At 66.8% G+C, this 219,425-nt stretch carries 217 protein-coding genes, 1 pseudogene and 1 riboswitch; of the genes and pseudogenes, 116 read left to right on the forward strand and 102 right to left on the reverse strand.

All coding sequences use genetic code 11. From position 1 onward, the window contains the following. Window positions 1-95: 95 nt before the first annotated feature. Complete coding sequence (locus MRBLMD1_RS16630) at window positions 96-2,267, forward strand: transglycosylase domain-containing protein (protein WP_364401592.1); 2,172 nt, start codon at window positions 96-98, stop codon at window positions 2,265-2,267. A gap of 135 nt (window positions 2,268-2,402) precedes the next feature. Here MRBLMD1_RS16630 and MRBLMD1_RS16635 read toward each other — a convergent pair whose 3' ends face one another. From MRBLMD1_RS16635 to MRBLMD1_RS16645, 3 genes are all read right to left on the reverse strand, one after another. Then, complete coding sequence (locus tag MRBLMD1_RS16635) at window positions 2,403-2,996, reverse strand: DUF1992 domain-containing protein (protein ID WP_364402334.1); 594 nt, start codon at window positions 2,994-2,996, stop codon at window positions 2,403-2,405. A 153-nt stretch (window positions 2,997-3,149) separates the two neighbouring features. Beyond that, a complete protein-coding gene (locus MRBLMD1_RS16640; protein WP_159630569.1) occupies window positions 3,150-3,647 on the reverse strand; it encodes an SRPBCC family protein in 498 nt (165 codons plus the stop codon). A gap of 12 nt (window positions 3,648-3,659) precedes the next feature. Then, window positions 3,660-3,992: an ArsR/SmtB family transcription factor gene (locus MRBLMD1_RS16645; RefSeq protein ID WP_364401596.1), complete on the reverse strand. Its 333-nt coding sequence runs from the start codon at window positions 3,990-3,992 to the stop codon at window positions 3,660-3,662. Between the two features lie 90 nt (window positions 3,993-4,082). On the opposite strand from MRBLMD1_RS16645, the gene MRBLMD1_RS16650 reads away from it, so the two are divergent. Next, on the forward strand, window positions 4,083-4,811 hold the full coding sequence (locus MRBLMD1_RS16650; protein ID WP_364401599.1) for a Type 1 glutamine amidotransferase-like domain-containing protein: 729 nt from the start codon (window positions 4,083-4,085) through the stop codon (window positions 4,809-4,811). Window positions 4,812-4,857: 46 nt separating this feature from the next. On the opposite strand, the gene MRBLMD1_RS16655 is transcribed toward MRBLMD1_RS16650, so the two are convergent. Next, a complete protein-coding gene (locus tag MRBLMD1_RS16655) occupies window positions 4,858-5,592 on the reverse strand; it encodes a GAF and ANTAR domain-containing protein (protein ID WP_159630563.1) in 735 nt (244 codons plus the stop codon). A 214-nt stretch (window positions 5,593-5,806) separates the two neighbouring features. On the opposite strand from MRBLMD1_RS16655, the gene MRBLMD1_RS22000 reads away from it, so the two are divergent. The 14 genes from MRBLMD1_RS22000 (at window position 5,807) to MRBLMD1_RS16725 (ending at window position 13,370) form a co-directional block, all read left to right on the forward strand. After that, on the forward strand, window positions 5,807-6,271 hold the full coding sequence (locus tag MRBLMD1_RS22000; protein WP_414703707.1) for a hypothetical protein: 465 nt from the start codon (window positions 5,807-5,809) through the stop codon (window positions 6,269-6,271). 237 nt (window positions 6,272-6,508) lie between these two features. Next, window positions 6,509-6,760, forward strand: a complete 252-nt coding sequence (locus MRBLMD1_RS16665) for a hypothetical protein (RefSeq protein WP_364401602.1) — start codon at window positions 6,509-6,511, stop codon at window positions 6,758-6,760. Next, window positions 6,757-7,524: a GAF and ANTAR domain-containing protein gene (locus MRBLMD1_RS16670; protein ID WP_364401605.1), complete on the forward strand. Its 768-nt coding sequence runs from the start codon at window positions 6,757-6,759 to the stop codon at window positions 7,522-7,524. The genes MRBLMD1_RS16665 and MRBLMD1_RS16670 overlap by 4 nt, the downstream gene beginning before the upstream one ends. Window positions 7,525-7,750: 226 nt before the next feature. Next, window positions 7,751-7,945 (forward strand): hypothetical protein, encoded by a 195-nt coding sequence (locus MRBLMD1_RS16675; RefSeq protein ID WP_364401607.1) that lies wholly within the window; start codon window positions 7,751-7,753, stop codon window positions 7,943-7,945. Between the two features lie 195 nt (window positions 7,946-8,140). Next, complete coding sequence (locus tag MRBLMD1_RS16680; protein ID WP_364401609.1) at window positions 8,141-8,620, forward strand: Asp23/Gls24 family envelope stress response protein; 480 nt, start codon at window positions 8,141-8,143, stop codon at window positions 8,618-8,620. Beyond that, entirely contained in the window at window positions 8,617-8,808 is a 192-nt protein-coding gene (locus tag MRBLMD1_RS16685) for a DUF2273 domain-containing protein (RefSeq protein WP_364401612.1), read from the forward strand. The genes MRBLMD1_RS16680 and MRBLMD1_RS16685 overlap by 4 nt, the downstream gene beginning before the upstream one ends. After that, complete coding sequence (locus MRBLMD1_RS16690) at window positions 8,805-9,227, forward strand: hypothetical protein (protein ID WP_364401615.1); 423 nt, start codon at window positions 8,805-8,807, stop codon at window positions 9,225-9,227. The genes MRBLMD1_RS16685 and MRBLMD1_RS16690 overlap by 4 nt, the downstream gene beginning before the upstream one ends. Then, the gene (locus MRBLMD1_RS16695) at window positions 9,224-9,805 is read left to right on the forward strand and encodes a hypothetical protein (protein ID WP_364401617.1); all 582 of its coding nucleotides are present in this window, start codon (window positions 9,224-9,226) and stop codon (window positions 9,803-9,805) included. The genes MRBLMD1_RS16690 and MRBLMD1_RS16695 overlap by 4 nt, the downstream gene beginning before the upstream one ends. Continuing rightward, window positions 9,802-10,419 (forward strand): hypothetical protein, encoded by a 618-nt coding sequence (locus MRBLMD1_RS16700; protein ID WP_364401620.1) that lies wholly within the window; start codon window positions 9,802-9,804, stop codon window positions 10,417-10,419. Before MRBLMD1_RS16695 ends, MRBLMD1_RS16700 begins: the two co-directional genes overlap by 4 nt. A 33-nt stretch (window positions 10,420-10,452) precedes the next feature. Beyond that, complete coding sequence (locus tag MRBLMD1_RS16705; RefSeq protein ID WP_364401622.1) at window positions 10,453-10,683, forward strand: CsbD family protein; 231 nt, start codon at window positions 10,453-10,455, stop codon at window positions 10,681-10,683. A gap of 113 nt (window positions 10,684-10,796) precedes the next feature. Further along, window positions 10,797-11,363: an RNA polymerase sigma factor gene (locus MRBLMD1_RS16710; protein ID WP_414703716.1), complete on the forward strand. Its 567-nt coding sequence runs from the start codon at window positions 10,797-10,799 to the stop codon at window positions 11,361-11,363. After that, a complete protein-coding gene (locus MRBLMD1_RS16715; RefSeq protein WP_364401628.1) occupies window positions 11,360-11,941 on the forward strand; it encodes an Asp23/Gls24 family envelope stress response protein in 582 nt (193 codons plus the stop codon). The genes MRBLMD1_RS16710 and MRBLMD1_RS16715 overlap by 4 nt, the downstream gene beginning before the upstream one ends. After that, on the forward strand, window positions 11,938-12,270 hold the full coding sequence (locus tag MRBLMD1_RS16720) for a hypothetical protein (RefSeq protein ID WP_364401631.1): 333 nt from the start codon (window positions 11,938-11,940) through the stop codon (window positions 12,268-12,270). Before MRBLMD1_RS16715 ends, MRBLMD1_RS16720 begins: the two co-directional genes overlap by 4 nt. 62 nt (window positions 12,271-12,332) lie before the next feature. Next, window positions 12,333-13,370 carry a nitronate monooxygenase gene (locus MRBLMD1_RS16725; protein ID WP_364401634.1) on the forward strand — a complete coding sequence of 346 codons (1,038 nt, stop codon included), beginning with the start codon at window positions 12,333-12,335 and terminating at the stop codon, window positions 13,368-13,370. Between the two features lie 99 nt (window positions 13,371-13,469). Here MRBLMD1_RS16725 and MRBLMD1_RS16730 read toward each other — a convergent pair whose 3' ends face one another. After that, window positions 13,470-14,510: an NAD(P)-dependent alcohol dehydrogenase gene (locus MRBLMD1_RS16730; RefSeq protein WP_364401637.1), complete on the reverse strand. Its 1,041-nt coding sequence runs from the start codon at window positions 14,508-14,510 to the stop codon at window positions 13,470-13,472. Between the two features lie 152 nt (window positions 14,511-14,662). Further along, window positions 14,663-15,679: a zinc-dependent alcohol dehydrogenase family protein gene (locus MRBLMD1_RS16735; RefSeq protein WP_364401640.1), complete on the reverse strand. Its 1,017-nt coding sequence runs from the start codon at window positions 15,677-15,679 to the stop codon at window positions 14,663-14,665. A gap of 140 nt (window positions 15,680-15,819) precedes the next feature. On the opposite strand from MRBLMD1_RS16735, the gene MRBLMD1_RS16740 reads away from it, so the two are divergent. The 5 genes from MRBLMD1_RS16740 to MRBLMD1_RS16760 all read left to right on the forward strand — a co-directional run bounded on the left by MRBLMD1_RS16740 (window position 15,820) and on the right by MRBLMD1_RS16760 (window position 21,210). Next, window positions 15,820-16,713, forward strand: a complete 894-nt coding sequence (locus MRBLMD1_RS16740; RefSeq protein WP_159630535.1) for a helix-turn-helix transcriptional regulator — start codon at window positions 15,820-15,822, stop codon at window positions 16,711-16,713. A gap of 388 nt (window positions 16,714-17,101) precedes the next feature. Further along, window positions 17,102-18,220, forward strand: a complete 1,119-nt coding sequence (locus tag MRBLMD1_RS16745; protein WP_364401644.1) for an ABC transporter substrate-binding protein — start codon at window positions 17,102-17,104, stop codon at window positions 18,218-18,220. Next, window positions 18,217-19,071, forward strand: coding sequence for an ABC transporter permease (locus MRBLMD1_RS16750; RefSeq protein WP_364401647.1), 855 nt, complete (start codon window positions 18,217-18,219; stop codon window positions 19,069-19,071). The genes MRBLMD1_RS16745 and MRBLMD1_RS16750 overlap by 4 nt, the downstream gene beginning before the upstream one ends. After that, window positions 19,047-19,829 (forward strand): ABC transporter ATP-binding protein, encoded by a 783-nt coding sequence (locus MRBLMD1_RS16755; protein ID WP_159630528.1) that lies wholly within the window; start codon window positions 19,047-19,049, stop codon window positions 19,827-19,829. The genes MRBLMD1_RS16750 and MRBLMD1_RS16755 overlap by 25 nt, the downstream gene beginning before the upstream one ends. A 22-nt stretch (window positions 19,830-19,851) precedes the next feature. Further along, window positions 19,852-21,210 carry an LLM class flavin-dependent oxidoreductase gene (locus MRBLMD1_RS16760; RefSeq protein ID WP_364401650.1) on the forward strand — a complete coding sequence of 453 codons (1,359 nt, stop codon included), beginning with the start codon at window positions 19,852-19,854 and terminating at the stop codon, window positions 21,208-21,210. A gap of 16 nt (window positions 21,211-21,226) precedes the next feature. Here MRBLMD1_RS16760 and MRBLMD1_RS16765 read toward each other — a convergent pair whose 3' ends face one another. Beyond that, a complete protein-coding gene (locus MRBLMD1_RS16765) occupies window positions 21,227-21,889 on the reverse strand; it encodes a hypothetical protein (RefSeq protein WP_159630524.1) in 663 nt (220 codons plus the stop codon). Between the two features lie 203 nt (window positions 21,890-22,092). Here MRBLMD1_RS16765 and MRBLMD1_RS16770 point away from each other — a divergent pair, with 203 nt between their 5' ends. Beyond that, the gene (locus tag MRBLMD1_RS16770) at window positions 22,093-22,515 is read left to right on the forward strand and encodes a universal stress protein (protein ID WP_159630522.1); all 423 of its coding nucleotides are present in this window, start codon (window positions 22,093-22,095) and stop codon (window positions 22,513-22,515) included. Window positions 22,516-22,588: 73 nt separating this feature from the next. Here MRBLMD1_RS16770 and MRBLMD1_RS16775 read toward each other — a convergent pair whose 3' ends face one another. The 4 genes from MRBLMD1_RS16775 to ilvD all read right to left on the reverse strand — a co-directional run bounded on the left by MRBLMD1_RS16775 (window position 22,589) and on the right by ilvD (window position 27,132). Continuing rightward, a complete protein-coding gene (locus MRBLMD1_RS16775; protein ID WP_364401655.1) occupies window positions 22,589-22,984 on the reverse strand; it encodes a (R)-mandelonitrile lyase in 396 nt (131 codons plus the stop codon). A gap of 45 nt (window positions 22,985-23,029) precedes the next feature. Then, window positions 23,030-24,196 carry an MFS transporter gene (locus MRBLMD1_RS16780; RefSeq protein WP_364401658.1) on the reverse strand — a complete coding sequence of 389 codons (1,167 nt, stop codon included), beginning with the start codon at window positions 24,194-24,196 and terminating at the stop codon, window positions 23,030-23,032. A 143-nt stretch (window positions 24,197-24,339) separates the two neighbouring features. Continuing rightward, window positions 24,340-25,158, reverse strand: coding sequence for an oxygenase MpaB family protein (locus tag MRBLMD1_RS16785; RefSeq protein WP_159630516.1), 819 nt, complete (start codon window positions 25,156-25,158; stop codon window positions 24,340-24,342). Window positions 25,159-25,272: 114 nt separating this feature from the next. Next, window positions 25,273-27,132: a dihydroxy-acid dehydratase gene (gene ilvD / locus MRBLMD1_RS16790; protein ID WP_364401661.1), complete on the reverse strand. Its 1,860-nt coding sequence runs from the start codon at window positions 27,130-27,132 to the stop codon at window positions 25,273-25,275. A gap of 85 nt (window positions 27,133-27,217) precedes the next feature. Here ilvD and MRBLMD1_RS16795 point away from each other — a divergent pair, with 85 nt between their 5' ends. Continuing rightward, a complete protein-coding gene (locus tag MRBLMD1_RS16795) occupies window positions 27,218-28,054 on the forward strand; it encodes a helix-turn-helix transcriptional regulator (protein ID WP_364401664.1) in 837 nt (278 codons plus the stop codon). Here the strand turns inward: MRBLMD1_RS16795 and MRBLMD1_RS16800 are convergent. From MRBLMD1_RS16800 to MRBLMD1_RS16810, 3 genes are all read right to left on the reverse strand, one after another. Continuing rightward, window positions 28,051-29,286, reverse strand: a complete 1,236-nt coding sequence (locus MRBLMD1_RS16800; protein WP_364401668.1) for an amidohydrolase — start codon at window positions 29,284-29,286, stop codon at window positions 28,051-28,053. The genes MRBLMD1_RS16795 and MRBLMD1_RS16800 overlap by 4 nt on opposite strands. 135 nt (window positions 29,287-29,421) lie before the next feature. Next, complete coding sequence (locus tag MRBLMD1_RS16805) at window positions 29,422-30,369, reverse strand: polysaccharide deacetylase family protein (RefSeq protein WP_364401671.1); 948 nt, start codon at window positions 30,367-30,369, stop codon at window positions 29,422-29,424. Between the two features lie 57 nt (window positions 30,370-30,426). Beyond that, a complete protein-coding gene (locus tag MRBLMD1_RS16810; protein ID WP_364401674.1) occupies window positions 30,427-31,986 on the reverse strand; it encodes a purine-cytosine permease family protein in 1,560 nt (519 codons plus the stop codon). A gap of 107 nt (window positions 31,987-32,093) precedes the next feature. Between MRBLMD1_RS16810 and MRBLMD1_RS16815 the strand changes: the two genes are divergently transcribed. Further along, window positions 32,094-33,695, forward strand: a complete 1,602-nt coding sequence (locus MRBLMD1_RS16815; RefSeq protein ID WP_364401676.1) for a PucR family transcriptional regulator — start codon at window positions 32,094-32,096, stop codon at window positions 33,693-33,695. Window positions 33,696-33,817: 122 nt separating this feature from the next. Beyond that, the gene (locus MRBLMD1_RS16820) at window positions 33,818-34,570 is read left to right on the forward strand and encodes a VOC family protein (protein WP_364401679.1); all 753 of its coding nucleotides are present in this window, start codon (window positions 33,818-33,820) and stop codon (window positions 34,568-34,570) included. Between the two features lie 10 nt (window positions 34,571-34,580). Here MRBLMD1_RS16820 and MRBLMD1_RS16825 read toward each other — a convergent pair whose 3' ends face one another. From MRBLMD1_RS16825 to MRBLMD1_RS16880, 12 genes are all read right to left on the reverse strand, one after another. Continuing rightward, the gene (locus tag MRBLMD1_RS16825; protein ID WP_414703708.1) at window positions 34,581-35,417 is read right to left on the reverse strand and encodes an IclR family transcriptional regulator; all 837 of its coding nucleotides are present in this window, start codon (window positions 35,415-35,417) and stop codon (window positions 34,581-34,583) included. Between the two features lie 71 nt (window positions 35,418-35,488). After that, the gene (locus MRBLMD1_RS16830; protein ID WP_364401682.1) at window positions 35,489-36,745 is read right to left on the reverse strand and encodes an aminopeptidase P family protein; all 1,257 of its coding nucleotides are present in this window, start codon (window positions 36,743-36,745) and stop codon (window positions 35,489-35,491) included. 106 nt (window positions 36,746-36,851) lie between these two features. Beyond that, complete coding sequence (locus tag MRBLMD1_RS16835) at window positions 36,852-38,222, reverse strand: MFS transporter (RefSeq protein WP_374114926.1); 1,371 nt, start codon at window positions 38,220-38,222, stop codon at window positions 36,852-36,854. Between the two features lie 281 nt (window positions 38,223-38,503). After that, window positions 38,504-38,824: a ferredoxin gene (gene fdxA, locus MRBLMD1_RS16840; RefSeq protein ID WP_275180790.1), complete on the reverse strand. Its 321-nt coding sequence runs from the start codon at window positions 38,822-38,824 to the stop codon at window positions 38,504-38,506. A gap of 5 nt (window positions 38,825-38,829) precedes the next feature. After that, window positions 38,830-40,302 (reverse strand): aldehyde dehydrogenase family protein, encoded by a 1,473-nt coding sequence (locus MRBLMD1_RS16845; RefSeq protein WP_364401686.1) that lies wholly within the window; start codon window positions 40,300-40,302, stop codon window positions 38,830-38,832. Between the two features lie 27 nt (window positions 40,303-40,329). After that, window positions 40,330-41,130, reverse strand: a complete 801-nt coding sequence (locus MRBLMD1_RS16850) for an SDR family oxidoreductase (RefSeq protein ID WP_224023092.1) — start codon at window positions 41,128-41,130, stop codon at window positions 40,330-40,332. Next, window positions 41,130-42,080 (reverse strand): dihydrodipicolinate synthase family protein, encoded by a 951-nt coding sequence (locus MRBLMD1_RS16855; protein ID WP_224023095.1) that lies wholly within the window; start codon window positions 42,078-42,080, stop codon window positions 41,130-41,132. The genes MRBLMD1_RS16850 and MRBLMD1_RS16855 overlap by 1 nt, the downstream gene beginning before the upstream one ends. Window positions 42,081-42,124: 44 nt before the next feature. Next, window positions 42,125-42,928, reverse strand: a complete 804-nt coding sequence (locus tag MRBLMD1_RS16860) for an enoyl-CoA hydratase-related protein (protein WP_159630486.1) — start codon at window positions 42,926-42,928, stop codon at window positions 42,125-42,127. Beyond that, complete coding sequence (locus MRBLMD1_RS16865; RefSeq protein WP_159630484.1) at window positions 42,925-44,178, reverse strand: CaiB/BaiF CoA transferase family protein; 1,254 nt, start codon at window positions 44,176-44,178, stop codon at window positions 42,925-42,927. The genes MRBLMD1_RS16860 and MRBLMD1_RS16865 overlap by 4 nt, the downstream gene beginning before the upstream one ends. Then, window positions 44,175-45,572 (reverse strand): FAD-dependent oxidoreductase, encoded by a 1,398-nt coding sequence (locus tag MRBLMD1_RS16870; protein WP_275180788.1) that lies wholly within the window; start codon window positions 45,570-45,572, stop codon window positions 44,175-44,177. Before MRBLMD1_RS16870 ends, MRBLMD1_RS16865 begins: the two co-directional genes overlap by 4 nt. A gap of 11 nt (window positions 45,573-45,583) precedes the next feature. Then, entirely contained in the window at window positions 45,584-46,915 is a 1,332-nt protein-coding gene (locus MRBLMD1_RS16875) for an MFS transporter (RefSeq protein ID WP_159630480.1), read from the reverse strand. 163 nt (window positions 46,916-47,078) lie between these two features. Further along, a complete protein-coding gene (locus MRBLMD1_RS16880) occupies window positions 47,079-47,684 on the reverse strand; it encodes a helix-turn-helix domain-containing protein (RefSeq protein WP_159630478.1) in 606 nt (201 codons plus the stop codon). A gap of 159 nt (window positions 47,685-47,843) precedes the next feature. On the opposite strand from MRBLMD1_RS16880, the gene MRBLMD1_RS16885 reads away from it, so the two are divergent. The 4 genes from MRBLMD1_RS16885 to MRBLMD1_RS16900 all read left to right on the forward strand — a co-directional run bounded on the left by MRBLMD1_RS16885 (window position 47,844) and on the right by MRBLMD1_RS16900 (window position 51,890). Next, window positions 47,844-48,326 carry a hypothetical protein gene (locus MRBLMD1_RS16885; RefSeq protein WP_364401693.1) on the forward strand — a complete coding sequence of 161 codons (483 nt, stop codon included), beginning with the start codon at window positions 47,844-47,846 and terminating at the stop codon, window positions 48,324-48,326. After that, window positions 48,323-50,089 (forward strand): DUF5671 domain-containing protein, encoded by a 1,767-nt coding sequence (locus MRBLMD1_RS16890; RefSeq protein ID WP_364402338.1) that lies wholly within the window; start codon window positions 48,323-48,325, stop codon window positions 50,087-50,089. Before MRBLMD1_RS16885 ends, MRBLMD1_RS16890 begins: the two co-directional genes overlap by 4 nt. A 46-nt stretch (window positions 50,090-50,135) precedes the next feature. Beyond that, window positions 50,136-51,593: a hypothetical protein gene (locus MRBLMD1_RS16895; RefSeq protein ID WP_364401696.1), complete on the forward strand. Its 1,458-nt coding sequence runs from the start codon at window positions 50,136-50,138 to the stop codon at window positions 51,591-51,593. A gap of 132 nt (window positions 51,594-51,725) precedes the next feature. After that, on the forward strand, window positions 51,726-51,890 hold the full coding sequence (locus MRBLMD1_RS16900) for a hypothetical protein (RefSeq protein ID WP_275180786.1): 165 nt from the start codon (window positions 51,726-51,728) through the stop codon (window positions 51,888-51,890). A 130-nt stretch (window positions 51,891-52,020) separates the two neighbouring features. Here MRBLMD1_RS16900 and MRBLMD1_RS16905 read toward each other — a convergent pair whose 3' ends face one another. The 3 genes from MRBLMD1_RS16905 to MRBLMD1_RS16915 form a co-directional block, all read right to left on the reverse strand. Next, entirely contained in the window at window positions 52,021-52,269 is a 249-nt protein-coding gene (locus tag MRBLMD1_RS16905) for a hypothetical protein (protein WP_159630474.1), read from the reverse strand. 103 nt (window positions 52,270-52,372) lie between these two features. Then, entirely contained in the window at window positions 52,373-52,780 is a 408-nt protein-coding gene (locus MRBLMD1_RS16910) for an SRPBCC family protein (RefSeq protein WP_159630472.1), read from the reverse strand. Next, window positions 52,777-53,091, reverse strand: coding sequence for an ArsR/SmtB family transcription factor (locus tag MRBLMD1_RS16915; RefSeq protein ID WP_159630470.1), 315 nt, complete (start codon window positions 53,089-53,091; stop codon window positions 52,777-52,779). The genes MRBLMD1_RS16910 and MRBLMD1_RS16915 overlap by 4 nt, the downstream gene beginning before the upstream one ends. Before the next feature lie 159 nt (window positions 53,092-53,250). Between MRBLMD1_RS16915 and MRBLMD1_RS16920 the strand changes: the two genes are divergently transcribed. The 3 genes from MRBLMD1_RS16920 to MRBLMD1_RS16930 all read left to right on the forward strand — a co-directional run bounded on the left by MRBLMD1_RS16920 (window position 53,251) and on the right by MRBLMD1_RS16930 (window position 56,262). Then, window positions 53,251-54,207: a zinc-binding dehydrogenase gene (locus MRBLMD1_RS16920; RefSeq protein WP_275180784.1), complete on the forward strand. Its 957-nt coding sequence runs from the start codon at window positions 53,251-53,253 to the stop codon at window positions 54,205-54,207. 166 nt (window positions 54,208-54,373) lie between these two features. Continuing rightward, entirely contained in the window at window positions 54,374-55,420 is a 1,047-nt protein-coding gene (locus MRBLMD1_RS16925; RefSeq protein ID WP_364401702.1) for a muramidase family protein, read from the forward strand. Between the two features lie 86 nt (window positions 55,421-55,506). Continuing rightward, entirely contained in the window at window positions 55,507-56,262 is a 756-nt protein-coding gene (locus MRBLMD1_RS16930; RefSeq protein ID WP_364401705.1) for an EAL domain-containing protein, read from the forward strand. 10 nt (window positions 56,263-56,272) lie between these two features. On the opposite strand, the gene MRBLMD1_RS16935 is transcribed toward MRBLMD1_RS16930, so the two are convergent. Then, a complete protein-coding gene (locus MRBLMD1_RS16935; protein ID WP_159630462.1) occupies window positions 56,273-56,578 on the reverse strand; it encodes a hypothetical protein in 306 nt (101 codons plus the stop codon). Window positions 56,579-56,649: 71 nt separating this feature from the next. Here MRBLMD1_RS16935 and MRBLMD1_RS16940 point away from each other — a divergent pair, with 71 nt between their 5' ends. Beyond that, a complete protein-coding gene (locus MRBLMD1_RS16940) occupies window positions 56,650-57,009 on the forward strand; it encodes a VOC family protein (RefSeq protein ID WP_159630460.1) in 360 nt (119 codons plus the stop codon). A gap of 100 nt (window positions 57,010-57,109) precedes the next feature. Further along, window positions 57,110-57,394, forward strand: coding sequence for a DUF427 domain-containing protein (locus MRBLMD1_RS16945; RefSeq protein WP_364401710.1), 285 nt, complete (start codon window positions 57,110-57,112; stop codon window positions 57,392-57,394). Window positions 57,395-57,488: 94 nt separating this feature from the next. On the opposite strand, the gene MRBLMD1_RS16950 is transcribed toward MRBLMD1_RS16945, so the two are convergent. Further along, entirely contained in the window at window positions 57,489-57,830 is a 342-nt protein-coding gene (locus tag MRBLMD1_RS16950; protein ID WP_364401713.1) for a hypothetical protein, read from the reverse strand. Between the two features lie 498 nt (window positions 57,831-58,328). Continuing rightward, window positions 58,329-59,237 (reverse strand): patatin-like phospholipase family protein, encoded by a 909-nt coding sequence (locus MRBLMD1_RS16955; RefSeq protein WP_364401716.1) that lies wholly within the window; start codon window positions 59,235-59,237, stop codon window positions 58,329-58,331. Window positions 59,238-59,427: 190 nt separating this feature from the next. Between MRBLMD1_RS16955 and MRBLMD1_RS16960 the strand changes: the two genes are divergently transcribed. Further along, window positions 59,428-59,901 carry a GNAT family N-acetyltransferase gene (locus MRBLMD1_RS16960; protein ID WP_364401719.1) on the forward strand — a complete coding sequence of 158 codons (474 nt, stop codon included), beginning with the start codon at window positions 59,428-59,430 and terminating at the stop codon, window positions 59,899-59,901. Window positions 59,902-59,988: 87 nt separating this feature from the next. Here MRBLMD1_RS16960 and eat read toward each other — a convergent pair whose 3' ends face one another. Both eat and MRBLMD1_RS16970 read right to left on the reverse strand, forming a co-directional pair. Then, a complete protein-coding gene (gene eat, locus MRBLMD1_RS16965; protein WP_364401722.1) occupies window positions 59,989-61,422 on the reverse strand; it encodes an ethanolamine permease in 1,434 nt (477 codons plus the stop codon). Window positions 61,423-61,495: 73 nt separating this feature from the next. Then, window positions 61,496-62,536: a phosphotransferase enzyme family protein gene (locus tag MRBLMD1_RS16970; protein WP_364401725.1), complete on the reverse strand. Its 1,041-nt coding sequence runs from the start codon at window positions 62,534-62,536 to the stop codon at window positions 61,496-61,498. A 278-nt stretch (window positions 62,537-62,814) separates the two neighbouring features. On the opposite strand from MRBLMD1_RS16970, the gene MRBLMD1_RS16975 reads away from it, so the two are divergent. Both MRBLMD1_RS16975 and MRBLMD1_RS16980 read left to right on the forward strand, forming a co-directional pair. Beyond that, a complete protein-coding gene (locus MRBLMD1_RS16975; RefSeq protein ID WP_224023125.1) occupies window positions 62,815-64,173 on the forward strand; it encodes an aspartate aminotransferase family protein in 1,359 nt (452 codons plus the stop codon). Between the two features lie 16 nt (window positions 64,174-64,189). Beyond that, window positions 64,190-64,984: a GntR family transcriptional regulator gene (locus tag MRBLMD1_RS16980; RefSeq protein ID WP_159630443.1), complete on the forward strand. Its 795-nt coding sequence runs from the start codon at window positions 64,190-64,192 to the stop codon at window positions 64,982-64,984. 112 nt (window positions 64,985-65,096) lie between these two features. Here the strand turns inward: MRBLMD1_RS16980 and MRBLMD1_RS16985 are convergent, their stop codons facing one another. The 4 genes from MRBLMD1_RS16985 to MRBLMD1_RS17000 all read right to left on the reverse strand — a co-directional run bounded on the left by MRBLMD1_RS16985 (window position 65,097) and on the right by MRBLMD1_RS17000 (window position 69,352). Beyond that, window positions 65,097-65,552, reverse strand: a complete 456-nt coding sequence (locus MRBLMD1_RS16985; protein ID WP_364401730.1) for an SRPBCC family protein — start codon at window positions 65,550-65,552, stop codon at window positions 65,097-65,099. A gap of 175 nt (window positions 65,553-65,727) precedes the next feature. Beyond that, on the reverse strand, window positions 65,728-66,783 hold the full coding sequence (locus MRBLMD1_RS16990) for a hypothetical protein (protein WP_364401733.1): 1,056 nt from the start codon (window positions 66,781-66,783) through the stop codon (window positions 65,728-65,730). A 36-nt stretch (window positions 66,784-66,819) separates the two neighbouring features. Further along, on the reverse strand, window positions 66,820-67,686 hold the full coding sequence (locus MRBLMD1_RS16995; RefSeq protein ID WP_159630437.1) for a phosphatidylinositol-specific phospholipase C/glycerophosphodiester phosphodiesterase family protein: 867 nt from the start codon (window positions 67,684-67,686) through the stop codon (window positions 66,820-66,822). 217 nt (window positions 67,687-67,903) lie between these two features. Next, window positions 67,904-69,352, reverse strand: coding sequence for an HNH endonuclease signature motif containing protein (locus MRBLMD1_RS17000; protein WP_159630435.1), 1,449 nt, complete (start codon window positions 69,350-69,352; stop codon window positions 67,904-67,906). A 322-nt stretch (window positions 69,353-69,674) separates the two neighbouring features. Between MRBLMD1_RS17000 and MRBLMD1_RS17005 the strand changes: the two genes are divergently transcribed. Continuing rightward, window positions 69,675-70,766, forward strand: a complete 1,092-nt coding sequence (locus tag MRBLMD1_RS17005; RefSeq protein WP_364401737.1) for a type I restriction endonuclease — start codon at window positions 69,675-69,677, stop codon at window positions 70,764-70,766. Between the two features lie 217 nt (window positions 70,767-70,983). Here the strand turns inward: MRBLMD1_RS17005 and MRBLMD1_RS17010 are convergent, their stop codons facing one another. Then, a complete protein-coding gene (locus MRBLMD1_RS17010; protein WP_364401740.1) occupies window positions 70,984-73,011 on the reverse strand; it encodes an ABC transporter ATP-binding protein in 2,028 nt (675 codons plus the stop codon). Beyond that, entirely contained in the window at window positions 73,008-74,741 is a 1,734-nt protein-coding gene (locus MRBLMD1_RS17015) for an ABC transporter ATP-binding protein (protein WP_364401742.1), read from the reverse strand. Before MRBLMD1_RS17015 ends, MRBLMD1_RS17010 begins: the two co-directional genes overlap by 4 nt. A 225-nt stretch (window positions 74,742-74,966) precedes the next feature. Between MRBLMD1_RS17015 and MRBLMD1_RS17020 the strand changes: the two genes are divergently transcribed. After that, window positions 74,967-76,202 carry an MFS transporter gene (locus MRBLMD1_RS17020; protein ID WP_364401745.1) on the forward strand — a complete coding sequence of 412 codons (1,236 nt, stop codon included), beginning with the start codon at window positions 74,967-74,969 and terminating at the stop codon, window positions 76,200-76,202. Here the strand turns inward: MRBLMD1_RS17020 and MRBLMD1_RS17025 are convergent. After that, window positions 76,156-77,253 (reverse strand): SDR family oxidoreductase, encoded by a 1,098-nt coding sequence (locus MRBLMD1_RS17025; RefSeq protein ID WP_364401748.1) that lies wholly within the window; start codon window positions 77,251-77,253, stop codon window positions 76,156-76,158. The genes MRBLMD1_RS17020 and MRBLMD1_RS17025 overlap by 47 nt on opposite strands. Before the next feature lie 327 nt (window positions 77,254-77,580). On the opposite strand from MRBLMD1_RS17025, the gene katG reads away from it, so the two are divergent. Then, window positions 77,581-79,875: a catalase/peroxidase HPI gene (katG, locus tag MRBLMD1_RS17030; protein WP_364401751.1), complete on the forward strand. Its 2,295-nt coding sequence runs from the start codon at window positions 77,581-77,583 to the stop codon at window positions 79,873-79,875. Window positions 79,876-79,939: 64 nt separating this feature from the next. Here katG and MRBLMD1_RS17035 read toward each other — a convergent pair whose 3' ends face one another. Further along, complete coding sequence (locus tag MRBLMD1_RS17035; protein WP_224023162.1) at window positions 79,940-81,181, reverse strand: GAF domain-containing sensor histidine kinase; 1,242 nt, start codon at window positions 81,179-81,181, stop codon at window positions 79,940-79,942. A 143-nt stretch (window positions 81,182-81,324) separates the two neighbouring features. Between MRBLMD1_RS17035 and MRBLMD1_RS17040 the strand changes: the two genes are divergently transcribed. Next, entirely contained in the window at window positions 81,325-81,843 is a 519-nt protein-coding gene (locus MRBLMD1_RS17040) for a GNAT family N-acetyltransferase (protein ID WP_224023164.1), read from the forward strand. A 27-nt stretch (window positions 81,844-81,870) separates the two neighbouring features. Next, window positions 81,871-82,182 carry an antibiotic biosynthesis monooxygenase family protein gene (locus MRBLMD1_RS17045; RefSeq protein ID WP_364401756.1) on the forward strand — a complete coding sequence of 104 codons (312 nt, stop codon included), beginning with the start codon at window positions 81,871-81,873 and terminating at the stop codon, window positions 82,180-82,182. Between the two features lie 222 nt (window positions 82,183-82,404). Here the strand turns inward: MRBLMD1_RS17045 and MRBLMD1_RS17050 are convergent, their stop codons facing one another. The 4 genes from MRBLMD1_RS17050 to MRBLMD1_RS17065 form a co-directional block, all read right to left on the reverse strand. Beyond that, on the reverse strand, window positions 82,405-82,590 hold the full coding sequence (locus tag MRBLMD1_RS17050; protein ID WP_141159249.1) for a hypothetical protein: 186 nt from the start codon (window positions 82,588-82,590) through the stop codon (window positions 82,405-82,407). Between the two features lie 103 nt (window positions 82,591-82,693). Continuing rightward, window positions 82,694-84,307: an AMP-binding protein gene (locus tag MRBLMD1_RS17055; protein WP_364401759.1), complete on the reverse strand. Its 1,614-nt coding sequence runs from the start codon at window positions 84,305-84,307 to the stop codon at window positions 82,694-82,696. Between the two features lie 116 nt (window positions 84,308-84,423). Further along, window positions 84,424-85,083, reverse strand: a complete 660-nt coding sequence (locus MRBLMD1_RS17060; protein ID WP_364401762.1) for a response regulator transcription factor — start codon at window positions 85,081-85,083, stop codon at window positions 84,424-84,426. Then, a complete protein-coding gene (locus MRBLMD1_RS17065) occupies window positions 85,080-86,390 on the reverse strand; it encodes a sensor histidine kinase (protein WP_364401765.1) in 1,311 nt (436 codons plus the stop codon). Before MRBLMD1_RS17065 ends, MRBLMD1_RS17060 begins: the two co-directional genes overlap by 4 nt. 167 nt (window positions 86,391-86,557) lie before the next feature. Between MRBLMD1_RS17065 and MRBLMD1_RS17070 the strand changes: the two genes are divergently transcribed. Together MRBLMD1_RS17070 and MRBLMD1_RS17075 are read left to right on the forward strand one after the other, a co-directional pair. Then, entirely contained in the window at window positions 86,558-87,661 is a 1,104-nt protein-coding gene (locus MRBLMD1_RS17070; protein ID WP_364401768.1) for an ABC transporter permease, read from the forward strand. Between the two features lie 31 nt (window positions 87,662-87,692). Next, the gene (locus MRBLMD1_RS17075) at window positions 87,693-88,406 is read left to right on the forward strand and encodes an ABC transporter ATP-binding protein (protein WP_224023176.1); all 714 of its coding nucleotides are present in this window, start codon (window positions 87,693-87,695) and stop codon (window positions 88,404-88,406) included. Here MRBLMD1_RS17075 and MRBLMD1_RS17080 read toward each other — a convergent pair. Beyond that, window positions 88,384-89,136: a ZIP family metal transporter gene (locus MRBLMD1_RS17080; RefSeq protein WP_364401772.1), complete on the reverse strand. Its 753-nt coding sequence runs from the start codon at window positions 89,134-89,136 to the stop codon at window positions 88,384-88,386. The two genes, MRBLMD1_RS17075 and MRBLMD1_RS17080, sit on opposite strands and share 23 nt — an antisense overlap. Window positions 89,137-89,336: 200 nt before the next feature. Between MRBLMD1_RS17080 and MRBLMD1_RS17085 the strand changes: the two genes are divergently transcribed. Beyond that, entirely contained in the window at window positions 89,337-89,813 is a 477-nt protein-coding gene (locus MRBLMD1_RS17085) for a sensor histidine kinase (protein WP_159630404.1), read from the forward strand. Between the two features lie 130 nt (window positions 89,814-89,943). Here the strand turns inward: MRBLMD1_RS17085 and MRBLMD1_RS17090 are convergent, their stop codons facing one another. After that, entirely contained in the window at window positions 89,944-90,555 is a 612-nt protein-coding gene (locus MRBLMD1_RS17090; RefSeq protein ID WP_364401775.1) for an NADPH-dependent FMN reductase, read from the reverse strand. Window positions 90,556-90,871: 316 nt separating this feature from the next. On the opposite strand from MRBLMD1_RS17090, the gene MRBLMD1_RS17095 reads away from it, so the two are divergent. The 3 genes from MRBLMD1_RS17095 to MRBLMD1_RS17105 all read left to right on the forward strand — a co-directional run bounded on the left by MRBLMD1_RS17095 (window position 90,872) and on the right by MRBLMD1_RS17105 (window position 95,565). Then, complete coding sequence (locus MRBLMD1_RS17095) at window positions 90,872-93,511, forward strand: Tat pathway signal sequence domain protein (protein ID WP_364401778.1); 2,640 nt, start codon at window positions 90,872-90,874, stop codon at window positions 93,509-93,511. Between the two features lie 227 nt (window positions 93,512-93,738). After that, a complete protein-coding gene (locus tag MRBLMD1_RS17100; RefSeq protein WP_364401781.1) occupies window positions 93,739-94,467 on the forward strand; it encodes a polysaccharide deacetylase family protein in 729 nt (242 codons plus the stop codon). 138 nt (window positions 94,468-94,605) lie between these two features. After that, entirely contained in the window at window positions 94,606-95,565 is a 960-nt protein-coding gene (locus tag MRBLMD1_RS17105) for an SRPBCC family protein (protein WP_159630396.1), read from the forward strand. A gap of 73 nt (window positions 95,566-95,638) precedes the next feature. On the opposite strand, the gene MRBLMD1_RS17110 is transcribed toward MRBLMD1_RS17105, so the two are convergent. Both MRBLMD1_RS17110 and MRBLMD1_RS17115 read right to left on the reverse strand, forming a co-directional pair. Further along, window positions 95,639-97,633, reverse strand: a complete 1,995-nt coding sequence (locus tag MRBLMD1_RS17110; RefSeq protein ID WP_159635133.1) for a rhamnogalacturonan lyase — start codon at window positions 97,631-97,633, stop codon at window positions 95,639-95,641. Between the two features lie 215 nt (window positions 97,634-97,848). After that, window positions 97,849-98,361, reverse strand: a complete 513-nt coding sequence (locus MRBLMD1_RS17115) for an Lrp/AsnC family transcriptional regulator (protein ID WP_201302383.1) — start codon at window positions 98,359-98,361, stop codon at window positions 97,849-97,851. Window positions 98,362-98,444: 83 nt separating this feature from the next. On the opposite strand from MRBLMD1_RS17115, the gene hisC reads away from it, so the two are divergent. The 3 genes from hisC to MRBLMD1_RS17130 all read left to right on the forward strand — a co-directional run bounded on the left by hisC (window position 98,445) and on the right by MRBLMD1_RS17130 (window position 100,976). Continuing rightward, window positions 98,445-99,563 carry a histidinol-phosphate transaminase gene (hisC, locus tag MRBLMD1_RS17120; RefSeq protein ID WP_159630392.1) on the forward strand — a complete coding sequence of 373 codons (1,119 nt, stop codon included), beginning with the start codon at window positions 98,445-98,447 and terminating at the stop codon, window positions 99,561-99,563. Further along, window positions 99,560-100,249, forward strand: coding sequence for a YitT family protein (locus MRBLMD1_RS17125; protein ID WP_414703709.1), 690 nt, complete (start codon window positions 99,560-99,562; stop codon window positions 100,247-100,249). The genes hisC and MRBLMD1_RS17125 overlap by 4 nt, the downstream gene beginning before the upstream one ends. An 85-nt stretch (window positions 100,250-100,334) precedes the next feature. Beyond that, the gene (locus tag MRBLMD1_RS17130; RefSeq protein WP_364401786.1) at window positions 100,335-100,976 is read left to right on the forward strand and encodes an NADPH-dependent F420 reductase; all 642 of its coding nucleotides are present in this window, start codon (window positions 100,335-100,337) and stop codon (window positions 100,974-100,976) included. 70 nt (window positions 100,977-101,046) lie between these two features. On the opposite strand, the gene MRBLMD1_RS17135 is transcribed toward MRBLMD1_RS17130, so the two are convergent. Next, window positions 101,047-101,961 carry an SMP-30/gluconolactonase/LRE family protein gene (locus MRBLMD1_RS17135; protein ID WP_224023193.1) on the reverse strand — a complete coding sequence of 305 codons (915 nt, stop codon included), beginning with the start codon at window positions 101,959-101,961 and terminating at the stop codon, window positions 101,047-101,049. Between the two features lie 156 nt (window positions 101,962-102,117). On the opposite strand from MRBLMD1_RS17135, the gene MRBLMD1_RS17140 reads away from it, so the two are divergent. Further along, window positions 102,118-102,468, forward strand: coding sequence for a hypothetical protein (locus tag MRBLMD1_RS17140; RefSeq protein ID WP_159630386.1), 351 nt, complete (start codon window positions 102,118-102,120; stop codon window positions 102,466-102,468). 41 nt (window positions 102,469-102,509) lie between these two features. Here the strand turns inward: MRBLMD1_RS17140 and MRBLMD1_RS17145 are convergent, their stop codons facing one another. Both MRBLMD1_RS17145 and MRBLMD1_RS17150 read right to left on the reverse strand, forming a co-directional pair. Next, window positions 102,510-103,442, reverse strand: a complete 933-nt coding sequence (locus MRBLMD1_RS17145) for a threonine/serine dehydratase (protein ID WP_364401790.1) — start codon at window positions 103,440-103,442, stop codon at window positions 102,510-102,512. A gap of 2 nt (window positions 103,443-103,444) precedes the next feature. After that, window positions 103,445-103,723 (reverse strand): hypothetical protein, encoded by a 279-nt coding sequence (locus MRBLMD1_RS17150; RefSeq protein ID WP_364401793.1) that lies wholly within the window; start codon window positions 103,721-103,723, stop codon window positions 103,445-103,447. 297 nt (window positions 103,724-104,020) lie between these two features. Here MRBLMD1_RS17150 and MRBLMD1_RS17155 point away from each other — a divergent pair, with 297 nt between their 5' ends. Next, a complete protein-coding gene (locus MRBLMD1_RS17155) occupies window positions 104,021-105,277 on the forward strand; it encodes an SLC13 family permease (RefSeq protein WP_159630380.1) in 1,257 nt (418 codons plus the stop codon). A 98-nt stretch (window positions 105,278-105,375) separates the two neighbouring features. Next, window positions 105,376-105,924, forward strand: a pseudogene (locus MRBLMD1_RS17160) (AAA family ATPase); the annotation flags it as partial. A gap of 87 nt (window positions 105,925-106,011) precedes the next feature. Here MRBLMD1_RS17160 and MRBLMD1_RS17165 read toward each other — a convergent pair. Then, complete coding sequence (locus MRBLMD1_RS17165) at window positions 106,012-106,887, reverse strand: hypothetical protein (RefSeq protein ID WP_364401797.1); 876 nt, start codon at window positions 106,885-106,887, stop codon at window positions 106,012-106,014. 174 nt (window positions 106,888-107,061) lie between these two features. Here MRBLMD1_RS17165 and MRBLMD1_RS17170 point away from each other — a divergent pair, with 174 nt between their 5' ends. Together MRBLMD1_RS17170 and MRBLMD1_RS17175 are read left to right on the forward strand one after the other, a co-directional pair. After that, on the forward strand, window positions 107,062-108,261 hold the full coding sequence (locus MRBLMD1_RS17170) for an N-acetylglucosamine-6-phosphate deacetylase (protein WP_364401800.1): 1,200 nt from the start codon (window positions 107,062-107,064) through the stop codon (window positions 108,259-108,261). Between the two features lie 74 nt (window positions 108,262-108,335). Continuing rightward, window positions 108,336-109,817, forward strand: coding sequence for an HNH endonuclease signature motif containing protein (locus MRBLMD1_RS17175; protein WP_364401804.1), 1,482 nt, complete (start codon window positions 108,336-108,338; stop codon window positions 109,815-109,817). Between the two features lie 70 nt (window positions 109,818-109,887). Here MRBLMD1_RS17175 and MRBLMD1_RS17180 read toward each other — a convergent pair whose 3' ends face one another. The 4 genes from MRBLMD1_RS17180 to MRBLMD1_RS17195 all read right to left on the reverse strand — a co-directional run bounded on the left by MRBLMD1_RS17180 (window position 109,888) and on the right by MRBLMD1_RS17195 (window position 112,719). After that, window positions 109,888-110,718 carry an MBL fold metallo-hydrolase gene (locus tag MRBLMD1_RS17180; protein ID WP_159630372.1) on the reverse strand — a complete coding sequence of 277 codons (831 nt, stop codon included), beginning with the start codon at window positions 110,716-110,718 and terminating at the stop codon, window positions 109,888-109,890. Between the two features lie 7 nt (window positions 110,719-110,725). Beyond that, entirely contained in the window at window positions 110,726-111,361 is a 636-nt protein-coding gene (locus MRBLMD1_RS17185) for a GyrI-like domain-containing protein (protein WP_236560701.1), read from the reverse strand. 95 nt (window positions 111,362-111,456) lie between these two features. After that, window positions 111,457-112,335, reverse strand: coding sequence for a Rieske 2Fe-2S domain-containing protein (locus MRBLMD1_RS17190; RefSeq protein ID WP_275180747.1), 879 nt, complete (start codon window positions 112,333-112,335; stop codon window positions 111,457-111,459). An 84-nt stretch (window positions 112,336-112,419) separates the two neighbouring features. Next, window positions 112,420-112,719, reverse strand: a complete 300-nt coding sequence (locus tag MRBLMD1_RS17195; RefSeq protein WP_159630366.1) for a putative quinol monooxygenase — start codon at window positions 112,717-112,719, stop codon at window positions 112,420-112,422. A gap of 309 nt (window positions 112,720-113,028) precedes the next feature. On the opposite strand from MRBLMD1_RS17195, the gene MRBLMD1_RS17200 reads away from it, so the two are divergent. Then, window positions 113,029-113,517, forward strand: coding sequence for a hypothetical protein (locus MRBLMD1_RS17200; protein ID WP_224023212.1), 489 nt, complete (start codon window positions 113,029-113,031; stop codon window positions 113,515-113,517). A gap of 70 nt (window positions 113,518-113,587) precedes the next feature. Here MRBLMD1_RS17200 and MRBLMD1_RS17205 read toward each other — a convergent pair whose 3' ends face one another. Next, window positions 113,588-114,610 (reverse strand): Lrp/AsnC family transcriptional regulator, encoded by a 1,023-nt coding sequence (locus tag MRBLMD1_RS17205; RefSeq protein ID WP_159630362.1) that lies wholly within the window; start codon window positions 114,608-114,610, stop codon window positions 113,588-113,590. A 135-nt stretch (window positions 114,611-114,745) separates the two neighbouring features. Here MRBLMD1_RS17205 and MRBLMD1_RS17210 point away from each other — a divergent pair, with 135 nt between their 5' ends. Both MRBLMD1_RS17210 and MRBLMD1_RS17215 read left to right on the forward strand, forming a co-directional pair. Continuing rightward, window positions 114,746-115,966 carry a M20 metallopeptidase family protein gene (locus MRBLMD1_RS17210; protein WP_159630360.1) on the forward strand — a complete coding sequence of 407 codons (1,221 nt, stop codon included), beginning with the start codon at window positions 114,746-114,748 and terminating at the stop codon, window positions 115,964-115,966. A 70-nt stretch (window positions 115,967-116,036) separates the two neighbouring features. Continuing rightward, window positions 116,037-117,326 (forward strand): MFS transporter, encoded by a 1,290-nt coding sequence (locus tag MRBLMD1_RS17215; protein WP_159630358.1) that lies wholly within the window; start codon window positions 116,037-116,039, stop codon window positions 117,324-117,326. A 143-nt stretch (window positions 117,327-117,469) separates the two neighbouring features. On the opposite strand, the gene MRBLMD1_RS17220 is transcribed toward MRBLMD1_RS17215, so the two are convergent. Continuing rightward, a complete protein-coding gene (locus MRBLMD1_RS17220) occupies window positions 117,470-118,342 on the reverse strand; it encodes a hypothetical protein (protein WP_364401813.1) in 873 nt (290 codons plus the stop codon). 192 nt (window positions 118,343-118,534) lie between these two features. Between MRBLMD1_RS17220 and MRBLMD1_RS17225 the strand changes: the two genes are divergently transcribed. From MRBLMD1_RS17225 to bcp, 7 genes are all read left to right on the forward strand, one after another. Further along, window positions 118,535-119,335, forward strand: coding sequence for a hydroxypyruvate isomerase family protein (locus MRBLMD1_RS17225; RefSeq protein WP_364401815.1), 801 nt, complete (start codon window positions 118,535-118,537; stop codon window positions 119,333-119,335). A gap of 74 nt (window positions 119,336-119,409) precedes the next feature. Further along, window positions 119,410-120,330, forward strand: a complete 921-nt coding sequence (locus MRBLMD1_RS17230) for a 2-hydroxy-3-oxopropionate reductase (RefSeq protein WP_364401818.1) — start codon at window positions 119,410-119,412, stop codon at window positions 120,328-120,330. Between the two features lie 131 nt (window positions 120,331-120,461). Beyond that, window positions 120,462-122,252, forward strand: coding sequence for a glyoxylate carboligase (gcl, locus tag MRBLMD1_RS17235; RefSeq protein WP_364401821.1), 1,791 nt, complete (start codon window positions 120,462-120,464; stop codon window positions 122,250-122,252). Window positions 122,253-122,254: 2 nt separating this feature from the next. Continuing rightward, window positions 122,255-123,448, forward strand: coding sequence for a glycerate kinase (locus MRBLMD1_RS17240; protein WP_364401824.1), 1,194 nt, complete (start codon window positions 122,255-122,257; stop codon window positions 123,446-123,448). After that, the gene (allB, locus tag MRBLMD1_RS17245; RefSeq protein ID WP_255173422.1) at window positions 123,441-124,784 is read left to right on the forward strand and encodes an allantoinase AllB; all 1,344 of its coding nucleotides are present in this window, start codon (window positions 123,441-123,443) and stop codon (window positions 124,782-124,784) included. Before MRBLMD1_RS17240 ends, allB begins: the two co-directional genes overlap by 8 nt. A gap of 9 nt (window positions 124,785-124,793) precedes the next feature. Then, window positions 124,794-125,450, forward strand: a complete 657-nt coding sequence (locus MRBLMD1_RS17250) for a winged helix-turn-helix domain-containing protein (protein ID WP_364401828.1) — start codon at window positions 124,794-124,796, stop codon at window positions 125,448-125,450. An 81-nt stretch (window positions 125,451-125,531) separates the two neighbouring features. Then, window positions 125,532-126,011 carry a thioredoxin-dependent thiol peroxidase gene (bcp, locus tag MRBLMD1_RS17255; RefSeq protein ID WP_159629889.1) on the forward strand — a complete coding sequence of 160 codons (480 nt, stop codon included), beginning with the start codon at window positions 125,532-125,534 and terminating at the stop codon, window positions 126,009-126,011. A gap of 64 nt (window positions 126,012-126,075) precedes the next feature. Here the strand turns inward: bcp and MRBLMD1_RS17260 are convergent, their stop codons facing one another. Beyond that, window positions 126,076-127,464, reverse strand: a complete 1,389-nt coding sequence (locus tag MRBLMD1_RS17260; protein WP_159629887.1) for an MFS transporter — start codon at window positions 127,462-127,464, stop codon at window positions 126,076-126,078. 95 nt (window positions 127,465-127,559) lie between these two features. On the opposite strand from MRBLMD1_RS17260, the gene MRBLMD1_RS17265 reads away from it, so the two are divergent. Together MRBLMD1_RS17265 and MRBLMD1_RS17270 are read left to right on the forward strand one after the other, a co-directional pair. Continuing rightward, complete coding sequence (locus MRBLMD1_RS17265; protein ID WP_159629885.1) at window positions 127,560-127,952, forward strand: hypothetical protein; 393 nt, start codon at window positions 127,560-127,562, stop codon at window positions 127,950-127,952. 9 nt (window positions 127,953-127,961) lie between these two features. Further along, window positions 127,962-128,534 carry a GNAT family N-acetyltransferase gene (locus MRBLMD1_RS17270; protein WP_159629883.1) on the forward strand — a complete coding sequence of 191 codons (573 nt, stop codon included), beginning with the start codon at window positions 127,962-127,964 and terminating at the stop codon, window positions 128,532-128,534. Between the two features lie 173 nt (window positions 128,535-128,707). On the opposite strand, the gene MRBLMD1_RS17275 is transcribed toward MRBLMD1_RS17270, so the two are convergent. Further along, a complete protein-coding gene (locus MRBLMD1_RS17275) occupies window positions 128,708-128,989 on the reverse strand; it encodes a hypothetical protein (protein WP_224023239.1) in 282 nt (93 codons plus the stop codon). Window positions 128,990-129,236: 247 nt separating this feature from the next. Here MRBLMD1_RS17275 and MRBLMD1_RS17280 point away from each other — a divergent pair, with 247 nt between their 5' ends. The 8 genes from MRBLMD1_RS17280 (at window position 129,237) to MRBLMD1_RS17315 (ending at window position 137,196) form a co-directional block, all read left to right on the forward strand. Next, window positions 129,237-130,349: a PP2C family protein-serine/threonine phosphatase gene (locus MRBLMD1_RS17280; RefSeq protein WP_159629879.1), complete on the forward strand. Its 1,113-nt coding sequence runs from the start codon at window positions 129,237-129,239 to the stop codon at window positions 130,347-130,349. Then, the gene (locus MRBLMD1_RS17285) at window positions 130,346-132,304 is read left to right on the forward strand and encodes a glycosyltransferase family 2 protein (RefSeq protein WP_364401834.1); all 1,959 of its coding nucleotides are present in this window, start codon (window positions 130,346-130,348) and stop codon (window positions 132,302-132,304) included. The genes MRBLMD1_RS17280 and MRBLMD1_RS17285 overlap by 4 nt, the downstream gene beginning before the upstream one ends. Continuing rightward, a complete protein-coding gene (locus MRBLMD1_RS17290; RefSeq protein WP_141945622.1) occupies window positions 132,304-132,636 on the forward strand; it encodes an STAS domain-containing protein in 333 nt (110 codons plus the stop codon). The genes MRBLMD1_RS17285 and MRBLMD1_RS17290 overlap by 1 nt, the downstream gene beginning before the upstream one ends. Continuing rightward, window positions 132,629-133,054, forward strand: coding sequence for an ATP-binding protein (locus tag MRBLMD1_RS17295; protein ID WP_364401837.1), 426 nt, complete (start codon window positions 132,629-132,631; stop codon window positions 133,052-133,054). Before MRBLMD1_RS17290 ends, MRBLMD1_RS17295 begins: the two co-directional genes overlap by 8 nt. Before the next feature lie 166 nt (window positions 133,055-133,220). After that, window positions 133,221-133,718 carry a 2-oxo-4-hydroxy-4-carboxy-5-ureidoimidazoline decarboxylase gene (uraD, locus tag MRBLMD1_RS17300; protein WP_364401840.1) on the forward strand — a complete coding sequence of 166 codons (498 nt, stop codon included), beginning with the start codon at window positions 133,221-133,223 and terminating at the stop codon, window positions 133,716-133,718. Continuing rightward, window positions 133,715-134,053, forward strand: a complete 339-nt coding sequence (gene uraH, locus MRBLMD1_RS17305; RefSeq protein WP_324643268.1) for a hydroxyisourate hydrolase — start codon at window positions 133,715-133,717, stop codon at window positions 134,051-134,053. The genes uraD and uraH overlap by 4 nt, the downstream gene beginning before the upstream one ends. Window positions 134,054-134,135: 82 nt before the next feature. Next, a complete protein-coding gene (locus MRBLMD1_RS17310; RefSeq protein WP_364401843.1) occupies window positions 134,136-134,945 on the forward strand; it encodes an IclR family transcriptional regulator in 810 nt (269 codons plus the stop codon). 316 nt (window positions 134,946-135,261) lie between these two features. After that, window positions 135,262-137,196: a BCCT family transporter gene (locus MRBLMD1_RS17315; protein ID WP_364401845.1), complete on the forward strand. Its 1,935-nt coding sequence runs from the start codon at window positions 135,262-135,264 to the stop codon at window positions 137,194-137,196. Window positions 137,197-137,292: 96 nt separating this feature from the next. Here the strand turns inward: MRBLMD1_RS17315 and MRBLMD1_RS17320 are convergent, their stop codons facing one another. Together MRBLMD1_RS17320 and MRBLMD1_RS17325 are read right to left on the reverse strand one after the other, a co-directional pair. Continuing rightward, window positions 137,293-137,574, reverse strand: coding sequence for a hypothetical protein (locus MRBLMD1_RS17320; RefSeq protein WP_364401848.1), 282 nt, complete (start codon window positions 137,572-137,574; stop codon window positions 137,293-137,295). A 128-nt stretch (window positions 137,575-137,702) separates the two neighbouring features. After that, window positions 137,703-138,383, reverse strand: coding sequence for a GntR family transcriptional regulator (locus MRBLMD1_RS17325; RefSeq protein ID WP_159629862.1), 681 nt, complete (start codon window positions 138,381-138,383; stop codon window positions 137,703-137,705). Window positions 138,384-138,504: 121 nt separating this feature from the next. Between MRBLMD1_RS17325 and purU the strand changes: the two genes are divergently transcribed. The 10 genes from purU (at window position 138,505) to MRBLMD1_RS17375 (ending at window position 152,336) form a co-directional block, all read left to right on the forward strand. Beyond that, the gene (purU, locus tag MRBLMD1_RS17330) at window positions 138,505-139,410 is read left to right on the forward strand and encodes a formyltetrahydrofolate deformylase (RefSeq protein WP_159629860.1); all 906 of its coding nucleotides are present in this window, start codon (window positions 138,505-138,507) and stop codon (window positions 139,408-139,410) included. Window positions 139,411-139,457: 47 nt separating this feature from the next. Further along, the gene (locus MRBLMD1_RS17335; RefSeq protein ID WP_364401852.1) at window positions 139,458-141,950 is read left to right on the forward strand and encodes a GcvT family protein; all 2,493 of its coding nucleotides are present in this window, start codon (window positions 139,458-139,460) and stop codon (window positions 141,948-141,950) included. 4 nt (window positions 141,951-141,954) lie between these two features. Then, complete coding sequence (locus MRBLMD1_RS17340; protein ID WP_159629857.1) at window positions 141,955-142,581, forward strand: cyclodeaminase/cyclohydrolase family protein; 627 nt, start codon at window positions 141,955-141,957, stop codon at window positions 142,579-142,581. Further along, on the forward strand, window positions 142,578-143,483 hold the full coding sequence (locus MRBLMD1_RS17345) for a bifunctional 5,10-methylenetetrahydrofolate dehydrogenase/5,10-methenyltetrahydrofolate cyclohydrolase (protein WP_364401855.1): 906 nt from the start codon (window positions 142,578-142,580) through the stop codon (window positions 143,481-143,483). Before MRBLMD1_RS17340 ends, MRBLMD1_RS17345 begins: the two co-directional genes overlap by 4 nt. A 156-nt stretch (window positions 143,484-143,639) precedes the next feature. After that, a complete protein-coding gene (locus MRBLMD1_RS17350) occupies window positions 143,640-144,980 on the forward strand; it encodes a molybdopterin molybdotransferase MoeA (protein WP_364401858.1) in 1,341 nt (446 codons plus the stop codon). Between the two features lie 527 nt (window positions 144,981-145,507). After that, window positions 145,508-146,920, forward strand: a complete 1,413-nt coding sequence (locus tag MRBLMD1_RS17355; protein ID WP_364401861.1) for an MFS transporter — start codon at window positions 145,508-145,510, stop codon at window positions 146,918-146,920. 255 nt (window positions 146,921-147,175) lie between these two features. Further along, the gene (locus MRBLMD1_RS17360; protein WP_364401864.1) at window positions 147,176-149,683 is read left to right on the forward strand and encodes a GcvT family protein; all 2,508 of its coding nucleotides are present in this window, start codon (window positions 147,176-147,178) and stop codon (window positions 149,681-149,683) included. 245 nt (window positions 149,684-149,928) lie between these two features. After that, on the forward strand, window positions 149,929-150,612 hold the full coding sequence (locus MRBLMD1_RS17365; protein ID WP_364401867.1) for a hypothetical protein: 684 nt from the start codon (window positions 149,929-149,931) through the stop codon (window positions 150,610-150,612). Window positions 150,613-150,663: 51 nt separating this feature from the next. Further along, on the forward strand, window positions 150,664-152,139 hold the full coding sequence (locus MRBLMD1_RS17370) for an HNH endonuclease signature motif containing protein (protein ID WP_364401870.1): 1,476 nt from the start codon (window positions 150,664-150,666) through the stop codon (window positions 152,137-152,139). 35 nt (window positions 152,140-152,174) lie between these two features. After that, complete coding sequence (locus MRBLMD1_RS17375; protein WP_364401873.1) at window positions 152,175-152,336, forward strand: hypothetical protein; 162 nt, start codon at window positions 152,175-152,177, stop codon at window positions 152,334-152,336. 97 nt (window positions 152,337-152,433) lie between these two features. Here the strand turns inward: MRBLMD1_RS17375 and MRBLMD1_RS17380 are convergent, their stop codons facing one another. From MRBLMD1_RS17380 to MRBLMD1_RS17390, 3 genes are all read right to left on the reverse strand, one after another. After that, window positions 152,434-154,788, reverse strand: coding sequence for an FdhF/YdeP family oxidoreductase (locus MRBLMD1_RS17380; protein WP_364401875.1), 2,355 nt, complete (start codon window positions 154,786-154,788; stop codon window positions 152,434-152,436). 115 nt (window positions 154,789-154,903) lie between these two features. Next, entirely contained in the window at window positions 154,904-155,524 is a 621-nt protein-coding gene (locus tag MRBLMD1_RS17385; protein WP_364401878.1) for an MBL fold metallo-hydrolase, read from the reverse strand. Further along, window positions 155,524-156,624 (reverse strand): S-(hydroxymethyl)mycothiol dehydrogenase, encoded by a 1,101-nt coding sequence (locus MRBLMD1_RS17390; protein ID WP_364401881.1) that lies wholly within the window; start codon window positions 156,622-156,624, stop codon window positions 155,524-155,526. Before MRBLMD1_RS17390 ends, MRBLMD1_RS17385 begins: the two co-directional genes overlap by 1 nt. A gap of 313 nt (window positions 156,625-156,937) precedes the next feature. On the opposite strand from MRBLMD1_RS17390, the gene MRBLMD1_RS17395 reads away from it, so the two are divergent. Genes MRBLMD1_RS17395 through purM form a run of 3 tightly spaced genes read left to right on the forward strand, consistent with a single transcriptional unit; the run spans window position 156,938 to window position 160,123 of the window. Then, window positions 156,938-157,252 carry a hypothetical protein gene (locus tag MRBLMD1_RS17395; protein WP_159629837.1) on the forward strand — a complete coding sequence of 105 codons (315 nt, stop codon included), beginning with the start codon at window positions 156,938-156,940 and terminating at the stop codon, window positions 157,250-157,252. A 58-nt stretch (window positions 157,253-157,310) separates the two neighbouring features. Then, a complete protein-coding gene (purF, locus tag MRBLMD1_RS17400; protein ID WP_364401884.1) occupies window positions 157,311-158,981 on the forward strand; it encodes an amidophosphoribosyltransferase in 1,671 nt (556 codons plus the stop codon). After that, complete coding sequence (gene purM, locus MRBLMD1_RS17405) at window positions 158,978-160,123, forward strand: phosphoribosylformylglycinamidine cyclo-ligase (protein ID WP_364401887.1); 1,146 nt, start codon at window positions 158,978-158,980, stop codon at window positions 160,121-160,123. The genes purF and purM overlap by 4 nt, the downstream gene beginning before the upstream one ends. A gap of 46 nt (window positions 160,124-160,169) precedes the next feature. Here the strand turns inward: purM and MRBLMD1_RS17410 are convergent, their stop codons facing one another. After that, window positions 160,170-160,946, reverse strand: coding sequence for a VOC family protein (locus MRBLMD1_RS17410; RefSeq protein WP_159629831.1), 777 nt, complete (start codon window positions 160,944-160,946; stop codon window positions 160,170-160,172). A 123-nt stretch (window positions 160,947-161,069) separates the two neighbouring features. Here MRBLMD1_RS17410 and MRBLMD1_RS17415 point away from each other — a divergent pair, with 123 nt between their 5' ends. Beyond that, entirely contained in the window at window positions 161,070-161,843 is a 774-nt protein-coding gene (locus MRBLMD1_RS17415; RefSeq protein ID WP_364401891.1) for an alpha/beta fold hydrolase, read from the forward strand. Between the two features lie 164 nt (window positions 161,844-162,007). On the opposite strand, the gene MRBLMD1_RS17420 is transcribed toward MRBLMD1_RS17415, so the two are convergent. After that, window positions 162,008-162,241 (reverse strand): DUF3073 domain-containing protein, encoded by a 234-nt coding sequence (locus MRBLMD1_RS17420; RefSeq protein WP_159635036.1) that lies wholly within the window; start codon window positions 162,239-162,241, stop codon window positions 162,008-162,010. 271 nt (window positions 162,242-162,512) lie between these two features. On the opposite strand from MRBLMD1_RS17420, the gene MRBLMD1_RS17425 reads away from it, so the two are divergent. Next, window positions 162,513-163,193 (forward strand): septum formation family protein, encoded by a 681-nt coding sequence (locus MRBLMD1_RS17425; RefSeq protein ID WP_364401894.1) that lies wholly within the window; start codon window positions 162,513-162,515, stop codon window positions 163,191-163,193. Between the two features lie 43 nt (window positions 163,194-163,236). On the opposite strand, the gene clpB is transcribed toward MRBLMD1_RS17425, so the two are convergent. The 5 genes from clpB to MRBLMD1_RS17450 all read right to left on the reverse strand — a co-directional run bounded on the left by clpB (window position 163,237) and on the right by MRBLMD1_RS17450 (window position 169,327). Continuing rightward, window positions 163,237-165,879, reverse strand: coding sequence for an ATP-dependent chaperone ClpB (gene clpB, locus MRBLMD1_RS17430; protein ID WP_364401897.1), 2,643 nt, complete (start codon window positions 165,877-165,879; stop codon window positions 163,237-163,239). Between the two features lie 154 nt (window positions 165,880-166,033). After that, the gene (locus tag MRBLMD1_RS17435; protein WP_364401900.1) at window positions 166,034-167,110 is read right to left on the reverse strand and encodes a sulfate/molybdate ABC transporter ATP-binding protein; all 1,077 of its coding nucleotides are present in this window, start codon (window positions 167,108-167,110) and stop codon (window positions 166,034-166,036) included. Continuing rightward, window positions 167,107-167,991, reverse strand: a complete 885-nt coding sequence (locus MRBLMD1_RS17440; protein ID WP_364402344.1) for an ABC transporter permease — start codon at window positions 167,989-167,991, stop codon at window positions 167,107-167,109. Before MRBLMD1_RS17440 ends, MRBLMD1_RS17435 begins: the two co-directional genes overlap by 4 nt. Next, window positions 167,991-168,920: a molybdate ABC transporter substrate-binding protein gene (modA, locus tag MRBLMD1_RS17445; RefSeq protein ID WP_364401903.1), complete on the reverse strand. Its 930-nt coding sequence runs from the start codon at window positions 168,918-168,920 to the stop codon at window positions 167,991-167,993. The genes MRBLMD1_RS17440 and modA overlap by 1 nt, the downstream gene beginning before the upstream one ends. After that, the gene (locus MRBLMD1_RS17450) at window positions 168,917-169,327 is read right to left on the reverse strand and encodes a TOBE domain-containing protein (RefSeq protein WP_275180710.1); all 411 of its coding nucleotides are present in this window, start codon (window positions 169,325-169,327) and stop codon (window positions 168,917-168,919) included. The genes modA and MRBLMD1_RS17450 overlap by 4 nt, the downstream gene beginning before the upstream one ends. Before the next feature lie 117 nt (window positions 169,328-169,444). Here MRBLMD1_RS17450 and MRBLMD1_RS17455 point away from each other — a divergent pair, with 117 nt between their 5' ends. Both MRBLMD1_RS17455 and MRBLMD1_RS17460 read left to right on the forward strand, forming a co-directional pair. Beyond that, complete coding sequence (locus MRBLMD1_RS17455) at window positions 169,445-170,314, forward strand: DUF4031 domain-containing protein (protein ID WP_364401907.1); 870 nt, start codon at window positions 169,445-169,447, stop codon at window positions 170,312-170,314. Then, complete coding sequence (locus tag MRBLMD1_RS17460) at window positions 170,311-171,120, forward strand: 2-phosphosulfolactate phosphatase (protein ID WP_364401910.1); 810 nt, start codon at window positions 170,311-170,313, stop codon at window positions 171,118-171,120. The genes MRBLMD1_RS17455 and MRBLMD1_RS17460 overlap by 4 nt, the downstream gene beginning before the upstream one ends. A 51-nt stretch (window positions 171,121-171,171) precedes the next feature. Here MRBLMD1_RS17460 and MRBLMD1_RS17465 read toward each other — a convergent pair whose 3' ends face one another. After that, on the reverse strand, window positions 171,172-171,588 hold the full coding sequence (locus tag MRBLMD1_RS17465) for a YccF domain-containing protein (RefSeq protein WP_364401913.1): 417 nt from the start codon (window positions 171,586-171,588) through the stop codon (window positions 171,172-171,174). Window positions 171,589-171,700: 112 nt separating this feature from the next. Then, complete coding sequence (locus tag MRBLMD1_RS17470; protein ID WP_364401916.1) at window positions 171,701-172,312, reverse strand: phosphoribosylanthranilate isomerase; 612 nt, start codon at window positions 172,310-172,312, stop codon at window positions 171,701-171,703. 105 nt (window positions 172,313-172,417) lie between these two features. Here MRBLMD1_RS17470 and MRBLMD1_RS17475 point away from each other — a divergent pair, with 105 nt between their 5' ends. The 7 genes from MRBLMD1_RS17475 to MRBLMD1_RS17505 all read left to right on the forward strand — a co-directional run bounded on the left by MRBLMD1_RS17475 (window position 172,418) and on the right by MRBLMD1_RS17505 (window position 176,546). After that, on the forward strand, window positions 172,418-172,987 hold the full coding sequence (locus MRBLMD1_RS17475; protein WP_364401918.1) for a HutD family protein: 570 nt from the start codon (window positions 172,418-172,420) through the stop codon (window positions 172,985-172,987). A 70-nt stretch (window positions 172,988-173,057) separates the two neighbouring features. Further along, a riboswitch (guanidine-III (ykkC-III) riboswitch) is annotated at window positions 173,058-173,123 on the forward strand. A gap of 9 nt (window positions 173,124-173,132) precedes the next feature. Further along, on the forward strand, window positions 173,133-173,456 hold the full coding sequence (locus tag MRBLMD1_RS17480; RefSeq protein ID WP_307491734.1) for a DMT family transporter: 324 nt from the start codon (window positions 173,133-173,135) through the stop codon (window positions 173,454-173,456). After that, a complete protein-coding gene (locus MRBLMD1_RS17485) occupies window positions 173,456-173,821 on the forward strand; it encodes a DMT family transporter (protein WP_364402347.1) in 366 nt (121 codons plus the stop codon). Before MRBLMD1_RS17480 ends, MRBLMD1_RS17485 begins: the two co-directional genes overlap by 1 nt. A 9-nt stretch (window positions 173,822-173,830) precedes the next feature. Beyond that, entirely contained in the window at window positions 173,831-174,457 is a 627-nt protein-coding gene (locus tag MRBLMD1_RS17490; RefSeq protein ID WP_159629803.1) for a nucleoside/nucleotide kinase family protein, read from the forward strand. Window positions 174,458-174,488: 31 nt separating this feature from the next. Next, window positions 174,489-175,517 carry an aldo/keto reductase gene (locus MRBLMD1_RS17495; protein ID WP_159629801.1) on the forward strand — a complete coding sequence of 343 codons (1,029 nt, stop codon included), beginning with the start codon at window positions 174,489-174,491 and terminating at the stop codon, window positions 175,515-175,517. A 55-nt stretch (window positions 175,518-175,572) separates the two neighbouring features. After that, window positions 175,573-175,890, forward strand: coding sequence for a putative quinol monooxygenase (locus MRBLMD1_RS17500; RefSeq protein ID WP_159629799.1), 318 nt, complete (start codon window positions 175,573-175,575; stop codon window positions 175,888-175,890). 5 nt (window positions 175,891-175,895) lie between these two features. After that, window positions 175,896-176,546, forward strand: a complete 651-nt coding sequence (locus MRBLMD1_RS17505) for an MBL fold metallo-hydrolase (RefSeq protein ID WP_159629797.1) — start codon at window positions 175,896-175,898, stop codon at window positions 176,544-176,546. Between the two features lie 57 nt (window positions 176,547-176,603). Here the strand turns inward: MRBLMD1_RS17505 and MRBLMD1_RS17510 are convergent, their stop codons facing one another. Beyond that, entirely contained in the window at window positions 176,604-178,505 is a 1,902-nt protein-coding gene (locus MRBLMD1_RS17510) for a DEAD/DEAH box helicase (protein WP_159629795.1), read from the reverse strand. A gap of 318 nt (window positions 178,506-178,823) precedes the next feature. Here MRBLMD1_RS17510 and MRBLMD1_RS17515 point away from each other — a divergent pair, with 318 nt between their 5' ends. After that, a complete protein-coding gene (locus MRBLMD1_RS17515; RefSeq protein ID WP_159629793.1) occupies window positions 178,824-179,558 on the forward strand; it encodes an SAM-dependent methyltransferase in 735 nt (244 codons plus the stop codon). Here the strand turns inward: MRBLMD1_RS17515 and MRBLMD1_RS17520 are convergent. The 3 genes from MRBLMD1_RS17520 to MRBLMD1_RS17530 form a co-directional block, all read right to left on the reverse strand. Then, window positions 179,530-180,978: an MFS transporter gene (locus tag MRBLMD1_RS17520; RefSeq protein WP_364401925.1), complete on the reverse strand. Its 1,449-nt coding sequence runs from the start codon at window positions 180,976-180,978 to the stop codon at window positions 179,530-179,532. The genes MRBLMD1_RS17515 and MRBLMD1_RS17520 overlap by 29 nt on opposite strands. Before the next feature lie 156 nt (window positions 180,979-181,134). Then, window positions 181,135-182,517, reverse strand: coding sequence for an exodeoxyribonuclease VII large subunit (locus tag MRBLMD1_RS17525; RefSeq protein ID WP_364401928.1), 1,383 nt, complete (start codon window positions 182,515-182,517; stop codon window positions 181,135-181,137). Window positions 182,518-182,689: 172 nt separating this feature from the next. Continuing rightward, window positions 182,690-184,036: an MFS transporter gene (locus MRBLMD1_RS17530; RefSeq protein ID WP_364401931.1), complete on the reverse strand. Its 1,347-nt coding sequence runs from the start codon at window positions 184,034-184,036 to the stop codon at window positions 182,690-182,692. A gap of 233 nt (window positions 184,037-184,269) precedes the next feature. On the opposite strand from MRBLMD1_RS17530, the gene MRBLMD1_RS17535 reads away from it, so the two are divergent. Together MRBLMD1_RS17535 and trmB are read left to right on the forward strand one after the other, a co-directional pair. Further along, window positions 184,270-184,668, forward strand: a complete 399-nt coding sequence (locus MRBLMD1_RS17535) for a hypothetical protein (protein WP_364401934.1) — start codon at window positions 184,270-184,272, stop codon at window positions 184,666-184,668. Window positions 184,669-184,746: 78 nt separating this feature from the next. Next, on the forward strand, window positions 184,747-185,670 hold the full coding sequence (trmB, locus tag MRBLMD1_RS17540) for a tRNA (guanosine(46)-N7)-methyltransferase TrmB (protein ID WP_224023319.1): 924 nt from the start codon (window positions 184,747-184,749) through the stop codon (window positions 185,668-185,670). 21 nt (window positions 185,671-185,691) lie between these two features. Here trmB and MRBLMD1_RS17545 read toward each other — a convergent pair whose 3' ends face one another. Continuing rightward, complete coding sequence (locus tag MRBLMD1_RS17545; RefSeq protein ID WP_364401938.1) at window positions 185,692-186,138, reverse strand: hypothetical protein; 447 nt, start codon at window positions 186,136-186,138, stop codon at window positions 185,692-185,694. Between the two features lie 5 nt (window positions 186,139-186,143). Then, complete coding sequence (locus MRBLMD1_RS17550; protein WP_307491759.1) at window positions 186,144-187,724, reverse strand: hypothetical protein; 1,581 nt, start codon at window positions 187,722-187,724, stop codon at window positions 186,144-186,146. A gap of 216 nt (window positions 187,725-187,940) precedes the next feature. On the opposite strand from MRBLMD1_RS17550, the gene MRBLMD1_RS17555 reads away from it, so the two are divergent. Both MRBLMD1_RS17555 and MRBLMD1_RS17560 read left to right on the forward strand, forming a co-directional pair. Beyond that, the gene (locus MRBLMD1_RS17555) at window positions 187,941-188,759 is read left to right on the forward strand and encodes a DUF1206 domain-containing protein (RefSeq protein WP_159635027.1); all 819 of its coding nucleotides are present in this window, start codon (window positions 187,941-187,943) and stop codon (window positions 188,757-188,759) included. 27 nt (window positions 188,760-188,786) lie between these two features. Further along, window positions 188,787-189,305, forward strand: a complete 519-nt coding sequence (locus MRBLMD1_RS17560) for an SRPBCC family protein (RefSeq protein ID WP_364401941.1) — start codon at window positions 188,787-188,789, stop codon at window positions 189,303-189,305. On the opposite strand, the gene MRBLMD1_RS17565 is transcribed toward MRBLMD1_RS17560, so the two are convergent. Together MRBLMD1_RS17565 and MRBLMD1_RS17570 are read right to left on the reverse strand one after the other, a co-directional pair. Continuing rightward, complete coding sequence (locus MRBLMD1_RS17565) at window positions 189,302-189,976, reverse strand: anti-sigma factor family protein (RefSeq protein ID WP_224023327.1); 675 nt, start codon at window positions 189,974-189,976, stop codon at window positions 189,302-189,304. The genes MRBLMD1_RS17560 and MRBLMD1_RS17565 overlap by 4 nt on opposite strands. Further along, on the reverse strand, window positions 189,973-190,473 hold the full coding sequence (locus MRBLMD1_RS17570; RefSeq protein WP_364401944.1) for a sigma-70 family RNA polymerase sigma factor: 501 nt from the start codon (window positions 190,471-190,473) through the stop codon (window positions 189,973-189,975). The genes MRBLMD1_RS17565 and MRBLMD1_RS17570 overlap by 4 nt, the downstream gene beginning before the upstream one ends. Before the next feature lie 237 nt (window positions 190,474-190,710). Here MRBLMD1_RS17570 and MRBLMD1_RS17575 point away from each other — a divergent pair, with 237 nt between their 5' ends. Beyond that, window positions 190,711-191,265, forward strand: a complete 555-nt coding sequence (locus MRBLMD1_RS17575) for a hypothetical protein (RefSeq protein ID WP_364401947.1) — start codon at window positions 190,711-190,713, stop codon at window positions 191,263-191,265. Window positions 191,266-191,301: 36 nt separating this feature from the next. On the opposite strand, the gene MRBLMD1_RS17580 is transcribed toward MRBLMD1_RS17575, so the two are convergent. The 4 genes from MRBLMD1_RS17580 to MRBLMD1_RS17595 all read right to left on the reverse strand — a co-directional run bounded on the left by MRBLMD1_RS17580 (window position 191,302) and on the right by MRBLMD1_RS17595 (window position 194,354). After that, window positions 191,302-192,126, reverse strand: a complete 825-nt coding sequence (locus MRBLMD1_RS17580) for a hypothetical protein (protein WP_364401950.1) — start codon at window positions 192,124-192,126, stop codon at window positions 191,302-191,304. After that, the gene (locus MRBLMD1_RS17585; RefSeq protein WP_159630300.1) at window positions 192,119-192,697 is read right to left on the reverse strand and encodes an RNA polymerase sigma factor; all 579 of its coding nucleotides are present in this window, start codon (window positions 192,695-192,697) and stop codon (window positions 192,119-192,121) included. Before MRBLMD1_RS17585 ends, MRBLMD1_RS17580 begins: the two co-directional genes overlap by 8 nt. Before the next feature lie 170 nt (window positions 192,698-192,867). After that, on the reverse strand, window positions 192,868-193,578 hold the full coding sequence (locus tag MRBLMD1_RS17590) for a protein tyrosine phosphatase (RefSeq protein ID WP_364401952.1): 711 nt from the start codon (window positions 193,576-193,578) through the stop codon (window positions 192,868-192,870). A gap of 164 nt (window positions 193,579-193,742) precedes the next feature. Beyond that, a complete protein-coding gene (locus tag MRBLMD1_RS17595) occupies window positions 193,743-194,354 on the reverse strand; it encodes a DMP19 family protein (RefSeq protein ID WP_364401955.1) in 612 nt (203 codons plus the stop codon). A gap of 220 nt (window positions 194,355-194,574) precedes the next feature. On the opposite strand from MRBLMD1_RS17595, the gene MRBLMD1_RS17600 reads away from it, so the two are divergent. After that, complete coding sequence (locus MRBLMD1_RS17600) at window positions 194,575-198,051, forward strand: DEAD/DEAH box helicase (RefSeq protein WP_364401957.1); 3,477 nt, start codon at window positions 194,575-194,577, stop codon at window positions 198,049-198,051. Window positions 198,052-198,116: 65 nt separating this feature from the next. Continuing rightward, entirely contained in the window at window positions 198,117-199,148 is a 1,032-nt protein-coding gene (locus tag MRBLMD1_RS17605; protein WP_364401960.1) for a family 43 glycosylhydrolase, read from the forward strand. Window positions 199,149-199,293: 145 nt separating this feature from the next. On the opposite strand, the gene MRBLMD1_RS17610 is transcribed toward MRBLMD1_RS17605, so the two are convergent. From MRBLMD1_RS17610 to glnT, 8 genes are all read right to left on the reverse strand, one after another. Beyond that, entirely contained in the window at window positions 199,294-200,586 is a 1,293-nt protein-coding gene (locus MRBLMD1_RS17610) for an ammonium transporter (protein ID WP_364401963.1), read from the reverse strand. Window positions 200,587-200,814: 228 nt separating this feature from the next. After that, a complete protein-coding gene (locus MRBLMD1_RS17615) occupies window positions 200,815-201,426 on the reverse strand; it encodes a helix-turn-helix domain-containing protein (protein ID WP_364401966.1) in 612 nt (203 codons plus the stop codon). Between the two features lie 49 nt (window positions 201,427-201,475). Beyond that, on the reverse strand, window positions 201,476-202,762 hold the full coding sequence (locus MRBLMD1_RS17620; RefSeq protein WP_364401969.1) for an allantoate amidohydrolase: 1,287 nt from the start codon (window positions 202,760-202,762) through the stop codon (window positions 201,476-201,478). 11 nt (window positions 202,763-202,773) lie between these two features. Beyond that, window positions 202,774-203,937 (reverse strand): FAD-dependent oxidoreductase, encoded by a 1,164-nt coding sequence (locus tag MRBLMD1_RS17625; protein WP_364401972.1) that lies wholly within the window; start codon window positions 203,935-203,937, stop codon window positions 202,774-202,776. Continuing rightward, window positions 203,937-205,310 (reverse strand): FMN-binding glutamate synthase family protein, encoded by a 1,374-nt coding sequence (locus MRBLMD1_RS17630; RefSeq protein ID WP_364401975.1) that lies wholly within the window; start codon window positions 205,308-205,310, stop codon window positions 203,937-203,939. Before MRBLMD1_RS17630 ends, MRBLMD1_RS17625 begins: the two co-directional genes overlap by 1 nt. A gap of 9 nt (window positions 205,311-205,319) precedes the next feature. Beyond that, window positions 205,320-206,048, reverse strand: coding sequence for a protein glxC (locus tag MRBLMD1_RS17635; protein WP_364401977.1), 729 nt, complete (start codon window positions 206,046-206,048; stop codon window positions 205,320-205,322). Further along, entirely contained in the window at window positions 206,036-206,944 is a 909-nt protein-coding gene (locus MRBLMD1_RS17640; protein ID WP_364401980.1) for a glutamine amidotransferase, read from the reverse strand. Before MRBLMD1_RS17640 ends, MRBLMD1_RS17635 begins: the two co-directional genes overlap by 13 nt. A gap of 26 nt (window positions 206,945-206,970) precedes the next feature. Further along, a complete protein-coding gene (gene glnT, locus MRBLMD1_RS17645) occupies window positions 206,971-208,374 on the reverse strand; it encodes a type III glutamate--ammonia ligase (protein ID WP_364401983.1) in 1,404 nt (467 codons plus the stop codon). A 96-nt stretch (window positions 208,375-208,470) separates the two neighbouring features. Here glnT and MRBLMD1_RS17650 point away from each other — a divergent pair, with 96 nt between their 5' ends. The 5 genes from MRBLMD1_RS17650 (at window position 208,471) to MRBLMD1_RS17670 (ending at window position 212,209) form a co-directional block, all read left to right on the forward strand. Further along, window positions 208,471-208,683, forward strand: a complete 213-nt coding sequence (locus MRBLMD1_RS17650) for a hypothetical protein (RefSeq protein ID WP_224023352.1) — start codon at window positions 208,471-208,473, stop codon at window positions 208,681-208,683. Between the two features lie 69 nt (window positions 208,684-208,752). Continuing rightward, the gene (locus tag MRBLMD1_RS17655) at window positions 208,753-209,838 is read left to right on the forward strand and encodes a Gfo/Idh/MocA family protein (protein ID WP_364402350.1); all 1,086 of its coding nucleotides are present in this window, start codon (window positions 208,753-208,755) and stop codon (window positions 209,836-209,838) included. After that, window positions 209,838-210,596 (forward strand): ThuA domain-containing protein, encoded by a 759-nt coding sequence (locus MRBLMD1_RS17660; protein WP_201302381.1) that lies wholly within the window; start codon window positions 209,838-209,840, stop codon window positions 210,594-210,596. Before MRBLMD1_RS17655 ends, MRBLMD1_RS17660 begins: the two co-directional genes overlap by 1 nt. A gap of 148 nt (window positions 210,597-210,744) precedes the next feature. Then, entirely contained in the window at window positions 210,745-211,119 is a 375-nt protein-coding gene (locus tag MRBLMD1_RS17665) for a cupin domain-containing protein (protein ID WP_159630278.1), read from the forward strand. 103 nt (window positions 211,120-211,222) lie between these two features. Next, window positions 211,223-212,209, forward strand: a complete 987-nt coding sequence (locus MRBLMD1_RS17670) for an NAD-dependent epimerase/dehydratase family protein (RefSeq protein ID WP_364401988.1) — start codon at window positions 211,223-211,225, stop codon at window positions 212,207-212,209. A gap of 11 nt (window positions 212,210-212,220) precedes the next feature. On the opposite strand, the gene MRBLMD1_RS17675 is transcribed toward MRBLMD1_RS17670, so the two are convergent. Next, complete coding sequence (locus MRBLMD1_RS17675; RefSeq protein WP_364401991.1) at window positions 212,221-212,685, reverse strand: hypothetical protein; 465 nt, start codon at window positions 212,683-212,685, stop codon at window positions 212,221-212,223. Beyond that, a complete protein-coding gene (locus MRBLMD1_RS17680) occupies window positions 212,672-214,609 on the reverse strand; it encodes a primary-amine oxidase (protein ID WP_364401994.1) in 1,938 nt (645 codons plus the stop codon). Before MRBLMD1_RS17680 ends, MRBLMD1_RS17675 begins: the two co-directional genes overlap by 14 nt. Before the next feature lie 121 nt (window positions 214,610-214,730). Between MRBLMD1_RS17680 and MRBLMD1_RS17685 the strand changes: the two genes are divergently transcribed. Both MRBLMD1_RS17685 and MRBLMD1_RS17690 read left to right on the forward strand, forming a co-directional pair. Continuing rightward, a complete protein-coding gene (locus MRBLMD1_RS17685) occupies window positions 214,731-215,336 on the forward strand; it encodes a TetR/AcrR family transcriptional regulator (RefSeq protein ID WP_364401997.1) in 606 nt (201 codons plus the stop codon). 85 nt (window positions 215,337-215,421) lie between these two features. Continuing rightward, window positions 215,422-215,598 (forward strand): CsbD family protein, encoded by a 177-nt coding sequence (locus MRBLMD1_RS17690; protein WP_018770044.1) that lies wholly within the window; start codon window positions 215,422-215,424, stop codon window positions 215,596-215,598. A gap of 54 nt (window positions 215,599-215,652) precedes the next feature. Here the strand turns inward: MRBLMD1_RS17690 and MRBLMD1_RS17695 are convergent, their stop codons facing one another. The 3 genes from MRBLMD1_RS17695 to MRBLMD1_RS17705 are packed head-to-tail and all read right to left on the reverse strand — an operon-like array spanning window position 215,653 to window position 216,754. Then, entirely contained in the window at window positions 215,653-215,844 is a 192-nt protein-coding gene (locus tag MRBLMD1_RS17695; protein ID WP_414703711.1) for a hypothetical protein, read from the reverse strand. Between the two features lie 39 nt (window positions 215,845-215,883). Further along, complete coding sequence (locus tag MRBLMD1_RS17700; RefSeq protein WP_364402001.1) at window positions 215,884-216,060, reverse strand: hypothetical protein; 177 nt, start codon at window positions 216,058-216,060, stop codon at window positions 215,884-215,886. 19 nt (window positions 216,061-216,079) lie between these two features. Continuing rightward, window positions 216,080-216,754: a DUF1345 domain-containing protein gene (locus tag MRBLMD1_RS17705; RefSeq protein ID WP_364402004.1), complete on the reverse strand. Its 675-nt coding sequence runs from the start codon at window positions 216,752-216,754 to the stop codon at window positions 216,080-216,082. A gap of 162 nt (window positions 216,755-216,916) precedes the next feature. On the opposite strand from MRBLMD1_RS17705, the gene MRBLMD1_RS17710 reads away from it, so the two are divergent. After that, window positions 216,917-217,888 carry a helix-turn-helix domain-containing protein gene (locus MRBLMD1_RS17710; RefSeq protein ID WP_364402007.1) on the forward strand — a complete coding sequence of 324 codons (972 nt, stop codon included), beginning with the start codon at window positions 216,917-216,919 and terminating at the stop codon, window positions 217,886-217,888. Between the two features lie 13 nt (window positions 217,889-217,901). Here MRBLMD1_RS17710 and gdhA read toward each other — a convergent pair whose 3' ends face one another. Beyond that, window positions 217,902-219,239, reverse strand: a complete 1,338-nt coding sequence (gdhA, locus tag MRBLMD1_RS17715) for an NADP-specific glutamate dehydrogenase (RefSeq protein WP_364402010.1) — start codon at window positions 219,237-219,239, stop codon at window positions 217,902-217,904. Window positions 219,240-219,425 lie beyond the last annotated feature (186 nt).

Raw genomic sequence — 219,425 nt, forward strand, 5'->3', positions numbered from 1 at the left:
TGGTCTGGCGTGATCAAATCCTGACCTTTCCGGCTCTGGCTCGCTCCCCGGCGGGAGCGTATCCTGATCCCACCTTCGAGCGCGGGGGCTGAGGAATGGCAAGGAAGCGGAAGCGCAGGCCCGGTTTTGGGACAGTTCTGGGACGGATCCTGGGATTCCTCGCAGCGAGTGTCATGTGCGGCGTGCTGGCGGCCAGCCTGGTGGTGCCGGCCGTGGCCGCCGCGGGCATGGGGGTCAGTTCCTCGATCGGATTCTTCGACAGCCTGCCCGCTGAACTGACCGTGCAGCCGCCATCGCAGGCCACCAAAGTCCTCACTTCCGACGGGCAGCAAATCGCCACCTTTTACGCGGAAAACCGCGTGAAGGTGCCGCTGGACCAGATGTCGCCCTTCATCAAGGAAGGCATTGTCGCCATCGAGGACAGCAGGTTCTACGAGCACGCCGGTGTGGACCCGCAGGGGATACTGCGGGCGCTGGTGTCCAACCTGACCAAGGGCGGCGAGCAGGGCGCGTCCACCATCACGCAGCAGTACGTCACCAACGTCCTGAACGAAGCGCAGCTTTCACAGGACAGGCCGGACGCGGTGGTGCTGAACGGGCAGAAGAACCTGGGCGACAAACTGCGCGAAATGAAGCTGGCCGTCACACTGGAGAAGAAGTACACCAAGGACCAAATCCTTGAGGGGTACCTCAATATTGTGTTCTTCAGCAGCAACGCGTACGGGATTGAAGCGGCGGCACGCTACTTCTTCAGCACCACCGCGAAGGACCTTACCCTCCCCCAGGCCGCCTTGCTGGCCGGGGTGGTCAACAGCCCCACCCTCTACAACCCGGCCACCAATCCTGATAAGTCGATCGTGCGCAGGAACCAGGTCCTGTCCGAGATGCTGCGCCTGCGCAAGATCACGCGGGCCCAGTACGATGCCGCCGTAGCCACCCCGATCCAGCTGAAGATCACGCCGCAGCAGCAGGGCTGCGCCAACGCTGCCATGGCGCCGTACTTCTGCGACTACATCTCCCATCTGATCCTGAACAATCCCGCCTACGGGCCCACCGAGGCTGACCGCGAACGGAAGCTTTACCGCGGCGGCCTCACCATCACCACCACCCTGGACAGCAGGCTCCAGGCAGCCGCCCAGGCCCAGGTGGACGAAACGGCGGGCGCGAACCCGGACCGGTGGGCGGCCTCGCTACTGACCCTGCAACCGGGCAGCGGCAAGATCCTGGCCATGGCCCAGAACACGTTCTTCCTCCCGCAACCAGGCAAGTTCGACACCAACCTGAATTTCAACGTGGATGCCAAGGACGCCCAGGGCAACGACCTGAACGGCGCCGGCGGGTTCCAGCCCGGGTCCACCATGAAGCCCTTTACCTTTGCGGAGTGGCTGAACGAGGGAAAGTCGCTCACCGCCGAAGTGGACGCCTCACGGCGGGTCTATCCGCTGGGGTTCCCGTGGAAGGACAGCTGCGGGAAGGTGCTGGGAGCGTACAGCACGGCCCAGGCCAACCCTGCCCTCGGCGCTGCCGATGACCTGCAGAATGCGGAGGACGGCTTTTACCGCCCAATGCCCGTCAATTACGGCCTGTACAACTCGATCAACACGGCCACCTTCGCTTCGGCATCCCAGCTCGACTTTTGCGGCATCCAGAAGATGGTGGACGCCGTAGGGCTGCACAGCGGCCTGGACAGCACCCCGGTCAACATGCATCAGCTGGGCAACCTCCTCGGCGGCACCGGCGTGGCACCCCTCACCCTGGCAAATGCCTTTGCCACCTTCGCCACGGAGGGCCGCTATTGTGCTCCCATCGCCCTGGTTGATGTCACTGATCCCGCCGGGGCAAAACTGCCCGCCCAGGCCCCCGACTGCCACGACGCCGTCAAACCCGACGTGGCCCGCGGCGTCAACTCGGTACTGCAGGACGTGCTGAAGAAGGGTTCCGGCGTCTGGATCAACCCGAAGGTGCAGGACAAGGTTCCGACAGCCGCCAAGACCGGAACCTCGAACAACAACGGGTCCACCTGGGTTGTTGGCTACACTACCGGACTGGTCACGGCGTCCTTCTTCGGCGATGCCCTCGAAGGCCAAAAGCGGGCAGGGCAGAACGTCACCATCAACGGCACGTTCTACCCCCGCCTTGACGGGTACATGATTGCCGGGCCGCAGTGGGCCAATTACATGCTCAAGGTGGCACCCCTCTACCCGGCGGGTCCGTTCGCGCCGCCGCCCGCTTCGATGATTGGGCCCAATCCCAACTACAGGCCGTAGCCCGGCTGGCACTTCCATCCCGGCCAACGCCGCGTCGCAGCAGGTGTGCAGAAGGATTGGCCTGGCCCACCGGGGCCAGAGCGGCAAGTACTACAACGCCTTGTGCGAGCTGTTCGGGAGCACAAACCCTTCCGCCTAGCCCGTGCCCTTCCAGAGGCGCTTCCACCAGGACCGCTCCGGCTCCGGCTCAGCAGGCGCCTCCACCGCGCGCGCGGTCCGGCGGCTGCGCCAGCGCTCCACTTCGTCCTCCACGTCCCGGGTCCTGGTGACCACCGGCGGGCCGCCCTGGAGCTGGCGGCGGGCGTCGATCACGCGCCGGTTGAAATCCTGCAGGATTTCGCGGACCTGCTGCTCGGTATACTGGGCGTCCAGCCTGGCGTCGAGTCCGGCGTCCTCAGTGCGGAGCAGGATGGCCGCCGGGCCCAGGCCGCTGATGTTCTCCCGCTGGATCAGCCCCTTCACCCACCAGTCGGGATCGTACGATTCGCCCAGGCCCGGGATCGGCTTGCCCGCGTACTTCAGGTTGTCGAACTTGCCTTGCGCCATGGCGTCGCGGACCAGGTATTCCGCCCGGGCGGCATCGCTGACTTTTTTGCGCTTCTCCCGCTCCTGCGCGTCGAGGGCATCCAGCGCGGCTTCCTCCTCGGCGCTGATGCCGGCACCACGGTATGACCGGACTTCGGCCGCACGCTCCAGGCGCTTGCGGAAATCCCCTGCGCCGCCGCTCATTGCCACCACCGCCTCTCCTCGCTTGGCCCCCATCTTCCAGTATTCAACGGTGGGCTTGGGCGTTCAACGCCCAAGGTGGGCGGACGACGGCGGCGCGTCCCGCCGTCGTCCGCCCACCCGGCGCTGTGGCAAAGGGTGGCGGTTGGTGCGCTGTCAGGCGTTGGCGTGCTCGGCGAGGATGCCGTCCATCTGGCCGACCGCCTCCTTGAGTCCTTCCTCCATCCCCATCTGCATCATCTGCTCCAGCTGTTCCTCGGACTCGAAGGTGGACAGCATGGTCATCCGGGTCCGCTCCCCCAGCGGCTCCAGGGTCACCGTGGCGTGGCTGATGCCGAACTCCCCCGTGGGGTTGCCGTCGCTGTCCGCGAACCCGTCGTCGAACTGCAGCTCCCGCGGGGATTCGATGCTGGTGAACTCCCACCAGCCGTGCGCCTTGTCCCCGCCAGGTCCTGTCATGTAGTAGCTGGCCCGGCCGCCGGGAACAAAGTCATGTTTGTAGAAAGTGGCGGGATAGGTGGGCGGTCCCCACCAGCGCTCCAGCCGGCGCGGATCCTCGAAGAGCTGCCAGACCCGCTCCACGCCGGCGTCGAACTCGGCGACGAGGGTGAGGCTCAGGGCCTCGGGGTTCTTATCCGTACTGATGACTGTCATGGCAATGCCTTCCTAACCTTCAGCGAGAATATCGGCCATCCGGGAGGCCCGCTGCCGCCAGATCTGTTCATAGTCATCGAGCAGCCGCCGGGCGTTGTGCAGTCCTTCGTGGTTGCCCCGCACGATCTGCTCCCTTCCGCGCTTTTCCTTAGTGACCAGTGATGCGCGTTCCAGCACCGCCACATGTTTTTGGACGGCGGCGAAACTCATGGCGTACAGGGCTGCCAGGCCGGACACGGAGTACTCGCCCACGGTGACCCGGCGGACGATGTCCCGCCGGGTGGAGTCGGCGAATGCCTGGAAGAGGCGGTCCGTTTCGGTCTCGCCTAGCTTTTCTACAACCATTTGGTTGTACGTTAGTCCAGCAATGACGGCAGGTCAAGCGTTTTTCCTTCCTCCGGCAGCCCGGCAGCGCCGGCCGGTACCTTAGAGCCCATGAGCATTTTCCTTGCCGGGGCCGGCCCGGATCCGCTGGGTTTTCCGGACGTCTTTGACCGGTTCGTGGAGGATATCCGGCGGCATGCCGCGCCGGGCCGGCCTGCCCGGGTCGCCATTGCCGTGCATCACCACGGCGGAAGCCTGCAGGAGCTGGTGGAGGCCTGCGCAGGCCCGCTCCGGCCCAGGCTTGACTGTGAGGTGGTGGCGGTGCCGCTGGCAGAAGGCAGGACGGCGGATCCGGCTGGGTTCAGCAGTGTGGACGGCGTGGTGGTGGGCGGCGGATTGACGCCGGCGTACTGGAGTGGCCTCCTCCCGGCGGCCACGGCCATCTCCGGGCTGGTGGCAGGGGGCGCCCCCTATCTGGGGTTCTCCGCCGGAGCCATGGTGGCACCAGCCCGCGCGCTGATGGGTGGCTGCCGGATCAACGGGGCGGATGTGTGCGGGGAGGAGTGCTCGGAGGGCCTGGACGCAGTGGACGTTCGGGAGGGCCTGGGGCTGGTCCCGTTCGCGGTGGACGTCCACGCCGCCCAGGCCGGGACATTGAGCCGCGCGGTGGGCGCCGTGGCAGCAGGCCTGGTGGAATGGGCGGTTGCCATCGATGAGGGCACGGCAGTGGTGCTGGAATCAGTCGGAGCCAGGGACTACGAGGTCATTGGCAGCGGCAACTGCTGGGACATCCGCACGGCAGAAGGCGGGGCGGCGGTGTCCGTGCGGACCGCCCGTTGACCGGACGGGGACCGCTGGTGGACGGCAGGGAGCCTGGGGTGCCGGCCTAGGCCTCGAAGTGCGTCTGGATGCTGCTTCCGGACAGCTGTTCAATCAGTTCCTTGGCCACGTCCCGCAGCTTCCGGTTGCGGTTGCTGGAGACCTTGGTGAGGATCTCCATCGCTTCTTCCTGGGAACACCGGTTCTGCGCCATGATGACGCCGCAGGCCAGGTTGATGGCGGTCCTGCTCTCCAAGGCAGCTTCGAGGTCGTCTGCCCGGTTCTGCGCGGTGTGGATGCGGACCGAGAGGTGCAATGTGTTGTGGGCGGCGGCGGCGAATCCCGCCGCTTTGTCGTAGACGTCTGCCGTGAACACGCCCGGCTTGGTGGCGAAGAAGTTCAGGGCAGCACTGGCTTCGCTGCTGATTTCCAGTGGCACGCCCAGGGTGCTCTGTACGCCCCGGCCTGCCAGTTCCTGGTTGTACTTGGTCCACCGGGGGTCCCGCGCGACGTCGTCGATCAGCACAGGTGCCATCTCGCGCAACGCACGGATACACGGACCGTCCCCCAGCGCCTGCTCGATGAGGTCCAGTTCCAGGGCCCGGGCACTGCTGCCGGCCGCAGTGGTGGGCCGGCGCCGGAGCTTCAGGGTCACCGCGCACTCAATGTCGTCACCGGCAGCCGCGGATACTGCCGCTGCCGCCATTCCCGAGAGTCCGGACAGGAACTCCACGGCATTTTCAGCACCCACCAGGACCTCCTGGAGGTTCTGGACGGTCACATCGTCGGCAGGATTCAGCATGGGGTTCATCTTACGGTCGCCCGGCCCCCGCGCGGCAGCGGAGCGGGCATTTACGGGGGCTTAAGCTGAAGTCTCAGGGATCCGCTTGGACTTACGCACGACGAAAGGCTTCAGCAACTTATGGGGAAGGCACGCCAAACGGGCAGCCCGCTGCAGTCCGCCAGCGCCTCGACGCCTGCCGGGTCGCCGGCAGGCCCGAACTAGGAACCAGCCTGTGGGCTTCGATCCAAACGAGCCGGAACAACGGCGCCGGCTCCGGGCGGCCATGAAAGCCGCCGACATCTCCATTTCGGCGTTGTGGCTGAAGTACTTTGGCTTGTCCGGGGACGCGGGCGAATATGAAGTGGAGGCCTATCTGCAGGGGCTCCTCTCGTTGCCGGCAAGCCAGCGCGACCTCCTGGCACTGGCAGCGAACGAACTCATAGAGGACTTGCCGCGCCCCCGCGCCCCGTATTCCGATGACTTCTCCCGACAACCAGGTGGTTCCCCTGCCGGGCGGTCAGATACGGGCCTGTCATCAAACACGGGCCAGTCATCAGACACAGGGCAGTCATCGGACACAGGCCAGTCAGAGGATGCCTCCGGCCGGGGAGATGGGGACGGCCGCAGCTTCCTGCCGGACGCAGAACACGACAGTGACGGCGGCGCGGGGCCGGGGACGACGACACCCGGCCCATAGGCGGCCGGGTCGCGCGAAGGCAACCGGCCGCTATACCAGAAGGACCCCCAAGGGCGTAGTGTCAAACGTAGGAGATTTCGGGATGGCACCAGGATCCGGAGGTTGAATGCACGGGCCGAACGCGCCAAGAGCGGGCGGCCGCCAGCCAGGAAAAGCAATATCTGGCGCAACTATGGATCGAGGCCAGATGGCCGGGAACAATGCGCTGACCACCGCCGGGCCAACGGGACCGCAAGGATGAACGCCGACTGGACCGGGGACCCTGACCAACTGCTGGAAGCCGACGAGCAGCGAAGGGATGTGGCCCGGCGTTTCCGCGAGACGCAGCTACCGATGCTGAAACTGTGGACGTACTACTACGGCCTAGGCGGCGACGCTGACGAAATGTCATTCGACGCCTACCTCAACGAAGCGCTCCACCTTCCGGCCTCCCAAGTGGGATTGATTGCCACGGCCATGAGGGAACTGTCAACGGACGAGGACCAATGACCGGCAGTGACGGGCAGCCCTTCCCGGACCCCGACGAACTGCCGCTGGAGGCAGCAGAGCTGTCCTTGCAGCAACTGGTGCTGGAAAGCTCGGACATCAAGGCGTTCCTCACTGAACTGGCGATCCTGGCCAGTACGCGGCTGTCCGGCCCCGGGAACACGATCCACAGCGGCGTCACGGTGCTGCGGCACAAGCGGCCCCAGGCCGTAGCGGCAAGTGACGCTGCGGCACGGGCCCTCGATGAGCTGCAGAACGGATTCGGCCAGGGCCCCTGCCTCACCGCGCTCCGGCAGGGAACCACCCTCCTCGTGCCGGACCTGTCCGCCGAGGACCGCTGGGGACCCTATATCCGGACGGCTGCAGCGCACGGCGTGTCCTCCATCCTCGCCGTCCCGCTGGACCTGGCGGGGGACGCAGAAGCGGTGCTGAACCTCTACTCGGGCCGCAGCAACGGGTTCTCCGGCGAGGACGTCGCCACCGTGGAGTCGTTCGCGGCCCAGGCGGCCAGTTCCCTGCGGCTGATCCTGCGGATTTCGCAGCTCAGGGAAGCCAGGAATGACCTCACCGCCGCAATGCAGTCACGCACCGTGATCGACATGGCCGTCGGCGCGATCATGGCCCAGAACCGCTGCGACCGGGATACCGCCTTCAGCATCCTCACGCGGGCCTCGAGCACCAGGAACATCAAGCTGCGGGAAGTGGCCGCCACGGTCATTACCTCGATTTCAGGGGAAGAGAGGATTACTGCCTACTTCGACGAGTAGCTGTGGCGCCGGTCACACGTGATGAGATTCACTCGCAACAAATGCGTGATTTGGTTGAGCAGGCCCGTCCGCCATGGGCACTATGGATAGGCAGGGCCGGAATATCCGCCCTTGACATCCTGGTGACGCAACGAGGCCCACCGGTGAGCGCAGGCCACCGACCCTCCGAGCGCGGACAGGCCACTGCCGGGGACACAACCGGCTTGACACAGGAAAGTACTGAACAATGACGTTTAACACTGCCGAATCCGTGACGCTGAAGATCTGGGACCGGACCTCCCTCCACGAGACCCTCGATTCCGCGGTCTCCGACCTCTCCGCGCGCCACAACACCACCAGCTGCCGCATCGCCGTCACCTGCAGCGGACCTAACACCTTCACCTTGAGCGTCCGCGGGAACGAGCCGGCACTGGCCCTCTAAGCGGCCCACCCGCACAGGGCGTTGACGACGGCGGGCCCCACCCGCCGTCGTCAACGCCCTTTTTGCTGCCCGGATCCGAAAGTGACGACGATCACACCAAAACGTGCGTGAGGTTTTCCGCTCCCGCTGCGTCTTACTTGTGAGGGCGCACGACGCGCCCTGGAATCCAGTTCCAGAACAAGAAGGAGCGACGCAATGACCACGCAGACGCAAACCCCCGCAACGGTCCAGCAGAAGAAGACGGCTGCCGCCCCTGCCCATGAACTTTCCTCCGCCGCCGGCCACGACGGCCGCGGACGCACCACGGTGGCGGACGGCGTGGTGGCCAAGATCGCCGGCATCGCCATCCAGGAGATTGACGGTGTGCACGCCCTGGGCGGCGGCGCAGCCCGGGCCCTGGGCAACCTTCGCGAAAAGGTTGGCCAGAAGGACCTGACCCAGGGCGTCAATGTCGAGGTGGGCCAGACCCAGGTTGCCGTTGATGTGACCCTCGTGGTGGAGTACCCGCACCCCCTCCAGCAGGTGGCGGACAACGCCCGCGACGCCGTCTACTCCGCTGTGGAGGACCTGGTGGGCATGGAGGTCACCGAAGTCAACATCACCATCACGGACATCCACGTTCCGTCCGATGGTGAGGACACAGACGACGCCGACCGCGAACCGAGGGTTGCATGACCCCGGTGGTTGCCGGGACGGCCGCCGGAGCCGTCCTGGCGCTGGCCGCCCTGGCCTTCGGATTCTGGGGCTTCCTGCTGACGGCGCTCTTCATGGGAACAGGAGCCGCACTGGGAAGGGCCGCTGAAGGCCGGCTGGACCTCGGCGCCGTGCTGGATGCCCTGCGCGGCCGCCGCTCGTCAACGTGACCACGCAGGCGCACACCCGCCAGGGCCACACCCAGATTGAGCAGGCAGCGCTGCGCCACGCCCTGGAAGCGGTGGCGGCCGGTGCCTTCAGGGTCCGGCCGGAGGACGTGTCAGCCACACTGCAGGACGATGCGGGAAAGCTGGGTGTGGACCTCCTGGTGCGGCTCCCGCCGCCCCCGTTGCCCGGACCGTCCGCACTCCAGGGACCGCCGGGACAGGGACAGCTCCCAGTGCTGGAGCGCGCAAGCATCGCCCGGCTGAGGATTTCCTCCCTGGGCCAGCAGATCACCGGGCTGCAGTGCGGCCGCATCAACATCCGCCTCGGAGCGGGAGGCCGGGCCGTCCGCGAGGACCGGGTGGACCAGCGGGAGGACCAGGCAGACCGTTCAGACCGCAGATTGGACAGGAGGAAACCGTGAACCAGGGACGCATCACCAACCGGATCATCCGCCGGGAAACGCACTCATCGCGCGCCGGCTTATCCGTCCTTACCGCAGTCTTGCTGCTGGTGGCCTGCCTGTGGCTGGGAACCGAAAGCGTCCTGTCGCTGCTGGGGCAACCTGCGCTGCTGGCATCCCCAGGCCATCTCGCATCGCTCGTGGCAGCTGTTCCAGAGGCCGTCCTGCCCGCGGGCCTGGTGTCCGGCGGAACCCTCGTTGCCCTGGCCGGTGCCGGCCTGCTGCTCGCGGCGGTCAAGGGCGGGCGCCGCGGCCGGCGTGCCATGCTCAGCGGCCGCAGCGCCTTGGTGGTGGACGACGAAACAATCGCTGCCGCCATCTCACGCAAGGTGCGGCTGGCCGCCAACCTGGCCCCCGGGCAGATGGCCACCACCGTGACCCGCAACCGCGCTATGGTCCACGTCCACCCGACGTCGGGCATGACCCTGGACCCGGCCGTCCTCACGGCGGCGGCAGCCGAGGAACTGGCATCCCTGCGCCTTCGCAAAACCATCCCGGCACAAGTCCGGGTTGCCACGGAAGGAGCGGTGGGACGATGAACAGCACCAACAGGGCCATGAACAGGCTCCTCCTGGCCACCGCCGGGCTGGTGCTGCTGGCGGCGGGCCTGCTGGCCGCGGGAGCGGGACTGGTTCCCGCTGTCCGGGAACAGTGGAATGCCGTTGCCACTGGCCTGCTGGAACGGTGGCAGGCCTTGCTTCCCACCGCACCGGCACCGGAGCCCCTGGGCAGTTGGTGGTCCCTCGCCCTGCCCGCGCTGCTGCTCCTGGGTGCGGCGGCAAGCATCTTCTGGTTGACGCGGCAGGGCGGCGGCCGCACCGGCACTGCCGCCAGCGAACAGGATCCGGAGTCCGGGGACACGGCAGTGGACGTCTCCTACCTGGCCGCAGCGGTGGACGAGGCCCTGAAAGGCAACCGGGCCGTCGTCGGAAGCTCCCTGACAGCCTGGCGGGGCCGCACCAAACGGAACACAGCCCCTGCCCTGCGGCTCACGCTGCAGGCCCGCAAGGGCGCCTCCCCCCGGGAGGTCGCGGACCTGGCGGAGGACCTGGTCGGCGCGATTGATGCGCTCCTGGGTCATCACCCCACTGTTCTGGTCCGAATAGGAAGTGGAACCAGGACAAAGCTGGCCCGCGCACACCGCGCCGGCTGAGCAGAAACAGGAATCACAACGGAAGGAAGCACCATGGGACTCGACGACAATCTCAACAACGCAGCCACCAACCACCTCGGCGCAGCCAAGGAAGGTGCAGGGAAGCTGACCGGCAACGAGGAGCTGGAGCGCGAGGGCCAGCGGGACCAGGCCCAGGCCAAGCTGCAGGAGGCCGGCGAAAAGGTCAAGGACGCCGCCAAGGGCATCGGCAGCAACCTCAAGGACGCGGCGGCCAAGGTCAAAGAGGGCTTCAGCAAAGAGTAGGCAGTCCCCCTGCGGCAGGTCCGCTCCACCTCCGTGGTGGGCGGGCCCGCCTGCCGCCCGTCAGGCGCTCGCGCCGATAGTGAAAGCAGAAACCGGTGACAGGTTTACCCTTGGTGCGGGACCAGTTGGACGTGGTCCCCGATGCCATCCTGGCAGGCAGGGCAGCCGACGGCGACACGGCGGCTTTCGAGTCCCTGGCCCGCCGCTATGGTCCACACATGCGGGCAGCCGCCCGGCGCCTGACGGGTTCGTATGCGGACGCGGATGACGTGGTGCAGGAAGTGTTGGTCCAGGCGTGGCAGCAGCTGGACACACTGCGCGAACCCGCTGCGGTAAAGGGCTGGCTGCTGCGGCTCACCGGCAGCCGCAGCATCGACCTGCTGCGGAGGCGCCGGAACCACGCCAGCCTCACCACGGCGGACGGGGAGGCGCCGGCGGATACTGTGTCCCCGGGCGCAGGGCCGGAGACAGCGGCCGTGGCCGGTGCCGGCATTGACTCCCTGAAGGTTGCCCTGTCTGCGTTGCCCGAAGAGCAGCGGCGCTGCTGGATCCTGAAGGAAATCAACGGCCAAAGCTACGAAGAGATTGCCCGGACCCTGAACATCAGCCCAGCCAGTGTCCGGGGGCGGCTCGCCCGGGCCCGGATTACACTGGTCCGCGAAATGGAAGATTGGCGATGAGCATGCCCAACGACACGTTCGAGTGCGGCCACACGCTCGAGGAACTCAGCCTCTACCTGGACACCGGTGAATTCCCCGATCCGCCCCATCTGGAATCCTGCCCGGAGTGCCGCAACGGCCTCGACTCCCTCCGGCGGCTCTCCGCGGCCGGCGACGAACTCTTCGCCAGTGACCTGGCAGCTGCCGGCAGCGGCACCGACGACTGGCTGAAGGACATCCTGGCAAACCTGGCGCTGGAACTGCGGCCGGGACGGAGCATCCCGCTGAGCTCCGACGATCCCGCGGACACCCTGTCCGAAACCGAGGGTTCCATCGTTGCCCTGGTCCGGTCCGTGGCGGACAGCCGGCCGGGAGCAGTGGCCGGCAAGGTCCGGCTGGAGGGAGACGTCACCGTTCCGGGCAGCCCTGTGGCGGTCCGGCTGGACCTTGCGGTCCTGTTCGGCCATGCGCTCATGGCCAGTGCGGCGTCGCTCCGGCAGGATCTGGCCGAGGCGCTGGCCCGCCACACCGAGCTGAACATTTCGGCCATCGACATCACCATTACCGACGTCATCGACGCACCACGGGAGGAATCGTGACCACGGCTCTGCAGCAGGCCATCATGGCGGTCGACGGCGTCACGGAAGTCTTTCCCGCCCGGACCCTGTGGCAGCGGCTTCCCGGCCAGGCGGCATCCCTGCTGCAGCGGAACAACGCCGACGCCCCTTCGCTGGTCGAGGTCCGGGAAGACGGCGGCCGCACCGAGGCAACTGTCCGGATCGGCGTCAGCCCGGATGCCCGGACACCGGAAGTGGTCCGCGCCGAGGCTGCCGCCGTTCGGAGCCATTTGGCGCCGGGCAACGTCGCCGTCCAGGTCACGGTGGTACGCATCGCGGCCGGTCCGCCGCCCGCAGGCCGGGAGGGCTGAGCGCGTCCAGTCACCAACCGGCGTAGCATTCGTCAGGTACACCCAAACGACGGGAAGGGCATATGGCTGCGCACCGGAAAAGCACCAGGTTCAGGTTCGAGTCGCTGGCGCTGCCCGTCATCCAGGCGCCCATGGCCGGGGGACCGTCCACCCCGCGGCTGGCAGCGGCCGTCAGCGGGGCGGGCGGCCTGGGCTTCGTTGCGGCTGGCTACAAGACTGCCGCTGCCATGCGCGCCGAGATCGAGTCCGTCAGGAGCCAAACGGACAAGCCGTTCGGCGTGAACCTCTTCGTACCCCAGGCGTCCGTCATCAGTCCGGCGTCCCTGCAGCAATACGCCGATTCGCTGGCCCCGGATGCTGAGCGCTTCGGCGTGAGCCTCGGCGAGCCCCGGCATGACGATGACGACTGGGACCAAAAGCTCGAGGCCTTGCTGGACCTGGCACCGGCGGTGGTTTCATTCACCTTCGATATTCCGGAAACCAGCGTGGTGGAAGCACTGCAGCACCGCGGGATGTACGTCATCGCCACGGTCACGGACCGTGAAGAAGCGCTGCAGGCGCTCGCGGCAGGCGCCGACGCCCTGTGCGTCCAGGGTCCGGAAGCCGGAGGCCACCGCGGAACGTTCAAACCTGACGCGCCTGCTCCCCTGGTTCCCCTCCACGGGATCCTGGGCGGGCTGTCTGATCTGGAGGTGCCCCTCATCGCGGCGGGTGGCATTGCCTCGTCGGAGCACACCCGGGCTGCGCTGGCCGTCGGAGCGGTTGCGGTCCAGGCCGGCACCGCGTTCCTCCGCGCTGATGAAGCGGGGACCAAGCCCACGCACCGGGCTGCCTTGTCGGCGTCGGACCATTTCACCACCACTGCCGTCACCCGTGCCTTTTCCGGCCGCAACGCGCGCGGCCTCTACAACGGGTTCATGCGCCGCCACGACGGCGACGCCCCGTACGGCTACCCCGAGATCCACCACCTCACCACTCCCCTGCGCGCCGCTGCCGCGGCAGCAGGGGAGCCGGAGTGGCTGAACCTGTGGGCCGGCATCAATTACCGGGACACGAGGGAAGGCTCCGCGGTTTCCATCCTGGAAAGCCTCGCGCCGTAAGGCTTGGGCCGCCGTCGTCCGCTGTTTAAAGCCCGACGGCGGGCCGGCCCCTTGTGGGAGCCGGCCCGCCGCGCGCGCCGTGAAAGCGGGGGTGGTGCTTTAGAAGGTGGCGGTGTCGATCACGAAGCGGTACCGGACGTCCGAGGCAAGGACGCGCTCGTAGGCGTCGTTGATCTTCTCGGCCGGGATGACCTCGATCTCGGCACCCAGGTGGTGCTCGGCGCAGAAGTTCAGCATCTCCTGGGTCTCGCGGATGCCGCCGATCATGGAACCGGCGAAGGAACGGCGTCCGCCGATCAGCGCGAAGGCGTTGACGGGAAGCGGTTCCGCGGGGGCACCCACGTTGACCAGGGCGCCGTCGAGCTTCAGCAGGCCCAGGTAGGAGCTGATGTCGATCGAGGCGCTGACCGTGTTGATGATCAGGTCGAAGGAGCCGGCGAGTTCGGAGAAGGTGTTCTCGTCGCTCGTGGCGAAGTAGTGGTCGGCGCCGAGCTTCAGGCCGTCCTCCTGCTTCTTCAGCGACTGTGACAGGACGGTCACCTCGGCTCCCATGGCGTGGGCCAGCTTGACGGCCATGTGGCCCAGGCCGCCGAGGCCGACGACGGCAACGTTCTTGCCGGGGCCGGCACCCCAGTGCCGCAGCGGTGAGTAGGTGGTGATGCCGGCGCACAGCAGCGGTGCGGCGACGTCGAGGTCGATGCCCTCGGGGATGGTGACGACGAAGTCTTCGGTGACCACAACGTGGGTGGAGTAGCCACCCTGCGTGATGGTGCCATCGCGGTCAACGGCGCCGTAGGTGCCGGTGTTGCCCTTGAGGCAGTACTGCTCCTCGCCCTTCTGGCAGTTGACGCATTCCCGGCAGGAGTTGACCATGCAGCCAACACCAACGCGGTCGCCCACTTTGTGCTTGGTCACCTCGGCCCCCACCTCGGTGACGATGCCGGCAATCTCGTGGCCGGGCACCAGCGGGTACTGCTGCGGGCCCCAGTCACCGCGGACGGTGTGGATGTCCGAGTGGCAGATGCCGGCGAACTTAATGTCGATCAGGACGTCGTGAGGGCCCACTTCGCGGCGCTCAATGGTGGTAGCCACCAGGTCCTCCGTGGCGGACGGGGATGCATAAGCCTTGACGGTAGTCATGGTTCTCCTGTGATCTGTTGGGGGGACATATAAATGCTACCGGGGTTGTTCGGAGCAAACCCGGGAAAAGGGGGCACCAAGGTGGCCCTGTTGTGACTGGTCTTGAGAGTCCTACCCTTTGGGCCCGTGTGGGCCATCGGGGCAAGGATGCGCTAGGGGCGCAGCAGCACCTTGATTGCGCGGCGTTCGTCCATGGCCTTATACGCGTCCGCGGCCTGCTCGAGCGGGAGTTCCAGGTCAAACACTTTTCCGGGATTGATCGTGCCGCCGAGGATCAGGTCGATCAGCTCGGGCAGGTATTGCCGGACCGGAGCAGGGCCGCCGTGCAGGTGCACATGCGAGTAGAACAGGTCCCGCCCGGGCAGCGCCACATCGTGGGAGACTCCCACAAAGCCCACATGGCCGCCTGCCCTGGTGGCGTGGATGGCCTGCAGCATCGATTCCTGCGTGCCCACGGCTTCGAGGACGGAGTGCGCGCCGAGGCCGCCGGTGAGTTCCTTGATCTTCTTCACGCCCTCGTCCCCGCGCTCCTCCACGATGTCCGTGGCGCCAAACTCGCGTGCCAGCGCCTGCCGGTCCGCGTGGCGGGACATGGCGATGATCCGTTCAGCGCCCATCTGCTGCGCTGCGAGGACCCCCAAAAGTCCCACGGCGCCGTCGCCCACTACTGCCACTGTCTTGCCCGGGCCCACCTCGGCCGCCTTCGCGGCGAACCATCCTGTCCCCAGGACGTCGGAGGCTGCAAGCAGCGACGGAACCTTGGCGGCGTCGGGCATGCCGGGTGTTGCCACCAGGGTGCCGTCCGCCAGCGGGACGCGCATGTATTCCGCCTGTGCACCGCCCACGCCCTGGCGGTGGACACACGCGCTCTGGTAGCCGGAGCGGCAGATTTCGCAGGTGTTGTCCGAGGCGAAGAATGACCCGACGACGAACTGTCCAGGGCGGACATTCCTGACCCCGGCACCGACTTCCTCGACGATTCCGACGTACTCGTGGCCCATCGGCGCGGGCTTGGAAATTTTGTCAGCGCCGCGGTAGGGCCACAGGTCCGACCCGCAGACGCAGGCGGCAACGAGTTTGATGACCGCATCCGTGGGCTGCCGGACTGCTGGTTTGTCACGATTCTCGACCCGGACGTCTCCGGGCGCGTGCATGATGGTTGCGCGCATGCTGGGTCCTCCACATGGTGAAACGGCTGAAAGGGACAGTCCCATCAAACCCGGCCCCGGCACCGTTGGCGAGGGCCCTGCTGTAACTGGTTCTGGCAGAACCTCCTTAGGGTCCTGCCATCCGTCGTAACGTGTTCCCTATGGATAACCGAGCCGAGGTACGGCAGTTCCTGTCTTCACGCCGTGGGCGGATTACCCCCGAGCAGGCCGGCATCGAACCCTATGGCGGCCGCCGCCGTGTACCGGGGCTCCGGCGCGAGGAAGTGGCGCGGCTGGCCGGAGTCAGCGTGGACTACTACACGCGGCTGGAACGGGGAAACCTGCACGGCGTTTCTGACAGCGTCCTGGATGCCATCGCCGGTGCCCTGGAACTGGACCGCGCAGAGCATGACCACCTCTATGACCTGGCCCGGGCAGCCAACACCTCGGGCCGCAAGCGGGCTGCGGGTACCGGCGGCTCCGCCCCGTCCAAGGTCCGGCCGGAGCTGCAATACCTGCTGGATGCCATCACGGAGGCGCCTGCCTTCATCGGCAACAACCGCCTGGACATCGTGGCCGCCAACACCCTGGGCTATGCCCTGTATTCGGACATGTACCGCACTCCGTCGCGGCCGGCCAACCACTCCCGGTTCATCTTCCTGGACCCCCGCGCGCACAACTTCTACACGGACTGGGACCGGGCGGCCAACACCAACGTGGCCATCCTGCGACGGGAGGCCGGCCGCAATCCCCATGACAAGGGCATTGCCGAACTCATTGGTGAACTCTCGATGCGCAGCGACGAATTCCGCACGCTGTGGGCAGCGCACAACGTCCGCCGCCACTACGCGGGCACCAAGTTCTTCCAGCATCCCGTGGTGGGGCTCCTCGAGCTGAACTACCAGGTGCTGGGCCTGGAAGAGGACCCGGGGCATACCCTCACCGTTTATCCCGCCACCCCCGGCAGCCCGTCCGAGGAAGCCCTCAAGCTCCTGGCCTCCTGGGCCGTCACCGAGAACATCGTGGAAACGGTGCAGGCGAAGGTGGGCGGCTAGAAGCCTGCCTGGGGCGGCACCCGCCGCACCATCCGGCGGCCCGGAATCCACGTCCAGTCACATGAACTGCCGTTGCGGTTCCCTTAACGCAGGTTTCGGTTCGTGGCGCAGCATTGCCTGTTTTGTCTCAAGGATGGCGCCATAAGTAGCGCCGTTTCGCCGCGTTTAGCCTGCGTTGCTTGACGCTGGCCAACACCCTCCGGGCCATGTTTAGGTGTTTGCACGGCACCGGCCAGGCCGAACGCAGCATTCAGGAACAACACCCAAACGCAGCTCTTCAAGCACCATCATCCCGCCGCACGGGCGGACCCATCCACCCCTTTACGCCCGCCCGGGCACCCACCCCGGGCGCCGTCGTCGTACCCGGAAACTTCCCGAAAGGAACACCATGTCCTTCCCAGCATCACCACCCAATCCCGCCCTGGGCATCCCCGCCTTTTCCCGCCGCCGTGCCTTGGGCGCGCTCCTGGCGGTGCCCGCCGTCGGGCTGCTCTCAGCCTGCGGCGGAGCGGCAACGGCCGGCAGTGAGCGGATCAGCCAGGGCGCCCTGGAGCCACTGGCGGCCAGCGTCCCTGCCGGCACCACCATCAAGGTGGGCGACCCCAGCATCAAGGTGGCGCTGGAATTGTCCGGCCTGATCAAGGAACTGGACGGCTTCACCGTTGAGTTCGCCAACATCTCCGGCGGTCCGCAAACCACCGAGGCCTTCCGGGCCAATGCGCTGGACACCGGTTCCGTGGCGGACATCCCGCCCATCCACGCCACCTGGACCGGATTGGACGTCCGCATCATCGCCGCCGGGTACCGGCAGGACGCCGTGGGCCACCCCATCTATGAACTCGGCGTGGCCCCGGGAGCAGGCATCACCCGGCTCGAGGACCTCCGCGGCAGGAAGATTGCCTACAGCCCCGGCCAGGCCCAGGGCGCGTTGGTCCTGCGGATCCTGGACAAGGCCGGGCTCAAGCAGGAGGACGTCAAGCTCGTGGAACTGCCCAGCACCGGGGATGCCTATGCCACGGCGCTGGCCAGCAGGCAGGTGGACGCGGCTCCTCTGGGCGGCGTCCAGATCAAGCGGTACCTGGCCAAGTACAAGGCCGACGGCGGGACCACCATCCGCCACGGGCTGCGGGACGATCCCAGCCTCCTCTACTCCCCCGCCAAAGTCCTGGCGGATCCCGCGAAGGCCGCCGCACTGGCCACCTACGTGAAGGTCTGGGGCAAGGCCCAGCGCTGGATCGAAGACCACCCGGCCGAGTGGCTGGAGGGCTACTACGTCAAGGACCAGGGCCTGTCCCGCGAGGACGGCCAGTACCTGATCGACGCCACCGGCAAGCGGGACATCCCAACGTCCTGGACGGAAGCCATTGCCCGGCACCAGGAAACCATCGATCTCCTGGCCCGTGAACTGAAGAAGCCGCAGCTGACGGCGGCCGACCTCTACGACACCCGCTTCGAAGCCATCGCAGGCACTGCCTTCGCTTCCGCCGGAAAGACGGGTGCCGCATGAGCGCCGTGCTGGAACGTCCCGTGGCGGCGGCACGCCCGGACCCGGCACTGGCTGAACAGCCCGACGTGCGGCCCACAGGGAAGAGGCTTGGGCCCGGACGACGCCGGCGGCTCGCCTGGGTGGGCCCGCTGGCCCTGCTCCTGCTCTGGACCGCCTCTTCCGCCACAGGGCTGCTTGACCCGCGGATCCTGTCCGAGCCGTGGACCGTGGTGGCCATCGCCGGTGAGCTCATCACGGACGGCCGCCTCCAGGAGAACCTCGCCATCTCGGCCCAGCGCGCAGGCCTGGGGCTGTTCTTCGGAATCGTGGTGGGCGCCGTGCTGGCGCTCCTGTCCGGACTGAGCCGGGTGGGCGAGGCGCTGATCGACGGCCCGGTGCAGATCAAGCGCGCCATACCGGGCCTGGCGTTGATCCCGCTGCTGATCCTCTGGTTCGGCATCGACGAGACCATGAAGGTCCTCACCATCACCCTTGGCGTCTTCGTTCCCGTCTACCTGCAGACACACGCAGGGCTGCGCGGCATCGACCTGCGCTTCGTGGAACTCGCCCAGACCGTAGGGCTAAGCCGGGCCGGCTTCATCCGCAAGGTGGTCCTCCCCGGCGCACTGCCCGGGTTCTTCCTGGGCCTGCGCTTCGCGGTCACCGGCGCCTGGGTGTCCCTGGTGGTGGTGGAGCAGATCAACGCCACCAGCGGCATCGGCTACATGATGGAGCTCGCGCGCACCTACGGCCAGACCAACATCATCGTCCTGGGCCTGGCCGTCTACGGCATCCTGGGCCTCCTCTCCGACGGGATTGTCCGCTTCATCGAACGAAAGGCCCTGTCATGGCAGCGCACCCTGGCGGCCTGACCGCCGCCGCATCTGCACCAGCAGCACCGTCCGCCGTTTCCGTGCGAAAGCTGGTCCGCAGCTTCGGCACCAAGAGTGTCCTGGACGGTGTGGACCTGGACATCGCGCCCGGCGAATTCGTGGCGCTGCTTGGCCCCAGCGGCTGCGGCAAAAGCACCCTGCTGCGGGCTTTGGCCGGCCTGGACCACGAGGTCCGCGGCGGCGGCGTGATCAGCGTTCCGGACCGCGTGTCCGTGGTCTTCCAGGATTCCCGGCTGCTGCCGTGGGACACGGTCCTGGGCAACGTCACCCTGGGCGTCCGGGAGCACGACGCCGATGCCCGGGCCCGCAAGGCCCTCGCCGAAGTGGGACTCGCCGGACGTGAAAAGGCGTGGCCGCACCAGCTTTCCGGCGGTGAGCAGCAACGCGTGGCGCTGGCCCGGTCGCTGGTCCGGGAACCGCAGCTGCTGCTGGCCGACGAGCCGTTCGGCGCGCTGGACGCCCTGACCCGGATCAGGATGCACGGGCTGCTCCAGGACCTGGTGGCGGCCCACCGGCCAGCCGTCCTGCTGGTCACCCACGACGTGGACGAGGCCATCGCGCTGGCGGACCGGATCGTGGTCCTGGACCGCGGGCGCATCGCCACCGTCCGCCCGGTGCCACCCGCAATCCGCTCTTCCGCCGATGCCGCGGGGCACGAATCCCTGCGCCGCGACCTCCTCACGGCGCTGGGCGTCGAGGCCGCGCGCACTACTGAACCGGCCGCCGTCGGCCGCTAACCCAACCTGCAAGGAGCACGTCATGACATCGAAGTACCCATCCCAGCGCCAACTCCACCTCAACGCCTTCCTCATGAGCACCGGCCACCACGAGGCGTCGTGGCGACTGCCGGAAAGCGATCCCTATGCGGGAACCAAGGTGGAGCATTACCAGCAGCTCGCCCGCACTGCAGAGCGCGGCAAGCTGGACTCCATCTTCTTCGCCGACTCCCCTGTCCTGTTCGGCGAGGTGGGCCGCCGCCCCGCCGGCAAGCTGGAGCCCACGGTGCTGCTCACCGCCATCGCGGGCGCCACCGAGCGCATCGGGTTGATCGCCACGGCCTCCACAACCTACAACGAACCGTTCAACCTGGCCCGCCGCTTCGCCTCGGTGGACTGGGCCAGCGGCGGGCGCGCCGGTTGGAACGTGGTGACCACGGCAGGCCCGGACGCCGCGCGGAACTTCGGCGTCGACGACCAGCCCGCCCACGCCGTCCGCTACGAGCGCGCCGCGGAATTCATCGAAGTGGCCCAGAAGCTGTGGGACAGCTGGCAGGACGACGCCGTACTGGCGGACAAGGCCGGAGGCGTGTGGGGTGATGCGGACAGGATCCGGACTATTGACCATCAGGGCAGGCATTTCAAGGTCCGCGGCCCGCTCAATGTTCCGCGTTCGCCGCAGGGGCACCCGCTGATCGTCCAGGCAGGTTCTTCGGAGGACGGGAAGGACCTCGCCGCCCGGTACGCGGATGCCGTCTTCACCGCGCACCAGACCCTGGCCGACGCGCAGGAGTTCTACCGCGACCTGAAGGCCCGCACCGCGGCTGCCGGCCGGGATCCGGAAACCATCAAGATCCTCCCGGGCATCGTCCCCGTGATCGGTGCCACCGAGGAAGAGGCGCTGGAGCTGGAGCGCGAACTGGACCGGCTGATCAAGCCCGAATACGCCCGGATCCAGCTGGCCCGGACCCTCCGCGTGGACCCCGTGGACCTGCCGCTGGACCGCCAACTGCCGGACAACCTGCCCAGCGAGGACGAAATCGAAGGCGCCAAGAGCCGCTACACCCTGATCGTGCAACTGGCCCGGCGCGAACAGCTCACCGTTCGCCAGCTGATCGGCAGGCTTGGCGGCGGCCGCGGGCACCGCACCTTCACCGGCACGCCCGTGCAGGTGGCGGATGCCATCCAGGAATGGTTCGACGGCGGGGCCACGGACGGCTTCAACATCATGCCGCCGGTGCTCCCCTCCGGGCTGGAGGCGTTCGTGGACCAGGTGGTGCCCATCCTGCAGGAACGCGGACTGTTCCGCACCGAGTACACCGGACGGACCCTGCGGGAGCACTATGGGTTGGCGCGGCCCGAAACCCGGAACAGCAGGCAACTGGACGCCGCCTCGGTTTGACCGGCAGCGGTGATTGTCAGGGAAGGTTCGACGGCGGTGCGGGCGGCACGGCGTCCGCACGCCGTCGGCCTGCCAGTTCGCCGAACCGGTCGACGGCATCCTGGGCCGCACGGTACAGGGCCGGGTCGGACCAAGGTGCCCGCGCCCAGGCGTCCAGGGCCGCGAGTGCCTCGGCCAACAGCCTGGCGGGACGGTCCCCCGGGGACCCTTGGCGCAGGATGGTGTCCCGGCCTGCTTCCAAAGTGTCCGCCATGGTCCGGGTGCTGACCCGCTGCCAGACATCGGCGATGGCATCCACATCGGTCAGCCGCTCCCGGAGCGGCCAGTTACCAATGAAACGGGCCACCCATGCCTGGTGCCGCTGCTTATAGTCCTTGAGGAACTTCCGTCTCTTCCACGTCGGGTAGGCGCCCAGCACGAGGAGGCACGGGACGAGGACGGCCAGCGCTGTCAACACCCAGCCAGCTTGTCCGGCATCCCGGTCCTGGACCGCATCCTTGTAGAGTCCCAGCATCACTCCCGCGGTGATGCACCCCAGGATCCAGGTGGCGCGCACGACAGTGGTCCGGCGTTCTTGTTTCCTGGAAGGGTGGAGGGCCGGTGCCGGTTCCGCGGCCACGGTTGCCTCAGCCTCGGTCAGGCCGGTGTTCAGGAGTCTGCTGGTACTTGCACCGGGCATTCCTGATTTATCCGGCACGTCCACATAGACGGGTGGCAGGCCCGTCCGATCCTGTGCAGCCTGCTTGGAAAGCTCGTCCATGTTCCCCCATCAACCCAGTCATGACCCCCCCTGCAGAGTCTACGGTTAGGCGGGCTCCGGGCGGGTAGTCCTTAGACTGGCCAATGGACGTTGTATGCCGGGACTGACGAAGGAGCGAAACGATGAGTGGAGTAGTTGTAGTAGGTGTGGATGCCAGCCCGTCCGCACGGAAGGCCGCAGAAGTGGCGCTGGACCTGGCGGAGTCACTGGGAGCGTCCCTCCACGTAGTGACCGCCTTTGAGATCGAGAACGCCGAAACCTTTGGCGTGGGCTCGGACAAGGTGAGGATCTCCAACGCGGACAGCTCGGAGACGGTGGCAAAATCCTTGGGCGCATCGCGGCCGGGAGTGCAGATCACCCACTTCGCCGCCCGCGGCAAGCCGGCGGATTCGCTGATCAAGGAAGCCATCCGGCTGGATGCCCGGGTGATCGTGGTGGGCAACCGGAGGATGCGCGGCATCGGCCGGCTCCTGGGGAGCGTCGCCAACAGCGTGGCGCACAACGCCCCGTGCGACGTCTACATCGCGAACACCTACGAGGACTAAGCTGCCCCGCAAGGTAGTGGGCGGACGACGGCGGGACTTCCCGCCGTCGTCCGCCCACCGTCGTTAAGGGTTCTTAGGCCCCGTATTCCTCATCGGTGACATGCTGGAGCCAGGTGACCACCTGCCCGTCTTCGTCCGCTTCCTGCATGGCGACGTGGGCCATGAAGCGCTCCGGGGTCGCACCGTGCCAGTGCTGCTCCCCCGGCTCGATGAAGACCACGTCGCCGGGACGGATTTCCTGGACTTGCCCGCCGCGCCGCGCCACCAGCCCGATGCCGTCCGTGACATAGAGGGTCTGGCCCTTGGGGTGGTGGTGCCAGGCGGTGCGGGCACCAGGGGCGAAACGGACATGGGCGCACCCGACCGCTGACTGTTCATCGGGGTTGCGGATGCCGTCAATCTGCACGGTGCCGGTGAACCATTCCTTCGGTCCGGCTCCTGTCTGGCCGCCGCTCTTGGTGTACTTCATGTTCTCCTCCTGTGAGTTCGGTTGACTGGAAAGTTTGTTGGCGGGTCAGGCGCTCCGGCGTGTGATCCGTGCCGTCACGAACGCCAGGACCGACGAGACCGCGAGGACAGCGGCGGCCACCAGGAAGGCGCCGCCGTGGCCGGCGGAGTCGAACAGGACGCCACCCAGCGTTGATCCGACGGCGATCGAGGTCTGGACGACGGCCACCATCAGGCCCCCACCGCCCTCGGCGTCATGGGGCATGGCCTCTGCGATCCAGCTCCACCACCCCACCGGGGCGGCCGTGGACAGCAGCCCCCAAACGCCCAGGAGGACCATGACGACGGCGAGCCAGCCGCCGGTGGGGACCAGGGCGGCGGCGATGAGCGCCATAAGGGCCGGGATGGTGACCAGTGTCCGGTACAGGCCCTTCCCCAGGAACCGGCCAATCAGCATGGTGCCGGCAAACCCTGCCACACCCATCACCAGCAGTACGAGCGACACAGTGGCCACCTCCACGCCGGTCACCCGCTCCAGGAACGGACGGACGTAGGTGAACAGGACGAACTGGCCCATGAAGAAGGTGCCGCAGGCGGCCATCCCCCAGGCGACAGCCGGGCTCTTGAAGGCGGCGAAAATTCCGAGGATGTTTCCAGACGCCCGCTTTTCCACCGGCATGGAAGGAAGGCTGATCCACTGCCAGACCAGGGCGAGCACCGCCACGGGAACCAGGCAGAAGAACGCTCCACGCCACCCGATAAATGAGCCCAGGTAGCTGCCCAGCGGCGCAGCCAGCACGGTGGCCAGGGCGTTGCCGCCATTGAAGACCGCCAGGGCGCGCGGCACCTGGTGGGCCGGCACCAGCCGCATGGCGGTGGCTGCGGACATGGACCAGAAACCGCCGATGACCACGCCAATGAGGGCACGGCCCACCATGAAGAGCAGGTAGCCCGGGGCCATGGCGACCAGCGCACCGGAGACAGCCATCACCGTGGTCAGGCCCAGCAGCAGGGTCTTGCGGTTCATGCTGCCGGCCAGCGTGGACACCGACAGGCTGGTGGCGACGGCGAACAGGCCGGAGATCGCGATGCCCTGCCCCACCATCCCCTCGGAAACCCGGAGTTCGGCGGCCATTGGGGTGAGCAGGCTGACCGGCATGAATTCGGAGGCGATCAGGGCGAAGACGCACAGGGACATCGCGAAGACGCCTCCCCAGTGCGCGTGGTGTTGCACGCCTGGTTCTTGGGGCGCACGGGTGCTGGTGACAGTTGTTTCTGGGGCCATGCCTTCCATCAAACCGTGCTCACGGAGGCCTAGCGAGGGCCCTGCTGAAACCGGTTTTGGCAGACCCCCTTTAGGGCAAGGCTGCCGCGGACCTATGCAGAGGTTCCTTGCCGCTGCATGTTGTGCGGGCTCTTCCGCAGGTCTTTTTCCAGTTCTGCCAGGCAGTAGTCCTTGAACCAGTGCCTGATGCGCAGCGGCAGCATGGGGTAGGCCACCGCAAGGACGCGCCATGTCCGGTCGAAGCGGTGCTGGTGGCGGTCGCTCCATGCGAGGCCGTAGTCCTTCCGCAGTTGCTCCGGGAGGAGCCCGGCGGTGAGGAACCTCGCGGACGGCATGATGGCGCGGTACCAGAGTGCGGTGTGCTTGGGGAACAGCAGGCCGCGCCCCACGCGCACGCCTTCCTCCTCGGCACGGAGGGTTGAAAGCTGCTCATCCCAGTAGCGTCTGAACGCCGCCCGGTCCTTCGGCCACATGTCCGGTGGAAGCTGCAGGGCGGTCCCAATCCGTGCGTAGTCACGGTACATTGCGTCGGCCGCCTCGTCGCCGAGCGGGCCGCGGATCTTCTCGACGATGGTCAGCGCGGTGTCATAGAGCGTTGCTGCCACCCAGAGCTGCAGGGCCGGATCGAAGGCGTTGTAGCCGGCGGACGGTTCGGCCGCCGTGCGGCGTACCGGAACGTGCGCGTGGTTCACCCTGCGCCGGACTTCCTTCGCCTGCTCCTCAGTTCCGTACACGATGCCGTAGACGTACGTGAGAGTGCCCTTGAGACGGTTTACCGGGCGTTGGGTGAACGTGCTGTGCGCCGCCACGCCGCGGCCGATCGCGGGGTTGGCAAGCTGCAGCAGAATGGCCCGTCCTGCCCCGGCGAGCAGGATGCCTTCAGCCCGGAAATCGGCCTCTCCCTGCACCATGTGAACAGGGTACCGGAGGGGCAGGACATCAGGACGGGCCCTTTGGCCCGTTGTGCCCGGGCAGAGGAGGGCCGCAGGACCTGTCCTGCCTCCTCCCCTGCCCGGGTGTGGGCGTTAGCGCTCCAGGAGGGACACGTCCCGGACGGCGCCCTTGTCCGCAGAGGTGGCCATGGCGGCGTAGGCGCGCAGGGCAGCGGAAACCTGGCGGTCCCGGTCCTTGGGCTTGTACCCGCCGTTGACCAGCAGTTTCTCGCGGCGTTCGGCGAGGATTTCGTCAGAGACCTCCAGCTCCATGGAGCGCTGGGAGATGTTGATGCTGACGATGTCGCCGTCCTCCACCAGCGCGATGGTTCCCCCTGACGCAGCCTCCGGGGAGATGTGGCCGATCGACAGGCCGGAGGTACCGCCGGAGAAGCGGCCGTCCGTGATGAGCGCGCACTTCTTGCCCAGGCCGCGGCCCTTGAGGAAGGACGTGGGGTAGAGCATCTCCTGCATGCCCGGACCACCCTTGGGGCCTTCGTAGCGGATCACCACCACGTCGCCTTCCTTGATCTGCTTGTTCAGGATCTTCTCCACGGCTTCGTCCTGGGATTCGCAAACCACAGCCGGCCCGGAAAAGGTCCAGATGGATTCGTCCACGCCGGCGGTCTTCACCACGGCGCCGTCCACGGCAATGTTGCCGCGCAGCACGGCCAGGCCGCCGTCCTTGGAGTAGGCGTGCTCCACCGAGCGGATGCAGCCACCTTCAGCGTCGGTGTCCAGGGAGGTCCACTCGTTCGACTGCGAGAACGCGGTGGAGGACCGGACGCCGCCGGGAGCCGCGTGCCACAGGGCCTGCGCCTCGTCGGTGGCCTTGCCGCCGCGGATGTCCCAGTCATCCAGCCAGCCGTCCAGGTCGGCGGAGTGCACGGAGTGGACGTCCTTGTGCAGGAGGCCGCCGCGGTTCAGCTCGCCCAGCAGGGCGGGGATGCCGCCGGCACGGTGCACATCCTCCATGTAGTAGGTCTTGTCCTTGGCCACGTTCGGGGCCACCTTGGCCAGGCAGGGCACCTGGCGGGACTTGGCGTCCATCTCGGCCAGGCCGTAGTCCACACCTGCCTCCTGGGCCGCGGCCAGCAGGTGCAGGATGGTGTTGGTGGAGCCGCCCATGGAGATGTCCAGCGCCATGGCGTTGTCGAAGGCCTTGGCGGTGGCGATGGAGCGGGGCAGCACGGAGTCGTCGTCGCCGTCATAATAGCGCTTCACCAGCTCGACGACGGTGGCGCCGGCCTTCTCGTACAGCGCCTTGCGGGCGGTGTGGGTGGCCAGCACGGAGCCGTTGCCCGGCAGGGAGAGGCCGATGGCCTCGGTGAGGCAGTTCATGGAGTTGGCGGTGAACATTCCGGAGCAGGAACCGCAGGTGGGGCAGGCGTTCTCTTCGATGAGGTTGATGTCCGCGTCGGAGATGGACTCATCCACGGCGTCGGCGATCGCGTTGACCAGGTCCAGGGAGCGGACGGAGCCGTCGGTCAGGGTCACGCGGCCGGCTTCCATGGGGCCGCCGGAGACGAAGACTACGGGGATGTTCAGGCGCAGGGCTGCCATGAGCATGCCCGGGGTGATCTTGTCGCAGTTGGAAATGCACACCAGGGCGTCGGCGCAGTGGGCGTTGACCATGTACTCCACGGAGTCGGCGATCAGGTCGCGGGACGGCAGCGAGTAGAGCATGCCGGAGTGGCCCATGGCGATGCCGTCATCCACGGCGATGGTGTTGAACTCCCGCGGCACGGCGCCGGCGGCGAGGATCGCATCGGAGACGATCCGGCCCACCGGGGCCAGGTGGGTGTGCCCCGGGACGAATTCGGTGAAGGAGTTGGCCACGGCAATGATCGGCTTGCCGATATCGGAGTTGGCGACGCCGGAGGCGCGCAGCAGTGCGCGGGCGCCGGCCATGTTGCGGCCATGGGTGACTGTTTTAGAGCGGAGTGCAGGCATGCTTACCATCCTCTTGCCTTGCAGGGCTGGGTGGAAGACAGCGCTGCTACTAGTAGTAGGAGTACCAGAGTAATAGTATTTTGAGATGAACAATCCCGGCCGCCGCAAAGAACTTGGCCTCTTCCTGAGGGCCCGGCGCGACCAGGCGCTGCGGGCCGACTACGGCCTGCCGCCCGTCGGCCGCAGCCGTGAGCGTGGGCTCCGCCGCGAGGAGGTGGCATTCCTTTCCGGCGTCAGCGTCACCTGGTACACCTGGCTGGAGCAGGGCCGGGACATCAGCCCGTCCCGGCAGGTCCTGGAGGCCATCAGCCGCGCACTGCATCTGTCCAGCACCGGCCTGGGCTACGTCCTGTCGCTGGGCGGCTACGCCTCAGCAGCCCCTGCTGGGCCGGCAGCCGATACCGCCCCGCCCCACATCCAGCGCCTCCTGGATGCCCTGGACCCCAACCCGTCCTTCGCCCTGTTTCCGGACTGGGGCGTGGCCGGGTGGAACAGGGCCTACGCGGCGCTGTACCCCAACATCGCCACGGTGCCGGCGGCGGACCGGAACCTGCTGTGGCTCGTGTTCACCGACCCCTGCGTCCGGAACCTGCTGCCGGACTGGGACACCACCAGCAAGCGGTTCCTGGCAGAGTTCCGGGCCGAAACCGGGCAGCGGCTGGGCGATCCGGACATCCAGTACCAGGTGGAACGGCTCAAGGAAGCAAGCCCGCAGTTCCGGCAGGGCTGGGACCTGTACGACATCCTGGGTTTCGAGTCCCGCGAGCGCCTCTTCCACCATCCGGCGGTCGGGGTGCTCCAGCTGGAACACCACCAGGTGTCCCCGTCGGACCGGCCGGACCTGCACCTCGTGGTGTACACACCGGCCCCGGGCAGCGACGCCGCAGCGCAGATGGAGTCCCTGCTGTCCGTGGCCGGCTAGGCTTCGTCCACACCGAGGTAGGCAAGCGCGGCGGCCGCCTGGGCCCGGGTGGCCACGCGGAGGGTAGGGTCGACGGCGGGCAGGAACGACGGCGAGTGGTTGGCAGGGATGTCGGCCTCCACCGTGCCATTCGCCACCGCCCGCCGGTAGGTTTCCGGGGGAACGGAGCCGACCACCCAATAGACGTATGGGATGCCGAAAGCGTCAGGGATGCGGCTGAAGTCCTCTGACGCCGTCTGCGGCGTGGTGCGGTAGACAGCGTCCATGCCGAAGGCCCTGGTGAAGGCAGCAGCAACCCGGGCGTTGGCCTCCGCATCGTTGCTGGTCAGCGGGTACTGGTCGTAATACTCAAACTCCGGCTCCTGCGGCGAGCCGGCGGCTGCGCACTCGCCCCGTACTATCCGCTCGATGGCGGCCACCATGGCGGCCCGGACGGCAAGGTCGTACGTGCGGAGGTTGAGCAGCAGCTCCGCCCGGTCCGGGATGATGTTGGCCGTGGCTCCGGCGCTCACCGAGCCAACAGTCAGCACTGCGAACTCCCCTGGAATCGTTTCGCGGGACACCACGGTCTGCAGGCGGAGGACGATCGAGGCGGCGAGCACCACCGGATCCACGGACTTGTGCGGCATGGAGCCGTGGGCGCCGCGGCCGTGGACGGTAATCCGTACAGAGTCGCCGGCCGAGAGGACCGGGCCCGGCGTGGTGCCGATGGTTCCTGCCTCGGTGGGCATGACGTGCTGGGCCAGCGCGACGTCCGGGCGCGGGATTCCGGCGGCCAGGCCGTCGTCGAGCATTGCCTGCGAGCCTGCGGCCGTCTCCTCTGCCGGCTGGAACAGGGCGGTGTAGGTTCCCCGCCAGGCATCCCGGTGGTCTGCCAGGTACTTTGCCGCCCCGAGCAAGGCCACCACGTGCATATCGTGCCCGCAGGCGTGCATCACCCCCGGGACGGCGGAGGCGTAGCGTGCTCCGGTTGCCTCGGTAACCGGGAGGGCGTCCATGTCGGCCCGGGCCAGGACACCCGGGCCGGGTCCGTTGTCCAGGACGCCCACCACGCCGGTGCCGCCAAAGTTCCGGACGTCGAACCCCCAGGCCGCCAGCTTCGCCGCAACAGCAGCGGAGGTCTGGTGTTCGGCGAGGCCGAGCTCCGGATTCTGGTGGAGCTGTTCGTAGAGCGGGACCTGCCAGGCCAGCTCCTGCTCGATCCCGTCCGCAGCGCTGTTCGCAAAATCCATCGAAGGCTCCTTCCGGCCGGCGGCAGCCGGCCCCTCACGGCCACCATAGGCAGCACCAACGGATGGTGTCCATGGGCAACCAAAAGCGGCCGGCGGCGGGAATTCCCGCCGCCGGCCGCTTCTTGCCCACGGACGCTAGGCCAGCACCCCCTGCCGCACCACGGCCGGCTTGAACTGTGCACCCGCGCCCGGGAATACCGGCACCTCGATCCGCGCGTGGGTGTGGACCTCGGTGACCGTGGCCTTGGTGTGCCGGGCAATGTTCTCCATGGTGGTCACCCACATGCCGTCCATTGCCTTCACCCGCTCCATGAGCTGCTCCAGCGCCACGGCCTTGGATGGCCGGCCCGAGATGAACGGGTGGTTGGTGAGGACGAAGCAGCTGCCCTGGGAATGGTGGGCCTCGGCTTCAAGCGTCCACATTTCCAGGACCTTGGCCGGGCTCTCGATCACGCCGCTGCCCGTAACGCCCGGGTAGAAGGCGTACTGCTCCCAGTCGTCCAGGGTCCAGTCCACCGGGATCTCAACGATGTCCCGGGGATCATCGGCGGCGACGGCGAAGCGGTAGGGGGCATCGCCGTCGAGCAGGCTGGAATCGTAGAGGAAGCCGCGGTCCGCCAGCAGGCCCGGGGAGTGCCAGTTCAGTTCCCACCACGGTGCGCGGTAGCCCACAGGTCGGACACCTGCGACTTTGGCCAGCGCCTCCAGGCCGCGGTCAATGTAGCTGGCCTCGGTGGCGGCGTCGATGCCCTGCATGGGTTCGTGCAGGTAGCCGTGGTGCGCCACTTCGTGGCCGCCGTCAACAATCTGCCGGACCACGTCCGGGTAGGACTCGGCCGTGAAACCCGGGATGAAGAAGGTGGCCTGGATGTCCTGGCGGGCCAGGATGGCCAGGAGCCGGGGCACCGCGATCTTGGGGCCGTAGGACTGGTGGCTCATCAGCGACATGCGCCGGGTGCTGGTGGGATCGTGGGCGATAGTGCAGGATTCGGCGTCCACGTCGAAAGTGAAGGAAGCTGCAGCCTTGAAGCCTTCGGGCCAGGTGATGGGGTGCAGGGGGTCCGCGATGGCGGGGTTGTTCACGGGAAATCCTTTCGGCGGGCGCTGTGGGCGCCCGCCAGGTTCTACGGGATGGTGAGCTTAGAGGGCGGGAAGGGCGGGCGTGCTCTCCACGCTCCCTGCTTCGGGGGCGGTCGCTCCAGGGGTGGCGTCCACCTTCTGCGTGGTGCGCGGCTCGATGGCGAGGTAGCGGATGTGCTGGCGCGGGCCGAGAATGGCGTACACCCCGGCGCTGGTCAGGCCGCCGGCCAGCCAGGACAGGTCCCAGCCGCCCAGGGCCACGGCGATGGGGCCCTGCATGATGGGGATCAGTCCGTACATGAACAGCCACGTGGCGAAGATCCCGGCCAGGAGGGAGATGACGCCGGCGAAGTTGACCACCGGCAGCCGCTTGGTGCCGACGCCGTCGAACAGACGGTCGGTGCCGCCCGGCCAGCGCTTCTCCAGCCAGAAGTAGTGCACCAGCATGATTCCGCCCCAGGCGGCCACCCAGGCCACCAGGCCGATCAGCCAGGCATCGAGTACCGCTGCGAAGTCCTCCTGGAAGATGAAGAAGACGACGGCGCCGAGCGAGAAGACGCCGACGAACAGGTTGAGTTTGCGGCGGCTGATGGAGATGTCCAGGGCCTGGGTGGCCACGGAGAAGGTGTAGATGTTCAGGATGTTGGTGGCGATGGGGCCGTGGAGCACCATGAGCAGTACGGGCAGGGCCATGGCGCCGAAGTTCATGACGATGAGCTTGCCGGGATCGATCTCGCCGCTGTTGGTGGCAAGGCTGGCGCCCAGGACGCCGAGCCACACCACGGGGATGAACTGGCCCAGGACCGAGGCGAGGTAGACCTTCTTCTTGGGGACGCTGGTGCTGACGAACCGGGAGTAGTCCGCGGCGTAGGTGAACCAGGTGATGCCCCAGCCAATGCCGATGGCGGTCATGACGGCGCTCATGGCCGCGATCCGCTCAGAGCCTTCCAGGACGGCGCCGGCGGGACCGGCGTAGCTCCAGTTGATGTCCATGCCGAACCAGGCCACCGCGGACATGACGGCCAGGATGAGGATGGTGGGCGGCACGGTCCATTTCTCGAAGGCGGCGATGGCCTTGTAGCCGAACCAGGCGATGGCAACCTGGAGGGCCATGATGAAGGTGGCGACGCCGATCTTCCAGCCGTAGTTGGGGGCTTCCGGGTCAACCCAGCCAAGGGTTCCGAAGAGCGCCATGACCAGGTCCAGGATGATCCAGGTGTTCACCGCGCACCAGCCGATGACCAGCAGGGCCTGGATGGCGGCCGGCAGGTAGTTGCCGCGCCGTCCGAATGCCGCCCGGGCCAGGACCATGCCGGTGGCTCCGGTCTTCTGGCCCAGGAGGACGAAGCAGCCAAAGAGCAGCATGCCGATCAGGTTGCCCAGCACCAGGACGGTGATGGTGTCCGCGAGTCCGAGTCCCAGCTGGATACCGAGTGCCCCCAGCACCCAGTTGATGGGTGCCAGGTTGGCGCCCGCCCAGATCCAGAACTGGCCGGATACCTTGCGTGTTCGTGCTGATTCGGGGATGGGCTGCAGCCAGGCTTCGTGGTCCACGGCGCTGTGGTCCTGCGTGGCCTGGTCAGGTTGGCCGTGCGTGGCTGTAGAAAGCTTTTCTTGCATGGGGGCCTCCGTGAGGTGGATAAGTACCAACTAGGCTATGTGGCCCCCATCACAAGCAACAAGATACAATGTGTCGAATAAATCCCCCTACTACGTTACGGACTGTCGTGTCAGTGTTTCTTGGCGAAATACTCGCCCACCCCGCCCTCGCCGCCGCCGATCCCGTGGTCCACCCCCAGGGCGTGGGGGCTGATGCGCAGCCGGTCCGCTGGGTCCACTCCAGTGAGGTGCTGGACATCGCTCCCCTGCTCCGTGGCGGTGAACTGCTGCTCTGCGGTGGGATCACGCTGGCCACCGCCACCCCGGCCAGACGCGGGGACTACGTCCGTGAGCTGGCGCAGCGCGGCGTCGCTGCGCTGGCCATCGAGACCGGCGGTGCACTGCCGGAAATTCCTGCAGACATGTTGCAGAAGGCTGAGGAATACGGCCTTCCCGTGGTGGAACTGCGCAAGGTGGTCCCGTTCGTCGGCGTCATGCAGGCCATCAACTCCATGCTGGTCAGCGAGTCGGTGGGGCACCTGCAGCAGGCGGATGCCGCCACGCGCGCCATGGCTGCCGAGCTGGCGCATGGCGCTTCACTGGACAAGATCCTGGGCGTGCTGGCAGGCATCACCGGCTCGGCCGTGAAGCTCACCTCCCCGTGGGGAGTGACCATGGGCAGCGCGGCGCCGGAGGGTTGGAGCAACGGGGTGGACGCGGAAGCCGGAGAAGGAACAGCGGACGACGACGGCACCGGGCCACGCGGGCACGGCGGCTTTTACCCGGTGGCCGGGGGAACGGTCATCACCGTGGACATCCCCGTGCGCGGGGTCCTCATGGGGCGGCTCGAGGTGCACGTGCCGGATGTCGCGGACACGGCGCTGGCCCAGGTGGCGGGCGAGCGCGCAGTGGACATCCTGGGCCTGGCGCTGCTGCAGCACACGCCTCCGGGACTGCACGCCCTGGCCGGCGCTGAACTGATGCGCGCCGTGCTGAATTCCGCACCGGAGTGGCGCCTCGAGCAGCTGGCCCCCGGCGCCGGCTTCCCCACGGACTCCCCCGCCGTGGTGGCCGCGATCCACGCGGCGGCACCGCAGGAGCTGCGCGGCGCCGTCGAAAACTTCCTGAGCTCGCAGCGGATTCCCTGTGCCGCGTACCTGGATGACACCGAGCTGGTGGTGATGATCGGCCTGCCGTGCACCGAGACGGCCGGCGAGCGGCGGCAGCTCCTGGAATCCCTGCAGGGACTGGAGGGGGACCACGATGCCGTGATCGCCGTGGGGCCGCTGGCAGACGGGGTGGCGGAGGCAGCCTGGTCACTGGCGGAAGCCCGGCGCGCCCTGGAGGTACGGCAGATCCGCCGCCGGAATGCGTCCGCGCGCAGGCGGCACCCGTCCCGGGGCCTGGTTGTGGTTGACGCCCAGGACGCCGCCGTGGAAAGCCTCGCTCTGACCTGCCTGGATGCCTCGTCCAGGGAGGCGTTCGTGAGCCGGCAGTTGCGGGCGGTCCTGGAGCATGATGCGCACCGGCAGTCCCAGCTGCTGGAGACGCTGCAGGTATGGCTGGACTCCGGCTGCAATACCGCGCAGTCGGCGCGCGAACTGCACCTGGAGCGGCAGTCGATGCACCACCGGCTGCAGCGGATTTTCGAGCTCTGCGGAGGGGATCCGCGCGGGACGGGGCGGCTCGCGGCGCTGCACCTGGCGGCGAGGATGGCCGGACTGCCCTGACCTCCTGCGGGCCACTGCTTCCGGACGTATGCTTGCCTGGCATTGCCCTGTGGCCGGGCCCCCGGGTCCGGGCAGCTCGGATGGAAAGGGCGCGGCGGATGGCAAAGCGGAATACTTCCTTAGTGGGTGCGCCGTGCTGGGTCGACACCTGGCAACCGGACCCCCAGGGTGCCAAAGAGTTCTATGGCGGACTGTTCGGCTGGACGTTCGACGATCCGATACAGGTGCCGGGATTCGAGGGCGGGTACTGTCTGACGCGCCTTGACGGCCGCTCCGTAGGCGGCGTGGGGCAGGCCCCGCGGGGATCACCAGCGGGATGGCTGACCCATATCCGGGTGGGCGATGCCGGGAAGGCTTCAGCGCTGGCGGAACAGGCGGGCGGCCGGCAGCTCGGGGCCATCGGCGCCGGGACCCGTTCGCAACTGGTTGCCGATTCCTCCGGCGTGCTGTTCTGCCTGCGGCAGGCGGGCGTCAATGACGGCGTTGAGCTGGCAGACCAGCCCAATAGCTGGGCCATGAGTTCGCTGCACACCCCGGATCTTGGAAAGGCCCAGGAGTTCTACAGGGCATTGTTCAACTGGGAACTGACGTCGCCGCCGGACGCCCCGTTTTCACTATGGCTCCTCGAAGACCAACTGGTGGCCGTGGCTACCCCCACCGACGGCGTGACTGTTCCTCCACATTGGAGTGTGAACTTCGGGGTCACCGATGCAGACAGGACCGCCGACCGGGCCGTTGCCCTGGGCGGCGGCATTGTCATGGCACCCATGGATACCCCCGGGTTCAGGAGTGCCGTGATCAGCGACCCCTGGGGCGGTGTGGTCGCGGTCAGCGCGGTCACGGAGCAAACCGGCACCCTGCCGGCACGGGCCTGACCAGGCAGCGTCAGCTTCCCGGGCGGCCACCCAGCCGGGTGGTCACCTTGGCGGCGGCGGCGACGCAGGCCTCCCCCAGACTCTCGAACTGTTCCTTGGACACCCGGAACCGCGGCGCCGGAATCAGGACGGCCGCCACAACGTCGCCGCGGTGGTCGCGGACAGGCGCGGCCACGCCCACCTCGTCCATGGACGATTCGCCGTAGTTCCCCGCCCATCCCCGCTGCGCAACATCCTGGAGCCGGGCTTCGTACGCTGCCAGTCCGTCGTCGTCCAGTCCCGGAAAGGTGATGGTTCCGCTGCGCAACAGTTCACGCACCCGTTCGGCCGGCAGCGTGGACAGGAACACCTGGACCGAGGCGCTCATCGCGTCACGGTAGCGGGCGCCCAGGGGGGTGGTGTGCTTGATCTGGTGGTGGCTCGCGATCTGCTCCACGCAGATGGCCTCGTCACCGTTCCACAGCATGAGGGCACTGGTTTCGCCGGTCTGCTCGGTCAGCTGCCGCAGGACGGGGTAGGCAACGCGGCGTTCCTCCATCTCGGCCAGCAGCGGTCCGGCGACGGCGATGAGCCCCAGGCCCAGCCGGAACCGCTTGGTTTCCGGGTCGCGTTCCACCAGGTTTTCCTGCTCGAAGGTGGCCAGGATCCGGGACACGCTGGACTTGTGCATGCCCACGCGGTTGGCGATTTCCGTGACGCCCAGCAGGGGTTCTTCCGCCGTGAAGGTGCGCAGGACGGCGATGGCGTTGACGACGACGGAGGCTCCTTTGGCGTCCGTCCCGCCGTTGGTGCCGGTTCCGCTGCCGTTGCTGTCTGGGGTTTTCGCAGGAGTCATGGTGGACACCATCTTTCCCTATGGTCGGCTGGACACCGAAAGCGGCGCCGTGGTGCACGGCGCCGCTTCGGCTGTTCAGATGGTTATCCCTGGACGATGTTGTGTTCCGGGCCGAACGGGAACTTGGTGATGTTTTCCACCGTGTTGTCCTCGCCGATCACCAGGATGTCGTGCTCGCGGTAGCCGCCGGCGCCCGGCAGGCCGTCCGCCACCGTGATCATGGGCTCCATGGAAACCACCATGCCCGGCTCGAGGACGGTGTCGATGTCCTCGCGCAGCTCCAGGCCGGCTTCGCGGCCGTAGTAGTGGCTCAGGACGCCGAAGGAGTGGCCGTAACCGAAGGTGCGGTTGGCCAGCAGGCCGTGGCTGATGTAGATCTCGTTGAGCTCGGCGGCGATGTCCTTGCAGACGGCGCCGGGCTTGATCAGTTCCAGGCCGCGCTCGTGCACCTCGACGTTGATGTTCCACAGCTCCAGCGAGCGCTCGTCCGGCTGGCCCAGGAAGAGGGTCCGCTCCAGGGCGGTGTAGTAACCGGAGGTCATGGGGAAGCAGTTGAGCGAGAGGATGTCGCCCTGCTGCAGCTTGCGGGTGGTGGCCCAGTTGTGGGCGCCGTCGGTGTTGATGCCGGACTGGAACCACACCCAGGTGTCGCGGACCTCGCGGTCCGGGAAGGTCCTGGCGATCTCGTGCACCATGGCCTCGGTGCCAATGAGGGCCACTTCGTACTCGGAGATGCCTTCGCGGATGGCGTTGCGGATGGCTTCGCCGCCCAGGTCGCCGATGCGGGCGCCGTGCTTGATGACTTCGATTTCCTCGGCGGACTTGATCATGCGCTGGCGCATGGCGTCCTGGGAGACGTCCAGGAGCTGGGCGCCGGGGAACGCGGCGGCGATCTTTTCGCGGGTCAGGCCCGGGAGGAAGTCGTCCTCGACGCCCAGCCGGGTGGCCTTGACGCCTCGCTGGCGCAGGGCTTCCTGGAGGCCGAAGTAGAAGTTGTCGCGGCGCCAGTCGGTGTAGACGATGTTCTCGCCGTAGGAGGTGCGCCACGGCATGCCGGCGTCGATGTTGGCGGTGACGGTGACGGAGTCGTTGGCGGTGACCACCAGGGCGTAGTTGCGGCCGAACGTGGTGTACAGGAAGTCGGAGTAGTACTTGATGCCGTGGTAGCTGGTGAGGATAACCGCGTCCAGCTCCTTGGCGGCCATGTTCTTGCGGAGGCCGCCAAGGCGGCGCTCGAACTCTGCGTCGGAGAACGTGAGCTTGCCCTTGGTGCCGTTGTGCAGGACCTTGAGGCGCTCGAGTTCGGCGATGGAGGAGGCGTTGTCGGCAGTGATAGTCACGGGTGGTGCCTTTCTAGTGGGTGCCAGCTGCTGTTGGTGCAGTTGGTGTTGTTTGCGTAGTGAGGTTGGTCTGTGTACCCGGATGGGTTAGGTGCCCTCTGGTTGGTCAGAGGTGCTTGAGGGGCTTGCGCGAGGTTTCGGTGGCGAACAGCACGGCCATGAGCGACACGGCGGATGCGGCTACGAGGTACCAGCCCGGCGCCAGCTTGCTCTGGGTCATGCCGATCAGCAGGGTGGCCATGAACGGGGCCGTGCCGCCGAACAGGGCGTTGGAGAGGTTGAAGCTGACGGCGAAGCCGCTGTACCGGACTTTGGTGGGGAACAGTTCGGCCAGGAAGCTGGGCAGCGTTCCGTCATTCAGGGTGAGCATGCCGCCCAGCAGGATCTGGACCAGGACGATCACCAGGAAGTTGCCCGTGTCCAGCAGCATAAAAGCGGGAACAGTCAGCAGCATGAACAGCACGGACGCGGTGATCAGCATGCGCTTGCGGCCGAACCGGTCCGAGGCGAGGCCGGTCAGGAAGATGAAGCCGATATAGCTGGCCAGGGCGATCGTGGTGGCAAGGAAGGACTCGGTGGGCCCGAAGCCAAGTTCCTCGGACAGGTAGGTGGGCATGTAGCTGAGGATGACGTAGAAACCGACGGCGTTGAGCAGCACGGCACCGCAGGCGATCAGCAGCTGTTTGCGATAGGTCCGGAACATGTCCAGCGCAGGGGCTTTGGGAGCGGATTCCTCCTGGTCGGCCAGTGCGCGGAAAGCGGGGGTGTCCTCCAGCTTGGTGCGGATGTAGCGGCCGATCAGTCCCATGGGGGCGGCCAGCAGGAACGGCAGCCGCCATCCCCATTCGTGCAGTTGGTCGGTGCTGAGCACCGAGCTGAGGAGCGCTGCGATCAGTGAGCCCAGGAGCAGGCCGGCGGCGGTACTGGCGGGCACGACGGCGGCATAGAGGCCACGGCGGTTGGCCGGCGCGTATTCCACCAGGAAGGCTGATGCTCCGGCGTATTCGCCGGCCGCCGAGAAGCCCTGAACCACGCGGACCAGGAGCAGAAGGAGCGGGGCCAGCAGTCCGATGGTTCCGTAGCCCGGGATGAGGGCGATGCAGAACGTGGAGACGGACATGATGACGATGGACAGGGACAGCGCCTTGCGCCGGCCGAGCTTGTCGCCGATGTGACCCCAGAAGAAGCCACCCAGGGGACGGACGAAGAACGAGATGGCAAAGACGGCGAAGGTAGCCAGCAGCGCGGTCTGCCGATCGGCCTCAGGGAAGAACACTGAGGAAATTACTGCGGCCAGATAGCCGTACACCGCGTAGTCGAACCATTCGACAAAGTTGCCGATGAAGCTCGCAGTGACCACCCGGCGTCGAACGTCCTTGCTGGCAACGGCGTTGTCCATGCCGCCACCAGCCCCGGCAGGAGCGTTGGCGTCAGCGGCAACCATCCCTGCCTCGGGTGAGTTTTGTTGGGTACTCATGAAGCCACCAATGAAAGTTAGAGTTGCATTGCTTGCAACATTGTTGTTTCAAGATAGGCCGTGACGCGCAACACAGTCAAGAAGTTTTGCAATGATTAATCCCCGGGATCCGCACATCAAGACGACAAGGCCGACGGCACGGTATCCAATCAGGAACAAAAGCCTCTGTTGCAGCAAAAACAACAGAGTTGTAACACACGCGAATTCTGGCCGTTAACGCAATAGTGGCCGCCAAGCGGGAAGGCTTGGCGGCCACTATTGGGCAAAGGCATGAACGGCTGTTACCGCAACGGAACGGCTTCCCCTGCTATCACCGGATGGTCCCGGTGCAGGTTCCCAACGGCTGATGCACCCTGCGGTGACCCCAGCTCCGAGAAGAACTCCACGTTCGCCACGACGTAGTCCGCCCATTCATCGGGGACGTCGTCGGAAAAGTAGATCGCCTCCACCGGGCACACGGGATCACAGGCACCGCAGTCCACGCATTCCGATGGGTGAATGTAGAGCGAACGTTCGCCCTCGTAGATGCAGTCCACCGGGCACTCCTGGATACAGGCCTTGTCCTTCACATCCACGCAGGGCTGGGCGATCACATAGGTCATGGCAGCTACACACCCGTGTACACGGTCTTGGCCCACGTGAAGAACTCCAGGGCGGACCTGCCCTGTTCGCGGAACGTGTTGGTTGAGGAGTCCTTTACGCCGCCGAACGGCACGTTCAGGTCCAGCCCGGCGGTGGGCCGGTTGACTTTGATCACGCCGGCCTGGGCCCTTGCGGAGAAGTCGGTGGCCAAGGCCAGCGAATCCGTGCAGATGCCGGCGGTCAGGCCGTAGCGGGAGTCATTGATGGCGGCCAGGCCTGCCTCGTAGTCAGCCACCTCCAGGACCGCCACCACGGGACCGAATATCTCCTCGGTCACGGCCTGATCGTCGAAGGCCAGGTCGGTGAGCACGGCGGCGGGGAAGAACTGCGCTTCGGAGGAGTCGCCATCGTGCTTTCCGTGCAGGAGGGTTGCACCGCGTTCGACGGCACCGCGCACCGCTGCTTGGTCCTGCTCGAACTGCTGCGGGCTCACCACCGCACCCATGGCCGACTCCAGGCCGTCGCCCGGCGTGTACTTGGCGGCTTCCGCCACGAGGGCGTCGAGGAAGGCGGCGCGGATACCGGGGGTAACGTACACCCGGGACGTGGCGGTGCAGGCCTGCCCGGTGAGGCCGAAGGCCCCGGCAGCCACCACCTGGGCTGCCTTGCGCGGGTCCGCGTCATCCAGGACCAGGACGCCGTTCTTGCCGCCCATCTCCAGCTGCACGCGGGCGCGCCGGCCGTTGAGGATCTCCTGGAGGCCCAGGCCCACGTTGGTGGAACCGGTGAAGGACATACCGGCAATACGGGGATCCCGGGCCAAAGCATCGCCCACCACGCGGCCCTTGCCGTGCACCACGTTGAATACGCCCGCCGGCAGTCCTGCGTCCTGGAGGGCGCGGGCCAGGTGCGTGGCGGACAACGGAGTGAGCTCCGCGGGCTTGATCACAACGGCATTGCCGCTGATCAGTGCCGGCGCGGCCTTCCAGGCCGGGATGGCGATGGGGAAGTTCCAGGGCGTGATCAAGCCGACGACGCCCAGCGGCTCGCGCCGCGTCGTGATGGTGGTGTCCGGCAGCCCGCTCGGCAGCACTTCGCCGCTGGCGGCCCAGCCGAGTGAACCGAAAAAGCGCAGCACGTCGGAGGCGCGTTTCACTTCGCCCTTGGCTTCGGCCAGGGTTTTGCCTTCCTCCCGGACAAGGTCCTCGGCGATGGTGCCCTGCCGTTCGACCAGCAGGTTTCCGGCGGTGATGAGGATGGCTCCGCGGGAGGGGGCGGGCAGTGCGGCCCAGGCCGGCTGCGCCGCTGCGGCGGCGGTAATGGCGGCGTCAACGTCCGCGGCGGTTCCGCTGGGTGACAGTGCCGCCAGCTCATCCGGCCGGGCGGGGTTCATGCGCCGGGTGTCCGCCTCACCAAGCCATTGGCCGTTGATGAGGTGCTGGGCGGTGAGGTGCGCGTGGGCGGTGGAAGTTTCGGCGGCAAGTGCGGTGGAGGTCATGGTGTTCCTTCAGGATGTTGGGTGTGGCTAGAGGCTGCGGATGAGGCCGCCGTCGCACCGCAGTGCCACGCCGGTGATGTACGACGCCGGGGCGCTGCACAGGAAGGCGGCAGCGGCGCCGAATTCGGCGGGTTCCCCATACCGCCGCGCGGGGATGGTTTTCCGGGACTCGAGCCGGATCTCTTCCAGCGTGGTGCCGCGGCGCTTGGCGGCGGCCTGGTCCAGCTCTGTGACGCGGTCCGTGGCGATCCTTCCCGGCAGGAGGAGGTTCACTGTCACCCCGTCCAGCGCCACCTCGGCGGCGAGCGTCTTGAGGTAGGCAGCAAGCGCGGCGCGCCCGGTGTTGGAGATGGCCAAATTGGGCAGCGGCGCTGCCACGCCGCTTGACCCGACGGCCAGGATCCTCCCCCAGCGCCGCTCGCGCATGCCGGGAAGTGTCAGGGCCACCAGTGCCTGGTGTGGCTTGACCAGGGTGTCGAATGCCGCGGCGATGTCCTCGGAGCCCAGGGTGGCAGCGGCGCCGGGCTTGGGGCCGGGCCCGTTGAGGACCAGGATGTCGATGGGACCCAGGCCGGATTCGGTCTGGGCTACTGCCGCCTCCACTCCGCCCTGAACGGTGAGGTCGGCTTCGACGGCGATGGCCGCGAAACCGGGATTGCCGCCGTATGCTGCCTGCAGCTCGCCCACGATCTCATCGGCCCGGTCCCGCCGCCGGCCCACGATGGCAACTTTGGCCCCTTCCGCAGCCAGCGCCCGAGCCACGGCGAGTCCCAGCCCTCCGGTGGAGGCGGCCACCAGCACTGTCCGTCCGACGATGCCCATGTCCATCAGAGGCTCCCGGCCGTAATGGGGGCACTGGTGAGCTTCAGTGCCGTGGCGGCTTCGCGGAGGTGAGCGGTCATGGCGTGGCGCAGGTTCTCGGGGAAGGCAGCCGCCGGGGCCCGGACGCCTGAGTCCTTGATCCAGCCCCGTTCCCGCAGGCATTCCTTGCGGATGGCCAGTGCCACCTTGGCCTGCTGCTCGAAGTTGATGAGCGGCAGGTAGGGCACCAGTTGGGCCGCGGCAGCCGCGTACCCTTCCCGCCGCCAGGCCCGGACGCAGGCGATGAGCGCCTCGGGGTAGGAGAATCCCGTCATGGCGCCCGCCGCCCCGGCCAGGAGCTCGTCCAGCAGTCCCTGGCCGCCGAGGCCACCGAACACTGAGATTCCTGTAGCAGCACTGAGCGTGCCGATGGCCACGCTGGTGGGCGGCGCCTCGGCCTTGATGGCAACAACGGACGGGCTTGCTTTGACCACTGTAATGAGCGCGTCGGTGGAGATGGTGACGCCGCTGGCGAGGGGATAATCCTGCAGCACCACCTTGACGCCGGTGGCACGGTGGATGGCGTCCAGATGGGCGGCCACCACCTCCGGTTTTGGCGAGTTGGCCTGCACCATGACAGCAGTAAGGCGGTGGCCGGCCACCTGTTGGGCTGCACGGATTTCCTCGATAGCCGGCCGGGTGGCCAGTGCCGTCACTCCCACCACCAGGGGCAGGCTGGTGCATTCGACGGCGATTTCCAGCACCTGCCGCCGCTCCTCCGCAATGAGGGCGGCAGCCTCGCCGAAAACGCCCAGGACGGTCAGGCCGGTGGCGCCGATGGTTTCGTAGCGTTCCACGAGGTCCGAGAGGCTGTCCAGGTCCAGGTCCAGGGTGCTGCCCTGGAACGGGGTGGCAACAACGCCCCACACGCCCGGGGCCAGGGATTCACGGTTTTCAGGCGCGGCGGATTGCGGCATGAGTGGTCCTTCTTTTGTTGGAACTCTTAGTGGGAAACGTGTATTCAGCGGCCCGGCCACACCGGCGGACGTTTTTCCTGGAACGCGCGGACGCCTTCGGCGGAGTCTTCGCTGTCCAGGGCGGCCATGAGGGCGGGCAGCCGGAGACCGCGTGCTTCGGCGGCCGTCAGGTGCGAAGTCCGGGCAGCCATCTGCTTGACCGCCCGGACGGAGGTGGGGGCGCAGGCGAGGATCTGGTCCACCCAGCGCTGCACTGCGTCGTCGAGTTCGTCAGCAGGAACCACTTCGTTGACCAGGCCCATGGCCTGCATTTCGGCGGCGTCGGCTTTCCGGCCGGTGAGCAGCATGCCCATGGCCTGGGTGTAGGGGACGCGGCGCAGCAACTGGTGGATGCCGCCGTCGAGCGCCAAGCGCCCCACCCGGGGCTCCGTCAGCCCGAACTTCGCGCTGTCCACGGCCACCACGATGTCCGCGCCCAGGACGATCTCCATCCCGCCGCCCAGCGCGTAGCCGTTGACCTTGGCGATCACGGGGACGTCCAGTGTGGTGCGCAGGCTCAATCCGCCGAAGCCGTTGGGGTCCAGGCCGGCCCAATACTCCAGGCCGGTCTTATCCACCGCGGACGCGGACATGTCCGCTCCGACGCAGAAGGCACGGGACCCGGCACCGGTGATGACCACGGTCCGCACTGACGGGTCCTGTTCCAGCTGGTCCCAAATCCGGTTGAGCCGGGCCTGCGCGGTACCGTCGACGGCGTTCAGGACATGCTGGCGGTCGATAGTGACGGTTGCGACGCCGTCATTGATCAAGAGGGTGACCTCGTCAACCCGCTCTGCCACTGCCGTCACCGCAGGACTCCCAGCTGCTGAAGCCGGGCAATCGCCTCGGCGTCGAAGCCGTTCTCCAGCAGGACCTCCACGTTGTGCTCCCCCAGGCGGGGGGCGGCGCGGCGGATACTGGGCGGAGTGGCGGAGAGCCGGATGGGCGCGTTGAGCATCTTCACGGTCCCCACCCGCGGGTGTTCAGCCTCCACGATCATGCCGTTCGCCTCGGTCTGGGCATCAGCGAGCGCCTGTTCCAACGTGTGGACGGGAGCGTTGAGCAGTCCCTGTTCCTCCAGTTTCCCGGTCCAGTACTCGGTGGTGTTGGCGGCGAAGTGCTCCCGGAAGATGGCCTGCAGGGCGGGCTTGTTCTTGAACTGCTGCTCCAGGGTAGCGAACCCGGGGCGTTCGGTGAGGTCCTCGTCCAGGCCCAGGGCGTCGGAGATCCTCGCCAGCGGGTCAGGGGTAAAGCCGCCCACCATGCACACGGCACCGTCGGTGGTTTCGAAGACGCCGCTCAGTGGCATGGCGCCCCAGTTGACCTCATAGCCGCGGTTGAGCTGCATGCAGGCCTCCTGCATCTGCAGGTGCAGCATGGAGTCGTACATGGTCACCTCCACTTTCTGCCCCACGCCTGATGCCTGGCGCGTCCGCAGCGCCAGCAGGATGCCCTGCATGAGGTGCATGCCGGTGATGTAGTCGCAGAGCGTGGTGGGGTAGATCGCGGGCTTCTGGTCATCCGATTCGCGCCGCCACATCACACCGGAGTACGCCTGGGCAATCGCATCCTGGCCGCCCTTGTGCGAGTACGGTCCCACCGGGCCGAAACCGGTGCCGGAGGCCCAGATGATGCCGGGGTTATTCGTCTTGAGCTCCTCGTAGCCGAAGCCCATCCGCTCCATGACGCCGGAGCGGAAGTTGCTGACCACCACGTCGGCGTCGGCCAGGAGCCGGTGCAGCACCTCGCGGCCTTCGTCGGTCCGCGTGTCCACGGAGACGCTGCGCTTGTTGCGGTTGATGGACAGGAAGATCGGGTTGTCCTGGCCGTCCTGGTCCGGGAACGAGTTACGGGAGATGTCACCCGCGCCGGGCCGCTCCACCTTGATGATGTCCGCGCCGTAGTCGCCCAGCAGCTGGGTGCAGGACGGGCCCATGAACACCTGGGTGAAGTCGACGATCCGGATGCCCTCCAGCGGAAGGGGCACCGGTGACGCAGCGGCCTTGGCGCCCGCCGCCGTCGTGCGTTCCTCCACCCGCTCTACCGTTGCCGCGCTCACGCCAGGACCGCCACTTCGGCGTCCAGGGTGGCGTTCGACGACGGGACGTCGCCGGGGTCCGCGCCGTGCCGGCGCATCCCCTGCTGGATGTCCGCTGCCGCCACGTCGCGGACCAGCACGCCGGATTCGACGGCGAGAGCGGCGGCGACGCCGACGGCCTGTCCCATGGCCATGCAGGGCGGGATCTCGCGGGACATCTTCTGCGCCTCCGGGGTGGCGGAGTAGTGGCGGCCGGCCACCAGCAACTGGTCCACTTCCTTTGGCAGCAGCGAGCGGTACGGGTAGTAGTAGTCCCGGCCGCGGGCCACGCTGTCCTGGAAGTGGCGGCGGGACGTGACGTCATCCTTGGTCATAACGTACTCGCCCTGCAGCAGGCGGGTCTGTCGGACGCCCATTTGGGAGGCGACGTCCAGCATGTAGCACTTTTCGAATCCGGGGAGGTTGGCCCGGACGTAGTCCACGGCCTCGGAGATCTTGTCCCGGGCGGAGAACTCGGCGGCGGTCATGCCTGCCGGATCCACACCATCAAAACCGGTCATGTGCGGCGCGTTGCACCACACGACGCCGTCGATGGGGGTCTTCAGCCACCACAGCTCCCAGGCCCCGCCCAAGAGGCGCTTGATCTTGCGGTTGATGGCGCGCGCTTCCTTGGGGTTGGCCTGCTCGAAGGCTTCTGCAGCGGCGGTGTCCACGTTGCCCAGCCGGAACACGAGGGTGGTGAGGTAGTTGTCCTTGGCGTAGCTGGCGCCGGCGCGGGAGGCCACGTCGATGTCGCCGGTGGTGTCGATGACCACGTCCGCCATGAAGGCCTGCGGGCCGAGCTTGGTTTCGCAGATGACGCCCTTGATGACGCCGTTGTCCACGATGGGGCGGGAGAACCAGGAGTGCAGCCGCAGGTCCACGCCGGCCTCGCGGACCAGGTCGTTCGAGACGCGCTTCCAGCCGTCAGGGTCGAACGCGGCGGCGTAGCAGATGGGCTTGGGATTGGTGTGGGAGTGGAAGTCGAAGGTGCCGTAGCGGCCCCACTTGTTCCAAAGTTCCTCGGAGGTGCGGCGGTCCTCGGCGGGCGGGACGATGGCCAGGCCCAGTTTCTGCAGGCGTTCCACGTATTCGGACACGATGCCGGTGACGGTGATGTCCTGGCCGTTAATCATGTCATCCAGGACCAGCACCATGCCGCCGGAGGCCAGGCCACCCAGGGAGGAGTAGCGCTCCAGGAGGGTCACCTTGGCGCCGGAGCGGGCGGCGGTGACGGCAGCGGCCACGCCTGCGGGGCCACCACCAACCACAAGGACGTTGGACCGGGAAATCACCGGGGCGGTGAGGTCCGCCGTGGTGGTGGAGAGCTCCAGGGAACCGGTTTTGGGCGCGGCGAAGCTGGGTGTGTTGTTCATGAGGGAAGTCCTTACTTTCCGACGAAGATGCCGTTGGTACGGCGTGCGGCGAGGTAGAAAACGATGCTGAGACTGGAGAGGACGGCTACGTAGACCGGGAAGACCCAGGTGAGGTCAAGGGACTGCAGCCAGACCAGGAGGTAGGAGGCCGTGCCGCCGAAGACGGCCACGCCGATGCCGTAACCCAGGGCCACGCCGGTGCCACGGATGTTCTTGGGCATCAGGGAGGAGCTGACCACGTTGTAGAGGGTCATGTTCAGGACCAGGACGATCGAGCCGCCCAGAAGGACTGCTGCGAATCCGCCGATGCCGGGCTGGACGTACAGGAGCATGAGGAACACGGACGGGATGGCCAGGACGCGGGTCACCAGGAACCAGCGGGACATTGACCGGCCGTCGGCCAGCTTGCCGATGATCCAGCTGCCCACCACGAGGATGACGCCCAGGATGGTGGTTAGGGCGAAGACGGCGGTGGGGTCTTCCTTGAAGCCACTGCGGGCGGCGCTGGGCAAGCCCACGTTCCAGGCGTAGTTGTAGGCCTGGGCGGCGCCCACCACGAAGATGATGGCCAGGACGGAGAGCCAGTGCTTGCCCACACCGGACCACACGGTCTTTGCGGTGTTGGCGGCGCGCTCTTCTTCCTTGAGTGTTTCGGGCAGCGAGCGCCGCAGGTAGAGCACCACGAAGCCGAACAAGGCGCCGATGATGAACGGGATGCGCCAGCCCCACTCCCCCATGGCGGCGCCACCGATGGTAAGGCTGCAGACGAAGCTGACGAGGGAGGCCAGCAGGATGCCGATGTTGACGTAGAAAGACATGATGCCGGCCACGTAGCCTTCGCGGCCTTCTGGAGCCAGTTCAACGGCGTGGGAGGTGGAGAGCGGGGCTTCGATGCCGGTGGAGATGCCCTGCAGGACGCGGCATGCCACCAGGATGATGCCGGACCAGGCGCCGATGGTGGCGTAGCTGGGGGTTACGGCGATGACCAGGGTGGTGCCGGCCATCAGCATGATGGACAAAAGCATCACACGGCGGCGGCCGATGCGGTCCGCCAGCGTCCCGAGCAGGATGCCGCCCAGTGGCCTGAAAGCGAATCCGACGGCGAACACGGCCAGCGCGTTCAAGGTGGCGGAGAGAGGCTCGGTATTGGGAAAGAAATTCGGGCCGATGAAGGCGGACAGGAGGCCGAAGACCATCCAGTCATACCATTCCAGGGCGTTTCCCAGGCCGAGGCCCAGGAGTCCTTTACGCACTTCGGGGGAGAATTTGTCGCGGTTGCGGGGGGATGGAGTGGTCGAACGGGATGACGGTACGGCATTGTCCGTCGCTTGGATATCGAGCATGGAAGTGTCCTTACGCTGGCGCCGGGGAGGGCGCAGGAGGGTATGACGCAGCGGCGCCTGTTGGAGGAGGCGCAGGATGCGAAGGTGGCAAGGATTGTCCGGGGCCACGGGTTGGGTCCGGACAGCTAGGGGAAAACGCAGGGGCCGGCGGGGACCGGTTGGCCTACCACTTGTGTGGTGCGTTCACCCAGATGGCTACGCATACCTCTTCGTAGCTGTTCTTGTACCAGTGCGGGGTTTCTGCCGGATAGGTGATGGAGTCGCCTTCTTCCAGGCTGTAGCAGACGCCGTCCAAGTAGACGTCCTTGCGGCCCGAGATGATGTAGCAGAACTCTTCCCCGCTGTGGGTAAAGGGTGTTGCGCTGGTGTCGTGCCCGGGGGGCGTCATGATCCATTGCGCTTCGATGGTGCCGTCACGGTCCGGAGTGAGCAGTTCGTGAACTGCCTCGCCCACGGATTCGCGGGTGACGTTTTTCAGGTTCCGCCGTGCGGATCTGCGAACGACGGGTGACTTGGTTTGGTCCTGGCCGATGAAGAACCTTCCCACGGGAATGTCCAGTCCATGGGCCAGCTGGGCAAGGGTTGTGAAGGACGGGTTGGCCATTCCGCGTTCGATCTGGCTGACGATCGCCTGACTGAGCCCGGTGACATCCGAGAGCTTGGCCAGGGTCATGCCCTTTTCCTTGCGCATGGACCGCACCTTGTTACCAACCGTGGCCAGCAGTTCGCTGGTGGCTGGCGGTGCGGTGGTGCTACTCTCGGTGGTCATCGGTTGTCTTTCACTGGGTGAGCTTACTCACATAACTATAGTGAAGATTTTCACTCAAACAACCCTTTTTCCTAATTATCCTGAAGATTCGACGCGGGCACGGCAAAGACGGGCCAAAAGACACGCGTGGATCGCACGCCCCTGCCCCATACTGGCGCCATGGACGAGACTGCCGCCAGGGAGCACACTGCGCGAAGACCGGACCGGATCCTGCTCGCGCTGGTGGGGGTGGTGGTTCTGCTGGTGGTGGTTGCCCTCGCGGTGGTCTTCACCCGCGGCGAGCCGGCTCCCCTCGATGAGGCGAGCCCGGCCGGGGTGGTCCAGCGGTACAGCAAGGCAGTGATCGACGGCGACAGCACCACCGCCCAGTCGTACCTCACCGAGGGTGCCAAGAGCCGGTGCCGGGGCGCCTACGTCAGCGAGCCGGCCCCCGCCCGGGTTGTCTTGGTTTCGACGACGGAACGCACCGATTCAGCCACGGTGAAAGTTTCGATCGTCCGATCGTCCCAAGGTGGACCGTTTGGCCCGTCGGAGTACGAAATGGAGGACGCCTTCTCGCTCCTGAAGGTGAACGGCAAATGGCTGATCGACCAGCCGCCGTACCCACTGGTGGACTGCACCGTTGTGCCGGTGAAGCCATGACGGCGCCGGCAGCAACCACCGTCCCTGCCCCGGCGGGCGGGCTGGCAACCCTGCGCCGGCTGATCCTGTACGTCCTGCTATTTGCCCTGGTGGTAATCTCGGCCTCAGGGCTCCAGGGACTGCTGGAGCGGCTTTTCCGGACGGCATCCACTCTGGTCTCCGGTGATGTGGCCGGCCTGGCGCTGTCCCTGGCCTTCACCCTGATCGGCGGCCCGCTGGCGCTGCTGCTGTGGTGGTTCGTGTGGAGACGCCTTGATGACGAGTCGGAACGCCGGGCGCCAGGGTGGGGCCTCTACCTGACCGGGATGTACGCGGTTTCGCTGATCATCGCCACCACCTCACTGTTGAATCTGGCCACCTCCTTCATCGATACGCAGGAAAGCCAATGGCCGTCCCCGCTGGCCAACGGGATGGTGTGGTCGGCTATCTGGTGGTGGCACAGGTGGATGTGGAAGCACCCCCGCAAACCGTCGTCACACCTTGAGGACGTGCGGGCCGTCGTAGGCTCTGTTTTTGGGCTGCTGCTGGGCGCCGGCGCCGCCATTGCCGCGCTGGGCACCCTGCTGGACGTGGCGATCCGCGGTTTCACGGCAGCGGCCGCCTTTGAGCCATGGTGGTTCCCTGTCCTGCGGTCCCTGGTATGGGCTGCCGGCGGGGCTGTGGTCTGGTGGTGGCACTGGTTCCGGGAGGGCGGCCGGCGGTTCCAGACAGGGCTGGTGGACGTCACCATCATCGCCGTGGGTATCTTCGTCGCCGGCATCACCGCCCTGGGTGGCCTCGGGGTCATCCTGTTCGTCCTCCTGCGGCTGGCGTTCGACCGGAGCGACCCCCTCAACGACCTGCTCGAGCCACTCGCCCCAGCCATCGCGTCCGGTGTCATCGGGGCCCTGGTCTGGCGCTACCACCGCACCACGTCCGTCACCCGTTCCATCAGGACCCGCCGCGCCAGCCTCCTGGTGACGTCCGCTGTAGCCCTCGCTGCGGCAGCTTCCGGCATCGGCGTTGTGGTCAATGCCCTGCTGGCCGCCGCCGTCTCACCCTTGGCCGGCGGCGCCACCCGCACGCTGCTTCTGGGCGGCATCAGTTCGCTGGTGGTGGGGGCACCGGTCTGGTGGCTGGCCTGGAAGCCGAGGCACCAGCCGCGCACCGCTGGGGACATTCCGCCCGGGCGGCGCGTCTACCTGGTGGCATTCTTCGGCGTCAGTGCCGTGGTGGCCCTCATTACGCTGCTGGTCATCGGCTACCGGCTCTTCGAATTCCTGCTGGGCGATGTCACCGGCGGAAGCCTCCTGGACCGCATCCGCGCACCCCTCGGCCTCCTCGTGGCGGCAGGCCTCGTTGCGGGCTACCACTTCGCGCTCTGGCGGCATGACCGGGCACTGCTTGCCGCCGCGGCGCCCGCGCACAAGCGCGTCGTTGAGCGGGTCACCCTGGTCAGCGGATACCCAGCAGGTTCCGTGGATCCCGAGGCATTGGCCCGCGGCATCGCTGACGGCACCGGCGCCAAGGTGACCACCTGGCTGCGGGCGGACGACGGCGGCCCCGGACTTCCGCCGTCGACTGAGCCTTCACCCGCGGCCGACGATCTCATCCGGCAGGTGACGGCGGCACTGGAGGGCGCCACAACGCAGCAGATCCTGGTCGTTGCAGGCCCGGGGAACCGGCTGGAGGTCATCCCGTTGGTCGGCGTTGGTGGCGCTACAGTCCTTGATGGCCCTGCCGCCCTTGGTGGCCACGCGCCTGGCCGGGTCCTACGGCCCTAGCTGGCGCGGAAGCCGGAGCCTAGCGTGATGGCAAAGGAGGCCGGCGATGGCTGTTCGTAGACCCGTGAAGCATGGTGGTGCCACCTCGGGACGGAACAGCAGGCGCGGCCTCGGATGCCTGGCGGCCGTCCTCCTCGCCTTGGCCGCGTGCACACCCGGCGGTACACCCCCGCCAAGCGGCCCATCCGGCAGTTCGGCCTCTCCCGCCTCCGCCTCCCCTTCCATCACGGGGCCGGCAGTGTCACCGTCCAAGCCCTTCTCGGACGCGGAACTTGCAGCCATCATCAACGGCGTGGGACGGTCGCGCAACCTGCCGTATCCTACGGCCCAGGACTCAACCCGCCTGCGCTCGGGTGCGGCAAGCGGGTCCCTCCCGCAAACCCGGACGGAAACCACCCCGGGTGACTGCGCTGCCCTGGTTCCCCAGGACCCGTTTACCCGGTGGGCGGACAAGGACATCAATTTTGCCGAGGGCGCGATGCCGCCGGCCGGCGGTCAGTCCGGCCCCACCAGCACCATCATGATCGTGTTGCGGTCTGCGGACCAGGACGTCCTCGCCAAGGCCGATTTCGGTTACGGGGATGACCTTGCGGTCCGCTGCAGCCAGTTCGATCTGGCATACACCGAGTCGGGCCGGACCTCCACCTACGCTCTCCAGTTGCTGGCCGCTCCACGCATCGGCGACAAGCAGCATGCGTTCACGCAGGTCACCAAGCCGAAGGGGCAGGGAGACTTCGGCATGGCCGGATTGCGTGTCCTGGACGGCGCCCTGTCCATCACGCTTACGCTCTCTGTTGCCACCCTGAACTCTGAAGCCGACGCCAAACCGGCCGTGGATTCGATGGCGGAACTGGCGAAGGAGCTCATCAGCGAAGCGGGCAGGCCCCAAGCACCAGCGGAACCAAGCGCTCCAAACTCAATGACGCCTGAGCAGATGGTGGCGCTGTTCAAGGGCATGACCGCCCCCGGCGGGGAAACGGTGAGCCTGCCGCAGGCGGGGATCATTGGGCCTCCCCAAGGCTCCACGCCCACAGTCCTGACGCCGCCGGCCGACTCCCCCTGCACCTTCGATGACCAGGCGTACACCGCGTCGCTGGCTGGTTCCGTCTCCGGGCAGGGGCAGATCCAGGGTGCGACCAAGATGGACTACACCGACTTCACCGCCGTCAATATGCCGTCGACTGCGCAGCCGCCCTACCCGTTCGACGCCAGAGCGGAACGGCTCCGCAGCTGTACCTCTGTGCAGGAAATCCTGTTCGAGGGCACGGGCCGGACGTGGTCTCCTGTTGCCGCATTGGCCACCGCCATCACCGCTGATTCGAGCTACGCCGTGGCCTATCAGCTCAGCGACGGCACAGGCCAATGGCACGTGCCGTGCGGGGCGCGCCGGGGAACACTGTCCATCGAGGCTGCCAGCGGCACGGCTTCCCAGGCCGAGGCACAGTCCAGGGCCGACGCACTGGCATCTTTCTTCGACGCTGTTTTCTCCCGTGCAGGAAAGTGAATGTGCCACCGGTCCATCTCCGCTGGCAGCCTTCCTCAAGATTTGCGCAGTTTATCCGGCTGGTGGATTAACCCTCTTCCCTTGGCATTCGGGGGTGCCTAGTGTGGGCACACACGCTTGCAAGGGGGATAAGTGAAAAGCTCAGTCGAAGGTCTTCAGGACGCCACGGACCAGGATGCGCAGCAGGTCGCTGTGGCGGATTCACTGGACGTACAGCAGAAGCTGGCGGAATGGACGTCTGACTGTCTCCTGACATTGCACAGCCCCGTCAGGTTCACCCGGGCAGACTGGCCCTAGCGTCCGGTTGCCGGGCTGACGGGACGGGCCACCTGGACCACCGGTATGACTCCTCAGAGCCATGCGCCCAACACGGCCAGCGCACTGGCCCAGGTCGTTACCCGCCGTTTCAGGCCCGCCCGGCTGATGTTCAGCTGGACGCGTCCCGCTCGATTTCCTCGGCGAGGTCATCCACTTCTTCGGGGCGTGCATCAATGCCCGCTTCCTCGAACCGTTCTTCAAGGACGTGGGCTACGTCGTCCTGGACCTGGCCCAGTTGGATGTCGTGGCGGACATCCTCGGCAATGCTCTCAGGCGTCTCGACGTGTCCGCTGCCGCCCACAATCCCGTCGTTGCCGTCAAAGGGATCGTTGGCTCCGCCCGCTCCGGAATCAGTCATACTCCATCGTTACCCTTCTCCGTCCGGCAGTAAACGGGCGGAAGGATCCCAGGGGAAGGGACGACGGCGGCCGCGTCCCGCCGTCGTCCCTTCCCCTGCAACGTCAGGCTGCTTCGGCGAGAAGCCCGTCGATGCGGGTCAGCAGCCCCGGCCAGCCGTTGCCCATGCCTTCGATGGCGTGGCGGCCCATGGGTGTGTCGAGCTGGAAGCCGGCGTGTTCAAAGTGGAGGACGGTGCCGTCCTCGACGGGCTCAAGGCGCCAGGTGATGGTGGTGTCCAGCTGGCCTTCGGAGAACAGGAAGCTGATGGACTTTCCGGGGTCTACGGCAAGGACCTCGCACTGCTGCTGGCCCCAGGCGTCCATGTCCATGGTGAAGCGGTGCCCTGCAACGGGTGCGATGTTGCCTGGCGCCCACCAGCGGGCCAGCAGTTCCGGGGTTGTCAGGGCGGCCCAGACGGCGGCGGCGGGGTGCGGGTAGCGGCGTTCCAGCCTGATCGCGTTGTCGGTCATGTCGGTTTCTCCTCGTCCAGAAGGTCTGCCAGCGCATCCAGCCGCTGGTTCCAGTAGTGCTCGAAGTGCTTCACCCAGGTGCCAACCTCGGCGAGGGGCGCCGGCTGGAGGTGGTACACCCTGTTCCGCCCCTGCCGTTCCTCCCGCACCAGCCCTGCATCCCGGAGCACGGCGAGGTGCTCCGACGCTGCCGGACGGCTGAGGTCCAGCAGGCCGGTGAGTTCACCAGCGGTCCTGGGTCCCTGGCGCAGCTCGTCCAGGATTTTCCGCCGCGCCGGGTTGGATACGGCGGCGAAGATATCGGGAAGCACATTTTCATTATACGTCGGAAATTTCCGACCTATCCGAAAAGGGCAGAAGGCGGCCATGTTCCCCGTATCGCATCAGGGCTACGCTGGGCCGAAACAGGCGTACGCTGTAATTACATGCAAATGCATGAACTTACCTAACGGACCGAAGGAGAATGCCCCATGAAGGCATGGCAGTTCACCGGCACCAACAACCCCCTCACCCTCAACGAAGTGGCTGAACCCAGTGCCGGTCCGGGCCAGGTAGTAGTCAGCGTCAGAGCCGCCGGGGTGTGCCACTCGGACGTGACCGCCCTCGACGACGCCGGCTGGATGCCGCTGTTCCCGGAACTCCCCCGCACCATGGGCCACGAAAATGCCGGCGTCATCACCGAAGTAGGCCCCGGCATGGAGCACTGGAAGGTGGGCGACCGGGTTGGCCTCTCCCCCGTCATGAAGGACGGCGACGCGTTGGGTTACGGCAAATGGGACGGCGGTTTCGGCCCCAAACTGCTCGCCACCGACGACAACCTGGTGAAACTGCCCGATGAGGTCTCCTTCGAGCTGGGTGCGATGGCCACCGATGCCGGACTTACCGCCTACCACGCCATCATGGCCGTGGGCGGGGCCAAGGCGGGCATGAAGGTAGGCGTGATCGGCCTGGGCGGGCTGGGCTACATCGGCGCCCGCGTCGCAGCACTGTCAGGCGCAGAAGTCTATGGCGCCGAGGTGAACCCCGAGACACAGAAGCTCGCGGACGAGATCGGCCTGGCCGGAGTGGCTGACTCCATCACCGAATTCAAGGACAAGAACCTGGACCTGATCGTTGATTACGCCGGGTTCGGCACCACCACCTCCGCGGCACTTGAGACCCTCGCCGAGTTCGGCACGCTGGTCCAGGTGGGCATGGGACGCCTTGAGGCGACCATCAACACCTACCCGCTGATCATCAACCAGCTGTCCATCAAGGGATCCAAGTCGGGCACCAAGGAGGACCTCGAGAACCTCTACGCCCTCATGAAGTCGGGCGAACTGAACCCGCCGATGAACCTCATCCAGCAGGCCGATATCCCCGGCGCCATCGACAAGCTGCGCAAGGGCGGCGTGGTGGGCCGCTTTATCGCGGTCTACGAGGACTGAATCAGCCGCGCGCTGGGCTGAGCGGACGATGGCGGCCGGGTCGCGCCGTCGTCCGCTTGCTTTTTTGACGGCTGCTGCGGCACGCCCACGGTTCATCCACTAGGCTCACTTTTGGTCCGTTGTGGACCTTGACCCGGCTGCGCCGGACTTATTGGGGGACATATCCATGGTGGAAACTTGCACTACATCAAAGACGCCGTCCAAGCGCGTGGCCTGGCCGCATACCGCGGCAATTGTCCTGCTGCTGGCCGGGTTGGCGGGATGTACCTACTCTGATCACGCGGCAGAGCCGGCGGCCGCCGTCCAGTCCACACCCGCCCCCACCACGTCCTCCGCCGCGAAGCCCGCGTTGAGTGGAGAAACCGTGCGGGACTCGTTTGGCAACGTGGACTTTTACACCACGGCGGCGGGCGACACGCTCGCAGCAGTAGCGAAGGCATACAAGCTTTCCGAGGCAAAGGTCGCAGAGTTTAACGGACTCCAGCCCGGAACTCCCCTCACTCCGGGCACGAAGCTCCGGCTGCTGCCGTCCGGACCAACGCGGGGCGCAATGGGCGCTGCCACGGGCGACGTAAACGGCATTCCAATGGATTACACAGTGGAACCCGACGACAGCCTGGCCGGCATCACCTACCGGTTCAACCTGACCGAGGAGCAGTTGGCGGAAGCAAATAAGGTTCCGTTCGCCTACGAAAAGGGGAACGTCTTCTTCATCCAGGCCGGAAGGGCCATCCGCCTGCAAAAAAACCCGGTGGACAGCCGCTCGGGGTCCGGCACAGAGGTCAACAACTCGTTCGGCCAGACGGTCTTCTACACCACGGTGGACGGCGACTCGTTCGACAGCCTTGGCTACAAGTTCCGCTCAACCACCGCACAGATCCTGCTGTACAACCCTTCCTTGGCGGCGGACCAGCCCATCCCTCCAGGCACGAAGGTTCGCCTGATTCCGGGCGCACTGAAGATTGAGGGCGCACAGGGAAGCTTCACCGCAGACGCCAACGGGATTCCGCTGACCTACACCACGGCGCCCGGGGACACGGAGCGTCAGATCGTCTTCCGCTTCGGCGCGACTGACCTGCGCGCGGCCAATCGCCCCAGCAAAGGAACAGGCGGGGCGTGGTACGAATTTACCGACCTGCCGGCCGGGGAACTGGCACCCGGGCAGACCATCAGTGTGGCGCTGGACAAGCCCATCAATAATCCCGAACGCTAACGTCAACACTCAGTGACCCGGCCCATTCACTGCGGGCAGAGACCTGGGGTGCCCTACTCTGGAGTAACCCGAGAGAGGACCCGACATTGGCGTGCGACGGCTGCACCACATCTTCGCGGCTGGACTTTGACTTCAGCATGGCCTTCCAGCCGATTTTCGACGCTGGGGCGCACCGCGTCTGGGGCTATGAGGCCCTGGTCAGGGGCTTGTCCGGCGAGGGCGCCTACGAGGTCCTGGGAAAAGTGCTGCCGGAGCAGCGGTACCGTTTCGACCAGGACTGCCGGGTTAAGGCCATCGAGCTGGCATCACGGCTGTTCCCGTCGGATGAGGAGCTGATGCTGTCCATCAACTTCATGCCCAATGCGGTCTATGAGCCGGCGGCCTGCCTCCGCGCCACCCTCCATGCCGCGAAGCGCTGTGGCTTTCCGACATCGTCCATCATGTTTGAGTTCACGGAGAACGAAGAAGTCACCGACACCGCCCACCTGACCAGCATCATCACCGAGTACCGTAAACAGGGCTTCACCACAGCCATCGATGATTTCGGTGCCGGCCATGCGGGGCTGGGCCTGTTGGTGGACTTCCAGCCGGACTTGTTGAAGATCGACATGAAGCTGATCCGTGGCATTGACACCAGCCCGGCACGGCAGGCAGTGGTGGCCGGCATCGGCGGCATCGCAAAGGAGCTGGGAATCACGGTGCTTGCAGAGGGCGTGGAAACCGAGGAGGAGTTCCGGGTCCTGAAAGCCGGTGGAGTCCGCTTGTTCCAGGGCTACTGGTTCGCCAAACCGGAATTCGAGGCCCTGCCGGGAATCCGGGCGCTGGGCATCCCCGCCGCCTAGCCCCGGCCCCTCACTCCTGGGCGGATCCTCCCTTGCGGCCCAGCCTGTACCCCGCCCAGAACGCGAGCACCAGCAGGCCGGCCACCATGACAGCCAACCCGATCTGAGTGCCTTGCGTGACGAAGGCGGCCCCGTTGGCAACGAACGGCTTATTGCTGAGCGGCGCGTAGGCGAACCAGCCAGTGAAATCGCGGTTCAGGTAGGCGATCAGGACGCCCGCCAGCACTGCCGCAATTCCCAGCACAGGCACCGCGGCGGCAGGAACTTTGGCGTGCTTTGACGGTCGGTGTTCTTCAGGTGTGTTGTCTTCCCCCATGCCCGCGAGTCTAGCCGTGCCCCGCTTCCCGGTACCTACCGGGCCAGGCGGATCGGGTCTAGGCTGGCCGGATGTTGACTATAGGAACCATTGTCCTCGGCGTCAACGACGTCGCCGCCGCCACCAAGTTCTGGAACGACGCCATCAGCTATGTCCCCCGGGAGGCCGGCGACGAGACGTGGGTGACCCTTGTACCGTCGTCGGGCCCGGGCACGGAACTGTCCCTCATGCTCAGCGAAACCCCGGTCCAGGACCACCCGCGGATCCACCTGGACCTGTATGCGGACGACCAGTCCGCGGAGGTGGAGCGCCTGGTCGCGCTCGGCGCACGGCGCGTGGACTGGGACTCGTACCCGGAGGACCCCGACTTCGTGGTCCTGGAGGATCCGGACGGGAACCGGTTCTGCGTCATCGACAAGAGTCCACGGTAGGACCGGGCCCCGGCATCCCGGGAACAAGCCCGGTGCGCGGCCCGTTGGCATCCGTACACGTACCGCATCCCGATGCGGTGGAACCGACGGAAGGGATCTCATGGTCAGGGCTGTCTGGAACGGAAAAGTCATCGCCGAATCCGCGGACACGGTGGTGGTGGAGGGAAACCACTATTTCCCGCGCGACGCCGTCAATCCCGCGTATTTGCGGGACAGCGACAAGAACAGCTTCTGCCCGTGGAAGGGCACGGCCAGCTACCACACGCTGGACGTTGACGGCGAGCTGAACGAGGCCGCGGCCTGGTACTACCCGGAGCCCAAGCCGCGTGCGAAGCATATTGAGGATCGGGTTGCGTTCTGGCGAGGCGTCACCATCGAGGCTTGACAGGCCGCGTGAAGCGGACGACGGCGGATACTTGTCCGCCGTCGTCCGCCCCCCAACAATGTGGCCCGGCACGCATCATTGAGTGCCGGGCCGGCTAAGCGGCGAGCGGCAGGTCGAACAACTGCTCAGCAAGCCTGATGAGGTGGCGGGGAGCGTCGCACTCTCCGTCCGACGGGCCGCGGCCCAGGAACAGGGCCGTCCCCTGGATGGTTCCGTCGAGATCGATTCCGGCCTCGCGGATGAGCACCTCAGCGCGGGGATTCGTGGCCAGCGCATGGGTGGGGCTGTCCAGATAGACGCGCCAATCCATGCCGGCGATGTGGCCGATGCCGCCGGAGGCGATCTTCTGGAAGGCCGTCTCATCAAGGTCGATCGGCCGGAGGTGGACTGGCTGGGTGAGTCGGGTGGGGACGACTAAAGCGTTGTGGGAGGTCATCACGGTGGTGTCCTTCGGCTGATCGCCCGGCTGTGGGCGCGGTGGAGCTTGCCGCTGTGGCGCGGGCGGCCGCGGGCTAGGAGTCCCGGGCGGCCGCCCGCTGGCATGGTCAGCGCTGGTTTTTGCGCGGTTTTATAAAATTCAGTTCGTTATTTTCGTTTTTCGCTCTTTTGTCGGCCCGTTTTTCCAGGATGGACTTGCCGGCTTTTTTCGCGGCGCCGCTTTTGGGGGAATTTTCCGGACATCGGAATCACGCCTTTCTTTGCTTTGCGTTACCCGATACCATACCTACTTTTATTTTTTTATCCAGTCCTGCGAATGCCCGTCAGCAAGCGGCATGATGGCGCACACTGCCGGGCGTGCAGGATGGGTTCGGAGCCGGGTGGGTTTTTTTAAAATTTTGCCGGCCCGCAGGGATTTGCGTTTCTTTTGCTTTGCCTCAAGAAAGCAGCCGGAAACTCTGCGCGCACCAGGAAAACAACCTCAAATTCGCTTATTTCATTTCCTCCAGAATTCTGTGAGCATCGCGGCGCGGGCTTTTCCTTCGTTGTATCCGGACTGGGCTGCTGCGGGACGGAGTGACACATCCATTGCGTTGGCTCCGAACATGTGCCCGGCCCCGCTGTCCGGGAAGATGACTTCGACCCTGCTGCCCCCTGCCCGCAGCTCTTCCACCTGCGCCGCCAGCTGCATGCCCCATTCCAGTGGCATCCGCGTTCTGCCACCGAAAGGCGACAGAACCAGGACACACCCGCACCCGGCCGCCAGGTCGGCGTTCTCGTTGCGACGGTAGCCGCCGTCGATATAGCTCCTGTCCCCAATCCTGTACGCCGAGCCGCTGGAGCAACTGGCGGCGACGGCGTCAACCAGGTCGATGCCGCTGGTGCGGTCGAACACTGCCGGGTCCCCGGTAGCCGCATCGACGGCTGTGATCAGCAGTTCATGCTCCGGCCATTCTTCCGTGGGCAGCCGGGCCGCGACCGTGGCGCGCCACCGCTCCGAGGCGTCGTAGGCCGCCGCCAGGTCCAGTGCCGTTGCGCCCATCCTGCGGCGCATGTCCGGCGCATCCACGGAGGCGGCGATGATCCTGCCGGTCCGCTCCAGATAGTCGGGCACCGGGCCGCCGGACGTTCCCGCGGGACGCGTCCGCTGCGGAAGCGGAGCGTCAAGGACGGCGGCATAGAGTTCGGCGGCCCGGGCGCCGGCAATCTGCGCGGCTGCCGTGGACCCCGCCGATGTTCCTATGACCCGGTCGGCGCCGGTCACGTCCAGCCCGGCGTCTGCCAGCCCGGCGAGGACGCCGATCAGCCACGCGTTGCCGGTGGAGCCACCGCCTCCAAGGACCAGGGCGCGTTTGGATCTTCCCGTCGGAGCGGCGTGCGGGACGGAGGAAGGTGTTGTGTTCATGGGAGTCGCCTTTCGCGAATGTGCCTGTGCGGCGCTCCCGGTGGTGGCTGGGTCAGCCGCTGATCGTCGACTGCGGGGGAGCGCCCATTACGGATACAGCATTCATGGGTCTCACCTCCTGGAGCCGGGTCACGATCAGGGGAATCCTGCCACACGGGCGCTGATATTCGCAACGGGTAAATTTGAAGCGATGATTTCGATTGACCGGGACAGCCCCACGCGCGATGACGTCCACATGCTCCTGAGCGAACACCTGGCCGACATGTTCGCCACCTCGCCCGCCGAAAGCGTGCACGCCCTGGACCACTCCGCCCTGTCCGCCCCGTCGATCACGTTCTGGACGGCCCGTGAGGACGGCACCCTTTTGGGGTGCGGCGCGCTTAAGCTGCTGGACTCCCCCGCCGGCACGGCGAGGCATGGCGAGATCAAGTCCATGCGCACTACAGCAACCGCCCGGGGACGCGGCGTGGCCACCCTCCTGCTCGGGCACATCCTTGATGCCGCCCGGACGCGGAACCTTGAGCGCGTCTGCCTGGAAACTGGAACCGAGGACTACTTTGCGCCCGCGCGGAGGCTCTACGCCCGGCACGGGTTCACGGAGTGCCCGCCGTTCGCCGACTACGTGCTGGACCCCCACAGCGTGTTTATGGAACTCCGCCTGTAGTCCCACACAAGGAAAGCGGACGACGGCGGGTGGGCCCCCGCCGTCGTCCGCTCCTGAAGCAGCGCTCGATTCAGCTTCCGCCTCCGGTCACCGAAGCTCTGCCTCCGACGCCCGAAGCCGGGCGAATTCCTCCTCCGGGGCACCGGCCACCAGGCGGTGGCGGCTGTAGAAGGCGAAGTAGAGCAGGCCGATGACGAATATTGCCGCAGTGATCGCGGCGGCCTGGACGTCCACGACGAAGGTGGCCACGACCGCGATGACTGCGAGGACGAGTCCGACGGCGGTGGTCAGTGTGCCGCCAGGGGTCCGGTAGGGGCGGTGCAGCTCCGGTTCACGCCTGCGGAGCACGATGTGGGAGAGGTTGAGCAGCACGTAGGACACGGCTGCGCCGAACACTGCGATGTTGATGAGTTTGTCTCCGTCGGCGACGGCGGCCGCGAGGATGAAGCCGATGGCGCCGGGGACGATCAGCGCCCAGGTGGGTGTTTTTCGTGAGCTGGTGCGGCTGAGCCAGGTGGGAAGGTAGCCTGCGCGGGACAGTGCGAAGAGCTGGCGGGAGTAGGCGTAGACGATGGAGAAGAAGCTGGCCACGAGTCCGGCGAGGCCTGCGTAGTTGACGAACACGGCCAGGCCGTCATTGCCGACAGCGCGCAGGGCGTCAGGGAGCGGGCTCGAGGACGTGCTCATCGCCGCCGCCCCGGCTCCGCCCGGAGCAAGAACCAGGACGGACAGGCCGGTGAACGCCAGTACGGCCATTGCGACGATGATGGCGCGGGGCATGTCCCGCTGCGGATTTTCGGCCTCCTCGGCCGCCAGGGGCACGCCCTCAACAGCCAGGAAGAACCAGATGGCGAAGACCAGCGCGCCGAGGATGCCGCCGGCACCATTGGGCAGGAACGCGCTGGCACCGGCGGAGTCAGTGACCGGAATATCGAACAGCTTTGCGGGATCAAAGTGCGGCACCATGCCGATGACGAAGGCGATCAGCGCCACCACGGCGATTCCCGTGATGGCGAACATTGCCTTAAGCGCCTCGCCGACGCCAACCAGGTGGATACCGATGAACAGCGCGAAGCACACGAGGTACACCGGCCAGCCGTCCGTGATGCCGAACAGTCGCAGGCTTTCCACATAGCCGCCGATGAAGACAGCGATCGCCGCAGGCGCTATCGAATACTCGATGAGGATGGCGAGCCCGGTGGCGAATCCGCCCAAACGGCCGAGCGCGCGGCGGGCAAAGCCGTACCCGGCACCGGCCACGGGCAGCGCAGAGGACATTTCGGCAAGACCGAAGACCATGCAGGCGTACATGACGCCCATCAGGACGAAGGCGATCAGCAGGCCGCCCCATCCCCCGGCCTCCAGGCCGAAGTTCCAGCCCGAAAAATCGCCGGAAATCACGTACGAAATGCCAAGGCCGGCAAGGAGCAGCCAGCCTGCGGCGCCCCGCCTGAGGGACCGCTGTTCAAAATAGGCCTTGTCCACGGCCCGCTGGTCAGCGGCCGGAAGGGTTTGAGTCATGGGAGTCTCCAGGAAAGTAGAGGAAGAGGGTGGCTGCAGCCGGAAATGGCGCGAAACGGACGGCTTGGGCAGGTCAGTCGAACAGCCAGGTGGGCGAGGCGAGGTAGCGCTCGGCGACAGCCACCGTGCCGGGAATCTGGGCGGCCCACAGGTCCGCAGGCAATGCATCGGAGCGGTGGGTGGTGGTCCAGCCGAGCATCGTCAGGCGGCGGATCATGCTGAGCGCCGCGGCGTGCTTCAGGTCGGACTCCGAGAGGCTGCGGACGGTGCGGTACCCCTCAACCCAGCTCTTGGCGATGTCCGGCGCATAGGCCTCGTGTTCGATGAAGGACAGTGCCGAGGCGAAGTCGTAGAGCAGCCAGGAGAAGCCGCAATCGTCGAAGTCGATCACGGTGAGCGCGCCGCCGTGGATCATGATGTTGGAGGGCCTCAGGTCGGCGTGCACCAGGCCCCAGGCGTCACCTGACACCGGAAGACCGTCGAGCGCCGCAACTGCGGCGAATTCTGCCTGCGCCAGAAGTGAGGCTTGTTCAGGGGTGAGGTGGGCACCCCGCCAGTCACCCCATCTGCTGGACGCGCCCAGCATGTCTGTCAGCTGCCAGGAAAAGCGGGTGAATCCATCCGGCAACTGCCAGCGCTTCACCTGCTGGTGCAGACGGGCTGTGGTGGCGCCGATTTCCGCGTAATAGGGCCTCGGGTCGGCGAAGTCCTCCAGGATGTCCCCCGGAACGAAGGCAAACGCGACACAGTGCCATTGGGAGCCGCCCCCGTCCGTGAAGGTATGCAGGAGCTGGCCGTCGGCGGTAGGAACGACGTCGGGCACCCGCACTTCCGCTTCTTCGGCAAGGCGCCGGACCCAGGTCAGCTCACCGGCGATCTGGCGGGCATCCCCCACATGCCCGGGGCGGTGTACCCGCAGAACGGAGACGGGGACGCCGTCGACTGTTATCCGGAAGGTGGCGTTCTCGGATACGGCAATCAGGGTGATGACGGTGCGCTGGGGATCCAGGCCCCAGGCTGAAGTAACTTCACCGGCAATCCACTCAGGTGCCGGCTCCCCGCGTCGAAGATTATTGAAGACGGCGAGCGGGGAAGTATCTGTCATGGTGTTCATGGATGCTCCTCGGAGGGCGAGGAGGGTTGGGGTCCGGTAGCGAGTATGGCATGTGAGCCCGCCGCAGGCCGCCTCCGCCCGGAGGAATTTACGGTCCCGAAACAAACCCGCGACACGGAAACAAACCGTTCAAATTTGGCGGCCTTTTCGTAACGCCGGATTCACGTCCGGGCCGATCAGGCCAAGCGCGCCCAAACATACTTGAAGTACCGAAAGTGATCCGAGGGTTGGGCCCGTCCGGACATCGTCGAAACGCCACAAACAGCAAGGAACCCACCATGGTCATCCGTTCCACCATCATGGACACCAACAGCTTTCGCGCAGAGCATGCCGATGGATTGGACCCTGAAACCCGCCGGCTGACCGAGCGCCGCGACACCGTGCTGGGAGCCTCCTACCGGCTCTTCTACCGGAACCCGGTCCACCTGGTCCGCGGCGAAGGACAGTACCTGTGGGACGCTGCCGGGCGGAAATACCTGGACGCGTACAACAATGTGGCCAGCCTGGGTCATTGCCATCCTGCTGTTACCGCGGCGGTGACGGCCCAGATGCAGCAGCTGAATACGCACACCCGGTACTTGCACGAGAACATCCTGAACTACACGGACGACCTCCTGTCCACCATGCCGGACGGGCTGAACAAGGCCATGTACATGTGCACGGGCTCCGAAGCGAACGACCTCGCCATCCGGGTGGCCAAGGCATACAGCGGAGGCGAAGGCATCATTGCCACCAGGGAGGCGTACCACGGCACCAGTGAACTGACCTCCGGGGTATCGCCGGCATTGGGCACCGGACAGCCGCTGGCACCTACCGCCCGCCTGGTGGACGCGCCAGATGCCTACAGGTTCGGCGCCGAAGCAGGCCCCGACGGCGCCGGGCTGGGCACTTGGTTCGCCAACCGGATCCGCGCGGCCATCGCGGACATGGAGGCGAACGGCATACGCTTCGCCGGCTTCATCGCGGACTCGATCTTCTCCTCCGACGGCGTCCTCCCGGGCCCCCCAGGGTACCTGCGCGAGGCTGCGGACGTCATCCACCGCGCCGGCGGCATCATCATTGCCGACGAGGTCCAGCCCGGTTTCGGCCGTACCGGCGAGGCGTTTTGGGGATTCCAGCGCCACGGGATCGTCCCCGACGTTGTCACCCTGGGCAAGCCGATGGGCAACGGAATTCCGGTGTCCGGGCTGGTGGCCAAGGCCGACGTCCTGGCCACCTTCAGTGACACCATCCCCTACTTCAACACCTTCGGCGGCAATCCCGTCTCCATGGCAGCGGCGCAGGCAGTGCTTTCCACCATCCGCGCGGAAGGCCTGCAGGAGCATAGCCGGCGTGTTGGGGCGGCGCTGCTTTCCGCCCTGTCCGGTCTTAGTGCCACGCACGGGTCGGTGGGCGATGTCCGCGGTGCAGGACTGTTCATCGGCTTCGAGCTCGTGAAGGACCGCGGCACCCGGGAACCGGATCGTGACCTCGCGCTCGCCGTGCTGGAGCAGCTGCGCGAACGCGGCGTGCTGACCTCGGTGGCGGGCCCGCACGGGAATGTCCTGAAACTGCGCCCGCCGCTGGCCTTCCAGGCGTCCGATATCGATTGGCTCGTGGGTGCCCTGGATGACTCACTGACAGCATTGGGCGCGTAATCCGTACATTTGATCCATGGCAACAGGAACAGACGGGGCAAAAGGAACGGACGGGCAGCCCTCGGCATCGACTCCGGCAGACGCCGCCCATGCCGCTCTCACCCGGTACGCCAGGATGGAGAGGTTCAACCCGGGCGAGCTGATGGGGAGCGAACGGGCGTTGGCCGAACGGCTGGGGATTGGCCGGGCGGTGCTGCGGCAGGCGATTGAGCGGATGGAGGCGGAGGGCACGGTCCGCCGTGTGCTGGGCCGATCCGGGGGCGTGTTCTTCAATGACGGACGCATCCAGCGCCACCTGAACACGGTGGAGGGGGTTCCCCAAATGGTCCTCCACCAGGGGCGGGCCATCGCCACCCACGTCCTGCGCGCAGAGATGGGGCTCCCGCAGCCGGACGAGCGGCGCAACCTGCGCCTGGACGGCGGAGACGCGGTGCTGCGCATCCAAAGATTACGGCTTGTGGACGGCCTGTCTTGGTCGCTGGATTTGTCCGTGCTGCCTGCCGCCCGGTTCTCCGGCCTGCTGAACCATCCGCTGGAGGGTTCGCTGTACCACCTCCTGACCTCGGAGTACGGGCTCGAGCTGGACCGCGCCGACGAAACAGTGGAAGCCGTTCCCGCCTCCGCCGAGCAGGCGGACGTCCTCGGCGTTCCAGCCGCGGCGGCCCTCCTGGAGATCCGGCGGCTCGCTTGGGACGTGCAGGGCGCGCCCGTGGAGTATGCCCGTGACTTTTTCCGCGCCGACCGCACCCGGGTGCACATGCAAAAGTACGGGACCAACTGGAAGAGGACGGTCCGGCTGGGACGGGAGTGAAACGTCCGGGCAGCAGCACCGCCTGTAGTCCCACACAAGGAAAGCGGTCGACGGCGGGTGGGCCCCCGCCGTCGTCCGCTCCTGTTTGTTCGTGAAGGACCGTGCCGCTGTCCTAAACCTCGCCGCGCCAGCCGCCGGTCTCGCTGCCGCGCGATTCGATGAAGTCCTTGAACTTCCGCATGTCGGCCTTGACCTGCATGTTGTCGATCTTCAGCGCGGCGCCGGCCTTTTCAGTTGCGGTTTCCGGTGCCCATTCGAAATGGACTTTGACCTTGGTGTGGGTGGCACCCAGGGGCGTGAACCTGATGATGCCGGCATGCGACTTGCCGTCGGTGCTGCGCCAGGCGATCCGGTCATCGGGCGCCTGGTCAACGATTTCGGTGTCGAACTCCCTTTGGACGCCGCCCACTTTGGTAACCCAGTGGTTGGTGGTGTCGGTCAGCTGCGTCACCGACTCGACGCCGGACATGAACTGCGGAAACGATTCGAACTGGGTCCACTGGTTGTACGCGGTCCGCACCGGAACAGCGACTTCCACCGTCTCTTCAACCTCTTCAACGTGTGCCATCTGCTTCCTCCTCATGACGGACGGCCGCAATGGCGGACTGGCAGCATGGGCCATCCTGCCAGTCGGGCAGCCGCCACCTTTGCACGATAAATCCGGCGACTACCCGTGTCCAGACCTAAAACGAAAGCGGACGACGACGGGTGGGCGCCCGCCGTCGTCCGCTTCTTCTGCGCTGCTACTGGCTGAAGGGGACCTTTTCCCAGCTCAGCACGTCGGCGCCTTTGGCGCTGTTGCCGGCCACCGTGAAGCGGACGTAATCAACTGCGTTGTTGGCGCCGTCCACCGTGACGCGCTGCAGGTTGTCCGCGGCGGGTGAGCCGTAGATGTCCAGCCAGGGTGAGCCCGCGGCGAGGGGCTGGTTTGCGGCGAAGACGTGGCTGTCGCCGTTGACCAGGTAGACCGGGGCGTCGAAGTTGTTGGTCTCCTCAACGATGGTCTGGACGATCCCGCGGAAGCCGGAGACGGTCGCCGGGTTTGCGGTGGCGTCGGCCAGGAGCGACGGATCGAACATGTCGGCCTGTTGCATGAGCACCACGGCGCGGTCGTTACTGCGCCTGGCCTCGGCGAAGGTCTGGTGGATCTGGGCGATGACCGCGTCCGTGCGGTGTCCCACCTCGGCGAGCTGCTCGGGCGTGGCGGCCGTCTTGCCCAGTCCGGTCCACGGCAGGAGGGAGTTGTTGCTGCCCTGGACGTTCAGCACGGAGAAGGCCACCCGGTTCTTCTCGAAGCGGACGTCCTCCGGGAGGCCCAGGTTCTCCTGCGACTTCACCGGCATGGTGGCGCCCAGGGTCTTGCCGGGCTGGTTGAAGAAGACCTCCCGGATCTTGTCCAGGCGCTCCAGCGGGTTGTAGGCCCCGTTGTTGGTGCGGTGGCAGTCCACCCATTCGTTGTCGCCGGGCGTGTAGACCAGCGGGTGGGCGAAGGTGTCGAACTGGGTGCGGATGTAGGAGAAATACTCGTCCGAGCAGACGGACGAACCGTTCTTTATATCGCCCACGTGTGCTACAAACTTCAGTTCCTTGTCCGCGTTGAGATCCTGGATGTGGGACGGAAACTTGGCGATCTCGGCGGCGCCGTAGGGGATGTCGCCGATGGCGGCGAAGATGAAGGCCTGGTTGCCGTCGCTGGTGCTGTCCGCCTGGGCTGTTTCGGCGAAGGCGGGCTGGGACGCTAGGAGGCCGAATGCCAAGGTGAGCGCCGCCGTCGTGATTGTCAAAGTCTTTGAAGGCATGGGGGTCCTGCTTCTGTTGTGGGCTGGAGTGGGGGCTCAGGCGCCGCGGGCGGTGAGGAACTGCTGGAGGCCGGCGAGGTCGTCGGTGTTGATGTGGTCCACGCCGGCGTCGGCGAGTTCGGTCCAGACGGCGTCGCGGGCGGTACCGGGCTGGTCCGGGGTGGCCCAGAAGCGGACGCGGTAGCCGTTGGCGTGTGCGGTGGCGACGAAGGCGCGCAGCTTGGCGCGCTCGGCCTCCGGCATGGGGCCGACGCCCTGCCAGGTGAAGAGCTTGGTCCAGTTGTCGCTGACCAGCGGCATCAGGGCTGCGGGCAGGCCGGAGGCGAGGTCGGTGGACCGGCCGTCGTAGAAGCTGAAGCGCTTGTCCTGGGCCAGCATGGTGGCCAGCGGGCGGTTGCCGCTGATGACGGCTGTGACCGGGCCGGTCTTGACGTTGCCGTTGGTGTAGCGGCTCATGATGTCGCGGTGTTCGGCCAATTCCTGCTCGATGGCGGCGTAGGTGGCCTCGCCCTCGCTCTTGATGTCGATCAGGAGCTGCAGGCTGCCGCCCCACTTGGGGTAGACGCTGTGGCCGGGCTGGCTGCGGACCAGGTCCTGGAGTGGGTCGAGGTAGAGGCTCTCGAGCGTGACGCCCTGTTTGGCGTCAGCGAGGTCGTGGGCCACGCGCAGTTCACCGTCGACCAGCCATACGTCCGCCTCGACGCTGGTGAAACCGTGCTCCAGTGCGTCGAACAGGGGGCGGTCATGCTCGTAGTCGTTGTGGGCATGGGTGCCGGCGAGGGGTTGGCCGACGACGACGGGCGCCGGATTGGGTGCCTCGGCCCCGGCCTGGGCGGGGGCTACGGCTGTCCCGGCCAGGGAGGCGAAGACAGCGACGGCGGCGAGGGTGCTTTTCACGAACACGGGAGTACTCCTGGTACCTCGGGGATGTCCGCCCGGTGATGGGGTGTTCCGGGCGTGAGGGTGCGTGAAAAGACTGCTTGGCCTGGCGAAACGGTTCAGGGCGTCTTGGTTGCATCGTGGTGAACGGCGGGGAACATCAACATCGGGGCTGGCGTGAGTTCCGCAGCCGTGGTGGAGCTGGGGCGTGTGTCCTGCGGGCAGCCCAACTAACCGCTGGTTAGGAGACCGCGAGATAATCCACAACCAATGCCTCCAGCACGCTGGCCTCTTCCGGAAGGCAGCCCGGCGGCCAGAGTGTGGGTGCCCGGTCCGGCTGCTCTGCGTTGTACTGACGACCACTTGGAGAAGTCCAGCCCGGCGGCTCATTCCTGGAAGCCGGACCAGGCCTCCAGCCGGTTCGGTGCTTGAGCCGGTGATGTTTGGGGCACAACTGTCCCAAGTTGCTGATTCCGGTGCTGCCTCCGCGCTCCCAGGCCGTGAGGTGGTCCGCCTCATTGTCCTGGCTGTGGTTGCTGCAGCCGGGAAAGGTACACTTTCCATCCCGCATCCGCAACCACCGCTTTAGCGATTCCGGGAGCCGGTAGCTGGTCCGGCCAAGTTCAAGCGGGGCTCCGTCGCGTGGGTCCACCAAAACCCGGTAGAACGAGTTGGCACCTTCCGCGACGAGTTTTCGCGCCATCGATGCGGGGATGGGTCCGTAATTGTCCAGGTCTGCGGGCTCGTCTGTGGCACCGAGGAGGGAACAGACCGGTACCGTGACCAGCACGTCAGCTTTGAGGGACGGCCCAGGCCCGGCAAGGTCCCCGGTGTCACCGAGCAGCAACTTTGCGGCCAGGTCTGCCCTGAGCTGGGTAAGGGTTCTCGGCTCCTCAGGTCCCTGCAACCCGCGGGCCAGGGCAGACGTCCTGTTCCAGACAGCACAGGCCTTGTCCGCAGCCATGTAAAGCGAAACCCAGGCCATACCGTCCCGGCCCGGCGAGTACTCCATCCGCCGATCCGCAACGGACTTCACATGCCTGATTGTCAGGGACTCGGGGTGATGGCGTTCCCGCCAGGCACGGACTTTCCGACGGAAACGGCCCGGGACCAGCTCTCCGGCAGATGCGCCCCGGGCCGCGTTAGGCGCCTCCGGGTCCAGGAAGTGAGCTTCCAAGGCTGTTGCAGCTGCAGCGTCCAGGCTGCTGGTTTCGTCGACCATGATTTGGGCATGCCGCCAGGAGACGGCGCCGGCCTCCATGGCGTTGAGCGTCGCCGGAAGAGAGGTGGTGAGCGCATGGGCGTCCTGCAGCAGCGCGGATGCGGCTCCTTCGCCGATGGTGAGCGCGCAGGCGACTTCGGCGACGACACTCATGTCCCGCGCCGATGATTCAGAGGCGCTTTCCGCCGGCGCTTCCATGGCAGCTGCGGTCCCCGAATACTCTGCGAGCAGCCGCACTTTCACGGCTGCAGTAGCAGCTTCGATTCGGGCCACGATGCCCAGGCCGTCCAGACAGGACGCGGTAACGTCCCGAAGCGGATCATGACTGTCGACGCCGTGAGCATTATCCGCAGCATCCGAAGAACCGCTCAGGACTCCTGTTAGTTCGTCCACCAGCCCGGTCAGGGATGCGACGGCACCGGCGAGTCCGGCCGTGCCTTTCGCATCCACAACCGCTCCGGTTTCCATAACCAAAGACTGTCACGGGGGTCTGACATTTTGAGCAGGGCGCCTTCGGTGGCCCGGGCTCAAGAACTGACGAACTCCCTGGCTGTGCCACCTGCAAACGACGGCGCGAGGCTAACAGCCACGCACCATATGCCCGTTTCGGTATGGGGAACTTCAATGCCCCCATGGTCAGTTAGTCGTTGAGGAAAAATGCAACATGACGGCAGCATCAGTCGGTTGCGTGTAAATGTCGCCGATCGGATGTAGGTTTTTGCTTCATCAGCTTGAAATTGCCACCGGACACGAGGCTGTATCCGGGTAGAGGCCTTACTGGGGGTAGGACATGGAATTTGCGGAAAAGCTTTCAGCGCTTGCAGCAAAGGTGCGCCAGCAGCGCGACGTGATTCAAACGGAAGAGGCAACGAAGAACGCGTTCGTGATGCCGTTCATTTCGACGATTCTGGGCTATGACGTATTCAATCCGCTGGAGGTTGTCCCAGAGTTCATTGCCGATGTGGGGCTGAAGAAGGGCGAGAAGATCGACTACGCCATCGTGAAGGACGGCGAAGTCCAAATTCTGATCGAGTGCAAGAAGTCTACTGAGCCCGTAAAAATTGAGCATGCCTCACAGCTTTTTCGGTACTTCGCAGTGACAAACGCGCGCATCGCAATCCTGACTAATGGCGAGGTCTACCAGTTCTTCACCGATCTGGACGCACCAAATCGTATGGATGCTAAGCCGTTTCTCCTGTTGGATCTGAACGATATCGATCAGTCACTGATCCCCGAACTGCAAAAACTGTCCAAGGATGTCTTCGACCTGGATTCGATCATCAGTGCCGCCGGTGAACTGAAGTACATCGGCGAACTGAAGCGAACACTCGCTGCACAGTTCAAAGAGCCTGAAGATGACTGGGTCAAGTTCCTGACAGCAAGGGTCTATTCCGGACCGTACACGCAGAAGGTCCGGGAGCAGTTCACCACACTGGTGGGGAAGGCCACGAAGCAATTCCTCAATGACCAAGTCAACGAACGGTTGAAGAAGGCCCTTGGCAACCCGGGTTTCCCGCAGACCGAGGACACCACCGTGCCGACAGCCGTCACCAGCGCACCAGTCGCGGAGGCGGATCTTGCCGAGGCTGACGGCCTGGAAACGACGCTTGAGGAAATCGAGGGCTACCAGATCGTGCGCGCAATTGTCTGCAGCGACGTCAAACCTGCACGCGTGGCCCAGCGCGATGCGAAGTCCTACTTTGCCGTTCTGCTCGACGACAACAACCGCAAGCCTATTGCGCGGCTGCACTTCAACCGCACGCAGAAGTACATCGGCATCTTTGACGACAACAAAGAAGAGACTCGGGTCCCTATCAACTCACTCGAGGAGATTTATGAGCACACGGAAGCACTGCGTGCAACGGTAAAAAGCTACTTATGAGCATATTGGCACTGGGTACGCATTCCCTTGCGACGACGATTCAATGGTGCCAGATATAGCGTCGAATAACGTCCATCAAAGTGGCACCCGCTTCAAGAGCTGGTCTAGCCGCAACGTTTGGGAAGCGCTCAGTGCATGTGCCATATGGAGGACCTGCTTGATACGCACGTGTCCGTGTTCGCAAGGCAGAAAAACGTCCGCTACGACGCCGCTGCCCTTAGACCTCCGCCACAGGCGCCGCGAACTGCGCCTCGTACAACCGTGCATAAGCCCCGCCGGCAGCGAGGAGTGACGCGTGTGTCCCCTGCTCCACGATCTGCCCGTTCTCCATCACCAGGATGAGGTCGGCATCGCGGATGGTGGACAGGCGGTGCGCAATCACAAAGGACGTCCGGTCGGACCGCAGCGCGCTCATCGCCTTCTGAACCAGCACCTCGGTCCGGGTGTCCACGGAGGACGTCGCCTCATCCAGGATCAGCACAGAAGGCGAAGCCAGGAACGCCCGCGCAATCGTCAGCAGCTGCTTCTCACCCGCGGAGACGTTGGACCCTTCGTCGTCCAGCATGGTGTCGTACCCCTCGGGCAAGGACTTTACGAACCGGTCCACGTACGTCGCCCGCGCCGCCTCAAGCACCTCCGAGGAAGACGCAGCAGGCCGCCCGTACGCAATGTTGTCCCGAATGGTCCCGCCGAACAACCACGTATCCTGCAGCACCATCCCCATCCGCGAGCGCAGGTCGTGCCGGCTCATGGTGGTGATGTCCACACCGTCCAAAGTGATCCGGCCGCCGTCGAGCTCGTAGAACCGCATCATCAGGTTCACCAGCGTGGTCTTGCCCGCCCCGGTCGGCCCAACAATCGCCACCGTCTGCCCCGGCTCTGCCACCAAGGACAGCCCACTGATCAGCGGCTTGTCCGGCGAATACGAGAAGGACACATCCTCAAACACCAGCCGCCCCCGGGCAGCACCGTCCGGGCTCTGCAGCGAAGCCCCAACAGGATCAGCCGACTGTTCCTCCGTATCCAGCAACTCGAACACCCGCTCGGCAGAGGCCACCCCGGACTGCAGCAGGTTCGCCATGGACCCCAACTGCGCCAGCGGCTGGGTGAACTGCCGCGAGTACTGGATGAAAGCCTGCACATCGCCCAGCTGCATCGCACCGGAGGCCACCTGCAGGCCACCCACCACGGCGATGCCCACGTACACCAGGTTCCCGATGAACGTCATGGCCGGCATGATCAGCCCGGAAATGAACTGCGCCCCGAAGCTCGCCTCATACAGCTCCGCGTTCTTCTGCCGGAACCGCTCCCCCACCTCGCGCTGCCGGCCGAACACCTTCACGAGTGCGTGCCCGGTGTAGGTCTCCTCGATCTGCCCGTTCAGCTCGCCGGTGTTCTTCCACTGCTGCACGAACAGCTTCTGCGAGCGCTTGGCGATCAGTGTGGTGATCCCCAGCGTCAGCGGAATGGTCACCAGCGCGATCAGCGCCAGCGTGGGCGACAGGATGAACATCATCACCAGCACGCCCAGCACCGTCAGCACGGACGTCACGGCCTGGCTGATGGACTGCTGCAGGCTCTGCGAAATATTGTCCACATCGTTGGTCACCCGGCTGAGCAGCTCACCGCGCTGGATTGAATCGAAGTACCGCAGCGGCAGCCGGTTGATCTTCGCCTCAATCTGCTCGCGCAGCCCGAACACGGTCCGCTGCACCACGCCGTTGAGCACATACGCCTGCCCCCACATGAATGCCGAGCCCAGCACGTACAGCACCAGCGCCCACGTCAGCACACTGGCAAGCGCAGAGAAGTCGATTCCCGCGCCCGGCGTCAGCGTCATGGCGCTGAGCATGTCCGCCTTCTGGTTCTCCCCCGATGCCCGCAGCATCGCAATCCACTGCGCCTGCGTCATCCCCGGCGGCAGCTGTTTGGACACCACGCCGGAAAAAATCAGGTTGGTGCCCTCGCCCAGCAGCCGCGGCCCAATCACCTGCAGCACCACGCCCGCCACAGCCATGGCCAGCACCAGCATCAGCCAGAACCGCTCCGGCCGCAGCGTGCCCAGCAGGCGCTTGGCGGAGCCGCTGAAGTTCATGGCCTTCTCCGCCGGGACGTTCATCCCGGCAAAGGGTCCGCCATGCCCGGGGCCGCCGCGCGGCCTTGGGATGCGCACGACGTCGGCCTGGCCGCCTGCGGATGCGGGCGCGGCTTTGGTGCCGCGTGCGGGAGTGGGACCGTGGCTCATACCGTCTCCTCCGCTGCCAGCTGGGACGACACAATCTCGCGGTACGTCTCCGACGTCTCCAGCAACTCGTGGTGCGTGCCCTGCGCAACGATCCTGCCGTCGTCGAGCACCAGGATCTGGTCCGCATCCACGATGCTGGACACCCGCTGGGCGATGATCACCATGGTGGCCCCCGCAATGTTGCGCTTGAGTGCCTGGCGCAGCCGGGCGTCAGTGCCGGTGTCCAGCGAGGAGAACGAATCGTCAAAAATGTAGAGCTCGGGCCGCTTCACCAGAGCCCGGGCAATGGCCAGCCGCTGCCGCTGCCCGCCGGAGACGTTGGTGCCGCCCTGGGAGATCGGCGCGTCCAGCCCCTCCTCCATCTGCTCCACGAAATCCCGGGCCTGCGCAATCTCCAGCGCGCTCCACAGCTCATCCTCGGTGGCATCCGGGTTGCCGTACAGCAGGTTGCTGCGAACGGTGCCGGAGAACAGGTAGGGCCGCTGCGGCACCAGGCCGATGTGCCCCCACAGCAGGTCCGGGTCCAGGTCGCGGATGTCCACGCCGTCCATCAGTACCGCCCCCGAGGTGACGTCGAAGAGCCGCGGCATCAGGTTCACCAGGGTGGTCTTGCCGGAGCCGGTGCTGCCGATGATCGCCGTGGTCTGCCCCGCGCGGGCGGTGAAGCTGATCCCGGACAGGACGGGCTGGTCCGCACCCGGGTACGCGAATCCGACGTCGCGCATTTCCAGCTCACCGCGCCGGACCGCGCTGGTGACCGGCTGCTTCGGCGGCAGGACGCTGGAACTGGTGCCCAGCACCTCGCCGATCCGGTCCGCCGATACCGACGCCCGCGGGATCATCACCGCCATGAACGTGGCCATCATGACGGACATCAGGATCTGCATCAGGTAGCTCAGGAACGCGATCAGGGTTCCCACCTGCATGGACCCGTCCTCGATCCGGAACGCGCCGAACCAGATCACGGCCACGCTGGAAACGTTCAGGATCAGCATGACGGTGGGGAACATCAGGGCCATCAGGCGGCCGGCACGGAGCGCAACATCGGTAACGTCCGTGTTGGCGCCCGCGAACCGTTCCGTCTCCATGTCCTCCCGCACGAAGGCGCGCACCACGCGGATGCCCGTCAGCTGCTCCCGCAGCACGCGGTTCACGGTATCAATCCGGGCCTGCATCTTGCGGAACAGCGGCACCATCCGGGTGACAATGAGTCCGACGGCGATCAGCAGCACCGGGACGCACACGGCGATGAGCCAGGACAGCTGGGCGTCCTGCCTGATGGCCATGATCACCCCGCCGATGCTCAGCATCGGGGCTGCCACCATGAGCGTCGCGGACATGAGCACCAGTTGCTGGACCTGCTGGACGTCGTTGGTGGACCGGGTGATCAGGCTGGGTGCGCCGAAGCGGGTGACTTCCTGTTCGGAGAACTCGCCCACGCGTTCAAAGATGGCGCCGCGCAGGTCCCGGCCCAGGCCCATCGCCGCCTTGGCACCGAAGTACACGGCCACCACGGCGCACACGATCTGCGCCAGGGTGATCAGCAGCATGAAGCTGCCGGTGGACAGGATGTAGCCGGTATCGCCCCGGGCCACGCCCTGGTCGATGATGTCCGCATTCAGGGTGGGCAGGTACAGGGACGCAATGGACTGCGCCAGCTGGAAAACCACGACGGCGACCAGCAGCGGCCGGTGCGGCCGCAGGTATTCGACAAGCAACTTCCAGAGCAAGGCGGCTCCAAACCTGACGGAATGTCCACAAACGTGGTGCGAGCGTCAGTTTACGTCCAGCAGCTGGGACTTGACCGGGCCATCAAGCCAGAACTTTGCAGGTTCTCCCACGGCGTATTCGGGGGACTCGCCGGGGATCCAGCCGGGCCGGTGGGTACATGGGTGTGAGAGAACTGGATGGGCGCCAAGAACGCGCCGCCCCACCGAAGGATGGAAGAAACAACGATGTTTGCCGGCACACGGAACCCCTCCCAGCATACGGCCAGGTTCGGAGTCGCCTTCATCGGCGTCCGGCTCATCGCAGTCAACCTTCGGGTGTCTTTTGTCAGCGTCGGACCGGTCCTGGTCAACATCAGCAGCGACCTGGGATTGTCCAGTGCCGCAGCGGGATTCCTCACCGGCCTCCCGCTCATCGCGTTCGCTGCCTTCTCGCCCCTTGCGCCCGGCTTTGCTGCCCGGTTGGGCCTGAACCGGGCACTGTGGATGTCACTGCTGATCCTTGCCTCGGGCATCGTGCTCCGCTCCCTGCCTGTGCCCGGCTTCATCTGGGCCGGGACGGTCCTGATCGGCGTGGCCATAGCGTTCCTCAACGTCCTGGTCCCCTCCCTCGTCAAGCGGGACTTTCCGTTGCGGGTCAGCCAGGTCACCGGCAGCTATACCGCTGCCCAGGCCGCGTTCGCAGCGGTGGGGGCCGCCGTCGTCGTTCCCGTGGCCCAAACCTCACCGGCAGAATGGCGGCTCGCCCTCGGCGCCTGGGTGGGGCTTGCCCTCATCGCCATGGCCGTGCTGCTCCCCTGGCTGCGCCGGCACGGAACAAGCGCCGTGCACACCGCACCGCAGGAACGGGCACACCGATCGCCCTGGGGCTCGGCGCTGGGCTGGCAGGTGACGGCGTTCATGGGGCTGCAATCGATCGCCTTCTACGTCCTGATGGCCTGGCTGCCCACCATCGAGCAAAGCCGCGGGATCCCCGCCACCACTGCCGGCGTACACCTGTCCGCCTTCCTGCTGATCAGCGTGTTCGCCAGCCTGGGGACGGGCGCGGTCCTGCACCGGGGACCCGACCAGCGGTTGGTGTCCTTCGCCAGCGGGGCGTTGGTGTTCGTGACCTTCCTGGGCCTGGCACTCGCGCCGGACCTCATGCTCCTGTGGGTCCTGCTGGGCGCCGTCGGATGCGGAAGCCTCATTGTCATTGCCCTGTCGCTGTTCAGCCTCCGGACGGTGAACCACCCGCAGGCAGCATCCCTGTCCGGCATGGCACAGTCCGTGGGCTACGGGCTGGCTGCGGTGGGCCCGGTGGCCTTCGGTGCACTCCGGGATGCCAGCGGGGACTGGACGCTTCCACTGCTCGGCACCGCCGGTGCCATGGCCATCCTGGCAGTGACCGGGTTGTTCGCCGGCCGCGACCGTGTCATCAGGGAATCAGCTTCTCGGCGCGGTAGCGGTCAAACAGCGACGTAAAGGCGTCCAGCGTCCGCCGGTACCCGGTAAAGCCGGCGTCACGGCTCTTCCCCATGTCCGTCACCACCTCGATGCCGCGCCCCAGGTCTCCGTCCGTATGCCACCAGCTCGCCACCCGGTCCAGGTCCGGTTCGCTGAGGTTGTGTTCCGCGGCCATCCGCCGCCACTGCTCCTCCCGGCCCGCCATGGACTGCTCAAGGGGACGGGGCTCCGCCTGGTATCCCTCCCACTCCAGGCCGAAGTAGGCGGCGAGTTTCGGCCACATCCAGCGCCAGCGGAACACGTCGCCGTTGACGATGTTAAAGGCCTCGTCAGCGGCCGCGGGGGTGGTTGAAGCCCAGAGCATGTGCTCGGCGAGCAGGCCGGCATCCGTCATGTCCGTGAGCCCGTTCCACTGCGTTTCCGACCCCGGGAAGATGAACGGCTGCCCGCTGTCCCGGCACAGGGTGGCCTGCGCAGCGAGTGTGAGTCCCATATTCATGGCGTTGCCCACCGCATGCCCGATTACCGTGTGGGCGCGGTGGACGGACCAGGTGAACCCCTGCCGGGCCGCGGCCGCCCAGAGCTCGTCCTCCTGGGCGTAATAGAAGTTCGGCACCGGAAGGCGCGGTTCCTCCTCGTGGAAGGGGGTGTCCGGCATTTCTCCGGCGGCGTATGCCTCGAACGGTCCCAGGTAATGCTTGAGTCCGGTCATGAGGGCAACGTGGGCCACGTCCTTGCCCTGCAGTGCTGAGAGGAGATCACGAACCATGCCCGCGTTGACGGCGATGTTCTCTTCCTCGGTGGCACGGCGCGACCATGCGGTGAAAAAGACATGCGAGGGGTTCTCCGGACCCAGCACAGCAGCAAGGGATTCGGCGGAGGTCAGGTCCGCGGAGAGCCACCGGACGCCGGCGCGTCCGGGACCGGGCCGGCGGGACAAGGCCAGGACTGTCCAGCCTTCGCCCACCAGGGTATCCACCAGTGCGGACCCTGCGATGCCGGTGGCCCCTACCACCAGCGCTGTCCGTCCGTTGCCCGCTACTGTTCCTGATCCTGATCCGATGGTCATAGTGCTCCTCTTCGTAGGTGCTTGGTTGCATCCGCGCGTCAGCGCCGCCTCACGCCTGGGCGGAGGCCCGCGCGCTGCGTTACGCCGGGACAGTGGGCCACCATGGACCCTCTGGCGACAAGTCGGAGCGTCAGCCAGATATTCCGGCGCCGGCAAGTGGCGGACAGGAGGTTCCGAACAAATTGCAGGGTGCGGGGCGGTGACAGGCCGGGTTTCACCCATGGCGTAGGAGGGTCTCTCCCTGTCACCCGTCCATGGTCAAATAGGAGGGTTGCACCGGCTGCCCGAGTCCAACCGCGGCCTCGGCCCAACGGAAGGAATAAGCACATGACCGATCCCCAAGACCATCCCCCGGTCCCCACTCCTGGGAGCGCACAGGGCCTGGACCAGAAGGTTGAGGGCGGGTGCCCGGTGGCCCATGGCAGTGCCACCGCCCAGGGCAGTGAAAGCGAAAACCCTGCGATCGATTCGCCGACACCCAAGGGGCACCGGCCACGGACCAACCAGGACTGGTGGCCCAACCAGCTGGACCTCTCCGTGCTGCACACGCACGGCCAGGCGAGCAACCCGCTTGGCCCGTCTTTCAGTTACCGCGAGGAATTCCAGAAGCTCGACGTCGAAGCCCTCAAGCAGGACATCAGCCAGGTGCTGACCACTTCCCAGGACTGGTGGCCGGCGGACTTCGGCCACTACGGCGGACTGATGATCCGCCTGAGCTGGCACGCTGCCGGAACCTACCGCGTCCACGACGGCCGCGGCGGAGCTGGCGACGGCAGCCAGCGGTTCGCCCCGCTGAACAGCTGGCCGGACAACGCCAACCTGGACAAGGCCCGCCGCCTGCTGTGGCCCGTCAAGCAGAAGTACGGCCAGAAGCTTTCCTGGGCGGACCTGCTGGTCCTCGCCGGCAACGTTGCCCTCGAGTCCATGGGCTTCAAGACGTTCGGCTTCGCGTTCGGCCGCGAGGACGTGTGGGAGCCCGAGCAGATCTTCTGGGGCCCCGAGGACGCCTGGCTCGGCGATGAGCGGTACACCGGTGAGGGCACCATGGCGGACAACGTCGGTTCCACGGAAATGGGCCTCATCTACGTCAACCCCGAAGGCCCCATGGGCAACCCGGATCCCGTGGCTGCTGCCGCGTTCATCCGTGAGACGTTCAAGCGCATGGCGATGAACGACGAAGAGACTTTCGCGCTGATCGCCGGCGGCCACACGTTCGGCAAGACCCACGGCGCCGGCCCCGCAGACGCACACGTCGGCCCCGAACCGGAGGGCGCAGACCTTGAGGCGCAGGGCCTGGGCTGGCTCAGCACCTACGGCAGCGGCAAGGGCGGCGACACCATCACCTCCGGGCTGGAGGTCACGTGGACGGACAAGCCCACGCAGTGGAGCAACCGCTTCCTGGAGATCCTCTTCGAATACGAATGGGAACTGGTCAAGAGCCCCGGCGGCGCCCACCAGTGGGTCGCCAAGGACGCCCCCGAGATCATCCCGGACGCGCACGACCCCAACAAGAAGCACCGGCCCACCATGCTGACCACGGACCTGTCGCTGCGTTTCGACCCGGAGTACGAGAAGATCGGCCGGCGTTTCCTGGAGAACCCGGACCAGTTCGCCCTGGCCTTCGCCAAGGCCTGGTACAAGCTGCTGCACCGCGACATGGGACCGGTGGGCCCGCACATGCTGGGGCCCTGGGTTCCGGAGGCACAGCTGTGGCAGGATCCGGTCCCCGCCGTCGACCACGAACTGATCGGCGAACAGGACATTGCCGAGCTCAAGGCCAAGCTCCTTGACTCCGGACTGACCATCCCGCAGCTGGCCAGCACAGCCTGGGCATCGGCTGCAACCTACCGAAAGACGGACCGCCGCGGCGGGGCCAACGGCGCCCGGATCAGGCTGGAGCCGCAGCGCAGCTGGGAGGCCCACGAACCGGAGCAGCTGGCTGCCGTGCTTCCCGTACTTGAGCGCGTGCAGGAGGAGTTCAACTCGGCACAGTCCGGCGGCAAGAAGGTCTCACTCGCGGACCTTATCGTCCTGGGCGGCGCTGCTGCCGTGGAAAAGGCAGCAGCCGACGCCGGGTTCCCCGTCACGGTGCCGTTCCGTCCGGGCCGCACGGACGCCACGCAGGAACAGACCGACGTCGAATCCTTCCAGTACCTGGAGCCCCGGGCCGACGGGTTCCGCAACTATCTGCGCCCCGGTGCGAAGGTCCAGCCGGAGACCCTCCTGCTGGACAAGGCGTACATGCTGGACCTCTCCGCGCCCGAGATGACGGCGCTGGTGGGCGGCATGCGTGCCCTGGGCACCAACGTGGCCGGCTCCAGCCACGGTGTGCTGACGGACAAGCCGCAGGTCCTGACGAACGACTTCTTCGTCAACCTGCTCTCGCCCGGCACCAAATGGAAGGCGTCGGAGTCGGAGGAGAACTCCTACGAGATCACCGATGTTGCCACCGGTGAACTCAAGTGGACGGCCACCCCGGTGGACCTGGTCTTCGGTTCCAACTCCCAGCTGCGGGCACTGGCCGAGGTCTACGCCAGCGATGACGCCAAGGAGAAGTTCGTGAACGACTTCGTGGCCGCCTGGGCAAAGGTCATGGAACTGGACCGGTTCGACCTGAACTAGCCTCCACAATCCAGGCTCCGGGCCGGCTGCATTCCGAAGCCGGCCCGGACCTGCTGAGGCGGCTTTATTGGTCGGCCGGGAAGCTGATGACCGCCGTGGTCCCGCCGCCGGGTGATTCCTTCAAGCTCAATTCCCCACCGTGCGCCTCAACAATGCGGCGGCAGATGGCCAACCCAAGGCCGGAGCCGTGCCCGTCCCCGTCGCGGTGCAGCCGGACCAGTGGTTCCAGCACGCGCTGCCGGTCCACCGGCGCAATGCCCTTGCCGTTGTCCGCCACCAGCACAGTGGTTCCGTGGTAATTCGAAATGCCGCTGATGCGCACGCTGAGGTCCCGGTCCGGGCTCCGGTAGTTCATGGCGTTGGCCACCAGGTTCTGCAGCAGGGTGCGCAACTGCCCGGGGTCCACGTGGAGCTTCATCTCCCCGCTGTCCAGGACGGCGCCGGGCCCGAAGGACAGGCCCAAATCCCTGGCCACTTCGGCCGCCACGTCCTGAAGGGATACGTGCTGCCGCTGGAGGACACCGCCCATCCGTGAGTAGGTCAGGACGTCCTCAAGCATGGTCAGCATGCGGTGGCCGCTGGCGCCGATGATCTGCAGATACTCGGCCGCCGGGTGGTCCCCGTCCACTTCATCCTCTGCCATCTCCACGTAGCCCAGCATGGTGGTGAGTGGTCCGCGCAGGTCATGGCTGACGCGTCCTGCAAACTCCGCCAGCTTGGCGTTGCTTTCCCGCACCTCGTCGAGGGCACTGTTCAACTGCAGCGTGCGCCGCTGGAGCTCAAGCAGCTGCACTGCCTGGCGGGCCAGGATCTCCAGCATGTCCAGCTGGTCCTTATCGGGTGTGCCCGCAGAATTGGAAAAGACGCACAGCGACCCCAGCACGAACCCGGACGACGTCTCCAACGGAACCGAAGCATAGAACCGGACGGCGGCAATTTCCCCTGTCACAAACGGATTCGATGCGAGGCGGGGGTCCAGGGATGCGTCCGGGACAACTGTTGTCTTCCCCGAGAGGAAGACTTGCGCGCACATGGAGTCCTCCCGGGCGCAGACGGCGGCCTCAAAGCCGACGGCGGCCACCTGCTGTTGCTCATCGGACGTGACAACGTTAATCACGCCGTAGGGGACGCCGCAGAGCTTTGCGGCAAGCTGGACAAGGTTTTCGAGGGGTTCCGTTGAAAGCGCCTGATCAACGCTCCGCTGGCGTCCCCCGCCGTTGGCGAAGGTGAATCCGTACTCCTGCAGTAATTCGTCCCGTCCGAGTGGATCGCTGAGCGCTGCTGTCATCGAGTGCGTGCCAACCATGAACGTCCCTTCCCAGACCGCAAAGGGGTCCCCGGGGAGATAGTACAGGCCACCACCCGTGTCCCGGGAATACGTTTCCCCGCTCCTCTGCCGCGGGCCGGGATTCAGAGGCATTGCTCCGGCAGGCGGCATAGGATCCAGTTATGGCCCAACTCATCGTCCCGGACCCAGCCCTCCACTCTTCCTGGCTGGAAGGAACTGCGGAGTTCCAAGGTGCCCACCTGGACGGCGCAGGCGCCGAGGGCTGGTCCCCGGACGATCTCCAGGACCCCGCCGTCTTTGGCCGCTTCGTCGATGCCCTCATCAAAGACGCGCAGCCGGAAACCGTGCGGAAGCCGGGCTACGTGCCCTGCACCTATCTATGGATTGCCGACGGCGGCACCTTCCTTGGGTCCCTGGCCATCAGGCACGGGCTGAACGACCACCTCCTCAACGAAGGGGGGCACATCGGCTACAGCGTCCGGCCCTCCGCCAGGCGCCGCGGCCATGCCGCGAAAGCACTTGCCGATGCGCTGCCCCTGGCACGGGCATTGGGAATCACGCAGGTTCTCCTGACGTGCGACGAGGACAACGCCGGCTCGCGGGCAACCATCGAAAAGAACGGCGGCCAATACGAGGACACGCGCAACGGCAAGCGCCGCTACTGGATCGACACGGAATAGCCGGCGAACGCGTGCCAAACTTGGCGGGTGATCACAGAACACGCGCTGCTTCCGGTCATACCCGGCCGGGAAGAGGACTTCGAGGCAGCTTTCGCCCAGGCCCGGCACATCATCGCTTCAATGCCGGGCTTCCTCGCCATGTCTTTGTCGCGCTCGATTGAATCTCCCCAAACGTACCTGCTGCTCGTTGAATGGGAGTCGCTGGAAGACCATACAGTGGGCTTCAGGGGATCCCCGGGGTACCAGCAGTGGCGTTCTTTGCTGCACCGCTTCTATGAGCCGTTTCCGGTGGTGGAGCACTTCGAAACAGTTAGCGCCGCGCCGAAAGCCGCGTCATAAGCCGCGCCGCGGACGTTGGGGGGGAAGCCCCCGCGCGAGTCTCGCTCCAGCGCGGGGGCTCCTTGCTTCCTGCCGGGGAACTGGCGTTGGAAACAGTTATAAATTACCGGCCGGTAGCTTGCGGAAATCACAGATTGCAGCGGCTTTGGCCAATCTTGATGGAACTTTGAGGGTGGCCCCGGGTCCCTTCAATCTGCGGGGCCCTCTAGTCCGCGAGGCCCTTTAGTCTGCCGGGCCCGCCGAGGCGTCGGGGTCCTCCTCCGGCTCAAAAGTGTTGGGCTCGGCCCCGTCGGAGATCCCGACGCCGTCTTTCCCGCCGGGGATCCCGCCGTCGGGGTTGCCTTTCCTGGCGGCCGTGTCCTCCTGCGGTTCGTCCTCAGGCAGTGAATCAGGTGAATTGATGGACATCGCTCCTCCTTCTGTGGCTGGGCCTCAACGCTAACAGCCGGTGCCGGAAAAGGCTCCGGAACAGCTCGAGGTTTTCTGCCCCTCCCCCAAAACCCGCCGACTGCTAGCTGCCGGATGCGGCTGCCCGCTGCTGCCTCAGGATGTAGCGCTGGAGCTTTCCCGACGGCGTCTTGGGCAGGTCCGCAACGAAGTGGATGCGGCGCGGATAGGCATGGGCGGCGAACTGCGTCTTGACCATGGTCTGGAGTTCAACCAGCAGGGCATCACTGGCGGCGGTGCCGTCCGCCAGGACCACGTAGGCCTCCAGGACTTCACCGCGCAGTTCGTCGGGAGCGCCCACCACGGCACATTCCAGGACCGCCGGATGCGTGGCCAGGACGCTTTCCACGTCGAACGGGCCAATCCGGTATCCGGCCATGATGATCACGTCATCATCGCGGGAGGAGAAGAAGTAGTAACCGTCCGCGTCCACCATGCCCGCGTCCCCGGTCAGGTACCACCTGCCGTCCGCGCTGAACCTTTCGGCGGTCTTCTTCGGCGCATCCTGGTAGCCCTTGAACCACATCATGGGACTTTCCGCCACGTTGACGGCGACGCGGCCCAGCTCGCCGGGCGCGGCCGGCTCGTCGGCATTGTCCTTGAGGACCGCGCAGCTCCACCCCGGCAGGGGCCGGCCCATGGAACCCGGCCTCAGTTCCGTCCTCACATCGTCATGCCAGGCGTTGATGATCATCATTCCGTGTTCGGTCTGCCCGTAGTGGTCCCGCACCGGAACGCCCAGCACCTCCCGGGCCCAGCTGATCACTTCAGGGGTCAGCGGTTCTCCGGCGGATGAAGCGCGCCGAAGCTGGAATGGCCCGGTTCCGGCGCCGGCCTTGGCCCGCATGGTGCGGTACACGGTAGGCGCGGCGGCGAAGTTGGTCACCGAGAACGCCTCCAGCACCTTGAAGCTGAGTTCCGGGGAGAACCCGGGGCGCAGCAGGATGTTCCGCCGTCCCGCCGCCATGGGACCGAGGATCCCGTAGTACAGGCCGTACGCCCAGCCGGGGTCTGCGGCATTCCAGAAGACATCCCCTTCACTGACGTCCAGGCCCAGTTCGATGTACTGGCGGAACGCTGCCAACGCCCGGACCGGCACCGGCACGCCCTTGGGGGCGCCCGTGGTGCCGGACGTAAAGATGAGGACCAGGTCGCCGTCCCCTCCCACAGCTTCGGAGGCGATCCCCGGCCGCTGCCTGGCCAGGAGCGGCGTGAGCGCCAGGTCCGGCGCGGAGGCTTCTTCGCCGGCAACCACCACGGCGGCGCCGGTTTCCTGGATCTTCGCCCGCTGGTCGGGGTCGGTGATCACCACCTTGGCACGGGAAGCGGTAAGGCGGAGTTCGATGGCGGGCCACGCGAAGGCCGTGAACAAGGGCACATGGACGGCCCCGCGCCGCCAAATGGCCAGGAGCATAACCGCCAGGTCTGCCGACTTTCCCATCAGGGTGGCCACCGCGTCCCCGGGGCCGACCCCCAGTTCCGCCAGGGCGGCGGCTCCCCGTTCCGACCGCTCCCGCAGCTGGCCGTAGGTAATGTCCTCCGCCGAAAGGTCAGCTGCGACCACTGTGAAGGCAACGGCATCGGGATCGTGGCTGTCACACAGGAGCTCGGCCGCGCAGGCGTCCGGCGCACCGTAGGTGGCGAGAAGGGCATCGACGGCTGGAACCGGACGGGACATTCATTCTCCTTTGAACAACAGCACCTTGAAGCACCGGCATGTGTAACACGGTGGAATCAACCTACTGCACTGAGATCGCCGTCACATGCCGCGCCCTGCTGTCATGCGCCGACAGGTCACCCCTTGGCGCCGGGCGGCCGGATGAGCCGCCGCTGCGTGGCGGCAGCGATGGCGGCCGTGCGGTTGTCCACGCCGAGCTTGCCGTAGATGTGCACCAGGTGGGTCTTCACGGTCGCCTCCGAAATGAAGACCTGCCTGGCAATGGCGCGGTTGGACAGGCCCGTGGCCAGCAGTTCCAGCAGCTGCACTTCCCGCGGGGTCAGCGACGTGCCGGGGTTGCTGATCCGGTTCATCAGCAGCGCGGCCGCCCGCGGTGCCAGGACCGTGCCGCCGGCGGCAGCCTGCAGCACCGCTTGCCGCAGCTGCTCCGGCGGGGCGTCCTTCAACATGTAGCCACTGGCCCCTGCCTCCACGGCGGCGAGGATGTCCGCGTCGGTGTCATAGGTGGTGAGGATGAGCACCGGCGGCGGAGCATCGAGCTTCCGGATCTCGGCCGTGGCCGTGACGCCGTCCATGTCGTCCCCCATCTGCAGGTCCATGAGGACCACATCCGGCGCTTCACCCAGGGCGGTCAACCGGGCCAGTTCCTTCAGCGCTGCCCTGCCGTCAGGGGCCTCCGCGGCGATCGAAATGCCTTCAAAGCCGGTGAGCATGGCACGCAGCCCGGCGCGGACCACAGGGTGGTCGTCCACCAGCAATACCCGTATGTCGCTCACGGTTCCTCCACCGGGAGCCTGATGGCCACCACTGTGCCCTCGCCCGGCGCCGACTCCACCGCCAGCGTGCCGTTCAAGGCGGCGACCCGTTCCCGCAGCGAGCGCAGCCCAAAGCCGCTGCCGTCCGCTGCGCCCGCGGCACTTTCGCGATCTGGCGGGTCAAAGCCCGTGCCGTCGTCGTACACGTCCATGGTCACTTCACTGCCCAGGAAGGCAAGGCTGACGACGGCGGTGCTTGCCCGGGCGTGTTCGCGGACGTTCGCAAGGCTCGCCTGCGCCGCCCGCAGCAGGGCAACGCGGACAGGCTGGGGCAGGTCCTGTGGCTCCCCGTCCACCTCCAGGCGGCAGTGCAGGGGCGCCCCCGCGGCCTCGGCGTCTGTCCAGGTCCTCTCGCACAGCCGTCCCAGGGCCTCCACCAAGGTGGTGCCCTCCAGCTGGGGTGAGGACAGGCCGCGGACAAAACTGCGGGCCTCGGCCAGATTATCCGCCGCGGTCTGCTGCACCAGCGCCAGCCGCCCTGAAGCCGTGGCGAGATCACCGTCGGCGAGGGACTGCCCTGCGGCCCGGCCCAGCAGCACGATGCTGGACAGGCCTTGCGCCAGCGTGTCGTGGATTTCCCGGGCCAGCCGCTCCCGCTCGGCCAGTACGCCCGCCTGGTGCTGGGACCGGGCCAGCTCCTCCCGTGTCCGCCGCAGCTCGTCCGCCGCGCGCCGTTGGTTTTCCGCCTCGCGGTACAGGGCTGCGTAGGCCAGGCCGGTGATGACGGAAAAGATCGCGCCCAGGACAGGCCCGACGACGGCCGCAGCGTGCGGGACAGGAGCGCCGCTGGCAGCCCATTGGGAAGCGATGACCGCCACCGTCATCAGCGCGATGGTCAGGAGCGCGGCGCGCCGTGGCAGCAAATGAAGGTGCAGGAAAAAGATGGGGAACGCCAGCCAGGCGAAATCGGCGCTGCCGGCCAGCAGGAAAACCCACAGGGCCGTGACCAGGCCCAGCCAGAGCAAACCGTAGCGGCGGGGATCCACAACGGTCCGGCCCTCGGCATGGCGCTTTTCCAGGACTGTGCCGGCCAGGTAGACAGCAGCGAGGACCACAGCGGCGCTGGCCCACACCCAGCGCAGGGCACCTCCCGCCATCAGCATCCGGACCAGGCCGACGGACAGCAGCAGCGCGAACCCGGTGTGCAGCGTGACCCGCAGGACTCGGAGGATAGCTGCGGATGATGCGTTTTCCAGGGCATTCAGCGGCCCCCGCCCGGAAACACCTGCGGCCTTCTCCGGTGGTGTTGGCAAGGGAGTGGCAGGCATTTCATCAGCTTATGCCGGGGACTGCGGGGAGCGGATCAACCGAAAGGTTGACTCCGGGCTCAACCGTTCCATGCCCGCGGATCAACCATCCCCGCGATGTCCGTGGAGGCTCCGGCCGGGATGGTGGAACTACAGAACAATCCACCCCTGCTGAGAGAAGAAACAACGTGTTCCTGGCAATCCGCGATATCCGCTTCGCCAAAGGCCGGTTCGCCATGATGGGCGGCGTCGTAGCCCTGATCACCCTGCTGCTGGTCATGCTGTCCGGCCTGACCGCGGGCCTTGCCGAGCAATCCACGTCCGCCATCGCCAGGCTAGGGGCAGCTGCGGCCAGCCCTGTGGACACCATCGTCTTCGGCGCCCCCGGCTCCGGCTCCCCCAAGGCGTCCTTCACCGAAAGCGCCGTGACCGCCGCCCAGGTGGACAGCTGGAAGGACCGGCCCGGGGTCCGGTCCGCCGAACCGCTGGGCATCATCCAGACCCGGGCGCAGACGGCGGAGGGTTCGGGGACAGCGAATGTTGCCCTGTTCGGCGTCGCGCAGGGCAGTCCGCTGCCACCCGCGGAGGTCTCCACCGGCACGGCCTTGGTGGGCTCCTCGGTGGCGGAGGCCCTGTCGGTGGGCCAGGGCGGCAAGCTGTCTTTGGGCGGCGTGGAACTTTCGGTCGCGGCCGTGGTGCCGGACCAGTGGTACGCGCACACCAGCGTGGTGTGGACCGCGCTGCCCGCGTGGGCCAAGGCGGCACACGTGTCCGACGGCGGACAGCTGGCCACGGTCGTCGCCGTCACCTATGCGAACGGGGCCACAGTGGATGAGGCGGCGGCGAACGCTGCAGCCCACACCGTCAGCGCGTCGCGCACCGGATCCTTCCAGGCCCTGGGCTCCTTCAAAAGCGAAAACGGGTCGCTGACCCTGATGCAGGCGTTCCTGTACGGAATTTCGGCACTGGTGATCGTGGCCTTCCTGAGCGTCTGGACCATCCAGCGCACCAGGGACATCGCCGTCCTGAAAGCCATGGGCGCCCCCAGTTCCTACATCCTGCGCGACGCCATGACCCAGGCCGCCATTGTGCTGCTGGCGGGCGCCGGAGCGGGCGGGTCCGTGGGTGTTGCCGCCGGAGCGTTGGCGGCCCAGGCGGCTCCCTTCCAGCTGAGCCTGGGCACCACGGTGATTCCCGTCGTCGGGATCCTTGCCCTGGGCCTGGCCGGTGCCGCGCTGGCTGTCCGCCGCGTCACCAAAGTCGATGCGCTCCTCGCGCTCGGCGGCAACTAACCCCTCTTCCCTCCCCCGAAAGGAACCCACCATGGCCACAACCGCTCCCTTGAGCCTGGTCAACGTCACCCTCGAATACCCGGACGGCGGCGGGACCACCACCGCCCTAGACCAGGTCAGCCTCACCGCAAGCGCGGGCCAGCTGGTCTCCCTCGTGGGCCCCTCAGGATCCGGCAAATCCAGCCTCCTGGCCACCGCCGCCACCCTGGTCCGGCCGACCCGCGGGCAGGTCCTCATTGATGGCACCGATACGGCGGGCCTCAAGGACAAGGAGCTCACCGCGCTGCGGCGCGAAAAAGTGGGCATCATCTTCCAGCAGCCCAACCTGCTGCCGTCACTCACCGCCGTCGAACAGCTCGTCATCAGCGCCCACCTGCGGGGAAAAACCGCCAAAGCAGCCCGTGCGAGGGCAGCGGGGCTGCTGGACGTGGTGGGTCTTTCCGCGAGCGCGGACAAGCTGCCCCACCAGCTCTCCGGCGGCCAGCGCCAGCGCGTGAACATTGCCCGGGCGCTCATGGGAAGTCCCAAGGTACTGCTGGTGGATGAGCCGACGGCGGCGCTGGACCACGAACGGAGCGCGGCCATCGTGGGACTGCTGCGGCAAGTGGCCACCGAGTTTGGCGTGGCCACGGTAATGGTCACGCATGACACCGAGTTCGTGCCCCTGACGGACGCGGTGGCCACCATGCGGGACGGCAGGCTCACGGCGCCCGTCAGTGCCCTCAGCCCAAGTGGTGCACCGTAAACGCTGTCAGGAACCCCACGGATGCTGTCAGTCCGGTGAGGTTGTGATGCTCCTCGAAGGCCTCCGGGATCATGGTGTCCGCCAGCATGGCCAGGATGCCGCCGGCCGCCACGGACGTAATGAACGCGACCAGCTCGTCCGGCGCGTCCTCCAGCGCCACGTAGCCCAGCAGCGCGGCCACCCCGCTCAGGATCGCGATGCCGCCCCACAGTCCGAACACGTACCCCCTGCTCCGGCCGGCCTTCTTCATGCCGGCTGTCCCGGAAAGCCCTTCGGGCACGTTGGAGATGAAAACGGCGGCCAGCATGGCAGGACTCACCGCTCCCCCGGCCAGCAGGCCGACGCCAAGGACCACGGATTCCGGGACGCCGTCCAGCAGCGCCCCAACGGCGATTGCCGTGCCGCTGCCGGGATCGTCTTTTTCGGAGGGCTGCTGGTCTCCGGACCGCTTGCGGTGCTTGGCGCCGGCCTTGGCAAGGAGCATATTGGCGCCGACGTACACCACCGCGCCGGCCAGGAACCCTGCCACCGTAGGCCACAGGCCGCCGCCCTTAATGGCCTCGTCCACCAGCTCAAAGGCCAGGGCAGAGATCAGCACGCCCGCGCCGAACGACATGATGGTGGACACCACCTTGGACGGTATGGACCACCGCCAGGACACGGCTGCTCCCAAAACCAGCGCGGCACCGGCACCGGTGCCCCATACAAGTGACATCAACCAAGTAGGCATACGTGTCCCGTCCCCAGCTGCGCAGAACTGAAACAGAGGGCCGTCCCGGGAGGCTCGCTGGGCGGCCAGCCGGCCGTACCCGGTCCGTGGCGCGCCGCGCGCAGAATTGATGGGATCTTGAGCCAAACCTTACGATCCCCATACCTTGCGGGTCCACGCTGGAGAGATCAGACCAACCAGCTTGTGGGGAGCAGGAAGTCATGGGAAGCAGAACAGCGTTGGACAGCGACGTCACAACCGTGGGCGGTGTGCTGACAGACCGGCAGCCGCTGGATTTCCACACGTTGGGCCTCGCCGGCTGCATCGACCGGCTCACGGCGCCCTTGCGGCAGCGCGGGACCGTGGTCCACTGGGATACTCCACACTGGGGCATCGAGATCCCGGCGGACTCCGCATCCCTCCTGTACCAGTCCGCCCGCGAGGCACTCAGCAACGCCTTCAAGTACTCCGCTGCGCACACGCTCACCATCCAGCTGGCAGCCGTTGACCACGGCATCCGCCTGGTGGTGGCCGACGACGGCACAGGCTTTGACAGCGACCTCGCCACGTGCGGGCGGCACCACGGCTATGGCCTGCGGCTCATGGCTGTCGCCGTGCAGGAAGCGGGCGGGGCCGTTGATATCAACGCCACCCCGGGGATGGGCACCAGCGTGACCGTGACGCTTCCGCTGGACTGACCCGCACGCCCGGATCGCAGGCGCCAAACCCGCCTGCCCATAAACTCGGATGCCCGCCGTTGCTGGGACGGAGGGCATCCGTATGCGTGGTGGAACCGCCTGATGGAAAACTGCCTGGTGGAGAACCGAACTACCGGGAAAGCTTGGCGGCGTCCGGTTCCAGGTCGCCAATGTGGCCCGGTGCGTTGGCAGCCAGGACCCTCGCCACGAAGGCCGCATACTCGTCCATGTAATGCCCCAGGAACTTGGCGGTGGACGCATCCTTGACGTCGCCGTCGTTCCCAAAGGCTTCTGCCTTGTAGGTGATGTACGCCTCCGGCGCATTCAGCTGCGGGGCATCGAGGAAGCTCAGGACGCTGCGCATGGAGGACTGCATCACCGCCGTGCCGATGCTGCCCGGCGAGGCACCGATGATGCCGGTGGGCTTGCGGGCAAAAGAGTTGGTTCCCCACGGGCGGGAGCCCCAGTCGATGGCGTTCTTCAGGGCGCCGGGGATGGAGCGGTTGTATTCGGGAGAGACGAACAGGATCCCGTCGGCGGCCTCGATGGCTTCCTTGAGGGCACGGCCCTCGGGCGGGAAGTCGGCGTCATAGTCGTAGCTGTACAGCGGGAGGTCCTTGATGGGGATCTCGGTGAATTCCAATTCCTCCGGAGCGAGCTTGATCAAGGCCTTGGCCAGGACCCGGTTGATGGAGCCGCTTGCCAGGCTGCCCACGAAATATCCGATCTTGTACGTTGCCATGAGGGATCCTTTCCAACAGCCGGTCCGCGCCGGCTGGCTGAGTGTGGCTGGAAATGGTGCCGTCCCCGGCACGGGCCGGAAGCGGCGGTTGGTGCCCAGTGCCTCATCAGTCCAGCACACCAGCGCGGCTGCGGCCAGAGGGTGAACGGTGCCGGCCTCCGGCGAAGCGGAAACGCCCGTGACACTGCGGCCGTCCCGCCTGGCAACAACCCCTTGCACGCACGCCACCGGTCTACTACGTTGTAGTCCAATCAAGAAAGCGCTTTCCCAGCAGCGTTGGGTCTTCTGCGCGCAGCAACAAGTGGAATTGGATGACATGGCGGACAACATCCTCATCAAGTGGATCGACGGACAGGCCCCTGCGGAAATCAGCGGCGGAACCACCTGGGGCATGCCGTTCCTGCGCGGCACAGTTCCCGGGGTGGAGGCCCTGGCAGTTGCGGACGCCAACGGCGCCCGCGTCCCCAGCCAGGCGTGGCCCCTGGCCACCTGGCCGGACGGATCCCTGAAGTGGGCGGGGGTCGCGCTCCCGGCGACCTGCTCGCCGTCGGACACCTACCACGTGACGTCCGACGCCGGCACACCCGCCGGGGCCAGCCAGACGTCGTCGGGCTCCGCCTCAGTCACTGTCACCGAAAGTGCCGACGCCTTCACCGTGGATACCGGCGTCCTGCAGATGGTCATCAACCGCGGCGGTTCCACCCTGTTCAGCAGCCTTTCCCGGAACGGCAGGACCGTTGCCCGGGACGCCCGGCTGGTCAGCCTGGTGCAGGATGGCATCCCCGAAGGGGCAGGGACGGCCCGGCGGGAGGCCTTCACCGGAGAGGTCACCGCAGCGGCCGTCGAACAAAACGGCCCGGTCCGCGCGGTGGTGCGGCTGGAAGGGCGGCACCGCCAGGACGGCCCCGGCAACGGGCCGTCCTGGCTGCCCTTTGTGGTGCGCTTCTACTTCCACGCCAACGCCCGCAGCGTGCGGATGGTGCACTCCTTCATCTGGGACGGCGACCCGGACCGCGACTTCTTGGCCGGACTCGGCGTACGGTTCACCGTGCCGCTGGAGGCGGAACTGCACAACCGGCATATCCGCATTGCAGGAGCCGACGGCGGTTTCCTCGCCGAGGCAGTCCGCGGCCTGACCGGGCTCCGCCGGGATCCGGGGGCGGAGGTGCGGGAGGCGCAGATCGCCGGACGCGCCACTCCCCCGGAACAGACCTGGAACCCGGAGGTCTCAGGCCGGCTGCACCTGATCCCCACGTGGAGTGACTACACGCTCAGCCAGCTCAGCGCGGACGGTTTCGAACTGCGCAAGCGCACGGCTGCCGGCCACGGCTGGGTGGGCATCTCCGGTGGAACCCGTGCCGCCGGTTTCTGTTCCCTGAGCGATACCCACGGCGGCCTGGGAATCGGCATCAAGGACTTCTGGCAATCCCACCCGGGACAGCTGGACATCCGCGGCGCGGCCGGCAGCGAAGCCGACCTGACAGCATGGTTGTACTCCCCCGAAGCGCAGCCCATGGACATGCGGTTCTACCACGACGGCCTGGGGCAGGACACGTTCGAGGAACAGCTCGAAGGCTTGGAAATCACTTATGAGGACTACGAGCCGGGGTTCGGCAACCCCACGGGCATTGCCCGGACCCACGAACTCACCCTGTTCGCCTACGAGGCAACCCCGCCAACCGAAAGCCTGGCCGCCGACGCCGCCGCTGCCTCCACGCCCGCCCTGCTGCAGGCCACTCCGGAGTACCTGCATTCCGCGGGCGTGTTCGGCGACTGGGCCCCGGTGGACCGGAGCACGCCGGCACGGGCACGGCTGGAAGACCGGCTGGACTTCCTCTTCGATTTCTATGCCGGCCAGGTGGAGCAGCGCCGCTGGTACGGCTTCTGGAACTACGGCGACGTCATGCACACGTACGATTTCGACCGGCACGTGTGGCGGTACGACGTGGGCGGCTATGCGTGGGACAACTCCGAACTCTCCCCCGACCTCTGGCTCTGGTACTCCTACCTGCGCTCCGGCCGGGCGGACATCTTCCGCTTCGCCGAGGCCATGACCCGCCACACCGGCGAGGTGGACGTCTACCACCTGGGCCCATGGAAAGGCCTCGGCTCCCGGCACAACGTCCAGCACTGGGGCTGCAGCGCCAAGCAGCTGCGGATCAGCACCCCCGCCTACCGCCGCTTCTACTACTACCTGACGGCGGACGAGCGCACCGGCGACCTCCTGGCCGAACTGGTGGACAGCGACCAAAACTTCCTGGGCCTGGACCCCGTCCGCAAAGTCCGCCCGGACGCCGCCACCTACCGCCCCAACCGCGGCGCCCTGGGCGTGGGCCTCGGAACAGACTGGGGCTCGCTCGCCGCCACCTGGCTCACTGACTGGGAGCGCACCGGCAATCCCCGCTCCCGCGACCGGCTGCTGGGCACCATGGCTGACATCGGCGCACTCAAGTACGGCTTCCTCACCGGCGAGGTGCTGTATGACCTGGACAAGGGACGGTTCGACACCGGCCGGGAGCAGATCTCGGTGTCGCACCTCAGCGCGGTGTTCGGGCTGGTGGAGATCTGCAGTGAGCTGGTGGACCTGGCACCGGACCCGCAGTTCGAGCGGGCGTGGCTGCAGTACTGCCGGCTGTTCCTGGCCACGAAGGAGGAGCAGGTGGAGGCGGTAGGACAGGCCCTGGAGGGCATCCACCTCACCCAGGCGCACAGCCGCCTGACGGCCTACGCGGCGGCAAGGTTGCAGGATCGTGACCTGGCAGCCCGGGCCTGGGAGAGTTTTGCCGAGGGCGGGGAACACCTGAACCATGGATCAGCGTTCTCGCTGCGGCGGATCGCGCCCCCGTTCGTGCTGCAGCCGGTGGATGAGGCGCCCACGGTCTCCACCAATGACACCGCCCAGTTTGGGCTTGCCGTCATCCAAAACCTTGCATTGGTGGGCCAGTACCTGGACTGACGCACCCTGCCCGGCCAAAACAGCGGCGGTGGCACCCCGCCTGGTGCCGCCGTCGTCCGCTTGTCCCTTCCAGGCAACGCTTAGGTAACGCCCGGAATTGCACCGTTTTGGGAGGCACGAGAAGTTACGCAGTCGACGCCTGCCATCTGTTTACACCCCCTTTAAGGCGGTCATAGGGTGCTCACCTAAACAAGGTTGAAAGCAGCCTTGGGAAGGGAAAGAGCACCATGAAAAGCAAGATTGCGGTCATGGCCCTGGCTGCCCTGAGCTTGATTCTGGCCTTAGTCGCCGGGGCCCCCGCATCAGCCCATGCCGCCGACAAGCCGCTGATCGGCCTGACCTTTGACGACGGGCCATCCGCCGAGCGCACCGCCTTTGTCCTCGACGTCCTCAAGGAAAAGAACGTCAAGGCAACGTTCTTCCTCCAGGGATCCCACGCCCAGCAGTACCCTGACCTGGTCCGCCGGATCAAAGCCGAGGGACATGTGATCGGCAACCACTCCTGGGACCACGCCAACTTCCCCAACCTCACCCAGGCGAACCAGAAGCAGGAAGTTGACCGCACCAATGCCGCGATCAACTCGATCACCGGCACCACACCCGTGCTGATGCGCTTCCCGTTCGGCAACAGCACCCCCTACGCGCTCAAATACATCAGGAGCCTCGGCATGAGCGGCGGCATCCAGTGGCACTGGGAGGTCGGCGAGCCCGGCGACTTCGAGTGCCCCGGTGCAGCTGGAGTCCAGAAGTACGTGCTGGATGAGGTTGCCCCGGGTGCAATCATCCTGCTCCACGACGGCAACGACGTACTGTCCTGCCCCGCCTCCCAGTGGGACTACCTGTCCAGGACCATCGACGCCATCCGGGCCAAGGGCTACGAGTTCGGCGTGGTGGCTCCTTCGAACAAACCAAGCGCGCTCAACGAAGGGTCCTATGGCGTTGTGGTGGCGCCCTGAGTAAGGCCGCCTTTCGGACGTTTCACCTTTTCGTCGCCCACCGCTCTGGAATCCGAAGCACCTAATAGGTATGTTGGTAAGCATGCTGATGATTTTTTCCTGGTCGTCAGCCCCCGGTAACAAAGCGAAGGAGACGTTATGAGCACGAAGGTGGAAAAACGCATTCTGGTGAACGTACCGGTGAGCACCGCATACAACCAGTGGACCCAGTTCGAGGAGTTCCCGCACTTCATGGGCGGCGTCAAGAGCGTCACGCAGCTCAGTGACGACCGGCTGGAATGGGTGGCCGAGATCGGCGGCGTCCGCAGGCAATGGGAAGCCAAAATCCTGGAGCAGGTCCCGGACCGGCGCGTTGCCTGGGCCGCCACCGAAGGCGCCACGAATGCCGGCGCCGTGGACTTCGAGGACGTTGGCGGCGGCCAGACCTCCCTCCGGCTGACCCTCGAATACGAGCCCGAGGGCCTGGTGGAGAAGGTGGGCGACAAACTGAACGTCGTTGACCGGCAGGCGGAATCGGACCTGCAGAAGTTCAAGGAATTCATTGAGGATGAAGGCTACGCCAGCGGCGCCTGGCGCGGATCGGTCAACGCTGGCTCCGCGGTTGGCACGCCCGGTGTTGAACACGCGGGCGCGTCCCGCGGCGATTCCGGCAAGGCCGGGGTTTCGGGCAAGGTTGCCGCCGGCGTCGGCATTGCCGCAGCCGCCGGTGCAGCAGCGGCGATGGCAGCCAGTGGCAACAAGGACAAGACGGAAACGCATGACGTGACGGTTGCGGAGACCACTCCGGTGGTTCCGGCAGAGCCGGTTGTTCCCGCCGAGCCCCTGACCACCGGATCCACCACAGGCTCGGCCGACGCAGGCGTCGGGATTCCGGCAGCGGGCACGACGGCGGCGGCCGGCTCCACCGGTTCAGTCGCCGATCTGGGCGATGACAGGATCGGGCACGCTTTCGACCAGACCAACGGCCTGGTGGACACCACCGGGGAGTCCGACGAGACGCTCGAAGGCGAGAACCTCAGCGCCGGCGAACGGCGCGGGGACGACCGCGGTACCGAGGGCGGCCTTCCGCCGGTGGGTGGCAACCTCGGCGGCCACTGACCCGCGCTGACCCGCAAGCAAGCGCCGCCCGCCTTCCCCCAAGGCGGACGGCGCTTTCGCGTCTTCGGCCGGCCTATTTGGCCTTTCCGGCGTAGAAGACGGCCGGCATGGCCGGTGCCTGCATACCCTCGCCGATGAAGAAGCTCGGGTGCGGCGGCTGGTTGTAGCCCACCGTTTCGCGGGCCACGCCGGTCCGGTACATCGGGTCATGCATCAGGGTGCGCAGCCGGACGTCGGTGGGCGAGGTGCTGGTGTAGATCCGCAGCTCGGTGCTGTCCGCTGAAGGGAACACCAGCTCTTCCCGCCAGTCGCCCAGCAGGTCCGCCTGCAGCGACGGGTTGCCCTTGGTGTAGTTGTTGGTGCGGGCGCCGGTGGCCGTCAACAAACGGTCGCTGGATTCGGTTTCCCAGTTCCACTTGGAGATGGTGGGCACGCCGTACCCGGCCACGGCATCGAAGTCGTGGTCCACGATCTCCCGCAGCAGGTCGCCGTCCCACCAGGCCATGAAGTTGGCTGCAGGGATCTTGTCCGAGATCCGCTCGCCCTTGGCGGACATGAGGAACCCCACCGGGGAGTTCCACGCGGCGTCGCCGCCTACGGCCCAGCTTTCAGAACCCGGGAATCGGGGGTCGATGTCGCCGGTGGCGCCGCGGCCGGTGTCCTTGACGGCGGGGATGCTCCACAACACTTCGCCGGTGGCGGCATCGCGGAACGTGGCGCCGCGGTTGCCGCTCTGGCTCATGCTTTCGTGCACTGCGAAGGTTTCGAGCCCCGGCCGGGAAGGATCAAGATCGCCCGTGTGGATGGCGTCGCCGTGGCCCAGCCTGGTGTTGTAGAGCGGGGTGCCGTCGTCGTCGATGGTCATGGAACCAAAGACGAATTCGTCCTTGCCGTCGGAGTCCACGTCCGCCACCGACAGGTTGTGGTTGCCCTGGCCCTTGTACTCGGCTCCGGCCACATCGGAATCGAACTTCCAGCGCTTCACCAGCTTGCCGTTCACAAGGTCGTAGGTGACCAGCACCGTGCGGGTGTAGTAGCCGCGGCTGAACATCATGGACGGGTGTTCACCGTCCAAATAGGCAACTCCGGCGAGGAACCTGTCCACGCGGTTGCCGTAGTTGTCGCCCCACGCGGATACGGCGCCGCGCGGCGGATCGTAGGGAACGGTGTCCATGATGGTGCCGCTGGCGCCGTTGAACACCGTGAGGAATTCCGGTCCGGACAGGACATAGCCGGCACTGGTGCGGTAATCGGCCGCGGCATCACCGATGACGGTTCCCGCCGCATCGGTGGTTCCGTCCGCCGTCTTGAACGCCACCTCGGCCTTGCCGTCACCGTCAAAGTCGTAGGCCAGCATCTGCGTATAGTGGGCGCCCGCCCGGATGTTGCGGCCCAGGTCGATGCGCCACAGCTTGGTGCCGTCCATCCTGTAGGCGTCCACGTAGACGTTGCCGGTGTACCCGGACTTGGAGTTGTCCTGCGCGTTGGATGGGTTCCACAGCTGGATGATCTCGTAGGCGCCGTCACCATCAAGGTCGGCGACGCTGGAATCGTTGGCGCTGTAGGAGTATGGCTTTCCGTCCTTACTGACGCCGTCAGCCGGCTTGTCCAGCTTGATGGGGAGATAGTTCTGTGCCAGCGGGCTGAACTCGGCGCTGAGTTTGTCCTGCCCGTTGCCGTTGCCCACGGTCTTGATGACGTACTTGGAGTCCTTCGTGCCATCCGGGTCCAGATACGTGGTGGTGTCCCGGATGGGTTCGTCGGTGATAATGGCGCCGTCGCGAATGACCTGGAATCCAATGCTGTCCTTGTCCAGGCCCAGCATGCGCCAGCCCAGGCTGACCCCCTGGTCCGTCAGGACGGCAACCGGGGCGCGGTCCAGGTTCTCCACCTGGCGCGTCAGGCCGGAGTGTGCGCGGGCCGCCGGAGCGGCAGGACCTCCCGGGCCGGGATCAGCGGCAGCAAACGGGACACCGGCCAAGGCCATGGCTGCTGCAGCGAGCGTGGCCGCCGCGGCAGCCGGCACAGCCTTCCGCGCCCTGCCCGCCGGGAATTTCGGGGAACACATTGAGGGGTTTGCCAAAAGAACATCTCCTTTGATGCGGCGGCAGCTGAGTCTGCCGCACAACAGTTTGGAACGTTTCATTCGATGCGGCGCATCCTTCTCACGAGTGATTTTGAGGAGGTGCAAGCACCGAGGAAAGCGCTTTCTGCCTTTTAGGTTTATCAGTGCCTTACAAGAATGGTCAAGAGTTTGACCGTGAGGAAATGGGAGAATTTGTTCTAGGTCGATTGCTTCTGTGCCTCTAACGCCTGTTGCTTCTTTGCGGCCGCCTGCAGCAGGGGCACCGTGCGGGTGGGCATCACTTCCACCAGGGACATGGCGGTGCTGGTCCGGACGACGCCGTCAATCGCCAGCATCGCGTTGGTGATCCGGTGCAGGTCGGCCGGGTCCCTCGCGGCCACCTTGGCCAGTAGGTCGGCATCGCCGGTGGTGGCATGCATTTCGATGATCTCCGGGATGGTCTGCAGCGCTGCCACGGCAATGTCGCTGGAGGACTGGCTGATGGAAATCGAGATGAAGGCGATGAGCGGCAGGCCAAGAGCCTCGGTCCGCACCCGCTGGCTGAAGGGTGCCAGGCTGCCGTCATTTGCGAGGCGGCGGAGCCGGGCATGCACCGTATTGCGGGCCACGCCCAGCGTGCGGGAGAGGGACAGGACAGTAGCCTGCGGGTCCCGGTCGAGTGTGAGGAGGATCTCTGCGTCAAGGGCATCAATGAGGTGCATAGTGAGCATTTTGCCACTTCTGGAGATAACATCTGCTGGATCTGTCCTGCTCGATCCTCCTCTGTTGCGCAGACGTCCTGATTTCACCCATCATGCCTTCCATGACCAGCACCCTTCCAGAAGCCGCGGCACCAGAGGTCCGCGCCGCCGTCGCCCAGCTTCCCGCCTACGTGGCCGGCAAGAGCGCCCAGTCAGCCCTGACCGCGGCCCTTGCCTCGAACGAAAGCCACTTCACTCCCCTGCCGTCCGTCGTCGACGCGATTGCCGCAGAGGGCGGCAGGATCCACCGGTACCCGAGCATGGGCGCGGTGGAAGCACGGGAGGCTATTGCCGGGCACTTCGGTGTCAGCGCCGATGAGGTTGCCGCCGGACCGGGAAGCTCCGGAGTGCTGCAGCAGATCATCTCCGCCGTCTGCTCGCACGGGGACGAGGTGGTGTACGCCTGGCGGTCCTTTGAGGCATATCCCATCCTTGTGGCGGTGGCGGGCGCGGTTTCGGTCCCCGTGCCGCTGCTGGCGGATGAGCACCACGATCTCACGGCCATGGCTGCGGCCATTACGGAGCGCACCCGGCTGGTGATCCTGTGCTCGCCGAACAACCCCACCGGGGTGTCCATCAGCGCGGAGGCGCTGGAGGAGTTTCTCCGGTCCGTTCCCCCGCGGGTGCTGGTGGTCTTGGACGAGGCGTATGTCGAGTTCCAGCGCGGCCCGGGCGTCGACTCCCTGGACTTCTACCGCCGCTACCCCAACCTCTGCATCCTGCGGACCTTCTCCAAGGCGTACGGACTGGCTGGGCTGAGGATCGGTTACGCCATTGCCCGGCCGGAGATCGCCGAAGGCCTTCGGCGCACGGCCGTTCCGTTTGGCGTCAACAGGATGGCGCAGGCTGCCGCGGTCGCTTCGCTTGCTGCGGAGGACGAGATCCTTGAGCGCACCGAGGCGGTGGCGCAGGAACGGACCCGCGTGATCGGGGCACTTCGGGGCCTGGGCTGGGACGTCCCGGACAGCCAGGCGAACTTCTACTGGCTGCGGGCTTCGGACGAGCTGCGCGTGCAACTCCTTGACGCGCTGGCCCAGGCCGACATCCTGGCACGCGGCTACGCGGTGGACGGCGTGCGCATCACCCTGGCCGATGCCGCCACTAATGACCGCGTGTTGGCAGTCCTGGCAGACCGCGGGCGGTTCCTGCCTGGGGCGGGCGCCGCCCAGTGAGCACCTCCACGGAAACACGCACTGACGCAACCACTGCTGCCCCGGCCACGCACCCTGAAGAGCCGACGGCGGGACGTCCCGTGCCGCCGTCGGCCGTCCGCCATTCGGTGGTAGAGGACGTCCTGGGCATCCTCACTGGCACCTTTGCGGCGTCACTGGGCCTGTTCCTCCTCAAGTCCAGCGGCGCGGTCACCGGCGGCACCGCGGGCCTGGCGCTGCTGCTCAGCTACTCCGTTGCACTGCCGTTTGGTGTCATCTTCTTCGCCGTAAACCTGCCGTTCTTCGCGCTGGCGGTCTGGAAGAAGGGCTGGAATTTCGCCCTCCGCACCGGGGCGGCCATCGCCCTCGTGTCAGTGATGGCAAGCCTGCACCCTGCCGCGATGGGGTCACTGCACCTCGACCCGGTGTACGGCGTGGTGGGCGGAAACCTGCTCGCCGGCGTCGGCCTCCTGATCCTGTTCCGGCACCAGTCCAGCCTGGGCGGCTTCAACATCCTTGCCCTGCTGTTGCAGGAGAAGCTGAACTGGCGCGCCGGGTATGTGCAGATGGTGCTGGACGTTGCCATCGTGCTGGCCTCGCTGGTTTTGGTGCCGCCGATGCTGGTGCTGCTGTCCGCTGCCGGTGCCACGCTGCTGAACCTCATCCTTGCGCTGAACCACCGCCCGGGCCGCTACCTGGGTAAATAGGTGGCAGGAAAGTAGCCAGAGCCCAGCCCTTTTATTCCCGGGAACCGGCTGAAATATCTGCAGGGGGACCGCTGTTGCCGCCACTATGACAACTATCGGAATCATCGGTGCAGGACATATTGGCAGCCAGGTCGCACGGAAGGCCGTGGAACTGGGCTACGACGTGGTCATCAGCAACTCCCGCGGGCCGGAAACGCTCCAGGACCTGGTGGCTGAGCTTGGCCCGAAGGCCCGGGCGGCCACCGCAGCCGAAGCCGCAGCCGCGGGCGACTTCGCAGTGGTAACAGTGCCCCTGAAGAACTACAAGGACGTCCCGGCGGAGCCGCTGACCGCCAAGGTTGTGATCGACACGAACAACTACTACTGGGAGCGGGACGGCAGGATCCCCGCCCTGGACAACGGCGAGGCCACCACCTCCGGGCTGCTGCAGGAGCACCTCCCACAGTCGAAGGTGGCCAAGGGCTTCAACCACATCATGGCCAAGGACATCACCACCGACGGATCACCCGCCGGCACCGCCGACCGGCGGGCCCTGGCCACCGCCAGCGACTATCCGGAAGCAGCCGAACTGGTGACCCGCCTCTACGACGAGTTCGGTTTCGACACCGTCAATGTCGGCCCGCTCTCAGAGAGCTGGCGTGTGGAGCGGGACCGTCCGGCCTACGTGAAGCGGCAGACCGCCACCCAGCTGAAGGACAACCTGGCCAAGGCTCCGCGCACCATCTGATCGTCCTTCCGGATCCCGCAGGCCAAACTGGCCGGCAGCCCCTGCTGCCGGCCAGTTTCTTGTCACGGCACTACTTCCGGGCCGGAACCAACACCACTTCGAACGGGCTGGGCGGCTGGTTGAACTGCGCGTTCACGGCGGCCAGCGTATTTCCGAACAGGGCCACGGTGGTGGGGACATTGAACGAGCCGCTCTTGATGGTGCCTTCCACGACGCCGGAGGACAGGTCCCCGGACAGATCAATGCGGGCTATCTGGTTCAGCTGATTCTGGACCGCCCACAGGGTGCCGCCGCGCACCAGGATGCCGTCCACGAAGGGGACGCTGACGCCCTCAATGGCTGCACTCTCCCCCGTTTCAGGGTTGACCGTGTACACCGCACTGTCGGCTGTATGCGCCACCAGCAGGACCCTGCCGTCGTCAGCCGAGGCGATGCCGTTGAGGTTGAAGTCCGGCGTGAGGTCCGCGGCCGGCCCGCTCAGCTTAAGGGTCTTCACCGTTCCCAGTTCACCGTCTTCTCCCACCGGCAGGAAGTAGAGTTCCGCCGCGGCCGAATTGGTGAACCAGGCGCCCTCGCTGGTCAGGGTGACGTCGTTGATGAATCCCTTGGCCAGGTCAAAATCGGCCACAGGTTTGCCGGTGACGGTGTCGTAGACGAAAGCCTTGCCGGTGGTGGCGCCCGCCACGAACAACAGGTTGTGGCAGGGATCGGCCTTCATTCCGGCGGCTGCGCGCCCCTCGGGGGCGTGGATGAAGCGGGTGGCGGTGCTTTGGCGGAGGTTACCGCGGAAAATATCACCCGTGGTGAGTTCCCCTGCGTAAAAAGTCCTCCCCTCCCCCGCCGCGATGCCCTCCGCGGAGGTGGCGCCGTCGAGCACTATCTCCCCTGATCGGGGCGCGGCCGACGCCGGAACGGCTGTGGGGAGGAGCAGTGAAAGCAGGGCGGCAAGTCCCGCGGCGGCACGGCGGCGTACTGTTCGGCGCATGCTGGTTCCTTAGTCTGGTCTGATGCGCGCGGGGCCCATCTGCGGAAGCTCCGCACGATTGGTACTGCCAGTTTAAGCGCCGGTATTGGGCTTGCGAAGGCATGGGGGTACCCAATCTGCTTACAATCGAAACCTCTGACCACTACCGAGGGACCCATGAAGAAATTCGCCACAGCCCTGTTTGCCGCCGGCCTCGTTGCTTCTGCTACGGCCTGCACCGCCACACATCAACTGACCACCGCTGAGACCTGCGAGCGGATCCAGGCCGTTGTGTCGAACCCCGCCAACAACGCCGGCAAGACGGGCATGAACAACCTCGCCAACCAGATCCGTCCCATCCACGCCGTGGCCTCGGACGACCTCAAGCCTGCCCTGGCACAGATCCTGGCGTACACGGACGAACAGGCCAAGGAGAACCCGGACAAGGACAAGCTTGCCGATTTGCAGTCCGGCTACCAGGAGGCCGGCAGCACCTACAGCAAGTTCTGCGGCCAGGGCGCCCAGTAGTCAGCTGATCCAGCCCGGGCGTCCAATTCGCCCGGGCTGCGTCACAGCGTGGCCGGATCCGTGTTGGCACCGCAGAGGATGACGGCAACGCGCTCGTTCGTCCCCGGTACATACGCGCCGGAGGTCAACGCAGCGTAGGCTGCTGCAGCGCCGTGTTCCACCACGATCCGGTAGTCGTTCCAGAGTGCCGAGCGTGCGGCAATGATGTCAGCGTCGCTGACAAGGACGCTTTCGACGCCGCAGCGGACCGCCACTGAGAAGCCGATGTCGCCTGCGCGGCGGGCACCCAGGGAGTCGGCCGCGATACCCGATACGGCGACGTCCACCGGCTCACCGGCTGCCAGGGCGGCGTGCAGGGTCGGCGCTGTTTCCGGTTCGACGGCCACCACTTTGGCTGAGCCCTCGACGGCGGCGGCTACCCCCGCCATCAGCCCGCCTCCGCCCACTGCCACCAGGACGGTGTCCACGTCCGGTACCTGCTCCAGCAGCTCGGAGCCCACTGTTCCGGCACCGGCAGCGATTTCGGGCTGGTCATAGGCGTGGCAGTAAACCGCGCCGGTTTCCTCGGCGTGGGCCACGGCGGCCTGGTAGGCGGCCGCGTACTCCGCACCACCCTGCACCACGGCGGCACCGATGGCCCGCAGCTTGGCGACCTTGACGGCGGGCGCGGCTTCCGGGACAAAGACGGTGGCCGGAACCCCCAGCTGCTTGGCGGCATAGGCATTGGCCAGCCCCGCGTTTCCGCCGGACGCCACCACGACGCCGACACCGCCCCTGAGTTCCCCGCGCTCCTTGGCTGCCAGGATGCGGTTGAGCGCGCCACGCGCCTTGAATGTGCCCGTGTGCTGCATGAACTCGCATTTGAGCCAGACCTGGCCGTCGGACAGGCCCCGGTCCGCCTCCATCACGGGTGTTCTGCGGATAAGGCCGGCGGTCCGGCGCGCGGCCTGGTCAATGTCGGTGCGGGAGATCATGCCTAGACTTCGTCGTCCCAGGTACCCGGCTCCCCCAGCGCCTCTTCCGGCTTGCTTTCCTCCGGCTTGTCGCCGCCGGCCGCGTCCCCGCCCCCAACATAGGACGCAGGAACGGTTCCGGCGGCGTGGACCTGCTGTTCCTCACGGATGTTCGCCGCGCCCGGCTGTTCGGGCTGCTGCCCGGACTGGGGTGCCTTTTTGGCGGCCTCCCTGGCTTCGTCCGGATCGCCCGGGCCCCGAAGGTCTGCGGTGTTCTGGGGATCGTCGCTGGAAACGGTCATGGTCCTGCCTTTCACCTGGGAACTGCCTGTTCTGCAGTTGCCTGTTGTGGAACTGCCTGCCGGCCGGGGAGACCCCTTCCGGGCCTCCAGCCTACGGTCTCGAGGCAGCCGGCGGCCCCTTCCGGCGCGCAATTCCCGGCAGCCCGGCGCACAATTCACTCCAGCCCGGCGCGCGACTCCCGGCGGCGGCGAATGGAATGTCATGATGCTTTCCATGGGCAAGCCGCACCCCGAGTGCTTGCCCCCGTGACCGGTGGCATGTTCAACCAGGCAGCCGCCACGAGACCGGAGCCTGCCATGACCGCTGTCCAGATCATCCCGCTGGTGATCCTCGTGGCGATGTTCGTCATCGCCACCAAATGGCCGCTGAACATCGGGGTGATGGGGCTGGTAGCCTCCTTCGGCGTCGGCTATTTCATGCTGGGAATGTCCGACCGGGAGATCCTGGCGGAGTTCCCCGCCAGCATCGTCTTGACCATCATTGGCGTCACTTACTTCTTCAGCATGGCCCAGCGGAACGGCACCATCGACATCATCGTCAAGGGCTGCGTGCGGATGGTCCGCGGAAAGACCCTGCTGCTGCCGTGGGTGTTCTTCCTGATCGCCGCCGCGCTGACCTCGCTCGGCACGTTCTCGCCCGCCGCCGTCGCGCTGCTCGCTCCCGCGGCCATCGGATTCGCCTACGAATCGAGGATCCACCCCGTCCTCATGGGCGCGTTCATCATCAACGGCGCCCACGCCGGCGGCTTCTCCCCGCTGTCCGTTGCTGGTGTGCTGGTGCATGACATCGCCCTGAAGAACAACTTCCCCATCTCCCAGGGCGGCCTGTTCACTGCCAGTTTCGCCCTGAACTTGATCCTCTCCGTGCTCACCATCGTCCTGTTCGCCCTGATCGGCAGGCTGCGTGACGGCACCGCGGGCCAGCACGCGGACATCGACACCTCTGCCACCGGACGCCCGCACGGCCAGCAGGTCCTGACCCTCGTCCTGATCGCCGTGATGCTGGCAGCCACGCTCGGTTTCCACCTGCCCATCGGCTTTGTGGCCCTCTCCGCAGGCCTGCTCCTGGCATTCATCAACATTAAGGAGCACAGGACCTTCATCGGCGGCATTTCCTGGTCCACGGTCCTGCTGGTTGCCGGGATGATCACGTATGTCTCCCTACTGGAGCACGTGGGCGTCATCGATACCCTGGCCGGGCAGGCCCTGGCCCTGGGTACGCCACTGCTCATCGCACTGGTCCTGTGCTACGTGATCGGTGTCGGCTCGGCCTTCGCTTCCTCCACCGCTCTCCTCACCGCGTTCATACCCCTGGCCGGACCCCTCCTGGCCACGAGCTCCCTCAGCGCCTCCGGAACTGTTGCCGCGCTGGCCATCGCGGCCACCGTCGTCGACGTCTCCCCCTTCTCAACTGATGGCGCACTGGTGGTGGCCAATGCCCGGGATCACGACCGGCAACGGGTCTACAAGCAGCTGACGTTCTATGCCGGCGGCGTGGTGATGGTGGCTCCGGCCCTGGCCTGGGCGCTGCTGGTACCCACCAACATCATGTAGCACTGCACTTCACCCCGCCGCTGGCGCCTGTGAATTCCAGCTCATTCGGGACATTGCGCCCGTCCCCGGCGTTAAACGGAGCGGCGGGAGGAGGCCGGATGATCATTGTGCTGACGGGCATCGACGGATCGGGAAAGTCGACGGCGGCCCGCGCCTTGGTGTCGATGGTGCGGGCCCGCGGCGGACGGGCCTTGCTGGTGAGCAACCATGCGGGCCGGCGGGTCATGTCCCTGGCCGCGGCCAGGCTGGGAGTGCGGCTGCCGGACAGGGTGGCAGACGGCGTCGAAACCCTTCTGCGGGTGGGCAACGTGCTGGTATCGCACCTGCGCGCCAGCCGGTTCGACGGCCTGGTGGTGATGGACCGCCACCTTCACTGCCAACTGGCACTGCGGCACGCAAAAGGGCTGCCCCGCGGACGCTTCCTCCCCTGGCTGCTGGCCCGGCTGCCGCAACCGGACGCCATCTTCCACCTGGACATCGACCACACCGAAGCCCACCGCCGCATCATTGCCCGTGGGACGGATTCGGAGAGCCTCGCTGACCTCGCCGCGTTCCACCACGGGTACCGGGAGCTACCGGAGTACGCGGGCTTTTTGCGGATAGACGCGTCCGCACCGGCGGGCGAGGTCGCGGCAGAGCTCAATTCCCGGCTGGAGTTCGCGCAGGCCTGCGGGGCGCGCAGGACGGGCCAGGACTTTGCAATCCTGGCCCGCCTCCGCGCTGTAGGGTTGCGGCTACCGCGACGCAGTCGGGGAGGCCGACGACGAGGCGCCACTGCCCGATGACATCGTCGCCGAAGAGGTGGACGAGGCGGTCGACGAAGCCGAGCCACTCGGCGAGGACGTGCCCATGGAACCCGACGAACTGGTGGAGGACGGGCTGGAAGTGGCGCCCGCGCCGTCGGCCTTCTTCAACACGTCATTGATGAGGCCTTCAAGTTCCTTCTGGTCCTTGTCGCCCAGGTCGGTGCCGCTCTTCGTGGCTACCACCAGCAGGCGCCCCTGCGCGGCGGAAACCTGCATCAGCTTCTGCTGGTTGTCACCGCTGCGGGTGCTGACGGTGGCGAAGGTCTTGTCCGCGTCGGTGTCCGCCTTCAGTTCCTTGCTGGACACGTCGTATTTCTGCCCCAGTGCGGAGACCGAGAACTTGGCGCACTGGTCCATCTTGCCGCTGATGTCGTTCAGGGTCTTTACGGCGTCGGGGCCGTCGCTGCCGGACTGGGCCGACAGGCTGCGCGGCTGGTTACCGTCCGAAAGTGCGACGGCAACGTCACCGTTTTCCACCTTGTCCAGCAGGCCGGCCGTGGCAATGTCCTTGCAGTCCTTGGGGTCGATGGTTGCCGTGCTCATGAGCAGGTTGGCGATATTTCCGCCCTGGTCAACCTGCTCCTTGGAGTACAGCTTGAGCTCATTGCCGTCGGCGTCCTTCGTGCCCGAGATCAGGTCACGGAGCTGATCCTCCGAGTACACCTTGGCGTCCGCGGTCGGGCTGGCGGACGGCGACGCGGTCGCCGAACTGGACGGGGTGGCCGTACCGCCGCCCCCGCCCGAGCAGCCGGCCAATGCCAGCATCGCCGCAGCCATTACTCCAAGCGCAGAAACTTTTCGCATCAGGTTCACCCTCCAAAATAGACAGCATGCTTATCACTTTCACTGTAGACGTTCCCATTGGCACGGTGAAATAACGGCACGGGGGAAGTTTGCCGGATAGTGCCGCGTGCAGGATTTGTGCCGGATGCCCGCGGGGCCGTTGTGGAATAATCCGTGGCGGGAGGCGAGTGGACCGTGAACAGTGAGCTCATCCTCCGCGGGCACATTGTTTCGGCGTCCCTGGATGTGCCGGACGGCGTTGTAGCGGTCGACGGCGGCGTGGTCACCTTTGCTGGGCCGGCGTCGGAATTTCCCGGGGTTCTTCCGGATCAGGCCGCGGCACCGGGGTTTCTCCTGCCGGGCCTGGTCGACCTGCACTGTCACGGGGCACATGGCTCTGACTTCTCGGAGGGCAACCCTGACGGTGCCCGCCACGCCGCCCGCTACCTTCACAGCCGCGGCACAACTACGCTTCTGGCCAGCATCGTCACGGGGCAGCCCGGACAGCTTGTCCGCAACCTTTCCGCTCTTCGGGGGCTGGCTGGTGAGGGCCTCATTGCCGGTTCGCATCTCGAGGGTCCATTCCTTTCAACGGAGCAGTGCGGCGCCCATGACACTGCGCTGCTGTTGGATCCCGATCCGGGCCTGGTGTCCGGATTCCTTGGTGCTGCCGGGGAATCAATGGTTTCCATGACCCTGGCGGCCGAGCTTTCCGGAGCGTTCGAACTTGTGGATCTCCTCGCGGCGCGCGGCATCATCCCATCCTTGGGACACACGGCTGCGGATCATCCGACGGCGGCGGCTTTCCTTAAGCGCGCAGCGGGCGGTTTGGCCGCTGGCGGGCATTCCACGGGGCGGCGGCGGCCGACGGTTACCCACCTGTTCAACGCCATGCCTCCACTGCACCATCGCTCCCCCGGACCCGTCGCGGCATGCCTCAGCGCGGCACGGGCAGGAGAAGCGGTGGTGGAACTGATAGCCGACGGTGTACATGTGGCGCCCGAAACGGTGCAGTTGGTCTTTGCTCTTGTTGGTGCGGACAATATCGCCCTCGTTACCGACTCGATGGCTGCAACCGGCTTGGACGACGGCCAGTACCGGCTGGGGTCCCTTTCCGTCACGGTGGACCAAGGCGTGGCACGGGTGGATGCCACTGGTGCCATTGCGGGTGGCACCAGCACGCTGCTGGAGGTCCTCCGGACTACTGTGGCCGCGGGTGTTTCCCTGCGCGACGCCGTAACCTCGGCGTCGGCTGTTCCGGCGTCCGTGCTGGGGCTCTCGGCGCAGGCCGGGGATCTGCGTCCCGCGATGCCTGCGGACGTGTTGGTGCTTGACCAGGATTTGAAGCTGGCCCGCGTGCTGCGGAAAGGCGCGTGGGTAACCTCCTCGGGCTGACCGCTACCGCCTGCTGAGGCGCACCGGTTTCGGGCGCCGCTTCGAATGTCGGACCCCCGTTGGATGATGTCCTTATGGGAATCGCCGGTGGTGTTGGGGTGGCTTTGGAAGGTGTCCATGCCTCCGTTGCTGCCCTTGATGCGCTGGAGAAAGAGGACGATTTCCTGGCTTCCGGGGCTCATGCTGGTGCCGGTGTGGATATTAGCGCCGGTACGGATGTTTTGCAGCGGCGGTATGGGATCCGGCTGGAACGGCTGGAGCTGATGGCTCGGCTGGAGGCGCAGCTCGCTGCGACGAAAGCACGCGACGCCGCTGAGGCAGCGGAGTTCCAGCAGGCGATGACCCCGCCGGACGCCTCGATCCAGGACCGCACTTACGCTGACATGTCGGTGGTGGAGGAGATCGCCGGAGTCCTGACCATCAGCTCCACAGCCGCGGGCGCTTTGGTGGAGCAGTCACGCCGGATCTGCTCCCTGCCGCACGCCATGAACGCCCTGGCCGCGGGCGCGATGTCCTGGCAGCACGCCCGGATTGTCGCCGACGAAACCGAGGGCCTCACCACTGACGGCGCGGCGTCGCTGGTGGCGCATTTCTTCGACCCTGACGCACCCCGCCCCGCCCGCGGCGCCACCCCCGGAGACCTCGTACCGTCACGGTTCCGGGCCAAGGTCCGTGGCTGGCGGGAACGCCACCATCCGGAATCGATCGAGAAACGCCATGTAAAAGGGGTAGCCGACCGGCGGATGGAATACACCCCCGACAAGGACGGCATGGCCTGGGTCTCCCTCTACCTCCCCGGGGACACCGCCTGCGCCATCTGGAACCGCACCACGGCCACCGCGCGCGGACTCCAGGGACCAGACGAACCCCGCACCCTCACCCAACTCCGCCCCGACATCGCCGCATCGCTGCTGCTGGGGGCTGGGAACACCACACAGACCGGGAAATCCACGAAGGTCGGGAAGGTCCCCACCCCGCGGGCCGACGTCCTGGTCACCGTGCCCGTGTTCGCCCTCCTCGGAGCGACCGACGAACCCGCCGTACTGGATGGTTTCGGCCCGATCCCGGCGTCCATGGCCCGCAAACTCGTCGCCGACGGGGCGGACTCGTTCTACCGGGTCCTGATCGACCCCCGCGACGGGGCACCACTGGAGATCGGCCGGAAAAACTACCGGCTCACCGAAACCATCAAACGCTGGATAAGGCTGCGCGATGCCAAATGCACCTTCCCCGGCTGCACCAACCGCACCCCCGACAACGAAACCGACCACCTACAAGCGTGGCAACACGGCGGCACCACCAACGTCAGCAACCTGGCCCAACTCTGCCCCAAACACCACCGGCTCAAACACCACACCAGATGGACACCAGACCCGGCCACGAGCAAGGAACCACCCGGCTGGACCTCACCCACAGGCAGGCACTACAACCCAGAACACCCCGACCCCGAACCAACCCACTGGCCACCAGGAAACTGGCCGCAAGGGCGGCAAAGGCTCATGCCAACGGAGCGAAGCCTCTTGGAGGAAGCCCTGTTGGAGCGCCTTGCCGTGTAGGAACCGGGTGAGGAACCGCAGGGCGCGCCTGATGCCTCCCTTGGCACATCCCGGACAGCCAGCGAACCGGCTAGGCAGCCTCGGGGGATCCCGCAGCGCGGCCACGGAGCCTCATCCGTTGCGTGCGCTCCTTCATAGTGAGGGCCCGCAGCCGCGGAACGGCCCCAAGAGCAAGCGGCTGCCCATGGCCCGGCGCCAGCAACCGGGGACCCAGACCTGCGAGGCGTGTGATGGAGTCCATGGATTGCTCCCAGTTCCAGGTGGTGTACCTGGGTGGCCCGGACAGGTCCGGTACGCCTGAGAGGATGCCGCGGATGGAATTCAAACCCACCGTCACCACCGCATCCCCGGTGAGCAGGACGCCGTCGCCGGCGCGCCAATAGGCAACATGTCCCGGGGTATGGCCGGGCGTGGGGATGGCCGCCCACCCTGGCAGCCCTGGTATTCCTCCATCGCGGGGCAGGCTGCGGGCGACGTCAGTGATGTCACCGGACGCTTCGATCCTGCGGCGGGTGCGGGCGGGCAACGACCACAGGAGCGGGGCGATGATCCAGCGGTCCAGCGGCATTGAAAACTCGGGGATGTATTTCCCGGCGGCCATGGGCAGCTCTGCTTGGTGAACGTACACCGGCACCTCCCACGTCCGGGCCAGGGCACCGGCAGCGCCGGAGTGGTCCGGATGGATGTGGGTCAGCAGGATGGCATCGGGCGTGATGCTATTCCCCAACTCTTGCTCCACAGCGCGCCGGACCGGCTCCGCGCTGCCGGCCCAGCCACAGTCCACCATCGCCCAGGTGGTACCCGAGCGCACAAGGTAGAGGTTTGCGGCCATTGGACCTGCACCGGAGGTCATCAACAGCACGCCGGAAGCAATCTCCCGCGGTTCGGTTACACGCGTCATCAGTCTTTTACACCACCGGGTGGCGAATCAGCGTTCGCAGCTTGTCAGGTGCGCTGCGGCGGGGATCGCCGAGGTAGATTTCGTGGTGCCTGCCGCGGACCTTCAGCCCGGCCTCCACCACCGCTGCGTCGAGGCGGGCGATTGTGGCGCCTTCGTCGGCGTAAGGACCGACATGGAGGGTCTGGGCGCAGCGGCCCTCTTCCCAACGCTCGAACTGGAGCAGGTCCAGTGCCGGAAGTTCCTTGGCCCGGGACTCCTCCCTGGCCCGCTCCAGCAGGGCTTCGTCGATTGGTTCGGGCTGAACCATCATGGCCTGCCATCGCCATGATTCCCGGTCGACTCCTGAAAGGCCGCCGAAGCCTGCTGTTACGGGCTCGTCGGGGTCAGCGTGCCCAGGCTCGTCGAACCACCACAGTGCTTCCAGCGGCATTACTTTCGTGATCAAACCAGCCCGCTTCTTGAGCCCGAAGTGCGCGGCGTAGCTGATGGTAAAGAGCGCCTGGACTGCTTCCGCGAATGCAGGTCCGTCGGGGTCCCCCTGGCCCCGGACCATGGCGAAGAGCAGCGGAGGAACGTCAACGAAATCGACGGATCCCTTCCGCCCCTTGTAGAGGACTGCGATGTCCTCGCGAAGATCGCTCACCGCCCCTGGACTCACCTCGCCTGGATTCTCCTTGACGTCGCCATGCACCCAGTTTTTCGCCGCCCTTGCCAACCCAACAGGGCCTAACGGCCTTTCTAGCCGTCAGCCCCGGGCAGGCGCACCTCCACGAGTTCCCCGGTCACCCGCGTTTCGAAAAGTGGCTGCCGCGAAGTTGCCGGGCCGGCTTTCACTTCACCGGTGCGCAATGAGAATGTGCTCCGGTGCCAGGGGCAGACGACGCACGGGTCGCCGTCGTGGTCTTTGATCTTGCCCTCGTGAAGCGGACCGGAGAGGTGGCTGCAGACGTCGGAGAGTACGTTGACCGTTCCGCCCTCACGGTGTACCAGCAACGGGATGCCGGCCACTTCGCGCTTGTGCAGGCCGCCCTCGGGCAGCTCCGCCAACGGCGCCAACGGCTGCCAGCCGGACGGGAAGCGGTGCGGGATTTCCTCGCTGTGGTTCACGCCCGCAGCCTGGCGGTACGAAAGGTGGCCGCCCAGGAAGCCGCCGGCGCTGACGGTGGCCAGTCCAAGATATGCAAGCACCTTGCCGCTTCCCTGGCTGCCAGTTGACCGCTGCACCAGCGACGCGATGTAGAGGCCTGTGGCGGTGACGTTGGCCGCGGCGTGCACCAGGCCCACCCTCTGCTGCTGCGGATGAAGCTGGGACCAATCGGTGAATCCGGCCAGCGCAGACGGAATCACGCTGGCAGTGCCCACCCCTATAAGCAGCCGGGCAGCTTTTTCTCCGCCCGGGACCGCGTCGAGTACTCCTGCGGAGAGCCAGGCACCGATGGGCACCTGGACAGCAAGGGGATGCACCGGGTGGCCGATGGGAACGCCGTGGAGGACATCACGGGCCCAGCGCGGTTTGATGACCTTCAGGACGATTTTCCGGACGCTCTTGGCCAGTGGGTCAAGCCACTCGGCATCCTCGAAACGGGTGACAAGCTCAAGTGCGGGCAACGGTTTCATGTGTCCTCCCTTACCCCGATTACCGCAATCCACTCGCCGCTGAATACCCGTCCTGGGAAGGAGGTATTTCGCTTTTGGCGGCAGCTACCGAAGCGGGGACCCCAGCACCGTGAACCGGTGGCCTCCCATTTCACCGGACAGCAGCGGCTTCGCCTCGGCGATCGCGGCCTGCGTGCTGTCCAACTGCAGCGATGCCTGGTGCGCTTCGGCAGACTCCCACAGTTCCGAGACGAACACGGTGTCCGGCATATCGGCATTAATTCCCACCTCATACAGCAGGCACCCGGCTTCCTTCATCCCGGGTTTCGGCCGGAGCAGGATGGCCACCAGGGCATCGCGCTGGCCGGGCTTGGTTCCCAGCATTCCCACATTCGCAAAAGTCATAGGGACAGTCTGCCGCCTGCGGCGAACGCCGGGAAGGAGCACAAAGGCCAGCCCCGGCACAAGCGGCGCCCAGCTCCAAGCAGGGTGCGGTTGCCCCTAGCGCAGCTGCGCAGAGGGGAGGATATTTTTAAACACCGGATCAGCGAACAGAAGGATCCGGAGTCGAAGCCACCCGCACTGCGGGGCGCGCTGTTTGAAACGGGACGGGCAGGCTCCTGCCACCACAACGGTTTATTGAAAATGTGCTCAATTCCGGCGGCTTAAGGCTGCCCGCAAAGGTGAATCGCATCCTTTGAGGAGCAACAAGATATGTCCAACACTCGAATTAAGAGGCCAACCCGGGCAAGGCTGGCCATGGTTCCGGTCCTCTCACTGGGCCTGTTCGGAGGTTTCCTCGCGTTGGCCGCACCCGCCAACGCGGAAACAAGCCGCAACGGCTGTACCGTCGACCCAAAGGATCCCAAGGATCTCCGGGGCAACAAGGTCGATTTCAGGATCAAAGTGGACTGCAACGGCGAAAAGACCGTCGAGATCCGCCAGTTGCGCTACGAAGACGACCCCGGTCCGCGCAGCAGTGACGACTTCCTCGGCCGCACAGTCTTCACCGAGCAGTTTGATCGCCACGACGGCGCGAGGACCCTTTCCAGCATTGACCGTGTGCCTAACCTCGACCGCAGGGGCGCAGAAGAGGTCTACCAGCTGGTCTCGTTCCGCGTGCAGAACCACGGCGGACACTGGTCCGACTGGACCCCATGGGAGAAGAGCGCCGTAGTGGAAGTCCACCGCGACGGGAAGTAGAACTCTTCTTCCCCTTAGCGGGGAGCCAGGGGCAGCGTCCCTGGCTCCTCCCCGTTACGATCTGTCCGTTTCAGTCTGCGGCGCCCAGGTTTCCGGCATGGACGACGGCGCCACTCGCCGTCGTATCTTCCTTCAGCATCCAGCCCACCCGCTTGACCGTCCGCAGCATCACCGCGCTCTCCACAATGTCGATGCCGGGCACCTTCTGCTGCAGCGCCAGTTCAGCGGACATGACGTCTGCCAGCGTGTGCAGCCACATGATGATCACGAAGTTGGTGGGTCCGGTGGTGGAGGCGCTCAGCCGCACGTTGCTGATGGTGCGGATCTCTGCTGCGGCTGCCTCGTGCTGGCCGGCCGGTACGTTCACGAACCATTGGCAGGTCACCGGGAACGATGAGTAGCGCTGCGCGATTTCGCAGCGGAACGACAGGATGCCGCTGGCCAGCACACGGTTCAGCTGGCGCTGCACGGTGGCGGGATGGCGGCCAAGGGCGCGGGCAATCTGGGCAGCTGTGGCACGGCCATCCCGGGCCAGGAACGGCAGCAGGTCAAGGTGGCTTTGCGGAAGCTGCCCGGCCACCTGCGCCGGCTCCGGGCTTGCCTGCGGTGCGAGGGTCCGCAGGGTGGCCAGCTGGGAACGGCTCAGGACATTCAACCGCCAGTCGTCGCCGCTGCTGTGCAGCCGTGTGCACAGGGCCACCTGGTACTTGGTCAGCCCGTCGATGGTTTTCAGGTGCGAGACCACCCGGTCGCTGAATTCCTCCAGCGAGCGGGTAATGACAGTCAGCATCAGGTCCCGGTTGCTGGCCGCTTCCTCCACCGTCACGATCTCCGGCACAGCGGCCAGCTGCGCCGTGACGCTGTCCCGCCGGTTCATTTCGCAGTCAACGGCCACATACGCCAGGAGCATCTGCTTGGGGTCACCCGCCAGGTGCGCCGTCGTCCACGCAGCGCCCTGCGAAGCCAGCCTGTCCCAGCGGGCCGCGAGGGTAGTCGCATGGACGTCCAGCACCTTGGCGGCGTCAGCCCAGCCAAGCCTCGGCGCAGCCTGCAGCACTTGGATCAGGGCAAGGTCATCCTCGCTGAGCTCCACCCACGCCTCCTTCACCTTGCATGAATCCTGACGCCATCAGGCACTTGCAGAATAATTCCAGCGCTTTCCTTGATTGTGAACCACGCCACTTCAGAATAGTCCCCAAGCCCTGATGCCCATGCCAAGGAGTAACACGTGACCATAACCGCCGACGCCAAGGACCTGCAGGATGACCTGGTCCGCCTGCGCCACGACCTGCACCGGCAGCCGGAAATCGGGCTCCACCTTCCGCGCACCCAGGAGAAGGTTTTGGAGGCGCTGGACGGCCTCCCCTTCGAGATCACCCTGGGCAAGGAGACGACGTCGGTCACCGCAGTCCTGCGTGGCGGCAACTCTGATCCCGCCGGGCAGCGTCCCGCGGTCCTCCTCCGTGCAGACATGGACGGGCTGCCCGTCCAGGAGAAGACCGGGGTCCACTTCACATCCCAGGCTGACGGCGCCATGCACGCCTGCGGCCACGACCTGCACACCTCCATGCTCGCCGGAGCCGCCACCCTCCTGGCCGAGAAGAGGCACCAACTCCAGGGCGACGTCGTCCTCATGTTCCAGCCTGGCGAGGAAGGCTGCGACGGGGCCAGCTACATGATCCGGGAGGGCGTCCTGGACGCCGCTGGTCCACGCGTCCAGGCAGCGTACGGCATGCACGTGTTTTCCTCGCTGGAGCCGCACGGCACCTTTTGCACCAAGCCCGGCGTCATGCTCAGCGCGTCGGACGGCCTGGAAGTCACGGTGCTCGGCGCCGGCGGCCATGGTTCGGCACCGCATTCCGCGAAGGATCCGGTCACCGTGGCAGCAGAAATGGTGACAGCCCTGCAGGTCATGGTCACCCGCCAGTTCAACATGTTCGATCCCGTAGTCCTGTCCGTGGGCGTGCTGCACGCGGGGACCAAGCGGAACATCATCCCGGAATCTGCGCGCATCGAAGCAACCATCCGGACCTTCTCGGAAGCATCCCGCCTGAAGATGATGGACGCCGTGCCACGCCTGCTCAAGGGGATCGCCGCCGCACACGGGGTGGCGGTCGCTGTCGACTACCTGCAGGAATACCCGCTCACCATCACCAACGAAGACGAAACACACACCGCCGAAAAAGTGATCACCGAGCTTTTCGGCGAGCGCCGCCTCTCGCGCTGGGCCACCCCGCTCAGCGGCTCGGAGGACTTCTCCCGCGTACTGGCCGAGGTACCCGGCACGTTTGTGGGCCTCAGCGCCGTGTCCCCGGGGGGCGACCCCGACGCGTCGCCGTTCAACCACTCCCCGTATGCCACGTTCGATGATGCCGTGCTGGCGGACGGGGCCGCACTCTACGCGGAACTCGCCATTTCGCGGCTGGCCACGCTCTCGCGGACCGCCTAAGTTTCCCCTCCCGTACCCGGCAGCAGCGCCGCTGCCCTTTCCCGCAGACCAACCGACCAGGAAGAAGACCATGTCCGTTGCAGTAACCAAGCCCCAGACTGGACGCATGTCCACCGCCAAGACCATCGTCGGCACCGGCATCGGCAATGCCGTTGAGTGGTACGACTGGGCCATCTACGCCACGTTTACTCCCTTCATCGCCAGCCAGCTGTTCAGCAAGGAGGACCCGGCGTCGGCGGTGCTGTCCACCCTGGCGATCTTTGCGGTCGGCTTCGTAGCCCGGCCCTTCGGCGGCTTCCTCTTCGGCTGGATCGGCGACCGGGTGGGCCGGAAGACCTCGATGACGTTCGCCGTCGGCCTCGCCTCGCTGGGCAGCCTGCTGATCGGCATCGCCCCCACGTTCGCCAGCGTCGGTGCTTTCGCTTCGCTCATGCTGCTGGTGGCCCGCCTGGTGCAGGGCCTGGCACACGGCGGCGAGCTGCCGTCCTCGCAGACGTACCTGTCCGAGATGGCACCCAAGGAACACCGCGGCTTCTGGGCCACCCTCATCTACACCTCAGGTACTGTGGGCATCCTCTTCGGAACGCTGCTGGGCGCCGTCCTGAACATGGCGCTGAGCACCGAGGCGATGAATGCCTGGGGCTGGCGGATCCCTTTCCTGATCGGTGCCGCCATGGGCCTGTACGCGTTGATCATGCGGTCACGCCTGCACGAGACCGAGGCATTCCAGGACGAGGCCGTCACCGCCAAGCGCGCTCCCATCTGGCCGCAGATTGTCCGCTACCGCAAGCAGGCCATGCAGGTCATCGGCCTGACCGTGGGCCTGACGGTGATCTACTACATCTGGGGCGTGGTGGCGCCCAGCTACGCCACCACCGCACTGAAGATCGACCGCGGCGAGGCGCTGTGGGCGGGCGTGATCGCCAACATCGTCTTCATCGCCGCCCTGCCCGTGTGGGGAAAGCTCTCGGACCGCATCGGCCGCAAGAAGGTCCTGTGGGCCGGCGCAATCGGCTCCGCGGTGCTGCACTTCCCCATGACCTGGCTGCTGAAAGACTCCGCCTGGCAGCTGGCCGTGAGCATGTCCGTGATGCTGGTCTTCGTGGCTGCGAGCGCCGCCATTGTTCCGGCCGTGTACGCCGAGCTGTTCCCCACCTCCATCCGCACGGTGGGCGTGGGCGTGCCCTACTCCATCTGCGTGGCGGTGTTCGGCGGCACCGCCCCCTACCTGCAGCAGTGGCTGGGCTCCTCGCTCGGGGCGCCACAGGTGTTCAACATCTACGCAGTGCTGCTCCTGGCGGTCAGCGCAGCGTTCGTGTTCACGATTCCCGAAACCAAGGGCAAGGACCTGACCCACTAGTCCCCGGCTTTACTGCAAACATCCCCGGCGCGGTTTTCCGTGCCGGGGATGTTTTGGCGTTTCCAGGGTTTCGCGGCAGCCGGGTTGGATGGCGGCCGGGGTGGATGGCAGCCGGGCTGGATGGCAGGTTGGATGCGGCCCGGCTACGCGGCAGTGGGAAGCACCAGGAGGTAGCCGGCGGCCAGGCCGCTGCTCCAGCGCCTCGGCTCGCGGACTACGAACTGCGTGGCCAACTGCTCCGGCGTCAGCAGGGCATTGGGCGCCGGCGACGGGCCCCACTGGCCACTGCCGTAGGGGTAGAGCGGATCGAGGACGCGGATGCCGGTCACTGAAAAATCGGGGAACTGGCGCGGATCGCCCACCGATTCGAATCCGCTCATCACCCAGGCATGGCGGCCACTCCACATCACCAGGCCCACCGGCCTGCCCGTCTCCGTGATGGCACGCGCCGCCGTCCGCACCGCTTCTTCATAGCCCGGAACGCTCACGACGGCGTACGGCCCCATCCCCGCCTCCGTCAGCACCTGCGCCCAGCCAAAGGGATTGGCACCGTTGAACGAGTCCGAAGAGTGGGCGCGGGCCCTCTCCCACAGTTCGTTCTGCTGCGCGCGGTCAGCCCAGGTGCCGCCGCCGGTGTCGTCAATCAGGTTGTGCGCCATCTGGATGCTCGCGGCCACGCACCAATCGAAGGTGTACTGCGGAACGAAGTCCCCCTCCCGGTACAGGTTGAGGGCAAACGGCTGGGGCACCGGGGCGGGAGCGGGAGCACTGGCGGGGGCGGGAGCCGGAGTGGCCGCCGGGATTGGCGCCTGCGGCGGAGCGAGGGCGACGTCGGCCGCATCCGGCGCAGAGCTTGCCGAACCGGCCGCGGTGGCGGGGACCGTCGCGGTCGCCCCGGGTGAAGGGGCCGCGGATCCAGACACGGCCTGCCCAGACCCCACCCCGGGCGTGCAGCCGGCAAGAAAGGCCATCACGGCAATCAGCCAGGCCAGAAGCCGGAGGCGGGCAGCGGTCATGATCGCTCCAGTCCATTCATGTTGAGCGGGCGTACCTGCTACCAGTCTCCTGCCCGCGCCTCCCCTTGACTACCCCACCCCACCTTCCCTACACTTTTCATAAAGCAGAATCTAAATTCCACAAAGCGGAAACGGTGAAGATGCCGGCAGCAAGGGAAGATAGATCAAAGCCCCTCCTCGGAAGGACCTACGATGACGTACACAGTGAACTGCTCCATCCTCCTCACGGAGCTTCCCCTGCTCGAGCGCCCCGCCGCGGCCAAGGCCGCAGGCTTCGACGCGGTTGAGTTCTGGTGGCCCTTCGAAACCTCGGTCCCGGCGGACAGCGAGATCACCAGGTTCGAGAACGCCATCACGGACGCCGGGGTGCAGCTCACGGGGCTGAACTTCAACGCCGGCAACATGCCCGGTGGTGACCGCGGCCTGGTGTCCTGGAAGGGACGCTGCTCCGAGTTCAAGGACAACATCGACGTCGTGGCAGGTATCGGCGGGCGCCTGGGCTGCAAGGCCTTTAACGCCCTCTACGGCAACCGGCAGGACGACTTCACGCCCGAAGAGCAGGATGAACTCGCCGTCAAGAACCTGGCGGCAGCAGCCGATGGCGTCGCCCGCATCGGCGGCACCGTCCTCCTCGAACCCGTCAGCGGTGCACCCAAGTACCCGCTCCTCACCGCCGACGACGCACTCAAGGTCATCGCCCGCGTCAAGGAGGAAGCCGGCGTCGGGAACATCAAGCTCCTCGCCGACTTCTACCACTTGGCAGTCAACGGCGACGACGTCCAGGCAGTCATCGAAAACCATGCCAGGGACTTCGGCCACATCCAGATCGCCGACAACCCCGGCCGCGGCGCCCCCGGCACCGGCACCCTTCCGCTCGGCGAATGGATCGCCCGCAGCCGCGAACTCGGTTACGAGGGCTACATCGGCCTCGAGTACAAGGAACCGCAGGAAACGGCCTTCAGCTGGGCCATCCGCCAGCGCATCTCACAGTAGTCCCCAACTGGGTAGCGCCAAGTGTCGTTTTGAACCCCCATAACGACACTTAGCGCTACCTACTTGGGCCAGGCTTGCCGCAAGACCACACAAGACTTTCAGGAAAGAGAACCATCATGAGCAACGTTGCAGTCATCGGACTCGGAATCATGGGCCTGCCCATGGCCATCAACCTGGTCAAGGCCGGCCACACCGTCACCGGATACAACCGCAGCCAGGACAAGATCGACAAGCTGGTCTCCGAAGGCGGCAAGGGCGCCTCCAGCATCGCGGACGCCGTCAAGGACGCCGACGTCGTCATCACCATGGTGCCCGACTCCCCCGACGTCGAGGGCGTGGTCAGCGGCAAGGACGGCGTCTTCGCCAACGCCAAGCAGGGGACCTTGTGGATCGACGCCTCCAGCATCCGCCCGGACGTGGCCAAGCGCCTGTCCGACGAAGCCCGCGAAGCAGGCATCCGCCCCCTCGACGCCCCCGTCTCCGGCGGCGAACAGGGCGCCATCGACGCCGTCCTCTCCATCATGGTGGGCGGCGACAAGGCAGACTTCGACGACGCCCAGGATGTCCTGAACGCCGTCGGCAAAACCATCGTCCACGTCGGCCCCTCCGGCTCCGGCCAGACCGTCAAAGCGGCCAACCAGCTGATCGTGGCCGTCAACATTGAAGTCCTCGGCGAGGCCATCGCCTTCCTCGAGGCCTACGGCGTGGACACCGACGCCGCCCTCAAGGTCCTCGGCGGCGGCCTGGCCGGCTCCAAGGTCCTGGACCAGAAGGGCCAGAAGATGCTGGACCGCAACTTCGACCCCGGCTTCCGACTCGCCCTGCACCACAAGGACCTGGGCATCGTCACCGCCGCCGCCCGCGAGGCCAACGTGGCCATCCCGCTCGGCGCCGTCGTCGCCCAGCTCGTCGCCGCCACCGTCAACCAGGGCGACGGCGCACTGGACCACTCCGGACTCTTCAAGCAGGTCCTGCAGCTCAGCGGCAGGAAGTAGCCACTCCCGGCGCAGCCGGGACAAAAGCGCGGAACAAGCACCTCAGCAGGGAACCCGCCGTCGTACACGAAACGACGGCGGTCCCTCCAGCACACCCAAAAACAGACTTTCAAGCTTTCAAGGAGCACCCCATGAGCAAGATGCGTACCGTTGATGCAGCGGTGGCCATCCTGGAAAAGGAAGGCGCCATCGAGGCGTTCGGCCTGCCAGGCGCCGCCATCAACCCCTTCTACTCCGCAATGCGCGCCCACGGCGGCATCCGCCACACCCTGGCCCGCCACGTCGAAGGCGCCAGCCACATGGCCGATGGCTTCAGCCGCGCCAAGGACGGCAACATCGGCATCTGCATCGGAACCTCCGGCCCTGCCGGCACCGACATGATCACCGGCCTGTACGCCGCCTGGGCAGACTCCATCCCCATGCTCTGCATCACCGGCCAGGCCCCCGTGGCCAAGCTGCACAAGGAGGACTTCCAGGCTGTGGACATCGAGTCCATCGCCAAGCCCGTCACCAAGATGGCCATGACCATCCTGGAACCGGGCCAGGTTCCCGGCGCCTTCCAGAAGGCCTTCCAGCTGATGCGCTCCGGCCGCCCCGGCCCGGTGCTGCTGGACCTGCCCATCGACGTGCAGATGGCAGAAATCGAATTCGACATCGACACCTACGAGCCACTCCCCGTTGAGAAGCCCAAGGCCTCCCGCAAGCAGCTGGAAAAGGCCCTGGACATGCTGCTCGCCGCCAAGCACCCGCTGATCGTGGCCGGCGGCGGCATCATCAACGCCGGCGCCTCCGCGCAGCTGGTTGAGCTGGCCGAAACCCTGAATGTTCCGGTCATTCCCACCCTGATGGGCTGGGGCACCATCCCGGATGACCACCAGCTCATGGCCGGCATGGTGGGCCTGCAGACCAGCCACCGCTACGGCAACGAGAACTACCTGCGGAGCGACTTCGTGATCGGCATCGGCAACCGCTGGGCCAACCGCCACACCGGCGGCCTGGAAACCTACACGGCAGGCCGGAAGTTCGTGCACATCGACATCGAGCCCACGCAGATCGGCCGCGTGTTCTCGCCGGACCTGGGCATCGCGTCCGACGCCGGCGCGGCGCTGGCAGGGCTGGTTGAGCTCGCCAAGGAGCGGGCTGCGGCCGGGTCCCTGCCGGACTACAGCGCCTGGGTTGCCGAGTGCCAGGACCGGAAGGCCTCCCTGCACCGCAAGACGCACTTCGAGAACATCCCCATCAAGCCGCAGCGCGTGTACGAGGAGATGAACAAGTCCTTCGGCCGCGACACCACCTACGTGTCCACCATCGGCCTGTCCCAGATCGCCGGCGCGCAGATGCTGCACGTCTTCGGCCCGCGCAAGTGGATCAACGCCGGCCAGGCAGGCCCGCTGGGCTGGACCGCCCCGGCTGCCCTCGGCGTAGCCCGCTCCAACCCGGACCAGACCGTGGTGGCCCTCTCCGGCGACTACGACTTCCAGTTCATGATCGAGGAACTGGCCGTGGGCGCGCAGTTCAACCTGCCGTACATCCACGTGGTGGTGAACAATTCCTACCTGGGCCTGATCCGCCAGTCCCAGCGCGGCTTCAACATGGAACAGAACGTGTCCCTGGCGTTCGAAAACATCAACAGCTCCCACCTGTCCGAGGACACCCGCGGCTACGGCGTGGACCACCTGAAGGTGGCCGAGGGCCTGGGCTGCAAGGCCGTCCGCGTGGAGGACCCCAGCGACCTCGCTGCCGCGTTCGACAAGGCCAAGGCCCTGATGGGTGAGTTCCGGGTTCCCGTGGTGGTGGAGGTGATCCTGGAGAAGGTCACCAACATCTCCATGGGCGTGGAAATCAACGCCGTGAACGAGTTCGAGGAACTGGCGGAATCCGCCGCCGACGCTCCCACCGCCATCCTGGCACTGCAGGCCTAACCATGCGCATCGTGATCGCCCCGGACAAGTTCAAGGGATCGCTGTCAGCCCCGGAGGTGTGCAGCCACCTGGAAAAGGGCCTGCAGCGCGGGGCCGGGGGCAACCTTGACGTGGTCCGGATTCCGGTGGCCGACGGCGGCGAGGGCACCCTCGACGCCGCCGTCGGCTCCGGCTTCACCCGGCGCACGGCTACGGTGGCCGGACCCACCGGGCAGCCGGTGGAAGCCGAGTTCGCCGTCCGGGGCCACGAAGCCGTCATCGAAATGGCCACAGCCTCCGGGCTGGCGCTGGTCCCCCGGGTAAAGGACGGCGGCCGCCCCAGCCCGGCGCATGCCACCACGGCCACCAGCCTGGGCACGGGGCAGCTCATCCGTGCCGCGCTGGACGCGGGTTGCCGCCGCATCGTGCTGGGCGTTGGGGGCAGCGCGAATACCGACGGCGGTGCGGGGCTCCTGCAGGGCCTCGGTGCCAGGTTCCTGGACAGCCGCAACAACGAACTTCCCCCGGGCGGGGCTGCGCTGGCCAACCTGCACAGCATCGACTTCACCGATTTCGAGCCCCGCCTGGTGGACACCCGCTTCGTGCTGGCATCCGACGTGGATAACCCGCTGCTCGGCGCCCAGGGCGCCGCGGCGGTGTTCGGTCCGCAAAAGGGCGCCACACCACAAGACGTCGGCATGCTCGACGCCGCCCTGGCCAGGTTTGTCGAAGTCCTGGCCAGGGAAATCGGATTCCGCGCCGTCAAGGCTGCCGAGGCTCCCGGAGCCGGGGCAGCCGGCGGCGTGGGCTACGCCGCCATCGCCGTCCTGGCCGCGACACGGCGGCCAGGCATCGACGTCGTCCTGGAATTCACCGGGCTGGCGGACCGCCTGGCCGGCGCCGACCTGGTGATCACCGGCGAAGGCAGCCTGGACGAACAAAGCCTGCTGGGCAAGACACCCATGGGCGTTGCCCGCGCCGCAGCGGCGCAGGGGGTCCCCGTCATCGCCGTCTGCGGCCGGACCACCCTGGACCAGGACCAGGCAGTGGCTGCCGGGTTCGAGGATGTCTACGCTTTGACGGCGCTCGAAACCGATGTAAACAGGTGCATAGCAGAGGCAGGACCGCTGCTGGAGCAGCTGGGCACCCAGATCAGTGCGGGGTTGGCGGCCGACAGGACCGCCGCCGCAAGTACCAAGGAGGACCTCCGTGTCTGAAGAACGTTTTGACCTCGTCATCCGGGGCCGGCGCATCCTGACCACCGCAGGCATCGCCCCGCGTGAAGTGGGCGTGCGCAATGGCAAGATCGTGGCCATTGAGCCGCTGGGCAACGGCCTGGCCGGCACCGAGGTCATCGAACTGGCCGACGACGAAACCCTGCTGCCCGGCCTGGTGGACACCCACGTCCACGTCAACGAACCAGGCCGCACCGAGTGGGAAGGCTTCGCCTCCGCCACCCGTGCAGCCGCGGCCGGCGGCGTGACCACCATCATCGACATGCCGCTGAACTCCGTCCCGCCCACCACCACGGTGGAGAACCTCAAGCTCAAGCGCGAGGTAGCCGAGGACCAGGCCTTCATCGACGTCGGGTTCTGGGGCGGCGCCATCCCCGGCAACAAGGCAGACCTGCGTCCCCTGCACGACGAAGGCGTGTTCGGCTTCAAGTGCTTCCTCCTGCACTCCGGCGTGGACGAGTTCCCGCACCTGGACGCGGATGAGATGGAAGAGGACATGGCCGAGCTGAAGTCCTTCGACTCGCTCATGATCGTCCATGCCGAGGACTCGCACGCCATCGACCGCGCACCCCACCCCGGCGGCGACCATTACGAAACCTTCCTCGCCTCCCGCCCCCGCGGTGCCGAGAACAAGGCCATCGCCGAGGTCATCGAACGCGCCCGCTGGACCGGTGCGCGTGCGCACATCCTGCACCTGTCGTCGTCGGACGCCCTGCCCATGATTGCCAGCGCCAAGCGCGACGGCGTCAAGCTCACCGTGGAGACGTGCCCGCACTACCTGACGCTGATGGCGGAGGAAATCCCCGACGGCGCCACCGCCTACAAGTGCTGCCCGCCCATCCGGGAAGCCTCCAACCGGGAGCTGCTGTGGCAGGGCCTGCAGGACGGCACCATCGACTGCATCGTCTCGGACCACTCCCCGTCCACGCTGGACCTCAAGGACCTGGAGAACGGTGACTTCGCCGTGGCCTGGGGCGGGGTCTCATCCCTGCAGCTGGGACTGTCCCTGATCTGGAGCGAGGCCCGGCACCGGGGCATCCCGCTGGAACAGGTGGTGTCCTGGATGGCGGAGAAGCCTGCCAGCCTGGCCCGGCTCACCAACAAGGGCCAGCTGGCTTTGGGCTACGACGCCGATTTTGCGGTGTTCGCCCCTGATGAGGCGTTCGTGGTGGACGTGTCCAAGCTCAAGCACAAGAACCCCATCACGCCATACGACGGCAAAGCCCTGTCCGGCGTGGTCCGCAAGACCTTCCTCCGCGGCGCCGTAGTGGACGGCCAGACCCCCACGGGCAAGCTGATCCGCCGCGGCGGCGTATAAGGGCCCGCCATGGCAGTGGAAGCCCACTACCCGGGGGCGGGGACCCGGCCAGGATTTGCTTCACGCAAGGCCGCAGCCCGTGGCCTCGCCGTGTGGGTGGTCCCGGCCGAAGGGACCAGCCCGGATATCCTGCGCCACGCCGCCCAAATGGTCCTTGCCAGGGCCCTCGAAACTGCTCCGGAGGCGGAAGTCCACTGGCCTGCCGCCGGAGCCCCCACGTCCGGGGTCTCCGCCAATGCGGAAGGAGCCGCAGCCGACTCCTCTCGCGTTCCTTCCACGGCGGAGAACCCCGGCGCAACCGCGGCCGACGGCGGCACCCGCCTGCCGCCGTCGGCCGGCCCCGTCAGCAGGGTCGCCGTGGACCTCGCCGCCGACTCCGTCCTGCTGGACGGCAGGCCGGTGGCGCTGACCGGCGTCGAATACAAGGTGCTGCGCTACCTGGTGACGCACCTGTCCCGCACGGTAGGCCGCGAAGAGCTGCAGGAGTTCCTGGAATCGTTGGATTTTCCCGGAGCCACCGCACGTTCCATCGACGTCTACGTGGGCAGGATCCGCAAGAAACTGGGCAATGCCCGCCATGCCGTGGCCACTGTCCGCGGCGGCGGCTACCAGTTTGTGCCGGGCCCGCACGCAGCCGTTCGGGGTCCGGCGGAATACTGCATATGACGCGCTGGTTTGTATCAGTAAGCGGTGACCCGCTTCACTTGATGTTTGGCCATCACTGACCGAGTCTTACAAAGGAACGCCATGAGCCCCACCCTGACCACCAAGCTTCAGCCCGGCACCCCGGCTCCTGATTTCACCCTCCGGGACGCCCAGGGCCGCGAGACCTCTCTGGCCGATTACCGTGGCAAGAACGTCATTGTCTACTTCTACCCGAAGGCCGCGACCCCCGGCTGCACCACCGAGGCCTGCGACTTCCGCGACAGCCTGGCCTCCCTGCAGGGCAAGGGCTACGAGGTAGTGGGCATCTCCCCCGACGCGCAGGAAGCCCTGGCCGGCTTCAGCGGCGACTTCTCCCTCACCTTCCCCCTCCTCTCCGACCCCGACCACGCGGTTGCCCTGGCCTACGGCGCCTGGGGCGAAAAGCTGGTCCAGGGCGAAATCCACGAAGGCATCGTCCGCTCCACGGTTGTGGTGGACCCTGAAGGAAACGTCACCCTGGCCCAGTACCAGGTACAGGCCGACGGCCACGTCGGCCGCCTCAAGGAAGCCCTGGGACTCTAGCGCCCATCACTTCCTGCAGCATTTCCACGGACGCCCCGGCACCTGGTGCCGGGGCGTCCGGTGTTTAATGCGCAGTTTCTGCCGCCACCTGCGCATACGACGCGGAAACCCGCCGGTAGACCGGGGCAAGGAAGGCCAGCAGTGCGGCCGCGATCATGATGATTCCGGCCACCAGGAACACCAGGGCGATGCCGCGGGAGGTGCCCTCACCCAGCAACGGCGCCAGGAGCGCGGCGCCCTCCGCGGACCGCGCATACGGGATGATCCAAAACTGGGCGATGGGCGCGACGAGGAACGCCGTGACGGGGGCCGCGGCGGACTCAAACGCCATGGCGAACCCGAAGACACGCCCCTGCCGTTCCAGCGGCACCACCCGCTGGATGACGGTTTGTTCTGCCGCCTCCACGAACGGGACCAGCACCAGGTACAGCCAGATCCCCAGGATGTAGAGCCACGCCCACTCCCGCAGCGTAAAGACCGCGCCGAGTACGCCCATGGCCGCCACGGCGACCAGGAGGGTGCGCAAGGGGTTGGCGCCGAGCCCGAACTTGCCGATCAGGGCACCGCCAAGGATGAATCCCGTGGATCCAACCGCGAAGACCGCACCCCAAATCTCCACCGAGAACATTTCCAGCCCGTACGGGTCCATCAATGCCATGTAGACGCCGCCGATGAAGTTGTTGAACGTTGAAAACAGGATCAGCGCGAAGAGCCCCGATATGGCCAGCACTGCCGTGAACGAGCCCCGGAGGTCGAATCCGCCGTGGGCGTCCGATGCCGCCGCACGCATCTCCTCGGGCATCCGGAGGGTCAGCAGGTGTGCCGCAGCCAGCGCCGTAAGCACCAGCGCGACGGCGATGGTCCAGCCCATGCCCAGCAACCCGATGGACAGCCCGGACAGCAGGGAAGTGACGATGAACATCAGGCCCTGCACCATCCCCACCAACCCGTTGGCATTCGCCCGCCGCTCCGGCTCGATGAGGATGGTCACCGTGGTGGACAGGGCGATGTTCCGCATGTTCTCCACCACGGCGCCCACCAGGATGATCAGGGTGAAAATCCAGAACCACGGCTGACCCAGGTCCAGCAGGGACGGGGCAGGCGTGAGCAGGAACATCACCCCGGACAGTAGGAACATCACCAGGGTGAAGGCGGCGGCGAACCGCATCACGGCCAGCTTCCGGCAGCGGTCCACGAACGTACCGAAGCTGATACTGGACAGGGCAATCAGCAGCATGTACGCGCCGCCCACCACCCCGGTGGCTATGACGTTGCGCGTCTCCAGGTACAGCCAGAACGTCAGGGCGAACCACAGGTAGCTGGTGGTGATGTTGGCCAGTGCCGTGTTGACCAGGATTCCGGCGAAGGTGCGGGAGCGCTCAGCCGGCGTTCGTAGGGAGGCGGCAACGGTATCCGGATCCGCGGCAGCACTGCCCGGTTCCTGCTGGGTCATGCGTCCCAGTGTAGTGAGGGGCACCAGGAGCCAACAGGGTGGAAACTGGGCTGATGGGGAGACAATCAGTTCCGCGGGATGGGGAAGGGATGGTCATGGACAGCGAAACGGACAAGGAAACACCTGCAGCCGGAGCGGATCCCCGCCTGGCGCTGCTGCTGGCCTCGATCTTTCAGGCAGGCGACGACGCAACAGTGGAGCTCACCGTGGTGGTTGATGGTGCCGTGATCTCCGGATCGGCTGTATCGGAGCACGCCTGGACGCAGCGGCAAAATGACCAGGTCCGGATCGGCAGCTGGGCCATCGCCGGAGTTCTCGACGCCTATGGTTCCCCAGCGGGCGAGGCCGGCACGGAAGCCCAGCCACGGTACCTCCACTTCCTGGCGCCGGTGCTGCTCTCAGGGGGAACCAGGGTTCCGCTGCAGGCCACCCGGGTTGACGTGCGCAGGGTCGCCGCCTGGAGCATCGGCCGGATTCCCGGCGACTAGGATCGCACCATGGCCATTGAGGTGCGCCCGGCAACCAGCTTCGAGGACGTCAAAATACTCGTGGGGCCCAAACGGCCCGACGCCACCGTCTGCTGGTGCCTGAGCTACCGGATTCCCTCGAAGCAGAACGTGTCATTGCGGGGCGAAGAGCGCGGGGAGCTGGTCAGGCAGCTGGTGGCGCAGGATCCACCGCCAGGCGTGGTGGCGTACGACGGCGGCGAACCGGTCGGGTGGGCAGCGGTGCACCCGCGCGCGGACACCAGTTTCGCCCGGAACCGCAGAATCCCGCATGTGGATGACAGGGACGCCTGGTCTGTCTGGTGCTTGCGCGTCCGTCCCGGCCAGCGGGGCAAGGGAATCTCGCACCACCTGCTGGCCGGCGCAGTGGCTCTGGCGCGCGCTTATGGGGCTCCCGTGGTGGAGGGCTATCCGGTGGACAACGGCGGCCACAAGGTGGACCTCACCATGGCTTATGTGGGAACCCGCAGGCTGTTCGAGGATGCCGGCTTCACCAAGGCGGCAGACACAACCTCGGTGCTCAACGGCTTTCCCCGGGTGCTGATGCGCCTGGAGCTGGCATGACGGCGCTATTTCCGGCGCCAGTACTTCCCCCAGTCGACCTCCATGGCCCACAACGCAAGCAGCAGCGCGTCCATGGTCATGAGTCCTGCCATCAGGTACGACCAGCCCAGCAACAAACTCACAGCAATCTCCTGACTATCCCCCAGCCAATCGATTGCTGCTAAGTGTGGCACCTACAGGGCCGCGACGGAATGCCCTCCGCCCGCAGTCTTTAAAAGGGCCTCAAGCCTGTGGTGTGCCTCGGTCTCCAGCTTGAGCCGGTGCGTGAGCCTTTCCACCTGGCGGGACATGTCCTCCCCCACCTGCAGCCGGTCCCCCGGCCAACTGGATACTTCCCGCGATTCGGCGAGCGCATGCTCAAGTTCCCGGGCGGCGGCCCGCACTTTCCGGGAGTGGAAGAGGACGCGCAGCAGCGCCCTGGCTTTGTCCATCCCGCTCTTTTTGACGTATTCCATTGGCTTCCCCGCCTTCCGCAAGCCGAACAGCCCCCGCGCGGATCGTCGTCGTACCCTGTTGTCTGGAAAGCTGTTGCCGTTCTTCGAGTGTGACCGGCGTTCCTCAACGTCCCGGCAAGCAGGTGCCAAGATTTCCGCAAGATCTGCTGGGTGCGGAATTAATGCATCGGGACCTGTCAGCCACGTCACGGGAAACTGTGAAGCCTAAGACATGCCCTGTGCGCCTTAATACTGTAGAAGTAGAGCTATGGTCTCTCCCTCCGAATCCCGCCGTGCGGTTGTCATCGAAGATGACCCGGACATCCGCGGACTGCTGGTCCGTGTCCTGGTCAAGCAGGGCTTCGACGTCACCCAGGCGGGAGCCGGCCTGCCGGGCGTGGAGGAGGTCCGCCGCCGCAAGCCCGACCTGGTGACGCTGGACCTCAACCTGCCGGACCTCGACGGACTCGAGGTCTGCAAGCTGTTAAGGGAGTTCTCGGACGCCTTCATCGTGATGCTCACCGCGCGGGCAGACGAACTGGACAAGCTGACCGGCCTGGACAACGGCGCCGACGAATACATCAGCAAGCCGTTCAGCCCCCGCGAGCTGCAGTCCCGGATCAACGCGCTGTTCCGCCGCCGGCCCTCCGCCGCCGCTGAATCCGCAGCCCGCGGCGAGCTGGAACGCGCCACCGAGGTGCAGCAAAGCCTCCTCCCAAAGGAGGACATCCGGGTGGACGGCTACGATGTGGCGGGCCTCTTCCGGCCCTCCCGCAATGTGGGCGGCGACTTCTATGACTGGTACCAGACCCCGGGCGGGCTCCACCTGACGTTCGCCGACGCCATGGGCAAAGGCATGGGCGCGGCACTGATCGCAGCCACCGTCCGCGCCGTCATGCGCTCCACCGGCCTGCGCCAGGATCTCGACGCCGGGTTCGCCTCAGCCAGCAAGGCGATCGCTGCGGACCTGGACTCCTCCAACTCCTTCGTCACCCTGTTCCACGCCCGGCTGGACGCAGCGTCCGGCAACGTCAGCTACGTCGACGCCGGCCACGGCCTTGCGCTGCACGTCCAGCCCGCAGGCCCGGCGGACCGCCTCCCCTCCGCAGGACCGCCAGTGGGTGCCTGGCCCGGGACCCAGTGGCCCCAGGCAGAACTGGAACTGGCCCCGGGGGATTCCCTGGTGGTGGTCAGCGATGGCGTCCTGGACGTCTTTGAATCAGTGGAGGACTTCACCGACGCCGTGCAGGAGGCCACGCAGGCGGCTGCTTCGGCGCAGGAAGCGACCAACTCCATCCTGGCCCTCGCCCCCGCAGAGACCGCCGAGGACGACGTCACGGTGGTCGTGGTCCGCCGGCTCCCCCGGGAGGTGGCCGCGTGACCCGCTTCTGGACCCGCGTGGTGGTGGTGCTCACCGTCCTGACCGGCCTGAACTACATCGCCTGGCGCTGGGCGGCATCCCTCAACTGGGATGCCTGGTGGATCGCCCTCCCCCTGGTGGTGGCTGAAACTTACAGCCTCATCGACGTCATGCTCTTCGGCATGACGGTGTGGAAGCTGAAGATCCGCAAGGGGGCGCCGCAGCCACCGCACGATGCCACCGTGGACGTCTTCATCACCACCTACAACGAGGACCTGGACATGGTCCTCACCACGGCGCTGGCGGCCCAGAAAATCCGGCACCCGCACAGCACCTGGATCCTGGACGACGGCGCACGGCCGGAACTCAAGGCGCTGTGCGAACAGCACGGCCTGGGCTACGTCACCCGGAGCGAAGACTGGACCAAAGACCTCCCCCGGCATGCCAAGGCGGGCAACCTCAACAACGCCCTCATGGTCACCCACGGCGAGTTCCTGCTGATCCTGGACGCGGACCAGATCCCCGAGCCGGACATCCTGGAAAAGACCCTGGGCTACTTCAACAACCGCCGGGTGGCCCTGGTCCAGACACCCCAGTACTTCAGCAACGTTCCTGACAGCGACCCGCTGGGCAGCCAGGCACCGCTGTTCTACGGCCCCATCCAGCAGGGCAAGGACGGCTGGAACGCCGCCTTCTTCTGCGGCTCCAACGCCATCCTGCGCCGCGAGGCCCTGATGCAGCTGGGCCTGGTGGGCTACGTCAAGGAGACCGAAAAGAGCATCCGCCGCGCTTTGGCCGCCTCCCGGGCAGCCATCAAGCAGGCCCGGAAGTCGGCGGACGTGGAGTCACCCCTGGTGACGGAGGTCCTGGACGAGGTGGAGGCTGCCACCCGCGAAGCCCAGGAGGAAGTGGACGCCGGCCGGCCCCTCAGCGAGGTCACCTACCGGGTCCGCCGCCGCGTGGACGCCGCAGTGCAGACCCTGGTCCAGGCCGACGTCGCAGCCCTGCAGGCGGACCTTGAGGAAATCGCCGCCATGGAACTGGCCCACGTGGGCGAGTCCGGCGTCCCGGTGGTTGCGGACGACGCAGTCCAGCGCATGTCCGCCCGTGACTGGTCGCCCCTGGGCGCCCTGGAATCCGTCCAGGCCGTGCTGGATGCGCTGACCGTGGAACGCAGCAACGAAGCCCAGCCCGTCATGCCCCTGGCCACCATTTCCGTCACCGAGGACATGGCCACCGCCATGCGCATGCACGCCATGGGCTGGGAGAGCGTCTACCACCACGAGATCCTGGCGTACGGCCTGGCGCCCGAGGACATCGCCACCATGCTGACGCAGCGCCTCCGCTGGGCCCAGGGCACCATCCAGGTGTTGCTGCGGGAGAACCCCCTGGTGCAGAAGGGCCTCAAAATCGGCCAGCGCCTGATGTACTTCGCCACCATGTGGACGTACCTCAGCGGGTTCGCCGCCGTCATCTATTTCGCGGCCCCCATCATCTACCTGCTGCTGGGCATCCTGCCGGTCAGCAGCCTCAGCTGGGACTTCTTCATCCGGTTCATCCCGTTCATGGTGGTCAACCAGCTGCTGTTCGCCGTGGCCGGCCGCGGCATCCCCACCTGGCGCGGCCAGCAGTACAGCCTTGCCCTGTTCCCCACCTGGATCAAGGCGTGCACGACGGCGGCCCGCAACGTCTGGTTCGGCCGTCCCCTGGGGTTTGCGGTCACCCCCAAGGCCCGCCAAAGCGGCGGACCCAGCTGGAGCCTCATCCGGCCCCAGATCGTGGTGTCCGTCCTGCTCGCCCTGGCCGCCGTCGTCGGAATTGTCCGCCTGGCCACCGGGCTGGCGGAACCGCTGGGCACCCTGGTTAACGTCCTCTGGGTGGTCTTTGACCTGGTGGTCATGAGCATCCTGGTCCGCGCCGTCCTCTACAAGGGGTACGAGCCGGCCGCAGAACCTGCAAACAGAGAGGAATCCTGATGGAGTTCAGTTATGAGGTCAAAGACTCGTACGCGGAGGTCAAGGCGGACGGGCGGCTGAACATGGTCTCCGCGCCCAAGCTGCGCGAGTTCGTGACGGACGTGATCGCGGGCGGGTCCAACCGGATCGTGGTCAACCTGGAAAACACCGCGTTCATGGACTCCTCGGGCCTCGGCGCGCTGATCGGCTGCCTGAAGGCCGCCCGCCAGGCCGGCGGGGACCTGCGGATCGCTGCCGTGCAGCCGCAGGTGAACATGGTCCTGAAGCTGACCAGCATGGACAAGGTCCTCACCGCCTACCCCACGGCCGAGGAGGCGTTCAGCAATGACTGAGGTCCTGGCTTCGCGCAGCTTCCGGGGACCCGCTGCCGAGGACGCCATCGAGGCGGTCCACAACGACCTCGACAGCCTCTGGCTCGACGTTCCGTTCGTCAACGACATGGACCAGATGACGTTCACGACGGCGGTCATCGAGTCCGCGTCCAACATCGTCCAGCACGCCCAGCCGGCCGGTGACCGGGAGGTGGAACTGGGTGTGGAGACCACCGTGCAGCCGGCCATGCTGCAGGCACGGGTCAGCGCCTACCACGCGAAGCCGCCGTTCGGCCCCATGGAGCCGGCCGTCCCGGGGGAGGACGCAGAGTCGGGGCGCGGGCTGGCAATGATCGAGGCGCTGGTGACCACGGTGACGTTCGAACGCCAGGACGGCACCAACACCTGGGTCCTGTCGCGCACGTCATCACAGGACTAGGGCTCCCAACGGCTTGACAGTGCACCGCACCTGCTCTTGAATATTACGTATGCTGAAATAACAGTTCCATGATGCGGAAGCCTTGCAGTGCGCAGGCGCCGGGTTGTCCGGCATCCGCATAGCCCTCACCATGGATGCCAGCATGACCCCAAGGATTGCGACCAGCATGAAGCTTGCCGAATTCAACAGCGCGGATCCCGCCGCCGCCCAAGCCATCCTCCGGCCCTGCATCGACGTCAGCCGCTGGGTGGAGGCGGTGGCCGGAGCCCGTCCCTACGCAAACCGCGACGGGCTCCTGGCGTTTGCCGCCAAGGCTGCCAGCCCATTCACACCGGCCGAGGTGGAAGCCGCCATGGCCCACCACCCCAGGATCGGGGAACGCCCGACGGCGGCCGGCACCGAGGCGTCCATGTCCCGTTCCGAGCAGGCCGGGGTGGACCCGGCGGATACTGCTGTCGCCGACGCCCTGGCACGCGGGAACCGGGAGTACGAGGAGAAGTTCGGCCGCGTCTTCCTGATCCGGGCAGCCGGACGCAGATCACAGGACATCCTGGCGGCACTGGACCAGCGGCTCACCAACTCCCCGGAAGAAGAAGACAGCATCGTGGCCCAGCAGCTGCGCGAAATCGCCGTACTGCGGCTCGAAGGAGTGATCAGCGAATGAGCGTCTCACATGTGACCACCCACATCCTTGATACCGGCGCGGGGCGCCCGGCGGCGGGTGTCGCCGTCGTCCTTTCGAAGAACGACGCCGGCACCTGGCGTGAGCTAGCCACCTCCAGCACCGACGCTGATGGCCGGGCCAAGGACTTGGGGCCGGAGCAGCTGGAACCCGGCCACTACAAATTGAACTTCGCCACGGGCGCCTACTACGCGGACTTGCAGACGCGGACGTTCTTCCCGGAAGTGGACCTGGTCTTCGAAGTCACCGGCCCCGAGCACTACCACGTGCCCCTGCTCCTGAGCCCGTTCGCGTACTCCACCTACCGCGGCAGCTAGCGGGCCCTCACAGGCTTCCGCTGCCCGGCCGGCCTGCCGCAATGTCACGGCCGTCACATTAACCGGCATAGGATCAGGAAGTATGGCTTCGAATAAGGAAACTGAATCCGATACCGATGCGGAAGGCGGACAGTCCGGCGGCGTGCAGTCCGTGGAGCGGGCCCTGACCGTCCTGGAGATCCTGGCACGGGAGGGACATGCGGGCGTGAGCGAAATAGCCGAGGAAATGGGGATCCACAAGTCCACCGTGTCCCGGCTGATGGGCTCGCTGGTCACCCGTGAGATGGTCCATCAAAACAGTGAACGCGGCAAGTACCAGCTCGGTTTCGGGATCCTTCGCCTGGCCAGCTCCATTCCCGGCCGCCTAAGCCTGGTGCGCGAGGCAAGGCCAGTCCTGGAGAGCCTGGCGGAAGAGTTCAAGGAAACTGTGAACCTGGCCGTCCTGCGCTCCAACTACGCTGTGAACGTGGACCAGGCCATGGGTCCCTCCACCCTGGCCACTTACGACTGGGTGGGAAGCCTGACCCCGCTGCACGCGACCTCCAGTGGCAAGGTCCTCCTGGCGGCACTGGAGGCTGACGACCGGGACCGGATTTTGAAGGAGACGGGCCTGACTGCCCGCACCGCCCGCACCATCACCTCCCGCAAGGAACTGGACGCACAGCTGCTCGAGGTAGTGGCCAACGGGTACGCGGTGGTGCGGGAGGAGTTCGAGATCGGCCTGAATGCCGTGGCAGTGCCCGTCTACAACCACCAAGGCGTCGTCATCGGTGCCCTCAGCATTTCCGGGCCGGCATTCCGGTTCGACCCGGAGAAGATCCCGGGCCTGCTGGACACCCTCAAGGACGCGGGACTCAAAGTCAGCGCCAACATGGGTTACACGCGGCACTGACAGCCGCCAGAGTCAACACGGCAATGACCCCGGGTTCGTTGGAACCCGGGGTCATTGCCCTGTTAAGGGCAGCCTGCCCTTTTCCGGCCGCCTGCAGGATGCCCTTTCGCTGCACGGCGCCCTTGACTTTGAAAGTGACGTACAGCACTCTTGTTGCTTAGCGCGAACTCTGTTGATCTTTGCGGAACACCTCCCCCATGGGGCTTAGGGCCCTGACATCGCTGGCGAACGGCCAGGCGGCAACCCCTCCGCGGATTGCGCTGCCCCCAGCCAGCACTAAACGCAAGCCCATGGACTAGCCAAAGGACCCGCTTTCATGGCCATTAACAGTGACCTGAGCTCCGCCAAACCCAAAGCGCCGCCTTCAGGGGACGTTCCCCCCGAGCCGCTGGACACCTATCAAGAGGAAGAGACAACGACCCTTCCCGCCGTCAACGAACACGAGCAGATCCTGGAGGAACTGAGGCAGAGCAACAGGGAGCAGGCCGTCTCCCAGCGCCGCAACCGGAAGCTGACCCTGGACAAGGCGACGTTCGGCATCACCGGCGCCATCGCGCTGGCGTTCGTGGCGTGGGGGTTCCTCGACAAGGACGGCCTGGCCACCACTTCGAAGGACGCCCTCGACTGGGTCATGGAATACACCGGCTGGCTCTTCATGGTCCTCGCGTCCCTGTTCGTCGTCTTCGTCCTGTGGTTGGCCCTGGGCAAGTTCGGCAACATTCCACTCGGCAAGGACGGTGAGAAACCCGAGTTCCGCACGGTGTCATGGATCGCCATGATGTTCGCTGCCGGAATGGGCATCGGCCTGATGTTCTATGGGGTGGCGGAGCCGCTGTACCACTTCGTCTCTCCCCCGCCCGGAACCGTTGACGGCCGGACCCCCGCAGCCATCCAGACGGCCATGGCCACCTCGATCTTCCACTGGACCCTGCACCCTTGGGCCATGTACGCGGTGGTGGGCATCGCCATGGCCTACGGCACCTACCGGCTGGGCCGCAGGCAACTGATCTCCGCTGCCTTCACCTCGCTGTTCGGCATCAGGACCGTAGAGGGGCCGGTGGGCAAGGTCATCAACATCCTGGCCATCTTCGCCACCCTCTTCGGCACCGCCGCGTCACTGGGCCTGGGCGCCCTGCAGATCGGCAGCGGCTTCACGTCCAACGGCTGGACAGGCGAGATCGGAACACCCGTGCTCGTGGGAATCGTGGCGATCCTGACAGCCTGCTTCATCGCATCCGCCGTGTCCGGCATCAGCCGCGGAATCCAGTGGCTGTCCAACGTCAACATGGTCCTTGCGGTGGTCCTCGCCCTCATCGTGTTCGTGGCGGGCCCCACTCTTTTCATCCTCAACCTCATCCCCTCGGCGGTCGGCGACTATTTGCGCGATCTGGCCGAAATGTCCTCCCGCACTGAGGCCGTAGGTGACGAGGCGCTCCGGACCTGGATGTCCGGCTGGACCATCTTCTACTGGGCCTGGTGGATTTCCTGGACGCCCTTCGTGGGCATGTTCATCGCCCGGATCAGCCGGGGCCGCACCATCCGCCAGTTCGTCACCGGCGTACTGCTGGTCCCCAGCATTGTCAGCGTCATCTGGTTCGGCATCTTCGGCGGCACTGCCTTCCATATCCAGCAGGAAGCGGACAAGGCCGGCACGCCTGGCCTGATGACCGTCACCCACGGCAAAGCAACCATCGAATTTGACGGCGCCCTGTTCAACCTTGTGAAGAACCTCCCCCTGCCCCCGTGGATGATTGCGGCCGTGATCGTCCTGGCCATGGTGCTGGTGGCAATCTTCTTCATCACCGGCGCCGACTCCGCGTCCCTGATCATGGCGTCGCTGAGCTCCAACGGCAGTTCCGACCCCAAGCGTGCACTGGTCATTTTCTGGGGCGCCCTCACCGGCGCCGTGGCGGCCGTCATGCTTCTGGCCGGCGGCGACCAGCCCTCCGAAGCGTTGTCAGGCCTGCAACGGATCACCATCGTCGCGGCCCTGCCGTTCGTCGTCGTCATGCTGTTGCTCTGTTTCGCCATCACCAAGGACCTGCGCAGGGACCCCCTCTCCCTGCGCCGCCGGCTGGCGGACTCTGTCGTGGAACGGGCCATCCGTACCGGCGTTGAGCAGCACCGCGGTGTCCAGTTTGAGCTGGTGACAAAGCATGAATGCGCCGAAGGATGCGCCCAAGGCGCAAACTGCACGGGCACGGGTCCGGACGTGGAAGAGCCGGAGCCGGAAAAGGCAGCCATACGGTAGCAGCGTGGAACACATGGAGCCCCGGCGCGGGACGCGCCGGGGCTCCGTGGTTATTGCCTGCATTGGAAGCGGCAGCTCCCTGGGCGCCAGGGAGGGCTAAACCCAGATTTGGTAGCCGGAGGACTTGTCGAAAATGCGCCGGGTGCTGATGCCCTCGGCGGCGATCCAGAGCACCGAGCCGTCCTCCGCAGCCTGGTCCACCACCCCACAGGCCACGTGCTCCCCCCGCAGCCACACCTCGACGCTGCGGCCGGGCAGGCGCGCCCAGTCGGCCCGGAGGCCGAGAGCCGTCTTCGACGTGCCGCCGCCCTGGCCATCCTGTTCGAGGTCAGGGTCGGTGGCATCACGTGGGGCTTCAAGGGTTGCCTGGGAATTCACTGGTCACTCCGATCGCCGGCGCCGTCGCCGCTCGAATCCATCACTGATATTTGATTGATATATCAATCTGGATCCAGTGTATGGCCCCGGTCACACTCCGTGTCAACAGATGCCCGGGGCGAAAGGCGCTAGGCCTTGAAAAGCGCCTCACGGACCGCGCTCTCGAATCCGCTGACGTGGACGCGGGCAAGCTCCGCAGCCCGCTCCTCATCACCGTCGATGACGGCGCGGAGCAGATCGAGGTGTTCACGAACATGGTGGGACAGGTCCGGCAGCCGGTCAATGACCATGCACCAGATGCGCGTTGCCAGGTTGTCGTAGCGGATCAGGATGTCTTCCAGGTGCGGGTTGGCGGCGGCGGCGTAGATGCCCTGGTGCACCTGGGCATCCAGCTGCAGCGTCTCGGTCACGCTCGCCGAGGACACATCGAACGCCTCAACCTTTTCGAGGGTGGCACGCAGCTCGTCCCGGACCGCGGGGGAAGCCACCCGTGCAGCACGGGCGGCCGCGAGGGGCTCGAGCTGGGCGCGGATCTCCGAAATAAAGGAAAGGTCGGTCACGTCCACCCGGGTAGCGAAAGTGCCACGCCGCGGGTAGGTCTTCACCAGCCGGTCCAGCTCCAGCCGCTTCAGGGCTTCGCGTACCGGAGTCCGGCCCACACCCAGATTCTTGGCCAGGAGCTCGTCGTTCAGCAGCTCTCCGGGCTTGATTTCAAGGGTCAGCAACCAGTCGCGGATGCTCTCGTAGGCGACGTCAGCAAGGGACTTCTTCCCCATGGCGTCCGCCACCGCTAAAGCTTCGAATGCCATGCTGAGCCCCTTCTTCCCAACCAGAAAAAAACTATTGACCTCGCCTGTGGACCAGTATACGCTGGCACCCAATCTAATATATCAGTCCGTTGCTTTTGAATATATCTAGAAGGAGCAGGGTATGACCCTCATCGAAACAGCCCCAGCAACCACCACCCTGCCGGCACTCAAAGAAGAGCAGCCGCAGAAGTTCGTACTGACCCTGTCCTGCAAGGAGCAGGCAGGAATTGTGCAGGCCGTCACCACGTTCCTGTTCGAGCGCGGCTTCAATATCGACGAGCACCAGCAGTTCGACGACAGCCTGCGCGAGACACTCCACCTGCGCACCGCGTTCTCCGGCTCCCCCAACTACACGCCCGCCATGCTCGAGGAAGAGTTCGCGGGCATCGCCAGCCGGTTCGACATGAAGTTCAGCTTCCACGACCAGACCGCCAAGCGCGTCCTGGTCATGGTGTCCAAGTTCGGCCACTGCCTCAACGACCTCATCTTCCGCTGGCGGGGCGGCAGCCTTGGCGGCGAACTGGTTGCGGTCGTTTCCAACCACGAGACCCACCGTGCCATGGCGGAAGCCGCAGGGCTCCCCTTCATCTACGTCCCCGTCACCCCTGACACCAAGGCGGACGCAGAGCGCCGGCTGCTGGAACTGGTGGATGAGTACGAGGCCGACCTCGTGGTCCTGGCCCGTTACATGCAGGTTCTCTCCGACGATCTCTGCCGGGCGCTGGAGGGCCGTGCCATCAACATCCACCACTCCTTCCTCCCTGGCTTCAAGGGCGCACGCCCCTACCACCAGGCCTACGACCGCGGCGTCAAGCTGGTGGGCGCCACCGCCCACTACGTCACCGCCGACCTGGACGAGGGTCCGATCATCGAGCAGGAAGTCATCCGCGTGGACCACACCTACGGCCCGGCCCAGCTGTCCACCGTGGGCCAGGACGCCGAGGCACTGGCCCTCTCCCGCGCCGTCCGCTGGCACTGCCAGCACCGCGTGCTGCTGGACCAGACCAGCACCGTGGTGTTCCGGTAAGCACCCCGTCCGCAGACATGACCCGTAAAGCAGCAGGAGAGACCCCCTTGGAATCGTCACCACGCATTGTCATTATCGGAGCCGGCATCGTCGGCACCAACCTCGCGGATGAACTCGTCACCCGGGGCTGGAACAACATCACCGTCCTGGACCAGGGCCCCCTCAACATGCCCGGCGGCTCCACCTCGCACGCCCCGGGACTGGTCTTCCAGACCAACCCCTCCAAGTCCATGGCCCTGTTCGCCAAGTACACCGTGGAGAAGCTGCTGTCCCTGACCGAGGACGGGACCAGCTGCTTCAACCAGGTGGGCGGCCTGGAAGTTGCCACCACCGAAACCCGCCTCGCGGACCTGAAGCGCAAGCTCGGCTACGCACAGGCATGGGGCATCGAGGGCTCCATGCTCACCCCGGCCGAGTGCAAGGAGCTCTACCCGCTCATCAATGACGAGGACATCCTCGGCGGCCTCCACGTTCCCAGCGACGGCCTCGCATTGGCCGCCCGCGCCGTACAGCTCCTGATCAAGCGCACCGAGGCCGCCGGCGTGAAGTACATCGGCAACACCGAGGTGACCGGCATCGAGCAGTCCGGCCGCCGGGTCACCGGCGTCCAGACCCCCGACGGCGTGATCCCGGCAGACATCGTCGTCTCCTGCGCCGGCTTCTGGGGCGCAAAGGTGGGCGAGCTGATCGGCATGTCCGTGCCGCTGCTGCCCCTGGCCCACCAGTACGTCAAGACCACCCCGGTTCCGGCACAGCAGGGCAAGAACGAACTGCCCAACGGCGCCCGGCTGCCCATCCTCCGGCACCAGGACCAGGACCTCTACTACCGCGAACACGGCGACCGCTACGGCATCGGCTCCTACGCCCACAAGCCCATGCCCGTGGACCTGGACGAACTCGGCAGTTTCAAGCCGAATGAGATCAGCGAGCACAACATGCCGTCCCGGCTGGACTTCACCCTCGAGGACTTCCTCCCCGCCTGGGAGGCCACCAAGCAGATCCTGCCGGCCCTGCGCGAAAGCGAGATCGAGGACGGCTTCAACGGCATCTTCTCCTTCACTCCGGACGGCGGCTCGCTGGTGGGCGAGTCCAAGGAACTGGACGGCTTCTTCGTGGCCGAAGCCGTCTGGGTCACCCACTCGGCGGGTATCGCCCGCGCCGTGGCAGAGCTCCTGGTGGACGGCAAGTCCTCCATCGATCTGGGCGACTGCGACATCCACCGCTTCGAGGACGTCCAGCTGACCCCCGAGTACGTCAGCGAAACCTCGCAGCAGAACTTCGTGGAGATCTACGACGTCCTGCACCCGCTGCAGCCCAAGCTCTCCCCGCGCAACCTGCGCGTCAGCCCCTTCCACGCCCGTCACAAGCAGCTGGGCGGCTACTTCCTGGAAGGCGCCGGCTGGGAACGCCCCTACTGGTTCGAGGCCAACGCAGAGCTCCTCAAGGAGATGCCCGCAGACTGGCAGCCGCCGGCCCGCGACTCCTGGTCCGGCATGTTCAGCTCGCCGATTGCCGCGGCCGAGGCATGGAAGACACGCACCGCCGTCGCCATGTACGACATGACCCCGCTCAAGCGCCTTGAGATCTCCGGACCCGGCGCCCTGAAGCTGCTGCAGGAACTGACCACTGCGGAAATGAACAAGAAGCCCGGAGCCGTCACCTACACGCTCCTGCTGGACGAGCAGGGCGGCGTCCGAAGCGACATCACCGTGGCCCGCCTCGACGAGCAGACCTTCCAGCTCGGCGCCAACGGCAACATCGACACCGCCTACTTTGATCGGGCAGCCCGGCACCAGACCGAAAGCGGCAGCGCCGAAGACTGGGTCCAGGTCCGCGACACCACCGGCGGCACCTGCTGCATCGGTCTCTGGGGTCCGCTGGCCCGTGAAGTGGTCGGCGCGGTCAGCAGCGACGACTTCACCAACGACGGCCTGAAGTACTTCCGGTCCAAGAATGTCGTCATCGGTGGCGTGCCCGTCACGGCCATGCGCCTGTCCTACGTCGGCGAGCTGGGCTGGGAGCTCTACACCAGCGCCGACAACGGCCAGCGCCTCTGGGACGCGCTGTGGAAGGCCGGCCAGCCGTTCGGCATCATCGCCGCGGGCCGCGCCGCCTTCAGTTCCCTCCGCCTGGAAAAGGGCTACCGCTCCTGGGGCACCGACATGACCACCGAGCACGACCCCTTCGAGGCCGGCCTGGGCTTCGCCGTGAAGATGGCCAAGGACAACTTCGTCGGAAAGGCAGCCCTGGAGGGACGCACCGAAGAAAACTCCGCGCGGCGCCTGCGCTGCCTGACGGTCGACGACGGCCGCAGCCTGGTGTTGGGCAAGGAGCCGGTGTTCTACAAGGACCAGGCGGTGGGCTACGTCACCAGCGCCGCCTACGGCTACACCGTTCGCAAGCCCATTGCCTACTCCTACCTGCCTGCGGAAGTCTCGATCGGCGACTCCGTGGAAATCGAGTACTTCGGACGCCGGATCGTCGCTACGGTCACCCAGGACCCGCTGTACGACCCCACCATGACCCGGCTCCGCGGCTAGCACCATGATCAGTTCAGAAACAGTCAGCAGCTACCTCGCCCGGTTGGCCGCAAAGCAGCCGACGCCGGGCGGGGGCGCCGCCGCGGCCCTGCACGCGGCCCAGGGCGCCGCCCTGGTGGCCATGGTGGCGCGTTACACCACCGGCGCCAAATACGAAGAGCATGCACCACTGGTAGGGCGCATCACCCAGGCCGCCGACGACCTTGTCACCGAGGCACTGCGCCTGGCTGAAGCGGATGAACAGGCCTTCCAGGCAGTCATCGACTCCTATAAGCTCCCGTCCGGCACTGATGACCTCAAGGCCGCCCGGGCGGCCGGGATCCAGGCCGCGCTCGTCCAGGCAGCACAGACCCCTGCCCGGCTCATCAAGCTGTCGGGGGCCATCGTGGACCTCGCCACCGAACTGTTCGGCATCGCCAACGCCAACGTCATCAGCGACGTTGCGGCGGCCGCTGACGCCGCCCGTGCAGCTGCCACCACGGCGCGCGTCAATATCGACATCAACGTCGTTGCGGTCAAGGATCCGGAGGCACGCGCGCTGCTTGCCCAACAGACGGACGGCATTGAAGAGAAAGTGGTCCTGGCGGCAGATGCCCTCTCGGCCCGCGTTCGCGAAAGGATCCTGGGTTGAGCACAGCAGTACTATCCGGAAAGCCTTTGGCCGGTTTGTTCCAGCAGGAGGTCCAGGACCAGGTCCGGTCGCTTGAACGGGACGGCGTCCGACCGGTTGTTGCGGTGGTCATGGCGACCGCCGATGAGTCGACGCGCTGGTACGTCCGTTCCATCGAGCGGGCAGCGGAGCGCGCCGGAATCGGCTGCCGGATCATCGACCTTGGCCATGATGCAACGGAACCGGCGCTGGCCAGGGTCCTGCGGGACCTGAGCGCCGAACCGTCCGTGAACGGCATCATCCTGCAAACCCCGCTGCCGGAGGGTGTCCGGACCGACAACCTGGTGGGCCTCATCAGCCCGGAAAAAGACATTGACGGCGCCAATCCGCTGAGCCTGGGACGGCTGGCCGTCGGCCAGCCGGCCTTTGCTCCCGCTACCGCGCGCTCCGTCGTCGAAATCCTTGACCACTACGAGGTTCCCGTGGCGGGCAAGGATGTGGTGGTGGTGGGCCGGTCCGCCGTTGTGGGCAAGCCGCTGTCCCTCCTCCTGCTGGCACGCGATGCCGCCGTGACGGTCTGCCATTCCAGGTCGGGTCCGCTGGAGCGCTACACCAAGGATGCCGATGTCGTGGTGGTCGCGGCCGGCCGCGCCGGGCTGCTGACTGGCAGCCACGTCTCCTCCCGGACGGTCGTGGTCGACGTCGGCACGAACGTCCTTGCCGACGGCTCGCTGGTGGGTGATGTGGACGAAGCCAGCGTCACCGGGACCGCAGCGGGGCTCACCCCCGTTCCTGGCGGCGTCGGCTCCGTGACCACGGCACTGCTGCTCCTGCACACCGTGGAGGCCGCGCGCCGGCAATCGTCCTCCACGCCGCTGGAGTCCGAAGCCGTGGAGGCCCAGGTCCTGGAAGCGGCGGGCTAGGAAGGGCACAGCGTCAGCAACGGGTGTCCCGTTTTTCGTAAAAGGTGCTTCGGTGGGCCTAAGACCTGGGGAGGTATTCCTCATCGAAGCACCGTTTTCGGAAAACGGGGCCCCGCAGCCGGCATTTGCCGGTGAAACAGCAAGGAGGAGGCCCGTATGCCTGCCAATGGACCCACAGCCACCGTTTCCAGGAGTACAGCCGTGCCGGGTCCCGCGCCGGGCCCCATCCCGGAACGGGGCTGCATACCGTGGTCCGAAGCGCGCCATGTCGCCTTCGGCTCGGCCAGTCCGCTCCCGCCCGTGGCCGTCCCGCTCGCTGACGCCATTGGGCGGACCTTGAGCCGGGACGTCACCGCACTCCAGGACCTGCCGCACTATGCCTCGTCCGCGATGGATGGCTGGGCCGTGAACGGACCCGGCCCCTGGCTGTTGGCCGGATCCGGCCAGCAAGGATCCCTGCCCCGTGAAGGCAACAGATTTTTACCCGCAAACAGTGCCGCCGTGATTTCCACCGGCGGCACTGTACCGCATGGTGCCGATGCCGTCCTGCGGAAGGAAAGCGGCCTGGCCGCACGGGACACCAACGGCAACCAGGTCCTGACACTCCGCCCGGAGGCGAAGGCCGGCGAGGCGCGCAGCGGCCAGCACATCCGTCCCGCCGGGCAGGAAGCCCGGTCAGGGGAGGTACTCCTACCTGCCGGCACTGTCCTCAATCCCGCGCAGGTGGCCCTGGCTGCGGCGGCAGGGCACGACACCGTGCAGGTCCGCGCCCGGCCCGCTGTCGCCGTCGTACTCACCGGGGCTGAAGTGGTGACGCAGGGTGTCCCGGCCCCCGGGCAGGTCCGTGACACCTTCGGCCCGCAACTGGGAAACGTGGTGTCCCTCCTCGGCGGTGTTGCCGGGAGCCCGCAAAGAATCGGTGATTCCTTTGGCAGCTGGCTGGATGCCCTGGACAGCCTCGTCCTGCCCGCCGGCGGCGCAGATGTCATCATCACCACCGGTGGCACCGGTAAGTCAGGGACGGACCATTTCCGTGCCGCCATCGATGCCCTGGGCGGCCAGCTGCTGGTGGACGGCATCGCGATGCGTCCCGGCCATCCGGCCGTGCTCGCCGGGCTTCCGGACGGCCGGTTCGTGATCGGTCTTCCGGGCAATCCCCTGGCGGCCGTGATGGCCCTGCTCACTGTCGGCGCACCCCTGATCGCCTCGCTTGGGGGCGCGCAGCCGCCTCCGTTGCAGCTCATGATGTCCGGCTGCGACCTTGAGGGCGATCCGGGAAGGACACGCCTGGTCCCCTGCCGGTTCCTGTCCGGCCTTGCGTTCCCCGTCCAGCACACCGGGCCCGGCATGATGCGCGGGCTTGCCTGGGCCGACGCGGTCATGGCCGTTCCTCCCCAGGGCGTTGACTCGGGGGGACCCGTTCCCGTGCTCCCGCTTCCGTGGGCAGCACCAGAAACCCCACGGACCCCCGGGGCGGAGGCCGCCAACCCACCCTGACGCAGAGGTTTGCCCTGCTTACCCCCTCACCAGGCACTCGATATGGCAGAGGTCTCCCTGTCCCAGCGGTCAGGGCCTTTGGTGTGCCCCGGAGTAGCCAGCAGGAGCGCCTACACACTTCGCCTTTAGGGGTCACACTCTTGACATTGAATGTGAGCTGGCGCACGATTTTGTTGCATACAGCGAAGGTTGTTGATCATCACGGAACGAAGCTCGCCCGGATACGCTCCTCCCGTCCCCCGGCTCCACCCGTGATGACTTTGGGGAACAGACGAACGAATTCATGATGGCCGATCCGAAAGGGGCCCTGGCCCGTGCATCGGCCGCACAACGCTGCCAGCATCATGCGGCAGCGCCAGATCACCAAAGGAAACTGTCTATGACTATCAGGGATGGCAGCACCATCGATCAAAGCAGCGCAGGGCGCCGGAACCAGGGAACGACGCCGAAGCCTGTCCGCGGGTCCAGGAAACAGCGCTCTGGCACCTTCAGCGGTTTGCGCTGAAGCCGGAAGGGAACGAATCTTAATGATCAATCCGACCAAGACGACGGCAACCGTCGACACCTCCTCATCAAAAGAGACCAGCTCCAGGTTCAAACGCCGCTTCATGGTGCGGCTTGTCGCGGTCTTCATCGGCGGGATGTTCCTCGACGGCTACATCCTCGGAATCATCGGCCCCGTCACCGGACCCATGCGGTCAGATCTCCAGCTCGACGCACTGTCGCTGGGCATGATCGCTGCCGGCCCCCTGGCAGGTATCTTCATCGGCTCCCCGCTGGCCGGCTGGGCTACTGACAAGTTCGGACGCAAGCCCATGTTCCTCGTGGACATGGGGCTGTTCCTGGTGGCCTCAGCTGCCCAGTTCTTCGTAACCTCCGGAGACGGCGCCGTAATCCAGCTGGCGCTCATCCGATTCCTGATGGGCGTCGCGATTGGCGGCGAGTACTCAATCGGCGGCCCACTGCTGTCAGAGTTCTCCCCTCCAAAGCTCCGCGGGCGGTTGCTCGGGCTGACCCTGATCGCCTGGTACGTCGGTTTCATGATGGCATTCATCATTGGCACCCTCCTGCACGACGCCGGCACCCCCTGGCGCCTTGTCATCGGCACGAGCACGATACTGGCATTCGTTCTGCTCATCGCCCGCATAGGCCTCCCCGAATCACCGAGCTGGCTCATCACGAAGGGACGGCGTGAGGAAGCACTCGCGATCGCCCACAAATACGTCGAATCGCCACAGATGCACAACAGCATCACCGAGGAGATCGATCTGAGGATGCTCCAGGAGGCCCAGGCCGCGAAGGGCAGGACCAAGATCAAGAACGCCTCCTTTGGAATGTTGTTCTCGAGGGAGCACTGGCGGACCACCCTGTTCACCGCGGGTTTCTGGTTCTGCGCGGTCACTCCGTACTTTGCGATCGCGACCTTCGCCGACGACGTGCTCAGCCAATTCGGCTTCGGCGGCGGCTGGGCAGGTGGAGTCGGCCTGTCCGCACTTGCGGCCGCGGGTGTTGTCACCACCGTGCTTCTGATTGACAAGCTGGGCCGCCGAATCCTCACCGTGCCCGGACAGTGGCTCTGCGCAGGCATCCTGCTGGTCATCGGCGTCTGGGCGGACGCACCGGCGATCCTCGTGCTCGCCCTGTTCCTCGCATTCTCCTTCTTCAATGCCGGCTACACCACATTGACCCAGGTCTATCCGGCCGAGGTATTCCCCGCCCCCCTGCGCGGCATCGGCATGGGCTTCGCCGCGGCTTTCAGCCGCATCGGAGCCGCACTCGGCACCTTCGCCCTGCCGTGGGCAATCAGCAACATCGGCTTGGGCCCAAGCATGGTGGTGGCCGCCGTCGTCGCATTGCTCGGCGCAATCCTCTCGCAATGGCTCGCGCCTGAGACGAAGGGGCGCACCCTTGCCGAGATCTCAGCAGACGTTTCCCACTGACCCCGGGACCGGACGGCCAAACGCCGCCGGATAACCGGAGATGCACCAAAGAGGCCTTCGCCGCACCAGCGGCGGGGGCCTCTTTGCCGCCTGCGGACACAGCGCCGCCCATCCCCGCAACAAAGCAGGAAACCCTTGACATCCCATGTGAGCTGAGACACCCTGTTGCATATAGTGATGCGCGTTGCTCATAGCGAAGCAAATTCCATCACCCGGTCAGGCGGATTCCAGCAGCAACCAGGAGAACCCAACATCATGAGCGCATCACCCCGCGTCGTCATCATCGGAGCCGGCATCGTCGGTACCAACCTCGCCGACGAGCTGGCAAGCCGCGGCTGGAACGACATCACCGTCGTCGAACAGGGTCCGCTGGAGCTCGCAGGCGGCTCCACGTCGCACGCCCCAGGCCTCGTGTTCCAAAACAATCCGTCCAGGACCATGACGAAATTCGCCACGTACACCGTCAACAAGCTCCTCGCCCTGGGCAAGGACGGCCAGTCCTGCTTCAACCAGGTGGGCGGCCTGGAGCTGGCAACCACTCCGGAGCGCCTGGCCGACCTCAAGCGCAAGATGGGCGTCATGACCTCCTGGGGTGTCGAAAGCAGGATCGTCGACGCCGACGAATGCGAAAAGATCTACCCGCTGCTGAACACGGGCAAGCTCACCGGCGGCCGCGAGGTCTTGGGCGGCCTGCTCATCCCCACCGACGGACTCGCGCTGGCGGCACGGGCCGTGCAGCTGCTGATCGAACGCACGCGCGAGCGCGGCGTCACCTACCGCGGGTCCACCACCGTCACCGGCATCGCCCAGGAGGGCGGCAAGGTCACCGGCGTCGAGACCTCCGCGGGCGTGATCCCTGCCGACATCGTGGTGTCCTGCGCGGGGTTCTGGGGCCGTGAACTCGGCCGGATGGTGGGCCTGGAGGTGCCTCTGCTGCCGCTGGCCCACCAGTACGCCATCACCACACCCCTTGCCGAACTCGAGAACGTCAACGAGCTTCCGAACGGCGCCAGCAAGCCGATCCTGCGCTACCAGGACAAGGACCTGTACTACCGCGAATGGGGCGACCGCATAGGCATCGGCAGCTACGCCCACCGCCCGATGCCCGTGGACATGTCGGCACTGCCGGAGGTCTCTGCCGAGGACATGTCCGACCACCGCATGCCCTCCCGCCTGGACTTCACCCTCGAAGACTTCGTGCCCGCATGGGAGGACAGCCAGGACCTGCTGCCGGCACTGCGCAGCACCGAAATCCAGGACGGTTTCAACGGCATCTTCTCCTTCACCCCGGACGGCGGCCCGCTCATGGGTGAGGCACCGGACCTCGAAGGCTTCTTCGTGGCCGAGGCCGTCTGGGTCACGCACTCGGCCGGCGTTGCCAAGGCCATGGCAGAGCTGATCATCGACGGCCAGCCGCAGACCGACCTGCACGGCTGCGAGCTGACCCGTTTCGAGAAGGTGCAGACCTCCGACGCGTACGTCAGCGAGACTTCACAGCAGAACTTCGTGGAGATCTACGATGTCATGCACCCGCTGCAGCCCCGCGAATCGCCGCGCGACCTGCGCGTCAGCCCGTTCAACGTCCGCCAGAAGGAACTCGGGGCTTTCTTCCTGGAGTCCGCCGCCTGGGAACGCCCGCACTGGTTTGAAGCCAACCGCGGGCTCCTTGAGGAGCTTCCGGCCGAGTGGCAGGCCCCGGAGCGGGACACGTGGTCCGCGATGTTCCACTCCCCCATCTCCGCCGCCGAAGCGTGGAAGACGCGTACCGCCGTCGGACTTTTCGACATGACGCCGCTGAAGCGCCTCTCCGTCACCGGCCCCGGCGCACAGGCACTGCTGCACCGGCTCAGCACGGGCAACATCGCCAAGAAGCCAGGTGCCGTGACGTACTGCCTGCTGCTGGCGGACGACGGCGGAATCCGCAGCGACGTGACCGTGGCCAGGCTCGCTGAGGAAGAGTTCCAGCTTGGCGTGAACAGCAACGTGGACTTCGATTACCTCCGGGTGGAGGCCCGCCGGCAGTCAGCGGCCGATCCCTCCAAGTGGGCGCACGTCACCGACATCACCGGCAGCACCTGCTGCATCGGCCTGTGGGGCCCGCTGGCACGCGAGGTCATCGGCAAGGTCAGCACGGACGACCTCACCAACGACGGCCTGAAGTACTTCCGCACCAAGCAGATCTCCGTTGGGGGCATCCCCGTCACGGCCATGCGGCTCTCCTACGTGGGCGAGCTCGGCTGGGAGCTCTACACCACGGCCGAATACGGGCTGAAGCTGTGGGACCTGCTGTTCGAGGCCGGCCGCGAATACGGCATCATCGCTGCCGGACGCGGCGCCTTCAACAGCATGCGCCTGGAGAAGGGCTACCGGCTGTGGGGCACCGACATGACCACCGAGCACCACCCGTACCAGGCCGGCCTGGGCTTCTCCGTGGCCAAGGACAAGACCGGGTTCGTGGGTGCCGAGGCGCTGGCGGTCCGCAGGGAACAGCCGGCAGCCAAGACGCTGCGGTGCCTGACGGTCGACGACGGCACGTCGGTGGTGCTGGGCAAGGAACCGGTGTACGTGGCCGGGGAAGCCGTTGGTTACGTCACCAGTGCGGCGTACGGCTTCACCGTCCGCAAGCCCATCGCCTATGCCTGGCTGCCCACGTCGGTGACTGAAGGCGACTCCGTGGAGATCGAGTACTTCGGCCGGCGCGTAGCCGCCACCGTCAGCGCAGAGCCGCTCTTTGACCCGGGCATGGAGCGCCTCCGCGGCTGACCTGTCCCGGCGGTTGAGCCGACGAAATCTGGTGGTTGGGCCTGCTTGAGACCGGCAGGCCCAACCACCTTTTTCGTGCCCTCTGGATGGTGCCCTCCGCCGTGGGTCAAGGCCGTAGAATCACCTCGACAACCAAAAATTGGGGGTTTTATGGTGTTCGGCAACCAGCAAACGAGCGGGATATGCGGGAAGGCAATGGCAGCCCACGACAGGAAGTGGCCGCACGACATCCGCGCGTCCCTGCCGTGAATCAGCGGCCTGCCCGCCGCGCCTGGACGTTCGCCGCCGTGTGCGTCATGGTGGCCTCACTGACGCTCCTGATATTCGGGCCGGCCCGCGGGCCGGTGATCCAGCTGCTGCCCTGGTATGTGGCGGCGTACCTGCTGATCGGGGCGTGCATCTTCGGCCCGCCCCGGGAGGGGGCGTACCTCCGGCGGGCGGCGGCCTTCCTGCTGCCCGGGGCCCTGCTGGTGCCCCTGGCACTGCTGAACGCCGGCGTCTGGGCAGGCGGCTGGCTGCTCGGGCTCCCTGCATGGGGACTGCTGCTGAGCCGGTGGACGCCGGCCAACCCGCTCCGGGCCCTCGACGTGCTGAAGTTCTTTGGCCTGCTGGTGCTGGGCCTGCTGATCTTCACTTTCAACGCCATCTACCCGGTCGTCAGCCTCGGATTGTTCCTTCTCCCGGTCATCCCCCTGGTCCGGCTGGCCTACCCTGGGTACCGGGCCAGGCCGCTGCAGGCGGCCATTGAGGTCCTTTTGGCCGTGGCCGCCGTCGTCATCGCTTTTGCCCTTCCCACCCCCGAAGGGTCCTGGGCCTCACCGTGGACGTACGCGGGCGGGGCGGCGACGGCAGGACTCATGCTCGCGTATTCGGCCCGGGGCCGCCCCCGTTCACGGCCGGCGCGGCTCAATGACGGAGCCACTGTTTAGCGACCGCACCCGGCCCCTCTGAATGTCGTACCCCTTTGTCATGATGGGTTTATGGGGATGGCGGCGGTGGTGAGGGCGTTTGGGGAGATCAAGGCTGCCCTTGCTGTGCTGAGTGCTGAGGTGGATGGGGCCGGTGCGGTGCCTTTTTCTGTGTCTGGCCCGTTGGCTGGTTTAGCGGATGGTTGCCTGGAGATTCTGGCCGGGACCCGTGAGGTTGAGGCCGGGATCGCAGGGTTGAAGGCCAGGGCGGCGGTGACGTACTCGGACACTGCCCACGTTGTTGCGGGGCCGGATGTTCCGGTACGGGCGCAGGAGATGGCGGTCGCGGCGGAGATCGGGTGTGTGCTGGCCCTAGGACCGCGGGCGGCGTCGTCGTTCCTGGTCACCTCGCACGCGGTCACGGCGACGTTGCCGCGGACGTTGGAGGCTTTGCAGGCCGGGGTGATCTCCTGGAGCCACGCGGTGGTGATGGCCGATGAGACAGCGTGCCTGGATGGTGCGGGGGCTGCGGCGTTGGAAGCCCATTTCCTGGACCCGGACGCACCGGACCCGGCGCGGGGGTGCCCGGTGGGTGGGTTGCCGGCGCACCGGTTCAAGGCCAAGGCCCGTACCTGGCGGGAACGCCACCAGGCCGGGTCCATCGAAAAACGCCACGCCAAAGGCGTGGCTGACCGGCGGGTGGAGTTCCGGCCGGACCAGGACGGGATGGCCTGGCTGTCCGCGTACCTGCCCGCGGACCAGGCCCTGGCCGGGTGGAACCGGCTCACCGCCGCCGCCCGGGGCATGCAGGGACCGGACGAGCCCCGCAGCATGCCCCAACTCCGTGCGGATAACTTCGCCGATGCGATCCTCACCAGCGGCACCAGCACCGGCAACGGCGCCGGAACCGACCAGCCGTCGTCGGGTATCCGGGCGCAGGTGCTGGTCACGGTCCCGGCGTTCTCCCTGCTGGGCCAGACCGACGAACCGGCGATGCTCGACGGGTACGGTCCCATCCCGCCGTCAATGGCCCGGCGGCTCGTCGCTGGCGGTGCTGGCTCGTTCTACCGGGTCCTGGTGGACCCTCGGGACGGGGCACCACTGGAAATCGGCCGGACAAGCTACCGGGTCACCAAAGCCATGCGGGCCTGGCTGCGGCTGCGGGACGGCAAATGCCCGTTCCCGGGCTGCAGCAACAACTCCCTGGACAACGACGCCGACCACATCCTCGCCTGGGCCAACGGCGGCACCACCGGAATCAGCAACCTGGGACAGCCCTGCCCAAAACACCACAAACTCCGCCACACCACCGCATGGAAACCCACCCCCGCCACGAAAAACGAACCACCCGGCTGGACCTCACCCACCGGCCGCCACTACCAAAGCGAACACCAGGACTGGGAACCACCACGCTGGCCGAATCTCCAAAACCGCGGCCGGGCGCCAGAGGAATGCAGTCCGCTTGGCGCTGTTCCGGATCTCGTTCACTTCCAGCTATCCCCGGCAGAAGATTGGCTGGACCGGGTCCTGCACCCGCCATCCGCCTGAGACGGCGAGGTTAATGCGGCCCTGCGCGGAAGAATGTGGCGCCCGGGTCTGAGGAGCCACCGCAGGACGTCCAGGATGACCAGTTCGCGCCAGGCCTGACGAATGCGGGGCAGCAGGTAGCCGGGCTTGCCTCAGCCAGCGGCTATGGCAAGGACCTGGACCCGGAAGCCGGTCCGGACGGGAACCACCCGGTGTAAAACCTGGTTGGGCCAACAGCGACGGCGACACCCGGCACCTGCCGGACTGCCGCCGTCGTTATTCTGCGCACTGGCGCCGCCACCCCACCCCGTGGGGCTAAGCGTGCGTTCCGGCCAGCGCCCCCGCGGACTCTTCGGCCACCGCCGCCCCACCCTGATGTGGCTCGAAGCGGACGAACATGGCCTTGAAACCCGGCGTGTTGGACACGCGGGCCACGTTTTCCTTGTGGACCAGGGCGTTGGCCTCCGGGAAGTACGCGGCGGCGCAGCCCCTCGCCGTGGGGTAGGCCACCAGGCGGAACTTGTCCGCCCTGCGGTCCACGCCCTGGAAGGTGCTCACCACGTCCACGAGTTCGCGGTCCTGGAAGCCCGATTCGGCGAGGTCCTCCGGGTGGATCAGGATCACCCGGCGGCCGTCGGAGATGCCGCGGTAGCGGTCGTCCAGGCCGTAGAACGTGGTGTTGTACTGGTCGTGGCTGCGGATAGTCTGCAGCACCAGGTGGCCCGGCGGCGGCGTCAGGTACTCAAGGGGGCTGACCGTGAACCGGCCGCGGCCGATGTCCGTGGCGAAGGAGCGGGTGTCGCGCGGCGGGTTGGGCAGCACGAACCCGTTCTTGGTGCGGACCCGGGCGTTAAAGTCCTCGAACCCCGGCAGGACGCGGGCGATGTGGTCGCGGATCACGTCGTAGTCCTCGGCCATGCCACGCCAGTCCACGGAGTGGTCCGGGCCGAAGGTAGCCTCGGCCATCCGGGCCAGGATCACGGGCTCGGCGAGCAGGTGCTCGGAGACCGGCGTGAGGCGTCCCTGGGTGGAGTGGACCACAGACATGGAGTCCTCCACGGACAGGAACTGCGCGCCCTTGGGATGCTTGTCGTCCTTGTCCGTGCGGCCCAGCGTGGGCAGGATCAGCGAGGTGCGGCCGTGCACAATGTGGGAGCGGTTGGGCTTGGTGGAGATGTGCACGGTCAGCCCGATCCGCTGCATGCCCGCCTCCAACGCTTCAGTGTCAGAGCACGCCAGCGAGAAATTGCCGCCCATGGACACGAAGACGTCCACCTCGTCGCGCTCGAACGCCTCCATCGACTCAACAGCGTCGTAGCCGTGGTGCCGCGGGGATGAGATGCCGAACTCGGAATCGAGTGCCGAGAGGAGCCATTCCTTCGGCTTTTCCCAGATGCCCATGGTCCGGTCGCCCTGGACGTTGGAGTGCCCGCGGACGGGGCAGGCGCCGGCGCCGGGTTTGCCGAAGTTGCCCTGGAGCAGCAGGACGTTGACCATCTCCTTGATGGTGTCCACCGAGTGCGGCTGCTGCGTCACGCCCAGCGCCCAGCAGAAGATCGAGGCCTTGGACGCCACCAGCATCCCCGCCACCTTCTCGATCTGCGCGCGGGAGAGGCCCGTGGCCGTCTCGGTCTCATCCCAGTCGAGGGTGCGGCGGGCGTCGCGGTAGGCGTCGAACCCATCCGTCTGCGCGGCAATGAAGGAATGGTCGACGACGGTTCCCGGGTCTTGTTCCTCAGCCTCCAGGAGCAGGTGACCCAGTGCCTGGAACAGCGCGAGGTCGCCGCCCACCTTGATCTGCAGGTATTCGTCGGCGAGCGGGGTGCCCCCGCCCACCACGCCCGAGATGGTCTGCGGGTCCTTGAAGTTGAACAGTCCGGCCTCGGGCAGCGGGTTCACGGCCACCACCTTGCCGCCTTTGTCCTTGCACTCCTTCAGCGCAGAGAGCATGCGCGGGTGGTTGGTGCCGGGGTTTTGACCGACGACAAAGATCAGTTCGGAGTCGTGGATGTCGTCGAGGGACACGGTGCCCTTGCCGATGCCGATGGTCGGGTTCAGCGCCGATCCGGAGGACTCATGGCACATGTTGGAGCAGTCCGGCAGGTTGTTGGTGCCCAGGGCCCGAGCGAACAGCTGGTACAGGAACGCGGTCTCGTTCGCGGTGCGCCCGGAAGTGTAGAAGACGCTGCGGTCGGGGGTGGTCGCCCGGAGGTGCTCTCCGATCAGCTCGAAGGCGTCAGCCCAGGAGATCGGTGAGTAGTGGGTATCACCCTCGCGGATCACCATCGGTTCACTGAGCCGGCCCTGGTTCCCCAGCCAGTACTCGGTCTTCCCTGAGAGTTCGGCAATGGAGTGCTTGGCCCAGAACTCCGCACCAACGGTCCGCAGGGTGTTCTCCTCGGCCACGGCCTTGGCACCGTTCTCGCAGAACTCGGCAGTCTTGCGCTTTTTGTCCGACTCCGGCCATGCGCAGCCGGGGCAGTCGAACCCGCCGCGCTGGTTCAGCCGGAGCAGGGAATGTGCCGTGCGGGTCACGCCTGCCTGCGCCACCGCGCGCTCCAGTGCCACCATGACGGCCTTGACGCCGGCGGCCTCGGTCTTGGGCTTGTGGACTTCGAGGTTGTCCTCGTTGATGTCCGCGACGGGGGCAGGCTGTTTGCCGAACTTCATTGTTCCAACTTCCTCGCCGGCACCCGGGAACTCCCGTGACGGCTCAATTGTTCATTTGCAGTGGAGGCGCGCCGGAATCCCGGCGCGCCTCCAGGGCACTCTTTGCCGATTTCCGCTACTCCGGAACCTTCGCCAGCGTTTCCTGCTCGGCGGCGATGGTGGTGTTATCGCCGTGGCCGGTGCGGACCACGGTCTCGGCCGGGAGGGTGAGCAGGCGTTCGCGGATGGACTTCAGGATGGTGGGGTAGTCACTGTAGGACCGGCCGGTGGCGCCGGGGCCGCCGTTGAACAGCGTGTCCCCGGTGAATACCGTTCCTTCGCTTTCGAGGTAGAAGCAGGTGGACCCCGGGGAGTGGCCCGGTGTGTGGATTGCCTTCAGCGTTGCCCCGCCCACCTCGAACACGTCCCCGTCGGAGTGGTAGCGGTCCGGCTTGGCGTCCGGGTAGACCTGCTCCCACAACACCAGGTCCTCCTCGTTCAGGAGGATCGGGGCGCCCAGGGCGTCAGCAACCTCCCGGGCGGCACCGATGTGGTCGTTGTGCGCGTGGGTCAGCAGGATGGCCTTGACCTTCCGGCTGCGGACCTGGTTGATGATCGCGGCGGCGTCGTGGGGCGCATCGATGATGACGCATTCCTCGTCGTTGCCCACGATCCAGACGTTGTTGTCCACGTCCCAGGTGCCGCCGTCGAGCGAGAAAGTGCCCGAGGTGACCAGGTTCTCAATGGTGACGGCCATCAGACCTCCACCGGGCTGACTTCAACAACGGAACGCAGGACCTTGCCCTCGTGCATCTTGCCGAAGGCCTCCTCCACCTGGTCGATGGTGATGCGCTCGGACACGAACGCGTCCAGGTCCAGGTTGCCCTGCTTGTAGTGGGACACCAGCATGGGGAAGTCCCGGGAGGGCAGGCAGTCCCCGTACCAGGAGGACTTCAGCGACCCACCACGGCCAAAGACGTCCAGCAGCGGCAGCTCCAGCTGCATCTCCGGCGTCGGGACGCCCACCAGGACCACGCGGCCGGCAAGGTCGCGGGCGTAGAACGCCTGCTTGTACGTTTCGGGACGGCCGACGGCGTCAATCACCACGTCAGCGCCGTTGCCTCCGGTGAGGGCCCGGATGGCCTCCACTGCGTCCTCCTGCTTGGAGTTCACGCCATGGGTGGCGCCGAGGGACCTGGCCATCCCAATCTTGTTGTCGTCGATGTCAACGGCGATGATCGTCGTCGCACCCGCCAACTTGGCCCCGGCGATCGCGGCGATGCCCACACCGCCGCAGCCGATCACTGCCACGGACTCGCCGCGCTTGACCTCGCCGGTGTTGATCGCAGCGCCAATGCCGGCCATGATGCCGCATCCCAGCAGGCCCACCGCGGCCGCGTCGACGTCCGGGTCCACCTTGGTGCACTGCCCGGCAGCAACCAGAGTCTTCTCCGCGAAGGCACCGATGCCCAGCGCCGGCGAGAGGACCGTGCCGTCCTCAAGCGTCATCTTCTGGGTGGCGTTGTGCGTATTGAAGCAGTACTGCGGCTGGCCCTTGGCGCACGCCCGGCACTCGCCGCACACGGCACGCCAGTTCAGGATGACCCGGTCACCCGGCGCCACGGACGTCACGTCCGGACCAACTGCAGAGACCACACCGGTGGCCTCATGGCCCAGCAGGTACGGGAAGTCATCGCCGATGCCGCCCTGCTTGTAATGCAGGTCCGTGTGGCAGACTCCGCAGGTCAGGATGTCCACCAGCGCCTCCCCCGGGCCCGGATCCGGCACCAGGATGGCCTCCAACGACACCGGGGCGTTCTTCTCCCGGACAACGACAGCTTGAACTTTATGGACCATGGTTCTTGTGTTCCTTTCCTGGATCCGGCCGGATCCGGTGAGTCGGCACCAAGTGCCAATCTAGCCGACATGCCACCTCCGGGGACCACGTCATTGCCGCAAAGCTGGACGCGTCGAATTGCGCATGGCACAACTTGTTGCGCATAGTGCTCACAGCAGAATATGACACTGGCCACACTTTGTGTCAATAGATATATCAGTTACAGCTTGCGTGGCTATCAGGATCGAGTCCTGGATTCGGCGCGTGTCTCCAGGGACGGACGGCGACGGACCCGTTACACCCGCTGTTTCGTCCGGCAGTAGGCTGGATGTCATGGCTTTTCACGAAACCCCTGCCGAGCGGCGCGAAGTGACCGTCCGCCGCGCACCCAAGTACGTTCCTTTTTTGATTGTGGGTGCACTGGCAGGCATTATCGCCGCCGCAGTGGTGGCTTACGCGCTGCCCGGCGACGCAACCTTCGACCCCGGCGCCGTCTTCGGATTCTTCATGGTGATGTTTGCGGCTGGCGGCGCCCTGCTTGGCGCCCTGCTGGCGCTGGTCCTGGACCGCCGCAGCGTGAGGCGGCAGGAACGGGCCGTCGTGGAGGCCGTCCCGGACTCGGAACCGGACACCGATCCCCAGGGCTAGCCGGGTCACAAACTGAAGCGGGGGAAAGTCATACCCCATAACGTGCGATAATCGATCAGTGGCACGCGGCGATGGCAAACTTTCCCATGATCTTCTTCCCGGCGAAAAAGGACCCCAGGATGCCTGTGGCGTCTTCGGTGTTTGGGCACCCGGTGAAGAAGTAGCAAAACTTACCTATTACGGGCTGTATGCACTGCAGCACCGCGGTCAGGAGTCGGCTGGCATAGCCACCAGCGACGGCAAGCGGATCAACGTCTACAAGGACATGGGCCTCGTATCCCAGGTCTTCGACGAGACCACGCTGAACACCCTGACCGGGCATCTGGCCGTGGGCCATTGCCGCTACTCCACCACCGGCGCCAGCCACTGGGCCAACGCGCAGCCCACCCTGGGCGCCACCTCCACCGGCACGGTGGCCCTGGCGCACAACGGCAACCTGACCAACACCGCCGAACTCAACGCCATGATCACGGAGCGCAACGGCGGGCAGCTCACCGGCGAAATGAAGCAGGGCAACACCTCGGACACCGCACTGGTCACCGCCCTGCTGGAAGGTGAGCCGGGCAAGAGCCTGGAAGAGACCGCCACCGAGCTTCTCCCCAAGATCAAGGGCGGCTTCTGCTTCGTCTTCATGGACGAAGGCACCCTTTACGCAGCCCGCGACACCTACGGCATCCGCCCGCTGGTCCTGGGCCGCCTGGAACGCGGCTGGGTTGTCGCCTCCGAACAGTCCGCACTGGCCACCGTGGGTGCCAGCTTCATCCGCGAGATCGAGCCCGGCGAGTTCATCGCCATCGACGAAGAAGGCGTGCGGTCCAAGAAGTTTGCAGAGCCGACGCCGGCCGGTTGCGTTTTCGAGTACGTCTACCTCGCCCGTCCGGACGCCGCGATCGCCGGCCGTTCCGTCTACGAGTCCCGCGTGGAGATGGGCCGCCAGCTGGCCCGCGAAAACACCCACGAAGCGGACATCGTCATCCCCGTCCCGGAGTCCGGCACCCCTGCAGCCGTGGGTTACGCCGAGGAATCCGGCATTCCGTTCGCACACGGCTTCGTCAAGAACTCCTACGTGGGCCGTACCTTCATCCAGCCCTCGCAGACCCTCCGCCAGCTGGGTATCCGGCTCAAACTCAACGCCCTTGAGTCCGTGATCCGCGGCAAGCGCGTGGTGGTGGTCGACGACTCGATCGTCCGCGGCAACACCCAGCGGGCCATCGTCCGGATGCTCCGGGAGGCCGGCGCCGCCGCCGTGCACGTCAAGATCTCCTCCCCGCCGGTGCAATGGCCCTGCTTCTACGGCATCGACTTCGCCTCCCGCGCCGAACTGATCGCCAACGGCGCCACCATCGAAGAGATTTCGCAGGCCATCGGCGCCGACTCGCTGGCCTACATCTCCGAGGACGGCATGATCGGCGCCACCCGGCAGCCGCGCGAACGCCTGTGCACCGCCTGCTTCACCGGCAAGTACCCCATCAAGCTTCCGGACGCGGACAAACTGGGCAAGAACCTCCTGGAGCGCACCGACCTGGGCGGCCTCAGGCCCTCCCCGGCGGCCCTTCCCGGGGAAACGGCCGCCCTGGCTGTCGACGCCACCGAGGACCCGGCGGAAAAGGCCGGCGCCACGGGCTGCGATCCCGGCCCCGACTCCGAATTCGAGAACCTGCTGACCGAAGCCGACCTCGTGCCCGACGTACACGCCGCCACCAGCGCCGACAAGAAGGACTCCGTATGACCTCCGCCAGCCCCGCCGCAGACAACGCCGGCATCACCTACGCGTCCGCGGGCGTGGACGTCGAAGCCGGGGACCGCGCCGTCGAGCTCATGAAGGATGCCGTCAAGGCAACCCACAACTCCTCGGTGATCGGCGGGGTGGGCGGCTTCGCCGGCCTCTACGATGTCTCCCGGCTGCTGACCTACAAGAAGCCGCTGCTGGCCACCTCCACGGACGGCGTCGGCACCAAGGTCGCCATCGCCCAGGCCATGGACATCCACGACACCATCGGGTTCGACCTGGTGGGCATGGTGGTGGACGACATCGTGGTGGTGGGCGCCGAGCCCCTGTACATGACCGATTACATCGCCTGCGGCAAGGTGGTCCCCGAGCGCATCGCCGGCATCGTCCGTGGCATCGCCGCTGCCTGCTCCGTGGCCGGCACAGCCCTGGTGGGCGGCGAGACCGCCGAGCACCCCGGCCTGCTGGGCGAACACGAATACGACGTCGCCGGTGCAGCAACCGGCGTCGTGGAAGCCGATGCGCTGCTGGGGCCGGACCGCGTCCGCGCCGGCGACGTCGTAATCGGCATGGCCTCCTCCGGCCTGCACTCCAACGGCTACTCCCTGGTCCGCCGCGTCATCAACCACGCCGGCTGGGCCCTGGACCGCCAGGTCTCCGAACTGTGCCGCACCCTGGGTGAGGAACTCCTGGAACCCACGCGCGTCTACGCGGCCGACTGCCTGGACCTGGCCCGTACCTTCCCGGTCAGCGCCGGCGCGGCCGTCCACGGTTTCAGCCACGTCACCGGTGGCGGCCTTGCCGCCAACCTGGCCCGCGTCCTCCCGCGGGGCCTGGTGGCCACGGTTGACCGTGCCACGTGGGAACTGCCCGCCATCTTCAAGCTGGTGTCCGAGCTGGGCAACGTTCCGCTGGCCGACCTGGAACGCACCCTGAACCTCGGCGTGGGCATGGTGGCCATCGTGTCCCCCGACGCCGCGGATGCCGCCGTCGCGCGCCTGAACGAACGGGGCCTGCCGTCCTGGATCATGGGCACGGTCACCGAGGACTCAGACTCCATCCTCAAGTCCGGACCTGACTACGTCCAGGGCGCCAAGGGCGTGGACGGCGGCGCTGTCCGCCTGGTCAACGCCTACGCCTAAAGCTTTCTTTGAGTGCTCCCCTCCACCGGCGGGGAGCACTTGGCGTTTAAGCGGCGGTCTGGATCAGGTTGAGGACGCCGCCCTGCGGGTCCCTGATGGTGGCGAGTGACCCGTCGGCGGGACGCTCGTCCGGCTCGACGAGGACCTCTCCCCCCGCTGCCTGGACGGCCGCTGCCGCCGCGGCAACGTCTGCCGTGCCGAAGTAGATCTGCCAGTCCGCTTCGTCGCCCTCATCGGCAGGGATGATCCCGGCCACCTCATTGCCGTCGACGAGCAGCGTGCTGTAGCTGCCGCCGTCGTCCTGCGGGTACTCGGTGACCTCATGCCCAAAAAGCTGCTGGAAGAAGCCGACGGCGGCCTGGGGCTCGGGCGTGAAGAGTTCCGCCCAGGCCAGCGCGCCCGGCTCGTTGAATAATTGGCTGCCGTAGTGGCTTCCTGCCTGCCAGATGCCTGTGGTTCCGCCTCCGGGAGGGGCAAGGAAGCCCAGAACACCGGTATCGCCCACCGTCTCCGGCCCGAATTCGGCGGCCCCTCCTGCGTGGGCGGCCTCCTCCAGTACGTCCGCAGCGTCTGCGGCGGCGAAGTAGACGTTCCACTTTGCGGAGGTGCCGGCCTGCAGCTGCAGGGGGCTTTGCGGTGCAATGGTGGCCACCAACCGGCCACGGATAAAGGCCTGCGCGTAGCTGCGGCCGTCCGGGGTGGGAAAGTCCTGGAACGTCCAGCCGAAGAGCCGCCCGTAGAAGTCCTTGGCAGCCGCAACATCCGGGGTCTGCAGATCCGCCCAGCAGGGCTCGCCGTGACGGTATCCCTCAACTAATGCCATGCAGGCAAGGCTACACGGACCCCTTGAGCAGCCAAGGGGTGAGGGGCACAATAGCCCCCACACAACTGGGCTCAGGGATCAGCGGCATCATCAGGAGAACGTCGATCCGGAACGGGAGAACACATGGCCGGCATCGTAGACATCGAGGGACACCCCACATGGTTGGAGGACCGCGGCGGCAATGGCGCTTCACTGCTCCTGCTGCACGGCGGCCTCAGCAACAGTGATGCCCTTCTTGGCACTATTGGCGCCGGACTCGCGGAACACTACCGGCTCATCGCCTTCGACCGTCCCGGCCATGGATACACCGCCGACACCGATGCCGACTTCCACTACAGCGATATGGCGCGGGAGGCAGTCAGCGTCCTTGAGAAGGTGGCCGCCGGCCCCGCACACATCGTCGGCTGGAGCGACGGCGGCATCATTGCCCTCCTCGTGGCACTGGCGCGGCCGGACCTGGTGGCGAAAATGGTGGTCATCGGCACCAACTACCACGTGGACGGCATCCAGCCCTTGGACATGGACCCGGACTCGCCGGTGTTACAGGAGCTTGGCCGGGCCTACGCCGAGCGTTCTCCTGACGGACCCGGGCATTTTGAGGCGGTAGCCCGGAAAGGCATGCAGCTGATCAGCACCGAGCCTTCGCTCACTACGTCCCAGATCTCGCGGATCCAGCAGCCGGTACTGGTGGCGGTGGGGGACGACGACATTGTGACCCTGCCGCACACCATCTCCTTGTATGAGGCTTTGCCCAATGGGCAGCTGGCGGTGATTCCGGGGGCGTCCCATGGCCTGCCGCTCGAGCAGCCTGCCACGCTCACCAGCCTTATGCTCCCATTCCTGGCAGCCGAAGGTCCTCCCCGGACGCTCATGCCCGTCAGGCGCCGCGCGCATTAGCCGGGAACGGCAAAAGGTCCATTGGGGCACACCGGAAACAGGTGTGGCCCAACGGACCTTTTTTGACTGCGGTCAGCACCGATAGCGCTGCAGAAGAAGCAGCGAGGCGAAGATTATTGAGACCGGCGTGCACTGCCCAAAGAGGCAGCCGCTGCCGGCGACAACTAGCCGATACGACGGTTGTCTACCTCGTCGTCATCGTCATCCAAATCATCCGCGTACTTATCCACATAAGCCGAATAGTCCGGTTCAACCGGCTCATTCGAGTAACGGCTCGTCGAACGACTGCCCGGACCCGTCAGCTCACGCTGAAGTGCCGAATAGTCAGTGTTCGGGGAGTAGTACTTAATGTCCCGAGCCTGCTTGGTAGCTTTTGCCTTTTGACGGCCGCGCCCCATGGCGTGACCCCCTTTTGTACTTGGACCGGAGGTGGTCACCTTGGCGATCGGTGAGGCCCCGGAATGTTTGGTCAATTTGTCGTACACCTAGATTACATGCTTTCGGCGGGCCCTGCTTGCCGCCTCATGGCCCGGACGCCCGCGTGGGGTAACATCACGCACCTGCGCCCGCGGGATTCCGGGATTTTTCTTCGGTAGAGTCACTTAAGAACTGCCGATTTTGTGTGGCCTTTGGCGAGCCGCGGTACCAAACCCAGGAGGATGCGCACCCGTGAACCACCAGGACATCCCGCCGAAACCAGCCTTGCCACCGCGGACCGGAAGCCTGCCAATAGTCAAGGGCGGGGACGCCGGTTCGGCGCCCGCTCCGGAGTCCGTGACGTGGTCCCAGCCGCGCCAGGATCCCGGGCCGGAAAAGCGGGCCAACAGGAGGCCTGCGTTCTGGAAAGCGTTCCTCATCGTCGTCATCCTCGCCGTGGCCGGCTCGCTGGCATGGCTCGCCGTGTGGCTGAACTCCGCTCCCGGCACCGACACAGCGAAAAGCGCAGCGCCGGGCGTGCTGCAGACCGCCGTCACTCCGCCGGCCACTCCCCAGCCCCTGCCCCGCTACGGGGTTGCGCCGGCAGCCTACGCGGTAGGTGACTGCTTCAAGGACTTTGATCCCCAGGCCCTGGCGTCCACGGTGGTGCCCTGCGACACGGGCCATTCGGCGCAGTTGGTGGCCACCCTCCACTACCCGGACAGCGCCAAGTATCCGGGGGCAGACCCGCTCAAGGCCAAGGCCCTGGAAGTGTGCCAGGCAGCAAAACTCGGCCCGGCGGCCAAGCAGTTCCAGCTGAACTACCAGCGCAGCTATCCCAGCAACACCAGCTGGGAGTCCGGGGACCGCAGGGTGGACTGCTACGTCACTGCCGACGGCGGCAACGTGATCAACGCGAGCGTGCTGCCCTGACGGCTAAACCGCCAGGGCAGCACTCCCATATCCAATCGGCCGGCTAGTCCTTCCGCCGCACTGAGAGGCCGGAGCTCGGGGCTCCCGTCAGCGCGTCGACGTCGCCCTCGGTGAGTTCGCCCAGGTCAGCGGCGGTGTCAACCACCACGGTGTCGCCGTCGCTGATCCCACCGGCAAGGATGGCCTTGGCCAGCCGGTCGCCGATCTCACGCTGCACCAGGCGCCGCAGCGGCCGGGCGCCGTAGGCGGGGTCGTAGCCGGACAATGCCAGCCATGCCTTGGCGCCGTCGGTGACTTCCAGGGTGAGGCGCCGTTCGCGCAGCCGCCGACCCAGCTCCTCCACGTGCAGCTCCACGATGTGGGCCAGCTCGTCCACCGTGAGGGCGTCGAACAGCACCACTTCGTCGAGCCGGTTGAGGAATTCCGGCTTGAAGGACGCGTTCACCGTGGCCATGACCGCGTTGCGCTTGGCCGTGGCGTCCAGGGACTGGTCCACCAGGAACTGGCTGCCCAGGTTGGAGGTCAGCACCAGGATCACGTTGCGGAAGTCCACGGTGCGGCCCTGCCCGTCGGTGAGGCGGCCGTCGTCGAGCACCTGCAGGAGGATGTCGAACACCTCCGGGTGCGCCTTCTCCACCTCGTCCAGCAGCACCACGGAGTACGGACGGCGGCGGACGGCCTCGGTCAGCTGGCCGCCTTCCTCGTAGCCCACGTATCCCGGAGGGGCCCCCACCAGGCGGGCGACGCTGTGCTTCTCGCCGTACTCGGACATGTCGATACGCACCATGGCGCGTTCGTCGTCGAACAGGAAGTCCGCCAGCGCCTTGGCCAGCTCGGTCTTACCGACGCCGGTGGGGCCCAGGAACAGGAAGGAGCCGGTGGGGCGGTTGGGGTCGCTGATGCCGGCCCGGGCACGGCGTACCGCGTCGGACACTACGGTCACGGCCTTGGCCTGGCCGATCAGGCGCCGGCCCAGCTCCTCTTCCATGTGGAGCAGCTTCTGGCTTTCACCCTGCAGCATGCGGCCGGCCGGGATACCGGTCCAGGCGGAGATGACCTCTGCAATGTCCTCCGCGGTGACTTCCTCCGCCACCATCTGCGCGGACTTGTCCGTCACGGCGGCCTCGGCTTCCGCGGCGGCGTTCACCTCGCGTTCAAGGGCCGGGATTTCCCCGTAGAGGATCCGGGACGCAGCCTCCAGGTCGCCCTCGCGCTGGGCCTTGTCAGCGGCGGAGCGCAGTTCGTCCAGCTTCGCCTTCAGGTCACCCACCCGGTTGAGGCCGGCCTTCTCCGCTTCCCAGCGGGCGTTCAGGGCCGAGAGCTCCTCTTCCTTGTCCGCCTTGTCGGCGCGCAGTGCCGCGAGCCGCTCCACGGATGCGGGATCCGATTCTCCGGACAGTGCCAGTTCCTCCATGGTGAGCCGGTCCACCTGGCGCCGCAGCTGGTCGATCTCCTCCGGAGCGGAGTCAATTTCCATGCGGAGCCGGGACGCGGCCTCATCCACGAGGTCGATGGCCTTGTCCGGAAGTTGGCGCCCCGTGATATACCGGTTGGACAGCGTGGCGGCGGCTACCAAGGCTGAGTCGGCGATGGAGACCTTGTGGTGCGCCTCGTAGCGCTCCTTGAGGCCGCGGAGGATGCCGATAGTGTCCTCCACGCTGGGCTCGCCCACGTACACCTGCTGGAAGCGGCGTTCCAGGGCCGCGTCCTTTTCGATGTTTTCGCGGTACTCATCCAGGGTGGTGGCACCGATCAGGCGGAGCTCACCGCGGGCCAGCATGGGCTTGAGCATGTTGCCGGCGTCCATGGAGGAATCACCGGTGGCCCCGGCACCCACCACGGTGTGGATCTCGTCGATGAACGTGACCACCTGCCCCTCGGAGCCCTTGATCTCCTCGAGGACAGCCTTCAGCCGCTCCTCGAACTCTCCGCGGTATTTGGCGCCGGCCACCATGGACCCAAGGTCCAGGGAGATGAGCGTCTTGCCGCGCAGGCTTTCCGGGACGTCGCCTGCCACCATCCGCTGGGCCAGGCCTTCGACGACGGCAGTCTTGCCCACGCCGGGCTCGCCGATCAGCACCGGGTTGTTCTTGGTGCGCCGGGACAGCACCTGCACCACTCGGCGGATTTCGGAGTCGCGCCCGATCACGGGGTCCAGTTTGCCGGCGCGGGCCATGGCGGTGAGGTCCGTGCCGTACTTCTCCAGGGCCTGGAAGGTGTTTTCGGGGTCCGGGCTGTCCACCTTTCGGTCGCCGCGGACTCCGGGGAGGGCAGCGAGCAGAGCCTCCCGTGAGGCACCGGCTTCACGCAGCAGGCGCGCAGCAGCATCATTGCCGGCGGAGAGGCCCACCAGGAGCACCTCGGTGGAAACGAAGGAATCGCCCAGCCGGTCCGCTTCCTCCTTGGCGTGCTGGATGGCCTGCAGGGCGGGGCGGGACAGCTGCGCCTGCTGGCTGGAGCCGCCGGAAGTGGCGGGCAGGGCCTTGATGGCGCTGCTGGCCTGGACGCTGACGGCATCCGGGTCCGTGCCCGTGGCCTTGAGGAGTGCGACCGCCACACCCTCCCGCTGGTCCATCAGCGCTTTGAGAAGGTGGGCCGGTTCCACCTGGGGGTTGCCGGCCGTCGAGGCGTTCATTGCCGCCGCGGAAAGAGCCTCCTGGCTCTTGGTGGTGAATTTGACGTCCAAAGAGAGCTCCTTTCGGGGGCTTGTTGACTAAGTTGAGTGTACTACGCTCAACTTTGCGCGGCGAGGTTCCCCTGCCATGTTTGCCCACGGCGTAACAGCTGTCCAGAGCCGGAAGTCCTTCCCGCCCACCGGCCCGCACCGGCGGGTCCTGGCGCTACGTGCCGTACACAGACACGGCGGCGGCCTTGACCACGAAGTGCACCGTCATCCCGGGAGCAAGGCCCAGGTCCGCCGAGGCAGCCGGCGTGATGTCGGCGGCGAGGCTGCCGGCGCGGACGCGGATCTGGTCGCCATGGGGCTCGAGGTCGGTGATGGTGACGGCAAACGAGTTCCGCGGGCTTCCGTGCGCGTCGTCGAGGAACACTGACACGGCCGACGGTGGGAACACGGCCACGCCCGGACCGCCCGGCCCGGGCAGCCGGCCGGGTTCCCCGGAGCCGCCCAGATCTTCGTCGCGCCCCGCGATCCGCAGGCCCTGGCTGGTGCGCACGCCGGCGCCGTCGAGGGTTCCGGGAATGAAGTTCAGTCCGGCAAGCCCGGCAGCAAAGGAGCTGCGCGGGCGTTCCAGCACGGCACGCGTGGGACCCTCTTCTGCAACCTTCCCGTCTTCCAGGATGACCACGCGGTCCGCAAGGACCAGCGCGTCCAGGACATCGTGCGTGACGATGATGGCCTGCCGGCCCGCGAGGACCCGTTTGAAGAGGCGGCGCAGCAGCGGTGCGGAATGGATATCCAGGGCGGCCAGCGGCTCATCCAGCAGCAGGAGTGCGGGGTCCGCGGCGAGCGCGCGGGCCACGGCAACACGCTGGGCCTGGCCGCCGGAGAGTTCGGCGGGACGGCGCCCGGCGAGGTGTTCCGCTTCCACCTCCGCCAGCCAGCGCAGGGCACGTTCCTTCGCGTCCCGCTTGGGGACGCCGGCGCTGCGCGGCCCGAATGAGACGTTGTCCACCGCACTCAGGTGGGGAAAGAGCAGAGGTTCCTGGGCGAGCAGGGCGGTGCCGCGGTGATGGGGAGGTACCCAGGAGGGCTTTCCGCCGTCGAGGTCAAAGAGCGTCCTGCCGTTGAGTTCGGCGCGGCCGCTGTCCGGCCGCAGCAGGCCCGCGATGCTGGCCAGCAGGGTCGATTTGCCGGCGCCGTTGGGTCCCATGACGGCCACCGTTTCACCCGGCCGGACGGCAAGGTCCACGTCGAAACCCCGCCCGGCCACGGCCGCCTGGAAGGACAGCGTCACCGGACGTCCCCTCCGGCCGGTGCGGCCGTCGTCGTCCGCTGCCCTGCTCCGGCACGGGCCGCTGCCGGCTGCCGGTATGCGAGCGCCACCACGGCGACAGCGACGGCCACCAGCACCAGGGAGAGCGCGACGGCGGCGTCCGGGTCCGTTTCCCGCTGCAGGTAGATCTCCAGCGGCAGCGTCCGGGTAACCCCCTGGAGGCTGCCCGCGAACGTCAGCGTGGCGCCGAACTCGCCCAGGCTGCGGGCGAAGGACAGGACCGCGCCGGAGGCCAGTCCGGGCAGGACCAGCGGGAGCGTGACGCGCCGGAAGACGGTGCCGGGGCGCGCGCCCAGCGTTGCGGCCACGGCCTCGTAGCGGGAGCCGGAGGTGCGAAGCGCCCCTTCCAGGCTCACTACCAGGAAAGGCAGCGCCACGAACGTCTGCGCCAGGACCACCGCCGTCGTGGAGAAGGCGATGCGCAGCCCGAGCACCTCCAGGGCGTGCCCCAGCAGCCCTTGGCGGCCGAACGTGTAGAGCAGGGCGATCCCGCCCACCACCGGGGGAAGCACCAGGGGCAGGAGCACCAGCGAGCGCAGCAGCCCCTGCAGCCGGAAGGAGTCCCTGGCCAGGACCAGGGCCAGGGGAACCCCCAGCAGGATGCACAGGAGGGTGCTTGCCGCCGAGGTCCGAAGGCTCAGCCCCAGTGCCGTCAGGGACGGCTCCGACGTCACCAGCGGGATGAACTGCGCCCAGTCAACGCGCAGCACCATCGCCAGCAGGGGAAGCACGACGACGACGGCCGCCAGGACTGCCAGCGCACGGACCCACGCGGGGATGCCGGAGTAGGCGGCGGCTGGGGTGCGCGGCCGCGCCTGGGGTGGCCTCCCTGGCCGCTGTATCACTTGCTGCCCGGGCCGGAGCTGGCTGACCCGGAACTGGCTGGCCTGGATTTGCCCGGGCCGGAAGTGGCTGACCCGGAACCGTCCGGCCCGAATCCTGCCGGGCCGAACCCCGCGGCGGCGAGGACCTTCTGGCCCTCGGGACTGGTGACCAGGTCTACGAACGCCTGGGCGGTGGCCTTGTTCCGGCCGTTGGCGACGGCCGCAATCGGGTAGGTGTTGACCGCACTCCCCGATTCCGGGAACTGGATGCCTGCCACTTTGGTCCCGGCGGCCTTGATGTCCGTGCCGTAGACCAGCCCCGCATCCGCCTCACCGGAGGTGACCTTGCCCAGGACGTCAGTGACCGCGTTCTCCTCGCTGGCCGGGCTCAGCGCGACGCCCGCCGCTTCCGCCACTTTGGCTGTGGCAGCCCCGCAGGGGACCTGCCGGGCGCAGGTCACCAGCTTGATGCCCGGCCGGGCCAGGTCCTGCAGGGATGCGACCTTCGCCGGGTTGCCCGGCGGCACGGCGATGGCCAAGGTGTTGGTGGCGAAGTCCTCCGGCGCTCCCTCGGTGAGGCCGGCGTCCTGCACCTTCTTCATGTTGGCCGTGTCCGCGGAGGCGAAGACGTCAGCGGGCGCGCCCTGGTTGATCTGGCTGGCAAGGTCCGATGACCCGGCGAAGCTCAAGGTGACCGTGGCGCCCGGGTGTTCCGTTTCAAAAGTGCTCGCGAGTTCGGTAAAGGTCTGCTTGAGTGAGGCGGCCGCGAAAACGGTGATGGCGCCTGCCGGTTTGGTGCCGGAACCGGTGGCGGTGCCGGCACTTGTTCCCGCGTCCGGACTGCCCGCCGGGGCACAGCCTGACAGGACGGCAAGCAGCAGCACGGCCAGTGCGGGGACGGCGGCCCGGAGGGTGGAAGCCGCGGACCGGACGGGTTGCCGGCTCATGCGGCGGCCCGGCCCTTCGGCGACTCGATGATGACGGTCGTTGCCTTGACCACGGCGGTGGCCACGGCACCAGGTTCCAGCCCCAGCTCACGCACGGCCTCGCTGCTCATCAGCGAGACCACCCGGAAGGGCCCGCACTGCAGTTCCACCTGCGCCATGACCTTGTCCGTGATGACGTTGGTCACCAGGCCCACGAACCGGTTCCGCGCCGAACTGCTGCCGCTCTTCGGGTCATCGGGAAGCTGGGCGAGCTTCTGCGCGTGCGTTGCCAGTTCCAACCCGTCCACCGCCAGGCGGCCGGAGGGGTCCCGCAGCGCGGTGAGGGTTCCCTGCTCCGTCCACCGGCGGACGGTATCGTCGCTCACCCCCAGGAAACGGGCGGCCTCTGAAACGCGGATAAGTGCCATTCGGCGATTCTAGCCCGCAAATGAGGGTTGGTGGCACGTTTTAAGACGCAGGAGCGGTCGTGAATGGGCCGCGTGGCTGCACGGCGTTCGACGGAAGGGCAGCACTAGACTCCTTGCATGGCCATCTACATCGACCCGCCGCTGTGGCCTGCACACGGAACACACTTTTCGCACCTGGTCTCGGACGCATCCCTGGACGAGCTGCACGCGTTCGCTGCCGCCGCGGGGATCCCGGAGCGGGCGTTCGACGGCGACCACTACGATGTGCCGGAACGCCGCTTTGATGACCTGGTGGCGGCGGGAGCGGTTCCGGTGGAGGGCCGGGTGCTGGTCCGCAGGCTCATTGCCAGCGGGCTGCGGATCCCGGCACGCCGGCGGAACAAGTCACTAAAGGTCCCCCTCCTGAACCGCTGGGAAGCCATCATGCCAGGCCACGACGCCCTGTTCCTGGACCTGCTGGACCGCTGGAGCGAACCGCACCGGCACTACCACGGCTGCACCCACCTGCTGTCCGTACTGGAGGCGCTGGACCTGCTCACCGAACCGGCTGAAGCGCCCCGGACAGTACTGCTGGCTGCCTGGTTCCACGACGCCGTGTACCGCGGGGCAGCCGGCATGGATGAGGAGGAGTCGGCACGCTTGGCGGAGGAACGGCTTGCCGACGCCTGCCTTCCGGAGGCAGAGGTGGCGGAAGTGGCGCGCCTGGTCCGGCTGACCTCGGACCACCGGCCGGAACCGGGTGACGACGACGGCGCACTCCTCTGCGACGCCGACCTCTCGATTCTCGGCGGCGAACCCGAGGAATACGCCCGCTACGCAGCTGCCGTGCGGAAGGACTACGCGCACATCGGCGACGCCGACTTCGCAGCCGGCCGGGCCGCCGTCGTCCGGCACCTGCTGGAACTGGACCCGCTCTTCCACCACCAGCGGGCCAAAGAACTGTGGCAGGACGCCGCGCACCGCAACCTGAACGGCGAATTGCAGTGAACGCGCCCGGCAGCAGCCCCCGGCACACATACTCCGCCAACGCGGCGCACCGGCAGCTGCCCTTCACCGTGCGGCTGGACTGGGGTCTGGAAGGGGGCAGGACGGTGGCCGCCGGCGCCGACATCGCCGTGGTGGTGGACGTCCTGTCCTTCGGCACCTGCGTCAGCGTGGCACTGGACCGGTCCGCCGACGTTTTCCCGTACCGCTGGCGGGACACCACCGCAGAGGACTTCGCCGCCCACCACCAGGCCCAGCTGGCAGGCCCCCGGAACGGCGGCGGGCTGAGCCTGTCCCCCGCCAGCCTCCGCGCGGCAGCCTCGCTGGAACGGCTGGTCCTGCCCTCCCCCAACGGTTCTGAACTCTGCCACGCCCTGGCGGCCGAAGTGCCCCTGGTGGCCGCAGTATGCCTCCGGAATGCCGCGGCCACGGCAGACTGGGTGGCCGCCAATCTTCCCGGCGACGCCGTGGTGGCGGTGGTCGCCGCGGGCGAACGCTGGCCGGACGGCACCCTCCGCCCTGCCGTGGAGGACCAGATCGGAGCCGGAGCTTTCATCGCAGGACTGGTGGCCGCCGGCAAGGGCGGCTATGAGGCCGGGGACGGCAGGCACGGCTATGCTCCGGAGGCCGTGGCGGCCATGGCTGTCTTCGAAGCGGCCGAGCCGCGCCTGCGCGAAACGCTCCAGCAGTGCGCCAGTGGCCGGGAACTTTCAGGGGCCGGCTACGCGGAGGACGTGGACATCGCCGCTGAACTGGATGACAGCGACTCGGCAGCCATCCTGCGGGACGGGGCGTTCCGCCCGCTGTGACGGGACGGCAGTCCTGCCTGGCTGTACGTCCTGCCAGGCTGTACGTCCTGCCTAGCGGTAGGTCCTGACGGGATAGGTGCTCGCAAACGGCGTGGTGCTGGGCACGATCTGCTTCCCCAGCGGCATCAGGGACACCGGAATGAGCTTGAGGTTGGCGATGGCCAGCGGGATGCCAACGATGGTCACAGCCATGGCGAACGCTGTGACCACATGTCCAATGGCAATCCAGATCCCGGCCACCAGCAGCCAGATCACGTTGCCCAGCAGCGGGAAGACACCTGTGCCGCCGGGCTTGTCCACCACCATCCGGCCAAACGGCCACAGCGTGTAGGCAGCGATCCGGAATGAGGCAATGCCCCACGGGATGGTGACGATCAGCAGGCAGCAGACCACACCTGCGAGGAAGTAGCCCAGGGCCAGCCACAAGCCGCCGAAAACCAGCCAGATGATGTTCAGAAGTGTCTTCATGCACCCATTGTGCCCTCGACCCCCTGACAAAAAGGCCCTTCGGCTAAAAGATGGGGGACATCCCTGATCCTGCCCTGACCCGCAGCCGCCCGGTCCACGGAGCCGCCCGCCGCTAAACTGTGGCAGCCGCTTTTGCAGCCTGGACGAACGCCCGGACCTTGGCCAGGTCCTTCACGCCGCGGGTCGCTTCAACGCCGGAGGAAACATCCACGCCCCAGGCATGCGCGGCGGCTGCTGCCTGGCCGACGTTCGCCGCTTCAAGGCCGCCGGCGAGCAGCCAGTTCCGTCCCTGAAGCACGGGCAGGGATGCCACGGAGGAGTAATCCCAGGACTCACCGGAGCCCGGCACGGCGGCATCGATCAGGAGCAGGTCCTCACCCCAGTCTTCGAACTCGTCCTGGCCGGCACCCATGGTGATGGCCCTGACCAGCTTCATGCCGGCGTCGTGCACTGTTGCCACGTCTGCGCGTAACCGGTCACCATGCAACTGGATCCACTCAAGGCCCGCGGCCCGGGCAATGGCGATGGCATCGGCGACGGGCTCGTCGCGGAAGACTCCGATCGGGGTGACGCCGTCCGGAACCCCCGCCAGCAGGGAGGCCACCTGCGACGGCGAGACGACCCGGGGGCTGGCGGTGAGGACGAACCCCACGGCGTCTGCGCCGGCGTCCACTGCTTCGCGGACAGATTCGGGCGTGCTGAGACCACACACTTTGACGAACATTCCCGGGCTCCTTCAGGCTGTTTTCGTGTTGACCCCCCGGAGGAGATTAGCAGGGACCGGACACAACTGCGACGAGCGGCCATGGCGGGGAACTAGGCTGGGCTGATGCAGATCATCCGCTTCGCTGACCTTAAGGCCGAACCATGGCGCAACGGCGGCGGGGTGACCAGGGAAATTGCCCGCCAGGCTTCAGCCGACGGCGGCTGGGACTGGCGGTTGAGCATCGCGGACGTCACCAAGGCAGGCGAATTTTCGCCTTTTCCGGGCATGGAGCGCGTCCTGACCGTCATAGAGGGCGAGCTGCTGCTCCTCACCGTGGACGGCGCGGAGCAGCCCCTGGAGAAGTACCGTCCGTTCCGGTTCGACGGCGGCGCCGCCACCGGGGCCAAACTGCCCACGGGCGACATCCGCGACCTCAACGTCATCACCCGGACCGGGGCGTTCAAGGGCTTTACCTCCATTATTGAGCTGTCCAAAAAGCGCGCCCACCCCGTGTTCGAGGGGCAGCTCGGGGTGCTGTTGCAGGGACAGGCGAAGGTCAGCGACAGCGCTGGGGAACCGCTGGACCTGGGCCGTTACGACGCAGTAGTGGGCTCAGGCAGCGATTCCCCGGAAATCCTCGGCCGCGGCTTCCTGGCCGTGGTGTCCATCGACCCGAACGGCCCCACGGGCTGACTGCCGCCGCCAGGTGGTGGGCTTGGGCACCAACGGTGGAACCCGCCGTCGTGCCTTGCTACCTTGGAATTCAAGGCTCCGCACCGGGGCCTCCGGACGACGGTTCAGTACCCGGCACGCGACAAGACTGGCCAAAGGAACTGTCATGTCGTGGATAATCCTCATTATTTCCGGGGCGCTGGAGGCAGTCTGGGCCGCCGCCCTGCACCGTGCTTCCCAGGCTTCCGGACGCCGGCGGGTTGCCCCCGCTGCCCTGTTCCTGGTGGCCGTGGCCGCCAGCACCGGCGGGCTTGCGGTGGCCATGCAGTCCATCCCCACCGGTACGGCCTACGCCGTGTGGGTGGGCGTGGGCGTGGTCCTCACCTCCGCCTACGCGATGGCCAGCAGGGTTGAACGTCCGACGGCGGCGCGCCTGCTGCTGCTGTCCGGCATCGCCGCGTGCGTGGTCGGCCTCAAGGTGGTGGCGTGATGGTGAAGCGCGGCCTTCCATGGCTGGTGCTGCTGGCCTCGGCCGTCCTGGAGGCGGTCTGGGCCACCGCGCTCGGCCTGTCCGACGGCTTCACCCGGCCCGTGCCCACCATCGTCTTCGCCGTCACCGCCACGCTCAGCATGGTGGGACTCGGCATGGCCATCCGGAGCATCCCGCTGGGCACCGCCTACGCCGTATGGGTGGGCATCGGCGCCGCGTTGACGGTGGGCTGGGCGATGGCCACCGGCGTCGAACCCTTCAGCGTGGTGAAGCTGCTGTTCATTGCGGGGATCGTGGGCTGCGCCGCGGGCCTGAAGGTGTTGCCGGCCCAAAAAAATGCGCCGCGGGTGCGCAGCGGTGACTAGGCTTTTGCCATGCACTCCCCCGAGATCGCCATGGCCGTGGATACGCTGCGGCGCCGGCTGCTGCCCGGAACGCGCACCATCCTGGGCATCGCCGGGGCGCCGGGATCCGGCAAGTCCACCTTTGCCGCCTGGCTGCAGGAGCAGTTCAGCCCCGGAACCTCGGTAGTGGTGCCGATGGACGGCTTCCACCTGGGCAACGCGATCATCGAGGGGACCCCGCTCCGTCAGCGCAAGGGAGCCATTGATACGTTCGACGCCGGCGGCTACCTTTCGCTGCTGCGGCGTCTGGCGCAGCGGGACGAGGCAGTGGTGTACGCACCGGAGTTCCGGCGCACCCTGGACGAGCCGGTGGCCGCCTCCATCGCCGTCCCGGCCGAGGTCCCACTGGTGATTACGGAGGGCAACTACCTGCTGGCGGACCAGGAGCCGTGGAAGGAGGTGCGGGCGCAGCTGGACGAGGTGTGGTTCCTCGAAACCCCGCCCGCGCTCCGGCTGCAGCGGCTGGTGGACCGGCACATCTCGTTCGGCATGGAACGGGACGCAGCGGTCGCCTGGGCCAATGGACCCGATGAAGCCAATGCCCGGCTGATCCAGGCCACGCGCCCGGCGGCGGACCGCGTCCTACCTTGGCTGTAATTTTCAAAAGCAGGAAACGAACAGGAGAACCATGGCAAACGCACCCACTGAACCCGGCACCCCTGAAGCCGCGGGAACTGTCCAGCTCGGCGACGGACTGACCGTCAGCCGCCTGGGCTTCGGCGGCATGGCCCTCACGCCGGTCTACGGCGAGGTGGACCCTGCCGAGGCACTGCAGACCCTGCACCACGCCGTCGACGCCGGGGTCAGCTTCCTCGACACCGCGGACATCTACGGCGGCGGCAGCAATGAGGAACTCATTTCACAGCTGCTCAAGGACCGGCGGGACGAAGTCCAGCTGGCCACCAAGTTCGCGCTGGTGGGAACGCCCACGGACGGCTACACGGATATCCGCGGCGACGCCGGGTATGTGCGCGAGGCCGTGGACCGGAGCCTGCAGCGGCTGGGCACCGAGGTGATCGACCTCTATTACATGCACCGCCGCGATGTCCGCGTCCCCATCGAGGAGACCGTGGGGGCCATGGCCGAGCTGGTCAAGCAGGGAAAGGTCAAGCACCTGGGCCTGTCCGAAGTGACGGCACAGGAACTGCGGGATGCGTCGGCGGTCCACCCGATCGCGGCGGTCCAAAGCGAATGGTCCATCTGGAGCCGGGACGTGGAACGCAACGTGGTTCCGGCCGCCGCCGGCCTGGGCGTCGGCTTCGTCCCGTACTCCCCGCTGGGCCGCGGCTTCCTCACCGGAACCGTGGACACGTCAAGCCTGGGCGCCAAGGATTTCCGGCGCAACATCCCCCGTTTCGCTCCGGACGCCGCAGGCGCCAACCAGGCCGTGGTGGACGCCGTCCGGTCCGTGGCCGACCAGCTCAACGCCACGCCGGCGCAGGTGGCCCTGGCCTGGCTGCTGGCACAGGGCAAGCGGCTCGGCCTGCCGGTCGTTCCCATCCCCGGCACCCGCAAGGCCGCCCGGATTGACGAAAACCTCGGCGCACTTGCCCTGGAGCTCACCCCGGCGCACCTGCAGGCGCTGGACGCAGCGTCTGATGCCGTCGTCGGCTCCCGTTCCGCGGACCCCACGTGGGTGTCCGAGGGGCGGGAATAGGGCGCGTTTGCCGAAGCCATCACACCGTATTTTGACCAATACCCCTAGGAGCCCCATGACTGCCATCGTCCATTTTGAAGTCCAGATCGATCCCGCCCGCCGGGAGGACGCCGCCAAGTTCCTCTCCGAGACCTTGGCCGCCACCCGGGCGTGGCCCGGCAACCAGGGGATCGAGGCTCTCGTTGACGACGCGGACCCGTGCCACATCCTGGTGGTGGAAACGTGGGCCACCACGCAGGACCACGACGACTACGCCGCCTGGCGGAACACGCCGGAAGGCAAGAGCGCGCTGCACGAGATCCTGGCCGGCCCGCCGTCCAAGCAGGTCTACTCCACCACCATGCCGCTTGACCTGCAGCCGTCCGCGGGCTGACGATCATGGACTCACTTCGATATGACCTGCCGGCCCTGACCATCCGCAGCATCTCCGTCAGCGGGATGGACAACAACGTGTACCTGCTGACCGCCAAGGAAAGCGGCGCGCAGGTGCTGATTGATGCCGCTGACGACCTCCCGGCCATCCGCCAACTGCTGGCGGACGGGGCTGCGGACACCTCTGCAGCCCCGCGGCTTGCCCTGGTGGCCACCACCCACCAGCATTGGGACCACGTGCGGGCCCTGAAGGAACTGGTGGAAGCCACGGGGGCGCGGACGGCAGCAGGGGCGGACGACGCCGATGCGCTGCCGGTCCCGGTGGACGTTCGGCTCAGCCACGGCGACGTGGGCAACTTCGATGGCTTCGACATAACGGCCGTGCACCTGCGCGGCCATACGCCCGGCTCCATCGCCTTCGTGTACCAGGACCCGGACGGCCCGGCCCACATCTTCTCGGGTGACTCGCTGTTCCCGGGCGGCGTGGGCAACACGGACAAGGACCCTGAACGGTTCAACCAGCTCCTGTCCGACGTCGCAGAGCGGCTGTTCGGCGCCTACCCGGACACCGCCGTCGTCCATCCCGGGCACGGCAAGCCCACCACGCTGGGTGCCGAGCGGCCGCACCTCGACGAGTGGCGCGCCCGCGGCTGGTAGATCCCTTAAACGGCTGAGCGGGCCCACCTAAAAGGCGGGCCCGCTCAAGAGGCACTTCTAGCGGCCGCGGCGCTCGTTCGACGCCGGTGCGGACGCGCGGCGGGGGCCGCTGCGGGCGGGACGGCCCGAGCCGCCGTTGCCTGAACTGCCGCTGCCGGAACCGTAGGAGCCTCCCGAGGTTCCGCCGGTGTTGGAGGACCAGACTGCCTTGCTTCCGCCGGTTGCGCCGGAGCGCTGGCCGGAGGTACCCGCTGCGGCGCGCTGGCCGGTTGCGGGGCGCCCGCTGCGCTGGCCACCGCCCGAGGCAGGACGTCCGCCGGTGGCGGGGCGTCCGGTGCCGCCGCGGGGAGCGTCGCTGCGGGTGATCCGGGAATCGGTGCGGCCCTCGGCTGCACGTCCGTTCGATCCGCGGCCGGCCGATGAGCGGCCACCTGCTGCGGGAACGTCGTTGCGGTGCGTGGAAGCCGTGCCGCGGCCGCGGGCGTTGCGGCGGGCAGCGGCTGCTGCCACTGCGCGGTCCTCGTTCTGCTCGGCATTGCGGTCGAATGCTGCACGGGCTTCCGTGCGGCCTTCGAAGGCGACAGCCCGGCGCTCGGCGCGGGTGGCGTCGCTGCGGGCGGATTCGGCCGAAACCTTGCCGCGTCCACTACGTCCGCCACGCCCACCGGTGGTGGGAGCAGCCTGGCGGCGTGCACGCTTGCGCTCCGCGTTGGCTCCGGTGGAGGTGCCGCCGCCCTGCTTGGGGGCTTTGGCTGCCAGGAGCGCGGCACGGGTGCGGGGGTCAACCTTCTCCGCAATGTCGCCAACCAGTTCAGCCACGATGGGTGAGCTGGCCGTGACGCGCTCGAAGCTGACGTCCACGCCGGCGGCCTTCATGAGCTTCTTCACGTCGGCCTGCTGTTCGGGCAGGGTCAGCGTGACCACGGTGCCGTCGGAACCGGCACGCGCGGTGCGGCCTGAACGGTGCAGGTACGCCTTGTGCTCGGTGGGCGGGTCCACGTGGATGACCAGTTCGACGTCGTCGACGTGCACACCGCGGGCGGCGACGTCTGTTGCCACCAGGACGCGGACGTCGCCGTTGGAGAACTCGGCCAGGTTGCGGTCACGCGCATTCTGGGAGAGGTTGCCGTGCAGGTCCACGGCGGGGATCCCGGCGTCGGTCAGGGTCTTGGCCAGCTTGCGGGCGTGGTGCTTTGTCCGCATGAACAGGACGCGGCGGCCGGCGCCGGAGGCGAGCTCCACGATCAGTTGCTTCTTGACGGTCTGGTCGTTGACCACCAGCACGTGGTGCTCCATGGTGGTTACCGCTGCCTGCGGATCGTCCACGGAGTGGGTGAGCGGGTTGGACAGGTAGCGCTGGACGATCTTGTCCACGCCGTTGTCCAGGGTGGCGGAGAAGAGCAGGCGCTGGCCCTCGCTGGGGGTCATGTCCATGAGCTTCTTGACCACCGGCAGGAAGCCGAGGTCGGCCATGTGGTCGGCCTCGTCCAGGACGGTGATCTCCACCGCTTCAAGGGTGAGGATGCGCTGGCGGATCAGGTCCTCCAGGCGGCCGGGGCAGGCGATGACGATGTCGACGCCGGCGCGCAGCGCCTTTTCCTGACGGGCCTGGGAGATGCCGCCGTAGATCACGGTGGTGTTCAGGCCGGCGGCCTTGGCCAGCGGCTCGATGGTGGCGTTGATCTGGGTTGCCAGTTCACGGGTGGGTGCCAGGACCAGGCCCATGGGGCGGCCGGGCTTGCGGAAGTGCTTGGCTTCCCGCTCAGCGAGTCTTGCTACAAGCGGGATAGCGAAAGCAATGGTTTTACCGGATCCGGTCCGGCCCCTGCCCAGGACGTCACGGCCGGACAGCGTGTCCGGAAGGGTCTTCACCTGGATGGGGAACGGTTCAACGATTCCCTGGGCGGTAAGGGTGTCTGCAAGGGCCTTGGGAGTACCGAGGGCAGCAAAAGTAGTCATGTAGTTTTTTACGGTCTTTCTGGCGGTATCCAGGCGGATATCGGCCCCCGATGCCGGTTGGACCAGGGGTTTCGCCGAAGAAAAGTCAGGTGATCAACCGGGCGCTGTAAATCAGGACAGCCGGCCGGGACCAAATGGAACGCGTTCATCGACGCAGGATGTGCCTCTCACATGAAGAAAGCCCACTCCCTGGAAAGGAACCTCCAGATCCGGAGCAGGCGGCATCACTGCACATCAAGTTCCTCCAGTCTAGCATCCCTGCGCCCGGAACCCATCGTCGGCGTTGCCTTCGGGGGCACGGCCGGGCAATGTTGAGGCATGAGCGAGCACCAGGAAACGCAGCAGCACGAAGGGCACGCGCACGACGACGGCGGGTCGCCGGACGGGGGCGGCGGCGGCATTGACACGGCTTCCGCCTGGGACGAGAGGTACCGCAGCAAAGCAAGGCTGTGGAGCGGGAAGCCGAACCCGCAGCTGGTCCGGGAGGCCGGTGGCCTGCGGCCCGGGAAGGCGCTGGAACTGGGATGCGGCGAAGGCGCCGACGCTATCTGGCTGGCGCAGCAAGGCTGGTCCGTGACCGCCGTCGACGTCTCCGCCGTTGCCCTGGAACGGGCCCGCTCCCATGAGCTGGCCGAACTGGCGCGGGAAAGCGTGCACGCCTCGAACGGCACTATGGAAAGCCGGATTACCTGGCAGCTGGCGGACCTGACGCAGTGGCAGCCGGGAGATGCCTACGACCTGGTGACGTCGCAGTTCCTGCATTCCCAGGAGCTGGACTGGCGGATCCCGCTGCGCACCGCGGCCTCGGCCGTCAAACCGGGTGGAACGCTGCTGGTGGTTGGGCACCACCCGGACCGGCTGCCGCCGTGGGGTCCGGGGCACCACCATGAAGGCATGTTCTACACAGGGGACCAGCTGGTGCAGGAACTGGGACTGGATCAGCCCGGATGGCAGGTGGAGGTCCTCACCAGCCGGGAGCGCCCAGTGACCGGGCCGGAAGGGCAGGAGGCCACCATCGCCGACGTCATCGTGCGCGCCACCCGCCTTCCCTAGCCGCCGGCGCGCCCCCGGTGGTGACGCGCGGCGCCACCAGGACCGCGGCGACCCCGATGGCGGCAGTGAAGGCGAAGACCCCCGCGAAGGACTGGACCGGCGTCGTGAATGCCGCGAAGACAATCCCCGTGGTGGCCAGCGACAGCGCGCCGCCCAGGGAGTCCGAGATGGACATGGCGGAGCTGTTGAAGCCCTCGTTCTCCTTGGTGGACAGCGCCAGGGTCATCACGCTCAGGCGCGGGTAGAGCAGGCCCATGCCGCCCCCTGCCAGCACCCAGCCCGCGATGGCGGTGGCGGGCGGCCAATGCAAGGCAGTGGTGGCCAGGGCCAGGGTTATCGCGGCCAGGACCATGAGCGATCCGGCCTGGACGGCGCGGCGGTGCGGCAGCCGTGTGCCCATACGGCCCTGTACGGCGGCGGCCCCCGCCCAAGCGAGCGCGCCGCCGGTGAGGGTCAGCCCGGCCAGTGTGGGCGGGAACGAATACTGGTCGATCAGGAGATATGGAAGGTAGACCTCGGCGCCGAAGAACGAGGCAGACGCAAGCCCACGCGCCAGGATCACGCTGGGCAGGCCGCGGCGGGCGGCGAGGGTACCGGAGGGCACCAGCGGACGCACGGCCACCAGGGCAACAACGACGGCGGCGAGCGCCAGGAGTGCCGTGGCTCCCGGGAAGGCGGGGATGCTGGCGTCCGCGGAAAGATTCAGCCCCAGCACCGCAAGCGCGGCCAGTGCCGCCCAACCCAGCCGGCCCAGGGCCCACGGCGCTGCGGCTTCTTCGGGTTGGCCCGGCCCGGCCGGCCGGCCCTCCGCGTCGGGCCCGTCCAGCCCGCGCAGCACCGGCACGATCATCGCCAGCGCCGGAATGACCAGGCCAACCACGCCCAGGAACACCCAGTGCCAGCTGAAGACCTGCGCCACCACCCCTGCCGCGAAGGGTCCCACCAGGGACGGGACCACCCAGGCCGCCGAGAAGGCAGCGAAGATCCTCGCGTGCAGCTGGCCTGGGAAGAACCGCGCCACGAGCACGTAGAGCGCGACGGTAAGGGCGCCGCCGCCAAGACCCTGCACCAGGCGGCCGGCGACGAGCATGGGCATGGTAAACGAGGTGCCCGCGATGAACAGGCCCAGCACGAACAGCGCTACGGAGGCGTACAGCGGCGCGGCGGGCCCGCGGCGGTCTGACCAGTTTCCGGCCCCCACCATGCCGATCACGCCCGTGGCCATGGGCCCCGCAAAGGCCAGCGCGTAAAGGCTTCCACCGTTCAACTCCCGGCTGACCAGCGGCATGATGGTGGTCACGGCAAGCGATTCGAAGGCGGCCAGGAACACCAGGGCGCAGGTTCCCACGGTCACCCAAAGGTATGGGGGCCGGAAGATCCCGGCGGCGTCGCGGGTTCCCGGGAGCGTGGAGTCCTGCACAGCGGTTCCTAACCAAGTTGTGATCGCGCACCCGAGGTGGCCCGGCTGCCCTTCCTCACATGGCTGCCCCGGACTCCCAACCCTAATGACTCAGCCAGCCTCGTAGGAAGCATGCAACAGCCATAAATGTCCTTTCCTCCTGGGCCAGCCGCGGCCTCACCATGGTCGGTGACGTATGGCCCTGCGAAGACCTCGAACGGTAACCACATTTCTGGCCATGTGCCGCCACTCATTGAAGCTCGCCGGAGGGTTCTTCATAGGCTTTTCGGCAGGCATCCGCATGGCTTTACGGCTCCGGTGAGTGGTTCGGAGCAAGGCAGCGGCAGCAAGCAGTCCGGCCATGGATAGTGAGGACTGTACGAATGCGGAGCCGTACCCCAAACTCTCCAACACCGCCGGTAAGGCGATCAGGTATGCCATCAGAGCACCAAGAGTCGCTGCAAACCACAGGATGGACAGCAGCTGCACCCTTCGCTCTGCAAGCAGGATGAGGTCTCCGGTATGGGAAGCGGCACACTCGCGCAACTGGTTTTCGAAGTATCCGGTTGCTTGTTGGCTTTCGCTGAGCTTGAGCCGGCTCACCTTCAAGGCGGCATCCCGCTCCTGGAGCTGGGCTTCGTAGCGGCGGCGCTTGGCCTCGAATAGAGCAGCGGAACTCTGAATGTTCGCTGCTGGCGGTTTCTCGCGTGCCATTGAGCGCCGGACCACCTCCCGCCTGATGGCCTCTCCGGCTGCTGTTGGCGTCGTAAAGGAAAAGTCAGCTGCCCGGTCAGCCATAAGAACGTCGGTTGTATGCCCAACAGCCGTTGCAATCGGAACTGGACAGTTGCGGACAGCAAGGGCAACCGATGGATCGTTGAAGACGTGCAAATCGCTCCAATGACCACCGCCGCGGACGAGTACCGCGAGGTCGAAAGCGTCTGCTTCGCAATTGGCGAGTATGGATGCAAGGTCCGTGGGCGCCGAATCACGACTCCATGTCACTGATTGATACTGGACATCGAGGTCACCGCTTTGCTGTGCGCGGTCCACACTTTCCTTGAAATCTGCCAGACCTTGGCTTTTTTCCGATCCGATTACCAGTACACGGCGCAATGTCGCAGGAAGAAGCTTCATCGCACCACCAATCGGGGCGTGTATTCGGTCTCGATCCAGCCTGCACAAAGGAACACCGGCGTGTGCAAGCTGTTGCATCGTCCTCTGGTCACGAACGTAGATAGGGCCGGTGCGGCTGAAACGCAGGGATATTTTTGTGACGTCGAGGATTAGCTTCTTCCGACGGTCCAAGGTTGGGGTCGCCTCTAGTTCCAGCAAATTGCCCGTCTGGAGGGCCTGCGTGATGGATGTCCCCCTGCCCTGCAGGTATCTGCTGATCGTTGCCGCGTTCCGGGCCTCAATGCGGGCAGGAAGGACGTGAACCTTACCGTTTTGGATATCTGCCAGTTCAAAGTACCAATCGGTGCCGGTCCTCTTTGGCTCCCTGCATTCACCGGAGATCGATGTGGGAGATGTTCCGAGCGAATTTTTGACTCCGCTCAAGACCTCCTCGATGCAGCTTAGGTCCCTCCCGAAAGCACGCGTCTTTTGCTGGCCGGCAGGCCTCATTGTTTCCAATTCCGTCTCCCCAATACCCGTTGGCTTCTGCGTTCAGCACCAACGTAGGCGGAAGCCCGGACATTCTCCTGTCACATCCCAAAGTGCGGGAACGCTCCTACTCCACGAACCGGTTCCGGCCGGACCGGTAGCCAAAGACCGCCGCGAGCAGGCCCACCACCATAAACAGGATCCCGGCGGGAACGAAGGATCCCGTTGCCTGGTGGAGCTGGCCCACCATGAGGGTGCCCGTGGAGCCCACTCCGTAGCCCACGCCCTGCATCATGCCGGAGAGGTGGGCTGCGGTGTGCCCGTCGCGGGTGCGGAGCATGATCAGGGTCAGGGCCGCGGCGGTGAGGCTTCCCTGCCCCAGTCCGAGCAGGCCGGCCCACACCCAGATGAGGTTGAGGGGGCCGAGGATGCTCAGTACGAATCCCCCGCCGGTCATCAACGCTACAACCGTGTTGATGGCGCGCTGGTCCCGGAACCTCGCGGCCAGGGCGGGGGCGAACAGGGATCCCAGCATTTGCAGCACGATGCACACGGCAACGATCAGCCCTGCGGTGGCCCCGTCCACGCCCCGTTCCCGGAGGATGGGCGCCAGCCAGGCGAAGCCGCTGAAGGACATCATGGCCTGCAGCACCATGAAGATGGTGACCTGCCAGGCGACCGGTGAGCGCCACACATTGACGCCGTCCTTGACGGCCTGGTGCCGGACACTTCCCTGCCGCACGGCAACGGGAAGGAACAACAGGAGGACGACGGCGGCGGGCAGCGCCCAGACCCACAGCGCCTTGGTCCACTCCCCCGTCACCGTGTAGACCGGGTAGGTGAAGCCGGCCCCGAGGGCGGCTGATGCGCAGATCGCGGTGGTGTAGAGGCCGCCCATGAGCCCCAGCCGGTGCGGGAAGTCGCGCTTCACCAGTCCGGGGAGGAGCACGTTGCACAGGGCGATTGCCGCTCCGCAGGCCGCCGTTCCAACGAGGAGGGCCGGCAGGTGGCCCGAACCGGCGGCGGCTGCACCGGTGTCCACCGGCCGCAGCAGCAGTCCAGCGGTCAGCAGTGCCATGGCGCCCAGCAGCACACGCTCCGCGCCGAACCGCCGGGCCAGGACCGGGGCGACCGGCGCGAAGACGCCCAGCAGTGTCACGGGAACCGTGGTCAGCACCACCACGGACCAACCGGGCAGCCCGGCTTGCGATGTCACTTCCGGCAGGACGGCGGAGAGGCTGGAAAAGACGCTGCGCAGGTTCAGGCCGATCAGGACCAGGCACACACCCAGGTAGGCCAGGGCGCGCCGGCTGCCCACGCGGGTGGGTTCCGCAGCCGGCAGCTCATCAATTTCTGCATCCACCAGGGTGCTGAGGTCCACCAGGCTGCTGCCCGTCCTGGTCCGGCCATGGGCTTCCCCGGAATCAGCCCTTCGCTGCTGCATCCCCGGTTCGGCATTCGTTGCGTCGGTCATCCGCCCATTCTTGCAGGCGGGCACCAGCGCGGAGTTTTCCACATACGGACGCGCGCACCTTCCGGCGCTCCAGGCAGATTCGTAGGTTGTTACCAGCCGCGGCCACGCACCTGGCCGCACCTTACAACGGGAGCACCATGGAAACGACACCGCAGCCGGAATCACGCCCCGCCCCGCCCGAGAGCCGGGCGCTGAAGGGTGGACCACTGGAGGGCACAAAGTTGGAGAGCACAGTGCCGGAGAACGCACCGGCGGACGGGACGGGGCCGCCTCCCGTCCATGGCGGCCCTGGCCAGCCGCCGGGAGCACCCGGCCATAAAGCGACGAACAGCCTGGTCCTGGCGATCCTTGCCCCGGTCAGCATGCTCCTGACCGGACCGTTCGCCGGGCTGGCCATGCTCCTGACGTATTCGGACAACGGCTACTCGCGCACTCCCTGGGCAGCTCCCTTCGTGCTGTTCAGCCTGCCTCTCCTCTTTGCCTTCCTCGGTCTCCGGCTTTCACTCCCAGCGCTGAAACAGTTGCCGCGGGGATCTGGAAGCCGGTCCGCGGCGGCAGTTGCCCTCTGCATCTGCGGTGTGGTCTTCGCCCTGGCACTCGGTCCCGCCCTCGACCTCATAGGCGTGTTCTGAGCATCGGAGTGCTCCGGGCCCAGGTGTCTTCACGGCGCTCCGATCGTCCGCCGTCCCCGCGGCGCTATTCTGGAAGGGATGAGCGAATCCCCTGAAAACCCCCAGCAGCCGCATGTCCCGCGGCCTGTCACGCCCGGCACCCAGGCCTCCTTCGGCACGTACGGCGGCCGCCCCGTCAGTTTTGTGCGCCGCGGCACCAGGCTGCAGGGCCGCCGGCAGGCTGCCTGGGCCGAGCACGCCGAGCGGTGGGCAGTCGACGTGCCACGGCATGTAGCCAACACCTCGGTCCACCCCGATTACACCTTTGACGCCGCCGCGGAATTCGGCCGTGAAGCGCCGCTCATCGTCGAGATCGGATCCGGACTCGGCGACGCCATCTGCCATGCGGCGGAACAGAACCCGGACACCAACTTCCTGGCCGTGGAGGTCTACACGCCGGGGCTGGCCAACACGATCATCAAGATCAACAGCAGGGGCTTGAACAACGTCCGCGTGGTGGAAGCGAACGCACCCGAGGTCCTGGCCACCATGCTGCCCGAAGGCTCGGTCAGCGAACTCTGGGTCTTCTTCCCGGACCCCTGGCACAAGTCGCGGCACCACAAGCGCCGCCTCATCCAGCCCGAGTTCGCCGGGCTTGCGGCACGGGCGCTGAAGCCCGGAGGCCTGTTCCGGATCGCCACCGACTGGTCAAACTACGCCGTCCATGTCCGGGACGTCATGGCGGGTTCAGGGGACTTCGAAAACCTGCACACCGGCGAGCGCCGCGGCCCCGAAAGCCCCCTGACGCAGGTGTGGCAGTCCGGCGTCGAATCGGTGGTGGGCGGGGCGCCGGTGCGTGAGGGACGCGCCCCGGTCAGCACGGAACACACCGGACCCAACGAGGGCGTGGACGAAACAGGCGGCTGGGCTCCCCGCTTCGAGGGCAGGATCCGGACCAGCTTCGAGGCAAAGGCCCACGAGGCCGGGCGGCTGATCTTCGATCTCTGCTACCGGCGCCGCTGAGCGGCAGACCGGGAAACGCTCCTAGCCCACGTTGATGGCGGCCACGATCTCCTTGAGCATGTCCAGGCGCGGTTCCGCCTCCGGGTTCATATAGGGCCAGACGACCACGACACCGATGAACCGGCCGCTTTCCCACACGCCCACGGTGGCTGCCACCTTGGCCGGCCCGCCGTCGTCGTCATATCCCACCACCACGGCGTAAGCGGCCTTGCCGGGCAGGTTCAGCTCGCCCTCCGCCAGGAGGGTGCCGCCGCGGTCTTCAAGGTAGAAGTCCGCCATCAGGTGCGCCCAGCCGTTGGCCTGCGGCGCATCCTGCACGGAGGTGTCATCCTTGATCAGGGTGACCAGGACGCCGCCGAGCAGGCCGTACTGTTCGCTGTTGGACCCGGCCGTGGAATCCTCCAGGACCTGGGTATGCTCGGGAAAATCTGCGGTGAAGCCCAGCGGGGATTCGATGTGCACTGACATTGGTTTCAGAGCCTCTCGAGCTTGGTGTCGTTGGGGACTTTATAGTACGTGGACACATTGGTGGTGGCCTGGTTCTCGGTCTTGACGTCCACTTCACCCACCTTGACGTCGAACCCGGCCTCGTTGGTGGCCGTGACCACGGAGTTCACCTGCACGGTGGCGGAGCCGGCCTCGTAGAGCCGGGCGGCATCGCGGGCGGCACCGGCATCGTTGCCCAGGGCCACGTTGCGCAGGTAGCTGTCGATGACCGGGCGGTTCTCCGGGGAGTAATCGACATCGATCTTGACGCTGCCCTGGGTACCGGCCGTCACGGTTGAATCGAACTTCGCAGCCTCGGTCTTCACACCGGACGTGACGCCCTGGGCCACGGTCCCGTCCATGGAGACGGACACGGAATCGATGTTGTTGTCCTTGTCCATGTTGACCTGCAGGCCGCCCTTGCCGGAGGCCTCGAAGACCCGGCCGTCCAGCTTGAGCTGGCCCTGGGCGGAGACCTCCCCGCTGGCTGTGGACGTACCGTCCGTCAGGTTCCGCTCATACGCAAGATCGAGCTTCGCCCCGCCGGACGCCGTTCCGGACTCGCCGCTGGCGTCGAGCGAGAACGTGCCCTTGGCCTTGTCCGTCTGTCCGGTGGACCCGTTGTCCTTCGCCGCGTCATTGATGGTGTCCAGGATGTATCCGGGCGGGTTGCCGGCCACATCCTTGATTTCACCGATGCTGTCCGGCGGGAGGTCGCGGTACATCTGCTCGCGGGCAGCCATGGCTTCCTCCACGCTGCCGAACGTGTACTCGCGGGAGACCTCTCCGGTGAGCGTCGCACCCGCCGTGCCGCTGGCGTCGTTAACGCCCAGGCCCATGTTTCCGTACACCTTCATGGTGGCGGAGCCGTCGGCGTTCTCCACCACTTCGGTCCCCACCTCGGCGCCGCCGTGGACCCAGGCAACCCGGGCTTCGATGGAGGCCTTGCCCGTTTCCGTGTAGACCGGGATGTCAGCTTTGGCCAGTTCCTGCAGGTGCTGTTTTGCCAGCTCCTGCGCGGACGCCGGAATGCCGCCGTCCATGCGCATGAGGTCCTCGGCGAACGGGCCGTCGCTGCCCTCGCCCTGGATCAGGTACGCCCGGTCGGCATCGGACAGGCCGGCCCACCACTTCGCCTGCTCTTCCGGGCTGGCGTTGAGCATCCGGTCCAGACCCGTTTCGAGCTCCCGCCGGTGTTCGGCAGCCGCCCTGGCCTCTTCGGCCCTTTCCTTGAACCACTCCTTCGCCTGCGCGGCCATTGAGGTGAGCCGGTCCCAGGTGCTGCCGCCGGAACCCCCGGTGCCGGCCGTGGACGCTTTTTCCTGCTCGTCGGCATGCTTCATCAGGATTTTTGAGTTTTCCCGCAGGCTTGCCACCACTTTGTCCAGGCTGGGACGGTGGCTGGCACTCCACTCCTGGCGGAAGCGTTCACCGTCCCGGCCCTTCCACGGCGCGGACTGGATCTGGCTGTGCAGGGACCCTGCGCGGCTGCTCAACAGTGATGCTGCCTGGTCCGCGGCCTTGGCCAGCGCCCGCAACTGGCTGATGTCTGCTCCGTAAAAAGTCATGGTTTCCCCCGGGAAAGAGTGCGGTACGTGTCAATCGCTGGTCCTTATGGTTGCACAGGTGCCGGAACCGGGCGATGGGGATCCCTCCCCATCGCCCGGACTGTGCCCGCCCGACTGTTCGGTGCCCCGGCGGCGTGGGACGATTGGCCTTGTAAGAAGGGCACGCACACCGGCGCGCTACCGCGCCTGTCCAAAGGAAAGACGATCAAAGAAGAACTGAAGCAGGTCGTTGACAAGGCTGAGGACGTCACCAATTCGCGGGTCCTTGAGTTCCTGGCCCGGTCAGGGTTCGCGGCCAGCGGCATCCTGCACCTGCTGGTGGGTGCCATCGCCATCCGCCTGGCCATGGGCGGCACCGGACACGCCGATTTCAGCGGTGCCGTGGCCGAGCTTGCCACCATGCCTGTGGGTCCGTTCCTGCTGTGGGGAAGCTTTGCCGCCTGCGCAGCCTTGTCACTGTGGCAGGCCGGTGACGCGATTTTCGACTTCAACCACCAGGCCACCAAGAAAAAGGTCAAGAACAAAGCCAAGGCCGCGCTGCAGGCAATCGTGTATGCGGTGCTGGCGTTAACACTGTGGCATTTCGCCACGGGGACGGGTACCGGCGATGACAACCGCAAGGCCACCAGCGACTTCACCGTTTCCATGATGTCTGCCCCCGGCGGCGTGGCACTGCTGGTCGTGATCGGCCTGGCAGTCGCTGTTACGGGGGTTGCCTACGGCATGCGGGGGCCCAAGCGAAGCTTCGAGAAGCAGCTGCGGATGCCTGCCGCCGGCGCGGCCCGGACCGCCGTGCTGTCCCTGGGCATTGCCGGCTACCTGGCCAAGGGTCTGGTACTGCTGCTGACGGGGCTGCTCATCGTCATCGCCACCATCAAGGAGCACCCGGAGGACTCCACCGGCCTGGACGGCGGCCTGCGTGCACTCCGCGACCAGCCCATGGGCCCCTATCTCTTGGCCGCGGTGGGAGCCGGGCTGGTCTGCTACGGCGCGTACATGATCATGCGAGCCCGGCTGGCGAAAATGACCAAGTAACACCCCGCGCCGTGGTTAGGTTGGGGCATGCCCCAAGTACGCGCTGAGCGTTTTATCCGTATCGATCCGGAGACTGCGTTCGCCCTCTCCCAGACCACGGGAGACTTCCGGCTCAAGTGGGACCCCTTTATTTCCGCCCAGGGCTTCCTTGACGGAGCACGTGCGGCGGGAAAGGGCGTCCGCACCCGGACCAGATCCCGGCTGGGCCTGGTGATGGTGAGCCAGTACGTCTCCTACGCACCGCCTCGGAACGTCGGCATGACCATGGTGGCCGGCCCGTGGTTCTTCACGAACTTTGGCGGAGGCTGGCGGTTCACGGCGGACGACGGCGGCACCCGGGCCGTCTGGAAGTACACCTTTTCATGCCGTCCGGCTTTGCTCCGGCCCCTTATGGAAGGGATTGGCAGCTGGCTGCTGGGCTACGAGATCGAACGCCGGATCGAGGCCTTCGCCCGCGCCTGCGAGGACCCCGCCCTGGTGGCGGAATTCCGGGCCCTGGGACATGCCGGTGAAGCCGCCGACCAGGCCGGCAACCCGCACCCCTAGGGAACGGTGATGACCGCCACGGCCCGCTGGGCGCCGTCGCGCAGTTCGACGCTCGAGATGCTGCCCAGCTGGATGGGCGTCGCCCCGGTGACCTTGACCTTTCCGCTGGGGGTAGCGGTCCAGGCGCAGGCCCGGTCCTCCGTGCCCGCCCGGTCCCGCACCCACAGCGAAAGGGTCCCTTCCGCCGGCAGGCTGCTGCCGCTGACTGCAAGTTCGGTCCCCCAGGTCTTCCGGGCCATGTCGATGTTCACCTGGAGCCCTCCGCCGGACGCCACGGAATAAGTGGCATCCGGCTGCGGCGGCCTGACAAGCAGGGGCCCCACGGCCAGGCCCACAGCCAGGCACGCGGCGGCAACAGCCCCCGCTATAGCCACCCACCGCCGTCGTATGGTCCGACGCCGGCGCGCCAGTTCGTTGAACAGGCGCGCCGGGGCGTTGGCATCAGTTCCCTCGCTGCCGCCGGGCACGGCGCTGCTGCCCGGAACGCCGCTGAGCGCCACGGCGTCAGGAACGGGAAGGGAATCCAGGAGCATGGGCACTTTTTCCAGTACGGCCAGTTCCTTGCGGCAGGCGGCGCAGTCCTGGAGATGCGCCTCGAACAGGGTGAGGTCGGCGGCGTCAAGGCCGCCCAGGACGTAGGCGCCCAGCAGGTGGTGCGGGTTGGTGTTCACCGGTCCACCCCCATCTCGTCCAGGATGGTGCGCAGGGCCCGCAGGGCGTAATAGGCGCGGGACTTGACGGTGCCGCTGGGGATGTTGAGCTGGACCGCCGCCTCGTTGACGGTAAACCGGCGGTAATGCAGGGCCACCAGGACGTCCCGGTGTTCCTTGCTCAGCCGCAGCAGCGCTTCCTCCATCAGGACCCGGTTGAGCAGCTCGTCAACGCGGCCCATCACCTCGGCGGGGTCGGTAAGGCTGCTTTCCAGCGCCTCGTGCGGGCGGCGCTGGCTCCGGCGGTAGTTGTCGATCATGATGTTCCTGGCTGTGCGGTACAAGTAACTGCGGAAGCTGCCGTTGATGTCCGGGGCATGCTGCCAGACGCGGAGCACTGTTTCCTGGACCACGTCCTCCGCGAGCTGCGGATCCCGGGTGGCGCTGAGCACGAACCGGCGCAGGGCGCTGCCATGTTCACGGTAGATGGCCTCCACCACGTTGTCGTCGAGCGGCATCCCGCTCCTCCCGTCACTGTCCTGGACACATCACTGCCCGCGGGGAACGCCACGGCATCTGCACTCCCGGCTGTTACCACGACAGGGAGCAGGAATCGGTTCAATCGGACAGCGCCACAGCGTACCTGTGAACCATTCTTTACCCGGAGGCGTCGTAGGGGTTAGCGCCCCATGATCCAGAGCCGGGCGCGGCCGAAGAGGCACCAGCCACGAAAGCACACAGCCAAGGAGCACACCATGAAACAGCATCTCGGGGCAGGACTTGCCATCCTGGCCCTGGCGGCAGCCCTCGCCGGTTGCGGCAGCAACGCCGGCACCACCCCGTCGGCCACGGCCCCGGCCACCACTGGCGCGTCATCTTCCGGTGCCGCATCCACCGCACCGTCATCGGGCTCTGCGCAGTCATCGAAGGCGAGTGCCGCCGTCGAGCTTAAAACAGGCTCCTCTCCGGAAGGCAGCATCGTGGTGGACGCGAAGGGCATGAGCCTCTACTTCTTCACCAAGGACACCAAGGACTCCGGCAGCAGCGCCTGCACCGGCTCCTGCCTGGTCCAGTGGCCGCCGCTGACCACCACGTCGGGAGCCCCCACCGCAGAGGGAGTGACCGGGAAGCTGGGCACCATCACCACGCCTGACGGCAAGAAACAGGTGACCTTGAACGGCATGCCCCTCTACTACTTCGCAAAGGACACTAAGCCGGGCGACGTCCTGGGCCAGGGCGTGGGCGGAGTCTGGTACCTGTCCGACCCGTCGGGAGCCATGGTCAAGGCAGCGCCGGCCCAGGGTTACTAGGCAAAACTGCCTGCCAGGAACTGCCAGGCGCCTGTCCTACTTCAGGGAAACGTCCGGGGTCTTGTCCGGGAGCGGGATCTCAGTGGGCAACGGAACGGGCAGCTTGGGGCCCTGTTCCAGGCCCTTCCTGACGTCCCCTGACACGTCGGTGGGCAGGGCAGGCTCCGCGGGAACCTGGGCAGGCTTCTGCGTAGCCGTCCCGTGAGTGGGGGTGTTTCCCTGCCGCGCCGGAACGCCCGACGGCGCCGCGGCGGCAGGGGCAGAGGCGGGCGCGGGTGCCGGTGGGACGGCATCCGCGCTGCTGGTTGCCGACGGCCGGGGTCCTGCCGGAACGGGCACCGGAGCCTGTTTGGTGTCGTTGCCGGCAGGTGCCGCCGCGGAACCAGTCACGAACGAGGTGACGGCCTGGTTCAGCTGGGAGATGGAGTCGCGGAAGCCTTGGTCGGAGGCCGCAGCCACTGCACCTCCGGCAGCGAGCGAGGCAGCCACCGAGAGCGTGGTGAGGGTGATGCGGCGCTTGGCCCTGCGGCGGGCCGCGAGTTCATCAGCCGGTTTCACTGGCCTGAATTGAGCTGCGCTGGGTTGGGCTGTGCCGGGTTGAGCTGCCCCGCCCTCAGCGGTGGCCCCGGTGGTGGGAAGCATGGTGGTGGCGGCCGGCACACCAACGGGAAGCACGGTGGTGGCGGCAGTTGGCGTGCCTGCCATCAGCGCTGCGATTTCGGCGGAGGGTGCCGGGGCCTCTGCCGCCAGGGCACGCAGGTTGAGCAGGGCGTCACGGAGCTGGCCGTCGCCGTCCACGCCTGCCTCCAGCAGAAGCTGGTCAACAGCCCCCTGGTTGCGGGATCCTGCGGTGTCACTCATGATGTGCCTGGTTTCTCTTGAGCGTTTGTGCCTTGAGGTTTTGCAGGGCCCGGCGCTGGAGCTGCTTGATGGCTCCGGCGCTCTTGCCCATGATGGCGGCCACCTGGTCGATGGACAGGTCCGCCACGACGCGAAGGGCCAGGACCTCCTGGTGTTCTTCGCTGAGCCCGTCCAGCATGGCTTCGGCTCCGGCCGTCAGTTCCACGGCGTGGTCCTCCGCGGACGGCGTGGTCCGGCCGTCGTGCTGGGGGTCGTACGGTGTCAGCTGCGGCCTGCGCTCCACCCGCCGGTAGTGGTCCACCATGCGCGCGTGGGCAATTGAGAAGATCAGCGATTTTGCGCCCTGCAGGCCGCCCGTGAGCGTGCCGATCCTGGAGTAGAAAGCCAGGAAGACGTCCTGGGTAACGGCCTCGGGGTCATCGAGTCCGCGCGCTTTGAGGTACCCGTGGACCGGGCCCGCGAAGGTTCGATAGGCAGCAGCGAACAACACGGCCGGATCAGTTCCGGCTGCGTTGTCGAATATGTCGATCTCTTCTTGGGCCAAAGTGTCCAGCACCAGCGGCTCCTCCATCCCGGGGCCCGGGCTCGCGCCTGGTCCCGGTTTCCGGTTCGGACTGCCAGTCCCCGTGGTATTCCGGCTGCCTTTTTGCGGGTTTGCCAGGGGCGCTTTTCCAAAGGTGCGCGCCCCGCCCGGCTGCCCGGACTGCGGCCGCAGCCGCAGTCCAGACTAGCCAATGAGCCTTAGCGGGCCGAAACTGACGGGGTGTGGACGGTGTTGCCGCCCACGGCGGGAACAGCAGGAACAGCGGGAACGGTGTCCGCGCCGTCCACACCCGGAACGGCCGGGACGGCAGGTACTGCGGGAGCGGACGGAACGGCGGGGACCTCAGGCTTGGTGGCGTCAACGGACGCGGAACCCTTGCCCTCGGCACCGGCCTTGGCTGCGGCGTCGGCCTTGGCCACGACGTCGGTGCAGTAGCTCTTGATGTTGGCGTCGCCCTTGGCAGCGATGGACAGCGAGGAGAATGCCTTGGAGGAAGCGTCCAGGCCGCCGTGGGTGAAGGCGGTGCAGAGACCCAGGGCTGCAGGGCCGGCCGCGTCAACGGCGGTGTTGGCCGTGGCGGAACCGCTTACGTCAGCGCCGGCCTTTTCGTCAGATGCCTCAGCGGACGCGGAAGCCTTGGCAGTGGCCTCTGCGGTGGCGTCGGCGCTCTTCAGGGCGTCGGAGACGGCGGCGGTGGCGGTAGGGGCCGGGGTGGCCTGGGCGTCAGCTGCTGCTTCGGCTGCAAGCTTGGGGGCCGGCGCACCGAAAAGTTCGTGGGCGGTCTGCTGGGCCTGGGTGGGGAGGGCACCGGAGACGGCGGCGGCGCCGGTTCCTCCTACTGCCAGGGTTCCGGCGGCCAGGACTCCGGCGGCGACTTTGCTGGTGGCGAGAACGGTGAATACAGACATTTACTTCTCCAAAACCTAGACAACACATCGGATTGGGCCCGCCGGGCGGACCCATCACTGACTACATCGCCTGCGGTTGCGGAAAGGTTACGGGGTTTGGAAATTTCTTTTTCGGCCTCCCCATCCCTGGAAGCGTTTCGGAGCGCCGGTCCGCTCCGGCTGTTTCACGGCGCTCCGGCGATCCGCAGAGCTGAGGAACCAACTGCTTTACGTTCGGCCAAGTCAGGAACCATGGCAGCGAGCCGCTGGATGTACGGTCCCACTTCCTCGTCGTCCAGCACCAGCAGGTCCGGCTGGCCGCGCAGCCACCGGGCATTCAAGGCAGTGATGTTCTCGCGCTCCAGCAGTTCCTCGAACTCGCCGTCAAGCTCCCCGACCCGGAGGAGGGCGCCGGCAACGGCCCCGCTGTCACCGGCACCGCCGGCCAGGTAGGACGCTTCGGTTCCGGCGGTCAGCACGCGGTAAGCCTCCGCGGCCCGGTTGAACAGGTCCAGGTGCGCGGTGGCGCCCATCCCAGCCATGCCTTCGCGGACCAGCGGGTCCGTGGCGATCCGGCCACCCGCCATGACGGCGTACTGCGCGAAGCCGCCCTCCAGCGCCTGCGACAGGTAGAAGTCCACCAGGCAGCTTCGGACGGCCACCGGAGACATGTCCTCCAGCCGCAGCGTGGCCTTGCGCATCGCATCGATGATGGCCGCGTTGGCCTCCACCACCTCCTCGTCCCTGCCTCCGATACTGCTGCTGGTCAGGACGACGGGCTGGGGCGTGATGGTCATGGCAATCCTTGCTGGGCGGTGGTGGTGCTCCGGACGCTTTCACGCTACGACGGCCGGTTCACGGCAGCATCGGGAAGGAAATGAACGTCAAGCGAAGTTTTCGGGACCACCAGGGCAGGCACCCGTCGGGCATGGGGGTGCCGCCCGGCGAACTAAGATGGATCAGATAACCACCCACCGGACCCGGCTCCGCCGTGGCCTGCCGAAAGTAGCGCTCACCATGCCATCCCAACCGGACGAAAGTGCGGACCTGGCAATACAGACACCCGCCATCAACGACCGCTCGCTCGCGGCCGGGCTGGCGTATGCCATGGCAAGCAGGGTCTCCGGCATATCGTTCGACGGCGGCACGGGGCTCATGCTGGGAAAGGTCCGGGGCGGCGCGGAAGTTCCCTACTCCACCACGGCCAAGCTGGTCCGGAAGTCCGGCGGCTGGAGCTGCACTGTGGGCGTCTGCAGCTGCCCCGTCCGCAAGGACTGCAAGCACGTCGCGGCCCTGCTGTTCGCGGCCGAGGACAACCCCTCCATCCGGATGCAGCTGCTGGCGCCGTCCACCTCCACGCAGGTGTCCCGCGCACCGTCAGCGGCCCTCCCGGACTGGGAGCAGGCCCTCAGTCCGCTGATCTCCCAGCCAGGTTCCGCCCCCTCCACAGCCGGGGTTCCCCTGGCCCTGCAGTTCGAGGTGGAGGAACCACCGCCGCACTTTTCCTACACGGGCCGCCGGGACCCGGTCCGCGGCGTCCGGCAGCTCAAGGTCCGCCCCGTCATCATGGGCGCCAAAGGCAAGTGGATCCGCGGTGACGTTTCCTGGAACACCCTGAGCTACCTGAACTTCCGGCGCGAATCGAACCAGGCGCACGTGGAATGGCTGCAGGAGTTCCTGGCCGGCCATTCCTCCTCCGCCAGCCGGATGCACAACTCCGCCGGCCTGTGGCTGGGCCTGAACTCCTACGCCGGCAAGAACCTGTGGAGCCTGCTGTCCGATGCCCGGAAGATCGGGCTCGCGCTGGTCCACTCGCGCGGCTCCGAGCCGGTACGGGTGGCCGAGTCCCCTGCCGCCGTCGGACTTTCCCTCAGCCGGTACGGGGCTCCGGTGGCTGAGCCGGCCGCGGAAGCTGGCGGGGCAAAAGCGGACACGTCCGACGGCGGCCTGGAGCTTTCGCCCACCATCACCGTTGACGGGGCCGAGGTTGATCCGGCGGCGGTGGGCACCATCGGCAGGCCCGCGCACGGCCTCTTCTTCACGGCCGGGGAAGCCGCCCTGCCCGGCGTCCCCGACCCCGACGGCGTCATTACGCTGGCGCCGCTGGAAAACGGGCTGAGCGAGGAGCTGCTGGCGTTCGTCACCGCGGGAAGCATGCTGCACATCCCGGCCCGGGACGAGTCGCGGTTCCTGACCGGCTTCTACCCCAAGCTCAAGCAGAGCGCCCGGGTGACAACCCGCGACGAGTCCGTTGAACTGCCCGAACTGGCCGTCCCCACACTCTCTCTGCTGGCCAACTACGGCGCGGACCACCGGGTGCGGCTGCACTGGGAGTGGCACTACAAAACCGGCACGCTGGTCACCGCACAGCCCCTGTGGCGGCACCCCGGCGACCACGGCTACCGCGACGACACTGCCGAGGCCCGCATCCTGGAAGGGATCGGCCACCCCTGGGATGTGGTGGCCGCCCTGGGCGAATCGGCGACGGGCGGCTGGGGCACTCCCCGGCTGGCGGCGTCCGCCGAGCTGACCGGCCTGGACACGCTGGCCTTCACCGAGGAAGTGCTGCCGCGGCTGCGGGAGGCCCCGGACGTGGACGTGGAAACAGTGGGCGACATCGCCGACTACCGCGAGGCCGAGGAAGCGCCGGTGGTGTCCATCTCCACCAAGGCCACCGAACAGCGTGACTGGTTCGACCTGGGCATCCAGATATCGCTCGAAGGCCAGCCCGTGTCCTTCGCGGCTGTCTTCTCGGCGCTGGCGGCCGGCCAGACCAAGATGCTGCTGCCCAGCGGCGCCTACTTCTCCCTGGACCTGCCGGAGCTGCACCAGCTGCGGGCTCTGATCGAGGAAGCCAGGTCGCTGCAGGACAACAAGGACGCGCCGCTCCAGATCAGCAGGTTCCAGGCCGGGCTGTGGGATGAACTGGCGCAGCTGGGGATTGTTGACGAACAGGCCGCGGCCTGGCGGTCCGCGGTGGGCGGGCTCCTGGAGGGCGGCACGGACGGGCTGCCGCTGCCGTCGTCCCTGAACGCCGAGCTGCGCCCGTACCAGCTGGAGGGCTACAACTGGCTCAGCTTCCTGTACAAGCACGGACTGGGCGGCATCCTGGCCGACGACATGGGCCTGGGCAAGACCGTGCAGGCGCTGGCCCTGATGTGCGCGGCGAAGGAGCTGGCCGTCGCGGCTGCTGCGTCCCTGGAGACGCCCGACGCCGATGCTGCCGCGGACCCTGGAAACAGGCCCGCCGCCGTCGCACCCTTCCTGGTGGTGGCCCCCACCAGCGTGGTGGGCAACTGGGCCCTCGAAGCCGCCCGCTTTGCGCCCGGGCTGACCGTGCGGACGGTCGGCGAGACCTTTGCCAAGAGCGGCCAGGACGTGGCGGCGGCCCTGGGCGGGGCAGATATCGTGATCACGTCCTACGCCCTGTTCCGGATCGACTACGACGCCTACGCCTCGCGTACCTGGAACGGGCTGGTGCTGGATGAGGCGCAGTTCGTGAAGAACCACCAGTCCAAGGCCTACCAGTGCGCGCGCAAGCTGCCGGCCGCGTTCAAGCTGGCCATCACGGGCACCCCGCTGGAGAACAACCTGATGGAGTTCTGGGCGCTGACGTCCATTGTGGCGCCGGGCCTGTTCTCCAGTCCCAAGCGCTTCGCCGAGTATTACCAGAAGCCTGTGGAGAAGAACGGCGACAAGGGGCAGCTGGAGAAGCTCCGGCGCCGCGTCCGGCCGCTGATGATGCGCCGCACAAAGGACCAGGTGATCAAGGACCTGCCGCCCAAACAGGAGCAGATCCTGGAGGTGGTGCTGAATCCGCGGCACCAGAAGGTGTACCAGACGCACCTGCAGCGCGAACGGCAGAAGATCCTCGGGCTGATCGAGGACGTCAACAAGAACCGGTTCACCATTTTCCAGTCGCTGACCCTGCTGCGGCAGCTCAGCCTGGACGTGTCGCTGGTGGACCCTTCCCTGTCCGCGGTGCGGTCCTCCAAGCTGGATGTGCTGTTCGAGCAGCTCGAAGACCTGGTGGCCGAGGGGCACCGGGCACTGATCTTCAGCCAGTTCACCGGATTCCTGGGCAAGGTGCGGGAGCGGCTGGACGAGGAAGAGATCGAGTACTGCTACCTCGACGGCGGCACCAGGAACCGCGCCGACGTTGTCAGCGAGTTCAAGAACGGCAGCGCGCCCGTATTCCTGATTTCACTCAAGGCCGGCGGGTTCGGCCTGAACCTCACCGAGGCCGACTATGTCTTCCTGCTGGATCCCTGGTGGAACCCGGCGTCCGAAGCCCAAGCCGTGGACCGGACACACCGCATTGGGCAGGCGCGGAACGTGATGGTGTACCGGCTCGTGGCCAAGGACACCATCGAGGAAAAGGTCATGGCGCTGAAGACCCGGAAGTCGCAGCTGTTCGCTGACGTCATGGAAGGCGACGCCCTGGCCGGCGGGGCCATTACGGCGGAGGACCTGGCGGGGCTGTTCAAGGAGTAGGGCCCTCCCGGGACTCCAACGTCTAAGCTGGTGCCCAACGGGAAAACTACAACGTTGGAGAAACTATGCGGCACCAGCTGCCTGCCACGGAAAACCCTGCAGCACCGCCCCTGGTGCCGCTGCGTCCGGACGCACTCGCCACCCCGTACCGGGACCCCGTATGGGACGGGCCCACCGACCCCATTCTGGTGGCTGACCACCTCACAGGCGGGTGGGTGCTCTTCTACACCCAGCGCCGCGCCACTGCTCCGGGGCTGACGGGGGTGGAATGGGTGCACGGGACCGGTATCGGCGTCGCGAGATCGTCCGACGGCGGCACCACCTGGCGCTACCGCGGCACCGTGGAGGGACTTGTCCCGCCCGGAACGGAACTCCCGGCAACCCTCTGGGCGCCCGACGTCGTCCGCATTGGCGACCGTTGGATTATGTATGTGACTGTCCACGGCGGCAGGCGCACGGACTGGACCGGGACGGCGGAAATCGTCCAGTTTGCCAGCACGGACCTGGAAAAGTGGGAGTACCTGGGCCGGATCGACCTGGGCTCCCCCCGGGTGATCGACGCCGCTGTGGCCCGGTGCGGTGACGGCCGGTACCGCCTCTGGTACAAGGACGAGGCCCGCGGCTCCACCACCTACAGCGCGGTGAGCGCCACTCCGGCAGACCCGTCGTCATGGAAGCGCGAAGGTGTGGCAATTCCCGGGCGCCCGCACGAAGGACCCAAGGTCTTCCGGCTGGGCGGCAGCTACTGGATGATCGTGGACGAGTGGCGGGGCCAGGCGGTCTACCGTTCCGAAGACGCAACGGGCCATTGGGTCCGGCAGGAGCACCGTGGCGGCCTGATCCTCACGGCGCCGGAATCGGTGGACGGAAGGCCCGTCGTCGGACGCCATGCCGACGTGGTGCCCCTGGCGGAACGGGCAGCCGGGGAAACGTCCGACGGCGGCGCGCAGCGTGCGCTGCTGGTGTACTTCACGCACCCTTACTGGGGCGGCGAGGACATCGACACGATGGCACCGGACCCGCGCACCCGCCTCAGCCACGTCCGGGCGGCAGTGCTGGACGTGCGGGACGGCGTCCTGGTGTGCACGGAACACTGAGTACAGAAGCTGCGGCACCACGAAGGGCCAAACCCTGGAACTATAAGCCGGCGGCTGCCGGCACCGGTCCAAGGTTTGGCCCTGACTCGTGCATTCGGGGCGGGCCCGGCGTGTGCCGGGGCCGCGGGAAGTGGATCTGCCGGAGCTAGACCCGCTGCGGCGACCCCAGCTCCACGGGATCCTCATCCATCAGGTAAGCCAGCTCGGAGTGGGCCGCGAGGTCGATGCCGCGCAGTTCGTCCTCGGGCTTGATGCGCAGGCCGCCCATGGTCTTGTCCAGGATCTTCGCCAGGATCCAGGTGACGCCGAAGGAGTAGGCCAGCACCGTGACGGTGGCGAGGGCCTGGACGCCCAGCAGTTCGAAGCCGCCGCCGTAGAAGAGGCCGCTGACGCCGTTCGGGGCCTTGTCCGTGGCGAAGAGACCGATCAGCAGCGTGCCCAGGATGCCGCCCACCAGGTGGACGCCGACGACGTCGAGGGAATCGTCGAAGCCCAGGCGGAACTTCCATTCGATGGCCAGCGAGCAGACGGCCCCGGCGATGGCGCCGATGGCCAGTGCGCCGATCGGGCTGACGGCGCCACAGGCGGGAGTGATGGCTACCAGCGCGGCGATGAGGCCTGAGGCGGCGCCCATGCTGGTGGCCGCACCGTGCCGGACCCGCTCAACGAGGGCCCAGGCAAGCAGCCCGGTGGAGGCGGCCACGGCGGTGTTCAGGAAAACCACCGACGCCGACTGGCCGGCGGAGAGGGCGGAGCCGGCGTTGAAGCCGAACCAGCCAACCCACAGCAGGCCCGCGCCCACCAGCACCAGTGGCCGGCTGTGCGGCTTGGCGTGTTCCACCTTGGGCCAGCCGGAGCTCTTGCCCAGGACCAGTGCCAGTGCCAGTGCTGCGGCGCCGGCGTTCATGTGGACCGCGGTGCCGCCGGCGAAGTCGATGGCCTTGATGCCGTTGGCGATCCAGCCGCCAACGGTGCTGCCGTCAGCGGAGTCGAACGCGAACACCCAGTGCGCGATGGGGAAGTAGACCACCGTGGCCCAGATGCCGGCGAACAGCATCCAGGCGCCAAACTTCATCCGGCCTGCGGCGGCACCGGCAACGAGTGCGGTGGTGACGCAGGCGAAGAACAGCTGGAACGCTGCGAACAGGATGACCGGGATGGACGCGGAATCGTCCTTGGCCAGCAGCTGCCCCATGCCCGGGAACTCGGTGACGTCACCGATGAGTCCCAGTCCGCCCACGGAGTTTCCGAAGGCCATCGAGTAACCGAACAGTGCCCAGAGCACGGCCACCAGGCTGGCGCCGCCGAAGCACATCATCATCATGTTCAGGATCCGGCGGGACCCCACCATGCCCCCGTAAAACAGGGCCAGGGCGGGAATCATCATGCATACCAGCGCCGAGCTGGCCAAAATCCAAGCGACATTTCCCGAGTCCATGGGAAACCCCTTTCAAGATGCGAAAAGAACGGTAAGTTGCCGTCAGAGCCGTTCCGACAAGTGGGACGCGGGTGGAGAAACCGCGGCCGGCGGAGGGGCGGCTTTTGCCGTCTGATACCAATGTATGGCGGCTATTTTTGGGTAGGTTTCGGCTGTGTTAAATGGTGGTTTCAGCCAATTGCACGTGAGTTTCAGCTGTCACGCGGCGCGCAGCAGTACCGGGGGCAACTACTTGGCGGAAATGGCCAGGAACCGGATGGGCAGGTCCAACAGTTCCAGGGGGCCGTGCGGGCCTTCCCCGTCGAGCAGCAGGGAGTCCCCCGGCTCCATGGCGTACTCGTAGGAGCCGTGCCCGTACACCATTTTCCCGGAGAGCATGTAGATGAACTCCGTGCCCGGGTGCTGGAACAGCGGGAAAACGTCGCTGGCGTCCGTGAGGGTCACCAGGGTGGGTTCCAGCGCATCGGTGCGGCCTTTGAGGGTGCCCAGCACGCGGTATTCGTGGCCGTGCTGGGTGCCGCTGCGGACTGTCAGGCTCCCCTGGCCGCTCTTGGTGAAGGTGGCGTCCCGGTCCGTGTCCGCGCCGCGGAACAGTGCGGTGACGGGGACTTTCAGTCCGTCGGCCAGCCGCTGCAGGGTGGTGAGCGAGCAGGACGTGGTGGCGGTTTCCACCCGCGAGATCATGGCCTTGGACATGCCGGTCCGGGCTGCCAGTTCGGCGGAGGACAGGCCCTGCGTGGTGCGGTAGTGCCGCACCTGGGCCGCGATGACCTGCTCCAGCCGGCCGGCCACCCGGTCGCCGTCATGGTCTGCTCCGCGGTCCCCGGCCTGTTCGGTCATGGTTGCCATCTTAGGCGGGCCGCGGGACAGCCGGTGTACGACGCCGGTGCTAGCCAATGACGCGCGCCCCGCCCAGCAGCCCGGCAAGGGAGTCCGCCAGGGCCTGCGCCCCGGCTTCGGCGTCCCGGTCCTCCACGAGTTCGTCGGGCGAGTGCGAGATGCCCGTGGGGTTCCGGACGAACAGCATGGCGGTGGGCAGGTGTGCGGCCAGCACGCCGGCGTCGTGGCCTGCCCCGGTGTCCAGTACCGGCGCACCGGGCAGCAGTTCCTGCAGCCGGTCCCGCAGGCCGCCGTCGAAATGCACGGTGGGACTGAGCGATTCCGTGGTGAGGGTCGCCTCGCAGCCTTCCTCCGCGGCGATGACCTGGGCGTTCAGCCCGATGGCCTCCACCAGCGCCGCAGTCACTGAGTCTTCGGGGTGGCGGACGTCGATCCACAGGTCCACCCGCGAGGCGATCACGTTGGTACCGCCGGGGACGGGCTGGACCCGGCCCACCGTGGCGCGGGCATCCTTGTACTTGCGCGCCGTGTCCCGGATGGACACCACCACCTTGGCCGCCGCGATCATGGGGTCACGCCGATCCTTCATGAGCGTGGTGCCGGCGTGGTTTCCCTCGCCCATGATGCTGAGCTTCCAGCGGCCGTGGCCCAGGATCGACGAGCCGACCGCCACCGGCCGGTCCAGGTCGATGAGCCCCCTCCCCTGCTCCACGTGCAGCTCCACGAACATCCCCAGCTGCTGCAGGGCCTTGTAGTCGGGGCCGATGAACCGCGGGTCCTGTCCGTTCGCGGCGGCGACGTCGGCGTAGGTGTTGCCCTCCGGGTCGCGGAGGTTTCGGGCCTTGTCAGGGTCCAGGCCGCCGGTGAGGAGCCGCGAGCCAAGGCAGGCCACGCCGAACCGGGAGCCTTCCTCCTCCGGAAAGACGGCGAGCGCCAGGGGGCGGCGCGGCCGGAAGTTCCGGGCTTTGAGGAGGTCGACGGCGACCAGCGCCGAGGCGACGCCCAGAGGGCCGTCGTACTCGCCGCCGCCGGGGACGGAATCGAGGTGGCTGCCGGTGGCCACGGCGTCCTTCCGCAGGCCCGTCGCAGTGTCCCACCAGGCCCACATGATCCCGTTGGCGTCGGTATGGACATCCAGTCCGCGCCGGCCGGCCTGCTCAATGAACCAGGCGCGGAGGTCCGATTCGGCGGTGGAGAACACCGGGCGTGAGTAGCCGCCGCGGGCACTGTCACGTCCGACGTCGGAGATTTCCTTGAGGAGGCCTGCGACAGTAGGTGCGCCGGCAGTTTCGGCGGGTACCGCGTGCGGCGCGGGTGCTGTCTGGGGAAGGGTCACGGTAATCCGTTCTACGTGGTCAGTGCCGATGAGGCGGTGCTGCGGAACCTGTCAGGCACGGCACCGGTTCCGGTTGCCAGGTCCGCGGCCCACTGTCCGATCAGCGGCGCGAATTTGGCCCCATGGCCTGAGCAGGGCGAGACGACGGTGAGGTTGTCCGCCCGGTCGATCAGGAAGTCCTCGGTAGGCGTGTTCGTGAAGAGGCAGGTGGTTTCGGCGTACGGCTCGGGATCCAGTCCCGGCAGGCAGCGGCGGACATAGTCCACCACGCGGGCGCGGTTGGCCGGGTCCACCACACCGGTTTGGGCTGCCGCGGACCGGATCCGCGGGCCGCCGTTGTATTCGGCCACCTTCTGGCCCGCGAAGCCGGCGTCCCGGCCGCCGGGGAGGCCGTAGGTTTGGATGTCGCCGGCCTTGTGGATGAAGGTGGGCCAGTTGGTGGCGGAAGAGCCGGAGTCTTCCCGGTACCGGAAGTGGAAGGCCTGTTCCTGCCGGACGGTGAACTCGGGCAGGCCGGCCAGAAAGCCCGCCGGCAGCGGGAGGGACTCCAGCAGCCGTGGCAGCCAGCCGCCCGCGCTGATCACCACGTTGCCGGCGTCGAGCGTTTTCCCTGTGGAGGAGTGCAGCCGGTAGCCACCGCCCAGCCGTTCCACCCGGTCCACGCTCCAGCCGGTCAGGACCTTCGCACCGTGCCGGACCGCGAGGGCCACCATGGCGTTGACTGACGTTTCAGCGTCGATCACGCCGGCACCGGGGTGCCAGAGGACCTCGGTATCGAACGCGATCTGCGGCCAGCGGCCCCGGGCTTCGGCGGCGGACAGCAGCTCGTGGTCGATTCCGGCGCCGGCCAGCACCTCAGCGAGGAGGGCGGGTTGACGCTTTGGACCGTAGTCCACCGCGCCGAACGGCGTGATCAGCTCAGCGCCGGCGTCCGTTGCGAGCCCGTCCCAGAGCGCTTTGGAGTCGAGCACGGCCCGGGTGTAGAACGCGTCCGGGTAGGCGTAGCGGAAGATCCGGGCGGAGCCGTGGGAGCTGCCGTCGTGGGCGGCGGGTACGTCGCGCTCCAAGAGGGTGATCTGGTGGCCGCGGGTTGCAAGCTGCCACGCGGTGGCGGCGCCGGCCAGGCCGGCGCCCACCACCACATAATCCGACGCGTCGGAAGAAGGTCCAGCCATCAGAAGCTTCCCTGGACGCCGGGGATCCAGCTGGTGCCGGCCAGCGGCACGCGGGCCATGGCGGAGGCCTCGATAGTCAGCGCCACGAGGTCCTCAGGTTCCAGGTTGTGCAGGTGCGATTTTCCGCAGGCCCGGGCGATGGTCTGGGCTTCCATGGTGAGGACGCGGAGGTAGTTGGCCAGCCGGCGTCCGGCGGCCACCGGGTCCAGGCGGGAGGAGAGCTCCGGGTCCTGGGTGGTGATGCCGGCGGGGTCGCGGCCGTCCTGGAAGTCGTCGTAGAACCCGGCGGCCGAGCCCAGGGCGGAGTATTCGGCGGCGTAGCGGGGGTCGTTGTCGCCCAGTGCGATCAGCGCCGCGGTGCCGATGGCGACGGCGTCCGCGCCCAGGGCCATGGCCTTGGCGACGTCGGCACCGGTCCGGATGCCGCCGGAGACGATGAGCTGGACCTTGCGGTGCATGCCGAGTTCCTGCAGTGCCTGGACGGCCTGCGGGATGGCGGCGAGGGTGGGGATGCCGACGTTTTCAATGAACACCTGCTGCGTGGCCGCGGTGCCGCCCTGCATGCCATCGAGCACCACCACGTCCGCACCGGACTTCACGGCGAGCGCGGTGTCGTAGTACGGCCGGGAGGCACCGATCTTGACATAGATGGGGGTCTTCCAGTCGGTGATTTCGCGGAGTTCGCCGATCTTGATCTCCAGGTCGTCCGGGCCGGTCCAGTCCGGGTGGCGGCTGGCGGAGCGCTGGTCGATGCCCACCGGCAGGGTGCGCATCCCGGCCACGCGTTCGGTGATTTTCTGGCCCAGCAGCATGCCGCCGCCGGGCTTGGCGCCCTGGCCGAGGACGATCTCGATGGCGTCGGCCTTGCGGAGGTCGTCCGGGTTCATGCCGTAGCGGGAGGGCAGGTACTGGTAGACGAGGTGCTTGGACTGGCCGCGCTCCTCAGGGGTCATGCCGCCGTCGCCCGTGGTGGTGGAGGTGCCTACCTCGGACGCGCCGCGGCCCAGCGCTTCCTTGGCGTTGGCGGACAGGGCGCCGAAGCTCATGCCGGCGATGGTCACCGGGGTGGCCAGGTGCAGCGGGCGGCTGGCGTACCGGTCTCCGAGGACGACGTCGGTATCGCACTTTTCGCGGTAGCCCTCCAGCGGGTAGCGGGACATGGAGGCGCCAAGGAAGAGCAGGTCGTCGAAGTGCGGGACCTTGCGCTTGGCTCCCCAGCCGCGGATGTCGTAGACGCCGGTGGCGGCGGCGCGCTGGATGTCGGCGATGGTGGCGCGGTCGAAGGTGGCGGACTCGCGGAGGCCCAGTTCGGCAATGTTTGCTGGTGCTGCGGCGGGTGCCTGGGCGGGAACCGGAAGGGAGGTGATGGTCATGGTGGCCTCCTAGTAGGCAGTCGAGTTGTCGACGTGGAAGTGGTAGAGGTTCCGGGCGGAGCCGTAGCGCTTGAAGTCGGCCGGGTTGTCGGTGCGGCCGGCGGCGGAGAGGAGTTCCGCGAGTTCGGCCAGGTGCTCGGCCTTCAGCGGCTTTTCGATGCAGTCGGCGCCCAGGGAGGCCACCCCGCCCTTCACGTAGATGCGAGCCTCGTAGATGGAGTCGCCCAGCGCATCCCCCGCGTCGCCGCAGACCACCAGCCGTCCGGCCTGGGCCATGAACGCTGACATGTGGCCGATGTTGCCGCCCACCACGATGTCCACGCCCTTCATGGAGATCCCGCAGCGGGCGCCGGCGTTGCCGTCGATGACCACCAGGCCGCCGTGGCCGGTGGCGGCCGCGGACTGGGAGGCGTCGCCCTTGACGTGGACGGTGCCGGACATGATGTTCTCGGCCAGTCCGACGCCGGCGTTGCCGGTGACGGTCACGGTTCCCTTTTGGTGCATTCCGGCGGCGTAGTAGCCGGCGTGGCCTTCGATGGTTACGGTGACGTCGGCGTTGATGCCGACGGCGAGGCTGTGCTTGCCGCCGGGGTTGGTGACGGTCCAGGACTGGCCGTCGGCCGCGTTGTGGAGTGCCTGGTTCAGGTCGCGGACCGGGGCGCCGGACAGGTCGACGACGGCGTGTGCCTCAGCAGGAGCTGCAGTTTCCAGGGTTTCGGGGGCTGTCAGAGTGACCATGTGTAGACCTTTCCGGGTTCCGGTTCAAAGATGCGGGCATTGTCGATGCCGGGCAGTGCTGCCAGGGCGCGGTATTCGGAGGCCATGGCCACGTAGTCGTCGGTTTCGGCGATGATGGCGGGCTTGCAGGCGATGGGGTCGCGGACCACGGCCATGCTGTCCGCGGTGGTGACCACCAGGGTGTAGAAGCCGTCCAGGACCTGGCCCAGGTTCACCAGGGCTTCCTCGAGGGTGTCGCCCTGCTGCAGCCGGGAGGCGACGTAGCGGGCCCCCACCTCGGTGTCGTTCTCGGAGTCGAACACCACGCCTTCGCGCTTGAGCTCGCGGCGGACGCTGGCGTGGTTGGAGAAGGACCCGTTGTGCACCAGGCACAGGTCGTCGGCCACGGAGAAAGGGTGCGAGCCGCCGGCGGTAACGGCGGATTCGGTGGCCATCCGGGCGTGGGACAGGCCCTGGCTGCCGGCCATGGCTTCCAGTCCGTGGTCGGCGGCGATCTCCATGGGGTGGCCCACGCTCTTCATCACGGCCACATGTTCGCCGCGGCCAATGACGGTGGCGGCTGGCAGGGTTTCGGTGACCGCCTTGACCAGGAGGTCCGTCCCGACGGCGGCGCTCACCAGGGTGGTGTCGCCCACCACCTGCACGGCCGCTGCCGCGTCAGACGGCAGGAGCGCCGCGACACCTGAGGTGATGTCCGCCGTCGTCATTCCCTGGTCCCTGCCGAGCAGGCTCAGGGTGGACGTGCCCGGCGACACCAGGCCCGGGGTGTTGTAGACGGCGAGGCCGGCGGAGTCGGGTCCGCGGTCCACGATCTGGCAGAGCATCGAGGACAGCAGGCTGCCCATCCGGGGGTGCAGCGAGGGATTGCGCAGCTGCAGCGCGGCGATTCCGCACATGGTGGGATTCCTTTACTTCGTAGGGATTAGATCGAGGTGAGGTAGGTCCGGATTTCCCAGTCGCTGACCTGGTTGTGCCAGCTGAGGAACTCCTCTTCCTTGGCGTTTGCGTAGTAAGTTCCGATCTCCGGATCTCCGCTCAGGCCGGCCAGGATCACGGGGTCCCTCCGGAGCGCTTCCACGGCGTGGAGCAGGGTGGCGGGCAGCAAATGGGCGTCCGCCTTGGACTCCCCCGGCCCGGATGGCGTGCCCGGGTCGAGGGACTTCTCCACACCGTCCAGCCCTGCGGCGATGGCGGTGGCGACGGCGAGGTACGGGTTGGCGGAACCGTCCCCGGAGCGGAGTTCGATCCTTTTGTTGTCCGGCACGCGGATCATGTGGGTCCGGTCGTTGCCGCCGTAGGAGGCCTTCCGCGGGGACCAGGTGGCGCCGGAGGAACTGGTGGTGGCGCCGGTGCGATTGTAGGAGTTGACCGTGGGGGCGAGGAAGGCCTGCAGCGCGGGGGCGTGGTCCAGGATGCCGGCAATGAAGGAATACGCGAGGCCGGACAGTCCCAGGCCGCGTCCGCCGTCGTCCGCGTTTCCGTCGTCCCCCGGGAACAGCGCCTCCGCACCCGACCACAGCGAGAGGTGGAAGTGCAGGCCGGTGCCGGTGCGGTCCGTGAACGGCTTGGGCATGAACGTGGCGGTCATGCCGCGCTGCTCGGCCAGGATGTTCAGGATGTAGCGGAGGGAGACCACCCGGTCGGCGGTGGTGAGGGCATCGGCGTAGGTGAAGTTCTGCTCGAACTGCCCGGCGGCGTCCTCGTGGTCGTTGGCGTAGTTACCCCAGCCGAGCGAGTTCATCGCGTCGCTGATGGACGTGAGGTGCTCGTACATCCGGGTCACGCCGCGGGCGTCGTAGCAGGGGCGGGGCGAATCGTCGCGGGCGTCGGCGGTGCTCAGCGTCCCGTCGTCGTTCCTGTTCACCAGGAAGTACTCCACCTCGGCGCCCACCTTGGCCTGCATGCCCCGGTCCGCCAGGCGGGCCAGGGCGTTCTTGAGGATGACGCGCGGGGCGTAGGGCCAGGGCTTGCCGTCGACATGCGGGTCGCAGTGGATGATGGCCAGCCCTTCCTTGATGAAGGGGACGGGGGTGAAGGAGGCAAGGTCCGGGACGGCGATGAGGTCCCCGTCCTGGGGTTTCTGGCCGATGAGGCCGGCCGCGTAGCCGGCGAAGCCCATAGCACCCGCTTCGAGTTCGTCAGCGGCTTCCACCGGGACGAGCTTGGCGCAGGGCTTGCCGGTCATGTCCACGAACGTGGCCAGGAGGAAGCGGACGTCATGGGCGCGGGCAATGTCCGCCAGGGAAATGCGTTCCGCCAGGGCTGGCGGAACCTGGCCGGGGAGGCCGGCAGCGGGGGTTACAGCAGGGGTTGCGACACTGGTCATCGAAACATTCCTGTCAGGGTTGGCGTTAGCTATCAGTAAACCTTGTTGCACCAGAGTATCCAAACCCGTATTTCGCGCGTCGGACCGGAAGGTTAAATGCATGTTTCGACGGGCCAGCCCGTCGGCGCCCGTCACGCAGGGCACGCTTTTGGCCAGGGCACGACGGCGGCGGCCCGGGTTTGCGGGGAACACGGCACCCGGGCGCGCCAAAAGCGGGCGCTGCGTGACGCCGTCGTACACCTCCGGGGCGAAAGCGGCCGGGGCCAGACGGGGCCCCGGCACCAGCTCCGGGGCAAGCTGCGGTACTAGGCTGAGGGGAACCGGGCAGCAAGCCACCCCCGAAGGAGCCAGCCCTTGAACAGCACGCATCCCTCCCCCATGCCGCCGACGGATTTACAGGTGGGTGTGGTGGGCATCGGCTGGGCCGGCCAGCAGCACCTCAAGGCCTACTCGGCGCTGGACGGAGTAAGGATCGTCTCGGTGGCAGGGATGGAGCAGGACCTCCGGGACTCCCTGCAGGCCGAATACGCCATTCCGAACGCCTTCGCCGACTGGCAGGACATGCTGGACCACGGCGGCCTGGACGCAGTCAGCGTGGCAGTACCCACCTTCCTGCACGCCCCGATCTCCATCGCCGCCCTGGAACGGGGTATCCACGTCCTGAGCGAAAAGCCCATCGCCCGCAACGCCGCGGAAGGCCAGGCCATGGTGGACGCCGCCCGCAAGGCCGGCCGCGTCCTGGACGTCGCCTTCAACCACCGCCGGCGCGGCGACATCAAGGCGCTCAAGGAGGTCATCGACCACGGCGGCCTGGGCAGGCCCTACTACGCGAAGGCGTCATGGCTGCGGCGCGCGGGCATTCCCACGCTGGGCAGCTGGTTCACCAACCCGGAGCTCGCCGGCGGCGGGCCCTTGGCGGACATCGGCGTCCATGTGCTCGACTTCGCCCTGTACCTCCTCGGCGAGCCCAAGGTGGTGGCGGTCTCCGCGGCCACCCATGCCGAACTGGGGCCGCAGGGCCGGGGCGGCGGCAGCCGGTTCTCCGCCCACGCCACCAGCCACGCCTTCGAAGTGGAGGACTTCGCGACGGCGTTCCTCCGGCTGGAGGGCGGCGCGACCCTGCTGGTCGAGGCCAGCTGGGCAGCCTACCGGGAAACCGATGACCAGCTGGACTTCACGGTGTACGGGACCGACGGCGGCGCCGAGCTCAGGGTGCACGGGGCGCCGTTCCCGCCGGTGGGCCGGCTGCGGGTGTTCACGGACAAGGACGGCGGGTCCGCGGACTACCTGCCCCCGGTCCTGCCGGGCCGCGCGCACGATGCTGTGGTGGAGGATTTCGTCACCGCCGTGCGGGGCGGCGGGCACGTATGGGCCAACCATGACGGATCCCTGGCGCTGTACCGCGCCCAGGTCATCGACGCGTGCTACCAGTCCGCACGCGAGCAGAGGGACGTTCGTCTCTGATGGACGGCAAACTCCGGATCCTGGTGTGGAACGAAGGCGTCCACGAAGCCAACAACGAGCCGTCCCACATCGGAGAGATCTACCCGGACGGCATCCACGGAGCCATCGCCGCGGGCCTGCGCTCCCACCTTCCGGAGGCGGACATCACGACGGCGGTCCTGGCCACGGATCCCGACCACGGCCTTGCCGAGGAGGTGCTCGCGGAGACGGACGTCCTGTTGTGGTGGGGCCACATCGCGCACGCCGGGGTGGGGGACGCCGTCGTCGAACGCGTCCACCGGCATGTGCTGGGCGGTATGGGGCTGATCGTGCTCCACTCGGGGCACTTCGCGAAGATCTTCACCAAACTGCTCGGCACCAGCTGTTCGCTGGCCTGGCGGAATGACGGCCAGCGGGAGCTGGTGTGGACCGTCAAGCCCTCCCATCCCATCGCGGAGGGCGTGGAGAGCCCCATCGTCATTCCGGAGCAGGAGATGTACGGCGAATTGTTCGACATCCCGGACCCGGACGACCTGATCTTCATCAGCTCCTTTGCCGGCGGCGAGGTGTTCCGCTCCGGCGTGACCTTCACCCGCGGCAAGGGCCGCATCTTCTACTTCAGCCCCGGCGACCAGGAGTACCCGGTGTACCACCATCCGCAGGTCCAGCGGGTCCTGGCCAACGGGGTGCGGTGGGCTGCACAGCCCGGGATTGACCGTTCCGCCCCCTCGGTGACCAACCCCGGGCGGGAGTGGTTCCAGGCGGAAAACCGTCATTGACACGGGCTGCGCGCAGGAGCAGATTGAGAGCGTTGATCCATGGGACCGGCAGGCTCTGGACGGGGCACATCCCGCCCTGCCGGCCCCGATCCCGGCCGCGCACAGCCCCGGACGAACTCAATAACCACTCCTTACGAAGGAGCCAGCAATGCCCGCAGTAACGGTGAAGGACCTGGAGTCCAAATCATTTGACCAACCGGACGAAAAGCGCCGTCCGCCCAAGACGCAAGTAGACGTGGTGAACATTGGTGGCGCCACCCTGGGCCGGTTCACGTTTGAGCCCGGCTGGCGCTGGTCAGAAACCGTCAAGACGGTTGTCCATACGGACAGCTGCCAGAACAATCACCTTGGTTTTTGCACCTCCGGCACCCTGACCGTCCAGCTGGACAACGGAACCGGCATGACCATCCAGTCCGGTGACGCCTACTCCATCCCGGCCGGCCACGACGCCTGGGTGGAGGGCGATGAGACGTTTGTTGGCTACGAGGTCATGAGCGCGGCAGAGTACGCCAAGCCTGCCTGACCCTTGGGTTCCACCCCTATCGCCAGGAAAGGGAGGTCCGGCAGGGCCTCCCTTTCCTGCTGCCGCGGCCCTACCGTGGAGGGAACGCAACGATCGGAGAGCAATGAAAGTCACCGTCATCGGCGGCAGCGGCCACATCGGTTCGTTCCTGGTCCCCCGGCTGGTCCAAGCCGGCCACGAGGTCACCAACATCAGCCGCGGCACCAGCAAGCCGTACACAGAGGCACCGGAGTGGCAGCAGGTGCAGCACGTCACCGCGGACCGGCAGGCAGAGGACCAGGACGGAACCTTCCCTGACCGGGTGGCCGCCCTCAAGCCGGACGTCGTGGTGGACCTGGTCTGCTTCACCCTCGAATCGGCGGCTGCGCTGGTGCAGCGGCTGCGGGGCGAGGTGGGGCACCTGCTGCACTGCGGCTCCGTCTGGCGGTACGGGCAGAGCCTGAAGCTGCCCATCAGGGAGGGATCGGATTCAGCCGCACCGCCTTTTGGCGAATACGGCGTCCAGAAAAACAGGATTGCCCTGATGCTGCAGGAGGAAACCGCCAGCGGCGGGCTGGCCACCACGTCACTGCACCCCGGCCACATTGTCGGGCCGGGCTGGCAGCCGGTTGGTCCGCTGGGAAACCTTGATCCCGCCGTCTGGCAGACGATCTCTGCAGGCCAGCCCCTCCGGATTCCCGGCAGTGGCACGGAGCTGATGCACCATGTGCACGCCGATGACGTGGCTCAGGCGTTCGAGAAGGCGATTGCCCGGCGGGAGGCAGCCACCGGTGAGGACTTCAATATCGTTGCCCCCACGGCGCTGACGGTCCGCGGTTATGCGGACATCGCCGCCGCCTGGTTCGGGCACGCGGCTGTACTGGAGACGGTTCCCTGGGACCGCTTCCGGGAGAACACCTCCCGCGAGCACGCGGATGCGAGCTGGAACCACCTTTACCGCAGCCAGTGCTTCAGCATCGAAAAAGCGGCCTCCGTGCTCGGCTACGCGCCGCGGTACGAACCGGAGCAGGCCATCTTCGAATCCATCCAGTGGCTCGTTGACCACGAACAGCTGCACGTCGCCCGCCCGCTCGGCGTCCCGGCCGGCTGAGCCCCGAAACCCTACCGGCGCAGGCGCCGCAGCCGGGCCACCAGGGTTGCAGCGAGGAGCGCCGTCCCCAGTTCCAGGGCAACAACCAGCAGCAGGTCCGTGCTGCCCGAACCACCAACAGCGGACGACGACGGCTGGCCGCCATGGGCGTGCCCGGCACCACCGGCGGCCAGCAGCAGGACGGCGTGCAGGGCGGCCATCGCCACGGCCGCAGCGGTGACCTGGTGCAGTGCGGCCACCCGGCTGTGCCGCCAGATATGGACCGTGCAGGGAACGCAGACGGCGGCGAGTGCCAGCATCAGGACGCTGAGCCATGCGCCGTGGTGTCCCGACGCCGCCAGTCCCACGTGGGCAACGCAGGAACCGGCGGTGGCCACGGCGACGACGCGGGGATGCAGGACGGGACCGTTGGCACGCAGCCGCCCCGCCGCCGTCGGACGCCCTGCCGTGGCGGGGACGAGGCTAGTGGCAGCCACCGCTGCCGCCCTCGGTGTGGCAGGAGGACGCCTGCTGGTTCGGGTTGGCGGGAACGTCCAGAACGGGGCTGCGGTCGAAAAAGCCCTCGGGACGGAGCTTGAAGCCCACGGTGTCCACGGGCATGATGGGCCAGTCCTCCACCCGGGGGAAGTGGGTCAGGCCGAAGGTGTGCCAGACGACGATGTCCTGGCCGTCGATGTCCCGGTCCTGCGCCACGTAGGCCGGCAGGCCCGCGCCGCCGGCGTGCTGGTTCACGAAGTCGCCCGTGGGGTACTTCTCGTCCTCGGCGTACCGGGTGACCCACAGGTCCTTGGTGGCAAAGGCGGCGCGGCGGGCGATGGAGGAGTCCGGGTCCGCGAGCAGCGTGGGCTGGTTGTGGGAGTGCAGTTTATAGCCCACGGACTCCCCCAGCCGGTTGCGGGATTCCGGGTTGGAGATGATCCAGGTCCGGCCGGCGCGGGCGTCGGCCTCCCGGACGCCGTCGGATTCGCGGGCCAGGAGGGTGCGCTTGCGGGAGAAGGCGTTGCCGCGTTCGTTGCCCGGCCCCATCGCCTGGCGGACCACGTCCTCTTCCTCCACCCGGTTGGTGAACCCGTCGATGGCCATGTCCAGCCGGGCGCTGAAGAGGTGCTGGTGGAAGGGTGCGCCCAGGCCGGGCGCGAGCTGGGAGATGTTGTCCGAGCCGCCCTCGGGGAAGGCCGAGGTGAAAACGATGCCGGTGGCTTTGGCCTCGAATTCGATGGTGCCGTCCAGGTAGAGGTACCAGTAGAAGCCGTAGTCGTAGTTGCCGATCGTGGTGAAGAAGGAGATGACCAGGCGGCGGTTGCGGCGGGTGTAGGTGACGCCGCTCCAGAGGTCGGAGTGCTTGGAAAGGATGCTCCAGTCCTCCTCGTGCATGCAGATGCCGTTGCGGATTTCCCGCGGGTTGCCGAACGCGTCGCTGATGACCGGGCTGAGGTAGGTGATCTCGCCCAGGCAGTCGCAGCCCAGCTCCAGCGAGTTGGCGTACTGGCCCACCAGGTATTCGCCGGTGTCGAAGTAGTTCTGCCAGGACCGGATGGGCGAGGGGTCGCCGTAGGGCACCACCATTTCGGCAATGGACGCACGGTTGATGATCTGCCGCTTCCGGCCGCCGTCCTGGAAGGCGAGGTTGTGCAGGACCACCCCTTCCCGGACATCGAAGCCGACGTCCACGCTCCACTTCTCCCATTCCACATGGTTGCCGCCGGTGACGGTGAAGCTGGGCCCTTCCGGCTGGGTGATGCTGATGGGCTTCTGGGTGTCGCGGACAGGCCCGGTCAGTTCCGGATCGGTGTAGTTGCCGTGCTCTGCCGGGATGGGCATCACGCCGAGGTCGATGACCTGGGTGACTTCCTTGCTGACCACGTCCACATAGGCCACCAGCCCGTCCACCGGGTGCGCCCAGGCACTGTCCTCCGGGAATTCCTGCACGAACGCCAGGCCGCGGAGGATGCGGCGGCCTTTCTCCTCACCGTATTCGAAAACTCCGGCCGAGAGCGGCGCAACGCGGACCTTCTCGACCTTGAGGCCCCTGTCGGCGAGCGCCTTCAGCCAGCGGTCATCGGCGGCCAGGAGGGATTCCACCACGTCGAATTCCTCCTCCAGGACCGGCAGTTCGCCGGTCACCGCGGTGTCGAGTTCGACGGCGGAGAGCACCTTTTGCTGGGTAATGGAGACCACGACGTCCCGCGGCGCAGCCCCTGAGACGTCGTGGATGAAGACCCGGAAGCGCCGGTCCGCCTGTGGTTCCGTTCCCCGGGCCGGATCCAGCAGGCCAAGGTAGGCGATGCGGTACTGCGGTTCCAGGTGGCCTTCAGACTGCAGGATGGCGCGGACGTCAAGGATTTCCTCCGCCGCTGCCAGGCGGAAGGCCGATGCGGTTTCGGTTGGTGCAAGAGTCATGGGAAGAGCCTTTGTCCGGGCCGTCGCCGGCCACTGGTTTATTTTCTATAGTTGTAGAGAATAAACGTCCGTAACATGGCTCACAAGAGTCTGAGCGAAATATTTCCGGGGAGTGGCCGCGGTGCCGAAGATAGTTGACCATGACGAGCGCCGCCTGGAACTCGTGGATGCCACCTGGCGGATCATCGCCCGGCAGGGCCTTGAGGGCGCCACCATGCGCGAGATCGCCACGGAGGCAGGCTTCGCCAACGGCGCCCTGAAACCCTACTTCCCCACCAAGGACACCCTGCTCGAATTCGCCTTCAGCCACGTGTTCAACAGGACCAACCAGCGCATCGCAGAGGTCACGGCCGGGCGGACAGGCCTGGACGCATTGCGGGCCTTTTGCCTCGAGGTCCTCCCCCTCGACGACGAGCGCGTCAACGAGGCACGCATCGTGGTCCCGTTCTGGCAAAGGGCCATCAATGACCCCCGGAAGGCGGCGATCCACCAGCAGTCGATGAATGAATGGCTGGTGGCAATCCGCCGTTTCCTGGCAGAGGCGAGGGATAGCGGCGACGTGCGTGCCGCCGTCGACGATTCCGTCCTTGCCGGGCAGCTGCTGAACATGCTGCTGGGGGCCCAGATCGAGGCGGCCCTTGCACCTGCTGGCCAGACGGACTTTGGGCACGCGGCCCAGCTGGAGGGCTATCTTTCCCTCCTGGGCAAAATTCCCGGCCGGAAATGAGCGCCAAACTCGAAAGTATGCTTACTATTGAGGGGTCAGGTTCTGGCGGATGCCGGAGCGAGCACGAACTGTAAGGAGCATCTCCATGGGTTTGGATGACAAGATCGGCAACGCTGCAGAGAAGCTCGGCGGCAAGGGCAAGGAAGCTGCCGGAAACGCCACGGGCGACGAGAGCCTGAAGGCTGAAGGCCAGACGGACCAGGCAAAGTCGGACCTCAAGCAGGCCGGCGAGCACGTCAAGGATGCCTTCAAGAAGGACTAGACAACGCTCGCATAATGGGTGCAACTCCAGCCGGAGTTGCACCCATTGGCGTTTTCAGGGCCGGTCCCGCATGTCCCGCAGTTCCTGCAGCAGCTTCAGCTGTTCGGCGTTCATGTTCATGAGCATCTCGATCTGCGCCGCGGCCCGGACATCAGTTTCGTAATCATGCTGCGCCATGGCCGAGGCAATGGCGCCCTGGCGCTTGGCTGCAATGAGCAGGATGGCGCCCTGCAGTCCGGCCAGCATGGACAGGAAGAGGTTCAGCAGGATGTAGGGGTAAGGGTCCTAAGCATTGGTGGCGAGGACATAGGAATTCACCAGGGCCCACAGCCCCATGAAACCCAGGAACATCCCCACAAAAGGCCAGCTGCCCATGCCGTTCCGAAGGACGTCAGCAGCCTTGTCGCCCGTACTGAGGCCTTCTTTGTGCCGCCGGTGCCAGTTAACTCTTATCTCAGCCATGGGCCCAGAATAGGCCCGCTTAGTGGATCAGCCCTGACACCAGGTTGATGGTGGTGGCCAGGACGATGGCACCCAGCAGGTAGGACAGCAGCGCCTGGCGCAGGACCGTGGAACGGATGGCAGTGGTCTTCAGGTCGGTGTCCGATACCTGGAATGTCATGCCCACGGTGAAGGCCAGGTAGGCAAAATCCGAGTACCGGGGCTGGCTTTCCTCATTGAAATCCACTCCCGTGCCGTCGCGGTAGTAGGTGGCTGCATAGCGGAGGGTGAACAGGGTGTGGACCAGGAACCATGACAGGGCAATGCTGCCCAGCGCCATGGCCACGGTGGCGTCCTTGGCTCCGCCCTGCTCACTGGAGGCATCGAGCAAAATCAGGGCGACGCCCGCAAAGCTGGCCACGGTGGCGCCCAGGACCAGCGCGTCCGAGAAGACCCGGCCCGGATCCTCCCGCCGCGCATGCGCAGCGGTGGCTGCAGGGCCCAGGCGTCCGATCACGCTCCAGACCCAGATGAGGTAGGTGGCCGAGGCGGCGGCCCAGCCGAGGGCCGGGGCATACGTCCAGGTGCCAAACGTGCCAACCGCCAGCGCCGCCACCAGGCCGACGGCGATCATCACCAGCAGGCGGAGCCGGGAATGGTGGGCGCGGGAGTTGAAGTTCCGGTGATGGTCGCCGGTAGCCGTCATGGACTTCATGGCCCGATCATGGCACGCGAGGCTGGGCTGCGGCTGGAAAGGCAGTTCTTCTTATTTTCGCCAACCGTTGAAAAAAGACCGGTGCGGCGCTAACCTGAAGGGACTGTGTCGCAGGACACAACCCGGGGGAACGTGAAGTGGCCATCCGTCGCGAGGAACATCATGCCAGCAGCTGCAGCAACCGGGGCAACAGCCCGGACCCCACGCCAGGACCTCAGCTCCAGCGTTGCCACGTCGTTCGACCACTGGAAACACCTGGTGGCCGAATCCTTCGTGCCCCTCACCGCACGGACGGCCGATGTGGAGGGCTTCCAGGGCCGCATGCGCTCCCGGGTGCTGGACCGGATGTCCATCGTGGAAGTGACCGCCACCTCCCACGAGGTCCACCGCACCCCCGCGCTGATCGCCCAGGCCCATGAGCGCTATTTCAAGCTGAACCTGCAGCTGGAAGGCACGGGCCTGCTGATCCAGGACAACCGCGAAGCCGTCCTGCAGCCCGGCGACCTGGCAATCTATGACACCAACCGGCCCTACACCCTTGCCTTCGAGGACAGCACCAGGATCATGGTCCTGATGTTTCCCTGCGACGCCCTCTCCCTGCCCGTGGACTACGTAGGGCAGCTCGCCGCGGTGCGCATGGGCAGCGGTGGCCTCAGCGGAATCGTGGGCCAGTTCATTCGCGAACTGTCGGCGAACCTGGACGTCCTGAACGGCCCCAGCGGATCGCGGCTCGCCACCAACGCCCTGGACCTGGTGTCCACCATGCTGCACGCGGAAATGGACATCACGCCGGACCGCATGAAGCCGCAGGCACTGCTGGCGGTCTCGGTCCGCGAGTACATCGAGGCCAACCTGGCCGATCCCCTGCTGTCACCGGCAAGCATCGCCGCCGCGCACTTCATCTCCACGCGGCACCTGCACAACGTCTTCCACGAGTCGGGGACCACCGTAGCCAGCTGGATCCGGACGCAGCGGCTCGAAGGCGCACGCCGCGACCTCCGCGACCCGCTGCACGCCGGGCAGTCCGTTGGCACGGTGGCTGCCCGCTGGGGGTTCCTGGATGCCGCCCATTTCAGCCGCACGTTCCGGGATGCCTTCGGGGTCTCGCCCAGCCAGTGGCGGCGGAGCTCCTGAATTCACGCCCCGGCTAAATCAGCCCCTGCGCCAGCATGGCATCGGCCACCTTGACGAACCCGCCGATGTTGGCGCCGAGCACGTAGTTGCCGGGTTCGCCGTACTCCTCGGCGGTGGCGGCGCAGCGGTCGTGGATGCCAACCATGATCTCCGTGAGCCGCTCCTCCGTGTGCTCGAAGGACCACGAATCACGACTGGCGTTCTGCTGCATTTCCAGGGCCGAGGTTGCCACGCCGCCGGCGTTGGCGGCCTTGCCCGGCCCGAAGAGGACGCCCGCCTCCTGGAACACCGCAACAGCGTCACGCGTGGAGGGCATGTTGGCGCCCTCTCCGACGGCAACCAGGCCGTCTCGGATCAGGCGGGCGGCAGCGGCGCCGTCGAGCTCGTTCTGCGTGGCGCAGGGAAGTGCCACCGTGGCGTCGACGTCCCACACCGAACCGCCGTCCACGTAGGTAACGCCGCCCCGGCGTTCGGCGTAATCCTTCAGGCGGCCGCGCTGCACTTCCTTCACCTCACGGAGGAGCGCGACGTCGATGCCTGCCTCGTCCACCACGTAGCCTGACGAATCGGAGCAGGCCACCACCGCTGCACCGAGGGACTGGGCTTTGGCGATGGCGTTGATGGCCACGTTGCCGGAGCCCGACACCACCACGCGCTGGCAGTCAAAGGACGTGCCCCTGGTTTTCAGCATTTCCTGGGTGAAGATGACGGTGCCGAGTCCGGTGGCCTCGGGCCGGACGAGGGAGCCGCCCCAGGAGATGCCCTTGCCGGTGAGCACGCCGGATTCGTAGCGGTTGGTGATGCGCTTGTACTGGCCGAAGAGGTAGCCGATCTCGCGGCCGCCCACGCCGATGTCGCCGGCCGGGACGTCCGTGTATTCGCCGATGTGGCGGTAGAGCTCGGTCATGAAGGACTGGCAGAACCGCATGACTTCGGCATCGCTGCGGCCGCGGGGATCGAAGTCGGAACCGCCCTTGCCGCCGCCGATGGGCATGCCGGTCAGGGCATTCTTGAAGATCTGCTCGAAGCCGAGGAATTTGACGATGCCCAGGTAGACGGACGGGTGGAAGCGCAGTCCGCCCTTGTACGGGCCCAGCGCGGAGTTGAACTCCACCCGGAAGCCGCGGTTGATTTGGACGCGTCCGGAGTCGTCCGTCCACGGCACACGGAAGATGATCTGGCGTTCGGGCTCGCAAAGGCGTTCCAGGATGGCAGCCTCGAGGAATTCCGGGTGCCTGTCGTGGACCGGGCCCAGGCTTTCGAAAACCTCCACCACTGCCTGGTGGAACTCCGCTTCACCGGGATTCCGCGCGAGGACGGTGTCCTTGATGGCTTCGAGCCGTGCGTCCATGAACTGTTCCTTACCTCTGAGCCGAAACGAGGGACAGCGCAAAAGCAACGTCGCCCCATAGGTTTACTCTTCAACTTATCGGATTACGACCGGGGAGCAGTAGGCGGGTGGGTCAGGTTCGGCTAATCTCCGTAATGTGACACAGATATTCCACATTGCGATAGTTTTGGCGCATCCCTCCTGCAC

It is taken from the genome of Pseudarthrobacter sp. LMD1-1-1.1 (assembly GCF_040676255.1).
Taxonomy (GTDB): Bacteria; Actinomycetota; Actinomycetes; order Actinomycetales; family Micrococcaceae; genus Arthrobacter.

What these genes read in the sequence shown, in the direction of transcription:
- MRBLMD1_RS16630 (WP_364401592.1), top strand. Translation starts at nt 96, where the DNA reads ATGGCAAGGAAGCGGAAGCGCAGGCCCGGTTTTGGGACAGTTCTGGGA.
- MRBLMD1_RS16635 (WP_364402334.1), bottom strand. Translation starts at nt 2,996, where the DNA reads ATGAGCGGCGGCGCAGGGGATTTCCGCAAGCGCCTGGAGCGTGCGGCC.
- MRBLMD1_RS16640 (WP_159630569.1), bottom strand. Translation starts at nt 3,647, where the DNA reads ATGACAGTCATCAGTACGGATAAGAACCCCGAGGCCCTGAGCCTCACC.
- MRBLMD1_RS16645 (WP_364401596.1), bottom strand. Translation starts at nt 3,992, where the DNA reads ATGGTTGTAGAAAAGCTAGGCGAGACCGAAACGGACCGCCTCTTCCAG.
- MRBLMD1_RS16650 (WP_364401599.1), top strand. Translation starts at nt 4,083, where the DNA reads ATGAGCATTTTCCTTGCCGGGGCCGGCCCGGATCCGCTGGGTTTTCCG.
- MRBLMD1_RS16655 (WP_159630563.1), bottom strand. Translation starts at nt 5,592, where the DNA reads ATGCTGAATCCTGCCGACGATGTGACCGTCCAGAACCTCCAGGAGGTC.
- MRBLMD1_RS16665 (WP_364401602.1), top strand. Translation starts at nt 6,509, where the DNA reads ATGAACGCCGACTGGACCGGGGACCCTGACCAACTGCTGGAAGCCGAC.
- MRBLMD1_RS16670 (WP_364401605.1), top strand. Translation starts at nt 6,757, where the DNA reads ATGACCGGCAGTGACGGGCAGCCCTTCCCGGACCCCGACGAACTGCCG.
- MRBLMD1_RS16675 (WP_364401607.1), top strand. Translation starts at nt 7,751, where the DNA reads ATGACGTTTAACACTGCCGAATCCGTGACGCTGAAGATCTGGGACCGG.
- MRBLMD1_RS16680 (WP_364401609.1), top strand. Translation starts at nt 8,141, where the DNA reads ATGACCACGCAGACGCAAACCCCCGCAACGGTCCAGCAGAAGAAGACG.
- MRBLMD1_RS16685 (WP_364401612.1), top strand. Translation starts at nt 8,617, where the DNA reads ATGACCCCGGTGGTTGCCGGGACGGCCGCCGGAGCCGTCCTGGCGCTG.
- MRBLMD1_RS16700 (WP_364401620.1), top strand. Translation starts at nt 9,802, where the DNA reads ATGAACAGCACCAACAGGGCCATGAACAGGCTCCTCCTGGCCACCGCC.
- MRBLMD1_RS16705 (WP_364401622.1), top strand. Translation starts at nt 10,453, where the DNA reads ATGGGACTCGACGACAATCTCAACAACGCAGCCACCAACCACCTCGGC.
- MRBLMD1_RS16715 (WP_364401628.1), top strand. Translation starts at nt 11,360, where the DNA reads ATGAGCATGCCCAACGACACGTTCGAGTGCGGCCACACGCTCGAGGAA.
- MRBLMD1_RS16725 (WP_364401634.1), top strand. Translation starts at nt 12,333, where the DNA reads ATGGCTGCGCACCGGAAAAGCACCAGGTTCAGGTTCGAGTCGCTGGCG.
- MRBLMD1_RS16730 (WP_364401637.1), bottom strand. Translation starts at nt 14,510, where the DNA reads ATGACTACCGTCAAGGCTTATGCATCCCCGTCCGCCACGGAGGACCTG.
- MRBLMD1_RS16735 (WP_364401640.1), bottom strand. Translation starts at nt 15,679, where the DNA reads ATGCGCGCAACCATCATGCACGCGCCCGGAGACGTCCGGGTCGAGAAT.
- MRBLMD1_RS16740 (WP_159630535.1), top strand. Translation starts at nt 15,820, where the DNA reads ATGGATAACCGAGCCGAGGTACGGCAGTTCCTGTCTTCACGCCGTGGG.
- MRBLMD1_RS16745 (WP_364401644.1), top strand. Translation starts at nt 17,102, where the DNA reads ATGTCCTTCCCAGCATCACCACCCAATCCCGCCCTGGGCATCCCCGCC.
- MRBLMD1_RS16750 (WP_364401647.1), top strand. Translation starts at nt 18,217, where the DNA reads ATGAGCGCCGTGCTGGAACGTCCCGTGGCGGCGGCACGCCCGGACCCG.
- MRBLMD1_RS16755 (WP_159630528.1), top strand. Translation starts at nt 19,047, where the DNA reads ATGGCAGCGCACCCTGGCGGCCTGACCGCCGCCGCATCTGCACCAGCA.
- MRBLMD1_RS16760 (WP_364401650.1), top strand. Translation starts at nt 19,852, where the DNA reads ATGACATCGAAGTACCCATCCCAGCGCCAACTCCACCTCAACGCCTTC.
- MRBLMD1_RS16765 (WP_159630524.1), bottom strand. Translation starts at nt 21,889, where the DNA reads ATGCCCGGTGCAAGTACCAGCAGACTCCTGAACACCGGCCTGACCGAG.
- MRBLMD1_RS16770 (WP_159630522.1), top strand. Translation starts at nt 22,093, where the DNA reads ATGAGTGGAGTAGTTGTAGTAGGTGTGGATGCCAGCCCGTCCGCACGG.
- MRBLMD1_RS16775 (WP_364401655.1), bottom strand. Translation starts at nt 22,984, where the DNA reads ATGAAGTACACCAAGAGCGGCGGCCAGACAGGAGCCGGACCGAAGGAA.
- MRBLMD1_RS16785 (WP_159630516.1), bottom strand. Translation starts at nt 25,158, where the DNA reads ATGGTGCAGGGAGAGGCCGATTTCCGGGCTGAAGGCATCCTGCTCGCC.
- ilvD (WP_364401661.1), bottom strand. Translation starts at nt 27,132, where the DNA reads ATGCCTGCACTCCGCTCTAAAACAGTCACCCATGGCCGCAACATGGCC.
- MRBLMD1_RS16795 (WP_364401664.1), top strand. Translation starts at nt 27,218, where the DNA reads ATGAACAATCCCGGCCGCCGCAAAGAACTTGGCCTCTTCCTGAGGGCC.
- MRBLMD1_RS16800 (WP_364401668.1), bottom strand. Translation starts at nt 29,286, where the DNA reads ATGGATTTTGCGAACAGCGCTGCGGACGGGATCGAGCAGGAGCTGGCC.
- MRBLMD1_RS16810 (WP_364401674.1), bottom strand. Translation starts at nt 31,986, where the DNA reads ATGCAAGAAAAGCTTTCTACAGCCACGCACGGCCAACCTGACCAGGCC.
- MRBLMD1_RS16825 (WP_414703708.1), bottom strand. Translation starts at nt 35,417, where the DNA reads ATGGTGTCCACCATGACTCCTGCGAAAACCCCAGACAGCAACGGCAGC.
- MRBLMD1_RS16835 (WP_374114926.1), bottom strand. Translation starts at nt 38,222, where the DNA reads ATGAGTACCCAACAAAACTCACCCGAGGCAGGGATGGTTGCCGCTGAC.
- fdxA (WP_275180790.1), bottom strand. Translation starts at nt 38,824, where the DNA reads ATGACCTATGTGATCGCCCAGCCCTGCGTGGATGTGAAGGACAAGGCC.
- MRBLMD1_RS16845 (WP_364401686.1), bottom strand. Translation starts at nt 40,302, where the DNA reads ATGACCTCCACCGCACTTGCCGCCGAAACTTCCACCGCCCACGCGCAC.
- MRBLMD1_RS16850 (WP_224023092.1), bottom strand. Translation starts at nt 41,130, where the DNA reads ATGGACATGGGCATCGTCGGACGGACAGTGCTGGTGGCCGCCTCCACC.
- MRBLMD1_RS16855 (WP_224023095.1), bottom strand. Translation starts at nt 42,080, where the DNA reads ATGCCGCAATCCGCCGCGCCTGAAAACCGTGAATCCCTGGCCCCGGGC.
- MRBLMD1_RS16870 (WP_275180788.1), bottom strand. Translation starts at nt 45,572, where the DNA reads ATGAACAACACACCCAGCTTCGCCGCGCCCAAAACCGGTTCCCTGGAG.
- MRBLMD1_RS16875 (WP_159630480.1), bottom strand. Translation starts at nt 46,915, where the DNA reads ATGCTCGATATCCAAGCGACGGACAATGCCGTACCGTCATCCCGTTCG.
- MRBLMD1_RS16880 (WP_159630478.1), bottom strand. Translation starts at nt 47,684, where the DNA reads ATGACCACCGAGAGTAGCACCACCGCACCGCCAGCCACCAGCGAACTG.
- MRBLMD1_RS16885 (WP_364401693.1), top strand. Translation starts at nt 47,844, where the DNA reads ATGGACGAGACTGCCGCCAGGGAGCACACTGCGCGAAGACCGGACCGG.
- MRBLMD1_RS16890 (WP_364402338.1), top strand. Translation starts at nt 48,323, where the DNA reads ATGACGGCGCCGGCAGCAACCACCGTCCCTGCCCCGGCGGGCGGGCTG.
- MRBLMD1_RS16895 (WP_364401696.1), top strand. Translation starts at nt 50,136, where the DNA reads ATGGCTGTTCGTAGACCCGTGAAGCATGGTGGTGCCACCTCGGGACGG.
- MRBLMD1_RS16905 (WP_159630474.1), bottom strand. Translation starts at nt 52,269, where the DNA reads ATGACTGATTCCGGAGCGGGCGGAGCCAACGATCCCTTTGACGGCAAC.
- MRBLMD1_RS16910 (WP_159630472.1), bottom strand. Translation starts at nt 52,780, where the DNA reads ATGACCGACAACGCGATCAGGCTGGAACGCCGCTACCCGCACCCCGCC.
- MRBLMD1_RS16920 (WP_275180784.1), top strand. Translation starts at nt 53,251, where the DNA reads ATGAAGGCATGGCAGTTCACCGGCACCAACAACCCCCTCACCCTCAAC.
- MRBLMD1_RS16925 (WP_364401702.1), top strand. Translation starts at nt 54,374, where the DNA reads ATGGTGGAAACTTGCACTACATCAAAGACGCCGTCCAAGCGCGTGGCC.
- MRBLMD1_RS16935 (WP_159630462.1), bottom strand. Translation starts at nt 56,578, where the DNA reads ATGGGGGAAGACAACACACCTGAAGAACACCGACCGTCAAAGCACGCC.
- MRBLMD1_RS16940 (WP_159630460.1), top strand. Translation starts at nt 56,650, where the DNA reads ATGTTGACTATAGGAACCATTGTCCTCGGCGTCAACGACGTCGCCGCC.
- MRBLMD1_RS16945 (WP_364401710.1), top strand. Translation starts at nt 57,110, where the DNA reads ATGGTCAGGGCTGTCTGGAACGGAAAAGTCATCGCCGAATCCGCGGAC.
- MRBLMD1_RS16950 (WP_364401713.1), bottom strand. Translation starts at nt 57,830, where the DNA reads ATGACCTCCCACAACGCTTTAGTCGTCCCCACCCGACTCACCCAGCCA.
- MRBLMD1_RS16955 (WP_364401716.1), bottom strand. Translation starts at nt 59,237, where the DNA reads ATGAACACAACACCTTCCTCCGTCCCGCACGCCGCTCCGACGGGAAGA.
- MRBLMD1_RS16960 (WP_364401719.1), top strand. Translation starts at nt 59,428, where the DNA reads ATGATTTCGATTGACCGGGACAGCCCCACGCGCGATGACGTCCACATG.
- eat (WP_364401722.1), bottom strand. Translation starts at nt 61,422, where the DNA reads ATGACTCAAACCCTTCCGGCCGCTGACCAGCGGGCCGTGGACAAGGCC.
- MRBLMD1_RS16970 (WP_364401725.1), bottom strand. Translation starts at nt 62,536, where the DNA reads ATGAACACCATGACAGATACTTCCCCGCTCGCCGTCTTCAATAATCTT.
- MRBLMD1_RS16975 (WP_224023125.1), top strand. Translation starts at nt 62,815, where the DNA reads ATGGTCATCCGTTCCACCATCATGGACACCAACAGCTTTCGCGCAGAG.
- MRBLMD1_RS16980 (WP_159630443.1), top strand. Translation starts at nt 64,190, where the DNA reads ATGGCAACAGGAACAGACGGGGCAAAAGGAACGGACGGGCAGCCCTCG.
- MRBLMD1_RS16985 (WP_364401730.1), bottom strand. Translation starts at nt 65,552, where the DNA reads ATGGCACACGTTGAAGAGGTTGAAGAGACGGTGGAAGTCGCTGTTCCG.
- MRBLMD1_RS16990 (WP_364401733.1), bottom strand. Translation starts at nt 66,783, where the DNA reads ATGCCTTCAAAGACTTTGACAATCACGACGGCGGCGCTCACCTTGGCA.
- MRBLMD1_RS17000 (WP_159630435.1), bottom strand. Translation starts at nt 69,352, where the DNA reads ATGGAAACCGGAGCGGTTGTGGATGCGAAAGGCACGGCCGGACTCGCC.
- MRBLMD1_RS17005 (WP_364401737.1), top strand. Translation starts at nt 69,675, where the DNA reads ATGGAATTTGCGGAAAAGCTTTCAGCGCTTGCAGCAAAGGTGCGCCAG.
- MRBLMD1_RS17010 (WP_364401740.1), bottom strand. Translation starts at nt 73,011, where the DNA reads ATGAGCCACGGTCCCACTCCCGCACGCGGCACCAAAGCCGCGCCCGCA.
- MRBLMD1_RS17020 (WP_364401745.1), top strand. Translation starts at nt 74,967, where the DNA reads ATGTTTGCCGGCACACGGAACCCCTCCCAGCATACGGCCAGGTTCGGA.
- MRBLMD1_RS17025 (WP_364401748.1), bottom strand. Translation starts at nt 77,253, where the DNA reads ATGACCATCGGATCAGGATCAGGAACAGTAGCGGGCAACGGACGGACA.
- katG (WP_364401751.1), top strand. Translation starts at nt 77,581, where the DNA reads ATGACCGATCCCCAAGACCATCCCCCGGTCCCCACTCCTGGGAGCGCA.
- MRBLMD1_RS17035 (WP_224023162.1), bottom strand. Translation starts at nt 81,181, where the DNA reads ATGGTTGGCACGCACTCGATGACAGCAGCGCTCAGCGATCCACTCGGA.
- MRBLMD1_RS17040 (WP_224023164.1), top strand. Translation starts at nt 81,325, where the DNA reads ATGGCCCAACTCATCGTCCCGGACCCAGCCCTCCACTCTTCCTGGCTG.
- MRBLMD1_RS17050 (WP_141159249.1), bottom strand. Translation starts at nt 82,590, where the DNA reads ATGTCCATCAATTCACCTGATTCACTGCCTGAGGACGAACCGCAGGAG.
- MRBLMD1_RS17055 (WP_364401759.1), bottom strand. Translation starts at nt 84,307, where the DNA reads ATGTCCCGTCCGGTTCCAGCCGTCGATGCCCTTCTCGCCACCTACGGT.
- MRBLMD1_RS17065 (WP_364401765.1), bottom strand. Translation starts at nt 86,390, where the DNA reads ATGCCTGCCACTCCCTTGCCAACACCACCGGAGAAGGCCGCAGGTGTT.
- MRBLMD1_RS17075 (WP_224023176.1), top strand. Translation starts at nt 87,693, where the DNA reads ATGGCCACAACCGCTCCCTTGAGCCTGGTCAACGTCACCCTCGAATAC.
- MRBLMD1_RS17080 (WP_364401772.1), bottom strand. Translation starts at nt 89,136, where the DNA reads ATGCCTACTTGGTTGATGTCACTTGTATGGGGCACCGGTGCCGGTGCC.
- MRBLMD1_RS17085 (WP_159630404.1), top strand. Translation starts at nt 89,337, where the DNA reads ATGGGAAGCAGAACAGCGTTGGACAGCGACGTCACAACCGTGGGCGGT.
- MRBLMD1_RS17090 (WP_364401775.1), bottom strand. Translation starts at nt 90,555, where the DNA reads ATGGCAACGTACAAGATCGGATATTTCGTGGGCAGCCTGGCAAGCGGC.
- MRBLMD1_RS17095 (WP_364401778.1), top strand. Translation starts at nt 90,872, where the DNA reads ATGGCGGACAACATCCTCATCAAGTGGATCGACGGACAGGCCCCTGCG.
- MRBLMD1_RS17100 (WP_364401781.1), top strand. Translation starts at nt 93,739, where the DNA reads ATGAAAAGCAAGATTGCGGTCATGGCCCTGGCTGCCCTGAGCTTGATT.
- MRBLMD1_RS17105 (WP_159630396.1), top strand. Translation starts at nt 94,606, where the DNA reads ATGAGCACGAAGGTGGAAAAACGCATTCTGGTGAACGTACCGGTGAGC.
- MRBLMD1_RS17110 (WP_159635133.1), bottom strand. Translation starts at nt 97,633, where the DNA reads ATGTGTTCCCCGAAATTCCCGGCGGGCAGGGCGCGGAAGGCTGTGCCG.
- MRBLMD1_RS17115 (WP_201302383.1), bottom strand. Translation starts at nt 98,361, where the DNA reads ATGCTCACTATGCACCTCATTGATGCCCTTGACGCAGAGATCCTCCTC.
- hisC (WP_159630392.1), top strand. Translation starts at nt 98,445, where the DNA reads ATGCCTTCCATGACCAGCACCCTTCCAGAAGCCGCGGCACCAGAGGTC.
- MRBLMD1_RS17130 (WP_364401786.1), top strand. Translation starts at nt 100,335, where the DNA reads ATGACAACTATCGGAATCATCGGTGCAGGACATATTGGCAGCCAGGTC.
- MRBLMD1_RS17135 (WP_224023193.1), bottom strand. Translation starts at nt 101,961, where the DNA reads ATGCGCCGAACAGTACGCCGCCGTGCCGCCGCGGGACTTGCCGCCCTG.
- MRBLMD1_RS17140 (WP_159630386.1), top strand. Translation starts at nt 102,118, where the DNA reads ATGAAGAAATTCGCCACAGCCCTGTTTGCCGCCGGCCTCGTTGCTTCT.
- MRBLMD1_RS17145 (WP_364401790.1), bottom strand. Translation starts at nt 103,442, where the DNA reads ATGATCTCCCGCACCGACATTGACCAGGCCGCGCGCCGGACCGCCGGC.
- MRBLMD1_RS17150 (WP_364401793.1), bottom strand. Translation starts at nt 103,723, where the DNA reads ATGACCGTTTCCAGCGACGATCCCCAGAACACCGCAGACCTTCGGGGC.
- MRBLMD1_RS17155 (WP_159630380.1), top strand. Translation starts at nt 104,021, where the DNA reads ATGACCGCTGTCCAGATCATCCCGCTGGTGATCCTCGTGGCGATGTTC.
- MRBLMD1_RS17165 (WP_364401797.1), bottom strand. Translation starts at nt 106,887, where the DNA reads ATGCGAAAAGTTTCTGCGCTTGGAGTAATGGCTGCGGCGATGCTGGCA.
- MRBLMD1_RS17175 (WP_364401804.1), top strand. Translation starts at nt 108,336, where the DNA reads ATGGGAATCGCCGGTGGTGTTGGGGTGGCTTTGGAAGGTGTCCATGCC.
- MRBLMD1_RS17180 (WP_159630372.1), bottom strand. Translation starts at nt 110,718, where the DNA reads ATGACGCGTGTAACCGAACCGCGGGAGATTGCTTCCGGCGTGCTGTTG.
- MRBLMD1_RS17190 (WP_275180747.1), bottom strand. Translation starts at nt 112,335, where the DNA reads ATGAAACCGTTGCCCGCACTTGAGCTTGTCACCCGTTTCGAGGATGCC.
- MRBLMD1_RS17195 (WP_159630366.1), bottom strand. Translation starts at nt 112,719, where the DNA reads ATGACTTTTGCGAATGTGGGAATGCTGGGAACCAAGCCCGGCCAGCGC.
- MRBLMD1_RS17200 (WP_224023212.1), top strand. Translation starts at nt 113,029, where the DNA reads ATGTCCAACACTCGAATTAAGAGGCCAACCCGGGCAAGGCTGGCCATG.
- MRBLMD1_RS17215 (WP_159630358.1), top strand. Translation starts at nt 116,037, where the DNA reads ATGTCCGTTGCAGTAACCAAGCCCCAGACTGGACGCATGTCCACCGCC.
- MRBLMD1_RS17220 (WP_364401813.1), bottom strand. Translation starts at nt 118,342, where the DNA reads ATGACCGCTGCCCGCCTCCGGCTTCTGGCCTGGCTGATTGCCGTGATG.
- MRBLMD1_RS17225 (WP_364401815.1), top strand. Translation starts at nt 118,535, where the DNA reads ATGACGTACACAGTGAACTGCTCCATCCTCCTCACGGAGCTTCCCCTG.
- gcl (WP_364401821.1), top strand. Translation starts at nt 120,462, where the DNA reads ATGAGCAAGATGCGTACCGTTGATGCAGCGGTGGCCATCCTGGAAAAG.
- MRBLMD1_RS17240 (WP_364401824.1), top strand. Translation starts at nt 122,255, where the DNA reads ATGCGCATCGTGATCGCCCCGGACAAGTTCAAGGGATCGCTGTCAGCC.
- MRBLMD1_RS17250 (WP_364401828.1), top strand. Translation starts at nt 124,794, where the DNA reads ATGGCAGTGGAAGCCCACTACCCGGGGGCGGGGACCCGGCCAGGATTT.
- bcp (WP_159629889.1), top strand. Translation starts at nt 125,532, where the DNA reads ATGAGCCCCACCCTGACCACCAAGCTTCAGCCCGGCACCCCGGCTCCT.
- MRBLMD1_RS17260 (WP_159629887.1), bottom strand. Translation starts at nt 127,464, where the DNA reads ATGACCCAGCAGGAACCGGGCAGTGCTGCCGCGGATCCGGATACCGTT.
- MRBLMD1_RS17265 (WP_159629885.1), top strand. Translation starts at nt 127,560, where the DNA reads ATGGACAGCGAAACGGACAAGGAAACACCTGCAGCCGGAGCGGATCCC.
- MRBLMD1_RS17270 (WP_159629883.1), top strand. Translation starts at nt 127,962, where the DNA reads ATGGCCATTGAGGTGCGCCCGGCAACCAGCTTCGAGGACGTCAAAATA.
- MRBLMD1_RS17275 (WP_224023239.1), bottom strand. Translation starts at nt 128,989, where the DNA reads ATGGAATACGTCAAAAAGAGCGGGATGGACAAAGCCAGGGCGCTGCTG.
- MRBLMD1_RS17280 (WP_159629879.1), top strand. Translation starts at nt 129,237, where the DNA reads ATGGTCTCTCCCTCCGAATCCCGCCGTGCGGTTGTCATCGAAGATGAC.
- MRBLMD1_RS17290 (WP_141945622.1), top strand. Translation starts at nt 132,304, where the DNA reads ATGGAGTTCAGTTATGAGGTCAAAGACTCGTACGCGGAGGTCAAGGCG.
- MRBLMD1_RS17295 (WP_364401837.1), top strand. Translation starts at nt 132,629, where the DNA reads ATGACTGAGGTCCTGGCTTCGCGCAGCTTCCGGGGACCCGCTGCCGAG.
- uraD (WP_364401840.1), top strand. Translation starts at nt 133,221, where the DNA reads ATGAAGCTTGCCGAATTCAACAGCGCGGATCCCGCCGCCGCCCAAGCC.
- uraH (WP_324643268.1), top strand. Translation starts at nt 133,715, where the DNA reads ATGAGCGTCTCACATGTGACCACCCACATCCTTGATACCGGCGCGGGG.
- MRBLMD1_RS17310 (WP_364401843.1), top strand. Translation starts at nt 134,136, where the DNA reads ATGGCTTCGAATAAGGAAACTGAATCCGATACCGATGCGGAAGGCGGA.
- MRBLMD1_RS17315 (WP_364401845.1), top strand. Translation starts at nt 135,262, where the DNA reads ATGGCCATTAACAGTGACCTGAGCTCCGCCAAACCCAAAGCGCCGCCT.
- MRBLMD1_RS17325 (WP_159629862.1), bottom strand. Translation starts at nt 138,383, where the DNA reads ATGGCATTCGAAGCTTTAGCGGTGGCGGACGCCATGGGGAAGAAGTCC.
- purU (WP_159629860.1), top strand. Translation starts at nt 138,505, where the DNA reads ATGACCCTCATCGAAACAGCCCCAGCAACCACCACCCTGCCGGCACTC.
- MRBLMD1_RS17340 (WP_159629857.1), top strand. Translation starts at nt 141,955, where the DNA reads ATGATCAGTTCAGAAACAGTCAGCAGCTACCTCGCCCGGTTGGCCGCA.
- MRBLMD1_RS17350 (WP_364401858.1), top strand. Translation starts at nt 143,640, where the DNA reads ATGCCTGCCAATGGACCCACAGCCACCGTTTCCAGGAGTACAGCCGTG.
- MRBLMD1_RS17355 (WP_364401861.1), top strand. Translation starts at nt 145,508, where the DNA reads ATGATCAATCCGACCAAGACGACGGCAACCGTCGACACCTCCTCATCA.
- MRBLMD1_RS17360 (WP_364401864.1), top strand. Translation starts at nt 147,176, where the DNA reads ATGAGCGCATCACCCCGCGTCGTCATCATCGGAGCCGGCATCGTCGGT.
- MRBLMD1_RS17370 (WP_364401870.1), top strand. Translation starts at nt 150,664, where the DNA reads ATGGGGATGGCGGCGGTGGTGAGGGCGTTTGGGGAGATCAAGGCTGCC.
- MRBLMD1_RS17380 (WP_364401875.1), bottom strand. Translation starts at nt 154,788, where the DNA reads ATGAAGTTCGGCAAACAGCCTGCCCCCGTCGCGGACATCAACGAGGAC.
- MRBLMD1_RS17385 (WP_364401878.1), bottom strand. Translation starts at nt 155,524, where the DNA reads ATGGCCGTCACCATTGAGAACCTGGTCACCTCGGGCACTTTCTCGCTC.
- MRBLMD1_RS17390 (WP_364401881.1), bottom strand. Translation starts at nt 156,624, where the DNA reads ATGGTCCATAAAGTTCAAGCTGTCGTTGTCCGGGAGAAGAACGCCCCG.
- MRBLMD1_RS17395 (WP_159629837.1), top strand. Translation starts at nt 156,938, where the DNA reads ATGGCTTTTCACGAAACCCCTGCCGAGCGGCGCGAAGTGACCGTCCGC.
- purM (WP_364401887.1), top strand. Translation starts at nt 158,978, where the DNA reads ATGACCTCCGCCAGCCCCGCCGCAGACAACGCCGGCATCACCTACGCG.
- MRBLMD1_RS17410 (WP_159629831.1), bottom strand. Translation starts at nt 160,946, where the DNA reads ATGGCATTAGTTGAGGGATACCGTCACGGCGAGCCCTGCTGGGCGGAT.
- MRBLMD1_RS17415 (WP_364401891.1), top strand. Translation starts at nt 161,070, where the DNA reads ATGGCCGGCATCGTAGACATCGAGGGACACCCCACATGGTTGGAGGAC.
- MRBLMD1_RS17420 (WP_159635036.1), bottom strand. Translation starts at nt 162,241, where the DNA reads ATGGGGCGCGGCCGTCAAAAGGCAAAAGCTACCAAGCAGGCTCGGGAC.
- modA (WP_364401903.1), bottom strand. Translation starts at nt 168,920, where the DNA reads ATGAGCCGGCAACCCGTCCGGTCCGCGGCTTCCACCCTCCGGGCCGCC.
- MRBLMD1_RS17450 (WP_275180710.1), bottom strand. Translation starts at nt 169,327, where the DNA reads ATGGCACTTATCCGCGTTTCAGAGGCCGCCCGTTTCCTGGGGGTGAGC.
- MRBLMD1_RS17455 (WP_364401907.1), top strand. Translation starts at nt 169,445, where the DNA reads ATGGCCATCTACATCGACCCGCCGCTGTGGCCTGCACACGGAACACAC.
- MRBLMD1_RS17465 (WP_364401913.1), bottom strand. Translation starts at nt 171,588, where the DNA reads ATGAAGACACTTCTGAACATCATCTGGCTGGTTTTCGGCGGCTTGTGG.
- MRBLMD1_RS17470 (WP_364401916.1), bottom strand. Translation starts at nt 172,312, where the DNA reads ATGTTCGTCAAAGTGTGTGGTCTCAGCACGCCCGAATCTGTCCGCGAA.
- MRBLMD1_RS17475 (WP_364401918.1), top strand. Translation starts at nt 172,418, where the DNA reads ATGCAGATCATCCGCTTCGCTGACCTTAAGGCCGAACCATGGCGCAAC.
- MRBLMD1_RS17480 (WP_307491734.1), top strand. Translation starts at nt 173,133, where the DNA reads ATGTCGTGGATAATCCTCATTATTTCCGGGGCGCTGGAGGCAGTCTGG.
- MRBLMD1_RS17485 (WP_364402347.1), top strand. Translation starts at nt 173,456, where the DNA reads ATGGTGAAGCGCGGCCTTCCATGGCTGGTGCTGCTGGCCTCGGCCGTC.
- MRBLMD1_RS17490 (WP_159629803.1), top strand. Translation starts at nt 173,831, where the DNA reads ATGCACTCCCCCGAGATCGCCATGGCCGTGGATACGCTGCGGCGCCGG.
- MRBLMD1_RS17495 (WP_159629801.1), top strand. Translation starts at nt 174,489, where the DNA reads ATGGCAAACGCACCCACTGAACCCGGCACCCCTGAAGCCGCGGGAACT.
- MRBLMD1_RS17500 (WP_159629799.1), top strand. Translation starts at nt 175,573, where the DNA reads ATGACTGCCATCGTCCATTTTGAAGTCCAGATCGATCCCGCCCGCCGG.
- MRBLMD1_RS17505 (WP_159629797.1), top strand. Translation starts at nt 175,896, where the DNA reads ATGGACTCACTTCGATATGACCTGCCGGCCCTGACCATCCGCAGCATC.
- MRBLMD1_RS17510 (WP_159629795.1), bottom strand. Translation starts at nt 178,505, where the DNA reads ATGACTACTTTTGCTGCCCTCGGTACTCCCAAGGCCCTTGCAGACACC.
- MRBLMD1_RS17515 (WP_159629793.1), top strand. Translation starts at nt 178,824, where the DNA reads ATGAGCGAGCACCAGGAAACGCAGCAGCACGAAGGGCACGCGCACGAC.
- MRBLMD1_RS17530 (WP_364401931.1), bottom strand. Translation starts at nt 184,036, where the DNA reads ATGACCGACGCAACGAATGCCGAACCGGGGATGCAGCAGCGAAGGGCT.
- trmB (WP_224023319.1), top strand. Translation starts at nt 184,747, where the DNA reads ATGAGCGAATCCCCTGAAAACCCCCAGCAGCCGCATGTCCCGCGGCCT.
- MRBLMD1_RS17545 (WP_364401938.1), bottom strand. Translation starts at nt 186,138, where the DNA reads ATGTCAGTGCACATCGAATCCCCGCTGGGCTTCACCGCAGATTTTCCC.
- MRBLMD1_RS17550 (WP_307491759.1), bottom strand. Translation starts at nt 187,724, where the DNA reads ATGACTTTTTACGGAGCAGACATCAGCCAGTTGCGGGCGCTGGCCAAG.
- MRBLMD1_RS17560 (WP_364401941.1), top strand. Translation starts at nt 188,787, where the DNA reads ATGCCCCAAGTACGCGCTGAGCGTTTTATCCGTATCGATCCGGAGACT.
- MRBLMD1_RS17570 (WP_364401944.1), bottom strand. Translation starts at nt 190,473, where the DNA reads ATGCCGCTCGACGACAACGTGGTGGAGGCCATCTACCGTGAACATGGC.
- MRBLMD1_RS17575 (WP_364401947.1), top strand. Translation starts at nt 190,711, where the DNA reads ATGAAACAGCATCTCGGGGCAGGACTTGCCATCCTGGCCCTGGCGGCA.
- MRBLMD1_RS17580 (WP_364401950.1), bottom strand. Translation starts at nt 192,126, where the DNA reads ATGAGTGACACCGCAGGATCCCGCAACCAGGGGGCTGTTGACCAGCTT.
- MRBLMD1_RS17585 (WP_159630300.1), bottom strand. Translation starts at nt 192,697, where the DNA reads ATGGAGGAGCCGCTGGTGCTGGACACTTTGGCCCAAGAAGAGATCGAC.
- MRBLMD1_RS17590 (WP_364401952.1), bottom strand. Translation starts at nt 193,578, where the DNA reads ATGTCTGTATTCACCGTTCTCGCCACCAGCAAAGTCGCCGCCGGAGTC.
- MRBLMD1_RS17595 (WP_364401955.1), bottom strand. Translation starts at nt 194,354, where the DNA reads ATGACCATCACGCCCCAGCCCGTCGTCCTGACCAGCAGCAGTATCGGA.
- MRBLMD1_RS17600 (WP_364401957.1), top strand. Translation starts at nt 194,575, where the DNA reads ATGCCATCCCAACCGGACGAAAGTGCGGACCTGGCAATACAGACACCC.
- MRBLMD1_RS17605 (WP_364401960.1), top strand. Translation starts at nt 198,117, where the DNA reads ATGCGGCACCAGCTGCCTGCCACGGAAAACCCTGCAGCACCGCCCCTG.
- MRBLMD1_RS17610 (WP_364401963.1), bottom strand. Translation starts at nt 200,586, where the DNA reads ATGGACTCGGGAAATGTCGCTTGGATTTTGGCCAGCTCGGCGCTGGTA.
- MRBLMD1_RS17615 (WP_364401966.1), bottom strand. Translation starts at nt 201,426, where the DNA reads ATGACCGAACAGGCCGGGGACCGCGGAGCAGACCATGACGGCGACCGG.
- MRBLMD1_RS17625 (WP_364401972.1), bottom strand. Translation starts at nt 203,937, where the DNA reads ATGGCTGGACCTTCTTCCGACGCGTCGGATTATGTGGTGGTGGGCGCC.
- MRBLMD1_RS17630 (WP_364401975.1), bottom strand. Translation starts at nt 205,310, where the DNA reads ATGACCATCACCTCCCTTCCGGTTCCCGCCCAGGCACCCGCCGCAGCA.
- MRBLMD1_RS17635 (WP_364401977.1), bottom strand. Translation starts at nt 206,048, where the DNA reads ATGGTCACTCTGACAGCCCCCGAAACCCTGGAAACTGCAGCTCCTGCT.
- MRBLMD1_RS17640 (WP_364401980.1), bottom strand. Translation starts at nt 206,944, where the DNA reads ATGTGCGGAATCGCCGCGCTGCAGCTGCGCAATCCCTCGCTGCACCCC.
- glnT (WP_364401983.1), bottom strand. Translation starts at nt 208,374, where the DNA reads ATGACCAGTGTCGCAACCCCTGCTGTAACCCCCGCTGCCGGCCTCCCC.
- MRBLMD1_RS17650 (WP_224023352.1), top strand. Translation starts at nt 208,471, where the DNA reads ATGCATGTTTCGACGGGCCAGCCCGTCGGCGCCCGTCACGCAGGGCAC.
- MRBLMD1_RS17655 (WP_364402350.1), top strand. Translation starts at nt 208,753, where the DNA reads ATGCCGCCGACGGATTTACAGGTGGGTGTGGTGGGCATCGGCTGGGCC.
- MRBLMD1_RS17660 (WP_201302381.1), top strand. Translation starts at nt 209,838, where the DNA reads ATGGACGGCAAACTCCGGATCCTGGTGTGGAACGAAGGCGTCCACGAA.
- MRBLMD1_RS17665 (WP_159630278.1), top strand. Translation starts at nt 210,745, where the DNA reads ATGCCCGCAGTAACGGTGAAGGACCTGGAGTCCAAATCATTTGACCAA.
- MRBLMD1_RS17670 (WP_364401988.1), top strand. Translation starts at nt 211,223, where the DNA reads ATGAAAGTCACCGTCATCGGCGGCAGCGGCCACATCGGTTCGTTCCTG.
- MRBLMD1_RS17680 (WP_364401994.1), bottom strand. Translation starts at nt 214,609, where the DNA reads ATGACTCTTGCACCAACCGAAACCGCATCGGCCTTCCGCCTGGCAGCG.
- MRBLMD1_RS17690 (WP_018770044.1), top strand. Translation starts at nt 215,422, where the DNA reads ATGGGTTTGGATGACAAGATCGGCAACGCTGCAGAGAAGCTCGGCGGC.
- MRBLMD1_RS17695 (WP_414703711.1), bottom strand. Translation starts at nt 215,844, where the DNA reads ATGCTGGCCGGACTGCAGGGCGCCATCCTGCTCATTGCAGCCAAGCGC.
- MRBLMD1_RS17700 (WP_364402001.1), bottom strand. Translation starts at nt 216,060, where the DNA reads ATGGCTGAGATAAGAGTTAACTGGCACCGGCGGCACAAAGAAGGCCTC.
- MRBLMD1_RS17705 (WP_364402004.1), bottom strand. Translation starts at nt 216,754, where the DNA reads ATGAAGTCCATGACGGCTACCGGCGACCATCACCGGAACTTCAACTCC.
- MRBLMD1_RS17710 (WP_364402007.1), top strand. Translation starts at nt 216,917, where the DNA reads ATGCCAGCAGCTGCAGCAACCGGGGCAACAGCCCGGACCCCACGCCAG.
- gdhA (WP_364402010.1), bottom strand. Translation starts at nt 219,239, where the DNA reads ATGGACGCACGGCTCGAAGCCATCAAGGACACCGTCCTCGCGCGGAAT.